General features: G+C 51.0%; 176 protein-coding genes, 1 tRNA gene, 3 pseudogenes and 1 riboswitch (1 of these 181 only partly in view). Of the genes and pseudogenes, 161 read left to right on the forward strand and 19 right to left on the reverse strand.

Annotated elements, in window-relative coordinates; genetic code table 11:
- The 9 genes from OCV63_RS02815 to OCV63_RS02855 all read left to right on the forward strand — a co-directional run.
- Positions 1-228, forward strand: partial view of a glycosyltransferase gene (locus OCV63_RS02815; RefSeq protein WP_262670614.1) — the end only. The gene continues 1,458 nt to the left of window position 1, outside the view; 228 of the gene's 1,686 nt are visible here — the last part of the coding sequence; its start codon lies beyond the left edge, outside the window; it ends in the stop codon at positions 226-228.
- A 23-nt stretch (positions 229-251) separates the two neighbouring features.
- Positions 252-1,445, forward strand: a complete 1,194-nt coding sequence (locus tag OCV63_RS02820) for a glycosyltransferase (protein WP_262670615.1) — start codon at positions 252-254, stop codon at positions 1,443-1,445.
- Positions 1,446-1,460: 15 nt separating this feature from the next.
- Positions 1,461-2,540 carry an EpsG family protein gene (locus tag OCV63_RS02825; protein WP_158361911.1) on the forward strand — a complete coding sequence of 360 codons (1,080 nt, stop codon included), beginning with the start codon at positions 1,461-1,463 and terminating at the stop codon, positions 2,538-2,540.
- Positions 2,541-2,559: 19 nt separating this feature from the next.
- Complete coding sequence (locus OCV63_RS02830; protein WP_158361912.1) at positions 2,560-3,774, forward strand: glycosyltransferase; 1,215 nt, start codon at positions 2,560-2,562, stop codon at positions 3,772-3,774.
- A gap of 313 nt (positions 3,775-4,087) precedes the next feature.
- Positions 4,088-5,101 (forward strand): hypothetical protein, encoded by a 1,014-nt coding sequence (locus OCV63_RS02835; RefSeq protein WP_158361913.1) that lies wholly within the window; start codon positions 4,088-4,090, stop codon positions 5,099-5,101.
- Positions 5,091-6,539: a lipopolysaccharide biosynthesis protein gene (locus OCV63_RS02840; RefSeq protein WP_158361914.1), complete on the forward strand. Its 1,449-nt coding sequence runs from the start codon at positions 5,091-5,093 to the stop codon at positions 6,537-6,539. Before OCV63_RS02835 ends, OCV63_RS02840 begins: the two co-directional genes overlap by 11 nt.
- A gap of 74 nt (positions 6,540-6,613) precedes the next feature.
- Positions 6,614-7,714 carry a DegT/DnrJ/EryC1/StrS family aminotransferase gene (locus tag OCV63_RS02845; RefSeq protein ID WP_158361915.1) on the forward strand — a complete coding sequence of 367 codons (1,101 nt, stop codon included), beginning with the start codon at positions 6,614-6,616 and terminating at the stop codon, positions 7,712-7,714.
- 12 nt (positions 7,715-7,726) lie between these two features.
- Complete coding sequence (locus tag OCV63_RS02850; protein ID WP_158361916.1) at positions 7,727-8,725, forward strand: ATP-grasp domain-containing protein; 999 nt, start codon at positions 7,727-7,729, stop codon at positions 8,723-8,725.
- Positions 8,726-8,747: 22 nt separating this feature from the next.
- Entirely contained in the window at positions 8,748-10,091 is a 1,344-nt protein-coding gene (locus OCV63_RS02855) for a sodium/glutamate symporter (protein ID WP_158361917.1), read from the forward strand.
- A 137-nt stretch (positions 10,092-10,228) separates the two neighbouring features.
- Here the strand turns inward: OCV63_RS02855 and OCV63_RS02860 are convergent, their stop codons facing one another.
- A complete protein-coding gene (locus tag OCV63_RS02860) occupies positions 10,229-10,420 on the reverse strand; it encodes a hypothetical protein (protein WP_262670616.1) in 192 nt (63 codons plus the stop codon).
- A 209-nt stretch (positions 10,421-10,629) separates the two neighbouring features.
- Positions 10,630-11,082: a hypothetical protein gene (locus OCV63_RS02865; protein WP_158361919.1), complete on the reverse strand. Its 453-nt coding sequence runs from the start codon at positions 11,080-11,082 to the stop codon at positions 10,630-10,632.
- A 226-nt stretch (positions 11,083-11,308) separates the two neighbouring features.
- On the opposite strand from OCV63_RS02865, the gene OCV63_RS02870 reads away from it, so the two are divergent.
- From OCV63_RS02870 to OCV63_RS02885, 4 genes are all read left to right on the forward strand, one after another.
- Positions 11,309-12,355, forward strand: coding sequence for a polysaccharide biosynthesis protein (locus OCV63_RS02870; protein ID WP_158361920.1), 1,047 nt, complete (start codon positions 11,309-11,311; stop codon positions 12,353-12,355).
- A 12-nt stretch (positions 12,356-12,367) separates the two neighbouring features.
- On the forward strand, positions 12,368-13,597 hold the full coding sequence (locus OCV63_RS02875; protein ID WP_158361921.1) for a polysaccharide biosynthesis C-terminal domain-containing protein: 1,230 nt from the start codon (positions 12,368-12,370) through the stop codon (positions 13,595-13,597).
- Positions 13,597-14,781, forward strand: coding sequence for a non-hydrolyzing UDP-N-acetylglucosamine 2-epimerase (wecB, locus tag OCV63_RS02880; protein WP_158361922.1), 1,185 nt, complete (start codon positions 13,597-13,599; stop codon positions 14,779-14,781). The genes OCV63_RS02875 and wecB overlap by 1 nt, the downstream gene beginning before the upstream one ends.
- A 188-nt stretch (positions 14,782-14,969) precedes the next feature.
- Positions 14,970-16,070 (forward strand): glycerol dehydrogenase, encoded by a 1,101-nt coding sequence (locus OCV63_RS02885; RefSeq protein WP_158361923.1) that lies wholly within the window; start codon positions 14,970-14,972, stop codon positions 16,068-16,070.
- 129 nt (positions 16,071-16,199) lie between these two features.
- Here the strand turns inward: OCV63_RS02885 and OCV63_RS02890 are convergent, their stop codons facing one another.
- Positions 16,200-17,090 (reverse strand): hypothetical protein, encoded by an 891-nt coding sequence (locus OCV63_RS02890; protein ID WP_158361924.1) that lies wholly within the window; start codon positions 17,088-17,090, stop codon positions 16,200-16,202.
- 259 nt (positions 17,091-17,349) lie between these two features.
- Between OCV63_RS02890 and OCV63_RS02895 the strand changes: the two genes are divergently transcribed.
- Positions 17,350-18,951 carry an AAA-like domain-containing protein gene (locus OCV63_RS02895; protein ID WP_158361925.1) on the forward strand — a complete coding sequence of 534 codons (1,602 nt, stop codon included), beginning with the start codon at positions 17,350-17,352 and terminating at the stop codon, positions 18,949-18,951.
- 158 nt (positions 18,952-19,109) lie between these two features.
- Here OCV63_RS02895 and OCV63_RS02900 read toward each other — a convergent pair whose 3' ends face one another.
- Positions 19,110-19,451, reverse strand: a complete 342-nt coding sequence (locus OCV63_RS02900; protein WP_262670617.1) for a hypothetical protein — start codon at positions 19,449-19,451, stop codon at positions 19,110-19,112.
- Between the two features lie 157 nt (positions 19,452-19,608).
- On the opposite strand from OCV63_RS02900, the gene OCV63_RS02905 reads away from it, so the two are divergent.
- From OCV63_RS02905 to OCV63_RS02925, 5 genes are read left to right on the forward strand one after another with little or no spacing between them, the layout of a single operon-like run.
- Positions 19,609-20,229 (forward strand): Maf family protein, encoded by a 621-nt coding sequence (locus OCV63_RS02905; RefSeq protein WP_334308303.1) that lies wholly within the window; start codon positions 19,609-19,611, stop codon positions 20,227-20,229.
- Positions 20,219-20,899 carry an HAD family hydrolase gene (locus OCV63_RS02910; RefSeq protein ID WP_158361927.1) on the forward strand — a complete coding sequence of 227 codons (681 nt, stop codon included), beginning with the start codon at positions 20,219-20,221 and terminating at the stop codon, positions 20,897-20,899. Before OCV63_RS02905 ends, OCV63_RS02910 begins: the two co-directional genes overlap by 11 nt.
- Entirely contained in the window at positions 20,892-21,677 is a 786-nt protein-coding gene (locus tag OCV63_RS02915) for an HAD family hydrolase (RefSeq protein WP_262670619.1), read from the forward strand. Before OCV63_RS02910 ends, OCV63_RS02915 begins: the two co-directional genes overlap by 8 nt.
- A 32-nt stretch (positions 21,678-21,709) precedes the next feature.
- On the forward strand, positions 21,710-21,973 hold the full coding sequence (locus OCV63_RS02920) for a glyoxalase (protein WP_158361929.1): 264 nt from the start codon (positions 21,710-21,712) through the stop codon (positions 21,971-21,973).
- A 6-nt stretch (positions 21,974-21,979) separates the two neighbouring features.
- Positions 21,980-22,978 carry a peptidylprolyl isomerase gene (locus OCV63_RS02925; protein WP_158361930.1) on the forward strand — a complete coding sequence of 333 codons (999 nt, stop codon included), beginning with the start codon at positions 21,980-21,982 and terminating at the stop codon, positions 22,976-22,978.
- 245 nt (positions 22,979-23,223) lie between these two features.
- Here the strand turns inward: OCV63_RS02925 and OCV63_RS02930 are convergent, their stop codons facing one another.
- Positions 23,224-24,318, reverse strand: a complete 1,095-nt coding sequence (locus tag OCV63_RS02930) for a pyridoxal phosphate-dependent aminotransferase (RefSeq protein WP_158361932.1) — start codon at positions 24,316-24,318, stop codon at positions 23,224-23,226.
- A gap of 73 nt (positions 24,319-24,391) precedes the next feature.
- On the opposite strand from OCV63_RS02930, the gene OCV63_RS02935 reads away from it, so the two are divergent.
- The 42 genes from OCV63_RS02935 to OCV63_RS03140 all read left to right on the forward strand — a co-directional run bounded on the left by OCV63_RS02935 (position 24,392) and on the right by OCV63_RS03140 (position 66,716).
- Positions 24,392-27,004, forward strand: coding sequence for a DUF5717 family protein (locus OCV63_RS02935; RefSeq protein ID WP_158361933.1), 2,613 nt, complete (start codon positions 24,392-24,394; stop codon positions 27,002-27,004).
- Positions 27,005-27,055: 51 nt separating this feature from the next.
- Positions 27,056-28,168, forward strand: a complete 1,113-nt coding sequence (locus OCV63_RS02940; RefSeq protein WP_158361934.1) for a DUF5716 family protein — start codon at positions 27,056-27,058, stop codon at positions 28,166-28,168.
- A 2-nt stretch (positions 28,169-28,170) separates the two neighbouring features.
- Positions 28,171-28,959, forward strand: coding sequence for a hypothetical protein (locus OCV63_RS02945; RefSeq protein WP_158361935.1), 789 nt, complete (start codon positions 28,171-28,173; stop codon positions 28,957-28,959).
- 164 nt (positions 28,960-29,123) lie between these two features.
- On the forward strand, positions 29,124-29,996 hold the full coding sequence (locus OCV63_RS02950; RefSeq protein ID WP_158361936.1) for a transporter substrate-binding domain-containing protein: 873 nt from the start codon (positions 29,124-29,126) through the stop codon (positions 29,994-29,996).
- 29 nt (positions 29,997-30,025) lie between these two features.
- Positions 30,026-30,712 carry an amino acid ABC transporter permease gene (locus tag OCV63_RS02955; protein WP_158361937.1) on the forward strand — a complete coding sequence of 229 codons (687 nt, stop codon included), beginning with the start codon at positions 30,026-30,028 and terminating at the stop codon, positions 30,710-30,712.
- An 80-nt stretch (positions 30,713-30,792) separates the two neighbouring features.
- On the forward strand, positions 30,793-31,578 hold the full coding sequence (locus tag OCV63_RS02960) for an amino acid ABC transporter ATP-binding protein (protein WP_158361938.1): 786 nt from the start codon (positions 30,793-30,795) through the stop codon (positions 31,576-31,578).
- 144 nt (positions 31,579-31,722) lie between these two features.
- A complete protein-coding gene (miaA, locus tag OCV63_RS02965) occupies positions 31,723-32,670 on the forward strand; it encodes a tRNA (adenosine(37)-N6)-dimethylallyltransferase MiaA (RefSeq protein ID WP_158361939.1) in 948 nt (315 codons plus the stop codon).
- Complete coding sequence (locus OCV63_RS02970) at positions 32,667-33,950, forward strand: methionine gamma-lyase family protein (RefSeq protein WP_158361940.1); 1,284 nt, start codon at positions 32,667-32,669, stop codon at positions 33,948-33,950. Before miaA ends, OCV63_RS02970 begins: the two co-directional genes overlap by 4 nt.
- A gap of 10 nt (positions 33,951-33,960) precedes the next feature.
- On the forward strand, positions 33,961-35,238 hold the full coding sequence (locus OCV63_RS02975) for a BaiN/RdsA family NAD(P)/FAD-dependent oxidoreductase (RefSeq protein WP_158361941.1): 1,278 nt from the start codon (positions 33,961-33,963) through the stop codon (positions 35,236-35,238).
- On the forward strand, positions 35,198-36,817 hold the full coding sequence (locus OCV63_RS02980) for an NAD(P)/FAD-dependent oxidoreductase (protein ID WP_158361942.1): 1,620 nt from the start codon (positions 35,198-35,200) through the stop codon (positions 36,815-36,817). Before OCV63_RS02975 ends, OCV63_RS02980 begins: the two co-directional genes overlap by 41 nt.
- A gap of 87 nt (positions 36,818-36,904) precedes the next feature.
- A complete protein-coding gene (locus OCV63_RS02985; protein ID WP_158361943.1) occupies positions 36,905-37,156 on the forward strand; it encodes a DUF4321 domain-containing protein in 252 nt (83 codons plus the stop codon).
- 82 nt (positions 37,157-37,238) lie between these two features.
- A complete protein-coding gene (gene radC, locus OCV63_RS02990) occupies positions 37,239-37,925 on the forward strand; it encodes a RadC family protein (protein WP_262670620.1) in 687 nt (228 codons plus the stop codon).
- Positions 37,926-38,090: 165 nt separating this feature from the next.
- Positions 38,091-39,098, forward strand: a complete 1,008-nt coding sequence (gene mreB, locus OCV63_RS02995; protein WP_158361945.1) for a rod shape-determining protein — start codon at positions 38,091-38,093, stop codon at positions 39,096-39,098.
- 17 nt (positions 39,099-39,115) lie between these two features.
- The gene (mreC, locus tag OCV63_RS03000) at positions 39,116-39,970 is read left to right on the forward strand and encodes a rod shape-determining protein MreC (RefSeq protein WP_158361946.1); all 855 of its coding nucleotides are present in this window, start codon (positions 39,116-39,118) and stop codon (positions 39,968-39,970) included.
- A 16-nt stretch (positions 39,971-39,986) separates the two neighbouring features.
- Complete coding sequence (mreD, locus tag OCV63_RS03005) at positions 39,987-40,559, forward strand: rod shape-determining protein MreD (RefSeq protein ID WP_158361947.1); 573 nt, start codon at positions 39,987-39,989, stop codon at positions 40,557-40,559.
- A 20-nt stretch (positions 40,560-40,579) separates the two neighbouring features.
- Positions 40,580-43,477, forward strand: a complete 2,898-nt coding sequence (locus tag OCV63_RS03010) for a penicillin-binding transpeptidase domain-containing protein (protein ID WP_158361948.1) — start codon at positions 40,580-40,582, stop codon at positions 43,475-43,477.
- An 11-nt stretch (positions 43,478-43,488) separates the two neighbouring features.
- The gene (gene minC, locus OCV63_RS03015) at positions 43,489-44,193 is read left to right on the forward strand and encodes a septum site-determining protein MinC (RefSeq protein ID WP_158361949.1); all 705 of its coding nucleotides are present in this window, start codon (positions 43,489-43,491) and stop codon (positions 44,191-44,193) included.
- Between the two features lie 24 nt (positions 44,194-44,217).
- Entirely contained in the window at positions 44,218-45,003 is a 786-nt protein-coding gene (gene minD / locus OCV63_RS03020) for a septum site-determining protein MinD (protein WP_158361950.1), read from the forward strand.
- A gap of 19 nt (positions 45,004-45,022) precedes the next feature.
- On the forward strand, positions 45,023-45,304 hold the full coding sequence (gene minE / locus OCV63_RS03025; RefSeq protein WP_158361951.1) for a cell division topological specificity factor MinE: 282 nt from the start codon (positions 45,023-45,025) through the stop codon (positions 45,302-45,304).
- Positions 45,305-45,330: 26 nt separating this feature from the next.
- Positions 45,331-46,437, forward strand: coding sequence for an FtsW/RodA/SpoVE family cell cycle protein (locus OCV63_RS03030; RefSeq protein WP_158361952.1), 1,107 nt, complete (start codon positions 45,331-45,333; stop codon positions 46,435-46,437).
- Positions 46,438-46,452: 15 nt separating this feature from the next.
- Complete coding sequence (mgsA, locus tag OCV63_RS03035) at positions 46,453-46,848, forward strand: methylglyoxal synthase (protein WP_158361953.1); 396 nt, start codon at positions 46,453-46,455, stop codon at positions 46,846-46,848.
- Positions 46,849-46,990: 142 nt separating this feature from the next.
- Complete coding sequence (locus OCV63_RS03040; RefSeq protein ID WP_158361954.1) at positions 46,991-47,410, forward strand: twitching motility protein PilT; 420 nt, start codon at positions 46,991-46,993, stop codon at positions 47,408-47,410.
- Between the two features lie 80 nt (positions 47,411-47,490).
- Positions 47,491-48,951, forward strand: coding sequence for a biotin/lipoyl attachment domain-containing protein (locus tag OCV63_RS03045; protein ID WP_158361955.1), 1,461 nt, complete (start codon positions 47,491-47,493; stop codon positions 48,949-48,951).
- 21 nt (positions 48,952-48,972) lie between these two features.
- Complete coding sequence (locus tag OCV63_RS03050) at positions 48,973-49,665, forward strand: YggS family pyridoxal phosphate-dependent enzyme (protein ID WP_158362082.1); 693 nt, start codon at positions 48,973-48,975, stop codon at positions 49,663-49,665.
- Between the two features lie 38 nt (positions 49,666-49,703).
- Positions 49,704-50,222 carry a cell division protein SepF gene (locus tag OCV63_RS03055; RefSeq protein ID WP_158361956.1) on the forward strand — a complete coding sequence of 173 codons (519 nt, stop codon included), beginning with the start codon at positions 49,704-49,706 and terminating at the stop codon, positions 50,220-50,222.
- A 2-nt stretch (positions 50,223-50,224) separates the two neighbouring features.
- Complete coding sequence (locus OCV63_RS03060; RefSeq protein WP_158361957.1) at positions 50,225-50,980, forward strand: YlmH family RNA-binding protein; 756 nt, start codon at positions 50,225-50,227, stop codon at positions 50,978-50,980.
- 12 nt (positions 50,981-50,992) lie between these two features.
- A complete protein-coding gene (gene aroB, locus OCV63_RS03065) occupies positions 50,993-52,102 on the forward strand; it encodes a 3-dehydroquinate synthase (protein WP_158361958.1) in 1,110 nt (369 codons plus the stop codon).
- Positions 52,103-52,114: 12 nt separating this feature from the next.
- Entirely contained in the window at positions 52,115-52,627 is a 513-nt protein-coding gene (gene lspA, locus OCV63_RS03070) for a signal peptidase II (RefSeq protein WP_158361959.1), read from the forward strand.
- On the forward strand, positions 52,620-53,546 hold the full coding sequence (locus OCV63_RS03075; protein WP_158361960.1) for an RluA family pseudouridine synthase: 927 nt from the start codon (positions 52,620-52,622) through the stop codon (positions 53,544-53,546). The genes lspA and OCV63_RS03075 overlap by 8 nt, the downstream gene beginning before the upstream one ends.
- A 66-nt stretch (positions 53,547-53,612) precedes the next feature.
- Positions 53,613-53,695 (forward strand) — tRNA-Leu (locus OCV63_RS03080).
- Positions 53,696-53,882: 187 nt separating this feature from the next.
- The gene (locus tag OCV63_RS03085) at positions 53,883-54,212 is read left to right on the forward strand and encodes an anti-sigma factor family protein (RefSeq protein ID WP_158361961.1); all 330 of its coding nucleotides are present in this window, start codon (positions 53,883-53,885) and stop codon (positions 54,210-54,212) included.
- Positions 54,209-56,869 (forward strand): DNA polymerase I, encoded by a 2,661-nt coding sequence (polA, locus tag OCV63_RS03090; RefSeq protein WP_158361962.1) that lies wholly within the window; start codon positions 54,209-54,211, stop codon positions 56,867-56,869. The genes OCV63_RS03085 and polA overlap by 4 nt, the downstream gene beginning before the upstream one ends.
- Before the next feature lies 1 nt (position 56,870).
- Positions 56,871-57,479, forward strand: coding sequence for a dephospho-CoA kinase (coaE, locus tag OCV63_RS03095; protein WP_158361963.1), 609 nt, complete (start codon positions 56,871-56,873; stop codon positions 57,477-57,479).
- A gap of 84 nt (positions 57,480-57,563) precedes the next feature.
- Positions 57,564-58,361 (forward strand): MBL fold metallo-hydrolase, encoded by a 798-nt coding sequence (locus tag OCV63_RS03100; protein WP_158361964.1) that lies wholly within the window; start codon positions 57,564-57,566, stop codon positions 58,359-58,361.
- Positions 58,362-58,501: 140 nt separating this feature from the next.
- A complete protein-coding gene (locus OCV63_RS03105) occupies positions 58,502-58,771 on the forward strand; it encodes an ACT domain-containing protein (RefSeq protein ID WP_158361965.1) in 270 nt (89 codons plus the stop codon).
- Between the two features lie 21 nt (positions 58,772-58,792).
- The gene (locus OCV63_RS03110) at positions 58,793-60,157 is read left to right on the forward strand and encodes a PFL family protein (RefSeq protein WP_158361966.1); all 1,365 of its coding nucleotides are present in this window, start codon (positions 58,793-58,795) and stop codon (positions 60,155-60,157) included.
- A gap of 81 nt (positions 60,158-60,238) precedes the next feature.
- Positions 60,239-60,865, forward strand: coding sequence for an HAD family hydrolase (locus OCV63_RS03115; RefSeq protein WP_158361967.1), 627 nt, complete (start codon positions 60,239-60,241; stop codon positions 60,863-60,865).
- A gap of 21 nt (positions 60,866-60,886) precedes the next feature.
- Positions 60,887-62,182 (forward strand): tRNA(Met) cytidine acetate ligase, encoded by a 1,296-nt coding sequence (locus OCV63_RS03120; RefSeq protein WP_158361968.1) that lies wholly within the window; start codon positions 60,887-60,889, stop codon positions 62,180-62,182.
- 95 nt (positions 62,183-62,277) lie between these two features.
- Positions 62,278-63,210 carry an RluA family pseudouridine synthase gene (locus OCV63_RS03125; RefSeq protein WP_158361969.1) on the forward strand — a complete coding sequence of 311 codons (933 nt, stop codon included), beginning with the start codon at positions 62,278-62,280 and terminating at the stop codon, positions 63,208-63,210.
- Positions 63,211-63,260: 50 nt separating this feature from the next.
- Entirely contained in the window at positions 63,261-65,303 is a 2,043-nt protein-coding gene (locus OCV63_RS03130) for a DNA topoisomerase (RefSeq protein ID WP_158361970.1), read from the forward strand.
- The gene (locus tag OCV63_RS03135) at positions 65,300-65,968 is read left to right on the forward strand and encodes an acyltransferase (RefSeq protein WP_158361971.1); all 669 of its coding nucleotides are present in this window, start codon (positions 65,300-65,302) and stop codon (positions 65,966-65,968) included. Before OCV63_RS03130 ends, OCV63_RS03135 begins: the two co-directional genes overlap by 4 nt.
- On the forward strand, positions 65,961-66,716 hold the full coding sequence (locus OCV63_RS03140) for a TraX family protein (protein ID WP_158361972.1): 756 nt from the start codon (positions 65,961-65,963) through the stop codon (positions 66,714-66,716). Before OCV63_RS03135 ends, OCV63_RS03140 begins: the two co-directional genes overlap by 8 nt.
- A gap of 71 nt (positions 66,717-66,787) precedes the next feature.
- On the opposite strand, the gene OCV63_RS03145 is transcribed toward OCV63_RS03140, so the two are convergent.
- Positions 66,788-67,642: a hypothetical protein gene (locus tag OCV63_RS03145; RefSeq protein ID WP_158361973.1), complete on the reverse strand. Its 855-nt coding sequence runs from the start codon at positions 67,640-67,642 to the stop codon at positions 66,788-66,790.
- A gap of 198 nt (positions 67,643-67,840) precedes the next feature.
- Between OCV63_RS03145 and OCV63_RS03150 the strand changes: the two genes are divergently transcribed.
- Entirely contained in the window at positions 67,841-68,656 is an 816-nt protein-coding gene (locus OCV63_RS03150) for a P-loop NTPase family protein (protein WP_158361974.1), read from the forward strand.
- 200 nt (positions 68,657-68,856) lie between these two features.
- On the opposite strand, the gene OCV63_RS03155 is transcribed toward OCV63_RS03150, so the two are convergent.
- The 3 genes from OCV63_RS03155 to aroE all read right to left on the reverse strand — a co-directional run bounded on the left by OCV63_RS03155 (position 68,857) and on the right by aroE (position 73,056).
- On the reverse strand, positions 68,857-70,803 hold the full coding sequence (locus tag OCV63_RS03155; protein ID WP_158361975.1) for an NAD(P)/FAD-dependent oxidoreductase: 1,947 nt from the start codon (positions 70,801-70,803) through the stop codon (positions 68,857-68,859).
- Between the two features lie 41 nt (positions 70,804-70,844).
- Positions 70,845-72,029, reverse strand: a complete 1,185-nt coding sequence (locus tag OCV63_RS03160; RefSeq protein WP_262670621.1) for an aminotransferase class V-fold PLP-dependent enzyme — start codon at positions 72,027-72,029, stop codon at positions 70,845-70,847.
- 151 nt (positions 72,030-72,180) lie between these two features.
- Positions 72,181-73,056, reverse strand: a complete 876-nt coding sequence (gene aroE, locus OCV63_RS03165; RefSeq protein ID WP_158361977.1) for a shikimate dehydrogenase — start codon at positions 73,054-73,056, stop codon at positions 72,181-72,183.
- A 241-nt stretch (positions 73,057-73,297) separates the two neighbouring features.
- Here aroE and OCV63_RS03170 point away from each other — a divergent pair, with 241 nt between their 5' ends.
- The 18 genes and pseudogenes from OCV63_RS03170 to OCV63_RS03255 all read left to right on the forward strand — a co-directional run bounded on the left by OCV63_RS03170 (position 73,298) and on the right by OCV63_RS03255 (position 92,509).
- A complete protein-coding gene (locus OCV63_RS03170; protein ID WP_158361978.1) occupies positions 73,298-73,639 on the forward strand; it encodes a DUF8180 domain-containing protein in 342 nt (113 codons plus the stop codon).
- Between the two features lie 15 nt (positions 73,640-73,654).
- Entirely contained in the window at positions 73,655-73,849 is a 195-nt protein-coding gene (locus OCV63_RS03175) for a CooT family nickel-binding protein (protein WP_158361979.1), read from the forward strand.
- 84 nt (positions 73,850-73,933) lie between these two features.
- On the forward strand, positions 73,934-74,869 hold the full coding sequence (locus OCV63_RS03180) for a methylenetetrahydrofolate reductase (RefSeq protein ID WP_158361980.1): 936 nt from the start codon (positions 73,934-73,936) through the stop codon (positions 74,867-74,869).
- A gap of 76 nt (positions 74,870-74,945) precedes the next feature.
- The gene (locus tag OCV63_RS03185) at positions 74,946-75,719 is read left to right on the forward strand and encodes an ATP-binding protein (RefSeq protein WP_158361981.1); all 774 of its coding nucleotides are present in this window, start codon (positions 74,946-74,948) and stop codon (positions 75,717-75,719) included.
- A 37-nt stretch (positions 75,720-75,756) separates the two neighbouring features.
- Positions 75,757-77,649 (forward strand): anaerobic carbon-monoxide dehydrogenase catalytic subunit, encoded by a 1,893-nt coding sequence (cooS, locus tag OCV63_RS03190; RefSeq protein WP_158361982.1) that lies wholly within the window; start codon positions 75,757-75,759, stop codon positions 77,647-77,649.
- 42 nt (positions 77,650-77,691) lie between these two features.
- Positions 77,692-78,324 (forward strand): annotated as a pseudogene (locus tag OCV63_RS03195) (ATP-binding protein); the annotation flags it as partial.
- A gap of 154 nt (positions 78,325-78,478) precedes the next feature.
- Positions 78,479-80,608 carry an acetyl-CoA decarbonylase/synthase complex subunit alpha/beta gene (acsB, locus tag OCV63_RS03200; protein ID WP_158361984.1) on the forward strand — a complete coding sequence of 710 codons (2,130 nt, stop codon included), beginning with the start codon at positions 78,479-78,481 and terminating at the stop codon, positions 80,606-80,608.
- Positions 80,609-80,694: 86 nt separating this feature from the next.
- On the forward strand, positions 80,695-81,636 hold the full coding sequence (gene acsD / locus OCV63_RS03205) for an acetyl-CoA decarbonylase/synthase complex subunit delta (protein WP_158361985.1): 942 nt from the start codon (positions 80,695-80,697) through the stop codon (positions 81,634-81,636).
- Between the two features lie 24 nt (positions 81,637-81,660).
- Positions 81,661-83,013 carry an acetyl-CoA decarbonylase/synthase complex subunit gamma gene (gene acsC / locus OCV63_RS03210; protein WP_158361986.1) on the forward strand — a complete coding sequence of 451 codons (1,353 nt, stop codon included), beginning with the start codon at positions 81,661-81,663 and terminating at the stop codon, positions 83,011-83,013.
- A 29-nt stretch (positions 83,014-83,042) separates the two neighbouring features.
- Positions 83,043-83,831 carry a carbon monoxide dehydrogenase/acetyl-CoA synthase methytransferase subunit gene (gene acsE / locus OCV63_RS03215; RefSeq protein WP_158361987.1) on the forward strand — a complete coding sequence of 263 codons (789 nt, stop codon included), beginning with the start codon at positions 83,043-83,045 and terminating at the stop codon, positions 83,829-83,831.
- 210 nt (positions 83,832-84,041) lie between these two features.
- Positions 84,042-84,632 carry a cytidylate kinase-like family protein gene (locus OCV63_RS03220; protein ID WP_158361988.1) on the forward strand — a complete coding sequence of 197 codons (591 nt, stop codon included), beginning with the start codon at positions 84,042-84,044 and terminating at the stop codon, positions 84,630-84,632.
- A gap of 160 nt (positions 84,633-84,792) precedes the next feature.
- A complete protein-coding gene (locus tag OCV63_RS03225; RefSeq protein ID WP_158361989.1) occupies positions 84,793-85,617 on the forward strand; it encodes a transporter substrate-binding domain-containing protein in 825 nt (274 codons plus the stop codon).
- 151 nt (positions 85,618-85,768) lie between these two features.
- Complete coding sequence (locus OCV63_RS03230; RefSeq protein WP_158361990.1) at positions 85,769-86,437, forward strand: amino acid ABC transporter permease; 669 nt, start codon at positions 85,769-85,771, stop codon at positions 86,435-86,437.
- Entirely contained in the window at positions 86,427-87,161 is a 735-nt protein-coding gene (locus tag OCV63_RS03235; protein ID WP_158361991.1) for an amino acid ABC transporter ATP-binding protein, read from the forward strand. The genes OCV63_RS03230 and OCV63_RS03235 overlap by 11 nt, the downstream gene beginning before the upstream one ends.
- A 198-nt stretch (positions 87,162-87,359) precedes the next feature.
- Positions 87,360-89,495: an acetyl-CoA decarbonylase/synthase complex subunit alpha/beta gene (gene acsB, locus OCV63_RS03240; RefSeq protein ID WP_158361992.1), complete on the forward strand. Its 2,136-nt coding sequence runs from the start codon at positions 87,360-87,362 to the stop codon at positions 89,493-89,495.
- 177 nt (positions 89,496-89,672) lie between these two features.
- The gene (locus OCV63_RS03245; protein WP_158361993.1) at positions 89,673-90,794 is read left to right on the forward strand and encodes an aldo/keto reductase; all 1,122 of its coding nucleotides are present in this window, start codon (positions 89,673-89,675) and stop codon (positions 90,792-90,794) included.
- 206 nt (positions 90,795-91,000) lie between these two features.
- Complete coding sequence (locus tag OCV63_RS03250) at positions 91,001-91,711, forward strand: hypothetical protein (RefSeq protein WP_158361994.1); 711 nt, start codon at positions 91,001-91,003, stop codon at positions 91,709-91,711.
- A gap of 27 nt (positions 91,712-91,738) precedes the next feature.
- A complete protein-coding gene (locus OCV63_RS03255; protein ID WP_158361995.1) occupies positions 91,739-92,509 on the forward strand; it encodes a Cof-type HAD-IIB family hydrolase in 771 nt (256 codons plus the stop codon).
- A 92-nt stretch (positions 92,510-92,601) separates the two neighbouring features.
- Here the strand turns inward: OCV63_RS03255 and OCV63_RS03260 are convergent, their stop codons facing one another.
- Positions 92,602-93,045 carry a hypothetical protein gene (locus tag OCV63_RS03260; protein WP_158361996.1) on the reverse strand — a complete coding sequence of 148 codons (444 nt, stop codon included), beginning with the start codon at positions 93,043-93,045 and terminating at the stop codon, positions 92,602-92,604.
- Positions 93,046-93,326: 281 nt separating this feature from the next.
- Between OCV63_RS03260 and OCV63_RS03265 the strand changes: the two genes are divergently transcribed.
- From OCV63_RS03265 to OCV63_RS03305, 9 genes are all read left to right on the forward strand, one after another.
- Positions 93,327-94,385: a PTS sugar transporter subunit IIC gene (locus OCV63_RS03265; RefSeq protein WP_158361997.1), complete on the forward strand. Its 1,059-nt coding sequence runs from the start codon at positions 93,327-93,329 to the stop codon at positions 94,383-94,385.
- A gap of 139 nt (positions 94,386-94,524) precedes the next feature.
- Entirely contained in the window at positions 94,525-96,456 is a 1,932-nt protein-coding gene (gene acsV, locus OCV63_RS03270; protein ID WP_158361998.1) for a corrinoid activation/regeneration protein AcsV, read from the forward strand.
- A gap of 37 nt (positions 96,457-96,493) precedes the next feature.
- Positions 96,494-97,141, forward strand: a complete 648-nt coding sequence (locus tag OCV63_RS03275) for a DUF3786 domain-containing protein (protein WP_158361999.1) — start codon at positions 96,494-96,496, stop codon at positions 97,139-97,141.
- Positions 97,142-97,173: 32 nt separating this feature from the next.
- Positions 97,174-97,980, forward strand: a complete 807-nt coding sequence (locus tag OCV63_RS03280; RefSeq protein ID WP_158362000.1) for a sirohydrochlorin cobaltochelatase — start codon at positions 97,174-97,176, stop codon at positions 97,978-97,980.
- Between the two features lie 330 nt (positions 97,981-98,310).
- On the forward strand, positions 98,311-100,380 hold the full coding sequence (locus tag OCV63_RS03285) for a DUF7604 domain-containing protein (RefSeq protein ID WP_262670622.1): 2,070 nt from the start codon (positions 98,311-98,313) through the stop codon (positions 100,378-100,380).
- Entirely contained in the window at positions 100,367-100,864 is a 498-nt protein-coding gene (gene lepB / locus OCV63_RS03290; protein ID WP_158362002.1) for a signal peptidase I, read from the forward strand. Before OCV63_RS03285 ends, lepB begins: the two co-directional genes overlap by 14 nt.
- Before the next feature lie 38 nt (positions 100,865-100,902).
- On the forward strand, positions 100,903-101,988 hold the full coding sequence (locus OCV63_RS03295) for a DUF7601 domain-containing protein (RefSeq protein ID WP_158362003.1): 1,086 nt from the start codon (positions 100,903-100,905) through the stop codon (positions 101,986-101,988).
- Between the two features lie 3 nt (positions 101,989-101,991).
- Positions 101,992-102,741 (forward strand): class B sortase, encoded by a 750-nt coding sequence (gene srtB / locus OCV63_RS03300; RefSeq protein ID WP_262670623.1) that lies wholly within the window; start codon positions 101,992-101,994, stop codon positions 102,739-102,741.
- A 6-nt stretch (positions 102,742-102,747) separates the two neighbouring features.
- Positions 102,748-103,428, forward strand: coding sequence for a Spy0128 family protein (locus OCV63_RS03305; RefSeq protein ID WP_158362004.1), 681 nt, complete (start codon positions 102,748-102,750; stop codon positions 103,426-103,428).
- 237 nt (positions 103,429-103,665) lie between these two features.
- On the opposite strand, the gene OCV63_RS03310 is transcribed toward OCV63_RS03305, so the two are convergent.
- Positions 103,666-104,241: a folate family ECF transporter S component gene (locus OCV63_RS03310; protein WP_262670624.1), complete on the reverse strand. Its 576-nt coding sequence runs from the start codon at positions 104,239-104,241 to the stop codon at positions 103,666-103,668.
- 107 nt (positions 104,242-104,348) lie between these two features.
- Positions 104,349-104,457: riboswitch (THF riboswitch) on the reverse strand.
- A gap of 185 nt (positions 104,458-104,642) precedes the next feature.
- Here OCV63_RS03310 and OCV63_RS03315 point away from each other — a divergent pair.
- The 7 genes from OCV63_RS03315 to OCV63_RS03345 all read left to right on the forward strand — a co-directional run bounded on the left by OCV63_RS03315 (position 104,643) and on the right by OCV63_RS03345 (position 111,996).
- Positions 104,643-105,500, forward strand: a complete 858-nt coding sequence (locus tag OCV63_RS03315; RefSeq protein ID WP_262670625.1) for a putative manganese transporter — start codon at positions 104,643-104,645, stop codon at positions 105,498-105,500.
- 13 nt (positions 105,501-105,513) lie between these two features.
- On the forward strand, positions 105,514-106,335 hold the full coding sequence (locus OCV63_RS03320) for a CPBP family intramembrane glutamic endopeptidase (RefSeq protein ID WP_158362006.1): 822 nt from the start codon (positions 105,514-105,516) through the stop codon (positions 106,333-106,335).
- A 178-nt stretch (positions 106,336-106,513) separates the two neighbouring features.
- Positions 106,514-107,071, forward strand: coding sequence for a TetR/AcrR family transcriptional regulator (locus OCV63_RS03325; RefSeq protein WP_158362007.1), 558 nt, complete (start codon positions 106,514-106,516; stop codon positions 107,069-107,071).
- Positions 107,068-107,745: a hydrogenase nickel incorporation protein HypB gene (hypB, locus tag OCV63_RS03330; protein ID WP_158362008.1), complete on the forward strand. Its 678-nt coding sequence runs from the start codon at positions 107,068-107,070 to the stop codon at positions 107,743-107,745. Before OCV63_RS03325 ends, hypB begins: the two co-directional genes overlap by 4 nt.
- A 30-nt stretch (positions 107,746-107,775) precedes the next feature.
- On the forward strand, positions 107,776-110,562 hold the full coding sequence (locus OCV63_RS03335) for an FAD-dependent oxidoreductase (protein WP_158362009.1): 2,787 nt from the start codon (positions 107,776-107,778) through the stop codon (positions 110,560-110,562).
- Positions 110,563-110,580: 18 nt separating this feature from the next.
- Positions 110,581-110,925 carry a hydrogenase maturation nickel metallochaperone HypA gene (locus OCV63_RS03340; protein WP_158362010.1) on the forward strand — a complete coding sequence of 115 codons (345 nt, stop codon included), beginning with the start codon at positions 110,581-110,583 and terminating at the stop codon, positions 110,923-110,925.
- Positions 110,926-110,958: 33 nt separating this feature from the next.
- The gene (locus tag OCV63_RS03345; RefSeq protein ID WP_158362011.1) at positions 110,959-111,996 is read left to right on the forward strand and encodes a DUF5692 family protein; all 1,038 of its coding nucleotides are present in this window, start codon (positions 110,959-110,961) and stop codon (positions 111,994-111,996) included.
- A gap of 77 nt (positions 111,997-112,073) precedes the next feature.
- On the opposite strand, the gene OCV63_RS03350 is transcribed toward OCV63_RS03345, so the two are convergent.
- Together OCV63_RS03350 and OCV63_RS03355 are read right to left on the reverse strand one after the other, a co-directional pair.
- Positions 112,074-112,718, reverse strand: coding sequence for an SdpI family protein (locus OCV63_RS03350; RefSeq protein WP_158362012.1), 645 nt, complete (start codon positions 112,716-112,718; stop codon positions 112,074-112,076).
- Positions 112,718-112,987 carry an autorepressor SdpR family transcription factor gene (locus OCV63_RS03355; protein ID WP_158362013.1) on the reverse strand — a complete coding sequence of 90 codons (270 nt, stop codon included), beginning with the start codon at positions 112,985-112,987 and terminating at the stop codon, positions 112,718-112,720. Before OCV63_RS03355 ends, OCV63_RS03350 begins: the two co-directional genes overlap by 1 nt.
- Positions 112,988-113,220: 233 nt before the next feature.
- Here OCV63_RS03355 and trxA point away from each other — a divergent pair, with 233 nt between their 5' ends.
- The 3 genes from trxA to yfcE are packed head-to-tail and all read left to right on the forward strand — an operon-like array spanning position 113,221 to position 114,969.
- Positions 113,221-113,532 carry a thioredoxin gene (gene trxA, locus OCV63_RS03360; protein ID WP_158362014.1) on the forward strand — a complete coding sequence of 104 codons (312 nt, stop codon included), beginning with the start codon at positions 113,221-113,223 and terminating at the stop codon, positions 113,530-113,532.
- Position 113,533: 1 nt separating this feature from the next.
- Positions 113,534-114,400: an NAD(P)/FAD-dependent oxidoreductase gene (locus tag OCV63_RS03365; RefSeq protein WP_158362015.1), complete on the forward strand. Its 867-nt coding sequence runs from the start codon at positions 113,534-113,536 to the stop codon at positions 114,398-114,400.
- A gap of 23 nt (positions 114,401-114,423) precedes the next feature.
- Positions 114,424-114,969, forward strand: coding sequence for a phosphodiesterase (yfcE, locus tag OCV63_RS03370; protein WP_158362016.1), 546 nt, complete (start codon positions 114,424-114,426; stop codon positions 114,967-114,969).
- Between the two features lie 10 nt (positions 114,970-114,979).
- On the opposite strand, the gene OCV63_RS03375 is transcribed toward yfcE, so the two are convergent.
- Positions 114,980-115,279 carry an ArsR/SmtB family transcription factor gene (locus OCV63_RS03375; protein ID WP_317245544.1) on the reverse strand — a complete coding sequence of 100 codons (300 nt, stop codon included), beginning with the start codon at positions 115,277-115,279 and terminating at the stop codon, positions 114,980-114,982.
- Positions 115,280-115,597: 318 nt separating this feature from the next.
- On the opposite strand from OCV63_RS03375, the gene OCV63_RS03380 reads away from it, so the two are divergent.
- The 31 genes from OCV63_RS03380 (at position 115,598) to OCV63_RS03530 (ending at position 146,335) form a co-directional block, all read left to right on the forward strand.
- The gene (locus OCV63_RS03380) at positions 115,598-116,830 is read left to right on the forward strand and encodes a C40 family peptidase (RefSeq protein ID WP_158362018.1); all 1,233 of its coding nucleotides are present in this window, start codon (positions 115,598-115,600) and stop codon (positions 116,828-116,830) included.
- A gap of 345 nt (positions 116,831-117,175) precedes the next feature.
- Positions 117,176-117,550, forward strand: a complete 375-nt coding sequence (locus OCV63_RS03385; protein WP_158362019.1) for a GntR family transcriptional regulator — start codon at positions 117,176-117,178, stop codon at positions 117,548-117,550.
- A gap of 2 nt (positions 117,551-117,552) precedes the next feature.
- Positions 117,553-118,425, forward strand: coding sequence for an ABC transporter ATP-binding protein (locus tag OCV63_RS03390; RefSeq protein WP_158362020.1), 873 nt, complete (start codon positions 117,553-117,555; stop codon positions 118,423-118,425).
- On the forward strand, positions 118,422-119,069 hold the full coding sequence (locus OCV63_RS03395; protein WP_158362021.1) for an ABC-2 transporter permease: 648 nt from the start codon (positions 118,422-118,424) through the stop codon (positions 119,067-119,069). Before OCV63_RS03390 ends, OCV63_RS03395 begins: the two co-directional genes overlap by 4 nt.
- Before the next feature lie 116 nt (positions 119,070-119,185).
- Positions 119,186-120,205: a M15 family metallopeptidase gene (locus OCV63_RS03400; protein ID WP_158362022.1), complete on the forward strand. Its 1,020-nt coding sequence runs from the start codon at positions 119,186-119,188 to the stop codon at positions 120,203-120,205.
- Positions 120,206-120,312: 107 nt separating this feature from the next.
- Positions 120,313-121,845, forward strand: coding sequence for a cardiolipin synthase (gene cls, locus OCV63_RS03405; RefSeq protein ID WP_158362023.1), 1,533 nt, complete (start codon positions 120,313-120,315; stop codon positions 121,843-121,845).
- A 23-nt stretch (positions 121,846-121,868) separates the two neighbouring features.
- The gene (locus tag OCV63_RS03410) at positions 121,869-122,288 is read left to right on the forward strand and encodes a CBS domain-containing protein (RefSeq protein WP_158362024.1); all 420 of its coding nucleotides are present in this window, start codon (positions 121,869-121,871) and stop codon (positions 122,286-122,288) included.
- A gap of 225 nt (positions 122,289-122,513) precedes the next feature.
- Positions 122,514-123,908 carry an acyl-CoA carboxylase subunit beta gene (locus OCV63_RS03415; RefSeq protein WP_158362025.1) on the forward strand — a complete coding sequence of 465 codons (1,395 nt, stop codon included), beginning with the start codon at positions 122,514-122,516 and terminating at the stop codon, positions 123,906-123,908.
- Positions 123,909-123,921: 13 nt separating this feature from the next.
- The gene (locus OCV63_RS03420) at positions 123,922-124,740 is read left to right on the forward strand and encodes an OadG family protein (protein WP_158362026.1); all 819 of its coding nucleotides are present in this window, start codon (positions 123,922-123,924) and stop codon (positions 124,738-124,740) included.
- A 31-nt stretch (positions 124,741-124,771) separates the two neighbouring features.
- Positions 124,772-125,143, forward strand: a complete 372-nt coding sequence (locus OCV63_RS03425) for a biotin/lipoyl-binding carrier protein (protein ID WP_158362027.1) — start codon at positions 124,772-124,774, stop codon at positions 125,141-125,143.
- 37 nt (positions 125,144-125,180) lie between these two features.
- Positions 125,181-126,329: a sodium ion-translocating decarboxylase subunit beta gene (locus OCV63_RS03430; protein ID WP_158362028.1), complete on the forward strand. Its 1,149-nt coding sequence runs from the start codon at positions 125,181-125,183 to the stop codon at positions 126,327-126,329.
- Positions 126,330-126,574: 245 nt separating this feature from the next.
- Positions 126,575-127,981: an oxaloacetate decarboxylase subunit alpha gene (locus OCV63_RS03435; RefSeq protein ID WP_158362029.1), complete on the forward strand. Its 1,407-nt coding sequence runs from the start codon at positions 126,575-126,577 to the stop codon at positions 127,979-127,981.
- A 126-nt stretch (positions 127,982-128,107) separates the two neighbouring features.
- On the forward strand, positions 128,108-129,334 hold the full coding sequence (locus OCV63_RS03440) for a BaiN/RdsA family NAD(P)/FAD-dependent oxidoreductase (protein WP_158362030.1): 1,227 nt from the start codon (positions 128,108-128,110) through the stop codon (positions 129,332-129,334).
- A gap of 11 nt (positions 129,335-129,345) precedes the next feature.
- Positions 129,346-130,002: a (d)CMP kinase gene (gene cmk, locus OCV63_RS03445; RefSeq protein WP_158362031.1), complete on the forward strand. Its 657-nt coding sequence runs from the start codon at positions 129,346-129,348 to the stop codon at positions 130,000-130,002.
- A gap of 11 nt (positions 130,003-130,013) precedes the next feature.
- Positions 130,014-130,865, forward strand: coding sequence for a 4-hydroxy-3-methylbut-2-enyl diphosphate reductase (ispH, locus tag OCV63_RS03450; RefSeq protein ID WP_158362032.1), 852 nt, complete (start codon positions 130,014-130,016; stop codon positions 130,863-130,865).
- Positions 130,846-131,955 (forward strand): 30S ribosomal protein S1, encoded by a 1,110-nt coding sequence (gene rpsA / locus OCV63_RS03455; protein WP_158362033.1) that lies wholly within the window; start codon positions 130,846-130,848, stop codon positions 131,953-131,955. Before ispH ends, rpsA begins: the two co-directional genes overlap by 20 nt.
- A gap of 140 nt (positions 131,956-132,095) precedes the next feature.
- Positions 132,096-133,019 (forward strand): putative ABC transporter permease, encoded by a 924-nt coding sequence (locus tag OCV63_RS03460; protein WP_158362034.1) that lies wholly within the window; start codon positions 132,096-132,098, stop codon positions 133,017-133,019.
- 26 nt (positions 133,020-133,045) lie between these two features.
- On the forward strand, positions 133,046-134,356 hold the full coding sequence (gene rsxC / locus OCV63_RS03465; RefSeq protein WP_158362035.1) for an electron transport complex subunit RsxC: 1,311 nt from the start codon (positions 133,046-133,048) through the stop codon (positions 134,354-134,356).
- A 15-nt stretch (positions 134,357-134,371) separates the two neighbouring features.
- Complete coding sequence (locus tag OCV63_RS03470; protein WP_158362036.1) at positions 134,372-135,322, forward strand: RnfABCDGE type electron transport complex subunit D; 951 nt, start codon at positions 134,372-134,374, stop codon at positions 135,320-135,322.
- Positions 135,319-135,945: a Holliday junction branch migration protein RuvA gene (gene ruvA / locus OCV63_RS03475; protein ID WP_158362037.1), complete on the forward strand. Its 627-nt coding sequence runs from the start codon at positions 135,319-135,321 to the stop codon at positions 135,943-135,945. The genes OCV63_RS03470 and ruvA overlap by 4 nt, the downstream gene beginning before the upstream one ends.
- A 12-nt stretch (positions 135,946-135,957) precedes the next feature.
- Complete coding sequence (gene ruvB / locus OCV63_RS03480; protein ID WP_158362038.1) at positions 135,958-136,968, forward strand: Holliday junction branch migration DNA helicase RuvB; 1,011 nt, start codon at positions 135,958-135,960, stop codon at positions 136,966-136,968.
- 29 nt (positions 136,969-136,997) lie between these two features.
- The gene (locus tag OCV63_RS03485) at positions 136,998-137,441 is read left to right on the forward strand and encodes a cell division protein ZapA (protein WP_158362039.1); all 444 of its coding nucleotides are present in this window, start codon (positions 136,998-137,000) and stop codon (positions 137,439-137,441) included.
- 118 nt (positions 137,442-137,559) lie between these two features.
- A complete protein-coding gene (locus OCV63_RS03490; protein ID WP_158362040.1) occupies positions 137,560-139,788 on the forward strand; it encodes a U32 family peptidase in 2,229 nt (742 codons plus the stop codon).
- A gap of 4 nt (positions 139,789-139,792) precedes the next feature.
- Positions 139,793-141,169: an FtsW/RodA/SpoVE family cell cycle protein gene (locus OCV63_RS03495; RefSeq protein ID WP_158362041.1), complete on the forward strand. Its 1,377-nt coding sequence runs from the start codon at positions 139,793-139,795 to the stop codon at positions 141,167-141,169.
- Positions 141,102-142,613, forward strand: a complete 1,512-nt coding sequence (locus tag OCV63_RS03500; RefSeq protein WP_262670626.1) for a peptidoglycan D,D-transpeptidase FtsI family protein — start codon at positions 141,102-141,104, stop codon at positions 142,611-142,613. Before OCV63_RS03495 ends, OCV63_RS03500 begins: the two co-directional genes overlap by 68 nt.
- An 87-nt stretch (positions 142,614-142,700) precedes the next feature.
- Positions 142,701-143,153 carry an NUDIX hydrolase gene (locus OCV63_RS03505; protein ID WP_158362042.1) on the forward strand — a complete coding sequence of 151 codons (453 nt, stop codon included), beginning with the start codon at positions 142,701-142,703 and terminating at the stop codon, positions 143,151-143,153.
- A gap of 94 nt (positions 143,154-143,247) precedes the next feature.
- Positions 143,248-143,592 carry a hypothetical protein gene (locus OCV63_RS03510; protein WP_158362043.1) on the forward strand — a complete coding sequence of 115 codons (345 nt, stop codon included), beginning with the start codon at positions 143,248-143,250 and terminating at the stop codon, positions 143,590-143,592.
- Between the two features lie 4 nt (positions 143,593-143,596).
- The gene (locus OCV63_RS03515) at positions 143,597-144,553 is read left to right on the forward strand and encodes a DUF2953 domain-containing protein (protein ID WP_158362044.1); all 957 of its coding nucleotides are present in this window, start codon (positions 143,597-143,599) and stop codon (positions 144,551-144,553) included.
- Between the two features lie 138 nt (positions 144,554-144,691).
- Entirely contained in the window at positions 144,692-145,108 is a 417-nt protein-coding gene (locus tag OCV63_RS03520; protein ID WP_158362045.1) for a GerW family sporulation protein, read from the forward strand.
- Positions 145,109-145,229: 121 nt separating this feature from the next.
- Positions 145,230-145,391, forward strand: a complete 162-nt coding sequence (locus OCV63_RS03525) for a hypothetical protein (protein WP_178038553.1) — start codon at positions 145,230-145,232, stop codon at positions 145,389-145,391.
- 14 nt (positions 145,392-145,405) lie between these two features.
- Positions 145,406-146,335 (forward strand): hypothetical protein, encoded by a 930-nt coding sequence (locus OCV63_RS03530; protein ID WP_158362046.1) that lies wholly within the window; start codon positions 145,406-145,408, stop codon positions 146,333-146,335.
- A gap of 93 nt (positions 146,336-146,428) precedes the next feature.
- Here the strand turns inward: OCV63_RS03530 and rpmB are convergent, their stop codons facing one another.
- Positions 146,429-146,614 (reverse strand): 50S ribosomal protein L28, encoded by a 186-nt coding sequence (gene rpmB / locus OCV63_RS03535; protein ID WP_158362047.1) that lies wholly within the window; start codon positions 146,612-146,614, stop codon positions 146,429-146,431.
- Between the two features lie 244 nt (positions 146,615-146,858).
- Here rpmB and OCV63_RS03540 point away from each other — a divergent pair, with 244 nt between their 5' ends.
- The 4 genes from OCV63_RS03540 to OCV63_RS03555 are packed head-to-tail and all read left to right on the forward strand — an operon-like array spanning position 146,859 to position 152,771.
- Entirely contained in the window at positions 146,859-147,215 is a 357-nt protein-coding gene (locus tag OCV63_RS03540; protein WP_158362048.1) for an Asp23/Gls24 family envelope stress response protein, read from the forward strand.
- A gap of 25 nt (positions 147,216-147,240) precedes the next feature.
- Positions 147,241-148,881, forward strand: a complete 1,641-nt coding sequence (locus OCV63_RS03545; RefSeq protein WP_262670627.1) for a DAK2 domain-containing protein — start codon at positions 147,241-147,243, stop codon at positions 148,879-148,881.
- A gap of 3 nt (positions 148,882-148,884) precedes the next feature.
- Positions 148,885-150,942 carry an ATP-dependent DNA helicase RecG gene (gene recG, locus OCV63_RS03550; RefSeq protein WP_158362049.1) on the forward strand — a complete coding sequence of 686 codons (2,058 nt, stop codon included), beginning with the start codon at positions 148,885-148,887 and terminating at the stop codon, positions 150,940-150,942.
- A 20-nt stretch (positions 150,943-150,962) separates the two neighbouring features.
- On the forward strand, positions 150,963-152,771 hold the full coding sequence (locus tag OCV63_RS03555; RefSeq protein ID WP_158362050.1) for an ABC-F family ATP-binding cassette domain-containing protein: 1,809 nt from the start codon (positions 150,963-150,965) through the stop codon (positions 152,769-152,771).
- Positions 152,772-152,827: 56 nt separating this feature from the next.
- On the opposite strand, the gene OCV63_RS03560 is transcribed toward OCV63_RS03555, so the two are convergent.
- Positions 152,828-153,418, reverse strand: coding sequence for a TetR/AcrR family transcriptional regulator (locus OCV63_RS03560; RefSeq protein ID WP_158362051.1), 591 nt, complete (start codon positions 153,416-153,418; stop codon positions 152,828-152,830).
- A gap of 244 nt (positions 153,419-153,662) precedes the next feature.
- Between OCV63_RS03560 and OCV63_RS03565 the strand changes: the two genes are divergently transcribed.
- From OCV63_RS03565 to OCV63_RS17610, 6 genes and pseudogenes are all read left to right on the forward strand, one after another.
- The gene (locus OCV63_RS03565; RefSeq protein ID WP_158362052.1) at positions 153,663-154,433 is read left to right on the forward strand and encodes an ATP-binding protein; all 771 of its coding nucleotides are present in this window, start codon (positions 153,663-153,665) and stop codon (positions 154,431-154,433) included.
- Between the two features lie 155 nt (positions 154,434-154,588).
- On the forward strand, positions 154,589-154,789 hold the full coding sequence (locus OCV63_RS03570) for a hypothetical protein (protein WP_158362053.1): 201 nt from the start codon (positions 154,589-154,591) through the stop codon (positions 154,787-154,789).
- Between the two features lie 10 nt (positions 154,790-154,799).
- Positions 154,800-155,108 carry an ATP-binding protein gene (locus OCV63_RS03575; protein ID WP_158362054.1) on the forward strand — a complete coding sequence of 103 codons (309 nt, stop codon included), beginning with the start codon at positions 154,800-154,802 and terminating at the stop codon, positions 155,106-155,108.
- 196 nt (positions 155,109-155,304) lie between these two features.
- Positions 155,305-156,681: an aminopeptidase gene (locus tag OCV63_RS03580; RefSeq protein ID WP_158362055.1), complete on the forward strand. Its 1,377-nt coding sequence runs from the start codon at positions 155,305-155,307 to the stop codon at positions 156,679-156,681.
- A 95-nt stretch (positions 156,682-156,776) separates the two neighbouring features.
- On the forward strand, positions 156,777-157,922 hold the full coding sequence (gene fucO, locus OCV63_RS03585; protein ID WP_158362056.1) for a lactaldehyde reductase: 1,146 nt from the start codon (positions 156,777-156,779) through the stop codon (positions 157,920-157,922).
- A gap of 1,014 nt (positions 157,923-158,936) precedes the next feature.
- Positions 158,937-159,588: pseudogene (locus OCV63_RS17610) on the forward strand (relaxase/mobilization nuclease domain-containing protein); the annotation flags it as partial.
- Here the strand turns inward: OCV63_RS17610 and OCV63_RS17420 are convergent.
- A complete protein-coding gene (locus tag OCV63_RS17420; RefSeq protein ID WP_317245553.1) occupies positions 159,573-159,815 on the reverse strand; it encodes a hypothetical protein in 243 nt (80 codons plus the stop codon). The pseudogene OCV63_RS17610 and the gene OCV63_RS17420 overlap by 16 nt on opposite strands.
- 385 nt (positions 159,816-160,200) lie before the next feature.
- Here OCV63_RS17420 and OCV63_RS03600 point away from each other — a divergent pair, with 385 nt between their 5' ends.
- From OCV63_RS03600 to OCV63_RS03665, 14 genes are all read left to right on the forward strand, one after another.
- Positions 160,201-160,815, forward strand: coding sequence for a TetR/AcrR family transcriptional regulator (locus tag OCV63_RS03600; RefSeq protein ID WP_158362058.1), 615 nt, complete (start codon positions 160,201-160,203; stop codon positions 160,813-160,815).
- Positions 160,812-161,462, forward strand: a complete 651-nt coding sequence (locus OCV63_RS03605) for a signal peptidase I (protein ID WP_158362059.1) — start codon at positions 160,812-160,814, stop codon at positions 161,460-161,462. Before OCV63_RS03600 ends, OCV63_RS03605 begins: the two co-directional genes overlap by 4 nt.
- Before the next feature lie 59 nt (positions 161,463-161,521).
- Positions 161,522-162,118 carry a SipW-dependent-type signal peptide-containing protein gene (locus OCV63_RS03610; protein ID WP_158362060.1) on the forward strand — a complete coding sequence of 199 codons (597 nt, stop codon included), beginning with the start codon at positions 161,522-161,524 and terminating at the stop codon, positions 162,116-162,118.
- Positions 162,119-162,169: 51 nt separating this feature from the next.
- Positions 162,170-162,979, forward strand: coding sequence for a SipW-dependent-type signal peptide-containing protein (locus tag OCV63_RS03615; RefSeq protein WP_158362061.1), 810 nt, complete (start codon positions 162,170-162,172; stop codon positions 162,977-162,979).
- A gap of 107 nt (positions 162,980-163,086) precedes the next feature.
- Positions 163,087-163,902: a SipW-dependent-type signal peptide-containing protein gene (locus tag OCV63_RS03620; RefSeq protein WP_158362062.1), complete on the forward strand. Its 816-nt coding sequence runs from the start codon at positions 163,087-163,089 to the stop codon at positions 163,900-163,902.
- 183 nt (positions 163,903-164,085) lie between these two features.
- Positions 164,086-164,637 (forward strand): hypothetical protein, encoded by a 552-nt coding sequence (locus OCV63_RS03625; RefSeq protein ID WP_158362063.1) that lies wholly within the window; start codon positions 164,086-164,088, stop codon positions 164,635-164,637.
- Positions 164,638-164,652: 15 nt separating this feature from the next.
- Positions 164,653-167,961, forward strand: a complete 3,309-nt coding sequence (locus OCV63_RS03630; RefSeq protein WP_158362064.1) for an InlB B-repeat-containing protein — start codon at positions 164,653-164,655, stop codon at positions 167,959-167,961.
- A 17-nt stretch (positions 167,962-167,978) separates the two neighbouring features.
- Complete coding sequence (locus tag OCV63_RS03635; protein WP_158362065.1) at positions 167,979-168,569, forward strand: hypothetical protein; 591 nt, start codon at positions 167,979-167,981, stop codon at positions 168,567-168,569.
- 12 nt (positions 168,570-168,581) lie between these two features.
- Positions 168,582-169,823: a Cna B-type domain-containing protein gene (locus OCV63_RS03640; RefSeq protein WP_158362066.1), complete on the forward strand. Its 1,242-nt coding sequence runs from the start codon at positions 168,582-168,584 to the stop codon at positions 169,821-169,823.
- Complete coding sequence (locus OCV63_RS03645; protein WP_158362067.1) at positions 169,816-170,484, forward strand: sortase; 669 nt, start codon at positions 169,816-169,818, stop codon at positions 170,482-170,484. The genes OCV63_RS03640 and OCV63_RS03645 overlap by 8 nt, the downstream gene beginning before the upstream one ends.
- A 318-nt stretch (positions 170,485-170,802) precedes the next feature.
- Positions 170,803-171,258, forward strand: coding sequence for a MarR family winged helix-turn-helix transcriptional regulator (locus tag OCV63_RS03650; RefSeq protein WP_158362068.1), 456 nt, complete (start codon positions 170,803-170,805; stop codon positions 171,256-171,258).
- Positions 171,245-172,597 (forward strand): MATE family efflux transporter, encoded by a 1,353-nt coding sequence (locus OCV63_RS03655; protein WP_158362069.1) that lies wholly within the window; start codon positions 171,245-171,247, stop codon positions 172,595-172,597. Before OCV63_RS03650 ends, OCV63_RS03655 begins: the two co-directional genes overlap by 14 nt.
- Positions 172,598-172,655: 58 nt before the next feature.
- Positions 172,656-172,877, forward strand: a complete 222-nt coding sequence (locus tag OCV63_RS03660; RefSeq protein WP_158362070.1) for a hypothetical protein — start codon at positions 172,656-172,658, stop codon at positions 172,875-172,877.
- 7 nt (positions 172,878-172,884) lie between these two features.
- On the forward strand, positions 172,885-173,520 hold the full coding sequence (locus tag OCV63_RS03665; RefSeq protein ID WP_262670628.1) for a DUF3786 domain-containing protein: 636 nt from the start codon (positions 172,885-172,887) through the stop codon (positions 173,518-173,520).
- Positions 173,521-173,544: 24 nt separating this feature from the next.
- Here the strand turns inward: OCV63_RS03665 and OCV63_RS03670 are convergent, their stop codons facing one another.
- Positions 173,545-174,003, reverse strand: coding sequence for a DUF2798 domain-containing protein (locus tag OCV63_RS03670; RefSeq protein ID WP_158362071.1), 459 nt, complete (start codon positions 174,001-174,003; stop codon positions 173,545-173,547).
- Positions 174,004-174,263: 260 nt separating this feature from the next.
- On the opposite strand from OCV63_RS03670, the gene OCV63_RS03675 reads away from it, so the two are divergent.
- The 7 genes and pseudogenes from OCV63_RS03675 (at position 174,264) to OCV63_RS03705 (ending at position 181,774) form a co-directional block, all read left to right on the forward strand.
- Positions 174,264-174,740, forward strand: a complete 477-nt coding sequence (locus OCV63_RS03675; protein WP_158362072.1) for a sigma-70 family RNA polymerase sigma factor — start codon at positions 174,264-174,266, stop codon at positions 174,738-174,740.
- 42 nt (positions 174,741-174,782) lie between these two features.
- Complete coding sequence (locus OCV63_RS03680; RefSeq protein WP_158362073.1) at positions 174,783-176,219, forward strand: DUF4367 domain-containing protein; 1,437 nt, start codon at positions 174,783-174,785, stop codon at positions 176,217-176,219.
- A gap of 187 nt (positions 176,220-176,406) precedes the next feature.
- Positions 176,407-177,837, forward strand: a complete 1,431-nt coding sequence (locus tag OCV63_RS03685; protein WP_158362074.1) for a LuxR C-terminal-related transcriptional regulator — start codon at positions 176,407-176,409, stop codon at positions 177,835-177,837.
- Entirely contained in the window at positions 177,815-178,885 is a 1,071-nt protein-coding gene (locus OCV63_RS03690) for a hypothetical protein (RefSeq protein ID WP_158362075.1), read from the forward strand. The genes OCV63_RS03685 and OCV63_RS03690 overlap by 23 nt, the downstream gene beginning before the upstream one ends.
- The gene (locus tag OCV63_RS03695) at positions 178,882-180,267 is read left to right on the forward strand and encodes a hypothetical protein (RefSeq protein WP_158362076.1); all 1,386 of its coding nucleotides are present in this window, start codon (positions 178,882-178,884) and stop codon (positions 180,265-180,267) included. The genes OCV63_RS03690 and OCV63_RS03695 overlap by 4 nt, the downstream gene beginning before the upstream one ends.
- A 263-nt stretch (positions 180,268-180,530) precedes the next feature.
- A pseudogene (locus OCV63_RS03700) lies at positions 180,531-180,719 on the forward strand (cupin domain-containing protein); the annotation flags it as partial.
- A gap of 191 nt (positions 180,720-180,910) precedes the next feature.
- Positions 180,911-181,774 carry a GIY-YIG nuclease family protein gene (locus OCV63_RS03705; protein WP_158362078.1) on the forward strand — a complete coding sequence of 288 codons (864 nt, stop codon included), beginning with the start codon at positions 180,911-180,913 and terminating at the stop codon, positions 181,772-181,774.
- A 169-nt stretch (positions 181,775-181,943) separates the two neighbouring features.
- Here OCV63_RS03705 and OCV63_RS03710 read toward each other — a convergent pair whose 3' ends face one another.
- Positions 181,944-182,222 (reverse strand): hypothetical protein, encoded by a 279-nt coding sequence (locus OCV63_RS03710; RefSeq protein WP_158362079.1) that lies wholly within the window; start codon positions 182,220-182,222, stop codon positions 181,944-181,946.
- Between the last annotated feature and the right edge of the window lie 57 nt (positions 182,223-182,279).

A 182,279-nucleotide genomic window follows, 5' to 3' on the forward strand; every position in this document is an offset into this window, starting at 1 on the left:
TATTACTTGAGAAATGGAGTTATTGCATACGGGTTAAATGAGAATTTGGCAAGTTACAGAATTGTTCCAGGGTCTAAAAGCAGTAATAAAGTTGAAAACGCAAGACGTTATTTTGAATGTTTAAGGCTTCAACCAGGGTTGTCAATTCTAGAATGCACCGTTCATGAATTAGGGTATATGTTAAATGCATTGAAAAAGAGAATTTTTGGGAAAAAAGTGAACATATAGATTTATGAATGGAGGGTGTCTTTGTGGAGATAGTATTTATTGGTGGACCGTTACATGATGAGGCAATAAACGATATTAGACAGAATACAAAAGGGGCAATTTGGTACTCGGCTGATATTTTTCAGAAAAAACTGTTAAAAGGACTTGAAAAAAGTAATGTAAAGCATTATATATTCTCGGCACCTTTGATAGGGGCATACCCTATGGGATATAGAAAAATACAATTTAAGGCTCCTGTAATTAATAAAAATAATGTCTATTGTGTTTCTTTTTTTAATTTGTGGGGGGTTAGAAATCTTTCACGGGCATATCAACTTAAAAGAGCAATTAGAGAAAAACTATTAGTTAATAAAAGTAAAAGTTACCTTATTATTGTGTATTGTGCGCATCAGCCTTATTTGGAAGCTGCGAGATATTTAAAAGAAAATACAAATAGTAGTAAAATTTGTTTTTATGTTCCTGACTTACCACAATATATGAACCTATTCAAACATTCGATTATTTATGATGTTGCTAAAAAAATAGATATAAGAAAAATTAATAATCTTATGAAAAATGTCGATTCATTTGTTATATTGACGGAATATATGAAGGATGCTCTAAAAATTGCTGAACGACCATATTTTGTTGCAGAAGGAATTGTGGAATCTGTTCCAGAAATAGTATGCGTAAATGAAATTAACAAGAAAAAAAATATTAATATTGTTTATGCTGGTGGGCTGCAAACTGCATTTGGTATTAGAAATTTTATAGATTCATTTGTTAAAAATAGAGATACAAGGCTGAGGCTAACCATTTGTGGTGCTGGTGATGAAGAAGAGTACATTATAAAGATGACAGAAGTTGATGGGCGGATTAAATACTTAGGACAGTTGTTGCCGTCGGAAGTTTCAATGATATTAGCTGAGGCAGATATATTGATAAATACAAGAACAAATGAATCAGAGTATACAAAATATTCATTTCCGTCCAAAAACATAGAGTATTTATTGACGGGAAAGCGTGTAGTTGCATGTATGCTAGACGGAATGCCAAATTGTTATAGAGAATATATATATGAAATAGTAAATGGGGATTATATGTCGGCAATATATAATGCCGTAAATTTTACGGAGCATGATAAAAAAATAAAGCTATTTCAGAAATATGCAAAAAAAAATTTATGTGCAGAGCAAATTATAAGAAAAATAGTAGAGCAGTGCGAAGATAAAGGATAGTGAGTTTATAAGGCAATGATTTATTTGTATTTGGTTATAATTTTTGTGTTGGGTTCAGCACTGAAAAATGGTTTTGTTTTAAGAAGTCATTCATTTTCTGATGAGAACAACATAATTAGGATTAGAAAAGAAACTAGATGGGTGTTTTTTTTCATGATTATATGTGCATTAGTTATGGGTGTGCGCGCTGAAACTGTTGGGGAAGATACTCAACGATATATGAGCTATTTTTACTATGTTACATCGATGCCGTTTGGAGCTGTCAAAATTGGAGCTATGAATACGGGATTAGATATAGGGTATGTAGTTTTAATGAAGACGATTTCATTAATTTACGATAACTATTACTTTTTTCAGTTAATTATATCGTTATTTATTTGCGTAGGATTTGCATATTTTATAATAAAAAATCAAATTGATACGGCAATAGGTATAACTGTTTTTTTAGGTAATGGTTTGTTTTTTGCTGCATTCAATACAGCAAGGCAGAGTTGTGCGTTAACAATATTGCTAATAGCTTGGTCTTTTTTACAAGAAAAAAAATATTTAAAAGTAATACTATTGATTGGAGTTGCATCTAGCATTCATATGTCGGCCGTTCTTTTCCTTATACCGACTATCATGTTCATTTTTAGAAAAAAAAAATTTATTTATTGGCTTGTACTGGGAAGTACGATTTTAATTGGTGTATTATACAGACAAGTATTATTTTTTTTAGCAAGTATTTTACCTCAGTACTCACACATTACGAGCAATACTAATCAATATATGAACATTGGTCTATCATCAATCGTCTGGATTATTGTTGGAGTATTCTCATTGTTTATACTTAAAAAAAGTAAATTATATAATGAAAAAGAAAGAATATATGCAGCGTGTGCTTTATTCTATCCTTTCTTCTCTTGTTTAGGGTTAGTAGTAAATTCTTTTGAAAGGTTAGGATTTTATTTTATGCCTTTTGTTCCGTTTGTAGTGGATTTATTCGGTAAAAAGGTTTTTCGTAATAACAGGATTATGTTCCGAATTATAGTGAGTACGTGTTACTTAGTGTGGTTTTTGTTTGCGAGCATTAATTATCCGTACCAATTAGCTTGAATTATATGAGAGGTGTAATATGAAAGTTCTGGCGATTAATTCAGTGCCATATGGAAGTACTGCTAAAATAATGATAGGTATAGGGAAATGTTGCGAAAAAACTCAGTCAGATATTCATTATTATACTGCGACAGGGTTTTCGACACATTCGTTAAAAGAAATGCCTTCAAATAATATTATAATTGGAGGTGCATTCTCTAAATTATTACATATATCATTGAGTAAATTGACGGGATATAATGGGTGCTATTCTATTTTATCAACATATTTATTTTTAAAAAAGGTTGATAAGATTAAACCAGACTGTATTCATTTGCATAATGTTCACGGATGGTATATAAATATTCCGATGCTATTTAATTACATTAAGAAAAAGAGTATTCCTGTAATTTGGACTTTACACGATAGTTGGGCTTTTACAGGTCAATGTCCATATTTTACGATGGTAGGTTGTGACAAATGGAAAGAAGGATGTTTTAGATGCATACAATATAATAAGTGTTACCCAAGTTCACTAATAGACAATACAAAGAAAATGTGGACAAAAAAGAGAAAATGGTTTAATGGGGTCAAAAAAATGACTATTGTTACGCCGTCTGCTTGGTTATTAACTATGGTTAAAGAATCATTTTTAAAAGAATATCCAATTACGGTAATAAACAATGGAATAGATTTATCAAAATTTAAGCCGACTGATAGTTTAATACGAGAAAAGTTGCATATAGAGCCGAATCAAAAAATGATTTTAGGTGTAGCGTTAGATTGGACTGTTTATAAAGGCATTGATGTATTTGAAAAATTGTCAAGGAAGTTAGAGAATAATTATTATAAGATAATATTGGTTGGGTGTAATGATGAGGCTGCAAAAAAATTACCCTCTAATATTCATGTTGTGAAAAGGACGGAGAGTCAAGAAGAATTAGCTGCGCTATATTCTGCTGCAGATGTTTTTGTAAACCCAACGAGGGAAGAAGTCTTGGGATTGACAAATATAGAAGCACTTGCCTGCGGAACACCAGTTGTAAGTTTTAACACAGGTGGGTGTTCAGAAACGTTTGATAGCTATACTGGAATTGCAGTTGAAAGAGATAATGTCAATGAACTTATTAAAGCAATTGAAAACATTTGTAAAAGAGAGCATATCAAAAAAAAATGCGTTGAAAGAGCAACTCATTTTAACGAAATAGAAAAATATCAGGATTACGTTAAATTATATAATTCATTAGAAAGATAAAAGATGAAACCACATTTTATGGATGTTCCAGTAAAAATTAATATATGGATAAGACCAATTCTGCAAAGAAAGCAGGATGACGTAGTTGAACGAGTGAGGCCTGGAATAGTATTTTCCAGTCAGACGGAGGACAAAATGATAGAACAATTATTGCAATAGGGTGCTGAGAAGACAATGCTTATCGCCCGGCTTAACCAGACGAGTTTTGCTTTAAAGGGTAGCTGTTTAGAGAAAAGCTCGTAAAATTAATGATTTAGGGTTTGACATTATAGGAAGGAGTTTGTTTATAATTTATAAGCAATAAGTTAATGAAATGGAAAAATATTTAGTAGACGTTCCTGTTGCGATTACTATTTGGTGTCGTACAGAATGCCAAAAACTCCAATTAGAAGTTTTAAAAAAGGCGAAACCCAGTATTATATTTCTAATTTCTGACGGAGGAAGAAATCCAAAAGAATGGGAGGCGATAAACGAAAATAGAAAATTAATGGATAATGGAATTGATTGGGAGTGTAAAATTTATCGGTTATATGAATGTGAAAATAAAGGTATGTATGCAATTTCAAAAAAGATGCATAGGCTTATATGGGAAAAAGTTGAAAGCTGTATTTTTTTAGAAGATGATGTTTTGCCGTCAGTTAGTTTCTTTCGGTATTGCTCAGAATTACTTGAAAAATATAAAGATGATATGAGAATCAATGTTATTTGTGGGATGAACCATTTGGGAGTCTCCGAAGATGTTAATACGGATTATTTCTTCTCACGGCAAGGCTCTATTTGGGGTTTTGCAATTTGGCGTAGAACATATGAACAATACTGTGATTTCAGTTATGGCAAAGATCCATATATAATGAAATTATTGAAAAATCAAACCAGACATAATCGCGTGTTTTGGAAACGAATTAAAGCGTACGCAGAACAAGAAGTATATGAAGGTCATATAGCATGGTCGGAATTTTTTCTCGAATTTAGTATGTATGGACAGAATCAGTTACAAATTATTCCTAAGAAAAATATGATTTCAAATATCGGGTGTACGAAAGATTCTGCACACGCAAATGAATTGAAATTATTACCTAGAGGGTTGAGAAAAATTTTTAAAATGGAAACATATGAGGTTAAGTTCCCGTTAAAACATGCACAGTATGTGATTCCAGATAATGAATATGAAAAAAAGAGAAATGAAATTTTAGCATATAACTATCCAATTAAACTAAAATGGTATGGTTTAGAAATGCTTTTTTTTAAAATCCGATATGGAAATTGGAAAGAAGCGGTTGGTGTCATAAAAAATAAAATAGGGAGAAAAGTCACAATTGAAAAATGAGCAAAATCTTAAAGAACGTGCTATAGAGGGAACGGTATGGAAATTTGCGGAAAAGATAGGAATGCAATTAATATCAATAGTAATTCAAATTGTCTTGGCGAGACTTTTATTGCCAGAAGATTATGGTGTTGTCGGATTATTATCAATATTTATCAGTATATCCGATGTTTTTATTTTGCAAGGGTTTACAACGGCATTAATACAAAAAAGTGAGGCAGATGAATTGGATTATTCATCTGTCTTTTTTGCAAATTTAGCAATGTCAATTATAATATATGTTGTTTTTTATATGATTGCGCCAAGTGTAGCTAAATTTTACAAAACGCCACAATTAACGGAAGTGATGCGTGTGATGTCAATTAATATTGTAGTAGGCGCCTTTTCTGCAGTTCATAATGCGATAGTGTCAAAAAATCTGGAATTTAGAATCAGTTTTATGAGAAATATTGCAAATATAGTTTCACAGGGGATAGTTGGAATTGGCATGGCATGCGCAAATTTTGGCGTATGGTCCTTGGTTGGATCTAAAATAGTGGGAACGTTAGTAGGAACGATGGTATTGTGTATAACTGTAAAATGGAGACCACAATGTATATTTTCATTTCAAAGAATTAAGTTTTTATTTCGGTATAGTTCTAAGGTGTTGTGTACAAATCTACTTAATACAATATTTAATAATATGCATTCATTAATTATAGGACGTTTTTTTTCTGCAACAGATGTAGGGTATTATCAGCGTGGACAGCAGATTCCGCAGGCAGCGATGATAGCTGTGGATGGAAGCATGTGCGAAGTATTGTACCCTACACTCTCTTTATTACAAAATGATTTGGATAAGTTAAAAAAAGCATTGAGACGTTCTATGAAAACCAGCATGTATTTGATTTTACCTATGCTTATGGGACTGGCAGTTACAGCAAGGCAGATGACGATTTTATTACTTACAGAAAAATGGTTGCCAAGTGTTCCTTTTATGCAATTAACATGTGCAATTACTGCATTTTGGCCATTGTCAGCAAGAACACATGCATTAAATGCAATTGGTAGAAGTGATGTAACATTAAAGCTATCAATTATTTCTAAGATTTTGACATTAGTAATGATTTTAATTAGTGTACCGATGGGAATTTATGCAATTATGTGGGGAACGCTATTGGCATCAGGAATTTCGTTTTGGATAACCAGTCATTATGCAAATAAATATCTTGGTTACTCATTAAAAGAATTAATTCATGATATAGGAAGTCCTATAGCGTTGTCTTGCGGAATGGGAATTTTTGTAATTTTAATTGGAAAGATTGAGATTGGTCTTGCAATGGGATTATTTATGCAAATTTTAGGAGGGATTATTTTTTATGTAGGATTATCGGAAATTTTAAAACTTGAACAATATGAATATTTAAAAAATCTTATATTAAATATACTGCATAAAAATTAAAGAATTGTATTTTCAGTGTTAAATAAAGAGAGCTAAGTAGCTCTTTTTTTGTTGCAGAAAAGGAGAAAAGTGCGATGGAAATATTAGTAACACGATCATCAATGCCGTCATATGAAGAATATTGCAAGGAAATAAAAGATATATGGGACAGTCATTGGTTGACAAATATGGGAACAAAGCATAGAGAGTTAGAACAAAATTTGGAAGAATATTTGGAAGTCCCGCATGTGACATTGTATACCAATGGTCATCTGGCATTGGAAAATGCGATTGCAGCATTGAATTTGCCGGAGGGAGGTGAAGTTATTACTACTCCATTTACATTTGCATCGACTACACATGCTATAGTACGCAATCGTCTAATTCCGGTATTTTGCGATATTAATACAGAGGATTACACGATAGATGTGACTAAAATAGAGAGTTTAATTACAGATAAAACAGTAGCCATTGTTCCGGTACATGTATATGGAAATATTTGTGATGTTGAAGAGATAGAGCGGATTGCCGGGAAATATGGACTGAAAGTAATTTATGACGCAGCCCATGCTTTTGCAGTGAAATACAAGGGAATTTCATCTGCATGTTTCGGAGATGCTGCGATGTTTAGTTTTCATGCAACGAAAGTATTTAATACGATAGAGGGTGGCGCAGTATGCTTTAAGAATGATTCCTGGGTACAACTTCTGAATGATATGAAAAATTTCGGTATTCGGGATCAGGAAACAGTAGCATATGTGGGTGGAAATGCGAAAATGAATGAATTCCAGGCAGCAATGGGAATTTGTAATTTAAGACATTTAGAAGATGAAATTGCTAAGCGGAGAAAAGTTGTTGAACATTATAGAGAAAGACTTTCAGGTGTAGAAGGAATTAAATTATGTGCATCCCAAAAAGATGTAGAATCTAATTACGCATATTTTCCAGTGATTTTTGATGGCTATAAGTATACGCGAAATGAAATATTTACCATGTTAGCAGAAGCAAGCATTGGGGCGCGAAAGTATTTCTTTCCACTTACCAACAGTTTTGAATGCTATAGAAATTATCCGACAGCTGGGGCAGAAAAAACGCCAATAGCTCAGCATACGGCACTTAGAGTATTGACTTTACCATTGTATGCTGAATTGAGTTTGGAAGATGTAGATAAAATTTGTAATATCATTTTAGTATAAGGAGAACATATCATGAAAACTGTATTAATTACATCCACTGGATCTGTAGCAACAGATATTACATTAAAAAGTTTAAAACGTATGGGATTCCGTGTGGTTGGCTGTAATATTTACCCCAAGGAATGGATTGTAGAATCTTGTGAGGTAGATGCTTTTTATCAAGCTCCTCCGGTGTCTGAACAGAAAAGGTATCTCGCATTTATGAAAGAGCTTTGTATTAAGGAAAAAATTGAATATTTGTTTCCTATGATTGATTATGAAATTGATCTTTTGAATTGTAACCGGGAATGGTTTGAAGAACATGGAGTGACGCTTTGCATGTCTTCGAAAGAATCACTGGATATTATTCGTAATAAGAAGAAACTTGCTGATTTTGTTGAAGCAGAGTGCCCTAGAACCCAGTCGATTCCAACCAAAATGTTACGTGATATTCAGAGGCTAGAATGGAGGTTCCCAGTTGTATGCAAGCCATATAATGGACGTAGTAGCCAAGGACTAAAGTATATCTATAATCAGGAAGAATGGGATAATTTCGTTTCAACAGCAGATAAAGATGTTTATATTGTGGAACCATTTATTGAAGGGCCGCTTGTAATGGTGGAAATTGTTCGGCAAATTGAACCTCATAAAGTGATTGCCATGACACGCCGGGAACTTATTTCAACGCCACATGGCTGTTCAACTACGGTTTACGTATATGAAGATAAGGAATTGGAAGAAGCATCGAAGATTTTGGCGGATAAATTGAATGTTTGGGGAGATGTAAATTTTGAGTATATTCTTGATAAAGATGGAAAGTACCATTTAGTAGAATGCAACCCACGTTTTTCGGCTGGTTGTGAGTTTTCTTGCATGGGAGGATATGATTACATTGAAAATCATATGAAATGCTTTATGGGAAAAGAAATTGAAGATGCTCACTTTAAACACAGCATGATAATTGCAAGAAAGTATGAAGAATATATTACTGCAGTTGATGTAGATGTGGAATATCAGAACACGTGTCATTAATTATGAAAAAGAGGAACAGAGAATGGAATTTTCAGCATTAAGTTTATTATATGATGTCGCATGGATGTCTGCGTTGATGCTAATTGCAAAAGTGATCCGAAGTAAGGTTCGTTTTATTCAGAAGCTTTATATCCCTTCTGCGCTAATTGCAGGATTTATGGGATTATTTGCGGGAAAACAATTTCTAAATATAATTCCCTTCAGTTCTGAAATCTCAAATTATGCGGGTATTTTGATTGCTTTTGTTTTTGGTTCTATGTTTATCGGAAATAAGACAAAGGTTTCGTTCAAACAGATGTTTAACTCTGTTGGTGATAGCTTTCTGGTAAATGCGGCGGCAGAAATTACACAGTTTGGACTATTTATTTTGATTGGTATTGCAGTTTTTCCACTTTTTTTTAGGAACATTAATCCTGCTTTCGGGCTTATGCTTCCAGCGGGATTTGTCGGAGGCCATGGGACGGCAGCAGCAATCGGAGGTGTTCTGGTAGACAGTGGATGGACTGATGCAACAAGTATTGGGCAAACATTTGCAACAATTGGTTTGCTAGGCGGTATTCTAGGCGGTGTAACAATGATTAATATTGGCGCTCGTAAAGGGAACACTGCAATTATTAAAAGCGTAGAAGAACTTCAAGAAGAAATGTTGACAGGCTTAGTGCAGGAAGATGAGCGGAGCGAGTTTGGTCGAAATACTGTTAATGCGATGTCAATTGATACACTCACATGGCATTTTTCATTGATTTTAGTAGCTGTGGGTATGGCGTATGGTGTGAATATAGTATTAAAAAACTTATTACCATCAGTTTCTTTTCCAGTATATGGTCTCGCACTGGTGTGTAGTATTGTCTTGCAGGGAATCTTGAAACTAGTTGATCTCGATGAATATGTTGATAAGAAAATTATTACTCATATTGGTAGTAGTGCAACAGATTACCTTGTTGCATTTGGTGTGGCATCTATCAATATCAGTGTTGTGGTGAAATATCTTGTCCCGATTATTGTGTTTTCGGTGTTAGGTTTCATTTTTGTTATTGCTTGGTTTTGGATTATTTCGCCAAGGTTTTTCAGAAACTATTGGTTTGAAAGGGGCATCTATATCTTCGGGCTGTCCACGGGGGTGATGGCAACAGGTGTGATTTTACTTCGAGTAACAGATCCAGAATTTAAATCAGGAGTACTAGAAGATTTTGGATTTGCATGGATTTTTCTCTCTTTTATGGATATGTTTTTGGTTTCATTTTCACCAATGTTTATTCTAAAAGGTACAGGAGTTCTTTATAGTGTAATTTTGTTATTGGCTGCAATAATTAGTTTAGTTGTCTGTAAAGTTGTATTTAAAAAAAAGACAAATAAAAAAGAATGAGATGAAATCGGTTAAAGAAATTGAGAGAATGGTAAATTATTAGATTTGCGGTAAAATAAGCGGCAAAATTTTGTGTGTATTAAAAATTCGTTTTTGGATGAAGAGAGCCCCGCCATCCGGCGGGGCTCTCTTCAACCCTACAATTTGAATTCTGCCATCAAGGTATCTCGATAAGTAGGATCTTCTGTAGCACGTTTGGCATCATCGATGCGGTTACAGCTAAGAAGCTTGTTGATGAGGGAAGACATTTTAGATAAAGCTTCCTGAGCTCCAAGGCGTCGATTCTCTTCTAACCTTCCGGCAAACAATTCTTCCAATGCTTCACACATAAGCTGTTCATCTCCTTCTTTCATAGAATTGGCGCGGATAAGCACATTTAAGAAGGTCTGATATAATGGGTCATCCTCGTGAGCTTTATAGGCCAGACCGAGCTGCTCAAGAGGCGTATCTTTCGTAAGATGATTGGTCAGACAGGAAAGCCAGAGATATTGCTCATGGGGCAGTTCCGGTAAGATAATCAGTTGGACAGGAATGAATCCTATATGTATATAATATAATCCGTCGATGATTTTTTCAACGGGATCTTTCGTATTTTCAAGGGAATTTTTCGGATGTAAGAAATCAGGATTCTGGGGTGACGATGGGTCATGAGGGTTAAAGTAATCTCATGGATAGCTTGGTGCTGCTTCAGGTAATCGGGAATGCTGAGCGCATAGGACTGAGCTTTGAAAAAGTTACTGATTGTCATAGACTCGTCCGGGCCCTTATAGTCGATGATGTTGTATCGACGAAAGATACGTCCGATAGGGGACGTGAGAGGTGGGGCGTCCGGAGCTTTGATGATCAGACAGTCTGTTCGGCGTTTTCCTCGATTAAGGGGATACTCGGGATGATAAGTAAGATAGTCCCGGTGTTCAGCCAGCTCAATCTGGAGCCCGGCTACGGCAGCTGCGTGCCAGTTGATATGGTTCCTTGGTTTAGATGATTTCATGCAATAGAAAATACCTCCTTGATGTATTGTTTCAAATTCATGGGGAAATACTTCACAGACCTGTGAAGATGAATTGAACAGATAAAGTATAGCATGCGGGGAAGAGAGAAACAAGGAATTTATGGAAATTTAAGAATATGGAAATATGTGTGCGAAAAGGGCCGTCAGGTCCTTTTTTCGTGCGCGTTTTTATAAATCAAAATGTTATAATAAAGGAGATTGTAGTATGGCAACTTCAAAATTTTTTAAAGACAAAACCCTGATGATTACCGGAGGTACCGGTTCTTTTGGTTCTACCGTATTAAAACATTTCCTGGATTCTGATCTGAAGGAAATCCGTATCTTTTCCCGCGATGAGAAGAAGCAGGACGATATGCGGCATGAATTGCAGGCAAAGCATCCGGAACTGGCAGGCAAGGTAAAGTTTTATATCGGAGATGTGAGAAATATGCGTTCCGTACAGGACGCGATGCCCGGCGTAGACTATATTTTCCATGCGGCAGCCCTGAAGCAGGTACCGTCCTGCGAGTTTTTCCCTATGGAGGCCGTTCGCACCAATGTGGAGGGTACCGATAATGTGCTTCACGCAGCCATTGACGCAGGGGTTCAGCGTATCGTATGTCTGTCTACGGATAAGGCTGCTTATCCCATCAACGCCATGGGTATTTCCAAGGCTATGATGGAGAAGGTGATCGGAGCCAATGCCCGCGTGGCAGCAGGAAAAACCACGATTTGCTGTACCCGTTACGGGAATGTCATGTGCAGCCGTGGTTCGGTAATTCCGCTCTTTATCGATCAGATTAAGGCAGGTAATCCGCTGACCATCACAGACCCGAATATGACCCGTTTCCTGATGAATCTGGATGAGGCAGTGGCATTGGTTATGTTTGCTTTTGAGCATGGGGAACCGGGCGATCTCTTCGTGCAGAAATCAGACGCCAGCACCATCGGAGATCTGGCGAAGGCGGTACAGCAGCTCTTTGGCGATACTGGTACGCATATCATCGGAACACGTCATGGAGAGAAGCTGTTTGAGACACTGATGACCAATGAGGAGTGCATGCGCAGCGTGGACATGGGCGATTATTACCGGGTACTTCCGGACGGCAGGGATCTGAATTATGATAAGTTCTTTGTAAAGGGACAAGTTCAGACCATGGCAAATGAAGCCTATACCAGCCACAATACGCAGCGCCTGGATGTGGAGGGAACCGTAAAGAAGATTCTGACTACGGACTATGTAAAGGAAGCTCTTGAAAATTGGAAGAAATAGGAGAGAGATAAAATGAAGGTTTTAGTAACTGGCGCAGCTGGCTTTGTAGGCAAGAATCTGGTTGCGTCCTTGAAAAATATCCGGGATGGAAAGGACCGTACCCGCCCAGAGCTGAGCGTGGATGAGATTTATGAGTATGATATTCAGACGGATCCGGTGCTCCTGGAGGAATATTGCGCGAAGACGGATTTTGTGTTCAACCTGGCCGGTGTGAACCGGCCGAAGGACAATGCGGAGTTTATGGCGGGAAATTTCGGTTTTGCCACAACCCTGCTGGAAACCCTGAAAAAGCATGGGAATACCTGTCCGGTGATGCTTTCTTCGTCGATTCAGGCTACGCTTCTGGGCCGTTATGCCGGCTCTGATTATGGAAGATCAAAGCTGGCCGGGGAAGAATTGTTTTTCAGCTATGGAGCGGAAACCGGGGCGAAGGTACTGGTGTATCGTTTTCCCAATCTCTTTGGGAAATGGTGCCGTCCCAACTATAATTCCGCGGTAGCCACTTTCTGTAACAATATAGCTAACGATCTGCCGATCCAGGTCAGCGATCCGAAAGTAGAGCTGGAGCTTCTGTACATTGACGATCTGGTAGAAGAGATGCTGGATGCGCTGGAAGGAAGAGAGCATCACTGTGAATTCGATGGTGTGGACGCAGTGGAACGGGCAGAGGGACGGTATTGCTTTGCTCCGGTGACCCATAAGGTGACGCTGGGGGAGATTGTGGAGCTCTTGAAGAGCTTTCAGCTGCAGCCCCAGTCGCTGATGATGCCGGAGATTCCGCAGGCTTCCTTCGCGAAGAAGCTGTATTCGACTTACCTGTCTTATTTACCGGAGGAGAAAACGAAATTTCCGTTGAAGATGAACTGTGACGCCAGAGGCAGCTTTACAGAGCTTTTGAAGACAGAGAAATGCGGACAGTTTTCTGTGAATATCAGTAAGCCGGGAATTACGAAGGGACAGCATTGGCATCATTCCAAGTGGGAGTTTTTTATCGTGGTATCGGGACATGGGCTGATTCAGGAGCGCAAAATGGGCTTGGATGAGAACGGACAACCCTATCCGGTACGGAATTTTGAAGTGTCCGGGGAGAAGATGGAAGCAGTGCATATGCTGCCGGGATATACCCACAATATTATCAACTTGTCGGAGACAGAGAACCTGGTGACGGTCATGTGGGCCAATGAATCCTTTGATCCGGAGCATCCGGATACTTTTTTTGAACCTGTGGAGGAAAAAGCGTAATGGAGATCAGAACGGATTATTCCGATGTGCATTTTAAAGAAAACGGGAAGCTGAAGCTTCTGATTATTGTGGGGACCAGGCCGGAGATTATCCGTCTGGCGGCTGTGATTAACAAGTGCCGGAAGTATTTTGATGTGGTTCTGGCCCATACGGGACAGAATTATGATTACAATCTGAATGGCATTTTCTTTGAAAACCTGAAGATTGCCAGTCCAGAGGTTTATATGGATGCAGTTGGCGATGATCTGGGCGCGACGGTTGGGAATATTATCAACTGTTCTTATAAGCTGATGAATCAGATCAGGCCGGATGCGCTTTTGATCCTGGGCGACACCAACAGCTGCCTGTCTGCCATTGCGGCGAAGCGCCTGCATATCCCGATTTTTCACATGGAAGCAGGAAACCGCTGTAAGGATGAATGTCTGCCGGAGGAGACGAACCGGAGAATCGTGGATATCATTTCCGATGTGAATCTGGCTTATTCAGAGCACGCCAGAAAGTATCTTCATGAGTGCGGGCTGCCGAAGGAGCGGGTCTATGTGACGGGTTCTCCTATGGCGGAGGTATTGCACCAGAATCTGGCTGAGATTGAGAAGTCGGATATTCTGGAGAAGCTGGGCCTGGAACCGCAGAAGTATATCCTGTTGTCTGCCCACAGGGAGGAGAATATTGATACAGAGAAGAATTTCCTTTCCCTGTTTACAGCTATCAACAGGCTGGCTGAGAAATACGATATGCCGATTCTCTATTCCTGTCATCCCCGTTCCAGAAAACGTCTGGAGGCCAGTGGTTTCCAGCTGGATAAACGGGTGATTCAGCATGAGCCGCTGGGCTTCCATGATTATAATCATCTGCAGATGAACGCTTTTGCGGTGGTATCGGACAGCGGCACCCTGCCGGAGGAGAGCAGCTTTTTTACTTCTGTAGGACGTCCGTTCCCGGCGGTCTGCATCCGTACCAGTACAGAGCGTCCGGAGGCTCTGGATAAGGCCTGCTTTATCCTGGCCGGTATTGATGAAAAGAGCCTTCTGCAGGCGGTGGATACAGCGGTAGAACTGAATCTGGAGCATGATTACGGTATTCCGGTTCCGGATTATGTGGAAGAAAATGTAAGCACAAAGGTTGTGAAGATTATTCAGAGCTACACAGGAGTCGTGGATAAGATGGTCTGGAGAAAATCGTAAGACGGAAAGCATATAACCCAAAACGCTCACAAAAAGCCCATAAAAACCTGTTAAAATATTGACAATCTCCCCTGCCAGCGTTAAAATACTCCTTGGAAAGATAACAGATCAACGCTGCAGGCCGTATGGTGATGCTGCTATCTGGTAACTATAAATAGAAAGCAATCATATGACAGGAGGATTTTATCATGGCAAAGATTTTGACAAGCCCCGGCAAGTATGTACAGGGAGCAGGCGAACTGAAGAAGCTTGGTACCTACGCAAAGACCTATGGAAAGAAGGCTCTGGTGCTGGTGACAGCGTCCGGCCATAAGAGACTGGGAACGACCCTGGAGGATTCATTCCGGGATTCCGGCTGCGAACCGGTTCTGGATTATTTCAACGGAGAATGCAGTAAGACAGAGATCAACCGTCTGATGGAGGTAATGAAGAAGAACGGCTGCGACCTGGTGATCGGCGTCGGCGGAGGAAAGATTCTGGATACCGCGAAGGCGGTGGCTTATTATGAGAAGGTTCCGGTGCTGATCTGCCCGACTATCGCGTCCACAGACGCTCCCTGCAGCGCCCTGTCCGTTATTTATACAGACGCAGGAGTATTTGAGGAGTATCTGTTCCTTCCGGCGAACCCGAATATGGTTCTGATGGATACGGAAATTATCGCCAAGTCTCCGGTTCGGCTGACCGTGTCTGGTATGGGAGATGCGCTGGCGACGTATTTTGAGGCCCGGGCCTGCAAGACCAGCGGGGCAATGACCTGCGCGGGCGGCAAGGTGACGGGAGCGGCGATGGCTCTGGCTAAGCTGTGCTTTGATACCCTGATGGATGAGGGCGTAAAGGCGAAGCTGGCTTTGGAAGCGGGAGCCTGCACCGAGGCAGTGGAGAAGGTGATCGAGGCCAATACCCTGCTCAGCGGCATTGGTTTCGAGAGCGGCGGTCTGGCCGGAGCCCATGCTATCCACAACGGCTTTACCGTTCTGGAAGAGTGCCATCACATGTACCATGGCGAGAAGGTTGCCTTCGGTACCATTACCCAGCTGGTTCTGGAGAATGTTCCGGCGGACGAGCTGGAGGATATCATCGACTGGTGTATCGAACTGGGCCTGCCTGTGACCCTGAAGGAGCTCGGTATCGAGAACCCCACCAGAGAGAAGCTGATGGCAGTGGCCGAAGCAGCCTGCGCGGAAAATGATACCCTGCACAATATGCCTTTCGAGGTAACTCCCGAATCTGTCTATGCGGCGATTCTGGCGGCAGACAGATATGGAAAATATTTCCTTGGTGAAGCATAAAAGATAAAAAAACGAAAAAGGAGCCCCGGTTCCACCCTTTCAAAGGGCGGGCCTGGGCTCCCTTTTCGTAAGCCAAGATGCATCAGGAAGGTTGCATTTCTTCCCTCCTCATGCTACTATTTTGGTAGATTACAGTTTGAATTCAGCCATTAAAGAATCCAGGTAAGCAGGATCTTCAGTGGCACGTTTGGCATCGTCGATACGGTTACTGTTAAGAAGCTTGTTGATAAGGGAAGACATTTTGGATAAAGTTTCCTGAGTTCCAATTTGAACTCCCTTTTGTACGCCAAGTTGCATACCAAGCTGTTTCTGAGCTTCCAACCTTCCGGCAAACAATTCTTCCAATGCTTCGCACATAAACTTTTCATCTCCTTCTTTCATAGAATTTGCGCGGATCACCGCATTCAAGAAGGTCTGATATAATGGGTCATCCTCATGAGCCTTATAGGCCAGACCGATCTGCTCAAGAGGCGTATCTTTCGTAAGATGATTGGTCAGACAGGAAAGCCAGAGATATTGTTCGTGGGGCAGTTCCGGTAAGACAATCAGTTGGACAGGAATGAATCCTATATGTATATAATATAATCCGTCGATGATTTTTTCAACGGGATCTTTCGTATTTTCAAGGGAATTTTTTCGGATGTAAGAAATCAGAATTCTGGGATGACGATGGGTCATGAGGGTTAAAGTAATCTCATGGATAGCTTGGTGCTGCTTCAGGTAGTCGGGAATGCTGAGCGCGTAGGACTGAGCTTTGAAAAAGTTACTGATTGTCATAGACTCATCCGGCCCCTTGTAGTCGATGATGTTGTATCGACGAAAGATACGTCCGATAGGGGACGTGAGAGGTGGAGCGTCTGGAGCTTTGATGATCAGACAGTCTGTCCGGCGTTTCCCTCGATTGAGGGGATACTCGGGATGATAAGTAAGATAATCCCGGTGCTCGGCCAGCTCGATCTGGAGCCCGGCTACGGCAGCAGCATGCCAGTTGATATGGCCCTTGGGTTTAGATGATTTCATGCAATAGAAAATCCCTCCTTGATGTGTTGTTTCAAATTCATGGGAAATACTTCACAGACTTGTGAAGATGAACTGAACAGATAAAGTATAGCATGGAAGAAAGAGAGGGTACAAGTAGTTTAGAAAAATTTAAGAATACCAGAGGCACAAAAAAGTTATGAAGATGGTAGAGCGCTGAGAAAGCAAAATCAGGAAGGTTGCATTTCTTCCCTCCTCATGCTACTATTTTAATAGACTATTTACAGGAGGCTTCCGAGCTATGCCAAAAGTTTTTAATACCACAGCGATATGCATTCCGGACAAACATTATATGGTAAACATTGAGAAGCGTCTGCAGGAGATCAGGCGTCTTGTGGACGATGGAAAGTATTTTACGATAAACCGGGCGAGACAGTATGGTAAAACGACCACTTTGCGGGCGCTGTATCGTTATTTGCAGACAGAGTACGATGTAGTTTTGCTGGATTTTCAGAGCTTTGGAAGTGAAGAATTCCGGACGGAAAGCAAGTTTTCCAGGGCATTTGCGGGAGCATTTGTAAAAAGCTTTCGGAGAAATCCGGGGGAATTGAAAGAAAATGTGGAGAAAAAGCTGGAGGAATTGCTTGGAGAGAGCAGAGTGAAGACGGATGATTTTACGTTGATGGTTCTGTTTGAAAAACTGAGCGATATCTGTATGGCTGCGGAGAAGCCGGTTGTGCTGATGATTGATGAGGTGGATAGCGCGGCAAATAATCAGGTGTTCCTGGATTTCCTTGCACAGCTTCGGGCCCAGTATATGGAGCGGGACTTTCAGGCCACATTTCAATCGGTGATTCTGGCCGGGGTCTATGATATTAAAAATCTGCGTCGTAAACTGCGGCCGGATGAGGCACATCAGTACAATAGTCCGTGGAATATCGCGGCAGATTTTAAGGTGGACATGAGTTTCTCGAAAGAAGATATTGAAGGAATGCTGCGGGAATATGAGCAGGATTACGGAACCGGAATGGATGTGGAAGAGATGGCTGGACTTTTGGAAAATTATACATCCGGATATCCGTTTCTTGTGTCGAGGCTCTGTCAGCTTATAGAGGAAGAGGTGAGTAAAAAGGCGGGTTATAGCAGGAAGACGGCGTGGACCAGAGAAGGATTTCTGGATGCGGTTCGTATGCTCCTTTCTGAAAGAAATACCCTGTTTGAATCTCTAAGTGAAAAGCTGACAAGTTATCCGGAATTGAACCAGATGTTATATTCACTGCTTTTCACAGGTAAGGCGATTGTTTATAATTATTATGAGCCGTCTATCAATATTGCGACAATGTTCGGATTGGTGAAGAACAGAGACGGCGTATTGGCAGTGGCGAATCGGATTTTCGAGACGTGGTTGTATAATTTATATTTATCTGCGGCAGACATGCAGAAAAAAGATATTTATGCGGTTTCCTTGCTGGAAAAGAATCAGTTTATTGTGGGAGGCCATTTGAATATGCGCCTTGTCCTTGAAAAATTTGTTTTGCATTTCCATGATTTATATGGAGACAGCAATGAAAAATTCGTGGAGGAAGAAGGAAGAAAATATTTTTTACTTTATCTGCGCCCGATTATCAATGGAACAGGGAATTATTATATTGAATCCCGAACCAGGGAGCAGAAACGTACGGATTTGATTGTGGATTATCGGGGTGAGCAATATATTGTGGAGATGAAAATCTGGCACGGTCAGGAATATCACAGCAGAGGCGAGCAGCAGCTGGCAGAATATCTGGACGCTTACCACGTAAAAACAGGATATATGCTGAGCTTTAATTTTAATGAGAAAAAGGAAATTGGAGTGAGGGACGTTTGTGTGGGAGATAAGAAAATTGTGGAGGCAGTTGTCTGAAAAATGGAAATTGTAAGATTATAAGGATAGTAAGGATAGTAAAGATAGTAAGGGGGAGTTCTGCTATCGTTCCGGCAAGGTTCCTTAAAGATGAAAAAGGAGCCCCGTCTCCGCCCTCTTCAAGGGCGGGCCGGGGCTCCAGGTGCATTCATACCGGATTACTCAATCGGGATCTCTTTCGCGGGAGTCTCTTCCTTTGGTTCTTCAGCGGGTGCAGCCTCTTCAGCAGGGGCTTCCTTCTCAGTAGCTTCCTCAGCTGTCTCTTCAGCGGGTGCCTCTTCCTTCGGTTCTTCGGCCGGTGTCAGGGATACGTAGCTGCGATCTGTGGTCTTCGAGGTATCCATGTCCAGATCCTCGTCCTCAAATTCCTCGTCCAGCTCGTCATCCGGATCCTCAAAATCCTCGTTCGGGGAAATGAACTTTTTATAAAGCGCCACGCCTCCGGCTACGGCGGCTCCGATTGCGGCGATTGCTCCAAAAATCTTTGCTATTTTCTTCATAGTGCAGTCCCTCCTTGTGAATTTATTTTATTGTAATACGAAACCGGGAAAAAGAAAAGCAAAAAAATATAAAAAATTTATTGTCAATCTAAAAAATATATATTACTCTAATAAAAGCGGTATGCCGAAAAAAGTCGGCGTAGTGGAAAAGAGGAGTGTGACATTGGAGAAAAGAAGACTGATACTGGCCTCCGCGTCGCCGAGACGGCGGGAGATTCTGGCGGATATGGGACTGCGTTTTCAGGTTCTTCCGGCATGCGGAGAAGAAAAACTGGAGACAGCCGACCCGGTGGAGGCGGTGAAATCACTGGCTCTGCAGAAGGCCCGGGAGGTGGCCGACAGGACGAAGGAGCCTGCGCTGGTCATCGGATCCGACACGGTAGTGGCCAGTGGACATAAAATTTTGGGAAAGCCTCAGGATAAGGAAGACGCATTTCGGATGCTGAAGGAGCTGCAGGGAGCGTCCCATATGGTGTATACCGGCGTGGCAGTCATAGATACTGTGACCGGCGGGCTGCTGGTGCATTTCGCGGAAGGGACGAAGGTGTCCATGTATCCCATGACGGACGCCTGGATCCGTTCCTACATCGGAACGGGCGAGCCTATGGACAAGGCGGGCGCCTATGCCATCCAGGGCGGCTGTATGCCCTATATCCGTGAGATACAGGGCGAATACACCACCGTGGTGGGCTTCCCTGCGGCCCGTTTTTACCAGGAGCTTCTGAAAATGGGAGTGGATTTGCAGAAGCCGGAAGAGGAGGAATATTATGAGTTTTAAGGCGTGTATTTTCGATCTGGACGGCACTCTTTGCGACAGCGTGGAGTCCATCGCCTGCAGTGCGAATCATGCGCTTCGGGATTTTGGCATGAAAGAGGCCACCATAGAAGAATATAAGGTATTTGTGGGCGACGGGGTAGACACCCTGATCCGACGACTGCTGCGTTTTGGCGGCGATGAGGCGTGCGAAGGCTTTGAAAAAGTGAGAGACCGCTACATGGAATATTTCAAAGAAGGCTGCCTTTACAACGTAAAGCCTTATCCGGGCATCGTAGCTACCTTAAAAGAGCTGAAAAAACAGGGGGCGAAAATCGCCGTGCTGTCCAATAAACCGGACGCCAATACCAAGAACGTCATTCGCACCGTATTTCCGGAGGGAAACCTGTTTGACTGGATCCAGGGTCAGTCCGAAGCCTTCCCGAAGAAGCCGGATCCGGCCGGGGCGCTCCATATCGCGGAGCAGTTCGGCGTAAAACCGGAGGAATGCATGTACCTGGGCGATACCAGCACGGATATGAAGACCGGAACGGCAGCGGGCATGTACACCGTAGGCGTACTCTGGGGATTCCGGGATGAGCAGGAACTCAGGGAAAATGGCTCCGACGCCATCGCGCGGCAGGCAGAGGAGATTGCGGACATCTACAGACAGGGAGGAAGGTTACATGATTAAACTGATATGCAGCGATATCGATGGAACACTGCTTCCCGAGGGAACCGCAGAGATTAACCCGGAGATCTTCGAGGTCATCCGGAAGCTGAAAGAAAAAGATATCCTGTTCGCGGCGGCCAGCGGAAGACCCTATTCCAGCATGGTCAAGCTGTTTGAATCGGTGAAGGACGATATTATCTTTGTGTCAGAAAATGGAGCTTACGTATGCTGCCGTGGGTATCTGATGTCAGAAGAAGTCATCGAGTGGCGAGATGTATGCGAATGGGTAGAGGAAGTGCGGAAGATTCCGGATGCCAGCTTTACCCTGGACGCGGAGGGCGGGCTTTATTCCGAAAGCAGGGATCCGGAGTTCCTGGATCTGGTCCGTCTGGGCTACCGCAGTCAGCTGACCATCGTAAAAGACGCGCTGGCGGAAAGACGTCACATCAATAAAATATCCGTGTATCGGAAGCATGACATTGAGAAAGTGGCGGAGGACATGGTGCCCCGTTGGTCCAGGCGTCTGCACTGTACCATTGCCGGGGATATCTGGCTGGACTTCATGAGTAAAGAGTCCAACAAGGGACATGCCATCCGGGAAATCCAGAAGATACTGCGCATCAGCCCGGATGAGACCATGGTTTTCGGTGATAACCTGAATGACCTGGAAATGCTGGCCGCGGCCACGGAGAGCTATGCTGTAGCCAATGCGGCAGAACCGGTCAGAAAAGCGGCGAAGCACATCGCCGACAGCAACGTGAACGACGGCGTACTGAAAGTCATCCGAACCTTATTGTAACGCAGGATAGAAACAAAAAAGGAGAGCATACTATGAACGAATATACCGAAGAATGTCTGAAAACCTTTCTGAAAAAACAGGGCCAGCTTTTTGACGAGCCTGTGGCCGGGACCATGGAGGAAGCAGAAGACTTCCTGGAGGACTGCATGGCAGTCGTGGTGGACAGTCTCAGTGCGGTCCGCGATTATCTGGAAGAGAGCGGCATGGACGCAAGCGGCATGAGCGACGAGGAACTGGAGGAGACCGCGGAGGTCTTTGCCCTGGAAGACGGAACCTACCTGATCGTGGAGGGCTAAATATCTATGAGAAAAACCATCAGACGGGGGGCGGCTGCATTGCTTGCAGCCATCGTACTGACGGGCAGTCTCAGCGGCTGCAGCGTACTGAAAAACACCCGGGTCGTCCTGACCACAGGCCTGTCCGGGGATCAGCTTTTTAAAATCGGCAAGAGCGTCTGTAGCCTGCCGGAGGCCATGATCTATGTCATGGACTACAAGCAGCAGTATGAGAATGCCTATGGCGTGGAAATGTGGCAGCATGATTTCGGCGGCATGACACTGGAAGAATATGTAAAAGACACGATTATTGCCCAGCTGGCCTCCATCAAAGCCGTGACATTGCTGGCCAAAGAAAACAATGTCACCCTGGACGACGCTGAGAAGCAGAAAATCAGCCAGGCCGCCGACGAATACTACAGCGCCCTGACCGACGACCAGAAAGCATACATGGGCGTAGAAAAAGACGACGTCGAAGAGCTCTGTACCGCCCACGTTCTGTCCGAAAAAGTCTACGACGAGATCACCAAGGATGTGAATACGGAAGTCAGCGACGACGAGGCCCGCATCATCACCATCCAGCAGATCCGACTGGACAGCCTGGAAAACGCCGAGATTGTCAAAGCCCGCCTGGACGAGGGCAAAGACTTCGGCACCGTGGCCGCCGCTTACAACAAAGACACCCAGACCACCATCACTCTGGGGCGCGGCGAAAAAGAAGCCGCCTACGAAGAGGCAGCTTTCTCCCTGGAAAACGACGAAATCAGCGACATCATCGAAACCTCTGACGGCTACTACATCCTGAAATGCGTCAATAACTTCGACCGGGACGCCACCGAGGCCAACAAAGACACCCTGATCAAAAAACGCCGCGACGAAACATTCAACGCCGCCTACGAAGCCATGATGGCGGATACACCATCCGAGTTCAACCGCCACAAATGGAACAAAGTCCACTTCGCCGACTATAGCGGCGAAGCCGCTCCAAATTTCATGACCATCTATACGAAGTATTTCAGTTCTTAACAGGCACCAGCAGAGCGCCCCGCGCAAATGCGTCCATCCCCATTCCCACCCGGAATGTCAAGTTGTTCCCGTCAAAGACAGAAAAAGAACGGGCGGGGGAAACTCTTCTAAGCGTGTGTCCGGCTTTTCGCGCACTGCAGTCTGACTGGAGCGGACTTGTTAAAGTCCGAGCCAGCCAGACTGCTGTCCGTGAAACGTCCGAACACTCCAGAAGAATTTCCCCCGCCCGTTCTTTTTCGTCCGTCTTAAAGTAACTCACGCAAGCATTCCAAAAGCTCCGTATTCTTTTCCGGACTCATAAAGCAAAACCGGAAAAACCTCTCATCCAAAAACGGAAACGTAGAACAATTCCGAATCATAAGACCCCGCCGGATGGCATGCTCAAACAGATCATCCGCATCCACGCCCGGTTTCAGAATCTTCACCAGCATAAAGTTTGCCGTCGGCTTATAAACCTTCACCGTTCCCCAGGTTTTCATTTCTTCATAACACCGGGTTCGTTCCGAATCAATGAGCTCCCGCGTCTCTTGGATATACTCATTATCCGAGAACATCAACTCCCCGGCCACAGCCGCCAAGCTGTTAATGGTCCACGGATTCTTATGCGTATTAATATACTTCAGCAGATCCGCATTCCCTGTCACCGCGTACCCGAGCCTCAGTCCCGGTGAAGCGAAAAATTTTGACACGCCGCGCAGCACCACCAGATTATTGTAAAAACGGGTCAGCGGAATCGAATCCACTGCCGCCGCGTCTGGCGCAAACTCCACATAAGTCTCATCCACCATCACAAAAATATCAAACCGTTTACACTCATCCAGAATCTTCCGCATCACATCCTGGGAGATAGCCGTGGAAGTAGGATTATTCGGATTGCAGATCACGAGTAAGTCAATACTCTCATTGAGCGCCGCCTTAAACGCAGAAAGATCCAGGACAAAATCGTCTTCCTCCTTCAGCGGAAAATAAAGGGACGTACCGCCGCCCAGGGAAATCTCCCGCTCATACTCCGAATAGGTCGGTCCCAGAATCAGCGCCTTCTTCGGATGCTCCATCTGAATAAACAGCGAAATCAGCTCTGTGGATCCATTGCCCACCAGAATACTCTCCACAGGCGCGCCCACATAAGCTCCGATCCGGCGGCGGAGCGAAGTGTACTCCCGATCCGGATAAGAAGTGATCGCGTCAATATGATCAATCAGTGAAGAACGAAGCTTCGGCGAAATCCCCAGGGGGTTCACATTCGCACTGAAGCTGGTAATATTTTCCTTTTTAATGCCGTAAACTTCCTCTATTTTCTCTAGGTCACTGCCATGGAAATGGTCTTTATGCTTAATCATAGTACATCCTCTTTCCTTGTGCTTTCTAAAAAATAATGATATACTGATTATAACTGTATTTCAGAAAAAAGCAATGAAAACCCATGAAAAGATAGAAAGCCGCGTCTGCGGCGGAAGGAGCGGAACATCCATGCGGGCAAAGCTGGAACGAATCGCAGCAGGAAAAATAGAATACAAAAAGCCGGAGATGACCTTGTCTGAGTCCCTGATTACCCTGAACTGCAAGCCGGGAGAAAAGGCGGAGGGCAGCTTCACGGTGACGGCGGATCGGCAGATCAAGGGCATCGTCTACGCTTCCTCTTGGCGGATGCAGGTGGAGCATCCGAGTTTCTCGGCCCGGACCGCGCGCATCGGCTACTGCTTCGACGCCCAGGGACTCTGGGGTGGCGAGGAGATCGAGGGAGAATTCTGCATCGTGTCCGAGGCGGGCGAATATCTGCTGCCCTACACGGTGCGGGTGGCAGCCCATGAGGAGCCAAAAGAAGAGAGCTACGCCTACTTCATTTCCGCAGACCCCATCGAACCGCTGCCGGAGGAGCAGATCGTCGAAGAAGCGGAACAGGTGACTTCTATTATTGAGGACACCGAACGGAAAGAACTGACGCCCCAGGAGGCGCTGGAGCTGGCCGACCAGATTAAGCGGGGCCGGAGACCGGAGGCTCAGGGCTTCCAGCGGGTGAAAGAGGCCTATCGGCGCTATGGCGGAAAAGACCTGCTGTCCACCATCTGCTCTATCCTGATTAAAAATGGCAGTACCGACGAAGAGAGCTTCTGCTGGTATAAGCGGGGCGTGGAGCTGGAGCTGAAGATTACGAACCTGTACGAGTATTTCATGCAGTCCGTGCCGGAGTCTTATAAAGAAAGTTTTCCACGGAACCTGCTCTTATATTTTCAGATGGATGACCGGGCTCTGAACAGCGCCCAGAGGGCTCTGCTTTACGCCAATGTGATCGAACATCAGCCGGAGGATTCCGACATCTACCGGAGATACCGGGATAAGATCGAAGCCTTCATGCTGGATCAGCTTCTGGAGCGCAGACTCAGTGAAAATATGACTGTGATCTACGACCGCTTTCTGGTGGAAGAGCTGCTGACCATTGATTTTGCCGAGGCTCTGGCGGACATTATGTTCCTCCGAAGATTCCGTTGCGCCGACCGGCGTATCCGACAGGTACAGGTGCTGTACGAGCAGCTGCAGCAGAAGATCGAAGTGCCGCTGATACACGGACAGGCGCTGATTCCGATTTATACGCCGGGGGCGGTCATTGTGCTGGTGGATGAACAGGGCAATTGCTATACCTCCAGCGTCCCCTATACGCTGACCCGGCTTCTGAATGAGCGCCGTTATGTGGATAAATGCCGGGAGCTGCTCCGTTACCACAGGGGTCTGTATCTCTATCTCTGCGACGGCATGTCCCGGAGTCATGTGCTCACCGAAGAAAATGTGGAGAATTATAAGCGGGTGCTGAAGATAGACGGCTTCACAGCCCATTACAAAGAAGACGTGCGCCAGGAGATCCTGCAGTTTTACTACGCAAACCATGATTTGGAGGATCTGGATCAGGAATTCCTGGTGACCGAGACCACCCGGATGACGCCCAAGGATCGGGCTCGCTATGTGGAAATCCTGATTCTCCGGGGTGTGTACGGGGACGCTTGGGATATGATTCGGACTTATGACTATTCCATGGTGCGGGTGAAGCTGCTGCTGAAGCTGGCTGTCTGGAAAATGCGGGAGCTGGAGTACGAGGAGGACGCGTTTCTTCTGAAGCTCTGCCTCCATATCTTCCGGGAGCATAAATACAACGAAGGCATTCTGGAATATCTCTCCGGCTATTATTATGGTTCAGTGACGGTCATGGAGAAGGTCTGGAAAGAAGCCCATGCCTTCGAGCTGGACGTCTTTGACCTGGAAGAGCGGATCCTGGGGCAGATGCTATTTACCGGACAGGTGCGGGAAGAGGCCTACGGAATCTTTGAGGATTACAGGTCACTTGGCGGCGATGGCCTGGTGGCCCGGGCCTATCTTACCTGGATGAGCTGGCAGGATTTCGTCAGGGATGAGAGGGTGCCGGAAGGACTTTACGGGTACCTGGAGCAGGCCATTGCCTGGGAAGCCGGGCTGGCTCCCGTATGCGAACTGTCCTATTTGCGTTATTTATCCGGAAAACGGAAGCTGAGTGAGGCCGAAGAGCTGCGGGCAGAGCGGATGACGAAGGTCTGCATTCAGAAGAAGCTTCGATTCTGCTTTATGAAGCCACTGCTGGCCCGGCTGGGACGTTCCGAGCTTTTGGAGGATAAGACCTTCGTGGAGTACCGGGCCAATCCGGAGCATAAGGTCATCCTCCATTATGTCATCGAGTCGCCCAGGATGAAAAACTGTAATTATGTGGCCGAACGCCTGTATCCGGTGGAACCTGGACTGTTCGTGAAGGAATTTACCCTGTTTTACGGCGATCGCCTGACCTGGTTTGTGACCGAGGAGGACGAAGAGGGCGAACATCCCACGCCGGATCGCAGCTTCGTGGAGGGGGAAGAGGATCCGCTGGTGACTGGCACCAAGTACGCCTCCGTCTATGAGATGGCCCGCTCCCTGTCCGAACACGACATGCCGACATTGGAGCGGCAGTATGAGGAATACGGAAAGAAGAAATTCCTGGTGGAAACCATGTTTTCCTTAAAATGAAGTTGGGGGGCAAAAGTTTTTTGTCCCCAAGGAACAAGGAGGTAACAGACAGTGGGAACCTTTGTAATCGGGTTTGATCTGGGAAATGAGACTTCGCAGATCTGCTGCTGGAATGAAAAATCAAAAGAGCCCGTCTCCGTGGCCGTGGAGCCCGGAACGGAGAAATACCGAATCCCTACGGAGACTACAGAAAGTTTCCTGAAAAAGGCTATGCGTCTTCTGAAGCCCTACGGCAAGATTCATGAGGCGGCGGCCGTGGTATTCTCTGTGGAGCAGGCGGACGAGCAGGCCGTGGCGGAGCTTCGGCGGCTTGCCATGCAGATGATCGGCATTCCGGAGAGCCGGATTTTTGTTCAGTCCCGGGAGGAGAGTTTCTGTGCCTATGTGCTGCACCAGTCCCGGGAAATCTGGAGGCACCAGGCTGTATTATTTGCCTGCGGGGGCGGAGAACTTCGAAGCACCGTGCTGAATGTGAACGGTCGGACCATTCCGGTCATGGCCCGGGCGGAGAAGGAGGAAAAATGGCAGGTCTCTTTCGGAAATTATACAGATACAGAGAAGGATCTGGCTCTGGCCGGTATTGCCCGCGATATCTTTGGCGGCCGTCCGGTATCCTCGGTATTCCTGGTGGGAGAGGGCTTCGATGGAAAATGGTATGAGGAGAGTCTGAAGATTCTCTGTGGCGCCGGAAAGCGCGTCTTCGCAGGCAATAATTTATTTGCCAAAGGGGCCTGTTACCGGGCTATGGATGAGCTGAAAAACCCGGAGGAGCGGGCGTATGTGTTTCTGGGCGAGGATAAGATTCCCTACAATGTGGGGCTTCGCGCGCCGGGGGCGGGCAGGGAGAGCCTGTATACACTTTTAAACGCGGGAACCAGCTGGTATGAGGCCAAGGCGGAGTGCGAGGCCCTGCTTTTAGAGGAACCGGTGCTGGAATTTATCTTAAAACCCATGCAGGGAAATACGACCCTGCGGGAGAGCATGACGCTTACCGGTATTCCGGAGCGCCCTCCCAGGACCACCAGACTTCACATCGCGGTGGAATTTGAAAGCGTGGAAAAGCTGCGGATAGAGGTTCGGGATCTGGGTTTTGGGGAGCTGTTCCCCTCCTCGGATCTGGTCTGGAATGAAGTGGTGGATCTGAGCCAGGAAGGAGGCGCGTGAGCATGGGAGCGGTACTGATTTGCCGGGATGAGCTGGTAAAAAGTCCTTATTACATAGAAAGCATGGGCATCCGCCTGTACTCCATGGAGGAGCTGGCCTTTTTCCTGTATGAAAATATCTATCTGGTGGATCGCCAGATGCTGGGCGAGCGGCTCTGGGACTGGCTTCGAAATGAGGCCCATAACCCGGAACTGGCCGAGAAGCTGAAAAAGGGAGACGAAGCCGGAAGCAGTATCCAGAATATGGTGCTGACGATTCTTCGGAGCGTCAACTATTATACCCAGGAAGAGCTGACGGAGCTGTCCTCCCGGATGAAGGTGCTGAACACCTACCAGGAGCAGGAGCGGATGAAGCTCCGGGCTGATGAATACTTCATCAATGACAACTATCTGGCGGCCATCTATGAATATGAGAAGATCCTGGATATCCGCCAGAGCGACCGGCTGGGCGTGGAATTTTATGCTCATGTCTGGAATAATCTGGGCGTCTGCTATTGCCGCCTTTTCCAGTTCGGGCGGGCGGCGCAGGCATTCCGCACTTCCTGGCAGTACCAGAAGGATCCGGAGGTCTTAAAGGAGTACATATTTGCCATGCGTCTGGGATTGTCCGACGAAGACTTCGAGCAGGCCATGGATCTGCAGAACATCCGCGGAGAGCAGTTGGAGGAATACCTGGAGGATTACGAACGCCTGTGCGCAGAAGCCGGAGAACAACTGGAAAAACCGGAACATCTGGTGGAAAAGATCTACGATTTGGAGCGGGAGTACGAAAAAAATACCCGTTACGCGTAAAAATGCGGTTGACAGAGCGTAAGGCAAATGATAAAATACAACGGTACCACCGCTTTATCGTTGTACAGTAACTCATTAGTAGAGAATGAAAGAACGAGCCTGAGAGTTCTGTGGATAAGGCCCAAAATAAAAGCGCCGCAAAAGCGGCAGTGGGAGGAAGCATTATGAAAAAGAAAGTATTAAGCGTATTTTTATGTGGAGTGATGGCAGCATCCATGCTGGCAGGCTGTGGTTCATCCGGCAAAGAGGAAGTTGCGACCAATACAGATGCGGAGGATGCAGCGGCAGAGAACGAGGCAGACGGTGAGGACACCGAAGTCGCTTCCGAAGACAGCGACATGGCCTATGTGGTAGATAAGGGAACTCTGGTAGTAGGAATCACCGATTTTGAGCCCATGGATTATAAGGATGAGAACGGCGACTGGGTCGGATTCGACGCAGATATGGCAAAGGCCTTTGCAGAGAGTCTGGGCGTAGATGTAGAGTTCGTAGAGATTGACTGGGACAACAAGGTGCTGGAGCTGGATGGCAAGAGCATTGACTGCGTATGGAACGGTATGACACTGACCGACGAAGTGACAAGCTCCATGGAGTGTACCGACGCGTACCTGAACAACGCGCAGGTGGTTGTAGTTCCGAAGGACGTGGCTGACAAGTACCAGGATACAGACAGTCTGAAGGATTTAAGCTTTGCAGTAGAAGCAGGCAGCGCAGGAGAGGCTGAGGTCAGCGCCCTGGGACTGAATTACACACCGGTCAAGGCACAGTCTGACGCCCTGCTTGAGGTAGCGAGCGGAACCTCTGACGCGGCAGTTATCGACTCCCTGATGGCAGCAGCCATGATTGGCGAGGGAACCAGCTACGCAGACCTGACCTACACCGTAGCCCTGAACAGCGAGAAATACGGTGTCGGCTTCCGGAAGGGTTCCGACCTGGCTGCAGTGCTGGATGAGTTCTTTGCTAATGCTACCACAGATGGCAGCATGAAGGCCTGCGCAGAGCAGTACGGCGTACAGGCAGCCCTAGTACAGGAATAAAATAAAAGCGAAAGCAAAAGAGAAGTAAAATGGAACGAATCATAGAACAGATGCCGATTGTTCTCGGAGCATTGAACAGCGGCTTCCTGCAGACACTGAGATTATTCTTCGTCACGTTGATAGGAGCGGTACCTTTGGGCCTGGTAATAGCCTTTGGGTCCATGTCCAAATTCCGCCCCTTAAGCATGATATCCAAATTCATCGTCTGGATCATACGCGGTACGCCGCTTATGATCCAGCTTTTAATCATTTTTTATTTTCCGGGACTGGTTATGCATAAGCAGATCTGGGGCGGCGGGGAGACCGGCCGCTTTCTGGCGGCGTCCCTGTCCTTCATCCTTAACTACGCCTGCTACTTTTCCGAGATCTACCGCGGCGGCATCCAGAGCGTCCCGGCAGGCCAGGAAGAAGCAGGACTGGTGCTCGGCATGACCAAGACTCAGATCTTCTTCAAAGTCAAGCTGATGCAGATGATTAAGCGGATCGTACCGCCCATGTCCAACGAAATCATCACTCTGGTAAAAGATACCTCCCTGGCGCGCATCATCGCCCTCCAGGAGATCATCTGGGCCGGACAGGCCTTCATGAAAGGTTCCCAGGGCATTGCGGGCGAGATCTGGCCGCTGTTCTTCACTGCCGTCTACTATCTGATCTTCAACGGCGTTCTGACAGTCCTTCTGGATCGTCTGGAGCGGAAACTCGATTATTTCAGGTAACAGGAAATTCCAATGGAATTCCCTGTTACCTAAAAACATGATCGCACTGTGGCGCAGATAAATAAGGAGAGGATAGAAGAATGGCAATCTTAGAAGTAGAACACGTAAGCAAAACCTTCGGAAAAACCGAAGTCTTAAAAGATATCAGCTTCACCCTGGAAAAAGGCGACGTCGTCTCCATCATCGGATCCTCCGGAAGCGGCAAAACCACATTCCTGCGGTGCCTGAACTTCCTGGAGCACCCCGACACCGGCGTCATCCGGGTAAACGGCGAGACCCTGTTTGACGCAGCCAATCCGGAAACCAGACAGGAATCCGAGATCCGTAAAAAACGGCTGCATTTTGGACTGGTGTTCCAGTCCTTCAACCTGTTCCCCCAGTACACAGCCCTGGGTAATGTCATGTTAGCCAAAGAGCTGCTGGCCAAAGAGCAGCCGGATTATAAAGCACGTAAAAAAGAAATCCACGCAGAGATCGAGGCCGAGGCCAAAAGCCTCCTGACCCAGATGGGTCTGGCGGACAGAATGAACAACTATCCCCACCAGCTCTCCGGCGGTCAGTGCCAGCGTGTAGCCATCGCCCGCGCCCTGGCTCTGAAGCCCGATATCCTCTGTTTCGACGAACCCACGTCAGCCCTGGATCCCGAGTTGACCGGAGAAGTCCTGAAAGTCATCAAAGAACTGGCCGATCAGAAGACAACGATGATCATCGTCACCCACGAAATGGCCTTCGCTCGCGATGTAGCCAGCCAGGTCATCTTCATGGACGATGGCCGCATCCTTGAAAAAGGCACGCCCGAAGAAGTCTTTGGGCACACCAAAGAAGAGCGTACGAGACAGTTCCTGTCCCGTTTCACGCAGGGCTAAAGCACATAAAAAGTAAGGCAGATAAGAAAAAACTTATCTGCCTTTATTTACGCAAAGCGTATTTTATCTCGTTTTTCGGGTTGAAAAAGTTTCTGTTTAATACTAAAATAAAACAGATTGCAATAAATTAAGGAGAACGTCTGCATGAAAAAGCCCTTAGTCATCCTGACCGGCCCCACCGCCGCAGGCAAAACCAAACTATCCATAAATCTCGCGAAAGCCATCAACGGCGAAATCGTCTCCGCCGACTCCATGCAAGTCTACCGCCGCATGGACATCGGGTCTGCAAAAATCCGTCCGGCCGAGATGCAGGGCGTCCCTCACCACCTGATCGACGTCTTAGATCCAAAAGAAGACTTTAATGTCGTTCTCTTCCAGAAAATGGCAAAAACTGCCATGGAAGACATCTGGACCCGCGGCCACATCCCCATCCTGACCGGCGGCACTGGCTTCTACATCCAGGCATTACTCTACGACATCGACTTCACCGAAAATGAAGAGAACGTGAGGGTTCGTGCGAAACTGGAAACCCAGGCCATCGAAGAAGGCCCCGAAGCCCTTCACGCCCGTCTGGCCACCGTAGATCCGAAAGCCGCCGAAGAAATCCATGCCAACAATGTCAAGCGCGTTATTCGCGCCTTGGAATACTATGAGCTCACCGGCGAACGCATTTCCGACCACAACGAAGAACAGCGGGAAAAAACATCCCCCTATAACTTCGCTTACTTCGTCCTGAATGACGACCGGGAAAAACTCTACGCCCGCATCGACCAGCGCGTAGATGAAATGATGAAAGACGGTCTGGTGGAAGAAGTACAGAGCCTCAAAAACGAAGGCTGCAAGCGCGGCATGGTTTCCATGCAGGGCCTGGGATACAAAGAAATCCTGGACTACCTGGACGGCGTGATCCCCCTGGAAGAGGCCGTCCGCATCCTGAAGCGGGATACCCGCCATTTTGCCAAGCGCCAGCTCACCTGGTTCAGGCGGGAGCGGGACGTAATCTGGGCAGAAAAACCGGAATACGGATATGATGAAGAGAAAATTCTTGCGTTTATGCTGAAAATACTAAAAGAAAGAGGAATTCTAAAATGACACAGACAGAAACCATGTACCGGGAGCTGGGCATCAGCCCCGCCGTATACGCATTTGGACAGGAGATAGAAAAAGGCTTAAAAGAGCGCTTTGACAAAATCGACGAGACCGCCGAGTACAATCAGCTCAAGGTCGTGGGAGCCATGCAGAAAAACCGCGTGGAGGCGGCCTGCTTCGCGGCCACCAGCGGCTATGGCTACAACGATCTGGGAAGAGACAAGCTGGAAGAGGTCTATGCCACGGCCTTTCACGCGGAGGCAGCCCTGGTGCGCCCGCAGATTGCCTGTGGCACCCACGCATTGGCGGTAGCCCTGTCCGGAAACTTACGTCCCGGAGACGAGCTCCTTTCCCCGGTGGGCAAGCCCTACGACACCCTGGAGGAGGTCATCGGTATCCGCCCGTCCAAGGGTTCCCTGGCCGAGTACGGCGTCACCTACCGTCAGGTGGACTTAAAAGAGGACGGAAGCTTCGACTATCCGGCCATCGAGGCAGCTTTAAATGAGAAGACAAAGCTGGTCACCATCCAGCGTTCCAAGGGCTATCAGACTCGTCCAACCCTGTCCGTACAGCGGATCGGAGAGCTGATCGCATTTATAAAAGAAAGAAAACCCGACGTGATCTGCATGGTGGATAACTGCTATGGAGAGTTTGTAGAGCGTATCGAGCCCACCGACGTGGGTGCCGATCTCTGCGTGGGCTCCCTCATCAAAAATCCGGGCGGCGGCCTGGCTCCCATCGGCGGCTACATCGTCGGCAAAGAGCAGTATGTGGAAAACGCGGCTTACCGCCTGACATCTCCGGGCCTGGGCAAAGAGGTGGGCGCTTCCTTAGGCGTCATGACCAGCTTCTATCAGGGCTTTTTCCTGGCTCCGACCGTGACGGCGGCAGCCTTAAAGGGCGCGATTTTCGCAGCCAATATCTATGAGAAGCTGGGCTTCGCGGTGGTTCCGGACAGCACCGAGAGCCGTCATGACATCATCCAGGCCGTGACCTTCGGAAAGCCCGAGGGCGTCATTGCCTTCTGCCAGGGCATCCAGGCAGCAGCGCCGGTGGACAGCTATGTAACCCCGGAGCCCTGGGCGATGCCGGGCTACGACAGCGACGTGATCATGGCAGCCGGAGCCTTTGTACAGGGATCCTCCATCGAGCTGTCTGCGGACGGCCCCATTAAGCCGCCTTACGCGGTCTATTTCCAGGGCGGTCTGACCTGGCCTCATGCGAAGCTGGGTATCCTCATGTCCCTGCAGAAAATGGCAGACGCAGGTCTGGTACAGTTATAAGGAGAAACGGATGAAAAAGGTAGTGGTAGTGGGAGGCGGCGCCGCCGGGCTCATGGCGGCCATTGCGGCGGCAGAAAGCGGCGCGAAAGTGACTTTGCTTGAAAGAAATAAGCAGGTGGGAAAGAAAATACTGGTCACCGGCAATGGACGCTGCAATCTGACGAACACCGATCAGAGCCTGACCCATTACCGGACCTCCGAGCCGGGCTTCCCGGCACAGGTGTTGGAACGGGTCGGCATACAGGATACACTGAATAAATTTACAGAATTTGGGATATTTACCAAAAACCGGAACGGTTATCTCTACCCCTACAGTGATCAGGCGGCTTCCGTGGCGGAGGTTCTGCGGCTGGAGGCGGAGCATCTGGGTGTAAAGCTGGCATTGAATACGGAAGCTTTAGGGCTTACCCGGACAGAGAAAGGCTTTCAGGTGCGGACCGAGGGGTGGAGCTATCCGGCGGACGCGGTGATTCTGACAGCCGGATCCAAGGCGGCCCCGGAGACCGGCTCCGATGGCAGCGGCTATACACTGGCGAGGAGCCTGGGACACCGGATTGTCAGGCCGCTTCCGGCTCTGGTACAGCTTCGGTGTAAAGAAAAGATATTTGAAAAGCTGGCGGGCGTCCGAATGGACGCTAAAGTAGAGGTATATACCGAGAAAAAATTGCTGGCCTCCGATCAGGGCGAGGTGCAGTTCACGAAGAATGGGATTTCCGGCATCCCGGTCTTTCAGGTGAGCCGCTATGCAGTGCGGGCCCTGGACGTGGGAAAAAAGGTACAGGCAGTGCTGAACCTGATGCCGCTGTTTGATGAAGCGCAGTTCCTGACATTTTTAAAGAACAGAAGGGAGCAGAACTCCTATAAGCTCGGTGAGCAGTTTCTGACCGGCCTGCTTCCGGCAAAGATGATCGGCTGTGTGCTGGAGCGCAGCGGCCTTGCCAAAGGAAAGAAAAGGGCGGAGGACTGGACGGAGACAGAGCTTACCAGGCTGGCCCATGCGATCCTTCATTTTGAGACGGAGATCACGGGAAGCGGCGATTTTTCCCAGGCACAGGTCTGCTCCGGCGGTGTGGACCTGCGGGAAGTGGATCCGGCCACCATGGAATCCCGGAAGGCGCCGGGCCTGTATCTGGCAGGCGAGATTCTGGACGTGGACGGAGCCTGCGGCGGCTACAATCTCCAGTGGGCCTGGAGCAGTGGCTGGCTGGCAGGCGTGAGCGCGGCATCAGCCGGAGAGGAGGAAATGTATGATTCGAATCAGTCAAATCAAGCTTCCGGTGGAGCATGACGGGCTGGCCCTTTTACAGGCGGCGGCCCGGGAGCTTAAGACGTCTTCCGATAAAATCGAAAATCTGACCATTCAGAAGAAATCCATCGACGCCCGGAAAAAGCCTATTTCCTATGTGTATACGGTGGATGTGAAGCTGAAAGGTGAGGAAAAGCTGCTAAAGAAGCTGCATAACCGGAATGTGGCGCGGGTAGAAAAAAAGCGCTATCAGTTCCCGGAGCCGGGCTCTGAGAAGCTGGAGCACCGTCCGGTTATCGTGGGAACCGGTCCCGCAGGCCTGTTCTGCGGCCTGATGCTGGCCAGAGCGGGTTATCGACCCATCCTTCTGGAGCGGGGCGAGGCCGCCAGAAAGCGAAAGGAGACTGTGGATCGCTTCTGGAATGGTGGGGCGCTTGCGCCGAATTCTAACGTACAATTTGGCGAGGGCGGAGCCGGAACCTTCTCCGACGGCAAGCTGAACACTCTGGTCAAGGATCCGGCGGGCAGAGGCCGCCTGGTGCTTCAGACCTTTGTGCAGGCGGGCGCGCCAGAGGAGATTCTCTACTGGAATAAGCCCCATCTGGGCACCGACGTGCTCATCAGCGTGGTGGAGCATATTCGAAAAGAAATCGAAAGTCTCGGCGGCGAGGTGCGTTTCGGTACGCAGCTTACGGACATTGACATCCGGGATGGCCGGGTGCGGGGCGTGTATACAAAGTGCAATGATGTGCCGGAACAGGAGGCGGCATATCTGGAGACGGAGGTGCTGGTGCTGGCCATCGGCCACAGTGCCCGGGATACTTTTGCCATGTTAAAAGACCGGGCGGTTCCCATGGAGCGCAAGGCTTTTGCGGTGGGCGTCCGCATCGAGCATCCGCAGGATATGATCAATGTGAGCCAGTACGGTGAGGGCTATCCGAAGGCTCTCCCGACCGCGGCTTATAAGGTGACCCGTAAAGTCAGCGGCGACCGGGGCGTCTATTCCTTCTGTATGTGCCCGGGCGGCTACGTGGTGAACGCCTCCTCTGAGGAGGGCGGACTTGCCGTCAACGGCATGAGTTATCAGGCCCGGGACAGCCGCAATGCCAACAGTGCCATGATTGTCACAGTGCGGCCCGAGGATTTTGGCGGCGATGATTTACTTTCCGGCGTGGAATTTCAGCGGAGGCTGGAACGGGCGGCTTATCAGGCAGGCGGCGGAAAGGTACCGGTGCAGCTGCTGGGGGATTTCCGGCAGCATACGGTCAGTACCGCGCTCGGCGAGGTGGAGCCCTGCATGAAGGGCGCCTGGACCTTCGGCGACGTGCGGGGCATCTTCCCGGCGCAGCTTTCGGCGGCCCTGGAGGAAGGCATCGAGGGCTCCGAGCACCTGATTCCCGGCTTCGCCCGGGCGGACGCAGTGCTTTCCGGCGTGGAAAGCCGGACGTCATCGCCGGTGCGGATCTTGCGTGGAGAAAATCAGGAGAGTACAGTGCAGGGCCTCTATCCCTGCGGTGAAGGTGCTGGTTACGCGGGCGGCATCACCTCGGCGGCCATGGACGGCGTCAAAACGGCTGAGGCGATAGCTGGAAGATATTGTAGAAATCTGGCGACATCTTAAGAGAACTTTAGGATTTTTTTTGTATACAAGCGGAAGCCTTTGTGCTATGATAAAATGTGATATGTAGACAAAAGACGGAGGGAGTTTATGAGATCAAAGAACGGCTGGGTGCTGCTGATTATGCTGCTTTCCGGCATTGTACTGGGAGGCTTTATCGGTATGCTGACGGCCAATGTATCGGGCCTGGCCTGGCTTAATTACGGACAGAGCTTCGGCCTGGAGAATCCCATTGTGCTGGATTTGGGGCTGATGGTGCTGACCTTCGGCCTGACCATTCAGATCTCGATTGCCAGCATCATTGGCGTGGTGATCGCGATTATCATTTACCGGAGGCTGTAGCAGTCCCAGAAAAAAGCTGCAAAGTTGTACGTCTGATCCGCTGCCTGGAGAGCAGAAAGGAACGGGAATGAGTACAACGACCATGAAAGAATTATACAAGGAAGAACGCCCCTATGAGAAATGCGTGAAGTACGGAGCCGGGGCACTGTCCGACGGGGAACTGCTGGCAGTGGTCATGCGGACCGGCACCCTGGGAGAAAACGCCTGTCAGCTGGCGGGCAGAATCTTAAGTCTGCCGGGCTATGAGGGCCTGAAAGGCCTGAACCGGATAGCGCTGGAACGCCTGATGGAAGTGAGAGGCGTCGGGCAGGTGAAGGCCGTGCAGCTCAAATGTGTGGCGGAGCTGGCAGCCCGGATGGCCAGGGCGGAGGCAGCGCAGCGTCTGGCTTTTGACACGCCGGAGACCATCGCCGATTATTTCATGGAGGATTTGCGCTATGCGGAGCAGGAACAGTTGCATGTGCTTTTCCTGAACACCAGAAATAAGCTTTTAAAAGAAAAGCTCATGTTCAAGGGAACTGTGAACGCGTCCCTGATTTCCCCACGGGAGATTTTCATGGAGGCGCTTACCTGCCACGCGGTAAGGCTGGTGCTGGTACACAACCATCCCAGCGGCGATCCTGCGCCCAGTCCGGAGGACGTCCGTATGACGCACCGCATTTACAAAACAGGAGAAATGCTGGGTATCCAGCTTTTGGATCATATTATTATAGGTGATCATTGTTATAGCTCCTTTCGGGAGCGGGGAATACTATCAGAAGAAAATTAATAATGACAGTTCAGTACATCACAGCCTGAAGCACTTGTTACTGAAGACGCAGGAAAGTGATTCAGGTGTGCAAAATCCCATCGGCGAAGTCGATTTTCATGGATTTTGCATCGATGCAACTGTGAAGGTACTGAACAGTTACATTAGAGAAAGTGAGGAGAAGAAATGTCTGCACAGAGTTTCGGATGCGACTTTGGTACAAGCAGCATCAAAATCTACAGCAAGGAAAGCGATACCATTTACTGTGAAAAGAATATGGTGGCTATTGAGGAGAAAAAGGGAATGATCTCCTACGGCGACGAGGCCTTTGAAATGCATGAGAAGGCGCCGTCCAACATCGAGGTGCTTTATCCCATGTCCTTTGGAACCGTAGCCAGCATTACCTATATGCAGGAATTTTTGAAGGCCTTCCTGGAGACCCATACCAAGGGCAGCTTAAAGGGCGCGGAGTTCGTGGTGGCACTGCCCACCGACGTACAGGACCGTGTGTTCAGCACCCTGATTCAGGGAACCGGCCTCAAGTCCAGAAACATCCAGATGATTGACAAGCCGGTGGCAGCAGGTCTCGGCCTTGGCCTTGACGTAACCCAGTCTCAGGGTATCATGATCGTGGATGTGGGAGCGGATACCACCGAGATTTCCATCCTGTCCCTGGGCGGAACCGTCACCAGCAAGCTCATCAAGAACGGCGGCAATAAGATCGACGAGGCCATCGCCAACGCCATCCGCCGGGAGTACGGATATTTCATCGGCAATAAGACGGCCGAGATTCTGAAAAATGAGCTGGGCTATCAGCCGGGCGACACGACCTCCAAGCGGGAGATCTGCGGCCGCAATATGGCTCTCGGACTTCCGGCTCTTCTGGAAATTACCGCGGACTTTGTGGCAAATGCCATCGCTGAGAACCTGAAGTCCATCGTGGACGCCATCAAAGTGATTTTGGAGAGAACGCCGCCCGAGCTGGGCGTGGACATCATCCGCAATGGTATCTTCCTGACCGGCGGCGTGGCTAACTTAAAGGGACTTGACAAGCTCATTGCGGACGCTACCAACATCAAGGTAAATCTGGTCGATAAGCCCGAGGAGTGCGTGGCCAGAGGTCTGGAGCGGGTGATCAAGGAGAAGAAGTTTAAGAACCTGACCTTTGTGACCAAAGAGCAGAATTATAACTAAGTAATATCAGGTGAAGTATGAAGAAAAAAAATCATATTACAGTGCCGCCCAGATACATATTCGCGGCGCTGGCGATTCTTTGTATCGGAATGATGTACGCGTCCTACGCCACCGGCTTTGCGGGCAGCACTCTGGGGCGGATCACCGGCTACGTGTTCGTGCCCTTTGAGCGGGGGATCAACAGCGTGGGCGGCTGGTTCCGGGATAAGAGCGACAGCCTGCAGGATCTGGCGGACGCCCAGGCGGAGAAGCAGGCCCTGCAGGAGCAGGTGGACGCCCTGACCCTGGAGAACAGCCGGCTGATGCAGAATCAGTACCGTCTGCAGGAACTGGAAGAACTTTACAACCTGGATCAGACTTACGGCGAATACAGTAAGGTGGCGGCCAATATCATTGCCAGCGATTCCGGCAACTGGTTCAATACCTTTGTGATCGACAAGGGCAGCAGGGACGGGATCGCCGTGGATATGAATGTCATCGCGGGCAGCGGCCTGGTAGGCATCGTGACTAAGGTGGGCGATAACTGGGCCCAGGTGCGCTCCATCATCGACGATATGAGCGAGGTCAGCGCCCAGGTGCTCTCTACTTCAGATCTCTGCTTTGTAAAGGGCGATCTGCAGTTGATGGAATCCGGTCTGATTCCGCTTTCCCAGCTGCGGGATACAGAAGGAAAAGCCAACATCGGCGACACGATTGTAACTTCCCACGTGAGTGATAAGTACCACGCGGGACTGCTCATCGGCTATATCAATGAGCTGAGTCTGGATCCCAATAACCTGACCAGGTCCGGCACCCTGACGCCGGCCGTGGATTTTGAGCATCTGCATTCGGTGCTCGTTATTACCGATTTGAAGCAGACCGAGGAAGAATAGGACAGGAGTGAAAAGGATGAGACGTAAAATCATAGAAGCTCTTCTGATTATCGTATGCTTTATCCTGCAGTGTACCGTGTTCCAGACACTGTCCCTGGCCGGAATTGTGCCAAATCTGCTGCTGATTGTGACATCCTCCTTAGGGTTCATGCGGGGAGAAAAGGAGGGCATGGCAGTAGGTTTCTTTTCCGGACTGCTGACAGACATTTTCTTCGGTCAGCTGTTTGGCTTTTACAGTCTTCTGTACATGTTCCTGGGATACGGAAGCGGCCTGTTTCATCGGATGTTCTACGATGAGGATATCAAGCTTCCCATGGTCTGGATAGCGCTGTCAGAGCTGGTGTATGGACTGAGCGTCTATTTTTTCCTGTTCCTTTTGCGGAGCCGGTTCCAGTTCGGATTCTATTTTGCGCACATTATTCTTCCGGAGCTGGTGTACACCGTCGTGGTGACCATTGTGTTCTACCGGGTGATCCGGTTGCTGAATCACTGGCTGGAGAAGAAGGAAAAAGAGGAGGGGGAGAGCAAAATCATTTCTCCCGTGATTCCTTATAAAGATAACAATGAGGCGGGGACAGACGGACAATAAGACAGAGGAGTTAGAAACGATTGTTGGACGAAATCAAAGAAGCCTTAAATAATTTAATAAAATCACGTATCTTTGTACTGGGCGTGGCTTTCGTGGTCCTGTTTGGCATTCTTTTGCAACGGGTGTTTTATCTGCAGATTGTAAAGGGCGGCGACTATCAGGAATCCTTTTCCCTGAAGACTGAGCGCGAGGTGTCGGTGGCCAGTACCAGGGGAAACATCTACGATCGGAACGGAGAGCTGCTTGCGTACAGCGAGCTGTCCTATTCGGTAACCATCCAGGATAACGGCACCTATGCCAGCAAAACCAAGAATCCCAAGCTCAATGATACCATCTACCGGCTGATTCAGCTGATTGAGAAGAACGGGGACAGCGTTGTCAGCGATTTGGGGATTGTATACAACAACGGACATTATGAATATTCCCTGGAAGGAAATTCCCTTCTCCGTTTAAAAGCGGACGTATATGGCAAGACTAAGATAAGCGAGCTGGAGCCGAAGCAGGAGCTCGCCTCGGCGGACGAGCTGATGGCTTATCTGTGCGGAGAAAAGAAATATGATATCCGCAGCTCCTATACGGAGGAGGAACAGGAAAAATATGGGATTAGCGCATCCGGTTATACGCCGGAGGAGCAGCTGAAGATAGCGACCATCCGGTTTGGTATTTCCGCCAATAACTACAAGCGGTACGTGGCGACAACCGTGGCCAGCGACGTCTCGGATGAGACGGTGGCGGCCGTTCTGGAGAACCAGAGCGAGCTGCAGGGCGCGGAGATCGCGGAGAGCAGCCGGAGAGTCTACCCGGACAGCAAGTATTTCGCGCCGATCATCGGTTATATCGGCAAAGCCTCCCAGGATGAGCTGGACAGCCTCCAGGAGGAAAATCCCGACTATGAGCTCAATGATATCGTCGGCAAGGCCGGTATCGAGCAGTATATGGAGACGGAGCTTCAGGGGACCAAGGGCTACGAGAAAATGTATGTGGACAGTGTGGGACGGATTCTGGAGATGTCCGAGCAGAAGGACGCGGTTCCGGGCAATGACGTCTATCTGACCATTGACAAGGAGCTGCAGATGGCCTGCTACAATATTCTTGAGCAGAAGCTGGCCGGTATTTTGATTTCCAAGATCGAGAACACGAAGGAATACAATCCAGGGCCCAATCCCAGCGCGTCCAAGATTATGATTCCGATCTACGATGTATATTACGCGCTGATCAACAATTATATCATTGATATCACGCATTTTAACGCGGATGACGCTACGGATCTGGAAAAGAGTGTATACAGCCGTTTCCAGATCAAGCTTCAGAACACGGTGGACAGTCTGATTGCGGAACTGAACTCCGACAATGCGGTGGCCTATCAGAACCTCTCCAAAGAGATGAAGAATTACATGAGCTATATCGTGGCCAATGTGCTGATGGGCGACAGTCAGGTGCTGATGAAGGACGCGGTGGACACATCAGACGCCACCTATGTGGCCTGGACCACCGACGAGACCATCAGTCTTCGGGAGTATCTCCAGTACGCAATTTCTAAAAACTGGATCGATGTGACGAAGATTTCCGGCGATAATCCTTACCTGGATTCCGCAGAGATTTACCAGTCGGTGCTGGACTATATCCGGGACAGCCTTCTGGAGGACGCGGAGTTTGGCAAGATGCTCTATAAGTATATGCTGCTCAGTGATCAGGTATCCGGAAGAGAAATTTGTCTTTTATTATATGACCAGAATGTGTTAGAATATGATGAAGATACCGTATCAAAGCTGAATTCCGGAGCTTTAAGTTCCTACAGCTTTATGCTGGATAAGATTCGGAACCTGGAGCTCACCCCGGCTCAGCTGGCGCTGGAGCCCTGCAGCGGCGGCATCGTAGTGGTGGATACGAAGACCGGTCAGACCCTGGCCTGTGTGACCTATCCCAGCTATGACAATAACCGGCTGACCAATGTGATGGATTCTGATTACTATAATAGCCTGCGGAAAGACCTGTCGTCACCCTTTGTCAACCGTGTGACCCAGGAAAATCTGGCGCCCGGTTCTACTTTTAAGCCCATTACGGCGATTGCGGGTCTGGAAGAAGGCGTGATTACGCCATCCACGACCATTTACGCGTCCGGCGTATTTACGGAGATTACGCCGTCTCCGACCTGCTGGATCTTTAACCAGTACGGCGGTCATCACGGCAACGAGACCGTGACCACGGCCATCCGTGATTCATGTAACGTCTTCTTTTATGAGGTGGGATACCGCCTGGCGGGCGGACGAAGCGCAAGCGGGTACAATGTGGAGGCAGGCCTGACAAAACTGGAAAAATACGCCAGAATGTTCGGCCTGGGTGATAAATCCGGACTGGAGATCTCCGAGTATGAGCCGCGAATTTCCGATACGGACGCCGTGCGTTCCGCCATCGGACAGGGCACGAACAGCTATTCGCTGTCCCATATCGCCCGCTATGTGGCGACTCTGGCCAACCGCGGAAACTGCTATGACCTGACACTTCTTGACAAGCTGACAGAGACCGACGGTACCCTGATTCAGGAGTACGAGCCGGCGCTGCATAATCAGGTGCAGATCGCGGACAGCAGCTGGAACGCGGTACAGCAGGGTATGCGCCTGGTGGCTGAAAACACCAAGTCTCTGAACGTCTTAAGCGATCTGGGACTGAATGTGGCCGGCAAGACCGGTACGGCGCAGCAGAGCAAGAGCCATCCGAACCATGCGTTGTTTGTGGGCTTTGCGCCCTATGAGAGTCCGGAGATTGCCATCGCCGTCCGTATCGCCAACGGATATACATCCGCCAACTGCGCGGAGGTGGGCGCGGACGTGTTCAAATACTACTTTAATCTTGCGGATGAGGCGGAGATTGTGAGCGGAACTGCCAGCGGTTCCACCGGACAGACTATCGGTGATTAGGAGTGAAAGTGATGTCAAATCAGTCAGTTATCATAAAAAGCAACCGGTACGGACTGAACGTCGTTCTGGACGAACAGCCCGACTGGGATACCATAAAGAAGGAAGTGGCTGAGAAGTTCAGCGCTTCGGCCAAATTTTTCGGCAATGCCCAGATGGCCCTCTGTTTTCAGGGAAGATCTTTAAGTACAGCGGAGGAAGAAGAGCTTGTGGAAGTGATCGAAGCGAGCTGTCAGATTCAGGTAGTCTGCCTGGTGGATGAAAATCAGGTGACTGAACAGACCATGAAGCAGGCCGTAGAGCGGCAGACCGGCCGGGCGGAAGCCCCTGGAGACCACGATCTGACCAATCTGCAGGACGGCCGGTTTTACAAGGGAACCTTACGTTCCGGTCAGGTACTGGAATCGGAGACCAGCATCATCATTCTGGGCGACGTGAACCCGGGAGCCCGGGTGGTGTCCAAAGGAAACGTCATCGTACTGGGAGCCCTGAAGGGCAATGTGTTTGTGGGCGCAGCAGGGAATGAGAGAGCCTTTGTGGCGGCTCTTTCCATGGATCCCATGCAGATCCGCATCGGCGATGTGATTGCCCGCAGCTCCGACGGAGCGGCCAGACGGAAGAAAAAGGCGGATGATACGCCAAAGATCGCATTTGTGGAAGATGGGAACATTTATATAGAGCCCATTACAAAAGATGTATTAAATGATATCAAATTATAAGAAAATCTTTGGAGGAAAAAAGGTATGAGTGAAGTAATTGTAATTACATCCGGTAAAGGCGGCGTGGGAAAAACCACCTCCACCGCAAATATTGGAACAGGACTTGCGAAGCTGGGCAAAAGTGTTGTGATGATCGATACAGATATCGGACTGCGGAATCTGGATGTGGTTATGGGTCTGGAGAACCGGATTGTATACAATCTGGTAGACGTGGTAGAGGGCAACTGCCGGATGAAGCAGGCACTCATCAAGGACAAGCGGTATTCCAACCTCTTCCTCCTTCCTTCGGCTCAGACGCGTGATAAGACAGCGGTAAATCCGGAGCAGATGAAGAAGCTTATCGACGAGCTGAGATCGGAATTCGACTACATACTGCTGGACTGCCCGGCCGGCATCGAGCAGGGCTTTAAAAATGCCATTGCGGCAGCGGATTGCGCTCTGATCGTCACCACGCCGGAGGTCTCCGCCATCCGCGACGCGGACCGTATCATCGGACTTCTGGAGGCCAATGATATCCATAAGATCAACCTGATCGTAAACCGTCTGCGCATGGATATGGTGAAGCGGGGCGACATGATGTCCATCGAGGACGTCATCGACATTCTGTCCATCGATCTCATCGGCGCGGTACCGGATGACGAGAGCATCGTAGTGGCCACCAACCAGGGCGAGCCGCTGGCCGGTGATTCTTCTCTGGCCGGAACTGCCTACATGAATATCTGTAAGCGTATTATGGGCGAAGATGTGCCGCTGATGAATCTGGATGTGAACAACGGATTTTTCTCAAAGCTGGCAAAGCTGTTCAAATAAGTAAAGGGGGAGAAGGAAAATGGCATTAATGGATTTTTTCCGGAGAAAGAGTTCGGGAGACGTGGCCAAGGACAGATTGAAGCTGCTTCTGATCTCTGACCGGGCAAACTGTTCCCCTGAAGTAATGGAACTGATCAAAAATGATATCATCAAGGTTATCTCAAAATATATGGAGATCGACTGCGAAAATCTGGACATTCAGATTACCCAGACCGAGTCCGACGGACAGAACGGCCGTGTGCCGGCCCTGTGCGCAAACATTCCCATCAAGGATCTGAAGCATAAGGATCAGATGAGATAGGACTAACCTGATACAAGAGGAGATTTATGTTTAAACAGTATCGATTGAGGGATTACAGATTCAGACTTGTGTGTTATGTGTATGCTATCAGTATTATCGGAATTCTGGTCATCGGAAGCGCAGAGAAATCCGTACAGAGTCAGCAGATTGTAGGACTTTTTCTGGGAACCGTAGCCATGATTGTAGTCTCATTGATTGATTACAACTGGGTTTTGAAGTTTTACTGGCTGCTTTACGGATTTAATGTGCTCCTGCTGCTTCTTGTGAAGACGCCTTTAGGTGACGACGCCAACGGAGCGGTGAGATGGCTGAAGATCGGAGGCTTCCGCTTTCAGCCCTCAGAGCTTTCAAAGCTGCTGTTGATTCTGTTCTTCGCGAAAATGCTGGAAAAGTACCGGGAGAACCTGAATACCTGGAAGATGCTGGGCCTGCTGGCGGCGCTTTTCGCGGTTCCTGCGGCTCTGATCAAGAGCCAGCCGGACCTGTCCACGACGATTTCTATCTGCATGACCTTTGCCATCCTGCTTTTTATCTCGGGCTTAAGTTACAAGCTCATCGGCGGGGTGCTGGCCGTGGGGATCCCGGCGGCGGTGATTTTCATCAGTCTGATTATGCAGCCGGATCAGAAGATTCTCGATCATTATGCATGGCTTCGTATTATGGCCTGGCTGAATCCGACCAAGTACGCGGACAACGCTTACCAGCAGCAGAATTCCATCATGGCCATTGGTTCCGGTCAGCTGGTGGGAAAGGGATTGAACAATAATCTGGTCTCTTCGGTCAAAAACGGCAGCTTTATTGCCGAGCCCCAGACGGATTTTATCTTCGCGGTGGCAGGGGAAGAGCTTGGTTTTATCGGTTGCGCAACAATTATTTTACTATTGGCGCTGATTGTGATAGAATGTATCTGGATTGGTAAAAGATCCAGAGAATTTTCGGGCACATTGATCTGCTGCGGTGTGGCAGGCTATATCGGATTTCAGAGTTTTGTCAACATCTGCGTTGCAACAGGAATCTTCCCGAATACGGGAATTCCACTGCCCTTTGTGAGCTATGGACTGACGTCGCTTCTGACGCTTTTCATGGCGATAGGATTTGTGTTGAATGTCGGTTTGCAGCCGAAAAAATACTAACTTGGGGGTGTTCCTATGAACATTGGATTAATCGCACATGATGCAAAAAAGAAACTGATGCAGAATTTCTGTATTGCGTACAGAGGAATTCTCAGCAAACATGAACTCTATGCGACGGGTACCACCGGCCGGCTGATCGTGGAGGTTACGAATCTGAATGTGCATAAGTATCTGGCGGGCCATCTGGGCGGCGGTCAGCAGCTGGCGGCACAGATCGAGCATAACCAGATGGATCTGGTTATCTTTCTGCGCGATCCGCTGAATCCCAAGCAGCACGAGCCGGACGTGAACAACGTGGTGAAGCTCTGCGATATGTACAACATTCCGCTGGCGACCAACCTGGCTACGGCGGAGCTTTTAATTAAGGCTCTGGATCGCGGCGATATGGAGTGGAGAGAATTATATAATTAGATTGTATAATTAGTCAGAAAAAAAGTAAATAATAGTTGTGTTTTTAGGGCAGATCGACTATACTGGTATTATCTAAAAAAGGACGGAGTAATGTTGAAACTGTTCTTGAAAGAAAAATGGGAAAACCAAGGAGGACACGGCTATGGTGCAGTTAATTGTAGGAAGTAAGGGAGACGGAAAGACAAAACATTTGCTGGACAGAGTAAACAGCCAGATTAAGACAGCGTCAGGCAATATCGTATACCTGGATAAAAATACCAAGCATATGCATGAGCTTGACAACAAGGTTCGTCTTATCAATGTAGCTGATTATCCGCTTAAGAATTGTGATGAGTTCATCGGTTTCATCTGCGGTATTATTTCACAGGATTATGACCTGGAGCAGATGTATCTGGACAGCTTTTTGAAGATCGCCCATCTGGAGGGCGAGGATCTGACAGACGCGCTGACCCAGCTGAATGCCATCAGCGAGCAGTTTAAGATTGACTTCTGCCTGAGTATTTCCGTTGAAGAGAACCAGCTTCCTGAATTTGCGAAAGAGCAGGTGCTCATTTCCTGTTAGGAATTTTATTTCTACACGATACATAAGAGGATGCCCTGTTTTCAGGGCGTCCTCTCGTTAAGTATGGAGGAATTTGACGGGTGGCAGGAACCGGGAAAAAGAACAAAAAGGTTATCAGATACCGGCGTAGCGACAGAAATATCGCTGTCGTTTTTTTTGGATTTATTCTGGTATATCTGATAGTCTGTATCTATATGTATCTGACCTCAGCCCATATCTCAGGATATGAGGTGATTGAGGGTAATCTGGCCACCGATTACCGCTATATGGGCATTGCCCTGCGGACAGAGCAGGTGTATACGGCGGAAAAGGCGGGCTATGTGAATTATTACGCATCGGAGAATGAAAAAGTGTCGGTACTCTCCACAGTTTATACAGTGGATGAGAGCGGAAAGATGGCAGATATCCTGCAGGAGAACGCAGGGGAGGTAAGCCTTTCGGAGGAGGATTATGCGGAGCTGCGCTCCCAGATCAGCACCTATGTGAGCAGTCTTTCCGATATGGAATTTAACAGTGTATACAATTTTAAGACGAATGTAGACAGCGCCATTTTGGAGCTTGTAAATCAGAACATGATTGACAGGCTGGACAGTGCGGCGGATGATAACAGCGCCCTGTTCACACGCTATAATGCGTCCACAGCCGGAGTGGTGGAGTATTATATAGATGGCTATGAGGATATCAGTCTCGACAATCTGAGCGCGGAATGGTTTGATGGGACGGCCTATCAGCGGCAGAATCTGCGGACCAATGAGCTGGTCAGCTCCGGCGATCCGGTATACAAGCTGATTACCGACGAGAACTGGAAGCTGGTATTTCCGCTGGATACGGAAATGGAGCAGTATATTTTGGACAAGATCCAGGCCAACCAGAAGACGGCTGAGGACGGTACGGTGACCCAGCGGACCACCTACATACAGATCCGCTTCGATAAGGATGAAGAGACGGCCTGGCCTTCTGTGACTGTGGAATACCGGGACGGACAGGCCTACGGCGTGCTTTCCTTTGTGAATTCCATGGTGCGCTACGCGGGTGAGCGGTACTTAAGCTTCGAGGTGCTGCGGGACGAAACCACAGGCCTGAAGATTCCGAAGACGGCTGTGACCGAGAAGGAATTCTATGTGATCCCGGTGGCCTATCTGGAGACTTCCGGAAAAGATACGGGATTTACAAAGCAGGTGACCGGCGCAGACGGTACAGTGACTGCTGAGTTTGTGAACAGTACCATTTATTATCAGGATGAGGAAAACGTCTATGTGAACCCGGATGAGGAAAACTTCAGTACATCGAAGAAGAAGCTGTCCAGCGGCGATCTGCTGATAAAGAAAAATTCCTCGGAGACTTTCCAGGTGGGACAGACCGGGAAGCTCACAGGCGTCTATAATATTAATAAGGGCTATACGATCTTTCGTCGGATAGAGGTTCTCTATGAAAATGAGGAGTATTGTATTGTGAAAGAGGGAACCAGCTTCGGTCTGTCGGTTTACGACCGGATTGTGCTGAATGCGGCCACAGTGGACGAAGATCAGGTTATATATTAGCAGGAGGAAGAAAAGATGAGTATGGTAGTGGAAAATCTGGCAGAGGTGGAAAAGCATGTATGCGAAGCCTGCGAGCGGGCGGGACGTTCCCGGGATGAAGTAACGCTGATTGCAGTCAGCAAGACCAAGCCCGTGTCCATGATTGAGGAGCTGCTTCCGGGCGGCACCAGGGATTTCGGGGAAAATAAGGTGCAGGAGCTTATGGAAAAATATGAGGTGCTGCCGAAAGAGATCCGCTGGCATCTGATTGGCCATCTGCAGCGCAATAAGGTCAAATATATCGTGGACAAGGCATATCTGATTCATTCCGTGGATTCCCTGCGTCTGGCGGAAACCATCAGCGAAGAAGGCGTCAAGAAGGGTGTCACGGTTCCGGTCCTTATCGAAGTCAATGTGGCGGGCGAGGAGAGCAAGTTCGGTGTGTCCCCCGAGGAGACGGAAGAGCTGGTTCGCGCCATCGCCAAACTTCCGGCTATTCAGGTAAAAGGCCTGATGACCATTGCGCCTTATGTGGAAAATCCTGAGGACAACCGGGTACATCTTTCCAAATTGAAGCAATTATCTGTTGACATCAGGAACAAAAATATTGATAATGTATCTATGGATGTCTTGTCTATGGGTATGACCGGCGATTATCAGGTGGCCATTGAAGAAGGGGCTACTATGGTTCGCGTGGGCACAGGCATCTTCGGAGAAAGAAATTACAATATCTGAATTACAATATTTAAAAAGGATAGATTGGAGACAGCAGCATGAGTGTAATCGATAAATTTCTGGATGTCATGAAGCTCGGTGGAGACGACGAGTATGACGATTATGAGGATGATTACGACTACGAAGACGACTACGACGAGAAACCTAAGAAAAGTATTTTTAAGAAAAAGAAGGATGAGGATTCGGAGGATGATTTCCCGGAGGACACTGCCCCTGCAAAGTCTTCCAAGGTAACGCCGATTCGTCAGGCTCAGAGAAGAAATGGAAACGGCATGGAGGTCTGCGTGATCAAACCTGCCAGTTTTGAAGATTCCCTGGAGGTTATGGACACGCTGCTCAGCAACCGTACGGTAGTTCTGAACTTCGAGGGGCTGGATGTGGATGTGGCCCAGAGAATTATTGATTTTACATCCGGCGGTTGCTATGCCATTGGTGGTCATCTGCAGAAGGTATCCGGCTACATTTTCCTTGTGACACCGAAAAATGTGGATATTTCCGGCGATTTGCAGGATATTCTGAGCGGCTCCCTGGATCTTCCGTCAGTGTATAATAAGTAATTATGACAAGAGAAGAACAACAGCTGGAAAAGCATTTCCGGGATTTGGCCCGTACGGCCTATCAGCGTGGAATTGCGGTATTTTCCGATTTTCTGAACTTAAATGAACTGAATATTTTTCAGAGTCTGCGAGGGGAATTCTCCTATCTGGAGACGGAGACCTTCGGAGGCTATGAATTGGCGGAGCGTCAGATAGCGGTATTTCGTCCTGAGGCTCCTGTCTTTTATGCGGATTACCCGGTGAAGTGCCTGAAGGTCACGCCTCTGAACGCGAAGTTTGCGGAGGATCTGAACCACCGGGATTATCTGGGGGCAGTCCTGAATCTGGGAATTGACCGGGCGTGTCTCGGCGATATTCTGGTGGAGGAAGACGCGGCTTACTTGTTCTGCCTGGAGCGGATGGCGGATTTTATCCGGGATAATCTGATCCGGATCCGGCACACCTCCGTCTATGTGGAGCAGGTGGAAGCCGAAAACTTCCACTATGAGCCTAAGTATAAGGAAGTGAGCGGAACCGTGGCGTCGGTCAGACTGGATAAGCTGCTGGCGCTGGCGTTCAATGCTTCCCGCAGCAGTCTGACCGGGCTTATTGAGGGCGGTAAGGTCTTTGTAAATGGGAAGTTAGTCACATCGAACGGCTATGAACCGAAGGAGGGCGATCTGATCTCCGTGCGTGGCATGGGACGGTTCCGGTTTCGGGAAACCGGCGGCCAGTCGAAAAAGGGCCGGGAGTATGTGATTTTGTGGAGATATATCTAGGAGGACATGAGGATGGAACAGAAGATGCGGGTGCTTCCGGTCCGGAAGGACGGGTCGTTCTGCTATAATATTATTCTGAAGCCGGATTTCACGGAGCTGGGCGAACAGGTGAAGACCCTGGGACTGGAAGGCCGGAAGCTTTGTATCGTGGCGGATGAAAAGGCCGGGGAGCTGTATGGTGAGGCGGTCCGGGAGGAGCTTTTGAAGGCCACGGCTAGCGTGGATCTCTATACGATTCCCTCCGGCGAGGAGTATAAGACTCTGGATACGGTACGTCAGGTCTATACCTATCTGATAGAGAAGCATTACGACCGAAAGGATATGCTGGTGGCCCTGGGCGGTGGCGTGACGGGCGATCTGACGGGATTTACGGCGGCGACCTATCTGCGGGGCGTCGGCTTTATCCAGATTCCAACGACTCTGTTGTCCCAGGTGGACAGCAGCATCGGCGGTAAGACCGGCGTGGACTTCGACTGCTATAAAAATATGGTGGGCGCGTTTCATATGCCGCGGCTGGTATACATCAATCCAGCAGTCTTAAAGACCCTCCCGGAGCGGCAGTTTGCCTCCGGCATGGGTGAGATTCTGAAGCACGGACTGATTAAAAATGGAGAATATTTCCGCTGGCTTCTGGAAAACCAGCGGGCTATCCGGGAGCAGGATATGGATATGCTGCTGCCGATGATCGAGGAGAGCTGTAAGGTAAAGCGGGCCGTGGTGGAGCAGGATCCCACCGAGCAGGGAGAACGGGCCCTTTTAAATTTTGGGCACACTGTCGGTCATGCGGTGGAGAAGCTGAAGAATTTCAACTTGTCCCATGGAGAATGTGTGGCCATCGGAACGGCGGCGGCCTCTTACCTGTCCTGGAAGCGGGGACTGATTTCTGAAAAGGATCTGGTCTATATCTGCGAGGGCCTGAAAGAGTTCGGACTTCCGGTTCGGACCGACGGACTTTCTGCGGAGGAAGTTCTGAAGGCTACCAAGTCCGACAAAAAGATGGACGCGGGCAGCATCAAATTTGTGCTGCTGTATCGCATCGGAGACGCCTTTGTGGATCGGACGCTGACAGACGGAGAACTGCTGGATGCGATTCATTGGATTCTGGGAGAATCCTTATATTAGAGGAAGAGAGACATGAACAAGAAGACGAAATATAACCTGATAGGCTTGGCGACTGCAGTACTTCTCATTGCCCTCGATCAGTGGACCAAGGCATTGGCGGTAAAGCATCTGATGAATCAGCAGCCCTTTGTGATCTGGGACGGTGTGTTTGAGCTTCATTATCTGGAAAATCGGGGCGCGGCCTTCGGCATTTTGCAGGGGCAGAAAGTGATTTTTTTGATTTGTACCGTTCTGATACTGGCGGTGCTGGCCTTTTATTATAACCGGATGCCGCTGGAGAAAAAGTATCAGCCTCTGCGTGTGGTGGGAGTGCTGCTGGGTGCAGGCGCGGTGGGCAATCTGATTGACCGGATGGTTCAGAGCTATGTGGTAGATTTCCTGTATTTTAAACTGATTGATTTCCCGATTTTCAATGTGGCTGACTGCTATGTGACGGCAGGAGCCATCCTGCTGGCCATTTTGATTCTCTTTGTATACAAAGATGAGGAGCTGGGCTTCCTGAGCCTGAAAAAGAAGCATGAGTGAGAATGGATTACAGCGGCTCACAGTAAGCCCGGAGGAGGCAGGAGTCCGTATCGATAAGTACCTGGCGGAGCAGCTGCCGGACATTACCCGGTCTTATCTGCAGAAGCTTTTGAAGGACGGAAGTGTGCAGATGAACGGTAAACCGGTGAAGACCAGCACAAAGACGGCAGCGGGAGCTGTCATTGAGCTTACGATTCCCGAGCCAGAGGAGCCGGAGATTCTGCCGGAAGATATTCCCCTTGACATTCTCTATGAGGATTCTGATGTGATCCTCATCAATAAACCAAAGGACATGGTGGTACACCCGGCGGCGGGGCATTACACCGGCACTCTGGTCAATGCGCTGATGTATCATTGCAAGGGTGATTTGTCGGGCATCAACGGAGTCTTACGCCCGGGCATCGTGCACCGCATCGACAAGGATACCACGGGTGTGCTGATCGTCTGCAAGAACGATAAAGCCCATAATGCTCTGGCTGAGCAGCTGAAGGAGCACAGTATCACAAGAAAGTACCGGGCTATCGTCTGCGGCAATCTGAAAGAGGACGAGGGAATGGTGGACGCGCCTCTGGGCCGTCATCCCCAGGATAGAAAGAAGATGGCCATCGTCCGCACCGGTGGCAAGCGAGCCGTGACCCACTACCGGGTACTAGAGCGCTTTGGAAATTATACGTATATCGAGTGTCAGCTGGAGACGGGACGCACCCATCAGATCCGCGTCCATATGGCCAGTCTCGGCCATCCGCTGCTGGGTGACGAGGTCTATGGACGGGTCAAATCCCCGTTTAAACTGGAAGGACAGACCCTTCACGCCATGGTGCTGGGTTTTATCCATCCGACTACGGGCGAGTACATGGAATTTGAAGCGCCGCTTCCGGAATATTTTGAGAAGCTGCTGGAAAAATTGCGGCGAGGATAAGTTAGGGCTTGCGCTTATCGCCAGCCTATGCTATAATAACTAAGTTGATGATAGAAGCAGCCAGATGCCGGCATGTCGGAATGGCAGACGAGGCAGACTCAAAATCTGTTGTGGGTGACCACGTGCGGGTTCAAGTCCCGCTGCCGGCAGGATTTAAAAACTCTGTAAGACTGAAAGACAGGTCTTACAGAGTTTTTCTTTTCCATAAAACACGAACCTTGTATATCCCATTCATTCTGTGCTATAATAAATTCTGATCCGCGGGTCGTGGAAAGCATTGCGCAGTCTGCGGTTCCGCTTTGTGAAAGAGAGTATGTTGCGAAAGGAGGCCCTCACATGACCTGCAAAGAAGTCGAACAGATGATTATGCCCTATATTAACGACGAACTGACGGACAAACAGCTGGGGCCGTTTCTGGAGCATATTAACGCTTGCAAGAACTGCTATGAGGAGCTGGAGATCTATTACACCATTTACGCGGGCCTGTCCCAGTTGGACGGGGAAAATGAGGGACGAGATATGCATAATATCCTTCAGGAGGCGCTACACGCGTCGGAGCAGCGGGTGCGGGGACGGGTGTTCTTCAACCTGTACTATTTGGCGTCCCAGGTGCTGGCCATGGCGGCTCTTGTGGCAATTATTGTGATGGAGATCCTGAAAATATGAGTGAAAAAATACTGCTGGTGGACGGCCACAGCATCATCAACCGCGCCTTTTACGGCGTCACAGACCTGACCAATTCGGAAGGGCTGCATACCAATGCCATTTACGGATTTTTGAATACTTTATTTAAAGTGCTGGAGGAGGAAAAGCCCGATTATCTGACGGTGGCTTTCGATGTGAAAGCGCCTACTTTCCGGCACCAGATGTACGACGCCTACAAAGGGACAAGAAAGCCCATGCCCGCGGAGCTTCATGAGCAGGTGCCGGTGCTGAAGGATGTGCTGCACGCCATGGGCATCGAGACCATGGAAAAGGCGGGACTGGAGGCAGACGATCTGCTGGGAACCGTGGCCAGACGGAGCGAGGCGCGGGGCATGGAAGTGACCGTGCTGTCCGGTGACCGGGATCTCTTGCAGTTGGCCACCGAACACATCCGCATTCGTCTGCCGAAGACAAAGGGCGGCGTGACCGAGACAGAGAATTATAATACCCAGGACGTCATCGACAAGTATCAGGTGGCTCCGCTTCAGATTATCGAGCTGAAAGCCCTGATGGGCGATTCTGCTGACAATATCCCGGGCGTTCCGGGCATCGGCGAGAAGACGGCCACGAACCTGATTGTCCAGTATGGCAATATCGAAAATGCCTACGCCCATGTGGAGGAGATCAAGCCAAACCGGGCGAAGAATGCCCTCCAGGAGCATTATGACATGGCTGTCATGAGCAAGGCCCTGGCCACCATCAATACCGACTGTGATTACGATTACGACTGGGACAAGGCGAAGCTTGGCAATATCTACACCGAGGCGGCCTACGCCCTGATCAAACGATTGGAATTTAAGAACATGCTGTCCCGTTTCCGGGTGGATGCCCCGGCCAATGAGAAAATCGAGAAAATCTTTCAGATGGTAGAGGATTTCGGCGAGGCGGATCAGGTGCTGACTAAAGCGGCAGCGGTGCCCCGTCTGGCCTTTGCGGTGCATCAGGAGGAGGGCCAGGTGCTGGCTCTTTCCCTGACTCTGTCGGAGAAGGAGACCTATGTAATTCCGGTGGAGGGATTTGTGACCGCGGACTGGCTGCTGGGCCGTCTGGGCGAGGCCTTTGCCCATGTACCGGAGATCACAACCCTGAAATTAAAAGAAGCGTTAAAATGTCTGTCGGCGCACGGAGTGACCATCGAAAAAGAGCGGCAAGGCGCGTTTCTGGACGCGGAAATTGCGGCCTATCTGCTGAATCCGCTGAAGGACAGCTACACCTGCGAAGAACTGGCAAAGGAATACGTGAGTCTTACGATTCCGTCCCGGGTGGAGCTTTTTGGTAAGGATAAACTAACTAAAGCGTTGGAAGAAAAGGCAGAAGCCTTCCGCATCTATGGCGGTTACGCTTCTTATATCTTATATCAGTCTATGCCGACACTGCTTGCGGAGCTTCATGAGACCGGCATGGAGGACTTGTACCGGGAAATGGAACTACCGTTGGTATTCACCCTCTTTGGCATGGAGCAGGAGGGCATCCGGGTGGATGCGCAGGCCCTGAAGACCTACGGCGAGGAGCTGGCTGTCCGGATCGGCGAGCTGGAGACAAAGATCTATGAGGAGGCCGGAGAGACCTTCAACATCAACTCGCCCAAGCAGCTGGGTGTCATTTTATTTGACAAAATGGGCCTGAAGGGCGGCAAGAAGACCAAGACCGGCTATTCCACCTCAGCGGAGGTGCTGGAGAAGCTGGCGCCGGAGTGCCCGCTGGTGGCGGATATTTTGGAATACCGACAGCTTGCAAAGCTTAAATCTACCTATGCGGACGGTCTGGCAGCCTATATTGAACCGGATGGGCGGATTCACACCACCTTCCAGCAGACCATCACGGCCACGGGCCGCTTAAGCAGCGTGGAGCCGAACCTGCAGAATATCCCGATCCGCATGGAGCTTGGGCGGCAGATTCGAAAGGTCTTTATCCCGAGAGAAGGCTGCGTGCTGGTGGACGCGGACTATTCCCAGATTGAGCTCCGTGTGTTGGCCCATATGTCCGGAGATGCGAACCTGATTCACGCTTACCGGGGGGCTCAGGACATTCACCGGCTCACTGCTTCCCAGGTGTTCCATATTCCCTTTGACGAGGTGACGGATCTCCAGAGAAGAAACGCGAAGGCAGTCAATTTTGGTATTGTATACGGTATCAGCTCTTTCGGCCTGTCCCAGGATTTAAGTATCTCCCGGAAAGAGGCCCAGGAGTATATTCAGAAATATTTTGAGACTTATCCGAAGATTAAGGAGTTCCTGGATTCCTGCGTGGAGGAAGCAAAGGAAAAGGGCTACGCCCGGACGATGTTCGGCCGTAGACGTCCCATGCCGGAGCTGAAGTCCTCGAATTTCATGCAGCGCTCTTTTGGCGAGCGTGTGGCCATGAACGCGCCGATTCAGGGAACTGCGGCTGATATCATCAAGATCGCCATGAACCGCGTGGATCGGCGGCTGAAAGCGGAGGGCCTGAAGTCCCGGCTGCTTCTGCAGGTTCACGACGAGCTTTTGATCGAGGCCTATACGGAGGAACTGGACAAGGTGGAACAGATCCTGTCCGAAGAAATGCAGGGAGCTGCGGAGCTGGCCGTTCCGCTGGAGATTGATATGAAGCAGGGCAAAAACTGGTACGAGGCGCACTAGGATGAGAGTAATCGGGATTACAGGCGGCGTGGGAGCCGGAAAAAGCGCGATTTTAAAATATCTGACCGGGATGCCGGAAGTCCGGGTAGTGGAGGCCGACGAGGTCGGCCACCTTCTGATGGAGCCGGGCATGGAATGCTATGGGAAAATCAGATCCCATTTCGGGGAAACGGTGATCACTCCGGATGGACAGCTTGACCGGGCGGCCGTGGCGAAAATCGTCTTCGCGGATAAAAAGGAGCTGGATTGGCAGAATGCGCTGATGCATCCGGCCATCAAAAACTGGATCCGACAGGAGATCGAGAAGGAACGGCAGCAGGGCGAATGTACGCTGTTCGTTGTGGAAGCGGCGCTGCTCATCGAGGATCATTACGAAGAATTCTGCGAAGAATTCTGGTACATCTATACGGAGCCGGAGATTCGAAGGGCCCGCCTTAAGGAGAGCAGAGGCTATTCCGACGAAAAGATCGACGCCATTTTCCGGAAGCAGTGTTCGGACGCAGAGTTCCGGGCCCACTGCGCGGAAGTAATCGATAATAACAGCACGAAAGAGGCTGTATATGAGCAGGTGGATACACTACTGGAAAAACTTGGGATTCGGACGAGATAGCAGAACCCCGGGACGCCCCGGTAATCGTACGCCTTTATCCTGACAGAAAAACAATACATGACAGAGAAGGAGTAAAAAAGTAACATGAGATTATGCAGCATCGCCAGCGGCAGCAGTGGCAACTGTATTTACATAGGTTCGGAAGAACATCACATCCTGATTGACGCAGGCATCAGCGGAAAGCGGGTGGAGGCGGGCTTGAACAGCCTGGAGCTTACCGGAAAGGATCTGGACGGTATTCTCCTGACTCACGAACATTCGGATCACATTAAAGGTCTGGGCGTCCTGTCCCGCAAATACGGAGTTCCCATCTACACCACGCCGGGCACCGCGGAGGCCGTGAAGGACATGACAAACCTGGGCAAGATCGATGGAAGCCTGTTCCACGAGATTCACGCGGACGAGGATTTTACTCTGGGGGATCTGACCATTTCCCCGTTCCGTATCTCCCATGACGCGGCGGAGCCGGTGGCCTACCGGGTAGCCTGCGGGGACAAAAAGATGGCGGTGGCCACGGATCTTGGTGTTTATACCGATTATACTATTGACCATTTGAAGGATCTTGATGTACTATTACTGGAGGCGAACCATGATATTCATATGCTCCAGGTGGGGGCCTATCCCTATTACCTGAAGCAGCGCATCTCCGGCGACCTGGGGCACCTGTCCAACGAATCCGCCGGAAAGCTCCTGGGCCAGGTACTTCATGACGACATGAAGGCCGTATTTCTGGGACATCTCAGCAAGGAAAACAATTACGCAGAGCTGGCCTATGAGACGGTGAAGCTGGAGCTGATGCTGAATGAAAGCCCATATAAACCGGGCGATTTTCCCATGTGGGTGGCGAGCCGGGACGAGCAGTCAGAATGTGTGGCAATATAGTTCATCACAGCCTGAAGCACTTGCGGCTGTTGTGTGTAAGAAAGTGATTCAGGGGTGCAAAATTACCACCGGTGAAGCCTATTTTCATGGATTTTGCATCTTAACTGTGAAAGAACGGAACAGTGAAGGAGGATGTTATTATGAAAAGAAGTATTATCACCGTAGTCGGCAAGGATACCGTCGGCATTATCGCAAAAGTATGTACCTATCTGGCGGAGAACGGGGTAAATATCCTGGATATTTCCCAGACCATCGTACAGGGCTATTTCAACATGATGATGATTGTGGATACCGGAAAGGTGGAATCCTTTGAGAAGCTGACCAGTGAGCTTGCCGCTCTCGGCGAAGAAATCGGTGTGGTCATCAAGTGCCAGCAGGAAGAAATCTTCGACAAAATGCACCGCATTTAACCGGGAAAGGAGCCGCTTTTCATGATTAACTTATACGAAGTAAAAGAGACCAACCAGATGATCGAGCAGGACAATCTGGATGTGCGTACCATCACCTTAGGCATCAGCCTGATGGACTGCATCGACTCCGACCTCGACCGCCTGAATCAGAAAGTTTATGATAAAATCACAACGGTAGCCAAGGATCTGGTAAAGGTTGGAAAAGAAATCGAATGCGATTATGGCATTCCCATTGTAAATAAGCGAATTTCCGTGACGCCCATCGCTATCATCGGCGAGGCGGCCTGCAAGAAGCCGGAGGACTATGTGACTCTGGCGGTGACTCTCGATAAGGCGGCCAAAGAGGTGGGCGTGAACTTCATCGGCGGCTACTCCGCACTGGTGTCTAAGGGCATGACCAGGGGCGAGGAGAACCTGATTCGTTCCATCCCGGAGGCCCTGGCGAAGACCGAGCGCGTCTGCAGTTCCATCAATGTGGGCTCCACAAAGACCGGCCTGAATATGGACGCGGTACGCCTGATGGGTGAAATGGTGGTACAGACTGCGGAATACACCAAGGAGCAGGATTCCCTCGGCTGTGCGAAGCTGGTAGTGTTCTGTAACGCGCCGGATGACAACCCGTTTATGGCGGGTGCGTTCCACGGCGTAACCGAGGCCGACGCCATCATCAACGTGGGCGTCAGCGGCCCGGGTGTCGTAAAACATGCATTGAGTAAAGTACGTGGCGAAAGCTTCGAGGTGCTCTGTGAGACGATTAAGAAGACTGCGTTTAAGGTAACCCGTGTGGGCCAGCTGGTAGCTCAGGAGGCTTCCAGACGTCTGGGTATTCCCTTTGGCATCATCGACCTTTCCCTGGCTCCGACGCCGGCCATCGGTGACAGTGTGGCGGAGATCCTGGAGGAGATCGGTCTGGAGCGCTGTGGCGCGCCGGGAACCACGGCGGCCCTGGCCCTGTTAAATGATCAAGTTAAGAAGGGCGGCGTCATGGCGTCCTCCTATGTGGGCGGCTTAAGCGGAGCTTTCATTCCGGTCAGCGAGGATCAGGGCATGATCGATGCGGTGACGGCGGGTGCGCTGACCATCGAGAAGCTGGAGGCTATGACCTGTGTCTGCTCCGTAGGCCTCGACATGATCGCCATTCCGGGCGATACAAAGGCCAGCACCATCTCCGGCATCATTGCCGACGAGATGGCCATCGGCATGATCAATCAGAAGACCACGGCAGTCCGTCTGATTCCTGTCATTGGCAAGGGTGTAGGCGAGACGGTAGAATTTGGCGGTCTCTTAGGCTATGCGCCGATTATGCCGGTGAACCAGTTCTCCTGCGAGGCTTTCGTGAGCCGTAAGGGACGGATTCCGGCGCCGATTCATTCGTTTAAGAACTAAGGAAAAGAAAAAGGATACGGCGCAGAGTTTAGGTTCTGCGCCGTGTTTTGTCCGGAAGGGCAGAATAAAAGGAGCGTATGGATGAAAAAATATAAACATCTGGTATTTGATATTGACGGAACCATGATAGATTCCCTCCCGGTACATATGGTATCGCTCATAAAGACCCTGCGGGAGATAACGGGAAGGGAATATACCGAGGAGGAGCTGAAATTTACCTTTGGTATCCCGGGCGACGCAACGATGCGGCAGCTGGGTATTTCGGATCCGGATGCGGCGGTGGAGCGCTGGCTTGACAATCTGGTGGAAGCAGGCAGCAAGGATATCCCGCTGTTTCCGGGAATCCGGGAGCTTTTGGAAAAGCTACAGGAAAAAGGCGTTCATCTGGGAATTGTGACATCAAAAATGCGAAGTGAGTATATTGCCCAGTTTACGGCCAATGGACTGCTTCCATTTTTTGACAATGTGGTAACAGCCGACGATACGCCCAAGGGCAAGCCGGATCCGGCGCCTATGTTCGCTTACATGAAAATGACCGGAGCTGCACCGGAGGAGATTCTGTTCTTCGGGGATACGGTTTACGATATGGATTGCGCCCGGGGCGCGGGAGTCGATCACGCGCTGGTGCTCTGGGGCTGTCTCTGCCCGGATGAGATCGAGGCTACCTACAAGATGGAAAAGGTAGAGGACATTCTGGATTTTGTATAGAGCGAAAAAAGGAGCGGCTTTATGAAAACCGTCGGAATCATTGCGGAGTATAATCCGTTTCACAAGGGACATGCTTATCAGCTTCGGAAAGCGAAGGAGCTTTCCGGGGCTGATTTTGCTGTCGTGGTCATGAGCGGCGATTTCGTCCAGCGGGGAGGTCCGGCTCTGACGGACAAATACCTGCGGGCAGAGATGGCTTTGCGCTCTGGTGCGGATCTGGTACTGGAGCTGCCGGCCGTATACGCCACAGGCAGTGCGGAGACTTTCGCCCGGGGTGCGGTGAGCGTGCTGGAAGCGTTATCTTTTGTGGATGCGCTCTGCTTTGGAAGTGAGGCGGGCGAGCTTTCGGAGCTCCTGCCCTGTGCCCGGCTTTTTGAGGAGGAGCCGCCCCTTTACCGGGCATGTCTTCAGGGATATCTGAGACAGGGGTTCAGCTTTCCGGCAGCCAGAAGCCGGGCAGCGGAGGAGTACCGGAACAGCACCGAGCGGATTCTCCCCTGTTCCGCCGACGACGCGGACTGCCGCCGGGCGGCGTCCGTCCTGGATTCTCCAAATAATATCCTGGGCATAGAATATCTGCGGGCCCTGCTTCATAAGAAAAGCAGGATAGAGCCTTTGACGCTTCGAAGGGAAGCGGCCGGATATCATGAGCTGACCCTGGATACGGAGATGGCCTCCGCTTCAGCTATCCGGAATGCGGTGGCAGGTGCTGACAGCGTCGATAGGGTATCCCTCGATCCGGTGGTGGCTGCGCAGCTTCCGGAGGCTTCCACAGAGCTTCTGACAGGGGCGATGCAAAGAGGAGAGACCATTTCCCTGGATGATTTTTCGCCCCAATTGTTCTATCGGCTGCTGAACGCCTCCCAGGCGGAGCTGGCGGCCATGCAGGACGTGGGAGAGGAGCTGGCGGCCCGGATTTATAAAAAACGCCTGGCTTTTACGACGGCAGAGGAGTTCGCAGATCGGATCAAGACCCGCCAGGTGACCCATACGCGGGTGACGCGGGCGCTGTGCCATATCTTACTGGGCTTTTCGGAGAAAGGGCTGGAGGAGAAAAAGGCGGCGGATTATCCGGTGTATCTGCGGGCGCTGGGCTTCCGGAAGAGCGCCGGGGAGTTGCTTTCGGCCATCAAGCGAGAGAGCAATTCGCCCCTCCTGGTGAAGGCAGCAGACGCGGGAAAGCTTATGAGGGCGGAGCAGCTTACACTGTTTGAACAGGATGTGGCGGCGGCCCATGTCTATGAGTCCGCCGTAGCCCTGAAGACCGGGCGTCCGCTGAAGAATGAATATACACGGAGTCCGGTGATTCTGCCGTGACGGAGACAGAGACCCGTCTGGCTGCGTCAGAAAGCCGGACATAAGAACTGTGGATAAAGGTGACTACAGAAAGAACAGGGGGGACTGCTTGGAGAATGCAGCGTTGTATAGAAAAAACAGTATCAGCAGAATATGACGGTTCTACCTTGCAGCATTTCCTGCGGGAAGGCATGGGGCTCACCAGGAAGGAAATCAGCCGGGCTAAATTTCTGCCGGATGGCATCTGTGTGGACGGAGAGCGGAAAAAGGTGACGACCCGGGTTCAGGCCGGCCGGCTGGTAAAAGTGCGGACGGAAAGGGAAGATGCAGTAAGCGCCCACCTGGAAGCTTCGGACGTAGCGCTGGAAATTCTGTACGAGGATGCGGATGTGCTGGTGGTCAATAAGCCAGCGGGAATCTCGGTGCATCCCTCTGGCAGGCAGACCTTCCTGGCAGACACGCTGGCGAACCGCTTGGTGTCTTATCTGCGAAAAAAAGGCGAGGAAGGAGTTATACGTATCGTGGGCCGCCTGGACCGGGATACCTCCGGCGTGGTGCTGGCGGCGAAGAACCGGACAGCGGCGGCGAGACTCATGCGGCAGCGGGAGGAGGGAAAACTCCGTAAGACCTATTTGGCGCTGACCGATGGCATTCCGAAGCCGGAGCGGGGCAGCATCTGCAAATCGCTCCGACCGAATCCGGCGGATAAGACCCGGATGCAGGTGTGCCCGTCAGGGGATGCGCAGGGAAAGTACGCGAAGACCTGTTACGAGGCTGTAAAAAAATGGGAATCTGAAAATACTGCCTTTGTAAAGCTGCAGCTGGAGACGGGCCGTACTCATCAGATCCGGGTGCATATGCAAAGCATCGGCTGCCCGCTTAAGGGAGATCCGCTGTACGGGAAAGCGGACAGCGGCCACGGGATAACCCGAACGGCTCTCCACGCCGCCATGCTGGATTTCTGCCAGCCCTTCACCGGGGAGCCCCTTCACATGGAAGCGGCGCTCCCGAAAGACATTGCCAGATTCATGGCGGATGTGTTAGAATAGCCATAGTCTTCCGGTCTGCCCGGAGGGCATTACATAGAAAGTGAGAACTTATGGGAAAATCTTTATATATCGCAGAGAAGCCCAGCGTGGCACAGGAATTCGCCAGGGCGCTGGGGCTTCAGACTGCCAGAAGGGACGGCTATCTGGAGGGTGAGGACGCCATCGTGACCTGGTGCGTGGGGCATCTGGTGACCATGAGCTATCCGGAGGTCTACGACGGGCGCCTGAAAAAATGGAGTCTGTCCACCCTGCCGTTCCTGCCGAAGGAATTCAAGTATGAGGTCATTCCCTCGGTGAAAAAGCAGTATACGATTGTCAGCGGCCTTCTGAACCGGCCGGACGTGGAGATCATCTACGTCTGTACCGACTCGGGGCGGGAAGGAGAATATATCTACCGTCTGGTGGAACAGATGGCTGGCGTTAAAGGAAAAAAGCGTCGTAGGGTCTGGATCGATTCCCAGACAGAAGAGGAGATCTTACGCGGCATCCGGGAGGCGAAGGATCTGTCGGAATACGATAATCTGGCCAGCGCCGCCTATCTCAGGGCCAAAGAGGACTATCTGATGGGGATTAATTTTTCCCGCCTCTTAAGTCTCAAATATGGCGACACCATTTCCAATTACCTGAATACCCGTTACACAGTCATTTCCGTGGGACGGGTCATGACCTGCGTGCTGGGCATGGTGGTGCGGAGAGAACGGGAGATTCGGGAATTCGTGAAGACCCCCTTTTACCGGGTGCTGGGAGACTTCGGGCTCCATGGCCGCAGCTTTGAGGGCGAATGGCGGGCCGTATCGGGTTCTGCCTACTGCGAACCGCATAAATTATATAAGGAAAATGGATATAAGAAGAAAGAGGACGCGGAAAGCTTAATCCGATTTTTGGAAGCAGAAAAGCCGGTACAGGCGGTGCTGGCTTCCATGGAGCGGAAGAAGGAGAAGAAAAATCCCCCCCTTCTGTTCAACCTGGCGGAGCTTCAGAACGAGTGTTCCCGCCGCTTTAAGTTAAGCCCCGACGAGACCCTACGGGTGGTGCAGGAGCTTTATGAAAAAAAACTGGTGACCTACCCCCGAACCGACGCTCGCGTGCTTTCCAGCGCCGTGGCGAAAGAAATCTACAAGAACATCGGGGGATTGCGCTCCTATGGAAAACTTTCGGAGTATGCGAACGAAATCCTGAATGGCACAGCCTGGAAGGGCATTGCAAAGACCCGCTATGTAAATGATAAGCAGATTACTGACCACTATGCCATTGTGCCGACTGGTCAGGGCCTTTCGGCGCTTCGAAGTCTGAATCCGGTGTCGGAGCAGATTTACGAGGTCATTGCCCGGCGTTTTCTGGCTATCTTTTATCCGGCGGCTGAGTACCAGAAGATGCAGCTGGTGATCGAGGTACGGGGTGAGCGATTTTTCTCAGGCTTCAAGGTGCTGCTGAACGAGGGATATCTGAAAGTGCTGCCCCAGGGCCTGTCGGAAGCCGCGAAGAAAAAAGCTGACGCGGAAAATGAGGAGACCGAGGATGTACGGGTGGACGCGGAATTTTTGGAGCTCCTAAAGCATCTGAAAAAAGGTGATTCTGTGGAGGTCAGCGGCTTTCATATCAAGGAGGGGGAGACTTCCCCGCCCAAGCGCTACAATTCCGGCTCCATGATTCTGGCCATGGAAAATGCGGGCCAGCTCATTGAGGACGAGGAGCTGCGGGCTCAGATCAAGGGCAGCGGCATTGGCACCAGCGCCACCCGGGCCGAGATCCTGAAGAAGTTAGTCAATAATAAGTATATTGCCCTGAATAAAAAGACCCAGATCATTACGCCGACCCTTTTAGGGGAAATGATTTTCGACGTGGTGCGGGCGTCCATTTACGGGCTTCTGAATCCGGAGCTGACTGCCAGCTGGGAGAAAGGCCTGACCCAGATGGCTGAGGGAACCATTACAGAAGATTATTACATGCAGAAGTTGGAAAAGTATATTACGGACAAGACGCAGGCAGTGCTTGCTGCCGATTACCGGAGAGCCCTGCGCCCCTGTTTTGACGCGTCCGCCCGTTTTTATAAAACCCAGAAAAATGTGAAAAAGGAGACGAAAAAGAAATGAAAGCATTGGAAGTAAAAGAACTGTATACCTTAAGTGAGACTTTAGCTGCGCCCCTTCTTGAGAGCGTCACCTATCCCTGGGAGGCTCTGCCGAAGATCCACGATTTTATTCTGAAGCTTGGCGAGAGCTTAAACGAGGAAGAGTACGAGAAACGCGGAGAGAATATCTGGATTGCCCGCTCTGCCAAGGTGGCTCCCACTGTGTCCATCACCGGTCCCTGCATCATTGGAAAGGATACCGAGGTACGCCACTGTGCCTTTATCCGTGGAAATGCCCTAGTGGGAGAGGGAGCCGTAGTCGGCAACTCTACAGAGCTGAAAAATGTGATCCTGTTCAACAAGGTGCAGGTTCCCCATTACAATTATGTGGGCGATTCCATCCTGGGTTACAAGGCCCATATGGGCGCAGGATCCATCACCTCCAATGTAAAATCAGATAAGAAACTGGTGAAGGTCCACACTCTCGAGGGCGATATTGAGACCGGCATCAAGAAGTTCGGCGCTATGCTGGGCGATGAGGTGGAGGTGGGCTGCGGCTCTGTCCTGAATCCTGGAACGGTCATCGGAGCGCACACCAACATCTATCCGCTGTCCTCCGTGCGCGGCGTGGTAGCGGCCAACTCTATCTATAAGAAGCAGGGTGAGGTTGCCGAAAAGCATGAATAAGACAGATCATGGCGGGCTGCTTTCGGGAAGTACCCTGAAGTGGCTTGCCATTCTCCTGATGCTCATCGACCATGTGGGAGCGAGCCTTTTGGAGGTCTTTGTCCTGAACGGCTACAGCAATTCCCCGCTGGCCGGACTTACAGGAAATGTGGATTTCTGGTGGAAGGTGGATCGCGTTCTGCGCTATATTGGTCGTTCCGCCTTTCCGATTTTCTGCTTTCTACTGGTGGAGGGCGCAGTGCATACCAGGGATATCCGGCGCTATGCAGGAAGAATGATAGCATTTGCGTTTGTCTCGGAGCTCCCCTTTGATCTGGCCTTGCGAAATCATTTTCCATGGTGGGCGCACCAGAACGTATTCTTTACCCTGGCGTTGGGACTGTCTGCCATTCTGGTCTTTCAGCGAAGCGCCGGGAGAGAGTGGCGCGGCCTGGCGGCTCTGGGCGCAGCGGCGATTCTGGCGGAAGTCTGCAAAACCGACTACGGCGCCACCGGCGTGCTGGTCATCACGCTGATGTACCTGTTGCGGGAGAACCGTGCCGCGGCCCTGGCGGTCTCTTATGTCCTGCTGGCCGTTGGCGGCAGCATAGAACTTTACGCTCTGCCCGGCTTCCTGGCCCTGCTTCTCTATAACGGAAAGCGTGGCCGTCAGCCCAAGCGCTTTTTCTATTGGTTTTATCCGGTGCATCTGCTGGCGCTGTGGGGAATAGGAAATTTTGTCCTGCCATACGTGATTGAAAAAATCTGACATTCTAAAAGAGCATATTTGAGAGAAAAGCCTGTCGAAGGGAAATATTGCTTCGACAGGCTCTTTGTAGATTATAAATGAAACTCTGAAAAAAGTGATTCCCGATATCCAGGGTCTTCTGTGACACGTTTGATATCAGCGATACGATTGCTGTCAAGCAGCTTCCCAATGAGAGTAGATAGACGGGAAATACCTTCCTCAAGGCCTTTCTGCTCTCGAGCTTCCAATCTGCTTGCAAATAATTCTTCCAATGCTTCGCACATAGATGCTTCATCTCCTTCATTTAATGAATTAGCACGGATAACCGCGTTCATGAAGGTCTTGTACACGGGGTCATCCTCATGGGGCTTATAGGCAAGACCGAGCTCCTCAAGAGGCATATCTTTTGTAATGTGATTTGTCAGGCAATGTAGCCAAAGATACCTGTTAGGCGGCAACTGCGGTAAGACAATCAGTTGAACCGGAAACAGTCCTATGTGTATATAATATAATCCATCAATGATTTTTTCAACAGGATCTTTTGTGACTTTCATAAAATTTTTTCGGATATAAGCGAAAAGCTTTTTAGGGTAGCGGTGTGTGATCAGGGTGAGGGTGACTTGCTCTACTGCTTTCGACTGATTTAAAAAGTCAGGAAAACTGCATACATAGGACAGTGCCTTGAAAAAATTGGAAATATTCATGGATTCATGGGGTCCTTTATAGTCAACCAGGTTATAAGTACGAAAAAATCTGGCAATCGGTGAACCAATGGAGGGACTGCCTGGAATTTTTTGGATTAGGCAGTCAACACGACGCGGTCCTTCATTTAATGGGAATTCTGGAAGATAAGTAAGAATATCACTGGTATGCGCCAATTCAATCTGAAGTCCGGATACAATTGCAGCATGCCAGTTAATGCGTGGTTTGGATTTAGATGAGTTCATAGAATAAACGGGCGCCTCCCTGGGGTAAAGTTTCAAAATTCATTTGGGGCTATTGCACAGGTGCACGAAAATGCTTCTTGAATGATTAGATAGTAACATAAAAAATTCAAAAGTGCAACACTTACGCAACAAATAATTGACAAAGCAACAAAAATGATATAAGATAAAAATGTAAACAGATTTATAGAGGACAGAAAGATGGAAATAGATAAGAGCTTAGTGGAACTGAAAGATATCTCTGAGAAAGAAAACCAAGATGATTTTAAAAAACGACTTATGAGGTATATGGAATTGTTGGCAGGCTACCGCAAATATAAAGAACCAGATAGAGAACAGGTGGCAGAACTGGTGGTCCAGGCAAAAGGGGATCGGAGTATGAGACAATTTGCCGCTGATATAGGAGTAAATGTCTCCACTTTATCACGGGTTATAAATCAGAAGACGAGTACAGCAAATTCAGATGAACTGATGGCTAAAATTGCGGCGGGCGCGGATTCTTACGCGGATTTCAGTTTTGAGAGAATTATGGATGCAAATGGGAAAATCGAAGCTGATGCGAGAAAAACTGCAGAAGCGGAAGAATATATTCAAAAATGTAAGCAAATATTATTGACAGGATTGATTGGCCGGGGATATTCCGTAAAAGAAGTAACGCAGGAGGTTCCAATGTGTGATTGGATCTTACAGACCGATGCAGTTGGCAGAGGAGAAGGGCGTTGGGGATTTGAATTCAAAAAGCTGACAAGCTTTGGTGATCATAGCGGGATGCCGACGGGTTCAGGAAAGACAAGAAGGGCCATCGATCAGATTTTTGTGGGATTTTATACCGGTAAACTAAAGGTTGATAAGATGTCCCTGATTGTCGACAGAGCTGTGATTTATGAGCAGACGAAAAATATCTTGGAACAGTATGTGATTCCAGATGAAGTTTCACTTATTTTGCTTAAGGGCAATGGCGAATTTGAAGAATATGTAGTACCGATGAAAGATAATAACGAAAAGACGGTGTTTTGAATAAAGAAGAAAAGAGATAAAGAATCAGCGCTTGTTGGACATAAGAAAGCTTCCAACAGGCGCTGATTTTTTACTTTACAGGAAATTGCTTTCCTGTAAAGTAAAAAACACTCCGCGAGGATGCGCACTGCGGCGGATAAGGTAGATGTCACAAGCGACCGCCGCAGGCGCGAGAATGTGCCAAGGCACATTCTTTGTTATTACGCTTCAAAGATATAGGCAGCTTCAAAGCCTTCCCGTACCGCCGTAGCGATTCGGCCGCCCCTGCGGGCGTCGCCAACAATATGTACCTGCGGGCAGCAGGACTCGAAGCTTTCGGCCAGAGCGGAGCGCGGGCGCACACCCAGGGCCAGAACCACGGAGTCTGCGGGGATCACTACGGTGCTGTGATCGTCGATCTTTTCCATCGTTACGGTCTTTTCTTCAATGGAAAGGAGCTTGTGGCCGGTGTAGATGCCCGGGTTGTGGGGCAGGATACGGCTGAGCTCATCGTTCCGGATTGCGCCGAAGATGCCCGGGCCCATCTCAGAAGCCATTTCCACGATGGAGACGGAGAGACCGCGGCTTAAGAGCATTTCGGAGGTCTCGAGGCCGGTCAGGCCGGAACCGATGACAGCCACCTGTCCGGTCGGATTCGCTTTGCCGGTCAGGACATCTTCCGCGGTGCAGACATGATTCTGCTGCATGCCCGGCAGGGGCGGAATTACAGGCTCCGCGCCGCAGGCAACTACGATGCCCACCGGGTTCAGAGCGCTTACCAGCTCCGGAGTAGCGGCAGTGTCGAGACGGACTTCTACGCCCAGATGGCGGATCTGGGTCTCCATGGTTTCGGAAAGACGGGTCAGTTTATCCTTAAAAGCAGGCTTGTCGGCCACGTTCAGAGTACCGCCCAGTTTCGCCTCCTTCTCAAAGAGAACCACATGGAACTGACGCAGTGCCAGCACCCGTGCGGCCTCCATACCGGCGGGGCCGCCGCCCACGACGACAGCCGTCTTGCCGGCGCCGTCCTTGCGGATATGGGAAAATACATCCTCTCTTGCGGTGCGGGCGTTGATAGCGCAGCGGATCGGTAGTCCCTGACCCAGTACGCGCTCCCGGCAGTAGAGACAGCCGATACACTTGCGAATCTCATCCGCATGGCCTGCTTTAGCCTTGTTCATGAAATCCGGATCCGCCAGCTGGGAACGTCCCAGACCCACGAAATCACAGACGCCTTCCTCCAGAAGAGACTCCGCGAAATCCGGATCCTTGATGGTGTTGGTGGCAATGACCGGGATGTGAAGAACTTCTTTATAAGCCTTGGCTACATGCTTCTTCCAGCCGGCCTGATAGGAGAAGGGCTCGCAGTTGGCGTCGCCGTTCCGTGCGCTTCCGTTGCTGATGTTGATGGCGTCGATGCCGCAGCCTTCCAGGTATTTGGCGATCTCCAGACCGTCCTCCAGGGTCAGAAAGCCGTCCACAGGAGTCATCTCATCGCCGCACATGCGGACGAGAATCGGGAAACGGGGTCCCAGCTTGGCCCGGATACCGGCGATGATTTCTGCGATGAAGCGGCAGCGGTTTTCCACGCTTCCGCCGTACTCGTCGGTTCTGCGATTATAATATTTGCTGAAGAACTGGGCAATCAGGTAGCCATGGGCTCCGTGAAGCTCCACGCCGTCGTAACCGGCCTTTTGGCAGCGAACTGCAGCGTCGATGAATTTCTGCTCGATGCGCTTGATATCTTCCAGGGTCATTTCCTTCGGAACCGGCCGTCCGTCCGCAATGGGAACGGCGCTGGGAGCCAGGTTCTGGCGTCCGGTAAAGTTCGGGTTGGAGGTGGCGCCGCCGTGGTGAATCTGAGCCACGATCTTGCAGCCGTAGAGATGAACCGCGTCGGTCAGCTTCTCCATTTCCGAGATATGGTAATCCCGGGCGATACGCAGGTTGTGGATGGACGGGATACTGTCTACATCATCCACGCCGGTGTATTCGTTGATGATCATGCCGATGCCGCCCTTGGCCCGCTCCTGATAGTAGCGGATCTGTCTGGGAGTGACGATGCCATCCTTGTCGGCCATATCGGTGGCCATAGGCATCATGACGCCGCGGTTTTTCAGAACCAGGGTTCCGATGCGGCCTTTTTCAAATAATTTTTCATAACTCATGGTATGTATTCCTTTCTTTTTTAAAGTGATAGCAGAGAAAACTAACAGTTTCCGCGCAGTACGCTGGAAGAAATTCCTTTTAACATGTTCCGGTCGATGCTCTTTAAGGCTTTTACCAGGGTATCCAGTTCTTCCTTTGTGGTAAATGCGCTTAAGCTGACCCGGACAGTACCGTCGAACTCCTGATCCTTCAGGTGTTTATGGATGCGGGCGGCGCAGTGGTGACCGGCCCGGACGGCGATATCCCATTCTTTGTCGAGAATTGCGCCTACTTCATTGGCCCGGAATCCGTCGAGATTCAGGGAGATAACGCCTGCCTGAAGGGTGGGATCCGGCGCGCAGTAGAGGTGCAGTCCCGGAATCTCCCGAAGCTGTGGAATCAGATATTCCATCAGATCATCCTCGATTTTTTTCGGCTTCGCAGTTTTCAGCCACTGGAGAGAAGCCTGCAGGCCTGCGATGGCGGGAGTGTCCATGCTGCCGCACTCCATTTTCTCGGGCATATAGCGGGGCATATCTTCACTTAAGGACTTCATGCCGTTGCCTCCTGCCAGAAGCTCTTCAAGGTCGACGCCGGTTTTCAGAAGAAATCCGCCGATGCCAAAAGGCGCGTAGAGCGTCTTGTGACCGGCAAAGGTAATAGCGTCCGCTTTAAGATACGAGAAGCGCAGCTTCAGGAGTCCCATGGCCTGGGCCGCGTCCAGCAATGTGAAAGCGCCGTATTCCCTAGCCATGAGAAAGATTTCACGGGCCGGAAGGATGTAACCGGTCACATTGCTGATGGCGGAGACACTGACAAAATCCGGCGGCGTCTGCCGGAACAGCTCTTTCGTGGCCGTAAGGTCGATGGAGAGGTCATCTGAGAGCGGTAGCTCCAGTACCCGGATGCCGACATGCTTTTCCAGAAGCTTCAGGGGGCGTAATACCGCGTTGTGCTCATAAGGTGATACGTAGGCCACGGAATGTTCTGTCCATTTCTGTCCCTGAATAATCTGGTTCAGAGCGATAGTTACAGACGGCGTCAGGATGACCTGAGCCTGCTCCCTGGCGTCACATAAGCTGACCAGCTGCTCCCGTACCTCCCGAATCATAGCAGTGGCGTCCCGGGCCGCCTGATACGCGCCCCGGCCCGCGTTGACGGCCGTCGTGCGGTTGAAATGATCTACAGCGTCCCAGACACATTCCGGTTTTGGAAAGGTGGTTGCGCCATTGTCAAGATAAATCATTGCGTTCATCTCCATTAGTTTACTGATAAAAATTTACACTTTTGTGTATTAACGTAATAATGCTCTTTCGGTAGAAAGAAAGCTGCGGATCTGCCGTCGGCAAAACTACAGCTTGGTTTATTATAGCACGAAGTCCTCTAAAACGGAAGTCCTAACAGAAATACAATTTCCGGATATATTCCACCGGCATCGCCTGTCCGGTCCAACGTTCAAATGCCTTAGCGCCTTGATGGAGTAGCATGTACATACCGTTGAAGGTGTGGCAGCCTGCTTCCTTTGCGGTGCGCAGAAGCAGGGTTTCCCGGGGGTTGTAGATGACGTCGCCCACCACCAGACCCGGATGGAAGAAAGCGGGATCCGGGATCAGGGAAGCGTCTGTACGGGGAGCCATGCCTACGGAGGAGGCGTTGATGAGGACGTCGGCCTCGTCCAGACAGTGCCTGAGTGAAGTGTTGTCCTCCAGGTCAAAGAGACGGATCCGGCAGTCGCAGCGAGCGTGGATCCGTTGGATTTCCTCGGCGATTAGCTTGGTGGATGCAGAAGCGCTTCGGGCGAAGACGTCGATGAAGGCAGTGCCGTCCAGGGCTGCCTGGGCCAGAATGGCTGCCGCTGCTCCGCCGCTGCCAAGCAGGACCGCGTGCTTTCCCTCGCAGGAGAAGCCGGCGTCCCGCATGGACTGCAGAAAGCCATAGCCGTCGGTATTGTCACCAAAGAGCTGTCCGTCCCGGTTTACGACGGTATTGACTGCGCCGCTTAAAAGGGCGGAATCGGAAAGGGTATCCACCCGGTCGTACATAAGCCGTTTCAGGGGCATGGTGCAGTTCCAGCCTGTGGCCCCCAGGGTGATCAGCCCGTCAATGGCCCGCTCAAAATGCGCTTCGTCTACAGGAAAAGCCAGATACACGCAGTTGATTCCCAGTTTCTGGAAGGAAGCGTTGTGCATGGCGGGGGATATGCTGTGGGAAACGGGATTTCCCAGCAGACAAGTAAGTTTTGTAGTGCCTGTTATGTCGAAATTTTTGTCCATTTTTATACCTTTTGCTTGAAGTTGTTGGGGTTATCGTGTACACTTTTACTAAGGGTACAAAAAAATCGGAAAATTGTCAATTGCATTTTGACGGGGTTGGAATGTATGGAAAGAAAAACAATTTACGGTCAGAATTCGGGCAAATTCGACTTGCTAAAATCCCCCCGTGAGGGTATAATTGTATTAAGATTGTCATGAAATTAACACAATTTTAAGTTTGAAATAAAAGGAGGAATATGCGATGCATATGGTAGACGGAGAACACGGACATTGTCACGGACACGAGCATGACCACGATCATGAGCATTGCCATGACCACGGCCATGAGCATACCCACGATCACAGCCATGAGGGCTGTAGCTGCGGCTGCGGCGGTCACGATCATAAGCCGGGCAGTGAGCAGGAGGCGCTTCTTTCCTATATGTTAGATCATAATAAGCATCATGCGGCTGAGCTGGCAGATGTGGCAAAGAAGTTCCGCGAGGTTGGAAAGGAAGACGTGGCTGTACAGATTGAAAAGGCCATTGAGAATTTTGACAAGGGCAATCTGTATCTGAGCCTGGCACTTTCCTTGGTACAGTAATAAGGAGGCATCATTATGTGTTTGGCAACTGTATATAAGAACACGCAGGATACAGAAGAGGTTGTGCTGAAGAATGTCAGCAAGATTTACGTGGAAGGAAGTCAGGTGCGCCTGGTAGATATTATGGGCGCAGAGGTAGTGGTAGAAGGAACGATTTCCTTTGTAGACCTGACCGGTTCCGTCGTAAAGTTAAACTGCCCGTCCGCGTAAGAGGGGCAGCGGTCCGTATGGCAGGCGGACGATCAAAGTGATATCAATAATGTTGATATAGCAAAATAATGGAGGTTGGTTGAAATGACAAAGTTAACAGACATCATGAACGAGCGCATGGCGCTGTCTTTCGAGGTTTTCCCGCCGAAGACTGAGAAGGGTATGGAGAATCTTCCGGGCACGATCGAGCATCTGTGCAAGTATCAGCCGGATTACATTTCCTGTACATACGGCGCAGGCGGCGGAAATGTAGGAGCAAACCGCGAAGTATGTCAGATGATTAAGAACGCTGGCACTACACCGGTTACCCACTTTACTGTAATCAAGAATACCAAGGAAGGCATGAAGGATCAGCTGCAGCAGTACCTGAACGAGGGCGTAGATCATGTTCTGGCTCTCCGTGGAGATATTCCGCTGGGCGAGACCACTACCTGTGGTGATTTCCAGTATGCTACAGACCTTGTAAAGTTTGTACGTGATGAGTTCGGCGATAAGTTTGAGATCGCTGTAGCAGGTTCCCCGGAGGGACACATCGCATGCAGAAGCCTGGAGTCCGATATCGCGGTTCTGAAGCAGAAGCAGGACAACGGTGCTGACTACATCATGACTCAGCTTTGCTGGGATATGGAGCAGTTCAAGTACTGGCTGGACGCTATCTACTCCGCTGGTGTTACCATGCCGGTAGACGTAGGAGTTATGCCGATTCTGGATCAGGCAGCTACCATCAATATGGCACTGTCCCGCAACGGCTGTGTAATGGATCACGAGCTGTGCAAGATTATTTCCCAGAACTGGCTGTTCCCGAACCCGTTCGCAGCTAAGGACGCTGAGGGCAAGCCGTTCGATATGTTCTATGATGACAAGGTTAAGAGATTCCGCGAGGCAGGAATCGAGTACACCATCAAGCAGATCGATACCTATCGTTCTCTGGGTGTAAACGGTATCCATCTGTACGCTCTGAACAAGTGGAAAGATGTATCCGAGATCATCGACCGCGCAGGTCTGAAGACTTTAATCTAGTTACTTAAAATTGATTATTAAAATTGCGGGTGGGGCACAAACCTGCCCGCGGTAAAAGGCAGGAGAGAACAAAGATATGCCACATACAATTGCCGTAGCCGGAAAAGGCGGTGTGGGAAAAACTACACTTACAGGACTTTTAATTGAATACCTGTGCCAGAAGAAGCAGGGACCTGTTCTGGCTGTAGATGCAGATGCCAATTCCAATCTGAACGAGGTACTGGGCGTGGAGGCTGCTCCGACCCTGGGCGAGATTCGTGAGGAGATTGCAAAGGCAGAGACAGCGGGTTCCAACCCGATTCCGAAGGGAATGTCCAAGCAGGATTACGCGGAGCTCAAATTCGGAGAAGCGCTTTCCGAGCAGGACGATTATGATTTGCTGGTGATGGGTCACACACAGGGAAAGGGATGCTATTGCTTCGTCAACGGGCTCCTGACGACCCAGATTGCAAGATATGCCAAGAATTACAAATATATAGTAGTAGACAATGAAGCGGGAATGGAGCACATCAGCCGCGGAATTCTTCCGTCGGTAGATACCATTATTCTGGTCAGCGACTGCTCACGCAGAGGCGTGCAGGCGGTAGGACGTATCGCAAAGCTGATTCCGGAATGTGGACTGAAGCCCAAGTCCGTAGGACTGATTATCAATCGCGCTCCGGGTGGAGTGCTGAATGCGGGAACGAAAGAAGAGATCGAAAAACAGGGCCTTCATCTGCTGGGCGTCGTTCCTCAGGACGAGCAGGTGTTTGAGTATGACTGTGACGGCGTGCCCACAGTAAAGCTTCCGGAGGATTCTCCGGTCCGCAAGGCGCTGTACAGTATTATTGACCAGTTGGATCTTTCATAATAAATTTATGAAAATAAAAAAAGGTAGGAGGTTTATAATGGGAGATTTAAAGTTGACAACGGTGGAGGAAATGGAAGCCGCAACAGCCAGACTTCTGGAGACAGGAGCAAAGGTAGGTGCTGATGCCTGGCAGCTTCGTGTGAAGAACCAGACGCCGCACTGTAAGTTTGGTGAGCAGGGTGTCTGCTGCCGAATCTGTGCTATGGGACCGTGCCGTATTACACCGAAGGCACCGAGAGGTATCTGCGGATGTGACGTACATGGTATCGTAGGACGTAACTATCTGAAATTCACAGCAGGCGGAGCAGCTACACACTCTGACCATGGCCGTGAGATCTGCCACACCCTGTATGCTGCACAGCCGGACGGAGCTTACAAGGTAAAGGATCCGGAGAAGCTGATCCGCATCGCGAAGGAGTGGGGCGTAGAGACCGAGGGTAAGGATATCTACGATCTGGCTCATGAGATGGCAGAGACAGCTCTGATGGAGTATGGTAAGCCCTTCGGCGTACAGAGATGGCTGAAGAGAGCTCCGGAGCATACCCAGAAGCTGTGGCATGACGCTGAGATCGAGCCGAGAGCCATTGACCGAGAGGTAGCTACTTCCTTACATATGACTCATATGGGATGTTCTTCCAAGCCGGAGGCACTGGTTCGTCAGTCCTTGAGAGCAGGTCTGGCTGACGGCTGGGGCGGATCCATGTGCGGAACCGAGTTCTCCGACGTACTGTTCGGAACTCCGAAGCCCATCGATACCGAGGCAAACCTGGGCGTTATGAACGCTGACAATGTAAACATCGTAGTACACGGACATGATCCGTCACTGTCTGAGATGGTCTGTGAGTACGCAGACGATCCGGAGATGATCGCATATGCAAAGAGCATGGGCGCAAAGGGAATCACCGTATCCGGTGTATGCTGTACCTCCAACGAGGTAGCTATGCGTCGCGGTATTCCGATGGCAGGTAACTTCCTGCAGCAGGAGAACGTAGTTCTGACAGGCGCATGTGAGGCTATCGTTGTAGACGTGCAGTGTATCTTCCCGGCACTCGGCCCCCTGAGCAAGTGCTTCCATACCAAGTTTATCACCACTTCTCCCATCGCGCAGATGCCGGATTCCGATTACATCCGTTTTGATGTAGGAACCGCTGCAGAGAAGGCAAAGCAGATTGTTAAGATTGCATGTGAGAACTTCAAGAACCGTAAGCCGGATCTGGTATATATTCCGGATATGAAGCAGAAGGCAACCGTTGGATACTCTCTGGAGGCTCTGGTAAAGACTCTGGATGGTGTAACCAACTCCCAGGTAGATGTAACAGGTACCACCAAGCCGCTTATCGAGTGTATCACCTCGGGTGTTATCCGTGGTGCAGTCGCTATGGTAGGCTGTAACAACCCGAAGATTCGCCCGGACTACGCGCATATCGAGCTGATGAAGAAACTGATTGCCAACGATATCGTAGTGGTAGCATCCGGATGTTCCGCACAGGCAGCAGCAAAGGCTGGTCTGATGGACAAGGCAGCAAAGGATCTCTGCGGCGCCGGTCTGAAGAGAGTATGTGAGCTGGCAGACATCCCGCCGGTACTTCACATGGGCTCCTGTGTAGATATCAGCCGTATGATGGTTCTGGTAGCAGAGCTGGCCAAGGATTCCGGACTGAATATTTCTCAGCTTCCGGTTGTAGGCTGTGCTCCGGAGTGGATGTCTGAGAAGGCTGTTTCCATCGGTAACTACGTAGTAGCAACCGGTATCGATACCTTCCTGGGCGTTGACCCGTATGTAGCCGGTTCTTCCGAGATGGGTCAGTGGCTGACTGAGGGCGTTCGTGACTGGGTTGAAGCAGCTTATACGGTTGAGACAGACATCGAGAAGCTGGTTGACAAGATGATCGACCGTATCGAGGAGAAGAGAACCGCACTGGGAATCTAATCCGGATAAAAAGAGTAAAGAAAGAACCGGAGGGAATAGAACGTGAAAATTGCAATTACCGGAAAGGGCGGAGTCGGAAAGACGACCTTTGCAGCCACCCTTGCAAGATTATATGCGGAGGAGGGATGTACAGTTCTGGCAGCCGATGTGGATCCGGACGCGAATTTAGGTCTGGCGCTCGGTTTTCCGGAGGAGGTTCTGGACTCGATTGTTCCGATTTCCAAGATGAGAAAGCTCATCGAGGAACGGACAGGGGTAGGCCCCGGAAATGCCATGTACACGCTGAATCCCAAGGTGGATGATATCCCGGATACCTACAGCAAGACCTACAACGGAGTCAAGCTCCTGACGCTGGGTACTGTAGAGACCGGAGGGGGCGGCTGTGTCTGCCCCGAGCATGTGATGCTGAAGCGGATCTTAAGCTACTTAAGTCTTCGGAGCAAGGACGTGGTTATCATGGACATGGAAGCAGGCCTGGAGCACCTGGGCCGCGGTACCTGCGAAGGTATGGAGCAGTTTGTGGTAGTCATCGAACCCGGAGCGCGAAGCATTCAGACCTATAAGAATGTAAAACGGCTGGCCCATGACCTGGGAATTCAGACCGTTCGCGTAGTAGCCAACAAAGTCCGCGGAGCAGAGGATGAGGAGTTCATCCGCTCGAAGATCCCGGCAGAGGATTTACTTGGATTTATTCATTACAACCCGGAAGTGATAGATGCGGACCGGCAGGGCAAATCCCCCTACGATGTAAGCAAGTCCGCAAAGGAGGAGATCCGGAAGATTAAGGAAATCCTCGATCAATCGAATTAAAATTTGGAGGTAAAATACCGTGACATTATTTGATAGAGTATTCGGCGGCAACGACGCAGTTTACGGACTGACCGAGGCTGCTATCGACGGCGCAATCGCACAGTACGGAGAAGATGCGGCAGTATCTTTCCCGGACACTGCATACAGCCTTCCCTGCTACTATGCCGTAACAGGAAGCAAGGTTACCAACCTGAAAGAACTGAAGGCAGCTCTGGGAGTTGTAAAAACTCTGATGACCAGAGAGAAGAGACTGAACGACGCATTCATGAGCGGTGTTGCAACAGCTCTGTGCGCAGAGTTCATCGAGGTACTGAAGTACATGAACGGCGCAAAGCCGTACGAGGAGCCCTGCTACGGACATCTGGCAGACGCTATCATCCGTGAGCTGGGTGTACCCCTTGTAACCGGCGATATCCCGGGCGTAGCTGTTATCCTGGGAAGCGCTCCTTCTACAGAAGAAGCAGTAGAGCTGGTTAAGAGCTATCAGGCACAGGGCTGTCTGGTTACTCTGGTAGGCGGTGTTATCGATCAGTGCGTAGAGGCAGGCCTGAACATGGGCAACGCCGTACGTATCGTACCGCTTGGCAAGGACGTAACCGCAGTAATCCACGTCGTATCTGTAGCGCTTCGTGCGGCTCTGATCTTCGGTAACGTAACACCGGGCGACGCAGGCGCGCTGATGAAGTACACCATGGACCGTGTACCGGCGTTCGTAAATGCGTTCAAGCCGCTGGATGATGTTATTGTAGCTTGTGGTGCAGGCGCAATCGCTCTTGGTTTCCCGGTAGTCACCAACGAGACCGAGAACATCTTCCGTGTACCGAAGAGCCTGATCGTTCAGGAGGACGTATCCAAGTTCAACGCTACTTCTATTGAAGCAAGAGATATTAAGATTAAGGTTACCAAGATCGATATCCCGGTTTCCTTCGCATCCGCATTCGAGGGCGAGATTATCCGCCGCGGCGATATGCAGGTAGAGTTCGACGGTTCCCGTGTGGACTGCTTCGAGCTGGTTGAGGCAAAGGACGCGTCTGAGGTTGAGGACCACAAGATCGAAGTAATCGGACCGGACTTCGACGAGTTCGAGGTAGGCAGCAAGCACAGCATCGGCTACGTGGTAGAGGTTGCCGGCAAGAGCATGCAGGCTGACTTTGAGCCGGTATTCGAGCGTAAGTTCCATAACTACCTGAACTGCATCGAGGGTGTTATGCATACTGGTCAGCGTGATATGATTCGTATCCGTGTAAGCAAGAACGCTTTCGACGCAGGCTTCCGTGCAAAGCACATCGGTGAGGTTCTGTACGCAAGAATTAAGAATGAGTTTGACGCAGTTGTAGATAAGTGTCAGGTTAAGGTTATCACCGATCCGGAGCTGTGTACCAAGATGCGTCATGAGACTGCTATCCCGCTGTTTGACAAGCGTGACGACCGTCTGGCTACTCTGACTGACGAGTCTGTAGACGTATACTACAGCTGTATCATGTGCCAGGCATTCTCCCCGTCCCACGTATGCGTGGTTACTCCGGAGCGTCTGGGTCTGTGCGGTGCCGTTTCATGGCTGGACGCAAAGGCTACCAACGAGCTGGATCCCCAGGGACCCTGCCAGGTTATCACCAAAGAGAAGCCCATCGATGAGAGAATCGGTGAGTACGAGGATGTCAATGAGGCGGTTAAGCTTTACTCCCAGGGTGCTCTGGAAGAGGTTTCCCTGTACTCCATCATGGAGAAGCCGATGACCTCCTGCGGATGCTTCGAGTGTATCTGTGGTATCGAGCCGTTCTCCAACGGTGTTGTTATCACCAACCGTGAGTACGCAGGCATGACTCCGCTGGGAATGACCTTCTCCGAGCTGGCAAGTATGACCGGTGGTGGAGTTCAGACACCTGGATTCATGGGACATGGAAAGCACTTCATCTCTTCCAAGAAGTTTATGAAGGCTGAGGGCGGAATCGAGCGTATCGTATGGATGCCCAAGGAGCTGAAGGAGTCCGTAGCAGAACGTCTCAATGAGACAGCAAAAGATCTCTACGGAATTGACAACTTTACCGATATGATCGGTGACGAGACTATCGCAGAGGATCCGGAAACATTGCTGGCATTCCTTACAGAAAAAGGACATCCGGCACTTGGCATGGACCCGATGATGTAGTATAATATGTAAGATAATTGGTTTACGCATAGGGGCTGTGCCCCTATGCGTTAAAACCACGTAAAGGACAAGGAGGTAACTAAGAAATGCCGTTTACTGGAAAATCAGGAAAATTCAACGCTGCTATCCGTACCGTAGAAATCGGAACCGGAGATAAGGCAGTGAAGCTTGGCGGAGAGAATGTACTGCCGTTTTATACATTCGACGCGCCGATCGAGAATGCACCGAAGATTGGAGTTCTGATTACAGACATGGGTCTGGAGAATGAAGTTGCAGGAATCAAGGACTACTATGCAGGTGCTACAACTTTTGCAGAGATTGCAAAGAAAGCCGAAGAAATGCCTGGAGCAGATTTCGTTGTTCTCCGCTTTGAGGGAGCGGATCCGAATGGCGAAAACCGTTCCGTTGAGGATTGCGTAGCTATCGCGAAAGAGGTTGGCGACGCGATCACAGCTCCTCTTGTAATTGAGGGATGTAAGAATGTAGAGAAGGATGCAGAGCTTTTCTCCAAGGTTGCAGAAGCGCTTCAGGGAAAGAACGTACTGATCCTGTCCGCAAGAGAAGAGAACTACAAGGCAGTTGCAGCAGCAGCTGGTCTTGCTTACGGCCAGAAGGTCGGAGCAGAGTCTGCCGTAGATATCAACCTTGCAAAGCAGCTGAACGTGCTGATCGGACAGCTGGGCGTAGATCAGGCTAACGTTGTCATGAACGTAGGTTCCGCAGCAGCCGGATACGGTTTCGAGTACGTAGTTTCCACTATGGACCGTGTAAAGGCAGCAGCTCTGGCTCAGGGTGATGTACAGCTTCAGATGCCGATTATGACACCGGTAGCTGACGAGGCATGGAATGTAAAAGAGGCTATGGCTTCCGAAGCAGATATGCCGGAGTGGGGATCCCAGGAAGAGCGTGGAATTGATATGGAAGTTGAGACAGCCGCAGCAGTACTGGCATCCGGCTCCAATGCAGTAATTTTGAAACATCCGACCTCGGTTGCAACGATTTCAAAATTAATTAAAGCACTGGTTTAATCGAGGAAGGAGGAGAAATTTACCATGGCATTAAAAGGCTTGGATATTTTTAAATTAACACCGAAGACAAACTGTAAGGAGTGCGGAAGCCCGACCTGTATGGCATTTGCTATGAAGGTTGCTCAGGGCGCTGTAGAACTCAGCAAGTGTCCGCATATGTCCGAAGAAGCGCTGGCTACTCTGTCAGAGGCAACTGCTCCGCCCATGAAGACCATCAAGGTTGGTACCGGCGAGGCTGAGTACACACTGGGCGGCGAGACCGTTCTCTGCCGTCATGAGAAGACCTTTGTAAGCAAGCCGAGATACGCAGTATCCATCTGCAGCGCGGATGAGGATATCGACGCGAAGCTCGAGGCAGCTAAGAAGGTTGATTACGACCGTATCGGCGAGCGTATGCACGTTGAGATGCTGTATCTGTCCTACTGTGCGGATAAGGGCGTTGATGCTTATGTGGAGCTGATTAAGAAGGCAGCTGACTGCGGCAAGACGCTGGTACTTGACTGTACCGATGTTGAGGCAGCTAAGGCAGCTCTGGCAGTATGCAAGGACGCGAAGCCGGTTCTGGATGGCGCAGACGCTTCCAACTACGAGGCTATGAGCGCTGTCGCTACTGAGGCAGGCGTTATTCTGGGCGTTCGCGGCGCAGACATCAACGAGCTCTATGATACCACAGCAGCTCTTGAGAAGCTGGGCAATAAGAACCTGGTACTGAATGTAGGTACTGCTTCTGTTAAGGACGCGTTTGCTACCACCGTACAGATTCGTCGCGCGGCTCTGAAGGATCAGAACAGAACCTTCGGTTATCCCTCCATCGTTAACGTAGGAGCACTGGCTGCCGGAGATCCGACCATGCAGGCAGCTCTTGTTTCACTGTTTACTGTAAAATACGGTTCCATCATCGTTATGGAAGGCATGGACTATGCACAGGCTCTGCCGCTGTATGGTCTGCGCCAGAATGTATTTACCGACCCGCAGAAGCCCATGAAGGTTGAGCCGGGCATCTACCCGCTGAACGGCGGCGATGAGAATTCCGTATGTCTGACCACTGTAGACTTCGCTCTGACCTACTTCGTAGTATCCGGCGAGCTGGAGCGTTCCGGCGTTCCCTGCAACCTGATCATCAACGACGCAGGCGGACTTTCCGTACTGACTGCTTGGGCAGCTGGTAAGCTTTCTTCTACCTCTGTATCCAAGTTCATCCAGGAGAACGTAGAGCCGAAGGTTAAGTGCAGAAAGCTGATCATCCCCGGAAAGGTAGCAGTTCTGAAGGGCGATATCGAGGCGAAGCTGCCGGGCTGGGAAGTTATCGTAGCCCCCAACGAGGCAGTACAGCTTGTGAAGTTCCTGAAGGATCTGCAGGCTAACGGCGAGATCTAATTATTTTATAATAAAAGGAGAACAAAACTATGGCAAAATTTGTTACCATCGGTGAGAGACTTTCCACCACAGCACCGGCTGTAAATAAGGCATTTTCCGAGAGAGATCCGGAGCCGATCCTGAAGAGAGCAAAGCAGCAGCTGGACGCAGGCGCTACATACCTGGACGTTAATATCGGACCGGCTGAGAATGACGGACCGGAGCTGATGAAGTGGGCCGTTGAGCTGCTTCAGGGCAACTTCGACAACGTTCCGCTGGCACTGGATACTTCCAACGTAGCAGCTATCGAGGCTGGTATCTCTGTATACAACCGTGCAAAGGGTAAGCCCATCGTTAACTCCGCTGACGCTTCTGGAAGACTGGAGTACGTTGACCTGGCAGCAGCTAACGACGCTATCGTTATCGCTCTGTGCAACGGCGAGGGAATCGCTAAGGACAACGACGAGCGTATGATGTACATGCAGACTCTGATGGAGAGAGGCATGGAGCATGGTATGGACGTTGCTGAGGATATGTGGTTTGACCCGTTATTCCTGGTTATCAAGGGAATGCAGGACAAGCAGATGCAGGTTCTGGAGTTTATCAAGATGATCTCCGACATGGGCATGAAGTCCACCGGCGGTCTGTCCAATAACTCCAACGGTATGCCGAAGCACATCCGTCCGATCATGGACTCCGCTATGGTAGCTATGGCTATGATGAACGGTCTGACCTCCGCTATCGTAAACCCGAACGACTTAAGACTGATGGAGACCATCAAGTCCTGCGATATCATCAAGAACAACAATCTGTACGCAGATTCTTATCTTGAGGTTTAATTCGGATTCGAAGTCGAATAAGAGCTTAAAAAGGAGCATCTCCGGGAAACCGGGGATGCTCCTTTTGGTTACAGGGCTCCATCTGGGTTCCGGAAGGCTTGGGGCTGAGTGTGCATATGTGAGAAAAGGGTTGCCCTGACCGTCAATGTCCGTTATAATCTAAATAGAATCTGTCGGCGAAACCGGCGGCTGGAAATGGAGGAATTTTTCATGAAAAAGGTTATTACCATAGCCCGTGAATTCGGTGCAGGCGGCGGTGAAATCGGCCGGAGAGTGGCGAAGGAGCTGGGAATTGAGTTTTACGATAAGGATATCATTCTGAGAACGGCCCTGGCCAACTCGAAGCTGGATCCGGAGCTGGTGCGGAAATGGGATGAGAGAGTGCCGAAAAGCTTTGGCTTTGCCCAGAGTCTGTTTGATTTCTATAATAAGCCCCTGGACGAAGAGCTCTGGCAGGCCCAGAGAGACGCTATCCGCGAAATGGCAAATCATGAGAACTGTGTGATTGTAGGCCGGAACAGCGAGTATATCTTAAGGGAATTCGATCACTGTCTCCATGTATTCGCCCATGCCAGCTTCCAGTGGCGGGTAAAACGTATGGCGGGCAAGATGCCGGGCGTTCCCCTTTCTCAGGTGGAGAAGGATATCCGCGACGCGGACCGCTCCCGTAAGAAGAACTGCGAGTATTATACGAAGCAGATCTATGGAGATGCCCGGAACTACGATTTAACCATCAATACAGAGAAACTGGGGATTGACAAGGCGGTAGAGATGGTTCTGGATGCAGCAAAGCTTATTTAAAAAGACAGAATTTCGGGAAGACAAAAACTTTTTTGCTTGACAACAATAAAAGAAAAAATTATACTTATGAAGTGGCATCAAGGGCGGTGTATAGCAAAATACATCGCCCTTATGTTAAATATAGCCGACAGATAAGTCGGGGAAAAGGAGTGTATACATTATGAAAAAGTTACTTGTATTGGCTTTGGCTGCAAGTATGACTCTGGGTCTCGCTGCATGCGGTTCCTCCAGTTCTGACAAGGCTGCTGACACAGCGCCTGCAGAGACAACCGAAAGCGCAGACGCTGCTGAGAGCACCGGATCTGACAAAACATGGGTTATCGCAATGGATACGGTATTCCGTCCCTTTGAGTACACCGATGAGAATGGTGAGTTCGTAGGAATTGACGTGGATATCATTAAGGCAGTGGCAGCAAATCAGGGATTCAATATTGAGATTCAGAGCCTTGGCTGGGACGCTGCAGTTACCGCGGTTCAGGCAGGCCAGGCAGACGCGCTGCTGGCAGGCGCGAGCATCACAAAGGAGCGTAAGGATAGCGGATGGATTTTCTCTGATTCCTATTATGATTCTTATCAGGTATTTGCAGTGAAGGCAGACAGCGGTATCGAGAGCCTGGACGATCTGAAGGGCAAGACCATCGCGGTAAAGAACGCTACAGCAGGCGCGAATTACGCAGAGGAACTGAAGGACAAGTACGGCTTTAAGATTGATACCTACGAGGATTCACCGACCATGTATCAGGCAGTGGTACTGGGCCAGGCAGACGCTTGCGTAGAGGATAAGCCGATTATGGCGGACAACATCAAGACCGGCGGACTGGATCTGACCATCGTTGAGAGTACCGCAAGCAAGGTAGCTCCCTATGGCTTTGCTATCATGAACGAGGACAATCAGGAGCTTCTGGATATGTTCAATAAGGGACTGCAGGAGATTAAGGACAACGGAACCTACGAGGAGATTCTGAACAAGTATCTTGGCGAATAGGGATAAAAGGTGCGGAGCAGCTGCGTAGCGATGCAGCTGCTTCCTGTACTGTGGAAGCTCCCGGATACGGAGGTTTCCACAATACAGGAAGTATTCCGCGGCAGAGAAGCCCCGCGGACAGCGGGAGTAAACAAGTGAGGAGAAAAGATATATGGCAGCAATTCTTCGAGTGTATGGAATCATGCTTTTAAAGGGCATGGGACAGACTTTGCTGATGACCCTGTTGACCCTGGTCATCGCGACGATCATTGGTATGATTTTCGGTCTGATGAACGTGGGACACAACCGGGTACTGAATCTGATCGGTACCGTTTATGTGGACGCGATTCGAGGCGTTCCGCTTATCGTACTGGCTTATTTTGTATTCTTCGGTATTCCGGCCGGTATGCAGGGCATGGGAATGAAGGGCTTCCGTCTGAGCGCGCTTCAGGCAGGTACCATCGCTCTTTCCCTAAACTGCGGCGCTTATATGGCGGAGATTATCCGCGCCGGTATCGAGAGTGTGGATCGGGGACAGATGGAGGCTTCCCGGAGTCTGGGACTTTCCTATGGTTCCTCCATGGCGCTGGTCGTAGTACCCCAGGCGGTACGCACCATGATTCCGTCTATCATTAACCAGTTTATCATTACCCTGAAGGATACGTCGATTCTTTCCGTTATTGCGTTCCCGGAGCTGACGCTGATTGGTAAAACCATTTCCGGTAATACCTTAAAGCCGCTGCAGTCCTGGGCCATCGTTGGCGTGATGTATATGATTGTCATCATTACCTTAAGTAAGCTGGCAAAGAGAATCGAGAGGAGGGTAAACCGTGGCAGATAATAAGATTCATGTAACGAACCTGAAAAAGAACTTTGGAAAGCTGGAGGTTCTGAAGGATATCAGTATGGATATCACTGAAGGCGAGGTTGTGGTTCTCCTGGGACCCTCCGGAAGTGGTAAATCCACCTTCCTGCGCTGCCTGAACCAGCTGGAGACGGCGACGGCAGGCCAGATTCTGATAGACGGCTATGACGTGACGGACAAGCACACGGATATCAATAAGGTACGTCAGAACATCGGTATGGTGTTCCAGCATTTTAATCTGTTCAACCATCTGAATGTGATGGACAATATGACGCTGGCTCCGGTCCATTTGAAGGTTATGACCAAGGACGAGGCCCGGAAAAAAGCCATGGAGCTTCTGACCCGCGTAGGCCTGGCAGATAAGGCGGAGGCATTCCCAAGCCAGCTCTCCGGCGGACAGAAGCAGCGTGTGGCTATTGCCCGCGCCCTGGCTATGAAGCCGGATATCATGCTCTTCGACGAGCCTACCTCTGCCCTTGACCCGGAGATGGTTGGCGAGGTACTGGCGGTTATGAAGGAGCTGGCCCGGGAGGGTATGACCATGGTAGTCGTAACCCATGAGATCGGTTTTGCCCGTGAGGTGGCAGACCGGGTAGTCTTCATGGAAGGCGGCTATATCGTAGAGCAGGGAACCCCGGAGGAGGTACTGGCGAATCCGAAGGAGCCCAGAACCATTGATTTCCTGAGCAAGGTGCTGTAATAAAATATAGGAATAGAACAGCCGCAGCTGCAGGTGACGCAGCCGCGGCTGCTTTGGTTTTACTTTGATTGATCTGTTATTTTCCCAAAATCCCCGCCCCGGGGTTATTGACTTCCTTATACAGGAGTGCTAAAATTTAATCATTAAAGGCTGATTTCCAAAGGAAACAGTTACATAACCCAAGGAGGGACATAAGAAATGAGCGTATTAACAGATTTAATCTACGGAGGCTCAAACGCAGTTGCGGGACTGACAGAAGGTGCTGTAAACGACGCGATTGCAAAGTACGGTGAGGACAAGAAGGTGGCAATGCCGGATACGGCGTACTTCCTGCCGACCATCTACGCTGCTACCGGCGTAAAGGTGACAAAGCTTGGCGATCTGCCGGCTTGTGTAGGCGTACTGAAAAGCCTGATCAGCAACAAGGAAGACCTGGGAGAGGCACTGAACGCAGGTCTGGCTACTGCAGTGGGAGCAGAGATCATCGAGGCCCTGAAGTATGTGGATAATGCCGACCCGTATGCAGAGGACAGCGGTATCGGCTTCGTACCGGACCCGGTTATCCGTTCTCTGGGCGTACCCCTTGTAACCGGAGATATTCCCGGCGTAGCAGTTGTACTGGGCAAGGCTGACCATGCAGAAGATGTAGTGACAGTTGTAAAAGATTACCAGAGCAAGGGTATCATGACCTTCCTGATTGGCGACGTCATCGAGCAGTGCGCAGAGGGCGGCGTAAAGATTGGCCTGGATTTCCGTGTAGTTCCGCTGGGACACGATGTGACCGCAGTCATCCATGTCGTAACCGTAGCGATCCGCGCGGCTCTGATCTTCGGTAATGTAACACCGGGCGATCTGCCGGGACTGTTAAAATACACCAAGGAAAGAGTACCTGCATTCGTGAATACCTTCGGCGCTCTGAATGAGGTGGTTGTATCCGCAGGTGCAGGTGCTATCGCGCTGGGCTTCCCGGTAGTCGTAGACGTGGATCTGGGCGAGAATCAGGTTCCGGGCGCGCTGGAGTCTGTTCTGGATCACAGCCTGACCGTGAAGAAGTCCCTGGAGCTGCGTAACATTAAGATTAAAGTAACCGAGCTTCCGATTCCGGTTGCTTTCGCGTCTGCCTTTGAGGGTGAGATTATCCGTAGAGGCGATATGCAGGTAGAGTTCAGTTCCCATAAGGCGCCCACCTGCGAGCTGGTACAGACCTGCAATGCAGATGAGATTGAGGATCACAAGATTACCATTGTCGGCAAGGATCTGGACGAGCTGGAGCAGGGTCAGACCTTCGCGCTGGCTACTTATGTACAGGTGGCGGGAGCAAAGATGCAGCCTGACTTCGAGCCGGTTATCGAGCGTAAGATCCATGCATGGTACAACTATATGGAAGGTGTGATGCACACCGGCCAGAGAAATCAGATCCGTGTTCGTGTAAGCAAGGCTGCTTATGAGGCAGGACTCCGCCTGACCCATTTCGCAGAGGTGCTTTACAATATGATCATGGACGAGTTTGATATCGTCGTAGATAAATGTCAGGTTACCATCGTAACCGATACCGATAAGGTTCAGGAGCTTCTGGATACCGTCGCTATGCCGACCTATGAGAAGCGTGACGAGCGTCTGGAGACCCTGACCGATGAGAGCGTAGATCAGTTCTACACCTGTACTCTGTGCCAGTCCTTCGCGCCGTCACACTGCTGCGTGGTAACTCCGGAGCGTCTGGGACTTTGCGGAGCTGTATCATGGCTGGATGCAAAGGCAACCAAGGAGCTGAATCCCACCGGACCTTGCCAGCCGATTTCCAAGGAAGGCTGCGAGGACGAAGTAAAGGGAATTTACCCGGACGTAAACCGTATGGTAGCTGAGGCAACCCAGGGAGCTCTTGAGAAAGTAACCCTGTACTCCATTATGGAAGACCCGATGACCTCCTGCGGCTGCTTCGAGTGTATCTGCGGTATCGAGCCCTTCTCCAATGGCGTTATCATTGCCAACCGTGAGTACGCAGGCATGACGCCTCTTGGCATGACCTTCGGCGAGCTGGCAAGTATGACAGGCGGCGGAGTTCAGACGCCGGGCTTCATGGGTCATGGACGTCACTTTATCGCCTCCAAGAAGTTCATGAGCGCTGAGGGCGGCTTTGAGCGTATCGTATGGATGCCGAAGGAGCTGAAGGACGACGTAGCCGAGAGACTGAATAAGTCTGCGAAGGAGAAATACGGTATTGATAACTTTACCGATATGATCGCAGACGAGACCGTAGCAACCGATGAGGAAACTCTGATGGCGTTCCTGCAGGAGAAGAATCATCCGGTACTGGGACTTGACCCGATTATGTAGCGAAGCATTAAGCAGTGCTAAGAATAAGAAAAGTGGGATTTGGCTGCTTGCAGGCAATATCCCATTTTTCTTATTCTTAATAGGGCGCAAGCCCGGCAGCGAGGAAATGCATTGCAATTTCGAGCTGGCACTGCGAGAGTCAGTCAATATGATTCAATAAAGAAAGGAGCACCCCCTATGAGCTATTTAGGCGAAGACATCAAAAAACTCGGCTTCGGCCTTATGCGCCTTCCTCAGCTGGAAGACGGCAAGATCGACGTGGAGCAGACCAAGCAGATGGTAGACCTCTTCCTGGAAGCCGGATTCACCTACTTTGACACCGCCTGGGCTTACGCAGGCAGTGAAGACGCCATCCGCCAGGCCCTGGTAGAGCGCTATCCCAGAGACCGATTCACCCTGGCCACCAAAAATGCGGCCTGGATCAACTGCAAGACCCGCGAGGATGCCATTGCCCAGTTTGACACATCCTTAAAGCAGACCGGTGCAAGCTACTTCGACTTCTACCTGCTCCATAATCTGGGAGAGGGCAGGACCCATTACTTTGATGATTTTGATCTCTGGAGCTGGGTACAGGAAAAGAAGGCGGAAGGACTCATCAAGCATGTGGGCTTCTCCTTCCATTCCACACCGGAAGAGCTGGAAGAGATCCTGAACAAACATCCGGAAATGGAGTTCGTACAGCTGCAGATTAACTATGCAGACTGGGAGAACCCGGCTATCCAGTCAAAAGCCTGCTACGAGGTAGCCAGAAAGCACGGTAAGCCCGTAGTCATCATGGAGCCGGTCAAAGGAGGCATGCTGGCAAATCCGCCTGAGACCGTCGCACAGGTACTGAAGGCCGCAGAGCCCGATTCCTCCGTGGCGTCCTGGGCCGTTCGCTTCGCGGCAAACCTGGAAGGCGTTATTACCGTACTGTCCGGTATGAGCAATGTGGAGCAGATGCAGGATAACTTGTCCTATATGAAGGACTTCCACGGCCTCAGTGATGCAGAGAAAGAGACCCTGAAAAGGGCGCAGGATGAGCTGGCCAGGATCCCGCTGATCCCCTGCACCACCTGTAACTACTGCGCGAAGGTCTGCCCCCAGGACATCGGAATTTCCGGCTCCTTCACGGCCATGAACTATCTGACTCTATACAAAGATAAGGACCTGGCCCTGAACCAGGAAGACTGGCTGGTAGGCAGCCATGGCAGAAACCGCGCCGATCAGTGTATCAAGTGCGGCGAGTGCGAGACAGTCTGTCCCCAGCATATTCCGATCCGCGATAATCTGGAGAAGGTAGTGGAAGCACTGCTGTAAATCGTTCAAAACCTTATATAAAACTGCAGAATGACAGGATTTTCGGTAAAAGAGATTCTGCTGGATGCGTAATAGAAGCCTGTTCCCGGAAACTGGAAGATGAAAATCCGGGGGCGGGCTTTCTTTTTTCAGAATCTTCTGATACAATAGGACTAACCTGTCCGGGAGAGGCAGGCGACGGGAAAACTATTTGCAGGAGGAAATCAATGAAATTTAAGAAAATAATATTGTTATTGGGATTAACTGTGGCGCTGACTGTGGCGACGGCATGCGGAAGCAAGGGCACAGACGCAGATACAAACGGCGGGCAGACGACGGATCAGGAGGCGACCATGCCGGATGCGGACACCCCGATCGATGAGGACTTTGGCGTAACCCCGGAAGACGGAGAGAGCGACGATGCACCGGCAGAGGCAGCTGCGCGCATCTACGGCACCATCGAGGACATTTCCGGAAATGATGTTATAGTGGACAATCAGTCTGATATCTCAACCCGTGGAGAAATCATCCTGACGGTGGATCCGCAAAATACCATCCTGGTGGATGCCCAGACCGCCCTGCCCCTGAACGTGTCCGAGGTGGAAAAAGGCAGCTTCGTGGCTTACTTAGGGCCGGCCATGACCCTGTCTCTGCCGCCTCAGTGTACGCCGGAGGTGCTGATTGTTAATCTTCCAGAGGATGGGGACGCGCCGTACTATGCAGTCATTGCAGAAGAACCTATAGTGGGAGACAACAGTTACCTGACCGTGAAGGCCACTGATGGCGCGACCTATGTAATTCCGGACAACGCCAATGTGAAGCCCTTCCGCACCCGCAATATCTTAAGTGTCGAAGATATCCACGCCGGAACCCGTTGCCTGTTCTGGCTGGACGAACAGGATGAAGCCTTCCGCGTGGTCGTTCTGGACGCGGAGTAACTGTTCGGACAAGAGAGGATAAGACGTATGATAAAGGCAGCATTTTTCGATATTGACGGAACACTGATGGATCACAGCATCGGGCAGATCCCGTCAGACGCAAAGAGGGCTTTGGCAGAGTTACAGAGAAACGGCGTGAAAATTTTCACCAGTACCGGACGGCATCTGCTGGAGCTTCAGGAACTGGGCGTGACAGAACTTGCCTTTGACGGGCATGTGCTTCTGAACGGCCAGATTTGCCTGGACAAAGAAGAACAGCTGATAGACGCATGTGCCATTCCTGAGGAGGATATGCAGGGCGCTCTGCGCTGGTTTGAAGAAATGGAGCTGCCGGTGGCTTTCGTGGAGCAGAAACAGATCTATATCAATTTCATCAACGATCGGGTGCGGAAGACCCAGGCGGATATTTCCTCAGAACTGCCAAAACTCGGCCGCTTCGGTGGCAATCCGGTCTATCTGGTCAATGTATTTGCCGATGAGGCGGATGTAAATCGGGTGCTTGTGGATATGCCTCACTGCCGCATGACCCGCTGGAATCCCTACGGTGTGGATATCATCGCCGCGGGTAACAGCAAGGCCAGGGGTATGGAGCGGATGCTTCGTCATTATGGCATCGATCGGGAAGAAATTATTGCCTTCGGCGATGGGGAAAATGATATGGAAATGCTGGAGTATGCCGGTATCGGCGTGGCCATGGGCAACGCCGATCCGGAAGTAAAGGTCATCGCGGACTATGTGACCGACGGGGTGGGAGAGGGCGGCATCGCCCATGCCCTTGCACATTTCGGACTGATTTAAAAAGCAGAAGCAAGATAAAAAATCCCGGACTGTCATGTTTCAGACAGTTCGGGATTTTTGCACATTATGTGGAATGGCAGACCATTGTTTTCTTAAGAAAGGGAACTGGCATCGCCGTTGCTTCCAAAATTTTTTGCAATCTCAAAATCAACCGTCGCGGTATCCAATGGGGAAGCGGAAGTAAGCTCAAAGTATACGTAGCTTCCATCTTGGGTCAGAGCATAACCGGCTGCCGTATAAACGGTTCCGTCTGCCTGTTCATCCTGATAGAAAAGATAGGAGGAGGTGCCCCGGTCAATCAGTTCGCCGATGGTACAGGGGACGGAAGCTTCTTCCATATCTACCACATGCTCAGATACATAATCTGAAAGAACCTCATCGAGAATCCATTTTTCCGATTCTTCCAGAGAAGTATAAGTCAAGGAGACAGTCGGAGTGTTTTCCTCTGCCGGATTTTCAGCTTTTACGGAAATGGGGTTCAGGAAAAGAACCAGGGCCAGCAGTCCGGCCAGAATACAAAGGGAAAATTTTTTCATAGGCTCACCTCATTTACGATATGTGTTCTCTTTCATATGTAGTATTTTAACAAAAAAATATTACAAAATTATGATAAAATATTTAGAATATCGTTATAAATTCTGAAGATTTCTTGAATAATTCTGATAAATACACATATTTCCACATAATTCGATGGAAGCGGACAAAAAGAAAGAACAAACAAAATAGTTTTAGATACTTGCTGTCTTGTCACCTGTATGGTATGATGTAAAGGCTTTATGTACAGAACAGTTACAGGAAAGAAAAGAGGAGTAAGAAAATGGAAAATGTAAAAGCTTTTCTGAAAAAGAAAAATGTGGAAATCAGCGTGAAACGCTATCTGGTAGACGCACTGGGAGCCATGGCACAGGGACTGTTTGCCAGCCTCCTGATTGGCACCATCGTGAGCACTCTGGGCAAGCAGCTGGGAATCGAATATCTGACCGAACTGGGCGGTTACGCCAGCGCGGTAGCCGGACCGGCCATGGCGGTCAGTATCGGTTGGGCTCTCCAGTGTCCGCCCCTGGCACTCTTTAGCTTAGTGGCAGTCGGCAACGCAGCCAATGTGCTGGGCGGCGCAGGAGGTCCCCTGGCCGTCCTGGTCATCACCGTTATCGCGGCAGAGTGTGGTAAGCTGGTCAGCAAGGAGACAAAGATCGATATCCTGGTAACGCCAGGTGTAACCATCTTCGTGGGCGTCGGTCTGGCAGAGCTGATTGCGCCGGGTATCGGTGCGGCGGCTTCGAGCGTAGGCCAGCTGATTATGTGGGCGACGGAACTGCAGCCGCTGCTGATGGGTATGATCGTATCCGTACTGGTAGGTATGGCGCTGACTCTGCCCATCTCCAGCGCAGCCATCTGTGCGGCCCTGGGGCTTACCGGTCTCGCAGGCGGTGCGGCGGTAGCTGGCTGCTGTGCCCAGATGGTGGGTTTTGCGGTCATGAGTTATAAGGAAAATGGCGTGGGCGGCCTGGTAAGCCAGGGCATCGGTACCAGTATGCTGCAGATGGGCAATATCGTGAAGAATCCCCGCATCTGGATTGCGCCGACCCTGGCCAGCGCTATTACCGGCCCCATTGCCACCTGCGTCTTCCACATGACCATGAACGGAACGCCCGTATCCAGCGGTATGGGAACCTGTGGCCTGGTAGGACAGATCGGCGTGTATACCGGATGGATGAGTGAGATCGAGGCAGGCACCCGGGCTGCCATCACCGGCTTTGACTGGGCGGGCCTGATTCTGATCTGCTTCGTACTTCCGGCAGTCTTAAGTACCGTTTTCTGTGAAATTGAGCGGAAAATGGGCTGGATCAAGGACGGCGATCTGAAGCTGGACTAAGATTTACAATAGGAAATTCCGCCTCCTGACAGAAAGCGGGAAAATCCGCAAGTTACATTGGACTAAGTGATAAGAGTATGTTATACTCTTGTCAAAGGGATTTTTTTGTTCAAGAGGGAAAAAATCAGGAGGATAAAAAATGGCAAATGTAGTATTCCAGTTTGAAAACGGCGAAAAAGTGACGGTTTCAACTATGACAGGAGAGAACCTGCTGGAGACGGCGCGAAAGTCCAATGTGGTCATCGACGCGCCCTGCTCCGGTAACGGCTCCTGCGGAAAGTGTCGCGTGAAGCTGCTGGGAGGCGAGCTGGATTCCAAGAAGACCCGCCATATCAATGAGGAAGAGTGGGCGGAAGGCTGGCGTCTGGCCTGTTGCAGTACGGTAGCTGGCGATGTGCAGGTCATGGTGCCGGATATCGCGTCTGCGTATCGCAGCCGCATGAAGGTGGCAGATTTAAGCTCCCCTCAGGAGATCAAGATTTTTGACGATTGTATGGAGCATCTGGCAGAGGCTGATCTGACCCTGGGCAATAATATCCGTATCATCGATCTGAAGATGGATGTACCGACCCTGGATGATACCATGCCGGACAATGAGCGGCTTACAAGAGCCCTGCAGGCAGCGACCGGAATTGAGAAGATCGAGCTTCCGTTCTCAACTCTGATGGAGCTTCCGGACGTGCTGCGGGCCAGTGATTTCGAGGTACAGTGCGTCATTGCCCAGAATAAGGAGCACGTGTTCGTATATGATGTCTTCGAGAAATCAGCCAACGTAGTGGCAGCAGGACTGGCTATCGATATCGGTACCACTACCGTATCCGCAGTTATGGTTGATATGCTGACCGGCAGGATTCTGGCCAAGGCATCCTCCGGTAACGGACAGATCCGGTACGGTGCAGACGTGATTAACCGTATCATCGAGTCCCAGAAGCCGGGCGGACACAAGAAGCTGCAGGACGCGATCATCGACGAGACCCTGAACCCGATGATTCAGCAGATGAGCCGGGCGGCAGGCTTAAGTTCCCGTCAGATTTACCGGCTGTCCGTGGGAGGCAACTCCACCATGAACCATCTGCTGTTGGGTATCAACGCAGATCCATTGCGTATGGAGCCCTATATTCCGGCCTTTTATAAGACCAATTCCATCTATGCGTCTGACATCCGCCTGAACGTGCATCCGGACGCCCATGTGATCATCGCGCCGAATATCGGCAGCTATGTGGGCGGCGATATTACTGCCGGCACTTTGGTCAGCATGATCTGGAACCAGCCCCATTTCTCCCTGTTCATCGACCTGGGAACCAACGGTGAGCTGGTATTCGGTAACTCCGACTTCATGATGAGCTGTGCATGTTCCGCAGGACCAGCCTTCGAGGGCGGCGATATCAGCTGTGGTATGCGTGCGACCGACGGCGCGATTGAGGCATGTAAGATCGATAAGGAGACCATGGAGCCTACTTTTGATATTATCGGCGATCCGGGACAGAAGCCCATCGGCCTCTGCGGTTCCGGTATCATCGACGTGATTGCGGAGCTGTTCCGCTGCGGCATCATCAGCCCCAAGGGCAAATTTGTCCGGGAAGGCAAGCGCGTGAAGCATGATCATTATGGCATGGGCAGCTATGTCCTGGCCTTCGAGGAGGAGGCTGCTGGCAGCAAGGACGTGGAGATCACAGAGGTGGATATCGATAACTTCATCCGTGCCAAGGGTGCGATTTTTTCAGCGATCCGTACCATGCTGAAGAGCCTGGACTTCGACATCAGCATGATCGAGGAGGTCTACGTAGCAGGTGGCATCGGAAGCGGTATCAATATGCAGAATGCCGTGAATATCGGTATGTTTCCGGATATTCCGATTGAGTACTATCATTACATCGGTAACTCCTCCCTGTGCGGCGCATACGCCATGCTGCTGTCCACCAAGGCGGAGAAGAAGGTCTATGAGCTGGCTCAGAACATGACCTATCTGGAGCTTTCCACCGAGCCGGGCTACATGGATGAGTTTGTGGCCTGCTGCTTCCTGCCCCATACGGACAGCTCCCTGTTCCCGACGGTGATGGGACAGTTATAAAGACGGAATTATTACGAGAAAGAGAGACTTAACAACTATGGAATTTCCTTACGAAAAGGACAATAAAGAGAGAATCCCCTTCGAGCACTATCTGAGTGAGTATCAGAAAATCGACCCAAAGGAGGCAGCTGAGCGCTGCGGCGTGGAATACGATGAGGAGAAGCAGCAGTTTCATGTACGCCTGATGGGATATCCTTATCTGGTGGATTATCCGGAGTTCGCGGTGCATAAAGCGAACGAGGAGGAAGAGGGCGTGTTCCTGCTTCTGGATACGGTGGCGGCGAAAATCAGTGTGCTTCGATTCCTGATTTCCGGCCAGCTGGTCAAGAGCAGCGGCAAATACCTGACCTACCGGGAGGTTCCCTGGGGGGAAGTATACTTCCGGCAGTTTGAGGGCAGATGCCTGACGAGACTTAAATTCGCATTCGGCTTCAAGCTGGATAAGTTCTGCGCAGCCATGGAGCAGCTTGGCGCAAAGAAGCTGACCCTGGGCGACGCTTCCTACGAGTTTGAGTATATCAACGGCCTGCATGTGCGCTTTATTCTCTGGACCGGCGACGACGAGTTCCCGCCTGCGTCCCAGATCCTTTTCGAGGATAATTTCCCCTACGCTTACCAGGCGGAGGATCTGGCGGTGGTGGGAGATATCTCCATCACGACCTTGAAGATTCTGGCCGGGAAATAAGCGGAAATCGGGATAAAGGATATTGGAAATAAATGGAACAGAATAAGAAAAAAGCGATCCTGGTGGTCAGCTTCGGTACCAGCTTTCATGAGACCCGGGAAAAGACCATCGATCGCATCGAGGCAGATCTGGCGGCAGCCTGCCCGGAGTACACCCTGTACCGGGCCTGGACCAGCAAGATGATCATTACGAAACTGAAAAAGCGGGACAGCATCGTGGTTCCCACTGTATCAGAAGCCGTGGATCAGATGATCGCGGACGGCGTACAGGAGCTGATTGTGCAGCCCACCCATATTATCAACGGTATTGAGAATGATCTGATGAAGGAGGATGTACTGGCGAAGCAGGACGCCTTCGAGAAAATCGCGTTTGGCGATCCGCTGCTGACCACCACCGAGGACAATGCGGCAGTGCTGCAGGCGGTGATGTCAGAGTTCCCGGCAGTTGGCGAGGACGAGACGCTGGTATTTATGGGACACGGAACCACCCACTATGCCAATACGGTTTACGCGGCCCTGGACTATACCTTCAAGGATCTGGGCTATCCCAGAAGCTTTCTGGGAACGGTGGAGGCTTATCCTTCCATGGAATCCCTGAAAAAGCAGCTGCGGGCGCTGGCACCGAAGAAGGTGACGTTGGCTCCCTTTATGGTGGTAGCCGGCGATCACGCGAACAACGATATGGCCGGCGAGGACGAGGATTCCTGGAAGAGCCAGTTTGAGGCAGAGGGTTACCAGGTATCCTGCGTGCTGAAGGGACTGGGCGAGTACCCCAGTGTGCGGAAAATCTATGTGGCGCATACAGAGGCGGCGAGAAAGAGTTTGGAAGAGCAGGCGTAGTCATTTGCGTATTGTAGGCAGACAGGCAGCAACACCGTCCAATATAAAATAAATAGGGTAAAACGGAGATACCGTATCAACAGCAAGTTCTGTTGATACGGTATTTTTTTGTGTAACAGGAAATTCCTATGGAATTCCCTGTTACATAAAAAATATTATCGCACTGCGGCGGAATGGAATGATGTCGCAAAATCGGAGAATCTGACGAACGATTTCAAAAGCGATTTGTAATAATATGGAAAAAAACAACATAGAATGGAAAGTAGTAACAGAAAGGAGGGGGAGAGAGGGCAATAGACAGCTTGCAGTGAAAAAAGGAGAATGAGAGAATTGAGGAGAAAAGCAAAAAGAATTTGGGCGTTCCTGCTTGTGCTTCTGCTGCTTTTTTCAGTGGCCGGAGGAAGCAGCTTCCCGGTGTTGGCAGAGACGGAAGGTGCAAAGAGCGTTTCTGTGGAGGGCGGGGAGGCGAAAGAGACAGAGAAAGCCGAAAAACAGGCCGAGGAGGCGAAAGAGGCAGAGAAAGCCGAAAAACAGGACAGGCAGGAGGAAGAACAGCAGAAAGATACGGAGCAGGTGGAACCGGGACAGACGAGTCACAATGAGGGAGAAGAGACCGGGGCAGAACAGGGAATGGACGCGAAGAACCCCCAGGAAGACGATGAAAATGCCAGTCCGGATGAAAATACAGGAAACACAGAAAATGGAGAAGCCGGAACGGAGGAAGAGCCGAAGGTGACCGATCCGGAGCAGCAGCCCACAGATTCCGCAGCAGATCCGAGAGCGGACGCGGCGAATGCAGAAAAACCGGCGGAAAATGAAACAGAGACAGAGAAACAGACCGGGGAAGTCCTTCCAGAGGAAGAGAGTGTTCCGGAGGAGATCCTTCCGGCTGAGCCGGTGGTGCTGGATCTGGCGGCTGTGGAACCGGAAGCCCCATCGCTGGCTCATCGGAAATATGCGGATCGGAGGGCGGATGGAACCTATGATCTGACTCTGGAATTTACAGGAAAGGTGGATACCGACAGTCAGGATCGGAAGCTGGATGTACTTTTGATTGTGGACGAGTCAGGGTCCATGACCTATTCCATGGGAGGAGATAAAGAAACAAACTATACAAACAGCCGTTGGTATAATGCCAAGCTGGCTATTCAGCAGCTGATCGACACTCTGGAGAAAAATGATGGGCTGGATGTGCATTACAGTATTGTGACTTACAGTGGAAGTGAGAATGACGGAACCTGGAATGATGCACAGACGCGTGTGGACTGGAGCCCGGCAGCGGAATTTTCCATAAGCGGGAATCTGACAAATCCGCAGGAACGATACAGTGCAGGGGACGGCAGGCTGGATTATAAGCCGTCCGGCGGTACCAATTATCAGGCGGGGCTTCGTAAGGGAGCAGAGCAGCTGAAAAGTAAAAGTGCCCGTTTGGATGCAGAAAAGGTGATTCTGTTCCTGTCCGATGGAAAACCTACGTTTTATTATGATAAGAACGGAGAAACGGCAGGATCCGGAGACGAGGACGCAGATGAGGATTGGTGGGGAAATAAGTATAACTGGGGCAGCTGTTCCAGCGCCGCCTACGCCCAGGCCGATAAAATGACCGGCATCCATTATTTCTACGCCATCGGCATCGGAAGAGACGAAAATGCTATCAATCCGGACACTTTAAAAGAGTTAAGTGTACGGATTGGGGAGAAGAATGCGGGCTGTAAAGTCACAGAGAATAACGTGCCATATCTCTGCGGCAGTCTGGAAGAGCTGAAAAAAGCATTTTCGGAAATGGCTGGTGAGATTACAAGGCTTTCTTGTAAGAATGTGACTGTTACCGATACCCTCAGTGAAAATGTAGAGCTGTTGAATAAAGACGGAAAGCCCCTGACCAATGCGTCAGAGCTTGTATACACACTCTCAGCGGTGAATGCAGAAGGCGGCGAAGAGAGCATACCGGAGGGAACGACAGTCGTTTATGATCCGGCGACCCGTGGGCTTCGGCTGAAGTTCCCGGAGGGCTACGAACTGGGCGATGGCTGGACCTATCAAATCACAGTTCACATCGCGCCGTCGGAGCTGGCCTACAAGAAGTATTTTGAAGCAGACGAGACTTATCCGGATAGAGCAGATCACGATACAGGAACCCATGCGGACGGCTGGGGCTTTTATTCCAATGTGGAAGACAGCGCAAAATTGATTTACACCTGGAATGATACGGTTCCGAGGGAAGAGGAGTTCCCGATGCCCGTAGTGAAGCTGGACGGCGTGGATATCCCGGTACCCACAGGCCTCGGCTTCAGCGGACAGCTGGGAAGCGGCGTATGGGCAGCGCTGCTTGGCACGGCGACTATGGCGGCTCTGGCATATCTGGCATACAGGAGACGGCGATACGATGGAACGCGATAAGGCTGAAGTAAAATATTTTCTGATCCGGCTGGGCGTGATGATGGTAGTCTTCTGGCTGCTGTTCGGCGTGGTTTTCGGCGTCACAGCCATGAAAGACAATTCCATGAGCCCGAAGCTGGAGGCAGGCGATCTGGTGCTGTACTATCGGCTTGGGAAAAAGCCGAAGGATCGCTCAGTGATCGTATTTCGCAGGGACGGCAGACAGTATATCGGCCGTGTCGTAGCCCGCGGCGGCGATACCGTGGAGGTGGCCGGCGAGGATGGACTTTACATCAATGGAACCCAGATTCTGGAAACCGACATTTATTACCGGACTCCGATATATGATGGAAAGGTAGACTACCCGGTGACGCTTCAGGAGGATGAGGTCTTTGTACTCTGCGATTACCGGGAGGGAGCCAAAGACAGCCGCTATTTCGGGCCGGTGAAGCACTCTGAGATAAAGGGAACCGTGATCACGGCGGTTCGCAGATCAGAATTATGAGAACTATAAAATGAGACAGGAAAGAGAGAGGAAACGAGATGAAATTTCAGAGAATCGCAGGCAGATTGGCAGCAGGAGTCATGACAGGAGCAGTTCTTTTGACGACCTTTGGAGGAACCGCACTGGCAGCGACGGGAGCGACACCACTGGAAAAAATGGAATATACAAAAGTGGTGACCACGGATGGGCATACGTATGCGCCCAAAACGAGCTTTTCTTTCACATTGACGCCAGTGGATCACAGCAAAGATACTAACCAGGCGACCTTTGAAGGAAATGTGGTCTTATCCGGCGTAGAGGGAGGACTGACACTGAAGGCGGGAACTATCACGTTCACGCCGTCCGGAAGCACACCGGACGCTTCTTACAGTGGTAAGGATGAGATTACCTGGAATATGGAAAAATTCAACACACCGGGAGTCTACCATTATCGGATGCAGGAGACGGCAGGAAGCTACGAGGGAATCGTCTATGATACCACCGTATATGATGTATATGCATTTGTATTAAGGGATGAAACAGGCAGCCTGTATGTAAAAAGTATTATCTGTACAAAGCCGGTGAAAAACGACAGGGATGAAATCAAGGACACGAAAGCCGACCTGATTTTCACAAATGATTACGGTAAGGATGACGACACCACGCACGATATCAACATCATCAAGAAAGTTACCGGCAATATGGGCGAGACCAACAAAGATTTCGTGTTCAGGGTAAAAGTAAAAGGCACAGAGGGCGAATGGTATAAGGTTGTTGTCACAGAGAAGGAGGGCGGCAAGGTAACAGAGACGCATCTGGTGAACAACGTGGAAGCGGAATTTACCGTCAGGGATACCGGTTCCATCCACATCTATGGACTGACCGCCGGCGACACCTATACGGTAAATGAGCAGGATTATACCGTAGACGGCTATACCACGACGTATGTAGACGCGGCAGGCAAAGAGGTATCTAATACAAATCAGGTAACGGAAGACGGAAGTCTGCTCTATGTAGATAATCACCGCGACGCTGCGATTCCCGGCGGCGTAGTCACCACCGTGGCTCCCTATGTCCTGATGCTGGCCTTTGCGGCAGCAATGATTTTCTTCTTTGGCCGTAAGAAAAAAATGTCTGAGGAATAATCCGTGTGGAGAGCGGCAGCCCGGGCGGCCGGGATTGGAAACCGTCTGCTGACCGTGATGGCAGGCCTGCTGGTATTCCTGATGCTGACCTACGGTACGTATTCCCTCTGGGATACGTACCGGGTGAGCCAAAACGCCTTTGTATCCGCCGAACTACGGAACTATAAACCGGGAGGAGGCGGAGAAAGCGCAGGCTTCGCCGAGCTTCGGGAGTTGAATCCCGACGTGTGCGCCTGGATTACCATACCGGACACGCACATCGACTATCCGGTGCTGCAGGGGGAAAATGATATGGTCTATGTCAATCAGGACGTCTACGGTGAATTTTCCCTGTCCGGCGCAATTTTTCTGGCCAGCGCAGACAGTCCTGATTTCTCCGACGGCTACAGCCTGCTCTATGGTCATCATATGGATAATGGGGCCATGTTCGGGGATGTGGCGAAATTTACAGAAAAAGAGTATTTCACGGAGCATCCGGACGGCGCACTGTATCTGCCGGAAAAAACATTGGCGATCCACATCTTCGCGTGCGTGGAGACGGACGCCTATGATGAACAAATTTATCACAGCGGAAAAGACGAGGATATTTCACAGCTTCTGTCCCATATCCGGGACAAAGCGGTGCAGTATCGGGAAGCGGAGCGCGGAGAAGCCCTGATAGGCCTTTCCACCTGCGCGGATGATGTGGGAACGAACGGTCGTGTAGTAATATTCGGCTGGCTGGAAGAGACGCCGGCCGGAAGGGAGGTGTAGACACCTATGAAAGCAAAAAAGAGGAAGGTCTGGCAATGGGCGACGCTTCTGCTCCTGCTTCTGGGGCTTTTGATGCCTGTGAGGGCAGAGGCTGCACAGAATAGCTGCACCGTGACGATTCCGGTGCAGATCGAAGTGAGCGGCGGGCATATTCCGGGTGGCAAGACGTATATGGCGACATTGAGCGCTGTGACAAAGGACGCGCCGCTTCCGGCGGAGACGATCCGGCAGCGGGAAGGAGTCGGTGAATTGAAATTCGGTCCCATTACCTACACCAGGACGGGAGAGTATCAGTACCGCATTTCCCAGAATACGGACAGCGCTGAGCGGTTTACCTATGACCGGGAGGCCTATCTGGTGACGGTGCAGGTGACTAGAACGGAAAATGGTACACTGGAAACGAATCTCTGGGCAAAGCGGGAAGGAAAGACGGAAAAGGCGGACGGCATCCGGTTTAAAAATCGGTATGACGCGCCGAAGAGCCAGAACTCCGGCAGTTCAGATTCCGGAAACCATCAGAGTTCCGTCAGACCGGTTCAGACCGGTGACGCGGCGAATATCGTCGTCTGGTTTCTGACTGCAGTTCTGGCAGCAGGCGTGATAGTTCTGATTGTCATCGGAAAAAAGAACAGAAACCGGGAGAAGAAAGAACGCATCTACAGACAGCGCATGTCGGTATACCGATAGGCAGAAGAATGTGCCATTGGTACATTCTCGCGCCGAGGCGTGGTTGCTTCAGCAAACCGGGAGAAGAAAGAACGCATCTACAGACAGCGCATGTCGGTATACCGATAGGCAGAAGAATGTGCCATTGGTACATTCTCGCGCCGAGGCGTGGTTGCTTCAGCAATTCCATGAAAAAAGAACCGCAGCCGGGATTCGATTTTCCGGATGCGGTCCTTTTTATAGATAGCAACACCCCATTTAAGATCTGGATGCGCTTGCGGGAGTCAGAACACTGGAAATAATCTTGCTGAAGGCCTTCATAAAGATGAAGAGCAGCACGGTATTGATACCCAGGGATACGATACACTTCACCAGACGGATGGTGAAAAGATACTTCCATTCCATACCGTACATGAAATGCAGCCACAGGGTATTCAGGGTGCAGGCTTCTACAAACTCAAAAAAGGTAGCTACAAAAATACGAACCGGGGTCACTTTGGAACGGTATAGGATCAGACCGAAGGCAAAGCCGAGAATCGCGTAGCTGAGTGTGAAGCCCGGAAAGAAGGGGCCTGTCTGGGGGGCAGCAAAGAAGCTGACCACATCGCCTGCGATACCGGCTGTCATACCCATCACGGGTCCGCCGTAGGCAGCGGCAGCAGCCAGCGCCAGGAACGCGAAGCGGAACTCCAAGTAGGGAGTAAGCTTTAAATTGAAAAAGGAAAGTGCCACGTAAGCGGCCACGAACAGACCGCAGAGGCAGATACTCTGAACCTTCCGGAGATTGTTAAACTGATCACGAAAGGCGAGGGCGTCTTTGGAAAAAAACTGCATAAAAAATACACCTCCATAATGATGTGTGAGAAACAGGTTACAAAATAAATAATATCGAGACTGCTTATGAAGCCCGATTCCTCCACACATGAGATGTACTCATCTGTAGCAACGGGTGCGGATAATATATCGTAAGACCGAGTCAGAAACTCTACTTTTCGTTTCGCGGCGACTCCCCAGCCTGCGAACACTTGACGCATAAAATCCTACTTCGCTATTATTTATTTCTGTCCGCGGATACTGGAATTGTATCGGAACAGGTACATTATATCATAGATTCCTAAAAAAGCAAGAAAGATTATCAAAAAATTAACAAAACTTTTGTAGCTGCTCCTTGCATATTTTTTCAGGACATGGTATCCTAGAAACCAAATGTTTGGTGATAGAAATGTGGTAGAAATGTGATAGAAAGAGGTGTAACCATGATTCTGGATGCTTTGCTGGACGCGCTCCTGGATACGGTGAAAACCGTGCCCTTCCTTTTGATTGCGTTCCTGATACTGGAGGCGCTGGAGCACTATTCCAATAATTATATGAACCGGGCCCTTGGAAAAATGGGAAAGGCGGGACCGCTGGCGGGAGCCATCTTCGGCTGCGTACCCCAGTGCGGTTTCTCGGTGACGGCGGCCAATCTCTATTCCGGCGGCGTCATTACCCTGGGAACCCTGATGGCCGTATTTCTCTCTACCTCCGATGAGGCGGTGCTGATTCTGTTTAGCCATCCGGGCAGCGGACGGGTCATCGCGCAGCTTCTCCTGGGTAAGATTGCGATCGGAATAGTGTTCGGCTATCTGTTGGATTTCCTGTTCCGGAATAAAAAGGAGCATAAGCATATCGGGGATATGTGCCGGGGCTGCGGCTGCAGCGACGACAGCGGTATCGTGAAGCCTGCGGTGCGTCATACGGTTCAGCTGACGCTCTATATCTTCCTGTTTACGGCGGTCCTGAATCTGGTGCTGGGTCTGGTGGGTATGGACGCCCTGACCACCTTTTTAGGCAAGGACACCTGGTTCCAGCCGTTTCTGACGGCGCTTCTGGGCCTGATTCCCAACTGCGCGTCCTCGATTCTGATAACCGAGCTGTATCTGGCCGGCGGTTTGAGCCTGGCCTCCGCCATGGGGGGACTGTGCGCCGGAGCAGGCATCGGTCTGGCTGTGCTGTTCCGGGAAAATCACCCCATGAAGGAGAATATAGGGATTGTAGCGCTTCTGTATCTGCTTTCCGCAGGTGCTGGTCTGTTGCTGGAGCTTGTCTTATAATAAGGAGGTACTTATGAAAAGGGTTGGGGGATACTTAAAGAGTATATTGCCGCTGGTGGTTATGTTGGGAATACAATTTGCGGCTTCTACGGTTCAGATGATAAGGTTCATGGTGCAATATGGCGTGGAAGAGGGAACACAGATATACATGAACGATACCATGACGATATTGCTGATCTCGGACGTACTGCTGCTTGGCGTAGCAGGTCTCTGGTATTATATCAGTGTGGTACGGCGGCGGGAGAAATACGGGATCCGGGAGACGTCGCTGTTTCAAAAAAAAGATCTGGCAGGATTACTTCTGATGGCGGTGGGCGCGCAGTTTCTGATAGGGATTCTGATGAGCGGCTGGGAGGTGCTGGATCCGAAATCCATGCAGGAGTACACGGATCTGATAGAGGGCGCTGGGCTTGGAGAAAGCGGAATTTCCGCGATCCTGGCGACGGTCATCATCGGCCCGGTTGCGGAGGAGCTGATCTTCCGCGGCCTGACGGTCGAATATCTGAAGCGGGCGGGAGCCTCCTTCTGGGTGATCAATATCCTGCAGGCTCTGTTTTTTGGCATTGCCCATCTCAACCTGGTACAGGGAAGCTATGCCTTTCTGATAGGTCTTCTGGCCGGATATCTGGTGCAGCGCTGCCATTCCATCTGGGCCGGAATTGCTTTCCATATGCTGTTTAACGGGTATTACCTTGTGGAACCGCTGGTAGCCGGATCCCTGGGCTTTTTACCTGAGGTACTGCAGGCGATCTGCCTCGTGGTATTCGGCCTGCTTCTGGTGGCGCTGCCCCTGCGGAGACTGATACGGGACACAAAAGAGCGGACCATCGGATAAAAATACAATAGAAATAAGATTTGAGAGATGACTTTTTCACCAATCATCTCTCATTTTTTTTGTCTATGTTTCCGGATTGATCGGGAGCCTGGGCTATGATACAATGATGGAAACTGGGAAACTATTTTTGGTTTCCGAGTTTCCTTTGGCAAAAGGGAAACACCCTAAGGAGGCATGAATGAGAGAGAAAATCATTGATACAGCCATAGAAGAATTTACGAAGCATGGATTGAAATTTACCATGAACGATGTGGCGAAGGAATTAGGGATTAGTAAAAAAACCATCTACACCATCTTTGAGAGCAAGCAGGATGTGCTGGTGGGAATTGCCGACCGGTACGCCCGGGATTTTACCGATATGAGGGAAGCCATTGAGCAGGACGATAGACTGGATACCCTGGAAAAGCTGGAGCGGTTGTTCTGCGCGATTCCCACCAAATATTACAATATCGGCCTCAGCCGGATCTTTGAGCTGGCCCAGAAGTATCCGAAGCAGTACAGATACCTGATGGAGGCGGTGAACCAGGGCTGGATCCTTGCGGAGCAGTATCTGGAGCGGGGCGTGCGGGAAGGCAGGATCCGAAAGGATATCTCCGTTCCGGTGGTGATGGCAATGATCCGGGGAACGGTAACCTGTTTTATGGAGAGCGATATTCTCTATAAAAACGGGCTGACCTACGAGCAGGGAAAAGAAGAGATGGTTCAGATTATTATGAAGGGGATAAGAGCAGCGTGAAAGAAGTAAGAATCCTTGAAATCAAGGAAAGTGTATTTGCGGACAACGACCGGCAGGCAGATAAGCTGCGCCGGGAGTTAAAGGAGCAGGGTGTGTTTCTGATGAATCTGATGTCTTCGCCGGGATCGGGCAAGACCACCACGTTAAAGGGAACCATTGAGCGGCTAAAAGGTCAGCTCCGGATTGGCGTAATGGAAGCGGATATCGATTCCGATGTGGACGCGAAGGCCATTGCCGGGACAGGCGTGAAGGCTATTCAGCTGCATACGGGCGGTATGTGCCACCTGGACGCGGAGATGACCCGGCAGGGGATCGAAGGCCTGGGCGTGGAGGACGTGGATCTGGCCATTCTGGAAAATGTGGGCAATCTGGTCTGCCCGGCAGAATTTGATACCGGCGCGTCTAAGAATGTGATGATCCTTTCCGTACCGGAGGGCCATGACAAGCCGCTGAAGTATCCGCTGATGTTTCAGATTTGCGACGCGGTGCTGATCAACAAGATCGACGTACTGCCGTATTTTGATTTTGATATGGAACGGGTGAAGGAATTTATCCATCAGAGAAATCCTCATGCGAAGGTATTTCCTATCAGCGCCAAGATGGGGGAAGGCATGGACGCATGGACAGAGTGGCTGGCCGGACAGGTGCGGGAATGGAAGACCGGAAACGCGTGATAAAAAGAGAAATGAGGGAGAGGAAAGAAGATGAAGAAAGAATTGGACAAAGAGTTGTATCCGGAGTATGTCTATCCGGAATTTACCCCGGATCCTGACGAGGCGTTCCGGGAGCCCATTGCGAAGCTGGGAAAGAAGATTACCGACCGGATTCCGCAGAAGCTGGGTCTTAAGAAGATTACCCGAAACGATCCGGAATACTGGGGACTGGCCGGGGTCCTGACCGATGAAGAGGCAGAGCTGGCCCTGAAGCTGGGCGTAAGAAAGCCCAAGACGCTGGCGCAGATTGTGAAGCTTTCCGGTATGGAGGAGAAGGCCTGTGAAGCCATGCTGGAGGAGATGTCCCGAAAAGGCCTTCTGGAATACAACTGGGAAAATGAGAAACACGAAAAGCAGTATGTGCTTCCCATGTACGTGCCCGGTTGCGCGGAATTTTTCAACATGAATGCGAGCATTCTGGAATCCAATCCGGAGATGGGAACCTTCTTTGAGCACATGTCCCGTCTGCCCCTGGAGAAGATTACGCCCTTCGTGCCGGAGGGCGGCGCAGGAATCGGTATGCATGTCATACCGGTGGAGAAGGCCATTGAGCTGGAAAATGAATCCGTAGATCTGGAGCATATTTCCCACTGGCTGAGCAAATACGAGGGAAAATACGCGGCAAGCCCCTGCTCCTGCCGTCGGTCCCGCCTTACCCACGGAGAGGGCTGCGCGGACGATCCGGAGGGCTGGTGTATCGCAGTGGGCGATATGGCGGATTATGTGGTGGAAACCCAGAAGGACGGACGCTATATTACCCGCGAGGAAGCGCTGGAAATTTTAAAGGCAGCGGAGGACAACGGCTTCGTACACCAGATTACCAATATTGACGGCGCGGACAAGATTTTTGCCATCTGCAACTGCAATGTAAATGTCTGCTACGCGCTGCGCACCTCCCAGCTGTTCAACACGCCGAATATGTCCCGTTCTGCTTATGTGGCGAAGGTAGAAAAGGCCAACTGCGTAGCCTGCGGCAAATGTGTGGAGGCCTGTCCGGCAGGCGCGGTAAAGCTGGGACAGAAGCTGTGCGACAAGGAAGGCTGCCAGGTGACCTACCCCAGGATGCCGCTTCCCTCGGAACAGCCCTGGGGCGAGCATATGTGGTCCCACAATTACCGGGATCTGAACCGGATCAACTGTTATGATACCGGTACCGCTCCCTGTAAGACCGCCTGTCCGGCCCATGTCGCGGTGCAGGGCTATCTGAAGCTGGCAAAGGAAGGCCGCTATGAGGAGGCTCTGGCGCTGATCAAAAAGGATAATCCGCTTCCGGCTGTCTGCGGCCATGTCTGCAACCGCAGATGTGAGGACGCCTGTACCAGAGGAACCATCGATGAGGCGGTAGCCATCGATGAAGTAAAACGCTTCCTGGCAGAGCGGGATCTGAAGGCGGAGACAAGATACATTCCGAAAAAGACCGTTCCCTCCCTGAAGGGCGGATTTGAGGAAAAAATCGCGGTAATCGGGGCCGGTCCCGCAGGACTCTCCTGCGCGTACTATCTGGCGCTGAACGGATATAAGCCTACCGTGTTTGAAAAGAGCGAGGAGCCGGGCGGTATGCTCCGTTACGGAATTCCCTCTTATAAGCTGGAAAAGGATCTTCTGGCGGCAGAAATCGATGTGATCCGGGAACTGGGCGCAGAGATTCGCTGCGGCGTGGAGATTGGAAAAGATATTACCATCGAAGAGCTGAGAGAGCAGGGCTACAAGGGCTTTTATGTGGCCATCGGCTGCCAGCGGGGAAGAAAGCCGGGCATTGCCGGAGAAAACGCCAAGGGAGCTTACGCGGCGGTGGATTTCTTAAGAGAAGCCGGAGCCAGAGAGAGCTTTGCCCTGGAAGGCGACGTGGTCGTTGTGGGCGGCGGCAATGTGGCCATCGACGCGGCGAGAATCAGCAGCCGCTGTACCGACGCGAAGATCTCCATGTTCTGTCTGGAGCAGAGAACGGGTATGCCCGCAAGCGAGGAAGAGATCCGGGAGGCGCTGGAAGAGGGAATTCAGTTACATTGCGGCTGGGGTCCCAGGGAAGTGCTGGAAGAAAATGGAAAAGTGACAGCGGTAGTATTCAAGAAGTGCACCCGGGTTCTGGATGAGCAGGGCAGATTTTCACCGGAATACGACGAGGAAGAGACCATTACGGTTCCCTGTAAGCATGTGATCTTCTCCGTGGGACAGGCCATTGACTGGGGCAATATGCTGGACAATCTGGACCTGAAGAGACGGCCCAACGGAGGAGCCCTGGCCAACAGACTGACCTATCAGACCTCAGAGCCGGATATCTTCGTGGGAGGAGACGTGTATACCGGACCGAAGTTTGCCATTGACGCGATTGCGGCAGGCCGGGAGGGAGCGATTTCCCTGCATCGGTATGTACACGAAAACTGTACGCTGACCATCGGAAGAAACCGCCGTGATTTTGTGGAGCTGGATAAGGAAAATATCTCCATCGACAGCTATGACACCTCCAAGCGCCAGGTTCCGGAAAAAGCAGATGAGAAAGCCCAGGCGGCAACCTTCCGGGATCTGTCCCACAGTCTGACCGAGGAACAGGTAAAGGTGGAAACCTCCCGCTGCCTGTCCTGCGGAGCTTCTGTGGTAGACCCAAATCAATGTATCGGCTGCGGAATCTGTACGACCCGGTGCGTCTTCGACGCGATCCATCTGCACAGAGAGCTTCCGGGAGCATCGGTTATGCACGCTTCCGAGGACAAGCTGAAATACATTCTTCCGAATATGGTAAAGCAGTCGGTAAAGGTAAAATTCGCAAAGAAGAAATAAGGATCGGAGAATGCAGGCATGCATGAATTAGGCGTGACGTTTCACATCATGGATCAGCTGGAGAAGGTAGCGCAGGAAAATGATGTGGAAAGGGTCCGGAAGGTGGTTCTGGAGCTGGGGGAGGTCTCTACGGTGATCGAGTCCTATCTCCAGAACTGCTGGACCTGGGCGGCGAAGAAACGGCCGCTTTTTGAAAAAGCAGAACTTATTGTTGAGACGCTTCCCGCAGTTACCTACTGTGAGGATTGTGGGAAAACCTATCCCACGGTGGAGCATGGGAAAACCTGCCCCTTTTGCGGCAGCGGGCAGACCTATCTTCTGCACGGAAATGAGTTCAACATTAAGGAAATAGAAGTGCAATAATTCACGGGCTATAAGAAAAAGGAGAGTGAGACAATGTTTTTTCAGATTTATGGAGAAACCGCAGGCTGGCAGTTGCTGGGCTGGCTGCTGGTCTTTACCGGACTGGTATTGATGAACGAGGTGGCAAGACGGACCAAATGGGGTGGAATCGCGTGTTTCCTGATTCTTCCCGCAGTGCTGACGGTGTATTTTATCGCGATTTACATCGGAGCGGCGGCGGGCGCAGAGTGGGCGCTGCAGAATGACACCTACGTACATATGAACAGCTGGTTCCATTACGCCAAGCTGTACGCGGCGACGGCAGGCTGTATCGGATTTATGGTACTGAAATACAACTGGGGAAAACTGGGAAAAGCGCACTGGTTTAAAGCCTTCCCCTTTGTGATTGTGGCAATCAACATTCTGATCGCGGTGGCCTCTGATTTTGAATCCGCTATCCGGGCCGGATCTCTGGCAGGCGGCTGGTGGCTGTCCTCAGAGGGCGTATGGCTGTATGGCGGCTGGTGGAATGTGCTGAATGGCCTGGCAGGTCTTTTCAATATCGTATGTATGACCGGCTGGTGGGGCATTTATTCCTCTAAAAATAAGCAGGATATGCTGTGGCCGGATATGATCTGGGTATACATTCTGGCCTACGACGTCTGGAATTTCCAGTATACCTATCTGAATCTGCCGACCCATACCTGGTACTGTGGTCTGGCGCTGCTTCTGGCACCCACCTTTGCGGCGGCTCTCTGGAATAAGGGCGGCTGGATCCAGAACCGTGCCAATACCCTGGCACTGTGGTGCATGTTCGCACAGGTATTTCCGCTGTTCCAGGACGCCAGCCGTTTCACTACGGTGACCTCCGTCTACGGCGAGGGCGGCATAGCCGCGGCAATGGGAAGCACCATGCCGGTTACCGCGAATCCTACGGCGCAGGGACTGATTTCTGTGATTGCGTTTGCAGTCAACGTATTTAGCTTCGCTTATATCCTGAAGCAGGCGAAGGTACAGAAGAAGAATCCGTGGAAGGAAGAGATTTTCGTGGATACGAAGGATTATCAGGAGGCAATGGCCAGAACCAGATAAGGCTTTGGAACAGTTACAGGGGCGTGCCTGGAACGGAATTTTTTCCGTACGGGCACGCCCCTTGTTTAAGAAACGGATTATGAGCCGGATTGCTTCCGGTATACCAGCCAGGAATATACGTAGAGCCAGAGGGTGCCTGCAAGAATAAAGCCAAAGGCCAGCACGGTCATAAGCCTGGAAGGGAAGACGCCGGACAGGATCAGGAGAATTCCCATGATACAGAAGAGAACGCCGCCCATGGCGTGGGTTTTCTTCCAGACATATTCGCTTTCCAGGGTCCAGGGCGTCTTGATTCCCATGGTGTAATTGGTGCGAAGCTGCGGCATATAGTTGCCGATGGCCAGAAAGAGAATTCCCACGGCTACGGGAACCACCTGCTCGATCCGTACCGGAAGGCCGAAAATGACAGCGTCGGTAGCCCAGGTAAGGCAGATCAGAAACAGGGTCATGGTGTAAATAAAAACATCATAGGCCTTCTTATGGAGCGTGTAGCTTTTCTTTCTCGGATCGATACAGGGCAGCAGCTTCATGAAAAAGAACAGGATACAGGGCAGCGCCGCAAGAAACAGGGTCACATATTTGTTGGAATAGCCGTTGACCGTCCCGTCAAAGCCCCAGTGGGTAGGCACGATATCCGGCATCTCCGGCAGCAGGCAGGCATGGGCCAGCAGAGAGACTACGGAAAGTCCGATAAAAAAACAATCCTTTTTCATTAATTTCATTATTTATTTCCTCCTTTGGAAAAGTCAAAAAACCATTTCATAAGTTCCTGAAAAACGGTCATATTCAGGCTGTAGACGATGTTCTGGCCTCTGCGCTCGTCCAGCACCAGGTCTGAGGACTTCAGGACATTCAGGTGATGGCTGACGGAAGGCTTGGAGATATCGAAGTAGCCGGCGATTTCCCCGGCAGTCAGATCTCCCTCGGTCAGCAGTTCCAGAATCCGCCGTCGGGTGGGATCCGACAGAGCCTTAAAAGCATCATTTAACATAGTGCCTCCTTTCAAAGCAATCCAAAACCGACAGTTAGATAATTAGACGATTATCTAACTGTCTAAACACAAAATACCATAGAGGCATCCAAATGTCAAGCACATTCATAATGGATAAAAAATGAATAAAAGAACAAAAACGGGGAAGCTTTGAGAACAGAAGGTAGCATTTTCAATGGAAATGTGATAGAGTAAAGCGGTAAGAAAAATTCGTATAACAGGAGGCAGATATAATGGCAGTGATAGAGATTACAGAAGCAAACTTTGAGACAGAGGTATTGAAGTCCGACGTTCCCGTACTGGTGGATTTCTGGGCTGTATGGTGCGGACCCTGTCAGATGCAGGGACCTATTATCGACGAGCTGGCGGAAGAGGTACAGGGTGTAAAGTTCGGAAAGCTGAATGTGGACGAGAACATGGGCCTGGCCCAGAAGTTCCGGGTCATGAGCATTCCGACCCTGATGCTTTTCCGGGACGGACAGGCAGCCGCCACCCTGGTGGGTCTGCAGTCCAAGGATACCGTGAAGCAGCTGTTAGGAGTATAAGATGGTATACGATGTAATTATAGTGGGAAATGGGCCGGCCGGATTGTCGGCGGCCCTTTACACCAGCCGGGCGAAGCTTCAGACCCTGGTGATCGGCAAGGACAACGGCGCCCTGACCAAGGCAGATAAAATCGAAAATTATTTCGGCATGGCAGAGCCGGTATCCGGCTGCGAGCTGGTGGAGAATACCAAGAGACAGGCGAAAACGCTGGGAGCAGAGCTTACGGAGGACGAGATCTTCCATATCAGCTGGAATGGAAGCTTTCGGCTGGAAGGCCGGAAGGAAACCTATGAAGCGAAGGCCGTGCTGCTGGCTACGGGAACCTCCCGGAAGACAGCCGATGTTCCGGGGCTTTCGAAGCTGGAGGGCCGCGGCGTCAGCTACTGCGCTGTCTGCGACGCTTTCTTTTACCGGGGACGGAAGGTGGGCGTTCTGGGAAATGAGGACTATGCCGCCCATGAGCTGGGCCAGCTTCTTCCGGTGGTGGGAGAGGCGGTGCTTCTGACCAATGGAAAGCCCCTGCATACAGACGTGCCGGAGGGCGTAGCGGTTTATGAGAAGAAGCTTACGGCTGTAAACGGAGAAGAGCAGGTGGAGGGCGTCACCTTTGAGGACGGGGAAAGCCTTGCCCTGGACGGTATTTTCGTGGCGCTCGGAAGCGCCGGCGCTGCGGATCTGGCTCGGAAAATCGGAGCCATGACCGAAGGTCGGAGCATCAAGGTGGACGAAGAAATGGCCACCAACGTACCCGGTCTTTATGCGGCCGGAGACTGCACCGGAGGCCTTTTGCAGATTTCCAAGGCAGTAGGCGAGGGCGCAAAGGCTGCCATGAGCATGATTCGGTTTGTACGGCAGCAGAAAAAATAATGGATAACAAAGGAGAATGAAAAATGAAACTGATGATAGCGTCAGATATTCACGGTTCCGCTTATTACTGTGAAAAGCTTCTGAAAGCCTACGATGAGGAAAAGGCGGATAAAATGTTGCTGCTGGGCGATATCCTGTACCACGGTCCCCGCAACGATCTGCCGAAGGATTACGCGCCCAAGCAGGTGATTGCCATGCTGAACCCCAGAAAGCAGGACCTCCTCTGTGTGCGCGGAAACTGCGACACCGAGGTAGATCAGATGGTGCTGGAATTCCCGATTCTGGCAGATTATTGTATCCTGTATCTGGATAGCCGGATGATTTTCGCCACCCACGGCCATGTGTTTAACGAGAAGAACCTGCCGCAGCTTCATAAGGGCGACATTCTGCTTCACGGACATACACATGTGCCCGTATGCAGGGAGACGGAGGATTACATCTATCTGAATCCCGGCTCCGTGTCGATCCCGAAGGAGGACAGCTGGCATGGCTATATGCTTCTGGAGAATGGTACCTTTACCTGGAAAGATTTAGATGGAACAATACAGAAGGAATTTCGGCCGGAATAAAATCCGGCCTTTATTCTTCGATGTGTTCCAGTCCCTGACACAGAATGTTGACCACATGGTCGTCAGCCAGAGAATAGTAGATGGTTTTGCCGTCCCGGCGGAATTTTACCAGCCGGTTCTGCTTTAACACCCGCAGCTGGTGGGAGATAGAGCTCTGGGACATCTCCAGCCCCGCGGCGATATCGTTGACACATTTTTCCCCTTCCCGGAGAACAAACAGAATCTTAATCCGCGTAGAATCCGCGAACACCTTAAAAAATTCAGAAAGATAATACACCTCGTCATCGGCGGGCGTCAGTTCACTGCTCAAAAACAATCCCTCCTTTTGGAAATATTTGATAAAGCTGTATTTATTTTAACATAAGAAAAAAAAGGTGACAAGAATAATATTTGAAAATATGATGATATGAGAATATGTGTATACTGATTCATATGTAAAAAACAGTGGAAAAGCGCCACAGACTGGAGCTGTTGAAAAAGTGCTGTAGGGATAAAAGTACGTAGATAGAAATTTTTCCAGAAAAAGGAAACTGAAATTGTCCATTATTGCTTGAAATAGGGCTGAAAACCAGCTATAATTAGAATATCTATGAGCAGGGAAAACCATAAGAATACGGAGAGCATTTGGATGAAAAAATTCAGATATACAGGTAAGAAAATTGCGGCACTGGTGCTGGCGGGCGTGATGGGATTCTCTATTACCGCGTCGGCCACCACCGAGTCCGAGATTAAGAAACAGCAGCAGGCCACCCAGAAGCAGTTAGACCAGATCAATTCCCAGATGAAGTCCATCGAGGGCCAGCGGAACAGTATACTGAGTCAGGTGAATTCCCTGAATTCCGAACTGACGAATCTGATTCTGAATATTCAGCTGCTGGAGAGCGATATTGAGGCCAAGGCCGAAGAAGTGGATCAGGCCCAGGCTGACTACGAGGCAGCCAAGCAGAAAGAGGAAGAGCAGTACGAAGCCATGAAGCTTCGGATTCAGTACATATACGAAGAGGGAGATATGGATTATCTGTCCCTGTTCCTGCAGGCGGAGAATTTCTCGGATTTCCTGAACCGGGCGGATTTCGCCCAGGAGATTCAGACCAAGGATCGGGAAATGTTCCTGGAGTATCAGGAGACTAAGCAGGAGGTAGCGGATCTCCTGGAGGAGCTGGAGCAGGAAAAGGCTGACATGGAGGATCTGCAGGCGGAGTACGAGGATCAGAAGAGTTCCACGGAGGCTACACTGGCCCAGAAGAAGGCAGAACAGGCCGACTATGACAATCAGCTGGCGGCCGCCAGGTCCCAGGCTGCCGCCTACAAGAAGCAGATCCAGGATCAGCAGAAACAGCTGAAAAAGCTGGAAGCTGAGCGGAAGCGGAAAGAGGCGGAGGCAGCTGCTGCAGCGGCGGCTCAGCAGAAGAGTAATTCCGGCTCCGCGTCCAACAGCTCTGGCAGCACTTCCGGTTCCGCAAGCAGCAGTTCCGGCAACAGCTCCGGCAGCGGATCCTCAGCCACTGTGTCCGGCGGAGGTTCCGGCGCGTCTATCGCCAGCTATGCCTTAAAGTTTGTGGGCAATCCCTATGTGTCCGGCGGCACCAGTCTGACCAACGGCGCGGACTGCTCCGGCTTTACCTGGGCAGTATACCAGAATTTTGGCATTTCCATTCCCCGGCAGTCTGACGCCCAGGGACATTCCGGCAAGTCTGTCAGCTATGCGGACGCCCAGGCGGGAGATATCATCTATTATGGCGGCCATGTGGGAATCTATATTGGCGGAGGACGTATCGTCCATGCCAGCACAGCCAAAACGGGTATCAAGATCAGCTCGGCTACCTACCGGAGTATTCTTTCGGTCAGAAGATATTATTAAAAACAGAAGCCAGGAAATATAGGAAAAACAGACAGAGCTTACAGGCGTCTGCTTTCGGGAAACCGGAGGCAGGCGCTCTTTTTACTCTATGGGAAATACCGTGTTACATGAAAGTGCGAAAGCTATGATTCCTATAGAGCAAAAAGCCCCTCCGGGGGATCGCACTGCGGCGGCAAGGTAGTATGTTGCTTATGCGACCCGCCGCAGGCGGAGAATCCTGCTTCGCAGGATTCTTTCTTAGAAATTTTTGAAATATCACTTGACTATAGTGTATATATATGATATATACACTATATAAACACTATATAAACACAACACACACAAAGAAAGCAAGGAAAACAGCCTATGAATATTATCATTAGCAATTCCAGCGGCAAGCCCATCTATGAGCAGATCACAGCCCAGATTAAGGGGCAGATTATGAATGGCTCCCTGAAGCCGGGAGAGGCGCTGCCTTCCATGCGGCTTCTGGCAAAGGAGCTTCGGATCAGTGTGATTACTACCAAGCGGGCTTACGAGGAGCTGGAGCGGGAAGGCTTTATCACCTCGGTGGTGGGCAAAGGGAGTTTTATAAGGGAAGCAGATCAGGAGTTTGTCCGGGAAGAACGGCTGCGGGCTGTGGAAGGGCACCTGCAGGCGGCGGTGGACGCGGCCAGACAGTGTGGCATGGACGAGACGGAGCTGGTGGACATTTTGAAGCTGTTATTTGAGGAGGCGTAGATATGGGCAGTGCCATAGAAGTAAGAAACCTGACAAAACAGTATCCGGGATTTGCGCTGAAAGATGTGAGCTTTCAGATTCCGGAGGGCAGTATCGTCGGTTTTATCGGAGAAAACGGCGCGGGAAAAAGCACGACGATAAAGGCGATTCTGGATTTGATAAAGCGGGACGGAGGAGAAATTACACTGTTTGGCGAGCCGGACGGCGCAAAGGACGAGACATTGAAAGAACAGATCGGCGTGGTCTTTGACGAGAACTGCTTTCCGGATTATCTGAACCGGAGAAATGTGAACCGGATGCTGAAGGCCATCTACAGAGGCTGGCAGGAGGAGCGCTTTGAAAAGCTCTGCGAGCGGTTCGGCCTCCCGGAAAAGCAGAAGATCAAAGAATATTCCAGAGGCATGAAAATGAAGCTTTCCATCGCGGCGGCCATGTCCCATCAGGCCCGGCTTCTGATTCTCGATGAGGCGCTTAGCGGTCTCGATCCGGTGGTGCGTGCGGAGATTCTCGATATGCTCCGGGAATTTGTTATGGACGAGCAGCATACGGTGTTTCTGTCCTCCCATATCACCAGCGATATCGAGAAGATCGCGGATTACATTTTGCTGATTCATAAAGGGGAGATTCTTCTGTATGAAGACAGGGATACGCTGTTGGAGGAATACGCCTTGATCCGATGCAGCGCCGAAGAGGCCGCAAAGCTGAATCCGGCCATCGTGGTGGGCATCCGCCGGGGCCGGTTCGATACTGAGGTGCTGGTGCGAAGTCGGGAAGGGCTGGAGGCAAATGAGGATTTGGTTATGGATCGGGCAAGCCTGGAGGATATTCTTCTTTATACGGCGGGAGAGCCGGGAAATGAGAGGTGTGCGGGATGAAGGGACTGATTTTGAAGGACTTGTATACACTGCGGCAGATGGGGAAGATCTATCTGATTTGCATGGTGTGCCTGGTGATCTGGGGCCTGGTTACAGACAATCCAACCATGCTTTCCAGCCTGCTTCTGGTATATGGGCTGATGCTTTTAATTACGACAGCCTCCTACGATGAAGCCTCCCATTTTAACCGGTACGCGCTGACCCTTCCCCTGACGCCAAAGAAACTGGTACAGGCGAAGTACCTGTTTGCGTTGCTTCTTTTCGCAGTTATGGTGACGCTGGGGATTCTGGGCGGCGCAGGTATGCTTGCGGTGCTGGGAGCAAAGGCAGAGATGGGGTACGGAGAGCTTCTGGCGTCCACATGTTCCATCAGTTGTATCTATCTGATGACAATTGTTTTCATATTGCCCTGCATCTATAAATTTGGTGTGGAAAAATCCCGGTTTCTGTTTATGGCGACTTACCTGCTTGTATTTGCCGGCTTCGCGCTGCTGTTCAGTATAGATAATATGAAAACCTGGCTTTCCGGACTGGGTGATCGGGGATTCCTGTCCATAGGCGCAGTCTTCGGAGCGCTGGCTGTCGTGGGGCTGATTGTGTCCTACCATATTTCCATCCGAATTGTGGAAAATAAGGAATGGTAAGGCAGCATGTTCACAAAATCTTAAGAAATATTTCAGAAAAAGGGACTGGCAAAACCGGTCCCTTTCTACTATACTGAATATCGGACAAAAGTTGACATAAAAACAAAGGAGTTAGCATGACCAGACGGCAGAAAAAAAGAACCTGGGTCTTCGCCGGAGTAATTTCCACGCTGCTTGGCGCGGGCGTTCTGATTGGCAGAGTCTATGCCCAGAGCCTGGAGCCTGCAGAGGCGGCAGCGGAAGCGGCGATCCCGGATGTGCTGGAGACGGAAGAGAAAGTATTGGAAGAGACAAAAGAAGAAGCGGAGGAACATCTGCCGGAGGACTGGAATCTGATTCTGGTCAATAAGACACACCCGATTCCCGAAGATTATCAGGTGGAGCTGAAAAGCATTGGTAGCGGCCATCAGATTGACGCCCGGGCTTACGATGATTTTAAGGCCATGATTCAGGCTTCCCAAAACGACGGAGTGACCATCTATGTGACCTCATCCTACAGGGATCTGAACAAGCAGATTGCCCTGTATGAGAAGAAGACCGACTCCTACCTGCAGCAGGGCTATTCCCTGGAGGACGCCCTGTCGAAAGCGGGACAGGTGGTGGCGGTGCCGGGCACCAGCGAACATCATCTGGGGCTGGCTCTCGACATGGTTTCCTCAGAATACCGGAGACTGGACGAAAAACAGGAACAGACAAAGGGCTTTCAGTGGCTGAAGGAGCATAGCTGGGAATACGGCTTTATCCTGCGCTATCCCAACGGAAGCACGGATATCACGGGCATCATCTATGAACCCTGGCATTTCCGGTATGTGGGCCTGGAAGCGGCAAAGGAGATCTACGAAAGCGGCGTGACGCTGGAGGAGTACCTGGGCGCGAAGCCCGTGACCGAGGGCGAGGCTGTCACCTATGACTACAGGCCGGAGAAGAAGCGTAAGCAGGCTGCGACCTGGCAGAATACGGAGGCAGTGCCGTCAGCTGAGGAAGCGGCGGACGCAGAAGAGATGCCGGAATACGAGGAGGCGCCGGAGCCGGAAGAAGTACCGGAGCCGGAAGAGATACCAGTAGAGGAAGAAACGCCGGAGCCCTGTGAGGCTCCGGTGGAAGAAGAGATACCGGAGACAGGTGAAGGACTGTAAACAAAAATTTACAGTCCTTAATTTTTTGTGAAATCAGGTTCCCGCCGGTTGGAAAGTATCAAAAAATATGATATCATAGATCGGTACGAAAGAGAGGGGACAAAAGTATGAAGAAGATTCTGGGAAAGCTGCTGAACCGGATTGTGATATTCGGCATCCTTCTGGCTGTTCAGCTGGGATGGTTTCTGCTGACTTTTACAAAGCTGGTTCATTATTCCACGGGCCTGTCCCTGGTTTTCCGGGTCATAAGTATCCTGGCAGTGCTGTGGATCATCAATACCGAGGACAACCCGGCTTACAAGATTGCGTGGATCATCCTGATTCTGGTAGTGCCGCTTCTGGGCGGCCTGTTTTATGTGGCAGTGGGCCACAAGCGTCCGGGAAAGGGCATGCGGAAGAGGTTGGACGCGGAGCGGAAGCGTACGGAAGGGGAGCTTAAGCAGCAGGAAGAAGTCATGGGACGGCTTGGCGAGATGGATCAGGGAACGAAAGGCGAGTCCTATTATTTGGCCGAAACCGGCGGCTATCCGGTCTGGGATCATACTTCAGCGACTTATTATAAAATCGGAGAGGAGTATTACGCCTCTCTTCTGGATGAATTAAAAAAAGCGGAACACTTTATTTTCATGGAGTTCTTCATCGTAGGCGAGGGCAAGATGTGGAACAGTATTCTAAAGGTTCTGGAGGAGAAGGCTGCGGCCGGCGTGGATGTGCGATTTATCTACGATGACCTTGGCTGTGTATCCCTGCTTCCGCCCGCCTACAGTCTGATTCTGGAATCCAAAGGTATCAAGAGTTTTGCGTTTAATCCATTTATTCCATTATGGTCGTTAGTAATGAATAACCGTGACCATCGGAAGATAGTGGTTATCGACGGTCATACGGCTTTCAGCGGCGGCGTGAACCTGGCCGACGAGTACATCAACGAAAAGGTGCGCTTCGGCCACTGGAAGGACACGGGCTTTATGCTGAAGGGCGAGGCAGTCTGGAACTATACGGTCATGTTCCTGCGGATGTGGAACGCCCATCGGCATACAGATGCGGACTATGAGGCTTTCCGTCCTCATGTGTGGCATCCGGAAGCCTTTGAGGGCCAGGGCTTTATACAGCCTTACAGCGATTCTCCCCTGGACGACGAGCGTCTGGGTGAAAATGTGTATCTGAATATTCTGAACCGCGCAAAGGATTATGTGTATATCTTCACGCCTTATCTGATCGTGGATCACGAGATGCAGACGGCCCTCTGTCTGGCGGCCAAACGGGGAGTGGATGTGCGGATCATGACGCCTGGCATTCCGGACAAGAAGACTATCTTCCAGCTGACCCGTTCCTATTATCCGGTGCTTCTGAAGGCAGGCGTGCGGATCTACGAGTATACGCCGGGCTTCCTCCACGCCAAGTCCTTTGTCTGCGACGACGAGTCGGCTGTGGTGGGTACGATTAACATGGATTACCGGAGCCTGTATCTGCATTTTGAGTGCGGTACGTTCTTCTATCGGAATCCACTGGTGATGGACGTGAAGCGGGACAGCCTGGCTACCATGGAAAAGGGCAGGGAGATTACCCTGAGCGACACAAGACAGGGCTTCTTTGGAAGCCTGTTCTGCGCGGTACTCCGGGTATTTTCACCGCTTCTGTAACCGAGAAAGGGGTTTTATTACAAATGAATATTTTATTTTTTCTGAAACCGAAGGCGGAGGTATCTTATCTCTACGAGGATTTTTCCATGCGGCAGGGGCTGGAGAAGCTGGAGCGCAGCGGCTACACAGCCATTCCGGTCATCAACCGCCATGGCGAGTACATCGGTATAATTACCGAGGGCGATTTCCTCTGGGCCCTGAAAAATAAATTCGCGCTGGATCTGAAGCAGACCGAAGAGGTCCCGCTTACCAGTGTGAAGCGGCGGATGTGCTGTGAGCCCATTTCCATCGATTCCAATATGGAGGATCTGGTGACCAAGGCTATGAACCAGAACTTTGTACCGGTCATCGACGACAAGGGCATCTTTATCGGAATCGTGACGCGGAAAGATATCATTGAGTTCTGCTATAAGGCTTATGCCAAAACGGAACAGAACGTATAATATAGAAAATGTAGGAAAAGGAGTGGCGGTAGGTCATTCCTTTTTTCGCGAAGTGTATTTTATCTCGTTGATAGATCCATAACAACTTTTATGTAAAAAGTAAAATTTGTTGCATATTTTATATTGATTCTCTGTCCAATTTTTGCTAAAATTAATCCCGATATCGTTTTGTATCAATGGTAGTTTATACAATACACTATCAAATAAATATATGGAGGGCTGGAAATGAGTAATACAGCACAGAGCCCGGCAAGCAGAAGAATTGAGGGTCTGCTGGACGGGAACAGTTTTGTGGAAATCGGCGGACAGGTGACTGCCAGAAGTACTGACTTTAACCTGCAGCAGTCTAAGTGCCCGTCTGACGGAGTAGTTACCGGCTACGGTCTGATTGACGGTAATCTGGTTTACGTGTACAGCCAGGACGCTTCCGTACTGAACGGAACCCTTGGCGAAATGCATGCGAAGAAGATTGTACGCCTGTACGAGATGGCATGTAAGATGGGAGCTCCGGTGATCGGTCTCATCGACTGCGCAGGCGTTCGTTTACAGGAGGGCGTGGACGCTCTGAACGCGTTCGGAGAGGTATATACCCAGCAGGCGCTGGCGTCCGGTGTTGTTCCGCAGATCACAGCAGTGTTCGGTCACTGCGGCGGCGGACTGGCTGTCGTACCGGGACTTTCTGATTTTACCTTTATGGAGGAGAAGGACGCGAAGCTTTTCGTGAACGCTCCGAACACCATCGCAGGCAACAACACCCAGAAGTGTGACAGCGCTTCTGCTAAATTTCAGGCAGAGGAAGCAGGCAGCGTCGATGCAGTCGCTGACGAGGCAGGTATCCTGGCTCAGATCCGCGCACTGGTTGCGATGCTTCCGGGCAACAATGAGGAAGAGGGCTGCTATTCTGACTGCGCGGACGATCTGAACCGCGTATGCGCAGAGCTTCAGGGCGTGGAGTATTCCGCATCCTACATCCTTTCCACCATTGCTGACGGCAAGGCTTTCTTTGAGACCAAGGCAGCTTACGCCAAGGATATGGTGACAGGCTTCATCCGTCTGAACGGCATGACCGTAGGCGCGGTAGCCAACGGAGAGCAGGAGATGACGGCACGCGGTGCTCAGAAGGCAGCAGAGTTCGTAGAGTTCTGTGACGCGTTCAATATCCCGGTTCTGACCATTACCAATGTAAAGGGCTTTAAGGCTTCCCTGTGCACCGAGCGCAATATCGGCAAGGCAGCGGCAAAGCTTACCTACGCATTCGCGAACGCGACCGTTCCGAAGGTGAATGTAATCGCAGGCGAGGCATTTGGCAGCGCTTACGTGATCATGAACAGCAAGGGCATCGGCGCGGATCTGGTATACGCATGGAAGGACGCGAAGGTCGGTATGATGGACGCATCCCTGGCAGCAAAGGTTATGTATGCGGACGCGGACGCTGAGACCCAGAAGGAGAAGGCGGCAGAGTACGCGGCTCTTCAGGACAGCGTAGACGCAGCGGCTGCACGCGGTTATGTGGACACCGTTATCGAGGCGCAGGATACCAGAAAGTATGTGATCGGCGCGTTTGAGATGTTATTTACCAAGAGAGAGGACCGTCCGGCGAAGAAACACGGAACTGTCTAAGAGGAGTGAGAGTATGAAACGAAGCTTGAAAAAATTATCGGCTCTGCTGCTCCTGATGGGACTTTTTGTACTGACCGGCTGCGCGGCCAAGGAGACTCTTCCGAACGAGGAAGTATACCAGGGCAAGCTCGACAGCTATGTGGAGATGCTGGCTGGTACAGATAAAGAAAGCCTGGATGCGAATCTGAGCAATCTTCAGGAGAATTATGATGATTTTGAGCAGCAGATAGCTCTGTATCCCTATATCGGCGGAACCGGACAGAAGTTTGATTTTACCGCAGACGCATACTTAAGCCTGCTGAAATCCTATGATGCCAACTTTGATGAGTTCGGCGACTTTGTAGGCCTGAAGGAATATGAGGGCGGCACCACCGACAAGGATGGCAATGTAACCTACACCGCTGTCTATGAGTTCACAGATCATGACATGCGTCTGGCTCTGGAGTTTGATAAGGACAACATTATTACAACCGTAACCATGGACCCCATTTACAGCAAGGGTGAGATTGCCGAGAAGGCAGCCCTGAATACCCTGATCGGTATGGGCTCTGTATTTGCAGTACTGATTCTGCTTGCGTTTATCATTTCCCTGTTCCGGTACGTATCTGTATTTGAGAACCGTGGAAAGGCAAAGAAGGATACGGCAGAGAAGGTGGCAGCGCCCGCGTCGGCTCCTGCTCCTGTAGCACCCGCGGCACCTGCACCGGAAGATGACCTGCAGCTTATCGCTGTCATCACTGCGGCTATCGCGGCAGCAGAGGGTACATCCACCGATGGCTTTGTAGTGCGTTCTATCAGGCGCAGAAGCAACAACAAATGGAATAAAGCATAGCGCATGCTCATATTTAGGAGGATTCATAGAGATGAAAAATTATACAATTACCGTAAATGGCGTAGCTTATGATGTAGTCGTAGAAGAAAAAGGCGCAGGCGCAGCACCGGTAGCAGCAGCTCCCGCAGCGGCACCCGCAGCAGCTCCGGCACCGGCAGCAGCACCGAAGGCAGCAGCCGCAGCGGCGGGCTCTGTAGAGGTAAAGGCTTCCGTACCGGGTAAGGTACTGAAGGTAGAGGCAAGCGTCGGACAGGCCGTGAAGTCCGGAGACAGCATCGTTATTCTTGAGGCAATGAAGATGGAGATCCCGGTAGTAGCACCCCAGGACGGCACCGTAGCAGGCATCAACGTAAGCGTAGGCCAGGCTGTAGAGTCCGGAGATTTACTGGCATCCCTGAACTAATGGCATAGCCTTAAGAGAAATCAACGGAGGTTAAGACATGGGATACATTTTAGAAACCCTGGGAAACCTCATGCATCAGACCGCGTTTTTTAACCTGACCTGGGGAAATTACGTCATGGTCCTGGTGGCATGCGTGTTCCTGTATCTGGCTATCAAAAAAGAGTACGAGCCTCTTCTTCTGGTTCCGATCGCTTTTGGTATGCTTCTTGTAAATATATATCCGGATATTATCGCAAGTCCGGAGGAAACATCAAACGGAGTAGGCGGACTTCTGTACTACTTCTATGTACTGGATGAGTGGTCTGTCCTGCCGTCCCTGATCTTCATGGGCGTCGGAGCCATGACCGACTTCGGTCCGCTGATTGCGAATCCGAAGAGCTTCCTTCTGGGAGCGGCAGCTCAGTTCGGTATTTTCGCAGCTTATCTGGGCGCTATGCTCATGGGCTTTTCCGACAAGGCGGCAGCGGCTATCTCCATCATCGGTGGAGCAGACGGCCCGACTTCCATCTTCCTGGCCGGAAAGCTGGAGCAGACCGCTTTGCTTGGACCCATTGCGGTAGCTGCTTATTCCTATATGTCTCTGGTTCCGATTATTCAGCCGCCTATCATGAAGCTGCTGACGACCGAGAAAGAACGTAAAATCAAGATGGAGCAGCTTCGCCCGGTATCTAAGCTGGAGAAGATCCTGTTCCCGATTATTGTAACCATCGTTGTCTGCCTGATTCTGCCGACCACCGCTCCGCTGGTAGGCGCCCTGATGCTGGGTAACCTGTTCCGCGAGTCCGGCGTGGTACGTCAGCTGATGGATACAGCGTCCAACGCCCTGATGTACATCGTTGTTATTCTGCTTGGTACCTCTGTAGGAGCGACCACCAGCGCAGAGGCATTCCTGAATATCAGCACACTGAAGATCGTAGCCCTGGGTCTGATCGCCTTCGCATTCGGAACCGCAGCCGGCGTTCTTCTGGGCAAGGTTATGTGCGTACTCAGCAAGGGTAAGATCAATCCGCTGATCGGTTCTGCCGGAGTATCCGCAGTGCCGATGGCAGCCCGTGTATCACAGAAGGTAGGAGCGGAAGCGGATCCGACCAACTTCCTGCTGATGCATGCCATGGGACCGAACGTAGCCGGAGTTATCGGTACGGCTGTAGCAGCCGGAACCTTTATGGCAATTTTTGGAATTTAACCGAATCAAGTAAGTCCCCTGCTTCAATTGCGAAAAGCAATAAGCAATGGGGGGGACTTGCTTGTATCAGGAGGAGTGCAAACTCCTTCTGATAAACTGCGGAGCAGTTATTCGGTTATGAGCAAGTAGCGAAGCGGATTGCGAATATCCGCTTTAATGATGCCAGACTCAAAAAATCAGATGGCATTCGTGCCTGCACGATAAGACATCTGACTTTGGGAGCCGTAATAATAGGAGGAACTATTATGTCAGATATGAAACCGGTACAGATTACCGAGACTATACTGCGTGACGCACATCAGTCTCTGATTGCTACACGTATGTCCACAGAGCAGATGCTGCCCATCGTGGAAAAACTGGATCAGGTAGGCTACCATTCCCTGGAGTGCTGGGGAGGAGCTACCTTCGACGCATCCCTTCGTTTCCTGCATGAGGATCCCTGGGAGAGACTTCGTAAAATCAAAGACAAGGCAAAGAAAACTCCGCTGCAGATGCTGTTCCGTGGACAGAACATTCTGGGTTACCGTCCCTACGGCGACGACGTAGTAGAGTACTTTGTACAGAAATCTATCGCAAATGGTATCGATATTATCCGTATCTTTGACTGCCTGAACGATCTGCGTAACCTGCAGACAGCAGTAAAGGCTGCCAACAAAGAGAACGGCCATGCACAGGTAGCGTTGTCCTACACCCTGGGCGACGCGTATACACTGGAATACTGGACCACCATGGCGAAGAACATCGAGGAGATGGGCGCGAACTCCATCTGTATCAAGGATATGGCCGGCCTGCTGCTTCCGTACAAGGCTACTGAGCTGGTTAAGGCACTGAAAGAGACCGTTAAGATTCCGATTCAGCTGCATACACACTATACCTCCGGCGTGGCTTCCATGACCTACTTAAAGGCAGTAGAGGCCGGCGTAGACGTCATCGACTGTGCCATGTCTCCCTTCGCTCTGGGAACTTCCCAGCCGGCAACTGAGGTTATGGTTGAAACCTTCAAGGGTACTCCCTACGATACAGGCTATGATCAGAAGCTTCTGGCTGAGATCGCAGACTACTTCCGTCCCATGCGTGACGAGGCTCTGGAGAGCGGCCTGCTGAACCCGAAGAACCTGGGCGTGAATATCAAGACCCTGCTGTATCAGGTACCGGGCGGTATGCTGTCCAACCTGACTTCCCAGCTGAAGGATCTGGGTGCTTCCGACAAGTACTACGAGGTACTGGAGGAGGTTCCGCGTGTACGTAAGGACTTCGGTGAGTGCCCGCTGGTAACTCCGTCCTCCCAGATTGTAGGTACACAGGCTGTTATGAACATAGTAGGCGGCGAGCGCTACAAGATGGTAACCAAGGAGTCCAAGGATCTGCTGTCCGGCCACTATGGCAAGACTGTAAAGCCCTTCAATCCGGAGGTTCAGAAGAAGTGTATCGGCGACGCCGAGGTGATCACCTGCCGTCCGGCAGACCTGGTTCCGAACGAATTAGAGACTCTGGAGAGCGAGATGAAGCAGTACGAGGAGCAGCCGGAGGACGTTCTGACCTACGCACTGTTCCCGCAGGTAGCGACCGACTTCTTCAAGTACAGAGACGCACAGCAGAAGAAGATGGACGCAACTGTTGCGGACACCGAGAATGGAGCATATCCGGTTTAATCCGAATAACAGATTGCCGATAGGGCAAAAATGTGGTACACTAACAGCGTTGGCGGGTTTTTGCCAACGCTGTTTTTCGTATAATAGAAAATTTTTATTTTAAATGATCATAACAGGAGTTTGCGGATGAGCAAGGTTTTAATCGTGGGCGGCGGCGCAGCCGGTATGCTGGCCTCCATCTTCGCGGCACGTAACGGCCATGAAGTCCACGTCTATGAAAAAAATGAAAAGCTGGGTAAGAAGCTGTATATTACGGGAAAGGGTCGCTGTAATCTGACCAATGCCTGCGATATGGACGCTCTTTTTGCCAGTGTGCGGACCAATTCCCGGTTTTTGTACAGCGCTTTCTATGGTTTTACCAATCAGGACGCTATGACCTTCTTTGAAGAGGAGGGACTGAAAATCAAGATCGAGCGGGGCGAGCGGGTGTTCCCCCTGTCGGACAAATCTGCAGACGTCCTGGATACCCTGCGGCGCAGCATGCGCCGGGCCGGTGTGGAGATTCACCTGAATACAGAGGTGAAGGAGCTGATTCTGGAGGACGGACAGGCCAGGGGGCTGATTCTGGCAGATAAGACCCGGGTGGACGGCGACGGAGTGATCGTGGCCACCGGAGGGCTTTCTTATCCGGTGACCGGCTCGACCGGCGACGGATATCGCTTCGCAAAGGAAGCGGGACATAAGGTGACAGACTGTATCCCTTCCCTGACACCTTTCAATATCCGGGAGGATTTTGTAAAAGAATTACAGGGACTTTCCCTGAAAAATGTGGAGCTTCGCATTTACAACGGGAAAAAAGAGGTGTTCCGGGAGTTTGGGGAAATGATGTTTACCCATTTCGGCATTACGGGACCGCTGGTGCTGACAGCCAGCAGCTTTGTGGGAACTCTGGCAGCCCGGCAGGAGCTTCGGGCCGTGCTGGATCTGAAGCCTGCCTTAAGCGAGGAACAGCTGGATCAGAGGGTGCTGAGAGAGTTTGACGCGAACCCCAATAAAAGCTTTAAAAATGTCATCGGCAGCCTGTTTCCGGCAAAGCTGACCCCGGTCATGATTGGGCTAAGCGGCATGGATCCGGATAAAAAGGTTCATGATATCTCCCGGGAGGAACGGCTAAATTTCGTAAGGCTGACTAAGGGCCTGTCCGTGACGGTGACCGGACTTCGGGATTATAAGGAAGCCATTATCACCAAGGGCGGCGTGGCGGTAAAGGAGATCAATCCTTCTACCATGGAGTCGAAATTAGTAAAGGGATTATATTTTATCGGCGAGGTGCTGGATCTGGATGCGGTGACCGGAGGCTTTAACCTTCAGATTGCCTGGTCCACAGCCTACGCGGCCGGTAATGCGATATAGAGGAGGAGCATATGAGTTATCAGATAGCGATTGACGGACCTGCGGGAGCAGGAAAAAGTACCATTGCCAAGGCAGTAGCAAAGAAGCTGGGCTACATTTACGTGGACACGGGAGCCATGTACCGGGCTATGGCGCTGTATCTGCTGCGCCAGGGAATCCGGGCGGACGAATGTGAAAAGATCAGCGCGGCAAGCCGCGACGCGGACATTACGATTGTATACCGGGACGGTCTCCAGCAGGTGCTTCTGAACGGGGAGAATGTGACCGGCTTCTTACGTACCGAGGAGGTAGGCAATATGGCTTCGGCGTCTTCGGTCAACCGGGACGTGCGCCTGAAGCTGGTGGAGCTTCAGAGAGAGCTGGCCGAGCGGGAAAACGTCGTGATGGACGGCCGGGATATTGGCACCTATGTGCTTCCGAAGGCCAATGTAAAGGTATATCTGACGGCCTCCGCTGCCTGCCGCGCGAAGCGTCGTTACGATGAGCTGACTGAAAAGGGCGAGAGCTGCGATCTGGCAGCCATTGAGGCAGACATCGTGGAACGTGACAAGCGGGATATGGAGCGGGAATTCGCGCCCCTTCGTCAGGCGGAAGATGCGGTTTACGTGGATTCCTCGGATATGACCATCGAAGAGGTGATTGAGGCGATTACCGCCCTGATCCGCTAGAGGAGGCGCATATGGAAGTAAGGCTTGCGAAGACGGCCGGGTTCTGCTTCGGCGTGCGCCGGGCGGTGGATACGGTATATGGACAGATAGAGAAGGAGAAAGGCCCTATTTACACCTATGGCCCCATTGTACACAATGAGATGGTGGTGCAGGAGCTGGAAAAAAAGGGCGTCCGCGTCCTGAACTCCCTGGAGGAGCTGAAGAAACTGACCGGAGGCACCGTGATTATCCGGGCTCACGGAGTGGGAAAGGAAATCTATGACCTGCTGGAGCGGCAGGGCGTGAATCTGGTGGACGCCACCTGTCCCTTTGTCAAAAAGATTCACCGGATTGCCCAGAAGGAGGAGGCCAACGGCCGGCGTATCCTGATTATCGGAAATGCGAAACACCCGGAGGTGGAAGGAATCCGGGGCTGGTGCAAAGCGCCCTCTTACGTGGTGGAATCCCCGGAAGAGGCGGAAAACCTCAGGATTCCGGCGGGTGAAAAGCTGTGTATCGTATCCCAGACGACATTTAATTACAATAAATTTGAAGATATAGTTGAAATTATTTCAAAAAAGGGGTATGATATAATTGTTTTAAATACGATCTGTAGTGCAACAGAGGAGCGGCAGACGGAAGCCCGGGAAATTGCAGCCGATGTAGATGCAATGATTGTGATCGGGGGACGCCACAGCTCAAACACTCAGAAGCTATTTGAAATATGTAAAAAAGAATGTGAAAATACTTACTATATACAGTCACTTGATGATTTGGATTTGAAGACATCGCAGTCCATCCGTTGCGTAGGTATTACAGCAGGGGCTTCGACCCCAAACAAAATTATTGAGGAGGTTCAAAAACATGTCAGAATTAAGTTTTGAACAAATGCTTGAAGGTTCACTGAAAACAATAAGAAACGGAGAGGTTGTCGAAGGCACTGTGATTGATGTCAAAGAAGATGAAGCCATTTTGAACATTGGCTACAAATCCGACGGTATCCTGACCAAGAGCGAGTACAGCAACAGCCCGGTAGACCTGACCACAGTGATCCATGTAGGCGATACGATGGAAGTTAAGGTTCTGAAGGTAAATGACGGCGAGGGACAGGTTCTCCTGACCTACAAGCGTCTGGCAGCAGAGAAGGGCAGCAAGCGTCTGAAAGAGGCTTTCGAGAACGAGGAAGTTCTGACCGCACCGGTTACCCAGGTTCTGGACGGCGGCTTAAGCGTTGTTGTAGATGAGTCCAGAGTATTTATCCCGGCAAGCCTGGTATCTGATACCTATGAGAAGAATCTGGCTAAGTATGAAGGCCAGGAGATCAGCTTCGTAATTACAGAGTTCAATCCGCGCCGCGGCCGTATCATCGGCAACCGCAAGCAGCTGATCGTTGCTGAGAAGGCAGAGAAGCAGAAAGAGCTCTTCGAGCGCATCCATGTAGGCGATGTGGTAGAGGGCGTTGTTAAGAACGTAACCGATTTCGGTGCATTCGTAGATCTGGGCGGAGCAGACGGTCTGCTTCATATCTCTGAGATGTCCTGGGGACGCGTAGAGAACCCGAAGAAGGTATTCAAGGTTGGCGAGAAGCTCAATGTCCTGATTAAGGATATCCGTGATACCAAGATCGCCCTGAGCCTGAAGTTCGAGGATCAGAATCCGTGGCTGTATGCTGCAGATAAGTATGCAGTAGGCAATGTAGTTACCGGTAAGGTAGCAAGAATGACAGACTTCGGCGCATTCGTAGAGCTGGAGCCGGGCGTGGACGCACTGCTTCACGTATCCCAGATTTCCAGAGAGCATGTGGAGAAGCCGTCTGACGTATTGAGCATCGGTCAGGAGATCGAGGCAAAGGTTGTAGATTTCAACGGCGAGGATAAGAAGATTTCCCTGAGCATGAAGGCTCTGCAGAGCAATGAGAATGCAGGAGATGTTGAGGACGTAGACATCGACGCAGTAGCTGCTGAGGAAGAGTAAGCATAGTATTTTCTATACGGATATACACAGACGGGAGGACAGGCACTTGGGCGTGCGTGTCCTCATGTCTTGTTCGGGCATCTTTTGAACAGAACAGGAAATCCCCCAATTTAGGGTAAAGTACACAAGGAGAAGACAGCATGTGGAATATACGGATTGCCGGTGAGGATCTCTATCATATCGTCAACTGGTTTTATATCTATAGCTTCCTGGGATGGCTCTGGGAAAGCTCCTATGTATCTGTGAAAGAGAAGAAACTGGTCAACCGAGGCTTTGTGGCCGGGCCGGTCTGCACCATCTACGGCTTCGGCGCCGTCATCGTCTATCTGATTCTGAAGCCCATTTCCGGCAATATCCTTCTGCTGTATCTGGGCGGTGTCATCGTACCGACGATTCTGGAATATGTTACGGCGGTTCTGATGGAGAATCTGTTCCATACGAGTTGGTGGGATTACAGCAAGAACAAGTATAATTTCCAGGGACGTATCTGCCTGGGGGCGTCGCTGGGATGGGGGGCGTTTTCCGTGATTCTCTTTTATGTATTTCAGCCCTTTGTGGAACGGATTGTGGCGCTGTACAGCGTAGCTACCGGAGAGCTTCTGGTACGGATTGCGACCCTGGTCTACGCGGTGGATTTCGGCATGTCCTATATGAACGCCATGCAGATCGGCGAGAAGCTGCGGAATATGGACGCAGTTATGGACGAGCTGTACGAGTACATCCAAAATACAAAGCTCTATGAGAGCACCGAAGAACTCAAAGGCCGTCTGGCCCATTACCGCCTGCCTGAGTATGTGCCGGAGCTGAAGAGCCGTCTGGAGAACCGCGTCAACGCCATGGTGGCCTTCGCAGGCGAGTCTCCTGAGGACTTCAAGGCCCGTCAGGAGAGCCGTCTGGCCGAGCTGACAGAGCGGTTTGGCGCGGCGCAGAAGCGCTTTGAGCGGCTGAAGGGCATGGGCAATGTATTTACCAGACGTACCATGAACGCGTACCCGAACATGAAGTCCCGGGCACAGGCGCTGAAAGAGCGTACAGTACGGAAATTGGAAAAAGACAACAAGTAATTTATATACCGGAGTGATAAGGATTCATGGCACATGTGACGTTTAAGGGCGGAGTCTTTCCGCATAAGAGAAAACGGTTTACGAGAGAGAAAGCATTGGAGGAATACCGGCCGAAGGGCGATCTGGTCTATCCCTTGCGTCAGCATATCGGCGGCACGGCCGTGCCGGTGGTGACAGTGGGCGACCGGGTGCTGGAAGGTCAGCTTCTGGCGAAGGCCAGCGGCGATATTTCCGCGCCGGTACACGCATCCGTGTCCGGTACGGTGAAGGCCATCGAGCCCAGAAAGACGGTATCCGGCAAGGAGATACTGTCTATCGTGGTAGAAAATGACGGACAGTATGAGAGAATTCCGGATCCGGAGATCTGGCCCTGGCAGGAGATGGAAGCAAGCGAGCGTCTGCGCCGGATTCGGGACGCCGGCGTAGTCGGCATGGGCGGAGCCGGTTTCCCGACCCATATCAAGCTGGCAGTCCGCAATCCCAAACGCATCCGTTATGTGCTGGTGAACGGTACAGAATGTGAGCCCTATATGACCAGTGACTATCGTAGAATGCTGGAGTCGCCGGAGGAGCTGGTAGAGGGACTTCGGATCGTCTTAAGCCTGTTTGAGCGTGCCACCGGTATCTTTGCCATCGAGGACAATAAGCGGGACGCCATCACGGCGATCCAGCTGGCCAGCGGCAGTGAATCCCGGATGGAGGTTCGGGTACTGGAAACCAAGTATCCCCAGGGCGCGGAGCGTATGCTGATTTACGCCTGCACCGGAGCGGAGATCAATTCTTCTCAGCTTCCGGCGGACGCGGGCTGTATCGTACTGAATGTGGAGACCCTGCATGCCATTTATGAGGCCCTAGTGCTGGGGCGTCCTGTCACCAGGCGGGCCGTGACTGTGACCGGAAAGGCGCTGAAGGCTCCGAAAAATCTGCTGATTCCCATCGGCACCAGCTTTTCCGAACTTCCGGAAGCAGCCGGGGGCTACGCAAAGCCGCCGAAGAAGTTTGTCTGCGGCGGTCCCATGCGTGGTGTGGCCATGAAGAGCCTGGACGTGCCGGTGACCAAGACAGTGACCGGATTCCTGTGCATGAGCCAGGATTATACGGATAAGGCGGGTGTCTGCATCCGCTGTGGAGCCTGTACGGAGGCCTGCCCGATTCATTTGCTGCCCACGAAGCTTGCGGACGCGGCGGAGGCAGAAAAAGAGCAGGAGTTCCGGGATATGAACGGTATGGAATGTCTGGGCTGCGGAAGCTGCAGCTTTGTATGCCCGGCTAGAAGAATGCTGGCCCCCTCCATCCAGGAGATGCGCCGGAAGCTGCTGGCCCAGGGCAGAAGATAAGGAGGAAATGATACAATGGAAAAAAACTACAGATGGATCTTTCCTCATGTAAAGGGAACGATGACGACGGCGGGCATGATGCGGATGATGCTTCTGGCGCTTCTTCCCGCGGAGATTTTCGGCGTCCTTCATTTTGGACCGCGGGTGCTTTTACACCTGTTGATTTGTATCGTTACCTGTACCCTTACTGAATTTACCTATGAGGCCTTTCGGGATAAGCCGCTGACCGTGACAGATGGAAGCGCTATGGTGACAGGCGTGCTGCTGGCTCTGATGCTGCCGGTGAACGCGCCTCTGTGGCTGGGAGCGCTGGGCGGTATCTTTGCCATCGGCGCGGTTAAGCTGCCTTTCGGAGGCCTTGGAAAGAATCGGCTGAACCCGGCCCTTTCAGGCTATTGCCTGCTGTTTCTGGCTTTTCCGAAATATATGAAGGATTACAGCTTTGGAAGCTTTGGTTCCCGGACGCTTCTGGGACAGCTTTTATCCGGGCAGACCGTGGATCCGTATCCCATGCTCTGGGGAAATACCAACGGCAGTATCGGTACAGTTTCAGCGTTGATGCTTCTGATTGGCGCGGTACTGCTGCTGGCCTTTGGTATCATTCATCTGCGGATTCCGGCGGCGATTGGGGCATCCTTCCTGATTACGCTGTTTCTCGGCGCTGGAAAGGGCTTTGATCAGCTCTATTTCACCACCCAGTTTCTGGGAGGCGGCCTGATTCTGGGCTCATTCTTTGTGGCGACGGACTGTGTGACGTCACCGATTACGAGAAAAGGACAGATCTGGTACGGCGTGCTGATTGGCGTCATGACGGCGGCACTTCGGCTGGCCGGGATAGAAGAGGGTATGGTGTACGCAATCCTGGTATCGAATCTGTGCGTGCCGTTTATGGAACAACTGACGGTGCCGAAGCCCTTCGGAAGAAGAAAACCGGTACAGGTTTCACAGAACAGGAGACAGTCATGATTGCGTACATCAAAGGTGCTTTAGCTTATACAGAACCGGAAGAAGGCGTGGCAGTTCTGGAGAGCGGAGGAATTGGCTATCGGATTCTCCTTTCCGGACGGGATCTGGATCTGCTGCCTCCGGTGGGCGAGGAACTTCGCCTGTATACGCATCTGCAGGTGCGGGAGGATGCCTTCGTGCTGTTTGGCTTTTTCACGAAGGAGGATCGGAAGCTGTTCCAGCAGCTTCTCGGAGTCAATGGCATTGGTCCAAAGGCGGCCCTCGGTGTGCTGACAGCCCTGTCGGCAGACGATTTGCGTTTTGCAGTGCTGGCAGACGACGCGAAGGCCATCGCAAAGGCTCCTGGTATCGGAATCAAGACGGCTCAGAAGCTGATTCTGGAGCTGAAGGATAAATTAAGTCTCGAGGAGGCCTTTGAGGCGCGCCTGGAGAACCAACAGACCAAGGCGGCCGCGGGCGCAGCGTCGGATTTGAGCGAGGCGAGAAACGAAGCGGTGGAGGCGTTGACGGCTCTCGGTTACTCGGCTTCCGAATCATTGAAGGCCGTGCGGAAGGTAGAAGCAGCGGACGGCATGAGTGTAGAGGATATTTTAAAGGCGGCGCTTAAATATATCAGCTTCTAGGAGACAAAGTAGATGGGAAAACGGATCATTGCAACGGAGGCCATGGAGGAGGATATCCGCACAGATTACAATCTGCGGCCTCAGACGCTGAATGAATATATCGGCCAGGAGAAGGCCAAAGAAAATCTGAAAATCTATATTCAGGCAGCCAAAGCCCGGGGAGAATCCCTGGATCATGTGCTGTTCTACGGCCCACCGGGGCTGGGCAAGACCACATTGGCCGGTATTATCGCCAATGAGATGGGCGTTCATTTGAAGGTGACCTCCGGTCCGGCTATCGAAAAGCCGGGGGAGATAGCGGCGATTCTCAATAACCTGTCCGAGGGCGACGTACTCTTTGTGGACGAGATCCACAGGCTGAATCGGCAGGTAGAGGAAGTGCTGTACCCGGCCATGGAGGACTTCGCCATCGATATCGTCATCGGAAAGGGCGCCTCAGCCCGGTCTATCCGGCTGGATTTGCCGCATTTTACCCTGATTGGAGCGACGACCCGGGCGGGACTGCTGACTGCACCTCTGCGGGATCGCTTCGGTGTGGTACATCACCTGGAATTCTATACAGATGAGGAGCTGCAGACCATCGTAGAGCGCTCGGCGGATGTGCTGGGGGTGGAAATCGATCCGCAAGGTGCGTTGGAGCTGGCAAGACGTTCCCGGGGAACGCCGCGTCTGGCGAACCGGCTTCTGAAGCGGGTGCGCGATTTCGCTCAGGTCAAATACGACGGGAAGATCACGAAGGAGATTGCGGATTTCGCGTTGGATCTGCTGGAGGTGGATCGCTACGGTCTCGATCAGATTGACCGGCGGATTCTTATGACCATGATTGAGAAATTCATGGGCGGCCCGGTGGGACTGGACACTTTGGCGGCGGCCATCGGCGAGGATTCCGGCACCATTGAGGATGTGTACGAGCCCTATCTGATCAAGAAGGGCTTCATCAACCGGACGCCCCGGGGCCGGGTGGTCACGGAGTTAGGATATCATCACCTGGGTGTTGTGCCGGAGGGCGGTAGTATGTTATAATATCCAAAAAGTCAAAGGACGTGAACATAATGGCGATGAAGAACGCAGTGGAAGTGGTGGTCGATGGCCGGGTCTACAAGATCAGCGGCTACGAGAGTCAGGAATACATGCATCAGATAGCAGTCTATATCAATGAGAAAATGACCCAGTGCCACAATACGGAAAATTACCGGAAGCAGAGCAGTGACCAGCGGCAGTTGATGCTCAGCATGAACCTGGCGGACGATTATTTCAAAGCCAAGAATCAGGCCGAGAGGCTGACGGCGGAGCTGGAGAAGAAGGAGCGGGAGTTGTACAGCGTCCGGCATGACCTGATTGAAGCTCAGCTGGAGATAGAGAATCTGAAAAAAGAGAAGAAGGCAGGATCCGGACAGAATAACCGCAGGAATGAGCAGCATGAGGGAAAGCAGAATAATGCCGTGAATGCCGCGAATAACGGCAATCAGAAAAACGGAAATAACACACAGAGATAAAGGGGGGAGGGCGCCAGACGGATTTTTGGCGTCCTTTTCATGAAATAGGAAACCTGTTCCATGAAAAGCCCTCCGGGCGAGATTCTATTTACAGAACTAAAACAGTGGAGGAAGAGACATGAGACATCAGACAGAGCTTCTGGCTCCGGCAGGATCCTTTGAGAGTCTGCGAGCCGCGGTCAATGCAGGAGCGGACGCCGTCTATATCGGCGGTACCAGGTTTGGCGCGCGGGCCTATGCGGAGAATCCGGATGAGAAGGGCCTGTGCGAAGCCATCGAATTCGCCCATCTGCACGGCTGTGACCTGTACCTGACGGTCAATACGCTTTTGAAGGACGCAGAGCTGGAAGAGCTGGGTACTTATTTGAAGCCTTATTATGAGAGCGGCCTGGATGCGGTCATTGTCCAGGATATGGGCGTCTTTTCCTATATCCGCGAGAACTTCCCGGATCTGGATATTCATGCCAGCACCCAGATGACGGTTCTGGGCGCGGAGGGAGCAGAATTTCTGAAAAAGCAGGGAGCCACCCGGGTGGTGACGGCCCGGGAGCTGTCCTTACAGGAAATACAGCGGATCCACGATACGGTGGATGTGGAGATCGAGAGTTTTATCCATGGAGCCCTCTGCTATTGTTATTCCGGCCAGTGTCTGATGAGCAGCATGTTCGGCGGCCGCAGCGGCAACCGGGGCCGGTGCGCCCAGCCCTGTCGCCTGCCCTATCAGCTGGAAGGGGACGGAAAGCTGCTTGGTAAAAAGGGAGAAGAATACATCTTAAGCCCAAAGGACATGTGTACCATCGAAATTCTGCCGGAGATTCTGAAGGCAGGCGTCTGTTCTCTGAAGATCGAGGGACGGATGAAGCGGCCCGAGTACACGGCGGGCGTGGTACGGGTCTATCGAAAATATCTCGACTGCTATCTGGAATACGGTGCGGAAAAGTATCATGTGGATCCGAGGGATTACGGCGAGCTCCAGGCCCTTTATAACCGGGGCGGCTTTTCCAGAGGCTATTATCAGGTACACAATGGCCGGGATATGATTTCCCTGACCAGGCCCAGCCATTTCGAGGAGAAGGGGAAGAAGGCCATGCAGGAAAAGCAGCGGTACGAGGCCCTTCTTCAGGAGATCAAAAAAGAATATTTGGACAAGGATAAAAAGGAGACCATTGAGGGCAGCTTTCAGATTTCTCTGGAAAGGCCTTCAGAGCTTACCGTCCGGTATCGGGAGGCGGAGGTCCACGTAGAGGGGGAAGCCGGCCAGGTACCGAAAAACCAGCCCATGACCGAGGCGGATATCCGCAAGCAGCTTCAGAAGACCGGCGATACACCCTTCACATTCGGAAAGCTGTCCATTCAAATGGATGGCGATATCTTTTGTCCAAACGGCCAGTTGAACCGGATGCGCCGGGAAGCGCTGGAGAAGCTAATGGAGCAGTGTACGGCGGGAACGCGTAGAACAGCGGAAGGACTTCCGGAAGCCCGTATGTCCAAAAAGGCAGAGAGAGGCAGCGCTAAAAAATCGCAGAAGTCCGCTCATTTTCCGCTTCGAGTACAGTTGGAACAGGCGGATTATCTGAACGAAGTGCTGGATTTCCCGGAGGTGCGGGCCATCTATCTGACCAGCGAAAAGCTGGATTTCCAGAAACTTCCGGAGTATGCAGAGGCCTGCCATGAGGCAGGAAAAGAGTGCCTGCTGGTGCTGCCGGCCATTTTCCGGACGCCGGCCAGACAGTGGTTTGAGGAGCGGATGGAGCTCTTAAGGAATGCTGGCTTAGACGGTCTGGTGCTGAAAAATCTGGAAGAGCTGGAATTTGTAAAAAAGCAGGGTCTGGAACTGCCGCTGATTGGCGATCATAATCTGTATAGCTGGAATCGCGAGGCAAGCATATTCTGGAAAAAACAGGGAATTACAGGGGAGACTCTTCCCCTGGAGCTGAATGACCGGGAGCTGCGGGAGCGGGGAGCCGACGGCGCCGAGCTTGTGGCCTACGGCTATCTGCCGCTGATGACTTCGGCGGGCTGTCTTCACCGGACGGTGGAGCGCTGCGATCACAAAGAGACGGTGCGGATGCTGGTGGATCGCTACAAGAAGGAATTTCCGGCTGTCAATTACTGCCGCTACTGCTATAATGTAATTTACAACAGCGAGCCGCTGTCACTTCTGAACAATAAGGAAGAGATTGAGCGGATTGCGCCGGAGTCCTTACGTCTTTGTTTTACCCTGGAGAGTCGGAAAGAACTGCGCCGGATCCTGAAGGATTACGTGGATGTATTTTGCGGCGACGCGCCCGGACGGAAACCGGAGTACAGCTACACGAAGGGACATTTAAAACGGGGAGTACAGTAAGTATATGGTCTTATTGATTACTGATTTATCCAAATATGCATTTATTATCCTGATTGCGCTTTACACGTCCTTAAGCTATTCCGTGCTGCGAAAGCGGGATCAGGAGGAGGTGCGCCACGGCTTCCGGCTGCAGATTCTGAACCTGTTTCTGATTCATGCCCTGGCCTTTGTGGTTCTGTATATGCAGACCGGGGAAATGAAGCTGGCGGTGTTCTACGCTTTTCAGTTTTTTCTGCTGCAGGCGGTGCTGGTATTCACGAGGATTATCTATCCGAAGGTAAACAGACTGGTGCTGAACAATATGTGTCTGCTGCTGGCCATCGGCTTTATTATGCTGACGCGGTTGTCCTATGACAAGGCAGTGCGGCAGTTTCAGATTGCGGCGGTGGCGCTGGCAGTGGCCCTGATTGTGCCGGTACTGATTCGAAAATGCGCGTTTTTGCAGAAGCTTCCGTGGCTCTACGGGCTGTGTGGCCTGGCGCTTCTGATGGCCGTAGCGGTTGTCGGTAAGACGACTTCAGGCGCAAAGCTGTCATTGGTCATTGGAAAATTCGTGTTCCAGCCCAGTGAGTTCGTGAAAATCACCTTTGTATTTTTTGTGGCGGCCATGCTGAGTAAAAGTACGGAATTCTCAGATGTGGTGCGGACGACCATTCTGGCGGCGGCCCATGTGTTGGTGCTGGTGGCCTCCAGCGACCTGGGCGGCGCGCTTCTGTTCTTTGTGACCTATCTGGTCATGCTCTATGTGGCTACGAAGAAGCCCCTGTATTTTTTGGCTGGCCTGGGGGCCGGTTCGGTGGCAGCGATCATCGGCTATCATCTGTTTGCCCATGTGCGGGTCCGGGTGCTGGCCTGGACAGACCCTTTCAGCGTCATAGAAAATGAGGGCTACCAGATCACCCAGTCTCTCTTTGCCATCGGAACGGGACGGTGGTTCGGTATGGGACTGAATTTGGGCATGCCCAATAAGATCCCGGTGGTGGAGCAGGACTTTATCTTTTCCGCCATCGCTGAGGAGCTGGGCGGTATCTTCGCGGTCTGCCTGATTCTGATTTGCATGAGCTGCTTTATCATGTTCATCAATATCGCCATGCAGATCAAGAATCGGTTTTACAAATATACGGCACTGGGCTTCGGAACCCTGTACGGTTTTCAGGTGTTCCTGACCATCGGTGGAGCCATCCGGTTTATTCCGTCCACAGGCGTGACCCTGCCGCTGGTGAGCTACGGCGGAAGCTCCCTGGTATCCAGCATCCTGATGTTTTATATCATTCAGGGCATGTATCTCTTAAAAGAAGACGAGGATTTGCAGATTGAAAAAGAACGAGCAGCCAAAGCAAGAAAAGCAAAACGGACCAAAAACGAGCAGGACAAAAAATAAAAAAAATCATGAGCTGGCGGTGATCACCTATCTGTTCATCGGCCTGTTTGCGCTGATGATCGGGTACCTCATCTATTTTGACGCGGTCTTAAGCCCGGAGGTAATCAATAATCCTTATAATTCCAGACTGGACGCTTTTGCAGAGCGGAATATCCGGGGCAATATCCTGTCCTCGGACGGCACGGTGCTGGCAGAAACCAAGGTGGCATCCGACGGCGCGGAGACCCGGGAATACCCTTACGCGAACTTGTTCGCCCATGTGGTGGGATATTCCACCCGGGGCAATACGGGCATTGAGCAGTTAGCTAATTATTACCTGCTGACATCCAGTATCTCCCCGACGGAACAGTTGAAAAATCAGGTGAAAAATGTGAAAAATCAGGGTGACGACGTGGTGACCACCCTGGACATCGATCTGCAGCGGACGGCCTACGACGCTCTGGGCAAGAACCAGGGTGCGGTGGTGGTGCTGGAGGCTTCCACGGGACGGGTACTGGCTATGGTGTCCAAGCCCGACTACGATCCGGGCACTATCAATGAGAAATGGGACACGCTGACAGCGGAGAGCTCTTCCGAGAGCGGCAGCGTCCTTTATAACCGTGCGACTCAGGGACTTTACGCGCCGGGATCCACATTCAAGATCGTGACGCTCCTGGAATATATGCGGGAAAATCCGGATTCCTATGCCGACTTTTCCTATAACTGTAAGGGAAATGTGACGGAGGGCAATTATACCATCAGCTGTTATAATAAGAAGGCCCACGGATCTGAGGATCTGACGAAGGCTTTCGCAAAGTCCTGTAACTCGGCCTTTGCGACCATCGGTCTGTCGCTGGATGAGAGTTTATTTAAAAACACCTGTGAAGAGCTGCTGTTTAATACAGAACTGCCGTCGCCGCTGACCTATTCGAAGAGTTCCTTTTCCCTGAAGACGGATGCCACACCTGCGGAGCAGATGATGACGGCCATCGGCCAGGGAAAGACCGTGGTGTCGCCCCTTCATATGGCCCTGATCGGCAGTGCCATTGCCAATGACGGCGTGCTGATGAAGCCCTATCTGCTGGAAGAGGTGCGAAGCGCCAGGGGCGCGACGGTAAAAACCTTCGATACCGAGGAATACGGCTCCCTGATGACGGCGGACGAGGCTGCCACACTGACCGAATACATGAAGGCCGTGGTGGAGAGCGGAACCGGAAGCAAACTGAAAGACCTGGGCTTTGAGATTGCAGGTAAGACCGGGACGGCTGAGTATACCAGTGATAAGAGCAAGAGCCACGCCTGGTTTGTGGGCTTTTCCGACACCGGAGATCGGGATATCGCAGTCTGCGTGCTGGTAGAAGAGCGCGGAAGCGGCAGCGAGTACGCAGTTCCCATCGCCCGCCAGATCTTCCAGGAATGGTATGGAAATAAGGCCCTGAACGATCTGATGAACGGAACCGAGTAAGGAAGCCTTAACAAACGCTTGTCAAATTTCAAAAAAAGCAGTATACTATACCTAGTTTTTGAACGCACCAGGACAGGAGGTTTTGCAATGATTGAAGCAACCAGTTGTGGCGGTGTGGTAATATTTCGAGGCAAGATTCTGCTTTTGTACAAGAATTATAAGAATCGGTACGAGGGCTGGGTGCTGCCGAAGGGGACTGTAGAGCCGGGAGAAGAGTTTAAAGAAACGGCGTTAAGAGAAGTGCGCGAGGAAACAGGCGTAGATGCTGCGATTATCAAGTATATTGGCAAGAGCCAGTATTCATTTACAGTGCCGGAGGACACGGTAGAGAAGGACGTCCACTGGTATCTGATGATGGCAGACAATTATTACAGTAAACCACAGCGCGAGGAGTATTTTGTAGATTCAGGATATTATAAGTATCACGAGGCCTATCATCTGCTGAAGTTTTCCAATGAGAAGCAGATTCTGGAGCGGGCCTACAATGAATATCTGGATCTGAAAAAAAGTAATCTCTGGGGCAATAAAAAATATTTCTAACAAGAGAAAAAGAGGGTGTCGTGGATGAATTTCGATGCCCTCATTTTTCAAATTCAGGACCATAGAAGAGTCGCGGATCGAGAACTGCTATGGTATGAGAATGCAGGAAGAGGATTTGCGGATGCAGTGGGCGGAAAATCTTTATCTGAGCGATAAGACGGCAAAAAAAAAGGATAAGATTATAAAAAAGGCCAACCGTGGAGTCGGAATGGTCAGTATTTACTTCATCACCCTGGCCTCCAACCGGGAGAATCTGTTCGACATTTTTCATGCGGCTCATCTGAAGCAGCCCGCCTTTTATAAGCAGGATCTCTATGTGGTGGGAATCGCGTCGGGCTATGAAGAGGCCCTGGAGCTGGTACAGCGGATGATAGACGACATCTATCGGAAGACCGGCGGCTTTGCCGTGCGGGAATACTTTGGCAGGACGGAGAACTGACAGTATGCTGCATATAATCTTTGCCATCTTGAAAATCGTACTGCTCATTCTTGCAGCGGTGCTGGGGATTGCGCTATGGATCCTGGCATTGCTTCTTTTGATACCGGTTCGGTATGAGGCCCATGTAAAAAAGAAAGAGGAATTTTTTGTAGAGGCGAAGGTACACTGGCTGCTCCATCTGGTGCGTGTGCCGGTGAGCTTCCGGGATGGGAAGCTGTCGGCGAAGCTGAAAGTGCTTATTTTTACCGTGAAGGATTTTCTGGCGGATGAGGAGGAGATTCAGGACGGAGCGGAAGAGGCGTTCCCGGATGTGGAGGAAACGAGTGACGCGGCCGGACAGGTGACAGATCCTAATAAAAATCAGATAGGGACGGCACTGGATAAAACTGAGTTTTCGGAAGAAGAGACCTATATAGAGCCAGCAGAAGAGAAAACAGAAGAACTGGATTCAGACCCTGCCCGTAAGCAGCAGAAGCCCTTTGGTGTTCTCAGAAAAATCACCGTTTTTTTGAAAATGCTGGTGGACTTTCTGAAAGCCACCTGGCGGTTTTTGAGTTCCATCCCGAAAAAATTAAAAAAACTTAAATATACATTCCACCAGTTCTATGTTAAAATAAAGCGAATGAAACGCTTTGCCACCGACGACCGTACCAGGGCGGCGCTTGGCCTCGCCTGGAGTCAGCTCAGGGTTCTGCTTGGCAAATTGCTGCCGAAAAGGGTGTGGGGCGACCTGCATTTCGGTACGGACGATCCGGCGCTGACCGGAGAAATCCTGGGCGGCATCAGTATATTTTATCCGCTTTTCATGGATAATGTGAAGGTAGTTCCTGATTTTCAGGAGAGCGTGCTGGAGGGTGAGCTGTATCTGAAAGGCCGTATCCGGCTGATAACTATCGTGCGGATAGCGTGGAAGTTATATCGGGATAAGAATGTACGGTTTGTATACCGGATGGTGACCTGAGGCGATCTGACAAGCAGGCGCGAAAAGCATGCGGAATCTTGTTGTGCTTTTCCGGATACATCAGGTGTAAGTGGCTCTGGCAGTAGGGAAGCATTATAAAAATGATAATAATAGAAGATAAAATAAGGAGGCTTTCTCATGAACAATACCTTTGATACCACAGTGGAATCCCTGTTCAAGGGAATGGACAGTTTTATTACCACCAAGACCGTAGTCGGCGACGCAGTAACCATCGGCGACACCATCATCCTGCCACTGGTGGACGTATCCTTTGGCGTGGGAGCCGGAGCCTTCGCGGGCGACAAGAAGCAGAACGCGGGCGGCGGTATGGGAGCGAAGATTTCCCCCAGCGCCATTCTGGTGATCTCAGGCGGTGTCACCAAGCTGGTCAACGTGAAGAATCAGGATACCGTAACGAAGATTCTCGATATGGTGCCGGATTTCGTGAATAAGTTTGCAGCAGGCGGAACCAAGAAGGAGAGCCCGGTGGCGGACGCCATTCAGGACGCGGTAGATGTGATCGAGAAGGAAGAGCCGGAGACAGAGGCGGAATAGTCGAAGGCAGATTCCGGACAAAGTACGGAGAAGGAAAAATCTGCAAGGTGTATCAGCCAGGATACACATTTCGAAAAAAAGGACATAGAATAGAATAAGAAAACCCATGCCGGGAGCCGATATGAAACAGCTGCTTGGTTTTGTGATGTTCTGGATAGGTGTCGGAATCCTGACAACCTTTTTTATGCCGGTCAACGGCTGGTTTGTGCGGGCATTGGCGGCCTTTTCCCTGATGATCGTCGGGTACAATCTGTTCTCGTCCGGAGGAAAATGCGGAAGATAAGAGGAAGATAGAAAATGTCTGTAACGATACTGAAACGGATAGCGCTGGTCACGATGGCGCTTGGATACATCGGGGCGCTGATTCCGGGTATGCCGGTGTTCCTGCAGTGGATCGGAAAGCTATCCGCGCCGCTGTTCTTTTACTGCATGGCCTGGAGCCTCACGAACACCAGGGATAAGAAATCGTATTTCCGACGGCTCTATATCGCCAGCGTCGCCCTGGCAGCCTTCAACCTCCTGATGTCTGTGGTGGCCCAGAAGACCGGCCTGGTCACAGCCGTTACCACCAATATGTTCGCAACCCTGTTTGCGTCCGCCTTTCTGGTGGATCTGATAGAATACGCGAACCGTCATCCGAAACGGAAAACGAAAATCTGGTTCACTTACATTTTTTACCAGATATCCATCGCAGGCGTGTGGGCCGGACTTTATGAGGTGGTCGAAGTGCCCTACGCAGTGCTGAACTTCGGTTCTGCCGTACTGGGAAGCGCTCTGACCTGTGAAGGGGCTCTGATGTATGTGCTGATGGGTGTTCTGTTTTATTTTACAAAGGAGGACAAGAGCAAGAAAAGAATGGTTCTTGGCTATCTGGGCATCTTTCTGGTGTTCTTTGTGAATTCTGCCTTTGGCCTCTGGGGAAGAATATTTTCCTTGGTAGGACACGACGTGCTGGTAGCCCTGATGGAGATTATGACGGGACTGGTGCTCTGGGGAGCGTCCTTCCGACCGATGTTCGATCTGTCCCATATGTTTCACAATGATTTCCAGTGGCTGATGATTTTCGCTCTGCCGCTGGTGCTTGCCTGCAATGGGCGGCTTGGTTACAGCAAAAAGAAGCGGAAGCGGGAGAAGCTGTCACCGCAGTTCCGGAAATACTTTTATTACGTATTTTATCCGGCTCATGTGTATGTGCTGTGGTTCATCGGGGCTGTATTGATAAAATAAGGAAACAGGCAACAGACGCAGAGGAGAATTTCCAGTAAAAAGGCAACAAAAAAAGGAGCGGCACAGGCTGCTCCTAATTTTTCAATCTCAAACTTAAGCTCTCTCAACTGCTCCGGACTTCAGACAGGATGTACATACATACATCTTTCTGGCAGCGCCGTTCACCTTAACCTTTACAGACTTAACATTGGATTTCCACATCTTGTTGGAACGTCTATGTGAATGGCTGACGTTGTTTCCGAAATGAGCGCCTTTTTCACAGATTGCACACTTTGCCATGTTTGCACCTCCTCTTGAACGATAGTGAACCTATATATAGGCTCGCAACATAGGTTATTTTAGCAGATACCACTATATTTTGCAAGTGGAAATTTAAAAATATTACAATTTTTTAGAAAGTATGAAAAATAGCTTTCTTTTCCGGCAAAAACAGGTTATAATACACTATATCTGTGTCATCTGATGAGAAAAAGGAGGGCACAGGCTTTTTTGGTGAATTAAAATAAGAGTGGAGGTAATGATAATGAAGGGACTTATGAATACGCAGATGGGCGCGGTCATGATTGACCCGGAAGTTATTGCCAGATATGCAGGTTCCGTAGCGGTAGAGTGCTTCGGTATCGTTGGAATGGCCATGGTAAATATGAAAGACGGACTGGTAAAGCTCCTGAAGGGAGACAACCTGACCCGCGGCGTAAACGTACAGATCAACGATAACAAGATTACGCTTTCCTTCCATGTAATCGTGGCTTACGGCGTGAGCATTTCCGCTGTATCCGACAATCTGATGAGCAATGTAAAGTACAAGGTGGAGGAGTTCACCGGAATGACGATTGAGAAAATCAACATCTTTGTAGAAGGTGTCAGAGTCATAGACTAATTTTCAGGAGGAGTTTTTTGTCATTATGAAAACAATAGAGGTAAACACGCTTACAAAGATGTTTTTAGCCGGAGCTAAGAACCTGGAAGCGAAAAAAGAGTGGATCAACGAGCTGAATGTATTTCCGGTGCCGGACGGCGATACGGGAACGAACATGACGCTGACCATTATGTCTGCGGCTTCCGAGGTGAATAACCTGTCCGAGCGTACCATGGAGACAGTAGCGAAGGCGATCTCCTCCGGTTCCTTACGGGGAGCCCGCGGAAATTCCGGCGTAATCCTGTCCCAGCTGCTCCGCGGCTTTACAAAGGGAATTAAGGGTTACGAGACACTGGACGTTATGATTATTTCCAACGCCTTCCAGAAGGCGGTAGAGACGGCCTATAAGGCAGTTATGAAGCCCAAGGAGGGAACCATTCTGACCGTAGCAAGAGGAGCGGCTGATAAGGCGGCGGAGCTTGCTCTGGAGGAAGAGGATCTGGATGTATTTTTCTCCGGTATCATTGAGGAGGCAGAGCGTGTACTGGCTACCACGCCGGATCTCTTACCGGTTCTGAAGGAGGCAGGCGTAGTAGACTCCGGCGGACAGGGTCTGGTAGAGGTTCTGAAAGGCGCTTATGACGCTTATCTGGGAAAAGAGGTGGATTACACCTTTGAAGCGCCGAAGTCCGCTCCGGTGAAGATCAGCGCGGAGACAGAGGCTGAAATCAAGTTCGGTTACTGTACCGAGTTTATTATCGTATTAGATAAGAAGTTTGAGCATAAGGACGAGATGGAGTTTAAGGCTTTCCTGGAGTCCATCGGTGATTCCATCGTATGCGTGGCAGATGATGATATCGTAAAGATTCATGTACATACGAATCATCCGGGCCAGGCCATTGAGAAGGCGCTGACCTATGGCTCCCTGTCCCGCCTGAAGATTGACAATATGCGCGAGGAGCATGAGGAGAAGCTGATTAAGGACGCTTCCAAGATTGCGGCGCAGCAGAAGGCAGAAGAGCCGAGAAAGGAGATGGGCTTTATCTCCGTATCCATCGGCGAGGGTATCGGTGAGATCTTCAAGGGTCTTGGCGTGGATTACCTGATCGAGGGCGGTCAGACCATGAACCCCAGCACCGAGGATATGCTCAATGCCATTGACAAGGTAAATGCAGAACACATCTTTATTCTGCCGAACAATAAGAACATTATTCTGGCTGCAAACCAGGCGAAGGCTCTCTGTGAGGATAAGGATATCATCGTTATCCCCACCAAGACGGTTCCCCAGGGAATTACGGCCATGATCAACTTTATGCCGGATTCCAGTGCAGAGGAAAACGAGGCCCGTATGACCGAGGAGCTGGCCAACGTGAAGACCGGTCAGGTGACTTACGCAGTGCGTGATACTCACATTGATGACAAAGAGATCAAAGAAGGAAATATTATGGGTATCGGCGATCACGCGATTCTGGCAGTGGGCGAGGACGTAGAGCAGACCACGCTGGATATGTTTAAAGAGCTGATCGATGAGGATTCCGAGCTGATCAGTATCTATTATGGCGAGGATGTGAAGAAAGAGGACGCAGAGAAGTTGGGCGAGAAATTAAGCGATCTGTACCATGACTGCGACGTCGAGGTTCATTTTGGCGGACAGCCCATTTACTATTATGTAGTATCTGTGGAGTAGACGATGAATACAGCTTCCCCAATTACAGCCCTGAAGGGCGTTGGAGAAAAGACAGCAGCGCTCTTTCACCGTGTCGGGGTCGACACGGTGGGAGAGCTTTTGTCTTACTATCCGAGAACATATGACGTATACGAAAAGCCGAAGAATTTCGCTGACCTGGAGCCGGACAGAGTACAGGCGGTGACGGCCATGCTTCACCGGACGCCGGAGGGAAAGAAGGCGGGCCGGTATCATATTACCACGGCAGTGCTTACGGAGAACGGAATCCGCCTCAGCCTGTCCTGGTTCAATATGCCGTATCTGCGCAACAGCCTGCTGCCGGGCCGGACCTATATTTTCCGGGGCCGGGTACAGAAGAAAAAGGAACGGCTTTCCATGGATCAGCCGGAGATTTACACGCCGGAGGATTATGAAAAGCTTCTGGGCACCATGCAGCCGGTCTACGGACTTACCGGAGGGCTCTCCAATAAAACTGTGACAAAGGCAGTGCGGCAGGCATTGGACGAGCTGGCGCTGGATCCGGAGTATCTGCCGGAGCATATCCGGAATGAGCAACAGTTAGCCGAATATAACTTCGCGCTGCGAACCATTCATTTTCCGGTGAAACGGGAAGATCTGCTGCTGGCCCGGAAACGGCTGGTGTTTGATGAGTTCTTTTTGTTTATCCTGGCCTTACGTCAGATGAAGGAGCAGACCGAAGACACGGTCAATGCCTGTGTGATTCGTCCGGGAGCGGCGGTTGAAACCTTGCTTTCTTCCCTTCCCTATGAGCTGACCGGAGCCCAGAAGCGGGTCTGGCAGGAGATACAGTCCGATTTGGCCGGAGAGACGGTCATGAACCGTCTGGTACAGGGTGACGTGGGATCGGGCAAGACGGTGCTGGCGCTGCTTGCCCTGCTTTCGGCGGTGGAAAGCGGTTTTCAGGGAGCAATGATGGCCCCGACCGAGGTTCTGGCAAGGCAGCATGCGGAAAGCATCCGGGAGCTGCTTCTGGGGCTTTCGATGGAGGACTGTGTGGAGCTGCTGACCGGATCCATGACGGCAAAGGAAAAGCGGGAAGCCTACGCCCGTATCGAAAGCGGCGAGGCGCGGATTATCGTCGGAACTCATGCGCTGATTCAGGAAAAGGTGCAGTATGCCCGCTTAGGGTTGGTGGTGACCGATGAGCAGCACCGTTTCGGCGTCCGCCAGCGGGAGACACTGGCAGGAAAGGGTCTGCATCCCCATGTGCTGGTTATGAGCGCCACACCCATTCCCCGGACGCTGGCGATTATCATTTACGGGGATCTGGATATCTCCGTCATCGACGAGCTTCCGGCCAACCGTCTGCCTATCAAAAACTGCGTGGTAGATGAGAGCTACCGTCCCAAGGCCTACCGCTTTATCGAGCGGGAGGTGGCAGCCGGACGGCAGGTGTATATCATCTGTCCCATGGTAGAGGAAAATCCGGAAATCGAGATCGAAAATGTGGTGGATTATACGGAGAAGCTTCGAAAAGAGCTGGCTGCAGGTATCACAATCGAATATCTGCACGGGAAAATGAAGGCGGCAGAGAAAAACGACATCATGGAACGGTTCGCGGCTGGCGAAATCCAGGTGCTGGTCTCTACGACGGTTATCGAGGTGGGCGTCAATGTGCCGAACGCTACCGTCATGATGGTGGAGAACGCGGAGCGCTTCGGCCTGGCCCAGCTTCATCAGCTCCGGGGACGCGTGGGACGTGGAAGCCACCAGTCCTATTGTATCTTCGTGAGCGGATCCGACAGCAAGGAAACCAGAAAGCGGCTGGAGATCCTGAACCGCTCCAATGACGGCTTTTATATTGCGTCTGAGGACCTGAAGCTAAGGGGGCCGGGCGATCTGTTCGGCGTCCGTCAGAGCGGGATCCTGGAATTCAGGATAGGGGACATTTTCACCGACGCGTTGATCCTGCAGGCAGCCAGCGAGGAAGCGGCAAAGCTGGAGAAGCAGGATCCGGATCTGAGTCTTGCGGAGCACCGGGGGCTTCGGGAGAAGCTTTCGGAGTACCGGAGAGCGGGGCTGGAGCGGATGAGTTTGTAAGGAGAAAAGACAGAAGTACTATGAACATTTTAAATATTGAGCACGTAAGCAAGCTTTACGGAGATAAATGGATTTTTGACGATATTTCCTGCGGAATTCAGGAGAATGAGAAGATAGGTATCATCGGGATCAACGGAACCGGAAAAACTACTTTGCTCCGGATTATCGCAGGAACAGAGGAGCCGGATAAGGGTCAGGTGATCATGCAGAATGGCGTGAAGCTGGCGTTTTTATCCCAGGCCAATACCTTTCCCGAGGGCGCGACGGTGCTGTCCTGCGTGGCAGGCGGCGAAGTCACCGAGTACGATGCGAAAAATATGCTGAATACCCTGGGCGTCCCGGATCCGGAGGCGCGGATCGAGACCCTGTCCGGCGGGCAGAAGAAACGGGTGGCCCTGGCGCGGACTTTGTTGCTTCCGGCGGATATCCTGATTCTGGACGAGCCTACCAACCATCTGGACGAGGAAATGATCCGCTGGCTGGAAACCTATCTTCGAAAATTCCGGGGAACCGTGATTCTGGTAACCCATGACCGTTATTTCCTGGATCGGGTTACCAATCGGATTCTGGAAATCAGCCGGGGAAAGCTCTACAGCTATCAGGCCAACTATTCAGGCTTCCTGGAGCTGAAGGCAAAGCGGGAGGAAATGGAGTTGGCCACCGAGCGGAAGCGGCAGAGCATTCTCCGCATGGAGCTGGAATGGGCGGCCAGAGGCTGCAGGGCCCGGACCACCAAGCAGCAGGCGAGACTGGATCGGCTGGAAGCGTTGAAGGCCGGAAGGGCTCCGGTCTTTGATAAAACCGTGGAGCTGGATTCGGTCGAAACCCGCATGGGCAAAAAGACCATTGAGCTGCACCACGTATCCAAGGAATACGAGGGCCGAAGGATTGTTGAGGATTTTACCTATATTTTTCTGAAAAATCAGACGATCGCGTTTGTTGGCCCGAATGGCTGCGGAAAGTCTACTTTGCTGAAAATGATAGCAGGGCAGATCCCGCCGGATTCAGGCGATGTGGAGGTGGGCGAGACGATCAAGCTTGGCTATTTCGCCCAGGAGCTGCCGGAAATGGATGAAAATCAGCGGGTTATCGACTACGTGAAGGATATTGCCGAGTACATTCCCACCCGGGACGGACGGATTACGGCGTCCCAGATGCTGGAACGCTTTCTGTTTACACCGGATATGCAGTACGCGCCCATCGGAAAGCTCTCTGGTGGGGAGAAGCGGCGGCTGTATCTCTTAGGCGTTCTGCAGACCGGCCCCAATGTGCTGGTTATGGACGAGGTCAGCAACGAACTGGATATTCCCACACTGACGATTCTGGAGGATTATCTGAATTCCTTTATTGGAATCGGGATTCTCGTTTCCCACGATCGATATTTCCTGGACAATGTGGTGGATCGGATCTTCGCCTTCGACGGCAACGGTCATTTCCGCCAGTACGAGGGCGGCTATACCGACTACATGGAAGCCCTGGCCCGGGAGCATGGCGCGGCAGGGACGGATTTTGGCGGCGCTTTAAAGAGCATAAAAGTAGCGGGAGCTTCCGAACCCGGCGGAAAAAAGAAAGCCACCTGGGACAAGGGTGAGAAGAAGCTGAAATTCACCTACAAGGAACAGAAGGAATTCGATACCATCGAGGACGATATCGCCGTGCTGGAAGCAAAGATCGAGGAGCTGGATAAAGAAATGATTGCCCATGCCAGCCAGTATAGCCGCTTAACGGAGCTTACGAAGGAAAAGGAAGAGACGCAGAGCCTTCTGGATGAGAAGATGGAGCGCTGGATGTACCTGACGGAGCTGAAGGAAAAAATTGACGCCCAGTAGGTGCGTGGCAAGGAGAATATTGACAGACAAAACGCCGTTATCGAATGAAATGCGGATCACGATTCCCTCTGATCCCGGATCAGAAATGATTCCAGCCCCGCGCGGATAAACTGATCGATGGCCCGCTGTATCTTTTTCCAGTCGGAGCAGTGATTGCGCAGCATGACTTTATTGATGGACAGACAGCCGTTCATCTGGAAATAAAAAATGGCTTCGGCTTCTTCAAAGGTAAGGAGACTGTGTGACATCAGCCAGGTCACATAGTCTTCTTTTGTCGTTTCCGCCATTTTTTCTATGATTTGTGCGGAGATGGTGTCGTCGAGAAAAAGCGCCTGATATCGGTCGCTGCTGTGCAGCCTGTCACAGAAAGGATAGGAGCAGTTCCCGGAGGCTCTTGCAGGGCAGAAGACATGGTCGATGACGCTGGTGGTTTCTTTCAGGATTTCGCTTAGAAGATCATCCAGCACATCGGCAGTATCATAATAGTGGAGATAGAAGGTTCCCCGGTTGATTTCCGCAAGCCTGCAGATCTCAGTGACTGTGATTTTGGGATATTCCTTTTCTTCCAGGAGCTTTAAAAATGCTTCCTTTATGACCTGGCGGGTATAACGCGTCCTCCGGTCTTCTTTCTGTGTCTTTTCCGGCATGGGAATTTCCTCCTTTTTCGATGATTTCTATTGGAGAGTTTCTGAACAGAATACGGAAAACTGTTCAGAAACCTACAGACAGCTTTAAATTGATGATTGTATTTTCTGATACTTTTATTATAATCAGTTTGTAAAGAAAATCAACATATTGTTTATAAAAAGAACACCCTGTATCAGGACGGCAGCAGAATAATTGCTGAACGCAGGAAAATGTGGATTTGGCACAGGAAAGGATGGAGAGGATATGGGACATGTGATTGCAGTAGCCGGCAAAGGCGGTGTGGGAAAGACCACGCTTACCGGCCTTTTGATTCAGTATCTCTGCCAGAGCGGGAAGAAGCCGGTTCTGGCCGTGGATGCGGATGCCAACTCAAATCTCAATGAGGTGCTTGGCGTGGAGGCGGGCATCACCCTTGGAGAGCTCCGGGAGGAGATCGAGCGGGCGGGATCGGACAGCCGGTATAAGATTCCCGTCGGGGTAACGAAAAAGGATTATCTGGAGGCCCGGCTGGCAGACGCCCTTACAGAGGAGGATGACTTTGATCTGATGGTCATGGGGCGCAGTCAGGGACAAGGCTGCTACTGCTTCGTGAATGGCCTGGTTCAAACGCAGGTGCAGAAGCTGCAGAGCCATTACCCTTATGTGGTGGTGGACAATGAGGCAGGAATGGAGCATGTAAGCCGTGGGCTCCTGCCGATGATGGAGATCGCAATTTTAGTCAGCGACTGTTCCAGGAGAGGCGTGCAGGCAGCCGGACGGATTGCTGCTTTGATGAAGAAGCTGAATTTTAAGCCAAAGAAGGTGGGACTGATTATCAACCGGGCTCCGGAGGGGAATCTGGATGCCGGAACACTGGAAGAGATACAAAATCAGAACCTGGAGCTCCTTGGAGTAGTGCCTCATGACGATATGATTTACCGCTTTGACTGCGATGGAAAGCCCATTGTACAGCTTCCCATGGACTCTCCAGTGAGGAAAGCCCTTCAGGAGATTGTGGAAAAGCTGGAACTGTAGTCGGAAGGAACAGCCAAAAAATGGAAAGGGAAAAGAAAGGTCGTATCAAATATGAAGCTGGAATACGCAAAGAATAACCTGACACAAGTTCCAGGGCAGATGTATCTTCCGGCTTGCGAGAAATTACGAAACTCGGATAGAAAGCAGGTGCGAAAATGAGTGATGTATTACCTACATGCCAGGAAACACGCGGTATGATGACGATTGAAGAGATTGACTGCCCCAAATGCGGAGGCGTGATAGAGCTATTTATACGGGATGGGCAGACTGTGGGAGAAAGCATCTGCGATCAGTGCGGTTTTGCAATACCGGGTGACGTGCATCTGTCCCTGTATCTTGAGGAGGTGGCAAAATGAAAATATCTGTATGTGGAAAGGGTGGAAGCTTAGTGATATTCCGAAAGGGTATTACACAGAAAAGAACGGAATCAAGCTTGCGGTGAAGATAGGAGAGCTGAGTGGAAGACTTCAAAAACCCGTGTATTATGTATTGAATAAGGTGGACGAGGAAAGCAGGAAAGTGCTGGAGCAGGCCATAGGAGATCCTGAGCGGATACTGGCAGTTCTGCCTGTAGAGCCAGAACTCACAAAGGCAGCGCTGCTTGGCCAAAAGCTGATTTTGGAGAACAGTGAGCTTGATCAGGCAGCAAAGAAGATCTGCAGGACGCAGATATAACAAGTCTTTAAAAGCCAGGACAGAGTCGATCAGATCTTTGTTCTGGCTTTTTCAGGTGAATTTGAGGGAGGTTAAATTGACGCCCAGTAGGTGCGGCAATGAGAAAAACAGAGATAGAAATATAGTTTCAAACGTGATAAAATCAAAGACAGAGTAATAGATACGCACAATATCGTGATAGAAAGAAGGAACACACATGGATTTACTCACTTACAAAAGAACAAACGTCTACGAAACCGCAGATGAGACCCTGATGACGGAGATCTTCGATTTTGCCGAGGGCTATAAGCAGTTCCTGGATGAAGGAAAGACCGAGCGGGAGTGTTGCGCCTATGTGGAGGCGGCTGCGAAGGCCGCAGGCTACGAGGCTTTCGATTTTGGCCGCAGGCTCAAGGCGGGCGACAAGATTTATTACAACAACCGCGGGAAAAATATGTATCTGATCAAGGTGGGCACCGAGAATATCGCGAAGGACGGCATCCGTATCATCGCCTCTCATATTGACAGTCCCCGTCTGGATCTGAAGCAGCTTCCTCTCTACGAGTCCGAGGGCGTGGCTCTGGGCAAGACCCATTACTACGGGGGCCTGCGCAAATATCAGTGGGCGGCCATACCCCTTGCCCTGCACGGCGTGGTGGCATTAAAGGACGGCACTACGGTGCAGGTAAAAGTGGGTGAAGACGAGAGCGATCCGGTGTTTTATATCAGCGATCTGCTTCCCCATCTGGCAGCCAAGCAGAATCAGAAGCCTCTGGGCAACGCCATCGAGGGAGAGCAGCTGAACATCTGGTTTGGCAACATTCCTTACACGGCAGCGACTGAGGACGATGAAAAAACCGTTAAGAACCATGTGCTGCACCTGCTGAATGATAAATACGGTATCACCGAGGCAGATTTCATGAGTGCCGAGCTGTCCATGGTTCCGGCTTTCAAGGCCAAGGATGTGGGCTTCGATCGCGCCCTGCTTGGAAGCTACGGCCACGACGACCGTGTCTGCGCGTACCCTGCATGGAAAGCCTGCCTGGACGAGACTTCCGATCAGCATACGGTTATGGTTATTCTGGCAGATAAGGAGGAGATCGGAAGCGAGGGAACCACCGGTATGCAGAGTGCCATCTTCACGGATCTTATCGATGAACTGGCAGCAGCCTTCGGAGTGTCCGCAGCAGCGGTACGGGCCCATTCCAAGTGCCTGTCCGCGGACGTGACAGCGGCTTACGATCCCAATTATCCGGAGGTCTGCGAAAAGACCAACTCTGTGTTCCTGTCCTGCGGCGCAGGTATGATGAAGTTTACCGGAGCCAGAGGAAAGAGCGGATCCAACGACGCCAACGCTGAGTTTCTTGCGTATCTGCGGAAGCTTTTCGATGAGAACGGCGTAGTATGGCAGACCGGGGAGCTTGGTAAGGTAGATGAAGGAGGCGGCGGAACCGTAGCGAAATTCATCGCCAAGTTCAACATCGACACGGTAGATATCGGCGTTCCGGTGATTTCCATGCATTCTCCCTGGGAGGTGGTATCCAAGGCGGATCTGTATGAGAATTATCTGGCGTTCAAAGCATTTATAAAGTAAAGATTTGCTTTGGCAACTCTTGATTTTTTAAAACAAAGCGTTAAAATAATAACGAGGGAAATGGTTGGTTCAAAAGAAAAAGGAGACGATATATTATGGCAAACAGAATTACATTGAATGAGACCTCTTATCATGGAGCTGGCGCGATTCAGGAAATCGCCGGAGAGGTAAAGAATCGGGGCTTCCACAAAGCGCTGGTATGCACCGGCCCGGGTCTCTACAAGCGCGGAACCACAGGGAAGGTAACCAAAGTGCTGGAGGATGCAGGCCTGGCATACGAGGTTTTCTGTGACATTAAGTCTAATCCGACCATTGATAACGTAAAGGCAGGCGTAGAGGCATTTAAGACAACAGGCGCTGATTACATCATTGCCGTTGGCGGCGGCTCTCCCATGGACACTGCGAAAGCCATCGGTATCATCATCAACAATCCGGAGTTCGCGGATGTGAGAAGTCTGGAGGGCGTAGCACCCACAAAGCATGCCTGTGTACCGATTATCGCAGTGCCGACCACAGCAGGAACCGCTGCTGAGGTAACCATCAACTATGTCATTACCGATGTGGAGAGAAAGCGGAAATTCGTGTGCGTAGATACCCACGATATGCCGATTATCGCAGTGGTTGATCCGGATATGATGGCAGACATGCCGGCAAGCCTGACCGCAGCCACCGGAATGGACGCCCTGACCCATGCTATCGAGGGCTACACCACCAAGGCAGCCTGGGAAATGACAGATATGTTCCATCTGAAGGCCATCGAGATCATCGGAAAGTCCTTACGCGGCGCGGTAAAGAACGAAGCCGAGGGACGCGAGGGCATGGCTCTGGGTCAGTACATCGCAGGCATGGGCTTCTCCAACGTAGGTCTGGGAATCGCCCATTCCATGGCGCATACCCTGGGCGCAGTTTATGACACTCCCCACGGAGTGGCATGCGCGATGATGCTCCCCATTGTAATGGAGTACAATGCGGACTGCACCGGTGAGAAATACAGAGAGATCGCCAGAGCGCTGGGCGTAAAGGGCGTGGACGAGATGTCTGTAGAGGAATACCGTAAAGCTGCTGTAGACGCTGTCCGGAAGCTTTCAGAGGACGTGGGGATCCCCGCGAAGCTGGAAACATTGAAGGAAGAAGATCTGGATTTCCTGGCAGAATCTGCTTACGCAGATGCCTGCAGACCGGGCAATCCGAAGGACACCAGCGTAGAAGAGCTGAAAGAGCTGTTCCGCAAGGTGATGTAAAAATAACATTGTAAAGAATAAAAACTGCCCGGTATTTACACGGGTGCTCATAAGACAGTAATTCTAAAAATTACGACTGGGGCATCTGTCAGGCGGGATTGGCAACGAAATAACGGGTATCTGGTGAGAGCCGGATACCCGTTATTTTTTTGCCGTCACGAAAAGCAATAGATTTATTCACAGCTTTCAGGTATAATTGCCTTAAATCAATCCTATCCCATTCATTCCGAGATTTTTTCAAAAAATCTCAAAAAAGTTTGAAAGCATTGGAACAATTCAGCCGTTCTCATGCCATATATAGTAGAGGGCTGAATACAAACGCGATTGGAGGTGACGCTGATGGACAAGCAGACAGGCCCAAAAGGTTTTCTTGTGGTGCTGCCCAGTGAAATTATCGAGATACCACAGGATAGCGACAAATCATGTCTGACGCTGTTTTACAGCTTGCCGCGAGAGCTTGCGGAGAAATGGAAGCCAGCGTATGAGCTGCCCCGCTGCCCGTATGAGGTCTTGCGGATGGACAAATATGACCACATCGTATGTGATGATATGTTCAAGCTGCTTGTGTGGGATTGCTACGCATGGTGCGCATGGCAGTTCTTTCAAGTGAAAGACCGCAAGGGAAACTACCGTGACATTCCCGGCAACTGGAATCAGTATGCAGGGTATTTTCCCTTGTGGAGGCTGTCGTACAGCATCATCCCCTACATCCGAATGAAGTTCGAGCAGAACGGACTGGGCTTCCAAAACCTATACAACATCCCGCAGGGCGTGGAAGTGCCGTGGCTGACCTATCAGCAGTTCAGCAATCTGATCGGCAATGTCACCGACATGGTGATTTCGGAACAGGGCTGGCAGCCGATGATCGACGCGATCTGGGAAAACCGTACCGTGGAGGACTGCGAAACCACCGGCAGCACCGTCAAGACGGATTTCATGCGGAAGTGGCATCATAACCGCTCCGGCAAGCCGATTTCTCTGGATGAAATGATGGAGAACGAGGACGGCGAATATATTTCGGCCTATGCCTGTGACGCGAAGACGGCAGACAGCGAATTTCTTTTATCCAAGCGCCAGTACCGGCAGCTCACCGGCCGGGAGCAGGCCAGCGATGTGATCGCGTATCAGATCCGGCAATCCTTCAAACCGGGCGAAGTCACACCGGAGGAAGCCAACCAACTCGGCTATGAATTTGCCAGGCGCTTCACGAAGATCGACCATGCCTTTATCGTCTGTACCCACACCGACAAGCAGCATGACGAAGGAACTGACGGCAAAAATAAAGGCAGCAGAGAGCCGTATGGCAGAGATTGCCGTGCTGAAAACGCACATCATCGATTATGCCAAGACCAGAGATATTTACGCCGCCTACCGCAAGGCCGGGTATTCCAAGAAATACTACGATGCGCATGAGAGCGACATCCTCATCCACAAGGCAGCGAAGAAGGCGTTTGACGATCTGGCGCTGAAAAAGCTGCCCACCGTCAAGAGCCTGCAAGCGGAATATTCCGATCTGCTCGTGCAAAAGAAGCTCGATTATGCAGAGCTTTCCAAGGCTCGTGACGAAGCGAAGCGGCTCCAGATTCATAAGGCCAACGCCGAGATGCTCCTGCGCACGGATGCCGAGGAACAGCGGCAGACAAGAGAGCATCAACAGGAAAAATAGCACTGCTTTGCAGGGCGCAGCCGAACGGGAACCGTTCGATCAATCAGGGGCTTGGGGAGATTTTCCCCAACAAGCAAAGGGAGATTTCCGGTGACGGAAATCTCCCTGTTCGTCAAGTTTGTATAGCAGAAGCCGTACTTGATTTTGCCGGAAAGCTCATAGCCTTTGATATAGCGTGCTTCCCATCTGCCGTCCTTGCGTTTGAAAATATTTTCGCCTTTTGCCATCTTGAGAACCTCCTAATTTTTTGAAAACGTTGTAGCAACTCACATTCTACCAACAGCACCAAGCTGTTCCAGACTGCGCATTTGACTGCGATAAACCGTCAGCCAAACGTGTCAGCAGCAGAAATCGGGCACATAATTTCAAGTTCACGCCTGCACCCTAATTTCTTTTTTCAAAAACTGCCGCAAATTCACCTCTTCCTAATTGATTTTTACCGAGCTAAGTGCTATAATTTAACAAATATTATAGGGCGTAAGGGTCATGGAGTGGTGAACTCCACGATAAAATCTCGGCGCAATGGCAAATGGGTCAGCGGCTGGCTGATTGCAGTTGCTTTTTTTGGGGATTCGCATAAGTGGCCGCTTATTTGCAACGGAGGGTAACTGTTTGGATCAGCAAAGCATGAAGCAGACATTTATGATGAGTGCCGTCCGGGTCATAGCGCGGGATGGGCTGGTTAAGGCAACAACCAAGGCCATCGCGGCAGAAGCGGGACTGAACGAAGCGTTTATTTACAGATGCTTCAGCAGCAAAGACGAGTTGCTCAGCGCGGCTTTCTATCAGGAGAATGAGAATTTCACAACGCTTCTGCGTGAAACGCTGCCAGTCATGCATATGCCGGGTCTTACATGGAAAGAACGTGCATTCCTGCTCTGGAAGCAGAGTTGGGAATTCATTCTGAAGAATGAGGCCGACTGTATTTTCTACATCCGCTACTGTTACTCTGCGGACTGCCGGGCACAAGCGTATGACACACACCTGACGCATTTCCAAGCGCTGATTGAAAAAGTCAGACCTGCCTTCAAGCCGGACACGAACGTGGATATGCTGGTGCACCAGATTTTCGACACCATGCTGGCTTTTGCAACGCGGGTGCTGAACGGCGAGATGGAGAACAGCGAGGCCACGACCGAATGGACATTTGAACAGATTTATAGCTTTGTCGTGCCGAATGTCAGGGCCGAAGTTTTAGAGGAAGAGGATAAGAAAGAAGCGATATGAACAGATCCCTTAAAAAAATCTGGAATGTGATCAGTAGTATTCTGGTTGCGCTGGTGGTGATTCTGGCGTTGCTGCTGGTGGGCGCAAGGGTCGTGGGCCTGCAGGTATTCACCGTGCTGTCCGGATCCATGGAACCGACCTATTACACCGGTTCGCTGATCTATGTAAAAGAGGTAGACCCCTACACCATCGAGGTCGGACAGCCCATCACCTTCATGCTGGACGAGAACACTGTGGTTACCCACCGTGTCGTGGGCATCGTCCCGGACGAGGAAGACCCCACCGTGATCCGCTTCCGTACCAAGGGCGATGCCAACGAGGCTGAGGACGGCAGGCTGGTACATTATAAAAATGTGATCGGCACACCGATCTTCTCCATCCCGTATCTGGGCTATGTTGCGGACTACATCCAGCATCCGCCCGGCATGTACATCGCCATCTCCGCAGGCGCGATCCTGCTGCTGCTTGTATTCATCCCCGACATTTTTGCGGACGATAAAGACAAGGAACAGGGCAAAAAGAAGAAGTCCTCCCGCCGTAATAAGGATGCGCATGTCGCGGCACACGAGGCTGTTGCGGTCGATGCACTCCGGCAGGAGCTGCTGAGGCGAGAAGCAAAACGGGACGAGCAGGAAGTGCCTCATTGAATGAAGGGCAATGCTGCAAGGCTCCCTATATATAACATTATTTTAGGAGGTTTTCGGAAATGAAAGCAAGAAGCAAGGCTCTGCTCCTGGCTCTCTGTGCGGTATTGCTTGTGGCCGTCTCTGTGCTGGGAACCATGGCGTATCTGACCTCAAAGGCCCAAGTAATTACCAACACATTCACCGTGGGAGACATCAACATCGAGCTGACCGAGACCAAGCCTGAAAGCAGGTCGGCCAAGATCATTCCCGGCGTTGACATTGAGAAAGACCCGAAGGTGACAGTCAAGGCCAACTCCGAAGCCTGCTGGCTATTTGTAAAGGTTGAGCAGACCGGTACATTCGTCACAGACAAGGTCACTTATTCTGTCATGACCGGAACTGACGGCTGGAAGGCACTGCCTGGTGTTGACGGCGTTTACTACCGCGAGGTCGGCGCTGTGACTACTGATACCGACTTTTATGTCCTCACAGGTAACACGGCTCACCCCAACGGTGTTGTCATCGTCAGTGATAAGTTGACCAAGGCTGAGATTGACACCATTACCGACGGAAATCAACCCAAGCTGACCTTCACGGCCTACGCTGTGCAGAAGGAAGGTATTGACACTGCCGCTGCCGCATGGGCAAAGGTCAACCCCACCTCCGGCAGTAACTAAGTACCTTGCTGCGCAGAGGCGCAGAAATATTATAGAAAAGAGTGAAAGCAAATGAAGAAGAAACTTACCGCAATTTTCCTGTGTGTCGCTCTTGTTGCCATCGCCATCGTAGGCGCATCTCTGGCGTACTTCACCGACACGAAGTCCGCAACGAATACGTTCACCGTCGGTAACGTCAAGATCGACCTGATCGAGTCCCGGTTCCACCGCGAGGGCAACGACAACTCCGGCGATACCTCCATCCCCGATCCCACCCAGACCGCAAGCGGCATGAAGTATGTCACCGACGGCCACAAGGCGTTCACCGATGACGAGATCAAGGCAGACGCCGCGAAATACTCCGAATACATTGCTGAGCGGGGCAAAAACATGGTTCCCGGCCGTAACTTTGCCAAGTGCCCCTATGTGGTCAACACCGGCGCAAATGATGCTTATGTCCGTATCCGTGTGATGATTCCCCACGATGGCGATGTTGATAACGGCGGCATCATCAACGCTATGTTCTGCTCTACTGCCACGAGTTCCGGTGAGTTCCAGCAAGGAGCAAAGGGGGAGAACTGGCCTGTCGTTGAAATGAACGGCTACACCGGTGACAATGGCCTGAAGTACGATGTCTACACCTTCACACGCACCGAGCCTCTCAAGGCTGGCGCTATGACCGAGTGGAACGTCTGGAACTTCGTCGGCATTGGCAAGAACGTCACTAATGCGGACATCGAAAAAGCTATCGTGAATGGCGTCATCACTAAGACCAGCAATGGCGCGCTGAGCCTGAACGTTCTGGTGCAGGCCGACGCCATCCAGTCCGAGGGCTTTAAGAATGCTGCCGCAGCTTGGACTGCTTTCGCCGCACAGAAGTAATTGCCTTTCGCGCGCCACGCGGCTTTTTTGAAAGGCTGTGTCAATGAGTTTCCCCCCTGCGCAGGGGCGCAGAGAAAATATCACTACATAAAAGGAGCAAAGCAAACATGAAAAAGAAACTGACCGCAATTTTCCTGTGTGTCGCTCTTGTCGCCATCGCCATCGTAGGCGCATCTCTGGCGTACTTCACCGACACGAAGTCCGCAACGAATACCTTCACCGTGGGCAATGTCAAGATCGACCTGATCGAGTCCAAGTTCCACCGTACCGGCAGTGATAACTCCGGCGATACGTCCCTTCACGATCCCACCACAAAGGCGGCAGGCATGGAGTTCATCCCGGACGGCTGGACTATCTTCACCGATGACGAGATCAAGAATGACGCCAAGACCTATGCGACCGACTACCTGGCTGTGAAGGGCGAGAACATGGTTCCCGGCCGCGGCGTTGCCAAGTGCCCCTACGTCATCAACACCGGAGCGAACGACGCTTACATCCGCGTCCGTGTGATGGTCCCCTCCGCAGCCAACAATGACTTTGTTGCCGTGAAGGACGGCGGCGTGATCACCAACCAGTGGTGCACCACCGCCATAAAGAACGGTGAGTTCATCGATGGCAAGGGCGGCGGCTGGAACAATGCTCCTGCGATTGAACGGAATGTTGAAAAGGACGGTATGAAGTACGACGTTTACACCTTCACCCGCATTGAGCCCCTGAAGGCCGGCAAGATGACCGAGTGGAACGTCTGGAACTTCATCGGCATCAACAAGGATGCTACCAGCGCTGATATCCAGAAGGCCATCGATGCCGGCGCCATCACTGCAACGGGCGATACCGTGACCCTGAACGTTCTGGTCGAGGCCGACGCCATCCAGGCCGAGGGCTTTGCAGACGCTGCTGCGGCTTGGGCTGCATTTAAGTAATTCACTTTGGCGCGGCTTTGAAACGGCTGCGTTATTTCCCGCATGGTCTGCGCCCTTTGGGGCGCAGACCATATGAGAGCACCCGGCAGGACCGGATGTTCTCATATGGTCTGATAAAGCCATACGGCTTCGTTTTTGATCCGAGAGCGGATCTTTCGAATATAATTTGAGAGGAGCAGGACAATGAAGCGAAAATTGTTGATTCTGTCGGTGCTGGCCATCTGCCTTGCCACGCTCGCCGCCGGAACCATTGCGTACTTTAACTCTGAGGGAAAGGCGCATAACGTCATCACCACCGGCGGCGTGGAAATTGCCGTGCAGGAATGGGCGGACGAGGCGAAAACCACGCCCTTTGAAGATCTGACCGGTGTGATGCCCAATACCACCGTCACCAAAATCGCAGAGATCAAAAACACCGGCGCATCCGATGCGTGGGTGCGGGTAAAGGTGGAAAAGAACATCAAGCTTCAGGGTGAGGGTACGCCGGATACGTCTCTGGTGGAGCTGACGCGCAGCGCCAGCCACTGGACGGAAAAGGACGGCTACTATTATTATACTAAGCCTCTGAAGCCTGGAGAAGTCACTGCGCCGATTTTCACCGCTGTGACCTTCAATGCCAATATGGGCAACGAGTACCAGAACGCGACGGCGACGGTGGATGTTTTCGCACAGGCTGTACAGACCGCCAACAACGGTGCGACCGTCATGGACGCGCAGGGTTGGCCGAGAGCGTAAGGAGGACGAGAGCATATGAGAAGCAAAAAAGTTATCGCGCTGCTGATCAGTCTTACGCTGCTCGTCAGCATCGCGATTCCCGGCACGCTGGCGCTTTCTACCGATCAGACCTCCAGCAACGGCACGATTGAGGTTCCCACCGAGACCACGACTCCCGCACCGGAAGCGCAGCAGGAGCAGAAAGACCAGAACGAGCAGAAAGACCAGAAAGACCAGAACGAGCAGGAAAACAACTGCACCTGCGGCAGCACCGACGGCACGGTACCGGAAACAACGGTACCGGAGACCGGGACCGCAGCATCCGAACAGCCGGAGGCGCCCATGGAGCAGAAGCCGGTTTCCACGGATGAGAGATACACCGTTTCCTTTGACCTGGGCGGCGGAATTCTGACGGCCCGAGGAGTGGACCGCAGCGTCACTGCGGCTCCGGGGGAGACCATTACCCTGCCGGGGGCACCGGAAAAGGAAGATCGGACCTTTACGGGGTGGTTGTCTGCCAAGAGCGGGGAAACCTATCAGGCGGAAGCCGCCTATGAAGTCACGGATGACGATACCCTGACGGCCCAGTGGAATATGCTCCAGGTGCTGGGGGTAAACACGGAGCCGGAGAACAGCAACACCCTGAGCGGGATGGACTGTGTGGTGGAGGCCGTTTCCGAGACGGAGCAGGAAAGCGTGGAATCCGCCGTGAATACGGCCCTAGGCGGCGACGCCGTGGGGACCCTGAACGTGCTGGCGGCGGATATCAGCTTCCTGGATGAAAGCGGCAGGTCGTTGGAGCCCGCAGAGGGCGAGACCGTCCCCGTGACGCTGACGGTGCCCGAGGGTCAAATCGACGAGGACGCTGCATTCCTGGTGGTCTACCATATGGTAGAGCGGGAGGACGGCAGCTATTATGCCGAGCCGGTGCAGTATGCACCCCGTGGGAAGGGAGACCAGAAGATCCGCTTCGGGACCACGGCCTTTTCCATCTATGCGGTGGCGGCCGTCGGCAAGAAGGCGGGAGACGCGGGCTCCTTCGAGATTCGGACCGACGGGACCGAAACGGTCTATTACGAGATCGAGGAAGAACAGAGCAAGGTGTTCTTTTTCCAGGACGACAATGCGGCAGATTACACGTATCATCGGTACACCTGGACCGTGAAGGATAATAACGATACCGTTCGGGCTTATTCGACATCCATCTATTTCCAGAACGAGGGTTCCACATCGGACAAAAAAAATAGCTATCAGTATCCCTGGCTGTCCCTGGACGCTCTGCGGCCGGGCGTGGTGACGCTGGCGGTGGACTACTACTGCTACAACGGCAGCGACTGGTGGTATCCCAGCGGGACTGTGGCTTCCGGCACGGTAGAGATCAAGCTGGCCGTTACGGCGAAGGAAAACGGCCTGGCCATTGAGAACCATATCCCGGAAAACGGCACGCTAAAGCCGGTTTGGCGGGATGCTGCGTCCAATGTTGCGCCGGATCGCTATGTGTGGACCAAGGAATTTTACCATACCTATAACCAGGGCGACGATTCATCCGAAGGCCACCGGGGCAAGGGCATCATTGACGACGACGCGGTGCTGGAGGACGGCAGCATCAACGTGGCCATTGACGCCGGCGGCATCGCCCAGGAACAGGATTCCGCAGGAAACGACATCCTGTGCATGAAGATCTATACCTGCACGGCGTATGACAAGGACGGAAACGTGTTGGGCACCGCTACTCACCGGGTGGAATACGGCGAGGACGTGCTGAACGGCAGCTTTGAATATCCGAAGATCCCCTCGGGATCCAGCTATGCCTTTGCCAACGGAACCAGGCAGCTGTTCTGGCGGTCTACGGCCCCGGGCAGCGGCGCCTATCTGGGAATGGACGTGGAGCTGGGCAACGACACGAGCGGAAATCCCTATCTGAACGGAGGCAAGGCCAACGACGGCACCCAGTTCGCGGAGTTGAACGCAGAGAAGGTGGGCACCCTGTACCAGGACGTGCTGACGGCCCCCGGGGCTACGCTGTCCTGGTCCTTCGGACACCGGAGCCGCAAGAACACCACTACTAACGTGATGTATCTGGTCATTGCCTCCACCAAGGACGCCCAGAACGTGACCAATCAGGCCCAGATCAACGCCTTGATCAAAAACTTTCAGGCCGACGGGGTCAGCGTGAGCTATAACGGCGGAACCTACACCATGTGGAAATTCGAGGGCAACCCCGATTACTGGCAGGAGCACTCCGGCAGCTATACGGTGCCGGACGGTCAGTATGCCACCCGGTTCTTCTTTGCCTCCGCCAGCGGCAGCACCACCGGCAATCTGATCGACGGGATCCACTTCAACGAGGTCCAGCAGTATTTCATTGAGTATTATCTCAACGGCGAATTGCAGGAGAGTCTGACCCAGGCCTCCCATGCGGATCTGGATAGCATCATTACGCCGGCCCACAGCGAAGACAAGGCCCTGGAGAATGCGGTCCTGACAAGCTCCACCATCAACGACGTGAATTACGGGGGCGTGACCCTGAGCATCAAGGCCAGAAAGACCGTGGACGCCAAATATGAGGGATGCCGAAACGTGCTGCGGCTGTACTACACCACCGGCACGGCGTCCGTGCGGAAGATTGTAGAGATCGAAGGCTGGGACGACCTGAGCGATGAGGAAAAGGCCATGATTTGGGGGCCCGGCGGATACACCGCCAGCTTCCAGCTCTATGACGGTGATCAGGTGGTGGCCACGGCCTCCATGACCATCGACCTGGACGAATACGCCCAGAAGACCGCCGTGGCTGTGTTTAAGGACGCAGAGCATCCCACCAAGAATTTCGCTCCGAAGAAGAACCACAGCTATCGGGTGGTGGAGGGGGACTCCGACACCGCCAATGGAGCCGCTCAAGTGTATGTGCAGGAGACCACCTACGATCCCGTAGCGGGGGACGGAACCGGCGGCAACATGAAAACGGACGGGTCCGGTACCGGATCCTGTACGGTGAAAAACAGCTACCGTATGGTGCTGACGACCCTGACCATCCGGAAGGAGGGCTGGGAGACCATCGACGAGAACCAGAGCTTCCTCTTTGACGTCACCGGCCCGGACGGATACTCCAAGCGCGTTGTGATCAACGGCAACGGCTCCGTGACCATCAAGGGGCTGAAGATCGGCAGCACCTACACCGTCACGGAAGTAACCGGCTGGAGCTGGCGGTACACGCCGAACAGTGAACCAAAGTTAATCACCTTGAAGGCCACTGGGGAAAACAGCGTCAAATTCGCAAATACCCGCAGCAGCACAAAGTGGCTGGACGGCAATGCGTACTGCAAGAATGAATTTAAGAACAAATGAGAAAGGAGGCGGCAAATATGTATCAGAGAGAACATTTTCATGACAAACGTAAACCAAACATTCGTCTGAACAGGACGGCGGTTCTGATTATGGCCGTCCTCCTGCTCCTCGGCGCGGCGGTTGGCTCTACCGTCGCGTTCCTGATCGACAAAACCGCGCCTGTGGAAAACTCCTTCGAGTATGCCAAGGTTTCCTGCGAAGTGACGGAGAATTTCGCGAATAACGAGAAGGACAACGTACGGGTCAAGAATATCGGCACCACTGACGCCTACATTCGGGCGACCTATGTTGTAAACTGGGTCGATGCGCAGGGAAATATTGCCTCCTCCGATCCGGCGGGATATAAATATACCCTGACGGCAAACCTTAACAACAGCTGGACAAAGGGTTCGGACGGATATTTCTACTATACATCGCCCATCGCCCCCGGCGATTCAACGCAGGGCAGTCTGCTAACCTGTACGGTCACATACCCGGATAATCCGGAGTACACCCTTTCTGTCGAGGTTCTGGCGGAAGCCATCCAGAGCACCCCGGATAATGCCGTGCAAGAGGCGTGGGGCGTGAGCATTTCACAGGGCAGCGTGACTGCCTATTCCGGCAATTAAGGGGGTGGCAATATGAAAAAGTCATGTAGAGCGATATGCTCGCTGGTTCTGATGCTGCTCGTAGTGATGAGTATGTCAGTAACGGCCTTTGCAGCGGCTCCTTCCATCACGTTTGAAGGGTTCTCAAAAGGTTTTGACTTCCAGCCCGGCAGCGAGTACACGCAGACCGATCTGTTCGGCAGCTTTAAGAACGTCATGCCCGGCGATACCGTGACGGAGACCATCACCTTCACCAATTCCGCTGCCGACTGCGATTTCGTGAATCTCTACATGAGAGCCGAAGCCCATGACGAGACGGCAAATCCTCTGAGCCCCAAGGTTGCAGAGAAAGAAACCGCCGCCACCATGACGGAGTTCCTGTCCAAGCTCTCTATGAAGGTCTGGAACGGCACAGAGCTGATCTATGACGCTTCTCCCGACCAATTGGACGGCCTGAAAACCAACAAATTCCTCGGCACCTTCCGCACCGGCGAGACGGCAACACTGAAAGTTGAACTTGCCGTGCCGATTGAGCTGGACAATAAGTTTGCAAACCGCGTGGGCGAAGTAGACTGGATTTTCCATGTGGAGGCGTACAACGAAAGCCAGCTATCTGTCCGCAAGGTCTGGTCTGACGGCAACGCAAACCACACCGGTGAAAGTATCACAGTCAACCTGCTCAAGGATGGCAGGGTGGAGCGCTCTCAGGTGCTGAACGCCGAAAACGGCTGGGCTTACACCTTTGACCGGCTTCTGGAAGGACATACATGGACTGTCGAGGAGACTAACGTTCCTGCCAACTACACTGTCAGCTACAGCACGGTTGGTACAATGACCACCATCACCAACACCCGGAATTATACGCCGCCTACGCCACCAACACCGCCCACACCTCCGACCTCTCCGCTGGATATCACCGTGTATAAGGTGTGGAGCAGCGACGACGGGAAAGAGCGCCCGGATTCCGTGACCGTGACGCTTTATAACGGTGAAACGGCCTATGATACCGTTCGCCTCGGCGCATGGAATAACTGGAGCTATTCATGGAAAGACATGAACGCCTACGGCAACTGGCAGGTCATTGAAACCAACATTCCCAAGGGCTATGTTCCCTCCTACCACGTCAGCGAAGGCGTTGTGACCATCACCAACACCCGCAGCCTGATCCAGACCGGTCAGCTCAACTGGCCCATCTGGGTGCTTGGCGGCGCGGGACTTGTCCTTGTTGCTCTCGGCGGGGCGATGTTGGTGAAAAAAAAGAAGCATAATGCCTAAAAAAACGGGCATTGCCATCGTAGCAGTGGGAGCAGCGCTGATCCTGTCGGCGCTGCTCCTTCTCCTGTATAACCGCTATGAGGACGCGCACGCCGGTCAGGAAGCCGAGAGCCTGCTGGCGAGCGTGGAAGCGGCTATCTCTGCGCAAGCCACGGACACACCTGCTGCGACCGCACCAAACAGGCCGGACGCCTCGAAGATCCTTGCTCCAACGCCTCTTGACCCGGAAATGCCAGTGGTCGTGCTGGACGGCTATGAATATGTGGGCTACGTGGAGATTCCGGCACTGGGGCTGAAGCTGCCGGTCATGTCCGAATGGGACTATACGAGGCTAAAAGTTGCACCCTGCCGCCAGTTCGGCTCCTCCCGCACGGATGATCTGGTGATCGCCGCGCACAACTATGAGAATCATTTCGGGCGGCTGAAGGAGCTGTCAGAGGGCGATACCGTTATTTTTACGGACATGGAGGGCGTTGTAAACACCTATTCCGTTAAGAAGATTGAAACGTTGAACCCGAACGAGGTAGATGCGGTGCAAAACAGCGGGTACGCCCTTGTGCTCTATACCTGCACCAAGGGCGGCAAGACGCGGGTGACGGTGTTCTGTGACCGGGTAAAGGTGATTACACCCTCTCCGTCTCCGACACAGGTGGAAAAATGAGGCTAGAAATGACAAACAACAAGAACAGTGGAACGCGCTGCGGCTGCGACCTCTCCGATGATATTTGCAGCGAAGAGATGGAGCGCTGTGTACTGTGCTGGCGATTGACCGACGTACCCGAGACCAGGCCGGTCTCCCAACGTAACGGATATATTGAAGGGGCGGGTCAACTTTGCAAAAGTTGCTACTGCACACTTTTGCCGGGTAGTTTTTTGTCCCCCCCAGTTATTTATAAAATAGGTCTTGACAAAAATCCGATTTCCCATATAATTATCAATGGTAATTAACTTTGGTAATTATATAAAAGGAGATATATAGATGAATCAGCGATTAGTTAAGCAGATGTTTGATGCCTGCTATATGGCGAAGCGAACCCGGGATCTGCTTCCCCCACTGCCGGAGGGCGTACAGCCGTCCTATATTCATTACCTGGATTGCATGCAGGAACTGGAAGAAAAAGGAAAACAGGTCCGGATTTCCGATCTCAGTGAATTCCTGAATATTCCGAGACCCGGCGTGACCCGCACGGTCAAGGAGATGGAAGCAAAGGGCTATCTTCAGAAAATGGCTTCGCCGGACGACGGTCGGGTGACCTTCCTTACTGCCACGGAAAAGGGGAGAAAGCTACATCAGAAATACGACGAGGAATATTTCAACGGCCTGCTTCCATATTTTGACAGCATTTCCGAGGAGGAGGCCGAAACGATGATTGCGACCATCGAAAAGTTTTATCAGATTATGAGTGGGAGGAGAGCGACCTATGACAAACGATAAAGCGGATTTTACCCAGGGAAATATTTTAAAGAAGCTGGTAGCCTTTATGCTGCCGGTGCTTGGCGCACTGATACTGCAGGCGGCTTACGGCGCGGTGGATCTTTTGGTGGTGGGACACTTTGGTTCCACCTCGGGACTTTCCGCGGTTTCCACCGGCAGCCAGGTGCTGAATCTGGTGACCTTTGCGGTGACCCAGCTGGCTATGGGTATCACAGTGCTCATTGCCCGGTATCTGGGTGAAAAAAGGCCCCGGTACATCGGACCGGTCATCGGCGGAGGCGCTGTGGTATTTGCGGTGATTTCTGTAGTGCTGTTCCTGATTATGGTAGGATTGGCGCGGCCCATTGCGGTGCTAATGCAGGCGCCTGCGGAGGCAGTGAGTCTGACTGCATCCTATGTGCGGATCTGTGGAGCCGGCATTTTTTTCATCGTGGCTTACAATGTGCTGGCGGCCATTTTCCGGGGCTTAGGTGACAGTAGCTCCCCGCTTCTGTTTGTGCTGGTGGCCTGTGTCATCAATGTTGTCGGCGACCTGGTGCTGGTGGCAGGCCTTCATATGGACGCGGCGGGCGCGGCCATCGCAACCGTGGCGGCACAGGCCTGCAGCGTGGTATTTGCGGTGCTACTTCTGGTAAAGCGGGGATTGCCCTTTGACATCAAAAAAGAGGATTTTCGTTGGAATGCCCAGTGCCCGAGATTCCTGAAAATCGGACTTCCGCTGGCTTTTCAGGAGATTATGACCCAGTGTTCCTTCCTGGCCCTCTGCGCCTTTATCAATCGTCTGGGGCTAGAAGCTTCCTCCGGTTACGGCGTAGCATGTAAAATCGTCAATTTCGCCATGCTGGTACCTAGCGCCCTAATGCAGTCCATGGCCTCTTTTGTCTCCCAGAATGTGGGCGCAGGCAAGCACAAGCGTGCGAAACAGTCCATGTTTACCGGCATGGGTGTGGGCCTGGCTGTAGGCTGCCTGGTCTTTTGCCTGGTATTTCTGCAGGGCGATACGCTCTCCGGTTTCTTTACCACGGATACGGCAGTTATCGCCAGGGCTTACGATTATCTGAAGGGCTTTGCCCCGGAGACCCTGGGAACCGCAATCCTGTTCAGCATGATGGGCTATTTTAACGGTAATAACAAAACGGTATTCGTCATGGCCCAGGGCATGATACAGACCCTTCTGGTCCGCCTGCCCCTGTCCTATTACATGAGCATTCAGCCGGACGCCAGCCTGACCCGGATCGGTCTCGCTGCGCCCATATCCACGGCGGTGGGAGTGCTGATATGCATGGGATTTTATCTGTATCTGAAAAAAACGGAGCAAAAAGTGAAAAACGCCTTTTGATTTCGGCGGACAGATTGGTTATAATAAAGATATCAATCTGAGAAAAGGAGTCGGTATCATGAAAGAGTACGAGATTTTAGTAGAAACAATAAACCCCTGTGGCGGAGCCACCCACGCGAAGAAAGAATTCATCGAAGCTGAGGCTGAGAGCCCGGAGAGCTATGTGCAGGAGCATGGCAGATTTCCGGTTCTGGAAAGAATCGAGAATCCGAACGGAGACGTGACCATTGTTACCGGAGATGCCAAGGGATATCTGATCCGGTACACTTTTACGGAGTAAGAGTAAGATGAAGCAAATGATGTCTAATTATGAAAAACAGGTAGATATTGGAAAAAGCTATTTCCTGAAATACGATCAGCAGTTACTGGCAGAAAAATTTCATCTGGAAACAGATGAACAGTATCTGTACCTGACCTATATCGGTACGCGCTGCCGCATTGCGCGGAGCACAGGGACCATCTATGAGGAAACAGGCGGGGAATATACGGAATGCCGTTCCTATGAGACGGTCATGACCATCTATGACATGCTCTGCCATGGAGATGGGAAGGAGCTTCCGCCTCTCAGTGGAAAATGGACGCTGGTGGCGAATTTCGCGGCGGCGGGAGCAAGCCCCAGTGCAGACGTTTCTTCACAGAAATACGCTGATTATTTTGCGGGAAAAACGGAAGTATTAAAACAGGCCTGCATCCGTCTGGGCGGACAGATACAGCCGCGGCTGGCAAGGGCGGATGTAACCGCCCGGATTCCTGCCTTTCCATTTTTCCCGGTATTACTCCAGTTCTGGGACGCCGATGATGAATTTCCGCCCCAGATCAAAATCATGTGGGATGATCAGACCATGCGGTATCTGAATTTTGAGACGACCTATTATTTACAGGGTGATTTGCTGGCGCGTCTGAAGGCGATTGCAGAGCAGTAAAAAACAACAGAAACAGATCAGATGTTATTTCTCCGGGAATAAGTTCCGGAAAATTAGCCGGATCAAGGGTCCGCAGTACATCAGCTGCCAGAAAAAGGCCGCCGGGAAATTCATGAAAGTGGTCTGCAGCCATACAGCGACAAACTGAGATCCGGCATTTTTAAACAGCAGGGTCGCAATCAGGCTCATAACCGGACACATAATACAGATAATCATGACAGAGATTGCTAAGGTGATAACGATGGGACGATCCTGCGGCGTTACCATGCGGAAGGCGAGCTTGTGAGCCAGGTTATCCACCACAAAGAACTCCAGGATAAAAGCTACCGGCCACATGATGACCATTTCATGAAAAGCCATCAGAAAGATCTGATTGTTCATTCCACCGATGTTCAGGGAAATGTTGTAACAGATCATAGCATAGACCATAAGAAAGGCCATCATAAGAGTAAAGACTACATTTTGAAACTTTGTTTTTGGCATAAAATTGTTCTCCTTTTTTGAAAAATGTGTACAAAAAAGACACATGTGTTGTTCGTTATCAAGAGCGATGCACTTGTGTCGTTTCCAATTTTATACCAGTTCTGATTTGTCTTATGAAATTGTCCGTCGCTTATTATACGGAAAAAGATAGCGAAAAGTCAAGAAATTTTTTTAGATGCATGCGACCAAACCCTGCTCCCATGCATCTAATTTGTGTAAAGCAAATGCAGTGCACAATCAAAGCCGGCGGGAAGGAACCTATGAAAAAAGAAGAACTGGGAGAATTGATCCTGGCGTCACAGGACGCCATGTACCATGTGGCGAAGACGCTTCTGTATAATGACGCGGACTGCGCCGACGCTATCCAGGAGGCCATCGTGAAAGCATTTTCCAAAGTGGATACGCTGAAAAAAGACGCATACGGGAAAACCTGGCTCATGCGGATTCTGATCAACGAATGCTATGGTATCATGCGACGGGAAAAGCGGGTGGTATCTCTGGAGGATTACCGACAGGAGGAGAAGGCGGAGGAGCGGAAGGATTATTCCGAGCTCTATGAGGCTATCTACAGACTGCCGGAAGAAATGCGCTTAAGCGTGACTCTCTATTATCTGGAGGGCTACGGCGTGCGGGAAATCGCCGCCATGACGGAGGCCACAGAAAGCGCTGTGAAGAACCGGCTGGCCCGGGCAAGACAGAGGCTTCGAAAGGAACTGACCGGGCAGGCAGCGCAGTAACGGGATCAAGGGGTATCAAAAAAGAAAAGGACGGAGCAGGGTATGAAATTAGAAGATATAAAATATGATTTTCCGAATATGCCGGAGAACATGCGGCAGATGATCGAACAGGAAGTAGAAAGACAGCTGGCAAAACCGGATATAAGCTCCAGAAACCGGAAAACTATCCGCCACATTCCGAAGAGACGGTTGGCCGTAGCCGTGGCAGCCGCCACACTGGCTCTTGGGACCACCGTATGCGCGGGCGTTCTCTATGGCCTGAAAAATAACCGGGTGGGGAACTATGCATACGAAACAAAGCAGGAGCGCCAGGACGGCGTGCAGGACGGCGCTGTGGCGTCTGCGGATTCGGAGCATTACGTGAAGGTACAGGCTTCCTATCTGCCTGACGGCATGGTACAGACGGAGGAAGGAAAATACAACTACCGGGACGGCCGGGGCGGCGTGACCATCGGCTGCTACTATATGGACACCGGAGACACCTCCTTTGAAAAGCTCAGCTATAACGTGACAGACAAGGAAGAGGTGAAGGTGAACGGTCGGGACGGCGTTTACCTGAAAACGGCGATGGACGCCTATAATCAGAGTCTGTATGTGACCTATCCGGAGGAGCACCTGGTGCTGGAAATGCTGGTAAGCTCTGATGTATCCAAAGAGGAAGCGATGAAAATCGCCCAGGGCGTGACCGTGACGCCCACCGAAGAAACAGCCGGAGACGATGTCATGCTCTGCTATAACTGGAGCCGTTATCTGGAGGCAGAAAAGGAAAACGCGCTGGCGGAGGAATCGGGCGATACCATGGATCTGAGCTTTTCCGCAAAGCTGCTGGAAAAAGCAAAGAGCGTCGGCACAGATATGAACATGGAACATAACGGTCTTACGAAGCTGCCGGGTCTGACCGCCAGGGTCACCGATGTGCAGGTGGCCGACAACCGGAGCATCCTGCCCGAGGGTATGCTGGACGCGGACGCAGCCACTGCCTTTGACGAAAATGGCGATCTGAAGAGCAGCACTCTTTCTTATGTGAAGGCAGGAGACGGCGTCAACACCGTGGATCGGGTAGTAAAGACAGAAAAATCCGAGAATAAGCTGATTTACGTGACGGTCGAATATACCAATACAGGAAAGGAAACACTAACAGATATCATGTACAACGGCGCGATCCGGCTTCTGGAGACCCAGGGGGATCGGACGAAAGAATGGCGCCGGGAGCTGGAGAAGCCTGCTGCAGGCGACGAATGGGATTATGTCGTAGAGGAAGGACTAATGCTGACTGCGGAAGTTGGCGCCTATGACGTCCATGGCGGCGAGCGGGGCAACAATTACATCGACGCCCTGAAACCCGGCGAGACGGTTACGATACACGAGGCCTTTGTGGTTCCCGCAGACAGACAGGGAGAGATGTATCTAAACCTGGACAATACAGGGAACACGAAGAACGCGCTGGAGAACGGCTGGATGGTGGATATCCGGAAGTAGGAGCAGAGGTTATAGTATAAGTGAAATGGCAATACAGAAGGCGGAAGCTTTTTGTATTGCCATTTTTGCGCCCTTATTTTTAGAAGGCAAAATAAAAGAAGAGTTTGAGACGAATGTCACCTTGTGGAAGTGAGACTTTTGTTTATAATAAAATTATCAGAGACAGATATAAACGGAGTGACAATAGATGAAACTACAAAAGAAAGATGGAAATGTGCTCACACTTATGCTGGCGCTGGCCTTTTTCAATTTTATTTTTCTGGGAACCGAATATCAGTTCGATAATATGGCGGCTCTGGTTACAGAACCGGAGCAGGTGGTGACGGCCCAGGGCTATGTATTGGGAGCCAGCGTTCTGGGATTTCTCCTTTATCCTGCGATGGCTTCCTATGGAAAAGTAAAGGAAAAACTTCGGCAGATTCTGGTATTTGCAGGAGCCCTGGCTGGTGTGATTTGTATTTTCGTGATCTGGCAGCATACCTCTTACAGGGCGATTGTGACGGCTGGCTGCCTTTGCTTCATTCTGATGGGAATGGCCGGGAGTGCAGTACACTACTGGCTGGCGCAGAGGGCGGAGCAGGAGCGGCTGGCCAGGACAGTCGGTATCTCCTATGCAGCCGGAATTTTTCTTCAGTTTTTGAATAACAACCTGGTGAAAAACGATATGGTCGAATCGGTGGTTCTGGCTGTCTCCGTAGCCATCTTTTCGGTACTGCTTCTGAATGTGGAGGCCGGGGAACCGGAAATGGAAGAAATTCCCGGAGAAGCTGCGCCGGAGAACGCCGGAAGGGCGGGGCTCTGGCTGATTCTGGTCGTGGCGCTGATTACCTGCATTTTTTCTACACTGGATGCAGCAGTGACACTGGTACACGTGGCAGGCGGAGGGGACGTGGGACAGTGGCCCCGGCTTCTTCTGGCAGGAAGCGGACTTCTGGCAGGTATCCTGTTTGACAGCCGGGAACACCGGTATGTGAATCTTTTCATGTACTGTGTGACGGTGCTGTCGGTTCTTTGTATCGTCGTGCTGGAAAATGGAGGCTCCTTCCGGGCCGGACTGGCTGTGTTCTATCTGTCCGCCGGGTTCTTTGTGGTATTCTTTACAAGCAGCTTTATGCGGCTTTCTGCCCGGATGAAATGTCCAAGGCTCTGGGCGGGACTGGGCAGGGCCGTCAATAATATTTGCGCCTTTGGCACCGGCTCCCTGTCCCTGCTTCTTCTGAAGTCGGGAAGTCCGGTTGTAAAAGACAGTATTCTGCTTGGATTGCTTGTATTGATTTCTATCTTGTTTTTTCTTTATTCCGGCGCGAGCCGTCCGGAAGAAATGAAAAAGGAAGCCGGTGAGAAGGAATCCGATCAGAGAAGCGAGGAGGAACGGCTGCGGAGCTTTGCCGACAGCTTTTCGCTGACGGAGCGGGAAAGAGAGGTGCTGGAGGTTTTGCTGGTATCAGATGAAAATGTCCAGGATATAGCAGAGGAACTGATGATATCCCGGGCGGCGCTGTACCGGCACCTTACCAGTCTCAATGAAAAGACGGGGACAAAATCCAGAATCGGATTGGTTCAGTTTTATTATCGATACGACAGGGGGATAAGAAATGAAAAGGAGACAGAGGATTAGAGGAATGGCGCTTCTGCTGGCCGCAGTCATGCTGTGGGGCTGCAGCGCGCAAAAAGAGGCTGCAGATACCTATGAGGCCTATCAGGGCTACGCCTGTCAGGACGGAAGCGGCCATATAAAGTATGGCCTGGAGACAGAAAACAGGATCCGGCTGCACTGCTTTTTCCAGTCCGGCTCACCGGAGTATACCGAGGATATCTACGAGCTGAAGCTTTTACCGGGAAAAGGGGAAAAGGCTTCTGTGGAGCAGGTGATTGATGGGCAGGGTGTGGATTTGACCGCTTCTTTCCGGAAATTTAATTTTTCATTTTATCCGGATCGGGTTGTCATGGAGGTGGAGAGAGATACGGATCTTTTGGCCGGAGGGGCTTCCGATAACCTGGAAACCGGGGAATACACGCTGACGGCTTCAGACTGGAAGCCGGGGAGCGCTCCGGCAGGAGAAAAACAGGCGGAGACAGACAGTCTGGCACCCTGGCAGGACAGGGAGCTTGTGGCTATGGCCCGGGCGTATTATCAGAAGGAGGCGAATTTCCTTGCGCCAGAGACAGAATGCGTCGATAACGGGGACGGCACCCTTACGATCCATCTTTACGAGGTGGTGCAGGACGATGAAGAAACCAGCCACACGGGTACTTCCGCCTGGTATACGGTGGACGCTTATGGAAAAGGAAAGGACGATGTGTTTGGAAATGAAGTAAAGCTGCCGGAACTTTCCCTGGCAGAGCTGGCGGAATATATGGGAACCCCGTCGAAGCTGACCTACATACAGGATGCGGAAGCCCACCGGGAATGGGAGCCTACAGATGGGGCTGTAATTGCGGAGTGTCTGCAGGCAGTGAAGAAGCTGGAGATCGGAGAGAAAACTGACGAGAGAGCCTCAGACGCAGGGGATACGCTGATCTTTACCTTTGCGGACGGAAGCACCTGGAGACTGGAATTCGAAGCGGGGAATCTGCGTCGAAATGAAAGGTATTATAAGACAGAAGGCTGGGACAGGATAAGGCTGCTTTTGAAGGACGAACTGGAAGGGGAGGGAATGTTATGAAATACGCGAAGAGACTTTTGGCAGTGCTTTTGGCAGGACTTTTGCTGAGCGGCTGCGGCGGAAAGACGAAGGAGGAGGAACAAGCTCTGGCGGATACGGCGGCAGGAGACTGGGAGCTGGTCAGTATGAGTTACAGTGGCATGACGCTTGGAAAAGAAGATCTGGATAACAGTGATATCACCATGACTCTGTCGCTTTTTGAAGATGGAACCGGAACCATGGAATATGACGGTTTGGTCTATGAGCTGGCCTGGGACGGGAGCAGTATCACTACGGACGGTGTGGCCGACAGCTATACGCTGGAGGATGGGGTACTGACCATAGCCAATGAAGATACGGAGATGGTATTTACAAGACCCGGAAGCCTGGCGTCCCCGGACGCTCCCAAGGCGGAGCAGGAGACTTTGGCAGCAGGAGCGGCGTTAGAACAGTCTGTCGAGGAAAGCTGGACGGTAGAGCCGCTGGCGTCTGCACAGGATCTGGTGCCCTATAGCTGTACGGAATTCAGCATGGATATTCCGGAAGGCTGGACCGTGCGATCTTCTGCCATGTATACTGGTATGTTTCACGCGATTCATGTTTTTGATCCGGAGAAGCCGGCGAATCAAATCTTCTTTATGCTGAAAATGGAGCCGATGTTTCCGGATGAGAATTCCCGGGCCATGATGGCGCTTTCCAGTGACTTGTTTGGAAAATATCCCATTCTTACGAATGTATCGACACAGGGAGTCTTTGAAATATTCCCACAGTTTGCAGACGCAATGAATGCAACAGCTGATTACGCGGATATTCAGACGCCGTACATTGCAGATTTTTCTGTAACAGAGAGTTTTGAAAGTACCCAGGGAATGAGCAGCGTCGCCATTTCTCCGGCCATTCTCCGGGCGGATTTCATCCAAGACGGAACGGCGGGAGAGGGGATGTTCACGGCGGACGTAGTACCCTTTGCCATGGGCACGGGAATGGGGTATTATTCCGTCTATAATCTGACGGTACTCAGTGCGGAAAAAGATACGTTCCAGGACTGGCAGCCCACCTTAAGCAAGAGCCTGAGCAGTCTGGACTACACCCGGGAATTCCAGAGCTTTGCTATGTCTCAGAGTAATCAGGCGGCGGATACTTCCCAGTCTCTCAGTCAGTCAGCCAGCGAAATGTCCGACAGCATCATGTCCTCCTGGGAAAACCGCAATAAGAGCCAGAATATTATGAGCCAGAAGCAGAGCGACGCCACCCTGGGTTATGAGCGTATTGTGGATACGGAAACCGGGGAGATCTACAAGATTGACAACGGCTTTACCGATTGGTATGACGGCTCCCGCTATAAAGCTATCAGCGACGACCAGTATACCGATTCCGTGGAAGCGGTCATTCATTGGAAATAAAACGTGTATGGAATAAGGGCTTCCGGAGCTTTGCTTCCGGGAGCCCTTATTTTGGGGTTTAGATGTTTCCATTTTTCATGCCTTCCTCAAGAACACAGAGCAGAATAACAGCGACGAAGATGGCGGTAATAATGATAGCTTCCATAGGAACCCTCCTTTTTCTTTACAATCCGGTCATTTGATACTATAATTATAAAAACAAATATATCTAAACCAAATAGATATAAGGACAATAACTATTAAAATAACGCCAGAAATTTCCCTGGCACTGGCATGAGGAGGTAGAATTTGTCTATGTCCGGGAGGGCAGTATGCGTCTGCTGACAGCAGGTCAGGAGCGGAGCTTTGAAAAGGGAGAGGGATTTTTCATCAATACCAATGTTCTTTGTAGTATGGAAAATCAGGATCATTGTCAGATCGATTCCCACTTGTTGAACATGTGGAGAGCGTAGTTCTGTTGACTAAAGTACATAATTGATAGTGTGAAAATGCTTGAAATATAAGGCTTTTTCGGTGTTTAAAAGCTATTGCTGAAAAAACAGGAAAAACCCAAGAAAATCTATCTGAATTTTATAGTTGGGTAGATAAAGTATTGAGAGATTAGGTTGGGCAGACAAAAATATTGAATGGTAGGTGATTCCAAATGGCATACGGAAAATCGATAGAGTTGTTTCTTGTAAATGGAACAGCTGACAGTTTGATTATTGCAGAGTTATCAAACTGGAATGGAAAAGCAATTAAGATTCCTCGTATTGAGGTGTCTTCTTGCAATCGTGATGATATTACGCAGGCAGGAGTGTATTTTTTATTATGCAAAGAAGATGATGGCTCTGACTCTGTGTACATTGGAGAAGCAGAAAATGTTAAAGATAGACTCATTCAGCATTTAAGAGATTACCAATCTGAAAAAGAAAAGTATTACTGGAGTACTGCAGTTGTCTTTATAGGTAGAGATCTCAATAAGGCATTGATTAGATATCTGGAAAATCGTTTTGTTGAGATAGCAAGAACAAGTAAAAGGTACCTTGTGCTTACTAAAAACACCTATCGAAATACGGTTATGAAGGAATCTCAGATAGCTGTAATGGAAGAGTTTGTTGACAATGTGAAGATACTTATCAATGCACTTGGTTATAAAGTATTAGAGCCTTTTGCGCAGAAGGATTCATCGGCAGCTACAGTAGATGATGAATTGCTTTATATTACATCAGGCTCTGTAAATGCAACAGGTAAAGTGACTGCTGAAGGTTTTGTGGTATTTGCCGGAGCTACAGTGAATGAGAAAATGTCTGTGAAGTCATTGAGCGCTGGTATGCAAAAGCAGAGACAAAAACTATTTGATTCATCAAAAGTTAATGACTTAGTTACAACAGAAGATATTCTGTTTTCCAGTTCATCGGCTGCTGCGGATTTTATTCTTGGGTACAGTGTTAGTGGACCTAGAACCTGGAAAACTAAAGATGGTAGAACCTTGAAAGAAATAGAAGAAAATGAAACAATTAAATAAAGAATCAAAATGACTAGGGGCTGATTGAATAAATCAGCTTCTTTTTTCTTTACTTTATAGGAAAGACCGCCTCCAGCGCTCTCTTGAACGAAAAAAGGGGGCTGTCGCAAAATCTGATGATTACTCATCTATTTTGCAACAGCCCCATGAAAACAGGACGGTTGTGAAATTAGAAGATATAAAAAACTTCTGTTCCCCAATCGTCATCATCGTCATCGAATTCATGTAAGAAATAATCCATATCCAGAAGGTCGCTCTCGCTCATCTGGCGAATGTCCCTGGGTGTCATTCCTTCCGGTGGATTTTTAATGTATTTATTGCGCAGATCCTCGATATCAGATTTTATGGTGGCATCCTCCTTTAAGAGGATTGTAGCATAGAAGGATGGAAAAGAGAAGCTATCCATAGCCTCTTTTCCTACGATGAAAAATGAAATTGTGAATTCCACTCTCCCAATCCCCAGTGGAATTCTCTCTCGCACAATTCACATTTACTCTTTCATACA

This window comes from Laedolimicola ammoniilytica (assembly GCF_025567165.1).
Classification (GTDB): Bacteria; Bacillota; Clostridia; order Lachnospirales; family Lachnospiraceae; genus Laedolimicola; species Laedolimicola ammoniilytica.

Bases quoted from the DNA above. Each gene is read 5' to 3' on its own strand.
- OCV63_RS02825 (WP_158361911.1), top strand. From the start codon at position 1,461: ATGATTTATTTGTATTTGGTTATAATTTTTGTGTTGGGTTCAGCACTG.
- OCV63_RS02830 (WP_158361912.1), top strand. From the start codon at position 2,560: ATGAAAGTTCTGGCGATTAATTCAGTGCCATATGGAAGTACTGCTAAA.
- OCV63_RS02835 (WP_158361913.1), top strand. From the start codon at position 4,088: ATGGAAAAATATTTAGTAGACGTTCCTGTTGCGATTACTATTTGGTGT.
- OCV63_RS02845 (WP_158361915.1), top strand. From the start codon at position 6,614: ATGGAAATATTAGTAACACGATCATCAATGCCGTCATATGAAGAATAT.
- OCV63_RS02850 (WP_158361916.1), top strand. From the start codon at position 7,727: ATGAAAACTGTATTAATTACATCCACTGGATCTGTAGCAACAGATATT.
- OCV63_RS02855 (WP_158361917.1), top strand. From the start codon at position 8,748: ATGGAATTTTCAGCATTAAGTTTATTATATGATGTCGCATGGATGTCT.
- OCV63_RS02860 (WP_262670616.1), bottom strand. From the start codon at position 10,420: ATGTGTGAAGCATTGGAAGAATTGTTTGCCGGAAGGTTAGAAGAGAAT.
- OCV63_RS02865 (WP_158361919.1), bottom strand. From the start codon at position 11,082: ATGAAATCATCTAAACCAAGGAACCATATCAACTGGCACGCAGCTGCC.
- OCV63_RS02870 (WP_158361920.1), top strand. From the start codon at position 11,309: ATGGCAACTTCAAAATTTTTTAAAGACAAAACCCTGATGATTACCGGA.
- OCV63_RS02875 (WP_158361921.1), top strand. From the start codon at position 12,368: ATGAAGGTTTTAGTAACTGGCGCAGCTGGCTTTGTAGGCAAGAATCTG.
- wecB (WP_158361922.1), top strand. From the start codon at position 13,597: ATGGAGATCAGAACGGATTATTCCGATGTGCATTTTAAAGAAAACGGG.
- OCV63_RS02885 (WP_158361923.1), top strand. From the start codon at position 14,970: ATGGCAAAGATTTTGACAAGCCCCGGCAAGTATGTACAGGGAGCAGGC.
- OCV63_RS02890 (WP_158361924.1), bottom strand. From the start codon at position 17,090: ATGAAATCATCTAAACCCAAGGGCCATATCAACTGGCATGCTGCTGCC.
- OCV63_RS02895 (WP_158361925.1), top strand. From the start codon at position 17,350: ATGCCAAAAGTTTTTAATACCACAGCGATATGCATTCCGGACAAACAT.
- OCV63_RS02900 (WP_262670617.1), bottom strand. From the start codon at position 19,451: ATGAAGAAAATAGCAAAGATTTTTGGAGCAATCGCCGCAATCGGAGCC.
- OCV63_RS02910 (WP_158361927.1), top strand. From the start codon at position 20,219: ATGAGTTTTAAGGCGTGTATTTTCGATCTGGACGGCACTCTTTGCGAC.
- OCV63_RS02915 (WP_262670619.1), top strand. From the start codon at position 20,892: ATGATTAAACTGATATGCAGCGATATCGATGGAACACTGCTTCCCGAG.
- OCV63_RS02920 (WP_158361929.1), top strand. From the start codon at position 21,710: ATGAACGAATATACCGAAGAATGTCTGAAAACCTTTCTGAAAAAACAG.
- OCV63_RS02925 (WP_158361930.1), top strand. From the start codon at position 21,980: ATGAGAAAAACCATCAGACGGGGGGCGGCTGCATTGCTTGCAGCCATC.
- OCV63_RS02930 (WP_158361932.1), bottom strand. From the start codon at position 24,318: ATGATTAAGCATAAAGACCATTTCCATGGCAGTGACCTAGAGAAAATA.
- OCV63_RS02935 (WP_158361933.1), top strand. From the start codon at position 24,392: ATGAAAACCCATGAAAAGATAGAAAGCCGCGTCTGCGGCGGAAGGAGC.
- OCV63_RS02945 (WP_158361935.1), top strand. From the start codon at position 28,171: ATGGGAGCGGTACTGATTTGCCGGGATGAGCTGGTAAAAAGTCCTTAT.
- OCV63_RS02950 (WP_158361936.1), top strand. From the start codon at position 29,124: ATGAAAAAGAAAGTATTAAGCGTATTTTTATGTGGAGTGATGGCAGCA.
- OCV63_RS02955 (WP_158361937.1), top strand. From the start codon at position 30,026: ATGGAACGAATCATAGAACAGATGCCGATTGTTCTCGGAGCATTGAAC.
- OCV63_RS02960 (WP_158361938.1), top strand. From the start codon at position 30,793: ATGGCAATCTTAGAAGTAGAACACGTAAGCAAAACCTTCGGAAAAACC.
- miaA (WP_158361939.1), top strand. From the start codon at position 31,723: ATGAAAAAGCCCTTAGTCATCCTGACCGGCCCCACCGCCGCAGGCAAA.
- OCV63_RS02970 (WP_158361940.1), top strand. From the start codon at position 32,667: ATGACACAGACAGAAACCATGTACCGGGAGCTGGGCATCAGCCCCGCC.
- OCV63_RS02975 (WP_158361941.1), top strand. From the start codon at position 33,961: ATGAAAAAGGTAGTGGTAGTGGGAGGCGGCGCCGCCGGGCTCATGGCG.
- OCV63_RS02980 (WP_158361942.1), top strand. From the start codon at position 35,198: ATGATTCGAATCAGTCAAATCAAGCTTCCGGTGGAGCATGACGGGCTG.
- OCV63_RS02985 (WP_158361943.1), top strand. From the start codon at position 36,905: ATGAGATCAAAGAACGGCTGGGTGCTGCTGATTATGCTGCTTTCCGGC.
- radC (WP_262670620.1), top strand. From the start codon at position 37,239: ATGAAAGAATTATACAAGGAAGAACGCCCCTATGAGAAATGCGTGAAG.
- mreB (WP_158361945.1), top strand. From the start codon at position 38,091: ATGTCTGCACAGAGTTTCGGATGCGACTTTGGTACAAGCAGCATCAAA.
- mreC (WP_158361946.1), top strand. From the start codon at position 39,116: ATGAAGAAAAAAAATCATATTACAGTGCCGCCCAGATACATATTCGCG.
- mreD (WP_158361947.1), top strand. From the start codon at position 39,987: ATGAGACGTAAAATCATAGAAGCTCTTCTGATTATCGTATGCTTTATC.
- minC (WP_158361949.1), top strand. From the start codon at position 43,489: ATGTCAAATCAGTCAGTTATCATAAAAAGCAACCGGTACGGACTGAAC.
- minD (WP_158361950.1), top strand. From the start codon at position 44,218: ATGAGTGAAGTAATTGTAATTACATCCGGTAAAGGCGGCGTGGGAAAA.
- minE (WP_158361951.1), top strand. From the start codon at position 45,023: ATGGCATTAATGGATTTTTTCCGGAGAAAGAGTTCGGGAGACGTGGCC.
- OCV63_RS03030 (WP_158361952.1), top strand. From the start codon at position 45,331: ATGTTTAAACAGTATCGATTGAGGGATTACAGATTCAGACTTGTGTGT.
- mgsA (WP_158361953.1), top strand. From the start codon at position 46,453: ATGAACATTGGATTAATCGCACATGATGCAAAAAAGAAACTGATGCAG.
- OCV63_RS03040 (WP_158361954.1), top strand. From the start codon at position 46,991: ATGGTGCAGTTAATTGTAGGAAGTAAGGGAGACGGAAAGACAAAACAT.
- OCV63_RS03050 (WP_158362082.1), top strand. From the start codon at position 48,973: ATGGTAGTGGAAAATCTGGCAGAGGTGGAAAAGCATGTATGCGAAGCC.
- OCV63_RS03055 (WP_158361956.1), top strand. From the start codon at position 49,704: ATGAGTGTAATCGATAAATTTCTGGATGTCATGAAGCTCGGTGGAGAC.
- OCV63_RS03060 (WP_158361957.1), top strand. From the start codon at position 50,225: ATGACAAGAGAAGAACAACAGCTGGAAAAGCATTTCCGGGATTTGGCC.
- aroB (WP_158361958.1), top strand. From the start codon at position 50,993: ATGGAACAGAAGATGCGGGTGCTTCCGGTCCGGAAGGACGGGTCGTTC.
- lspA (WP_158361959.1), top strand. From the start codon at position 52,115: ATGAACAAGAAGACGAAATATAACCTGATAGGCTTGGCGACTGCAGTA.
- OCV63_RS03075 (WP_158361960.1), top strand. From the start codon at position 52,620: ATGAGTGAGAATGGATTACAGCGGCTCACAGTAAGCCCGGAGGAGGCA.
- OCV63_RS03085 (WP_158361961.1), top strand. From the start codon at position 53,883: ATGACCTGCAAAGAAGTCGAACAGATGATTATGCCCTATATTAACGAC.
- polA (WP_158361962.1), top strand. From the start codon at position 54,209: ATGAGTGAAAAAATACTGCTGGTGGACGGCCACAGCATCATCAACCGC.
- coaE (WP_158361963.1), top strand. From the start codon at position 56,871: ATGAGAGTAATCGGGATTACAGGCGGCGTGGGAGCCGGAAAAAGCGCG.
- OCV63_RS03100 (WP_158361964.1), top strand. From the start codon at position 57,564: ATGAGATTATGCAGCATCGCCAGCGGCAGCAGTGGCAACTGTATTTAC.
- OCV63_RS03105 (WP_158361965.1), top strand. From the start codon at position 58,502: ATGAAAAGAAGTATTATCACCGTAGTCGGCAAGGATACCGTCGGCATT.
- OCV63_RS03110 (WP_158361966.1), top strand. From the start codon at position 58,793: ATGATTAACTTATACGAAGTAAAAGAGACCAACCAGATGATCGAGCAG.
- OCV63_RS03115 (WP_158361967.1), top strand. From the start codon at position 60,239: ATGAAAAAATATAAACATCTGGTATTTGATATTGACGGAACCATGATA.
- OCV63_RS03120 (WP_158361968.1), top strand. From the start codon at position 60,887: ATGAAAACCGTCGGAATCATTGCGGAGTATAATCCGTTTCACAAGGGA.
- OCV63_RS03125 (WP_158361969.1), top strand. From the start codon at position 62,278: ATGCAGCGTTGTATAGAAAAAACAGTATCAGCAGAATATGACGGTTCT.
- OCV63_RS03130 (WP_158361970.1), top strand. From the start codon at position 63,261: ATGGGAAAATCTTTATATATCGCAGAGAAGCCCAGCGTGGCACAGGAA.
- OCV63_RS03135 (WP_158361971.1), top strand. From the start codon at position 65,300: ATGAAAGCATTGGAAGTAAAAGAACTGTATACCTTAAGTGAGACTTTA.
- OCV63_RS03140 (WP_158361972.1), top strand. From the start codon at position 65,961: ATGAATAAGACAGATCATGGCGGGCTGCTTTCGGGAAGTACCCTGAAG.
- OCV63_RS03145 (WP_158361973.1), bottom strand. From the start codon at position 67,642: ATGAACTCATCTAAATCCAAACCACGCATTAACTGGCATGCTGCAATT.
- OCV63_RS03150 (WP_158361974.1), top strand. From the start codon at position 67,841: ATGGAAATAGATAAGAGCTTAGTGGAACTGAAAGATATCTCTGAGAAA.
- OCV63_RS03155 (WP_158361975.1), bottom strand. From the start codon at position 70,803: ATGAGTTATGAAAAATTATTTGAAAAAGGCCGCATCGGAACCCTGGTT.
- OCV63_RS03160 (WP_262670621.1), bottom strand. From the start codon at position 72,029: ATGATTTATCTTGACAATGGCGCAACCACCTTTCCAAAACCGGAATGT.
- aroE (WP_158361977.1), bottom strand. From the start codon at position 73,056: ATGGACAAAAATTTCGACATAACAGGCACTACAAAACTTACTTGTCTG.
- OCV63_RS03170 (WP_158361978.1), top strand. From the start codon at position 73,298: ATGCATATGGTAGACGGAGAACACGGACATTGTCACGGACACGAGCAT.
- OCV63_RS03175 (WP_158361979.1), top strand. From the start codon at position 73,655: ATGTGTTTGGCAACTGTATATAAGAACACGCAGGATACAGAAGAGGTT.
- OCV63_RS03180 (WP_158361980.1), top strand. From the start codon at position 73,934: ATGACAAAGTTAACAGACATCATGAACGAGCGCATGGCGCTGTCTTTC.
- OCV63_RS03185 (WP_158361981.1), top strand. From the start codon at position 74,946: ATGCCACATACAATTGCCGTAGCCGGAAAAGGCGGTGTGGGAAAAACT.
- cooS (WP_158361982.1), top strand. From the start codon at position 75,757: ATGGGAGATTTAAAGTTGACAACGGTGGAGGAAATGGAAGCCGCAACA.
- acsD (WP_158361985.1), top strand. From the start codon at position 80,695: ATGCCGTTTACTGGAAAATCAGGAAAATTCAACGCTGCTATCCGTACC.
- acsC (WP_158361986.1), top strand. From the start codon at position 81,661: ATGGCATTAAAAGGCTTGGATATTTTTAAATTAACACCGAAGACAAAC.
- acsE (WP_158361987.1), top strand. From the start codon at position 83,043: ATGGCAAAATTTGTTACCATCGGTGAGAGACTTTCCACCACAGCACCG.
- OCV63_RS03220 (WP_158361988.1), top strand. From the start codon at position 84,042: ATGAAAAAGGTTATTACCATAGCCCGTGAATTCGGTGCAGGCGGCGGT.
- OCV63_RS03225 (WP_158361989.1), top strand. From the start codon at position 84,793: ATGAAAAAGTTACTTGTATTGGCTTTGGCTGCAAGTATGACTCTGGGT.
- OCV63_RS03230 (WP_158361990.1), top strand. From the start codon at position 85,769: ATGGCAGCAATTCTTCGAGTGTATGGAATCATGCTTTTAAAGGGCATG.
- acsB (WP_158361992.1), top strand. From the start codon at position 87,360: ATGAGCGTATTAACAGATTTAATCTACGGAGGCTCAAACGCAGTTGCG.
- OCV63_RS03245 (WP_158361993.1), top strand. From the start codon at position 89,673: ATGAGCTATTTAGGCGAAGACATCAAAAAACTCGGCTTCGGCCTTATG.
- OCV63_RS03250 (WP_158361994.1), top strand. From the start codon at position 91,001: ATGAAATTTAAGAAAATAATATTGTTATTGGGATTAACTGTGGCGCTG.
- OCV63_RS03255 (WP_158361995.1), top strand. From the start codon at position 91,739: ATGATAAAGGCAGCATTTTTCGATATTGACGGAACACTGATGGATCAC.
- OCV63_RS03260 (WP_158361996.1), bottom strand. From the start codon at position 93,045: ATGAAAAAATTTTCCCTTTGTATTCTGGCCGGACTGCTGGCCCTGGTT.
- OCV63_RS03265 (WP_158361997.1), top strand. From the start codon at position 93,327: ATGGAAAATGTAAAAGCTTTTCTGAAAAAGAAAAATGTGGAAATCAGC.
- acsV (WP_158361998.1), top strand. From the start codon at position 94,525: ATGGCAAATGTAGTATTCCAGTTTGAAAACGGCGAAAAAGTGACGGTT.
- OCV63_RS03275 (WP_158361999.1), top strand. From the start codon at position 96,494: ATGGAATTTCCTTACGAAAAGGACAATAAAGAGAGAATCCCCTTCGAG.
- OCV63_RS03280 (WP_158362000.1), top strand. From the start codon at position 97,174: ATGGAACAGAATAAGAAAAAAGCGATCCTGGTGGTCAGCTTCGGTACC.
- lepB (WP_158362002.1), top strand. From the start codon at position 100,367: ATGGAACGCGATAAGGCTGAAGTAAAATATTTTCTGATCCGGCTGGGC.
- OCV63_RS03295 (WP_158362003.1), top strand. From the start codon at position 100,903: ATGAAATTTCAGAGAATCGCAGGCAGATTGGCAGCAGGAGTCATGACA.
- OCV63_RS03305 (WP_158362004.1), top strand. From the start codon at position 102,748: ATGAAAGCAAAAAAGAGGAAGGTCTGGCAATGGGCGACGCTTCTGCTC.
- OCV63_RS03310 (WP_262670624.1), bottom strand. From the start codon at position 104,241: ATGCAGTTTTTTTCCAAAGACGCCCTCGCCTTTCGTGATCAGTTTAAC.
- OCV63_RS03320 (WP_158362006.1), top strand. From the start codon at position 105,514: ATGAAAAGGGTTGGGGGATACTTAAAGAGTATATTGCCGCTGGTGGTT.
- OCV63_RS03325 (WP_158362007.1), top strand. From the start codon at position 106,514: ATGAGAGAGAAAATCATTGATACAGCCATAGAAGAATTTACGAAGCAT.
- OCV63_RS03335 (WP_158362009.1), top strand. From the start codon at position 107,776: ATGAAGAAAGAATTGGACAAAGAGTTGTATCCGGAGTATGTCTATCCG.
- OCV63_RS03340 (WP_158362010.1), top strand. From the start codon at position 110,581: ATGCATGAATTAGGCGTGACGTTTCACATCATGGATCAGCTGGAGAAG.
- OCV63_RS03345 (WP_158362011.1), top strand. From the start codon at position 110,959: ATGTTTTTTCAGATTTATGGAGAAACCGCAGGCTGGCAGTTGCTGGGC.
- OCV63_RS03350 (WP_158362012.1), bottom strand. From the start codon at position 112,718: ATGAAATTAATGAAAAAGGATTGTTTTTTTATCGGACTTTCCGTAGTC.
- OCV63_RS03355 (WP_158362013.1), bottom strand. From the start codon at position 112,987: ATGTTAAATGATGCTTTTAAGGCTCTGTCGGATCCCACCCGACGGCGG.
- trxA (WP_158362014.1), top strand. From the start codon at position 113,221: ATGGCAGTGATAGAGATTACAGAAGCAAACTTTGAGACAGAGGTATTG.
- OCV63_RS03365 (WP_158362015.1), top strand. From the start codon at position 113,534: ATGGTATACGATGTAATTATAGTGGGAAATGGGCCGGCCGGATTGTCG.
- yfcE (WP_158362016.1), top strand. From the start codon at position 114,424: ATGAAACTGATGATAGCGTCAGATATTCACGGTTCCGCTTATTACTGT.
- OCV63_RS03380 (WP_158362018.1), top strand. From the start codon at position 115,598: ATGAAAAAATTCAGATATACAGGTAAGAAAATTGCGGCACTGGTGCTG.
- OCV63_RS03385 (WP_158362019.1), top strand. From the start codon at position 117,176: ATGAATATTATCATTAGCAATTCCAGCGGCAAGCCCATCTATGAGCAG.
- OCV63_RS03390 (WP_158362020.1), top strand. From the start codon at position 117,553: ATGGGCAGTGCCATAGAAGTAAGAAACCTGACAAAACAGTATCCGGGA.
- OCV63_RS03395 (WP_158362021.1), top strand. From the start codon at position 118,422: ATGAAGGGACTGATTTTGAAGGACTTGTATACACTGCGGCAGATGGGG.
- OCV63_RS03400 (WP_158362022.1), top strand. From the start codon at position 119,186: ATGACCAGACGGCAGAAAAAAAGAACCTGGGTCTTCGCCGGAGTAATT.
- cls (WP_158362023.1), top strand. From the start codon at position 120,313: ATGAAGAAGATTCTGGGAAAGCTGCTGAACCGGATTGTGATATTCGGC.
- OCV63_RS03410 (WP_158362024.1), top strand. From the start codon at position 121,869: ATGAATATTTTATTTTTTCTGAAACCGAAGGCGGAGGTATCTTATCTC.
- OCV63_RS03415 (WP_158362025.1), top strand. From the start codon at position 122,514: ATGAGTAATACAGCACAGAGCCCGGCAAGCAGAAGAATTGAGGGTCTG.
- OCV63_RS03420 (WP_158362026.1), top strand. From the start codon at position 123,922: ATGAAACGAAGCTTGAAAAAATTATCGGCTCTGCTGCTCCTGATGGGA.
- OCV63_RS03425 (WP_158362027.1), top strand. From the start codon at position 124,772: ATGAAAAATTATACAATTACCGTAAATGGCGTAGCTTATGATGTAGTC.
- OCV63_RS03430 (WP_158362028.1), top strand. From the start codon at position 125,181: ATGGGATACATTTTAGAAACCCTGGGAAACCTCATGCATCAGACCGCG.
- OCV63_RS03435 (WP_158362029.1), top strand. From the start codon at position 126,575: ATGTCAGATATGAAACCGGTACAGATTACCGAGACTATACTGCGTGAC.
- OCV63_RS03440 (WP_158362030.1), top strand. From the start codon at position 128,108: ATGAGCAAGGTTTTAATCGTGGGCGGCGGCGCAGCCGGTATGCTGGCC.
- cmk (WP_158362031.1), top strand. From the start codon at position 129,346: ATGAGTTATCAGATAGCGATTGACGGACCTGCGGGAGCAGGAAAAAGT.
- ispH (WP_158362032.1), top strand. From the start codon at position 130,014: ATGGAAGTAAGGCTTGCGAAGACGGCCGGGTTCTGCTTCGGCGTGCGC.
- rpsA (WP_158362033.1), top strand. From the start codon at position 130,846: ATGTCAGAATTAAGTTTTGAACAAATGCTTGAAGGTTCACTGAAAACA.
- OCV63_RS03460 (WP_158362034.1), top strand. From the start codon at position 132,096: ATGTGGAATATACGGATTGCCGGTGAGGATCTCTATCATATCGTCAAC.
- rsxC (WP_158362035.1), top strand. From the start codon at position 133,046: ATGGCACATGTGACGTTTAAGGGCGGAGTCTTTCCGCATAAGAGAAAA.
- OCV63_RS03470 (WP_158362036.1), top strand. From the start codon at position 134,372: ATGGAAAAAAACTACAGATGGATCTTTCCTCATGTAAAGGGAACGATG.
- ruvA (WP_158362037.1), top strand. From the start codon at position 135,319: ATGATTGCGTACATCAAAGGTGCTTTAGCTTATACAGAACCGGAAGAA.
- ruvB (WP_158362038.1), top strand. From the start codon at position 135,958: ATGGGAAAACGGATCATTGCAACGGAGGCCATGGAGGAGGATATCCGC.
- OCV63_RS03485 (WP_158362039.1), top strand. From the start codon at position 136,998: ATGGCGATGAAGAACGCAGTGGAAGTGGTGGTCGATGGCCGGGTCTAC.
- OCV63_RS03490 (WP_158362040.1), top strand. From the start codon at position 137,560: ATGAGACATCAGACAGAGCTTCTGGCTCCGGCAGGATCCTTTGAGAGT.
- OCV63_RS03495 (WP_158362041.1), top strand. From the start codon at position 139,793: ATGGTCTTATTGATTACTGATTTATCCAAATATGCATTTATTATCCTG.
- OCV63_RS03505 (WP_158362042.1), top strand. From the start codon at position 142,701: ATGATTGAAGCAACCAGTTGTGGCGGTGTGGTAATATTTCGAGGCAAG.
- OCV63_RS03510 (WP_158362043.1), top strand. From the start codon at position 143,248: ATGAGAATGCAGGAAGAGGATTTGCGGATGCAGTGGGCGGAAAATCTT.
- OCV63_RS03515 (WP_158362044.1), top strand. From the start codon at position 143,597: ATGCTGCATATAATCTTTGCCATCTTGAAAATCGTACTGCTCATTCTT.
- OCV63_RS03520 (WP_158362045.1), top strand. From the start codon at position 144,692: ATGAACAATACCTTTGATACCACAGTGGAATCCCTGTTCAAGGGAATG.
- OCV63_RS03525 (WP_178038553.1), top strand. From the start codon at position 145,230: ATGAAACAGCTGCTTGGTTTTGTGATGTTCTGGATAGGTGTCGGAATC.
- OCV63_RS03530 (WP_158362046.1), top strand. From the start codon at position 145,406: ATGTCTGTAACGATACTGAAACGGATAGCGCTGGTCACGATGGCGCTT.
- rpmB (WP_158362047.1), bottom strand. From the start codon at position 146,614: ATGGCAAAGTGTGCAATCTGTGAAAAAGGCGCTCATTTCGGAAACAAC.
- OCV63_RS03540 (WP_158362048.1), top strand. From the start codon at position 146,859: ATGAAGGGACTTATGAATACGCAGATGGGCGCGGTCATGATTGACCCG.
- OCV63_RS03545 (WP_262670627.1), top strand. From the start codon at position 147,241: ATGAAAACAATAGAGGTAAACACGCTTACAAAGATGTTTTTAGCCGGA.
- recG (WP_158362049.1), top strand. From the start codon at position 148,885: ATGAATACAGCTTCCCCAATTACAGCCCTGAAGGGCGTTGGAGAAAAG.
- OCV63_RS03555 (WP_158362050.1), top strand. From the start codon at position 150,963: ATGAACATTTTAAATATTGAGCACGTAAGCAAGCTTTACGGAGATAAA.
- OCV63_RS03560 (WP_158362051.1), bottom strand. From the start codon at position 153,418: ATGCCGGAAAAGACACAGAAAGAAGACCGGAGGACGCGTTATACCCGC.
- OCV63_RS03565 (WP_158362052.1), top strand. From the start codon at position 153,663: ATGGGACATGTGATTGCAGTAGCCGGCAAAGGCGGTGTGGGAAAGACC.
- OCV63_RS03570 (WP_158362053.1), top strand. From the start codon at position 154,589: ATGAGTGATGTATTACCTACATGCCAGGAAACACGCGGTATGATGACG.
- OCV63_RS03575 (WP_158362054.1), top strand. From the start codon at position 154,800: ATGTGGAAAGGGTGGAAGCTTAGTGATATTCCGAAAGGGTATTACACA.
- OCV63_RS03580 (WP_158362055.1), top strand. From the start codon at position 155,305: ATGGATTTACTCACTTACAAAAGAACAAACGTCTACGAAACCGCAGAT.
- fucO (WP_158362056.1), top strand. From the start codon at position 156,777: ATGGCAAACAGAATTACATTGAATGAGACCTCTTATCATGGAGCTGGC.
- OCV63_RS17420 (WP_317245553.1), bottom strand. From the start codon at position 159,815: ATGGCAAAAGGCGAAAATATTTTCAAACGCAAGGACGGCAGATGGGAA.
- OCV63_RS03605 (WP_158362059.1), top strand. From the start codon at position 160,812: ATGAACAGATCCCTTAAAAAAATCTGGAATGTGATCAGTAGTATTCTG.
- OCV63_RS03610 (WP_158362060.1), top strand. From the start codon at position 161,522: ATGAAAGCAAGAAGCAAGGCTCTGCTCCTGGCTCTCTGTGCGGTATTG.
- OCV63_RS03615 (WP_158362061.1), top strand. From the start codon at position 162,170: ATGAAGAAGAAACTTACCGCAATTTTCCTGTGTGTCGCTCTTGTTGCC.
- OCV63_RS03620 (WP_158362062.1), top strand. From the start codon at position 163,087: ATGAAAAAGAAACTGACCGCAATTTTCCTGTGTGTCGCTCTTGTCGCC.
- OCV63_RS03625 (WP_158362063.1), top strand. From the start codon at position 164,086: ATGAAGCGAAAATTGTTGATTCTGTCGGTGCTGGCCATCTGCCTTGCC.
- OCV63_RS03630 (WP_158362064.1), top strand. From the start codon at position 164,653: ATGAGAAGCAAAAAAGTTATCGCGCTGCTGATCAGTCTTACGCTGCTC.
- OCV63_RS03635 (WP_158362065.1), top strand. From the start codon at position 167,979: ATGTATCAGAGAGAACATTTTCATGACAAACGTAAACCAAACATTCGT.
- OCV63_RS03640 (WP_158362066.1), top strand. From the start codon at position 168,582: ATGAAAAAGTCATGTAGAGCGATATGCTCGCTGGTTCTGATGCTGCTC.
- OCV63_RS03645 (WP_158362067.1), top strand. From the start codon at position 169,816: ATGCCTAAAAAAACGGGCATTGCCATCGTAGCAGTGGGAGCAGCGCTG.
- OCV63_RS03650 (WP_158362068.1), top strand. From the start codon at position 170,803: ATGAATCAGCGATTAGTTAAGCAGATGTTTGATGCCTGCTATATGGCG.
- OCV63_RS03655 (WP_158362069.1), top strand. From the start codon at position 171,245: ATGACAAACGATAAAGCGGATTTTACCCAGGGAAATATTTTAAAGAAG.
- OCV63_RS03660 (WP_158362070.1), top strand. From the start codon at position 172,656: ATGAAAGAGTACGAGATTTTAGTAGAAACAATAAACCCCTGTGGCGGA.
- OCV63_RS03665 (WP_262670628.1), top strand. From the start codon at position 172,885: ATGAAGCAAATGATGTCTAATTATGAAAAACAGGTAGATATTGGAAAA.
- OCV63_RS03670 (WP_158362071.1), bottom strand. From the start codon at position 174,003: ATGCCAAAAACAAAGTTTCAAAATGTAGTCTTTACTCTTATGATGGCC.
- OCV63_RS03675 (WP_158362072.1), top strand. From the start codon at position 174,264: ATGAAAAAAGAAGAACTGGGAGAATTGATCCTGGCGTCACAGGACGCC.
- OCV63_RS03680 (WP_158362073.1), top strand. From the start codon at position 174,783: ATGAAATTAGAAGATATAAAATATGATTTTCCGAATATGCCGGAGAAC.
- OCV63_RS03685 (WP_158362074.1), top strand. From the start codon at position 176,407: ATGAAACTACAAAAGAAAGATGGAAATGTGCTCACACTTATGCTGGCG.
- OCV63_RS03690 (WP_158362075.1), top strand. From the start codon at position 177,815: ATGAAAAGGAGACAGAGGATTAGAGGAATGGCGCTTCTGCTGGCCGCA.
- OCV63_RS03695 (WP_158362076.1), top strand. From the start codon at position 178,882: ATGAAATACGCGAAGAGACTTTTGGCAGTGCTTTTGGCAGGACTTTTG.
- OCV63_RS03705 (WP_158362078.1), top strand. From the start codon at position 180,911: ATGGCATACGGAAAATCGATAGAGTTGTTTCTTGTAAATGGAACAGCT.